At 67.6% G+C, this 183,253-nt stretch carries 152 protein-coding genes and 1 tRNA gene; 57 read left to right on the forward strand and 96 right to left on the reverse strand.

The features are described from left to right. Positions 1–163 precede the first annotated feature (163 nt). From NM961_RS01255 to NM961_RS01280, 6 genes are all read left to right on the forward strand, one after another. Entirely contained in the window at positions 164–712 is a 549-nt protein-coding gene (locus NM961_RS01255) for a P-loop nucleotide/nucleoside kinase family protein (RefSeq protein ID WP_255910406.1), read from the forward strand. A gap of 236 nt (positions 713–948) precedes the next feature. Continuing rightward, positions 949–2,613: a tail fiber domain-containing protein gene (locus tag NM961_RS01260; RefSeq protein WP_255910408.1), complete on the forward strand. Its 1,665-nt coding sequence runs from the start codon at positions 949–951 to the stop codon at positions 2,611–2,613. A 578-nt stretch (positions 2,614–3,191) separates the two neighbouring features. Continuing rightward, positions 3,192–4,364, forward strand: a complete 1,173-nt coding sequence (locus NM961_RS01265; protein ID WP_255910410.1) for a sensor histidine kinase — start codon at positions 3,192–3,194, stop codon at positions 4,362–4,364. After that, a complete protein-coding gene (locus NM961_RS01270) occupies positions 4,361–5,083 on the forward strand; it encodes a LytR/AlgR family response regulator transcription factor (protein WP_255910412.1) in 723 nt (240 codons plus the stop codon). The genes NM961_RS01265 and NM961_RS01270 overlap by 4 nt, the downstream gene beginning before the upstream one ends. Positions 5,084–5,110: 27 nt before the next feature. Beyond that, positions 5,111–5,719: an HD domain-containing protein gene (locus NM961_RS01275; RefSeq protein ID WP_255910414.1), complete on the forward strand. Its 609-nt coding sequence runs from the start codon at positions 5,111–5,113 to the stop codon at positions 5,717–5,719. Between the two features lie 66 nt (positions 5,720–5,785). Further along, entirely contained in the window at positions 5,786–7,231 is a 1,446-nt protein-coding gene (locus NM961_RS01280) for an NHL repeat-containing protein (protein ID WP_255910416.1), read from the forward strand. A 46-nt stretch (positions 7,232–7,277) separates the two neighbouring features. Here NM961_RS01280 and NM961_RS01285 read toward each other — a convergent pair whose 3' ends face one another. The 3 genes from NM961_RS01285 to NM961_RS01295 form a co-directional block, all read right to left on the reverse strand. Then, complete coding sequence (locus NM961_RS01285) at positions 7,278–7,661, reverse strand: ACT domain-containing protein (RefSeq protein ID WP_255910418.1); 384 nt, start codon at positions 7,659–7,661, stop codon at positions 7,278–7,280. Between the two features lie 28 nt (positions 7,662–7,689). Continuing rightward, positions 7,690–8,178 (reverse strand): hypothetical protein, encoded by a 489-nt coding sequence (locus tag NM961_RS01290; RefSeq protein ID WP_255910420.1) that lies wholly within the window; start codon positions 8,176–8,178, stop codon positions 7,690–7,692. A gap of 264 nt (positions 8,179–8,442) precedes the next feature. Further along, entirely contained in the window at positions 8,443–9,249 is an 807-nt protein-coding gene (locus NM961_RS01295) for an inositol monophosphatase family protein (protein ID WP_255910422.1), read from the reverse strand. A 285-nt stretch (positions 9,250–9,534) separates the two neighbouring features. Between NM961_RS01295 and NM961_RS01300 the strand changes: the two genes are divergently transcribed. Further along, a complete protein-coding gene (locus tag NM961_RS01300) occupies positions 9,535–9,990 on the forward strand; it encodes a hypothetical protein (RefSeq protein WP_255910423.1) in 456 nt (151 codons plus the stop codon). Positions 9,991–10,124: 134 nt separating this feature from the next. Here NM961_RS01300 and NM961_RS01305 read toward each other — a convergent pair whose 3' ends face one another. From NM961_RS01305 to NM961_RS01325, 5 genes are all read right to left on the reverse strand, one after another. After that, positions 10,125–10,856, reverse strand: coding sequence for an NRDE family protein (locus NM961_RS01305; protein ID WP_255910424.1), 732 nt, complete (start codon positions 10,854–10,856; stop codon positions 10,125–10,127). 273 nt (positions 10,857–11,129) lie between these two features. Then, a complete protein-coding gene (locus NM961_RS01310) occupies positions 11,130–13,661 on the reverse strand; it encodes a serine/threonine-protein kinase (RefSeq protein ID WP_255910425.1) in 2,532 nt (843 codons plus the stop codon). 157 nt (positions 13,662–13,818) lie between these two features. Beyond that, positions 13,819–14,877: a ribosome small subunit-dependent GTPase A gene (gene rsgA / locus NM961_RS01315; protein WP_255910426.1), complete on the reverse strand. Its 1,059-nt coding sequence runs from the start codon at positions 14,875–14,877 to the stop codon at positions 13,819–13,821. A gap of 532 nt (positions 14,878–15,409) precedes the next feature. After that, positions 15,410–17,584 carry a RelA/SpoT family protein gene (locus NM961_RS01320; RefSeq protein ID WP_305118989.1) on the reverse strand — a complete coding sequence of 725 codons (2,175 nt, stop codon included), beginning with the start codon at positions 17,582–17,584 and terminating at the stop codon, positions 15,410–15,412. Positions 17,585–17,719: 135 nt separating this feature from the next. Continuing rightward, positions 17,720–19,465: a hypothetical protein gene (locus NM961_RS01325; protein WP_255910428.1), complete on the reverse strand. Its 1,746-nt coding sequence runs from the start codon at positions 19,463–19,465 to the stop codon at positions 17,720–17,722. A gap of 306 nt (positions 19,466–19,771) precedes the next feature. On the opposite strand from NM961_RS01325, the gene NM961_RS01330 reads away from it, so the two are divergent. Continuing rightward, the gene (locus NM961_RS01330; RefSeq protein ID WP_255910431.1) at positions 19,772–20,257 is read left to right on the forward strand and encodes a hypothetical protein; all 486 of its coding nucleotides are present in this window, start codon (positions 19,772–19,774) and stop codon (positions 20,255–20,257) included. 83 nt (positions 20,258–20,340) lie between these two features. Here the strand turns inward: NM961_RS01330 and hrpA are convergent, their stop codons facing one another. Beyond that, a complete protein-coding gene (hrpA, locus tag NM961_RS01335; protein WP_255910433.1) occupies positions 20,341–24,327 on the reverse strand; it encodes an ATP-dependent RNA helicase HrpA in 3,987 nt (1,328 codons plus the stop codon). 137 nt (positions 24,328–24,464) lie between these two features. Between hrpA and NM961_RS01340 the strand changes: the two genes are divergently transcribed. The 12 genes from NM961_RS01340 (at position 24,465) to NM961_RS01395 (ending at position 50,041) form a co-directional block, all read left to right on the forward strand. Next, complete coding sequence (locus tag NM961_RS01340) at positions 24,465–24,932, forward strand: Dps family protein (protein ID WP_255910434.1); 468 nt, start codon at positions 24,465–24,467, stop codon at positions 24,930–24,932. Between the two features lie 370 nt (positions 24,933–25,302). Continuing rightward, a complete protein-coding gene (locus tag NM961_RS01345) occupies positions 25,303–29,124 on the forward strand; it encodes a Calx-beta domain-containing protein (RefSeq protein WP_255910665.1) in 3,822 nt (1,273 codons plus the stop codon). A 323-nt stretch (positions 29,125–29,447) separates the two neighbouring features. Beyond that, positions 29,448–30,155 carry a TVP38/TMEM64 family protein gene (locus NM961_RS01350; RefSeq protein ID WP_255910435.1) on the forward strand — a complete coding sequence of 236 codons (708 nt, stop codon included), beginning with the start codon at positions 29,448–29,450 and terminating at the stop codon, positions 30,153–30,155. Between the two features lie 92 nt (positions 30,156–30,247). Further along, on the forward strand, positions 30,248–32,836 hold the full coding sequence (locus NM961_RS01355; protein WP_255910436.1) for a glycosyltransferase family 2 protein: 2,589 nt from the start codon (positions 30,248–30,250) through the stop codon (positions 32,834–32,836). A gap of 299 nt (positions 32,837–33,135) precedes the next feature. Further along, the gene (locus tag NM961_RS01360; RefSeq protein WP_255910437.1) at positions 33,136–33,726 is read left to right on the forward strand and encodes an ECF-type sigma factor; all 591 of its coding nucleotides are present in this window, start codon (positions 33,136–33,138) and stop codon (positions 33,724–33,726) included. A gap of 127 nt (positions 33,727–33,853) precedes the next feature. Continuing rightward, positions 33,854–36,418 (forward strand): serine/threonine-protein kinase, encoded by a 2,565-nt coding sequence (locus NM961_RS01365; RefSeq protein ID WP_255910438.1) that lies wholly within the window; start codon positions 33,854–33,856, stop codon positions 36,416–36,418. 279 nt (positions 36,419–36,697) lie between these two features. Continuing rightward, positions 36,698–41,710: an RHS repeat-associated core domain-containing protein gene (locus tag NM961_RS01370; RefSeq protein ID WP_255910439.1), complete on the forward strand. Its 5,013-nt coding sequence runs from the start codon at positions 36,698–36,700 to the stop codon at positions 41,708–41,710. Between the two features lie 326 nt (positions 41,711–42,036). Then, positions 42,037–42,624, forward strand: coding sequence for an ECF-type sigma factor (locus tag NM961_RS01375; protein ID WP_255910440.1), 588 nt, complete (start codon positions 42,037–42,039; stop codon positions 42,622–42,624). A 322-nt stretch (positions 42,625–42,946) separates the two neighbouring features. After that, positions 42,947–45,472, forward strand: coding sequence for a serine/threonine-protein kinase (locus tag NM961_RS01380; protein ID WP_255910441.1), 2,526 nt, complete (start codon positions 42,947–42,949; stop codon positions 45,470–45,472). Positions 45,473–45,572: 100 nt separating this feature from the next. Continuing rightward, positions 45,573–46,163 (forward strand): ECF-type sigma factor, encoded by a 591-nt coding sequence (locus NM961_RS01385; RefSeq protein ID WP_255910442.1) that lies wholly within the window; start codon positions 45,573–45,575, stop codon positions 46,161–46,163. A gap of 46 nt (positions 46,164–46,209) precedes the next feature. After that, the gene (locus NM961_RS01390; RefSeq protein ID WP_255910443.1) at positions 46,210–48,741 is read left to right on the forward strand and encodes a serine/threonine-protein kinase; all 2,532 of its coding nucleotides are present in this window, start codon (positions 46,210–46,212) and stop codon (positions 48,739–48,741) included. Positions 48,742–48,796: 55 nt separating this feature from the next. Further along, complete coding sequence (locus tag NM961_RS01395; protein WP_255910445.1) at positions 48,797–50,041, forward strand: pepsin-like aspartic protease; 1,245 nt, start codon at positions 48,797–48,799, stop codon at positions 50,039–50,041. A gap of 50 nt (positions 50,042–50,091) precedes the next feature. Here the strand turns inward: NM961_RS01395 and NM961_RS01400 are convergent, their stop codons facing one another. The 3 genes from NM961_RS01400 to NM961_RS01410 all read right to left on the reverse strand — a co-directional run bounded on the left by NM961_RS01400 (position 50,092) and on the right by NM961_RS01410 (position 52,375). Continuing rightward, positions 50,092–50,391, reverse strand: a complete 300-nt coding sequence (locus NM961_RS01400; protein ID WP_255910447.1) for a hypothetical protein — start codon at positions 50,389–50,391, stop codon at positions 50,092–50,094. 2 nt (positions 50,392–50,393) lie between these two features. Further along, positions 50,394–50,681: a hypothetical protein gene (locus tag NM961_RS01405; protein WP_255910450.1), complete on the reverse strand. Its 288-nt coding sequence runs from the start codon at positions 50,679–50,681 to the stop codon at positions 50,394–50,396. A 449-nt stretch (positions 50,682–51,130) separates the two neighbouring features. Beyond that, on the reverse strand, positions 51,131–52,375 hold the full coding sequence (locus NM961_RS01410; protein WP_255910452.1) for a choice-of-anchor tandem repeat NxxGxxAF-containing protein: 1,245 nt from the start codon (positions 52,373–52,375) through the stop codon (positions 51,131–51,133). A gap of 274 nt (positions 52,376–52,649) precedes the next feature. On the opposite strand from NM961_RS01410, the gene NM961_RS01415 reads away from it, so the two are divergent. After that, entirely contained in the window at positions 52,650–53,480 is an 831-nt protein-coding gene (locus NM961_RS01415) for a hypothetical protein (protein WP_255910453.1), read from the forward strand. A gap of 60 nt (positions 53,481–53,540) precedes the next feature. On the opposite strand, the gene NM961_RS01420 is transcribed toward NM961_RS01415, so the two are convergent. Beyond that, a complete protein-coding gene (locus tag NM961_RS01420) occupies positions 53,541–54,146 on the reverse strand; it encodes an HAD family hydrolase (RefSeq protein ID WP_255910454.1) in 606 nt (201 codons plus the stop codon). A gap of 74 nt (positions 54,147–54,220) precedes the next feature. Continuing rightward, entirely contained in the window at positions 54,221–54,871 is a 651-nt protein-coding gene (locus NM961_RS01425; RefSeq protein ID WP_255910455.1) for a TetR/AcrR family transcriptional regulator, read from the reverse strand. A 66-nt stretch (positions 54,872–54,937) separates the two neighbouring features. On the opposite strand from NM961_RS01425, the gene NM961_RS01430 reads away from it, so the two are divergent. The 3 genes from NM961_RS01430 (at position 54,938) to NM961_RS01440 (ending at position 56,721) form a co-directional block, all read left to right on the forward strand. Then, the gene (locus tag NM961_RS01430; RefSeq protein WP_255910456.1) at positions 54,938–55,363 is read left to right on the forward strand and encodes a VOC family protein; all 426 of its coding nucleotides are present in this window, start codon (positions 54,938–54,940) and stop codon (positions 55,361–55,363) included. A gap of 69 nt (positions 55,364–55,432) precedes the next feature. After that, entirely contained in the window at positions 55,433–56,203 is a 771-nt protein-coding gene (locus NM961_RS01435) for a dimethylarginine dimethylaminohydrolase family protein (protein WP_255910457.1), read from the forward strand. Between the two features lie 11 nt (positions 56,204–56,214). Next, positions 56,215–56,721, forward strand: coding sequence for a GNAT family N-acetyltransferase (locus NM961_RS01440; protein ID WP_255910458.1), 507 nt, complete (start codon positions 56,215–56,217; stop codon positions 56,719–56,721). 75 nt (positions 56,722–56,796) lie between these two features. Here the strand turns inward: NM961_RS01440 and NM961_RS01445 are convergent, their stop codons facing one another. The 8 genes from NM961_RS01445 to NM961_RS01480 form a co-directional block, all read right to left on the reverse strand. After that, entirely contained in the window at positions 56,797–57,162 is a 366-nt protein-coding gene (locus NM961_RS01445; protein WP_255910459.1) for a DUF423 domain-containing protein, read from the reverse strand. Between the two features lie 720 nt (positions 57,163–57,882). Further along, positions 57,883–59,097, reverse strand: a complete 1,215-nt coding sequence (locus NM961_RS01450) for a DUF4340 domain-containing protein (protein WP_255910460.1) — start codon at positions 59,095–59,097, stop codon at positions 57,883–57,885. Positions 59,098–59,116: 19 nt separating this feature from the next. Then, positions 59,117–60,976, reverse strand: a complete 1,860-nt coding sequence (locus NM961_RS01455) for a GldG family protein (protein ID WP_255910461.1) — start codon at positions 60,974–60,976, stop codon at positions 59,117–59,119. A gap of 13 nt (positions 60,977–60,989) precedes the next feature. Continuing rightward, on the reverse strand, positions 60,990–61,724 hold the full coding sequence (locus NM961_RS01460) for an ABC transporter permease subunit (RefSeq protein WP_255910462.1): 735 nt from the start codon (positions 61,722–61,724) through the stop codon (positions 60,990–60,992). Further along, a complete protein-coding gene (locus tag NM961_RS01465) occupies positions 61,721–62,659 on the reverse strand; it encodes an ABC transporter ATP-binding protein (RefSeq protein WP_255910666.1) in 939 nt (312 codons plus the stop codon). Before NM961_RS01465 ends, NM961_RS01460 begins: the two co-directional genes overlap by 4 nt. 380 nt (positions 62,660–63,039) lie before the next feature. Beyond that, positions 63,040–64,281, reverse strand: coding sequence for an SRPBCC family protein (locus NM961_RS01470; RefSeq protein ID WP_255910464.1), 1,242 nt, complete (start codon positions 64,279–64,281; stop codon positions 63,040–63,042). Between the two features lie 327 nt (positions 64,282–64,608). Beyond that, positions 64,609–65,250 (reverse strand): response regulator, encoded by a 642-nt coding sequence (locus NM961_RS01475; protein ID WP_255910466.1) that lies wholly within the window; start codon positions 65,248–65,250, stop codon positions 64,609–64,611. After that, on the reverse strand, positions 65,247–66,413 hold the full coding sequence (locus tag NM961_RS01480) for a sensor histidine kinase (protein ID WP_255910468.1): 1,167 nt from the start codon (positions 66,411–66,413) through the stop codon (positions 65,247–65,249). Before NM961_RS01480 ends, NM961_RS01475 begins: the two co-directional genes overlap by 4 nt. Before the next feature lie 299 nt (positions 66,414–66,712). Here NM961_RS01480 and NM961_RS01485 point away from each other — a divergent pair, with 299 nt between their 5' ends. Genes NM961_RS01485 through NM961_RS01505 form a run of 5 tightly spaced genes read left to right on the forward strand, consistent with a single transcriptional unit; the run spans position 66,713 to position 69,776 of the window. Beyond that, the gene (locus tag NM961_RS01485) at positions 66,713–67,327 is read left to right on the forward strand and encodes a GNAT family N-acetyltransferase (protein WP_255910470.1); all 615 of its coding nucleotides are present in this window, start codon (positions 66,713–66,715) and stop codon (positions 67,325–67,327) included. A gap of 4 nt (positions 67,328–67,331) precedes the next feature. Continuing rightward, positions 67,332–68,108 (forward strand): septum site-determining protein MinC, encoded by a 777-nt coding sequence (minC, locus tag NM961_RS01490; RefSeq protein WP_255910472.1) that lies wholly within the window; start codon positions 67,332–67,334, stop codon positions 68,106–68,108. A 39-nt stretch (positions 68,109–68,147) separates the two neighbouring features. Further along, entirely contained in the window at positions 68,148–68,960 is an 813-nt protein-coding gene (gene minD, locus NM961_RS01495) for a septum site-determining protein MinD (RefSeq protein ID WP_255910474.1), read from the forward strand. 2 nt (positions 68,961–68,962) lie between these two features. Continuing rightward, positions 68,963–69,250: a cell division topological specificity factor MinE gene (minE, locus tag NM961_RS01500; protein WP_255910478.1), complete on the forward strand. Its 288-nt coding sequence runs from the start codon at positions 68,963–68,965 to the stop codon at positions 69,248–69,250. Positions 69,251–69,275: 25 nt separating this feature from the next. Next, positions 69,276–69,776, forward strand: a complete 501-nt coding sequence (locus NM961_RS01505) for a hypothetical protein (protein WP_255910480.1) — start codon at positions 69,276–69,278, stop codon at positions 69,774–69,776. 294 nt (positions 69,777–70,070) lie between these two features. On the opposite strand, the gene NM961_RS01510 is transcribed toward NM961_RS01505, so the two are convergent. Next, positions 70,071–70,526, reverse strand: a complete 456-nt coding sequence (locus NM961_RS01510) for a DUF4399 domain-containing protein (RefSeq protein WP_255910482.1) — start codon at positions 70,524–70,526, stop codon at positions 70,071–70,073. 108 nt (positions 70,527–70,634) lie between these two features. Here NM961_RS01510 and NM961_RS01515 point away from each other — a divergent pair, with 108 nt between their 5' ends. Together NM961_RS01515 and NM961_RS01520 are read left to right on the forward strand one after the other, a co-directional pair. Continuing rightward, on the forward strand, positions 70,635–72,422 hold the full coding sequence (locus NM961_RS01515; protein ID WP_255910484.1) for an ABCB family ABC transporter ATP-binding protein/permease: 1,788 nt from the start codon (positions 70,635–70,637) through the stop codon (positions 72,420–72,422). A 275-nt stretch (positions 72,423–72,697) separates the two neighbouring features. Beyond that, positions 72,698–73,786, forward strand: coding sequence for a hypothetical protein (locus NM961_RS01520; RefSeq protein ID WP_255910486.1), 1,089 nt, complete (start codon positions 72,698–72,700; stop codon positions 73,784–73,786). Positions 73,787–74,062: 276 nt separating this feature from the next. On the opposite strand, the gene NM961_RS01525 is transcribed toward NM961_RS01520, so the two are convergent. After that, positions 74,063–74,968: an adenylate/guanylate cyclase domain-containing protein gene (locus tag NM961_RS01525; RefSeq protein ID WP_255910488.1), complete on the reverse strand. Its 906-nt coding sequence runs from the start codon at positions 74,966–74,968 to the stop codon at positions 74,063–74,065. Between the two features lie 188 nt (positions 74,969–75,156). On the opposite strand from NM961_RS01525, the gene NM961_RS01530 reads away from it, so the two are divergent. Next, complete coding sequence (locus NM961_RS01530; protein ID WP_255910489.1) at positions 75,157–76,260, forward strand: MBL fold metallo-hydrolase; 1,104 nt, start codon at positions 75,157–75,159, stop codon at positions 76,258–76,260. 625 nt (positions 76,261–76,885) lie between these two features. Here NM961_RS01530 and NM961_RS01535 read toward each other — a convergent pair. The 6 genes from NM961_RS01535 to NM961_RS01560 all read right to left on the reverse strand — a co-directional run bounded on the left by NM961_RS01535 (position 76,886) and on the right by NM961_RS01560 (position 85,597). Then, positions 76,886–80,005 (reverse strand): efflux RND transporter permease subunit, encoded by a 3,120-nt coding sequence (locus NM961_RS01535; protein WP_255910490.1) that lies wholly within the window; start codon positions 80,003–80,005, stop codon positions 76,886–76,888. 33 nt (positions 80,006–80,038) lie between these two features. Beyond that, a complete protein-coding gene (locus NM961_RS01540; RefSeq protein WP_255910491.1) occupies positions 80,039–81,037 on the reverse strand; it encodes an efflux RND transporter periplasmic adaptor subunit in 999 nt (332 codons plus the stop codon). After that, positions 81,034–82,305, reverse strand: coding sequence for a TolC family protein (locus NM961_RS01545; protein ID WP_255910492.1), 1,272 nt, complete (start codon positions 82,303–82,305; stop codon positions 81,034–81,036). Before NM961_RS01545 ends, NM961_RS01540 begins: the two co-directional genes overlap by 4 nt. Positions 82,306–82,454: 149 nt before the next feature. Continuing rightward, complete coding sequence (locus NM961_RS01550; protein WP_255910493.1) at positions 82,455–82,841, reverse strand: hypothetical protein; 387 nt, start codon at positions 82,839–82,841, stop codon at positions 82,455–82,457. 69 nt (positions 82,842–82,910) lie between these two features. After that, entirely contained in the window at positions 82,911–83,333 is a 423-nt protein-coding gene (locus tag NM961_RS01555) for a hypothetical protein (protein WP_255910494.1), read from the reverse strand. Further along, positions 83,333–85,597 (reverse strand): thiamine pyrophosphate-dependent enzyme, encoded by a 2,265-nt coding sequence (locus tag NM961_RS01560; RefSeq protein ID WP_255910495.1) that lies wholly within the window; start codon positions 85,595–85,597, stop codon positions 83,333–83,335. Before NM961_RS01560 ends, NM961_RS01555 begins: the two co-directional genes overlap by 1 nt. 275 nt (positions 85,598–85,872) lie before the next feature. On the opposite strand from NM961_RS01560, the gene NM961_RS01565 reads away from it, so the two are divergent. Next, positions 85,873–88,311 carry a serine/threonine-protein kinase gene (locus NM961_RS01565; RefSeq protein WP_255910496.1) on the forward strand — a complete coding sequence of 813 codons (2,439 nt, stop codon included), beginning with the start codon at positions 85,873–85,875 and terminating at the stop codon, positions 88,309–88,311. A gap of 145 nt (positions 88,312–88,456) precedes the next feature. On the opposite strand, the gene NM961_RS01570 is transcribed toward NM961_RS01565, so the two are convergent. Together NM961_RS01570 and NM961_RS01575 are read right to left on the reverse strand one after the other, a co-directional pair. Beyond that, the gene (locus NM961_RS01570) at positions 88,457–89,002 is read right to left on the reverse strand and encodes a GNAT family N-acetyltransferase (RefSeq protein ID WP_255910498.1); all 546 of its coding nucleotides are present in this window, start codon (positions 89,000–89,002) and stop codon (positions 88,457–88,459) included. 240 nt (positions 89,003–89,242) lie between these two features. After that, positions 89,243–90,415 (reverse strand): acyl-CoA dehydrogenase family protein, encoded by a 1,173-nt coding sequence (locus NM961_RS01575; protein WP_255910500.1) that lies wholly within the window; start codon positions 90,413–90,415, stop codon positions 89,243–89,245. Positions 90,416–90,648: 233 nt separating this feature from the next. Between NM961_RS01575 and NM961_RS01580 the strand changes: the two genes are divergently transcribed. Continuing rightward, positions 90,649–91,491: a polysaccharide deacetylase family protein gene (locus NM961_RS01580; protein ID WP_255910502.1), complete on the forward strand. Its 843-nt coding sequence runs from the start codon at positions 90,649–90,651 to the stop codon at positions 91,489–91,491. Between the two features lie 131 nt (positions 91,492–91,622). Here the strand turns inward: NM961_RS01580 and NM961_RS01585 are convergent, their stop codons facing one another. From NM961_RS01585 to NM961_RS01635, 11 genes are all read right to left on the reverse strand, one after another. Continuing rightward, on the reverse strand, positions 91,623–92,159 hold the full coding sequence (locus NM961_RS01585) for a hypothetical protein (RefSeq protein WP_255910504.1): 537 nt from the start codon (positions 92,157–92,159) through the stop codon (positions 91,623–91,625). Positions 92,160–92,211: 52 nt separating this feature from the next. Next, positions 92,212–92,706, reverse strand: coding sequence for a hypothetical protein (locus tag NM961_RS01590; protein ID WP_255910506.1), 495 nt, complete (start codon positions 92,704–92,706; stop codon positions 92,212–92,214). A 64-nt stretch (positions 92,707–92,770) separates the two neighbouring features. Next, positions 92,771–93,712 (reverse strand): hypothetical protein, encoded by a 942-nt coding sequence (locus NM961_RS01595; RefSeq protein ID WP_255910508.1) that lies wholly within the window; start codon positions 93,710–93,712, stop codon positions 92,771–92,773. Beyond that, positions 93,709–94,641, reverse strand: a complete 933-nt coding sequence (locus tag NM961_RS01600) for a hypothetical protein (RefSeq protein WP_255910510.1) — start codon at positions 94,639–94,641, stop codon at positions 93,709–93,711. The genes NM961_RS01595 and NM961_RS01600 overlap by 4 nt, the downstream gene beginning before the upstream one ends. 339 nt (positions 94,642–94,980) lie before the next feature. Next, entirely contained in the window at positions 94,981–95,727 is a 747-nt protein-coding gene (locus NM961_RS01605) for a hypothetical protein (RefSeq protein WP_255910512.1), read from the reverse strand. A gap of 238 nt (positions 95,728–95,965) precedes the next feature. Further along, the gene (locus tag NM961_RS01610) at positions 95,966–96,895 is read right to left on the reverse strand and encodes a 5'-nucleotidase (RefSeq protein WP_255910514.1); all 930 of its coding nucleotides are present in this window, start codon (positions 96,893–96,895) and stop codon (positions 95,966–95,968) included. 140 nt (positions 96,896–97,035) lie between these two features. Beyond that, entirely contained in the window at positions 97,036–98,553 is a 1,518-nt protein-coding gene (locus tag NM961_RS01615; RefSeq protein WP_255910516.1) for a S8 family serine peptidase, read from the reverse strand. A 296-nt stretch (positions 98,554–98,849) separates the two neighbouring features. Further along, a complete protein-coding gene (locus NM961_RS01620) occupies positions 98,850–99,614 on the reverse strand; it encodes an NAD kinase (RefSeq protein WP_255910517.1) in 765 nt (254 codons plus the stop codon). 620 nt (positions 99,615–100,234) lie between these two features. Next, complete coding sequence (locus NM961_RS01625; protein WP_255910518.1) at positions 100,235–100,651, reverse strand: VOC family protein; 417 nt, start codon at positions 100,649–100,651, stop codon at positions 100,235–100,237. Positions 100,652–100,929: 278 nt separating this feature from the next. Then, complete coding sequence (locus NM961_RS01630; RefSeq protein WP_439334183.1) at positions 100,930–105,933, reverse strand: NAD-glutamate dehydrogenase; 5,004 nt, start codon at positions 105,931–105,933, stop codon at positions 100,930–100,932. A gap of 201 nt (positions 105,934–106,134) precedes the next feature. Continuing rightward, on the reverse strand, positions 106,135–108,159 hold the full coding sequence (locus NM961_RS01635; protein ID WP_255910520.1) for a prealbumin-like fold domain-containing protein: 2,025 nt from the start codon (positions 108,157–108,159) through the stop codon (positions 106,135–106,137). 840 nt (positions 108,160–108,999) lie between these two features. On the opposite strand from NM961_RS01635, the gene NM961_RS01640 reads away from it, so the two are divergent. The 5 genes from NM961_RS01640 (at position 109,000) to NM961_RS01660 (ending at position 119,895) form a co-directional block, all read left to right on the forward strand. Next, positions 109,000–109,644, forward strand: coding sequence for a TetR/AcrR family transcriptional regulator (locus NM961_RS01640; protein WP_255910522.1), 645 nt, complete (start codon positions 109,000–109,002; stop codon positions 109,642–109,644). Beyond that, positions 109,641–110,819, forward strand: coding sequence for an efflux RND transporter periplasmic adaptor subunit (locus tag NM961_RS01645; RefSeq protein WP_255910523.1), 1,179 nt, complete (start codon positions 109,641–109,643; stop codon positions 110,817–110,819). Before NM961_RS01640 ends, NM961_RS01645 begins: the two co-directional genes overlap by 4 nt. 12 nt (positions 110,820–110,831) lie before the next feature. Continuing rightward, on the forward strand, positions 110,832–113,996 hold the full coding sequence (locus tag NM961_RS01650) for a multidrug efflux RND transporter permease subunit (RefSeq protein WP_255910527.1): 3,165 nt from the start codon (positions 110,832–110,834) through the stop codon (positions 113,994–113,996). 623 nt (positions 113,997–114,619) lie between these two features. Next, positions 114,620–117,937: a fibronectin type III domain-containing protein gene (locus tag NM961_RS01655; protein ID WP_255910671.1), complete on the forward strand. Its 3,318-nt coding sequence runs from the start codon at positions 114,620–114,622 to the stop codon at positions 117,935–117,937. A gap of 314 nt (positions 117,938–118,251) precedes the next feature. Then, on the forward strand, positions 118,252–119,895 hold the full coding sequence (locus NM961_RS01660) for an isovaleryl-CoA dehydrogenase (protein WP_255910529.1): 1,644 nt from the start codon (positions 118,252–118,254) through the stop codon (positions 119,893–119,895). A 113-nt stretch (positions 119,896–120,008) separates the two neighbouring features. On the opposite strand, the gene NM961_RS01665 is transcribed toward NM961_RS01660, so the two are convergent. The 5 genes from NM961_RS01665 to NM961_RS01685 all read right to left on the reverse strand — a co-directional run bounded on the left by NM961_RS01665 (position 120,009) and on the right by NM961_RS01685 (position 125,565). Further along, entirely contained in the window at positions 120,009–120,653 is a 645-nt protein-coding gene (locus NM961_RS01665) for a DUF2238 domain-containing protein (RefSeq protein ID WP_255910531.1), read from the reverse strand. Between the two features lie 104 nt (positions 120,654–120,757). Continuing rightward, positions 120,758–121,597: an oxidoreductase gene (locus NM961_RS01670; RefSeq protein WP_255910533.1), complete on the reverse strand. Its 840-nt coding sequence runs from the start codon at positions 121,595–121,597 to the stop codon at positions 120,758–120,760. A gap of 417 nt (positions 121,598–122,014) precedes the next feature. Continuing rightward, positions 122,015–123,229 (reverse strand): acyl-CoA dehydrogenase family protein, encoded by a 1,215-nt coding sequence (locus tag NM961_RS01675; RefSeq protein WP_439334184.1) that lies wholly within the window; start codon positions 123,227–123,229, stop codon positions 122,015–122,017. A 91-nt stretch (positions 123,230–123,320) separates the two neighbouring features. Beyond that, positions 123,321–124,679, reverse strand: a complete 1,359-nt coding sequence (locus NM961_RS01680; protein ID WP_255910537.1) for a trypsin-like peptidase domain-containing protein — start codon at positions 124,677–124,679, stop codon at positions 123,321–123,323. A 112-nt stretch (positions 124,680–124,791) separates the two neighbouring features. Continuing rightward, on the reverse strand, positions 124,792–125,565 hold the full coding sequence (locus tag NM961_RS01685) for a carboxylesterase family protein (protein ID WP_255910539.1): 774 nt from the start codon (positions 125,563–125,565) through the stop codon (positions 124,792–124,794). A gap of 106 nt (positions 125,566–125,671) precedes the next feature. Between NM961_RS01685 and NM961_RS01690 the strand changes: the two genes are divergently transcribed. The 4 genes from NM961_RS01690 to NM961_RS01705 all read left to right on the forward strand — a co-directional run bounded on the left by NM961_RS01690 (position 125,672) and on the right by NM961_RS01705 (position 132,061). Beyond that, entirely contained in the window at positions 125,672–126,598 is a 927-nt protein-coding gene (locus NM961_RS01690; RefSeq protein WP_255910541.1) for a metalloregulator ArsR/SmtB family transcription factor, read from the forward strand. A gap of 56 nt (positions 126,599–126,654) precedes the next feature. Then, positions 126,655–127,746 (forward strand): homocysteine S-methyltransferase family protein, encoded by a 1,092-nt coding sequence (locus NM961_RS01695; protein WP_255910542.1) that lies wholly within the window; start codon positions 126,655–126,657, stop codon positions 127,744–127,746. Between the two features lie 54 nt (positions 127,747–127,800). Next, positions 127,801–130,506 carry a methionine synthase gene (metH, locus tag NM961_RS01700; protein ID WP_255910543.1) on the forward strand — a complete coding sequence of 902 codons (2,706 nt, stop codon included), beginning with the start codon at positions 127,801–127,803 and terminating at the stop codon, positions 130,504–130,506. A gap of 193 nt (positions 130,507–130,699) precedes the next feature. Continuing rightward, positions 130,700–132,061, forward strand: a complete 1,362-nt coding sequence (locus NM961_RS01705; RefSeq protein WP_255910548.1) for a DUF1329 domain-containing protein — start codon at positions 130,700–130,702, stop codon at positions 132,059–132,061. 88 nt (positions 132,062–132,149) lie between these two features. On the opposite strand, the gene NM961_RS01710 is transcribed toward NM961_RS01705, so the two are convergent. After that, positions 132,150–132,470, reverse strand: coding sequence for a lipid-A-disaccharide synthase N-terminal domain-containing protein (locus NM961_RS01710; protein WP_255910551.1), 321 nt, complete (start codon positions 132,468–132,470; stop codon positions 132,150–132,152). A gap of 475 nt (positions 132,471–132,945) precedes the next feature. Between NM961_RS01710 and NM961_RS01715 the strand changes: the two genes are divergently transcribed. From NM961_RS01715 to NM961_RS01730, 4 genes are all read left to right on the forward strand, one after another. Beyond that, positions 132,946–133,021, forward strand: a tRNA-Ala gene (locus tag NM961_RS01715). 57 nt (positions 133,022–133,078) lie between these two features. After that, positions 133,079–133,525, forward strand: a complete 447-nt coding sequence (locus NM961_RS01720; RefSeq protein ID WP_255910554.1) for a hypothetical protein — start codon at positions 133,079–133,081, stop codon at positions 133,523–133,525. Between the two features lie 169 nt (positions 133,526–133,694). Next, complete coding sequence (locus NM961_RS01725; protein ID WP_255910556.1) at positions 133,695–134,141, forward strand: ATP-binding protein; 447 nt, start codon at positions 133,695–133,697, stop codon at positions 134,139–134,141. Then, the gene (locus NM961_RS01730) at positions 134,138–134,911 is read left to right on the forward strand and encodes a tRNA(His) guanylyltransferase Thg1 family protein (protein ID WP_255910558.1); all 774 of its coding nucleotides are present in this window, start codon (positions 134,138–134,140) and stop codon (positions 134,909–134,911) included. Before NM961_RS01725 ends, NM961_RS01730 begins: the two co-directional genes overlap by 4 nt. Before the next feature lie 54 nt (positions 134,912–134,965). Here NM961_RS01730 and NM961_RS01735 read toward each other — a convergent pair whose 3' ends face one another. The 4 genes from NM961_RS01735 to NM961_RS01750 are packed head-to-tail and all read right to left on the reverse strand — an operon-like array spanning position 134,966 to position 139,558. After that, positions 134,966–136,111 carry an ABC transporter permease gene (locus tag NM961_RS01735; protein ID WP_255910560.1) on the reverse strand — a complete coding sequence of 382 codons (1,146 nt, stop codon included), beginning with the start codon at positions 136,109–136,111 and terminating at the stop codon, positions 134,966–134,968. Next, on the reverse strand, positions 136,108–137,274 hold the full coding sequence (locus NM961_RS01740) for an ABC transporter permease (RefSeq protein WP_255910562.1): 1,167 nt from the start codon (positions 137,272–137,274) through the stop codon (positions 136,108–136,110). The genes NM961_RS01735 and NM961_RS01740 overlap by 4 nt, the downstream gene beginning before the upstream one ends. After that, positions 137,271–138,317 carry an HlyD family secretion protein gene (locus NM961_RS01745; protein ID WP_255910564.1) on the reverse strand — a complete coding sequence of 349 codons (1,047 nt, stop codon included), beginning with the start codon at positions 138,315–138,317 and terminating at the stop codon, positions 137,271–137,273. The genes NM961_RS01740 and NM961_RS01745 overlap by 4 nt, the downstream gene beginning before the upstream one ends. After that, positions 138,314–139,558 (reverse strand): TolC family protein, encoded by a 1,245-nt coding sequence (locus NM961_RS01750; protein ID WP_255910566.1) that lies wholly within the window; start codon positions 139,556–139,558, stop codon positions 138,314–138,316. The genes NM961_RS01745 and NM961_RS01750 overlap by 4 nt, the downstream gene beginning before the upstream one ends. Before the next feature lie 580 nt (positions 139,559–140,138). Here NM961_RS01750 and NM961_RS01755 point away from each other — a divergent pair. After that, on the forward strand, positions 140,139–140,570 hold the full coding sequence (locus tag NM961_RS01755) for a hypothetical protein (protein ID WP_255910569.1): 432 nt from the start codon (positions 140,139–140,141) through the stop codon (positions 140,568–140,570). Between the two features lie 340 nt (positions 140,571–140,910). Further along, entirely contained in the window at positions 140,911–141,684 is a 774-nt protein-coding gene (locus NM961_RS01760) for an AraC family transcriptional regulator (RefSeq protein ID WP_255910571.1), read from the forward strand. Between the two features lie 128 nt (positions 141,685–141,812). On the opposite strand, the gene NM961_RS01765 is transcribed toward NM961_RS01760, so the two are convergent. After that, positions 141,813–142,232 carry a hypothetical protein gene (locus NM961_RS01765; RefSeq protein ID WP_255910573.1) on the reverse strand — a complete coding sequence of 140 codons (420 nt, stop codon included), beginning with the start codon at positions 142,230–142,232 and terminating at the stop codon, positions 141,813–141,815. Positions 142,233–142,274: 42 nt separating this feature from the next. On the opposite strand from NM961_RS01765, the gene NM961_RS01770 reads away from it, so the two are divergent. Continuing rightward, positions 142,275–142,466: a hypothetical protein gene (locus NM961_RS01770; protein ID WP_255910574.1), complete on the forward strand. Its 192-nt coding sequence runs from the start codon at positions 142,275–142,277 to the stop codon at positions 142,464–142,466. A gap of 36 nt (positions 142,467–142,502) precedes the next feature. Here the strand turns inward: NM961_RS01770 and NM961_RS01775 are convergent, their stop codons facing one another. Then, entirely contained in the window at positions 142,503–144,281 is a 1,779-nt protein-coding gene (locus NM961_RS01775; protein WP_255910575.1) for an acyl-CoA dehydrogenase family protein, read from the reverse strand. A gap of 274 nt (positions 144,282–144,555) precedes the next feature. After that, positions 144,556–146,568 carry a matrixin family metalloprotease gene (locus NM961_RS01780; RefSeq protein ID WP_255910576.1) on the reverse strand — a complete coding sequence of 671 codons (2,013 nt, stop codon included), beginning with the start codon at positions 146,566–146,568 and terminating at the stop codon, positions 144,556–144,558. A gap of 166 nt (positions 146,569–146,734) precedes the next feature. On the opposite strand from NM961_RS01780, the gene NM961_RS01785 reads away from it, so the two are divergent. Then, positions 146,735–147,403 (forward strand): hypothetical protein, encoded by a 669-nt coding sequence (locus NM961_RS01785; RefSeq protein ID WP_255910578.1) that lies wholly within the window; start codon positions 146,735–146,737, stop codon positions 147,401–147,403. A 234-nt stretch (positions 147,404–147,637) separates the two neighbouring features. On the opposite strand, the gene pssA is transcribed toward NM961_RS01785, so the two are convergent. The 3 genes from pssA to NM961_RS01800 all read right to left on the reverse strand — a co-directional run bounded on the left by pssA (position 147,638) and on the right by NM961_RS01800 (position 149,669). Continuing rightward, positions 147,638–148,258, reverse strand: a complete 621-nt coding sequence (gene pssA, locus NM961_RS01790) for a CDP-diacylglycerol--serine O-phosphatidyltransferase (protein WP_255910579.1) — start codon at positions 148,256–148,258, stop codon at positions 147,638–147,640. A 93-nt stretch (positions 148,259–148,351) separates the two neighbouring features. Then, complete coding sequence (locus NM961_RS01795; RefSeq protein WP_255910581.1) at positions 148,352–148,990, reverse strand: rhomboid family intramembrane serine protease; 639 nt, start codon at positions 148,988–148,990, stop codon at positions 148,352–148,354. A gap of 28 nt (positions 148,991–149,018) precedes the next feature. Further along, entirely contained in the window at positions 149,019–149,669 is a 651-nt protein-coding gene (locus tag NM961_RS01800) for a rhomboid family intramembrane serine protease (RefSeq protein WP_255910583.1), read from the reverse strand. Between the two features lie 80 nt (positions 149,670–149,749). Here NM961_RS01800 and NM961_RS01805 point away from each other — a divergent pair, with 80 nt between their 5' ends. After that, complete coding sequence (locus tag NM961_RS01805) at positions 149,750–150,331, forward strand: 2OG-Fe(II) oxygenase (protein ID WP_255910585.1); 582 nt, start codon at positions 149,750–149,752, stop codon at positions 150,329–150,331. Positions 150,332–150,676: 345 nt separating this feature from the next. Here NM961_RS01805 and NM961_RS01810 read toward each other — a convergent pair whose 3' ends face one another. Next, positions 150,677–151,738 (reverse strand): M35 family metalloendopeptidase, encoded by a 1,062-nt coding sequence (locus NM961_RS01810; RefSeq protein WP_255910587.1) that lies wholly within the window; start codon positions 151,736–151,738, stop codon positions 150,677–150,679. 284 nt (positions 151,739–152,022) lie between these two features. Between NM961_RS01810 and aqpZ the strand changes: the two genes are divergently transcribed. Beyond that, positions 152,023–152,715 (forward strand): aquaporin Z, encoded by a 693-nt coding sequence (aqpZ, locus tag NM961_RS01815; protein ID WP_255910589.1) that lies wholly within the window; start codon positions 152,023–152,025, stop codon positions 152,713–152,715. 142 nt (positions 152,716–152,857) lie between these two features. Here aqpZ and NM961_RS01820 read toward each other — a convergent pair whose 3' ends face one another. From NM961_RS01820 to NM961_RS01830, 3 genes are all read right to left on the reverse strand, one after another. Next, positions 152,858–153,844, reverse strand: a complete 987-nt coding sequence (locus NM961_RS01820; protein WP_255910591.1) for a malate dehydrogenase — start codon at positions 153,842–153,844, stop codon at positions 152,858–152,860. A 72-nt stretch (positions 153,845–153,916) separates the two neighbouring features. Further along, positions 153,917–154,285 (reverse strand): glutaredoxin family protein, encoded by a 369-nt coding sequence (locus NM961_RS24085; protein WP_255910593.1) that lies wholly within the window; start codon positions 154,283–154,285, stop codon positions 153,917–153,919. Positions 154,286–154,289: 4 nt separating this feature from the next. Beyond that, positions 154,290–155,486: an aminotransferase class I/II-fold pyridoxal phosphate-dependent enzyme gene (locus tag NM961_RS01830; protein WP_255910595.1), complete on the reverse strand. Its 1,197-nt coding sequence runs from the start codon at positions 155,484–155,486 to the stop codon at positions 154,290–154,292. A gap of 140 nt (positions 155,487–155,626) precedes the next feature. On the opposite strand from NM961_RS01830, the gene NM961_RS01835 reads away from it, so the two are divergent. Then, entirely contained in the window at positions 155,627–155,884 is a 258-nt protein-coding gene (locus NM961_RS01835) for a GlsB/YeaQ/YmgE family stress response membrane protein (RefSeq protein ID WP_255910597.1), read from the forward strand. A gap of 79 nt (positions 155,885–155,963) precedes the next feature. Here the strand turns inward: NM961_RS01835 and NM961_RS01840 are convergent, their stop codons facing one another. Further along, positions 155,964–156,485 (reverse strand): peptidylprolyl isomerase, encoded by a 522-nt coding sequence (locus NM961_RS01840; protein WP_255910606.1) that lies wholly within the window; start codon positions 156,483–156,485, stop codon positions 155,964–155,966. Positions 156,486–156,636: 151 nt separating this feature from the next. On the opposite strand from NM961_RS01840, the gene NM961_RS01845 reads away from it, so the two are divergent. The 3 genes from NM961_RS01845 to NM961_RS01855 all read left to right on the forward strand — a co-directional run bounded on the left by NM961_RS01845 (position 156,637) and on the right by NM961_RS01855 (position 161,956). Then, positions 156,637–158,823 carry a pilin gene (locus NM961_RS01845; protein WP_255910607.1) on the forward strand — a complete coding sequence of 729 codons (2,187 nt, stop codon included), beginning with the start codon at positions 156,637–156,639 and terminating at the stop codon, positions 158,821–158,823. Between the two features lie 342 nt (positions 158,824–159,165). Beyond that, positions 159,166–160,995, forward strand: a complete 1,830-nt coding sequence (typA, locus tag NM961_RS01850) for a translational GTPase TypA (protein WP_255910608.1) — start codon at positions 159,166–159,168, stop codon at positions 160,993–160,995. A gap of 307 nt (positions 160,996–161,302) precedes the next feature. Next, complete coding sequence (locus NM961_RS01855; protein ID WP_255910609.1) at positions 161,303–161,956, forward strand: class I SAM-dependent methyltransferase; 654 nt, start codon at positions 161,303–161,305, stop codon at positions 161,954–161,956. Positions 161,957–162,046: 90 nt separating this feature from the next. Here NM961_RS01855 and NM961_RS01860 read toward each other — a convergent pair whose 3' ends face one another. The 32 genes from NM961_RS01860 to NM961_RS02015 all read right to left on the reverse strand — a co-directional run. Continuing rightward, positions 162,047–163,327: an amidohydrolase family protein gene (locus tag NM961_RS01860; protein WP_255910610.1), complete on the reverse strand. Its 1,281-nt coding sequence runs from the start codon at positions 163,325–163,327 to the stop codon at positions 162,047–162,049. Further along, positions 163,327–166,479, reverse strand: a complete 3,153-nt coding sequence (locus NM961_RS01865) for an amidohydrolase family protein (protein WP_255910612.1) — start codon at positions 166,477–166,479, stop codon at positions 163,327–163,329. The genes NM961_RS01860 and NM961_RS01865 overlap by 1 nt, the downstream gene beginning before the upstream one ends. A gap of 390 nt (positions 166,480–166,869) precedes the next feature. Next, complete coding sequence (locus NM961_RS01870; protein WP_255910614.1) at positions 166,870–168,273, reverse strand: class II 3-deoxy-7-phosphoheptulonate synthase; 1,404 nt, start codon at positions 168,271–168,273, stop codon at positions 166,870–166,872. 92 nt (positions 168,274–168,365) lie between these two features. Beyond that, complete coding sequence (locus NM961_RS01875) at positions 168,366–168,887, reverse strand: disulfide bond formation protein B (RefSeq protein ID WP_255910668.1); 522 nt, start codon at positions 168,885–168,887, stop codon at positions 168,366–168,368. Positions 168,888–169,177: 290 nt separating this feature from the next. Further along, entirely contained in the window at positions 169,178–169,561 is a 384-nt protein-coding gene (rplQ, locus tag NM961_RS01880; RefSeq protein ID WP_255910616.1) for a 50S ribosomal protein L17, read from the reverse strand. A 29-nt stretch (positions 169,562–169,590) separates the two neighbouring features. Then, a complete protein-coding gene (locus tag NM961_RS01885) occupies positions 169,591–170,586 on the reverse strand; it encodes a DNA-directed RNA polymerase subunit alpha (RefSeq protein WP_255910617.1) in 996 nt (331 codons plus the stop codon). An 18-nt stretch (positions 170,587–170,604) separates the two neighbouring features. Further along, positions 170,605–171,231, reverse strand: coding sequence for a 30S ribosomal protein S4 (rpsD, locus tag NM961_RS01890; protein ID WP_255910618.1), 627 nt, complete (start codon positions 171,229–171,231; stop codon positions 170,605–170,607). Positions 171,232–171,242: 11 nt separating this feature from the next. Further along, on the reverse strand, positions 171,243–171,635 hold the full coding sequence (rpsK, locus tag NM961_RS01895) for a 30S ribosomal protein S11 (RefSeq protein ID WP_255910619.1): 393 nt from the start codon (positions 171,633–171,635) through the stop codon (positions 171,243–171,245). 18 nt (positions 171,636–171,653) lie between these two features. After that, positions 171,654–172,010: a 30S ribosomal protein S13 gene (gene rpsM / locus NM961_RS01900; RefSeq protein WP_255910620.1), complete on the reverse strand. Its 357-nt coding sequence runs from the start codon at positions 172,008–172,010 to the stop codon at positions 171,654–171,656. Between the two features lie 137 nt (positions 172,011–172,147). After that, positions 172,148–173,458: a preprotein translocase subunit SecY gene (secY, locus tag NM961_RS01905; RefSeq protein WP_255910621.1), complete on the reverse strand. Its 1,311-nt coding sequence runs from the start codon at positions 173,456–173,458 to the stop codon at positions 172,148–172,150. Positions 173,459–173,462: 4 nt separating this feature from the next. Then, positions 173,463–173,897: a 50S ribosomal protein L15 gene (gene rplO, locus NM961_RS01910; protein WP_255910622.1), complete on the reverse strand. Its 435-nt coding sequence runs from the start codon at positions 173,895–173,897 to the stop codon at positions 173,463–173,465. A 26-nt stretch (positions 173,898–173,923) separates the two neighbouring features. Beyond that, the gene (gene rpmD / locus NM961_RS01915) at positions 173,924–174,121 is read right to left on the reverse strand and encodes a 50S ribosomal protein L30 (protein ID WP_255910623.1); all 198 of its coding nucleotides are present in this window, start codon (positions 174,119–174,121) and stop codon (positions 173,924–173,926) included. Beyond that, complete coding sequence (gene rpsE / locus NM961_RS01920; RefSeq protein WP_255910625.1) at positions 174,111–174,623, reverse strand: 30S ribosomal protein S5; 513 nt, start codon at positions 174,621–174,623, stop codon at positions 174,111–174,113. Before rpsE ends, rpmD begins: the two co-directional genes overlap by 11 nt. A gap of 146 nt (positions 174,624–174,769) precedes the next feature. After that, positions 174,770–175,129, reverse strand: a complete 360-nt coding sequence (gene rplR / locus NM961_RS01925) for a 50S ribosomal protein L18 (RefSeq protein ID WP_255910627.1) — start codon at positions 175,127–175,129, stop codon at positions 174,770–174,772. 53 nt (positions 175,130–175,182) lie between these two features. Next, complete coding sequence (rplF, locus tag NM961_RS01930; RefSeq protein WP_255910628.1) at positions 175,183–175,710, reverse strand: 50S ribosomal protein L6; 528 nt, start codon at positions 175,708–175,710, stop codon at positions 175,183–175,185. Between the two features lie 13 nt (positions 175,711–175,723). Next, positions 175,724–176,119 carry a 30S ribosomal protein S8 gene (gene rpsH / locus NM961_RS01935; protein ID WP_255910629.1) on the reverse strand — a complete coding sequence of 132 codons (396 nt, stop codon included), beginning with the start codon at positions 176,117–176,119 and terminating at the stop codon, positions 175,724–175,726. A 42-nt stretch (positions 176,120–176,161) separates the two neighbouring features. Continuing rightward, the gene (gene rpsN, locus NM961_RS01940; protein WP_255910630.1) at positions 176,162–176,467 is read right to left on the reverse strand and encodes a 30S ribosomal protein S14; all 306 of its coding nucleotides are present in this window, start codon (positions 176,465–176,467) and stop codon (positions 176,162–176,164) included. Positions 176,468–176,485: 18 nt separating this feature from the next. After that, the gene (gene rplE / locus NM961_RS01945; RefSeq protein ID WP_255910631.1) at positions 176,486–177,025 is read right to left on the reverse strand and encodes a 50S ribosomal protein L5; all 540 of its coding nucleotides are present in this window, start codon (positions 177,023–177,025) and stop codon (positions 176,486–176,488) included. Between the two features lie 11 nt (positions 177,026–177,036). Next, positions 177,037–177,351, reverse strand: coding sequence for a 50S ribosomal protein L24 (gene rplX / locus NM961_RS01950; protein WP_255910632.1), 315 nt, complete (start codon positions 177,349–177,351; stop codon positions 177,037–177,039). Positions 177,352–177,364: 13 nt separating this feature from the next. Beyond that, on the reverse strand, positions 177,365–177,733 hold the full coding sequence (rplN, locus tag NM961_RS01955) for a 50S ribosomal protein L14 (protein WP_255910633.1): 369 nt from the start codon (positions 177,731–177,733) through the stop codon (positions 177,365–177,367). Between the two features lie 23 nt (positions 177,734–177,756). Then, positions 177,757–178,020 carry a 30S ribosomal protein S17 gene (rpsQ, locus tag NM961_RS01960; protein ID WP_255910634.1) on the reverse strand — a complete coding sequence of 88 codons (264 nt, stop codon included), beginning with the start codon at positions 178,018–178,020 and terminating at the stop codon, positions 177,757–177,759. Between the two features lie 11 nt (positions 178,021–178,031). Next, positions 178,032–178,217, reverse strand: a complete 186-nt coding sequence (gene rpmC, locus NM961_RS01965) for a 50S ribosomal protein L29 (protein ID WP_255910635.1) — start codon at positions 178,215–178,217, stop codon at positions 178,032–178,034. After that, positions 178,217–178,630, reverse strand: a complete 414-nt coding sequence (gene rplP / locus NM961_RS01970; protein WP_255910636.1) for a 50S ribosomal protein L16 — start codon at positions 178,628–178,630, stop codon at positions 178,217–178,219. Before rplP ends, rpmC begins: the two co-directional genes overlap by 1 nt. 2 nt (positions 178,631–178,632) lie before the next feature. Next, a complete protein-coding gene (rpsC, locus tag NM961_RS01975; protein ID WP_255910637.1) occupies positions 178,633–179,340 on the reverse strand; it encodes a 30S ribosomal protein S3 in 708 nt (235 codons plus the stop codon). 17 nt (positions 179,341–179,357) lie between these two features. After that, positions 179,358–179,693 carry a 50S ribosomal protein L22 gene (gene rplV, locus NM961_RS01980; RefSeq protein ID WP_255910639.1) on the reverse strand — a complete coding sequence of 112 codons (336 nt, stop codon included), beginning with the start codon at positions 179,691–179,693 and terminating at the stop codon, positions 179,358–179,360. 11 nt (positions 179,694–179,704) lie between these two features. After that, complete coding sequence (rpsS, locus tag NM961_RS01985) at positions 179,705–179,983, reverse strand: 30S ribosomal protein S19 (protein WP_255910641.1); 279 nt, start codon at positions 179,981–179,983, stop codon at positions 179,705–179,707. Positions 179,984–179,995: 12 nt separating this feature from the next. Further along, the gene (rplB, locus tag NM961_RS01990) at positions 179,996–180,823 is read right to left on the reverse strand and encodes a 50S ribosomal protein L2 (RefSeq protein ID WP_255910643.1); all 828 of its coding nucleotides are present in this window, start codon (positions 180,821–180,823) and stop codon (positions 179,996–179,998) included. A gap of 12 nt (positions 180,824–180,835) precedes the next feature. Continuing rightward, positions 180,836–181,126 carry a 50S ribosomal protein L23 gene (rplW, locus tag NM961_RS01995; RefSeq protein ID WP_255910645.1) on the reverse strand — a complete coding sequence of 97 codons (291 nt, stop codon included), beginning with the start codon at positions 181,124–181,126 and terminating at the stop codon, positions 180,836–180,838. Next, positions 181,123–181,728, reverse strand: a complete 606-nt coding sequence (rplD, locus tag NM961_RS02000) for a 50S ribosomal protein L4 (protein ID WP_255910647.1) — start codon at positions 181,726–181,728, stop codon at positions 181,123–181,125. Before rplD ends, rplW begins: the two co-directional genes overlap by 4 nt. Before the next feature lie 11 nt (positions 181,729–181,739). Continuing rightward, positions 181,740–182,381 (reverse strand): 50S ribosomal protein L3, encoded by a 642-nt coding sequence (rplC, locus tag NM961_RS02005; RefSeq protein WP_255910648.1) that lies wholly within the window; start codon positions 182,379–182,381, stop codon positions 181,740–181,742. Between the two features lie 33 nt (positions 182,382–182,414). Then, on the reverse strand, positions 182,415–182,726 hold the full coding sequence (gene rpsJ / locus NM961_RS02010; RefSeq protein WP_255910649.1) for a 30S ribosomal protein S10: 312 nt from the start codon (positions 182,724–182,726) through the stop codon (positions 182,415–182,417). A 247-nt stretch (positions 182,727–182,973) separates the two neighbouring features. After that, on the reverse strand, positions 182,974–183,253 hold a 280-nt coding region (locus NM961_RS02015), incomplete at its 5' end, for an EF-Tu C-terminal domain-related protein (RefSeq protein ID WP_500691676.1).

The following is a 183,253-nucleotide window of genomic DNA, read 5'->3' on the forward strand; positions in this document are numbered from 1 at the left end:
GGGCCGGTCCGCAGGCATTAGCGGATTCGCCACGCGCCGACTGTCAGCACCGGCGGTTGTCTTCACCACACTGAACGAAATGGCGCGGGGATTGGCCGCCGCCCGGCGCGCGACGCATCATCCGGGCATTCCTGTTTCCCTTGGCAGCAGAGCCTATCCACGCATGTATGTCGTCTTTCTGCACGGCCCCGCCGGCGCCGGCAAATACACCATAGGCCGCCTGCTCGGCGCCGAACTCGGCCTGCCCCTGCTGCATAACCACCTGGCAGTGGATCCGGCCCTGGCCCTGTTCGACTTCGGCACGGCGCCGTTCCGCCGCCTGCGCGCGGCGATCTGGCGCGCGGCCTTCGGCGAGGCCGCCGCGGCCGGGCGTTCCTTCATCTTCACCTTCCATCCCGAAGCCAGCGTCGCGCCGGAACTGATCGGCGAACTGTGCGCCCTGGTGGAAGACGCCGGCGGCCGCGTGCATTTCGTCGCGCTGCACTGCGCCACCGCGGCATTGCTGCCGCGCCTGGATTCGCCCGGCCGCCGCCGCTTCGGCAAACTCGCCGATCCCGTCCTGTACCAGCGCATCGAAGCCGCGGGCGGCTTCGATTTTCCGCCCCTGCCTGCAGCATTGCTGCAGCTGGACACTGCCGCGCTGGCCGCCGAAGAGTCCGCCGCGCGCATCGCCGCCGCGCTGCGCGCGGCCGAGCCGGCGGCGCCCGCGTGATCTGCGGCAGCCTGGAACTGCGCTAGTCGTCAGAGGAAGCCGTGCGGGCCGCGCCGAAGGCCGGTACCGCCGCGGCGCCGCGGCGCAGGCTGCGGCGCAGGATCCGCGGCACCGGGGGGACATGGCTGGCAGAGGCGCAAGGCAGGATCGACTTGTGCATGACTTCCAAAGGGGCAAGACGGCGCAGCCCCCGCCCATGCCGGGCGTCGCGCGCCGGACACATGCAGGAGGGGAACATGGCAAGGTCAGCTTTCCAGCGCCGCGCAGTCGCCGCGGCCATCGTACTTGGACTTTCTTTCGGCGGCACCGCCCTGGCTGCGGGCGTCAGCCCGGATGCGGCCGGCGTGCAGTTCGCGCCCACACTCGCCGCGCCGGCGTATCTGCTGCGCGTGACCGGCCCGGCCGGCTTCCTGTTTGAACGCAATTTCCACGCCGGCCAGGCGCTCAGCGTCGCCGCGCCGGCCGGCGGCTGGGCCGACGGCAGCTACACCTATGAAATCACCGCGCTGACCCTGGCCAGCCGCCGCCGCGACAGCGCGCAGGGCGTCGCCGACAGCCCGCCGGCGCAGAGCGAGAACGGCAGCTTCAACGTGCTCAACGGCATCGTCCACGTCGCCGATACGTTCGGCGGACGCAGCGACAACGGCCTCAATTCGGGCGAACAGCTCAACGACCAGGTCATTCCCGACGACCTCATCGTGCAGGGCAGCACCTGCGTGGGCTTCGACTGCGTCAACAACGAATCCTTCGGCTTCGACACGATACGGCTGAAGGAAAACAACACCCGCATCAAGTTCGACGACACCTCCACCGGCGCCTTCCCCGCCACCGACTGGCAGCTCACCGCCAACGACAGCGCCTCCGGCGGCGCCAACCGCTTCTCCATCGAAGACACCACCGCCGCGCGCATTCCCTTCACCATCACCGGCGCAGCGCCGACGAATTCCATCTTCGTCGCCAGCACCGGCAAGGTCGGCTTCCGCACCGCCACGCCGGTGCTCGATCTGCATATGAGCACCACCGACACGCCGGCCTGGCGCCTGGAACAGACCAACGGCGGCGGCTTCACCGCACAGACCTGGGATGTGGCCGGCAACGAGGCGAATTTCTTCGTGCGCGACGTGACCGGCGGCAGCCGCCTGCCCTTCCGCATACGCCCGGGCGCGCCGACCAGTTCCATCGACATCAGTGCCTCGGGCAATGTGGGCGTGGGTACGGCATCGCCTTCGGTCAAGCTCAATGTCAACGGTTCCGATGGCACCACCACCCAGGTGCTGGTGCAGGAAACCAACGGCACCGCCGCCGGCCGCGACCTGCTGCGCCTGGAAAACAACGGTCCGACCCGTCTGCGCCTGAAGAACACCGGTACTGGCAACGAGTGGAGCCTCAACGCCCACGATGCGGATTTCCGCATGACCCCGGCCGGCTCGGCCACCGTGGCCATGACCATCTTCCCCACCGGCAACGTCACTATCGCCGGAACGCTGACGCAGAACTCCGACCGCAACAGCAAGGAAAACTTCCGCCCGCTGGACCACAAGGCCCTGCTGCAGAAGATCGCCAAGCTCGACATCACCGAATGGAACTTCAAGTACGAAGCCGACGAAGTGCGCCATATCGGTCCGATGGCTCAGGACTTCCATTCCGTCTTCGGCCTGGGTGAACGCGAAGACCGCATCGCGCCGCTGGATACCTCCGGCGTGGCGCTCGCCGCGGTGCAGGGCCTGCAGCAGGAACTGGCCGAACGCGACCGCCAGATCGCCGATCTGCAGGCCCGCGTCGAACAGCTCGCCGCCCTGACCAGCAAGCTTGCCCGGGCACAGGAGGAAAACCGCAGCGTGGCGATTCCGGCGAGCTTGGCCGGCGCCTGCGACGGCAAGCCGGTGGCCACCGGCCTGTAAGCGACGGTACTTTGGCGCGCCGCGCGGATGGGCGCGGCGCGCTTTTTTCTGCGGCGAGGCCACATGCTAATTTTCCCGGCCGCCAGGCGGCGACTGGCAGAGGAGCGACGGCGGCGTCAGCAAGCACTGCAAGCAAGGCAGCCGGACGGCGGTCCCAATGAGGACTTCGGCAACCACCGGACCCGAACCGCATACGCCGCGTCAGCACTCCGTTCAGATGCAAGGATTCCACCCGGCCTGGCGGCGCTGCCGGCATCGGCAGCACCAGCGCCGCGGCGCGTCCAAAAAGACGGGCAGACGCAGACAGCGGCGCGCCCGATGGCAGCGCAGGCGTAGCGAAACGCACCGCCGCGGACCGGACACGTTAGCCGGGACGAACGCCACGAATCGCGCTGCGGTCGTCACCGCCAAATTGCACCGCCTGCCGCCCTTGGCTAACGTCGCCCCATGCCGATTCCGCCAGCGCAGCTGCCGCCAACCTCGCCCCTCATTCCTGCCTCAGGCAGCCCTGCGGCAACACAGCCAGCGCAGCGCGATTGCGTATACAGCGGACCGCGGCCGGCCGGGACGGCCATCGCATGAGCCAACCCGCAACCGAGCCCGCAGGCAGCAGTCTGGCGGACACGCTGCCCGAGTCCGCCGGTGCGTCCCAGGACACCGCCGCAGCGCCGCTGCGCACCTGGACCTCGCCCAGGCTGTGGCGCAACCTGCTGCTGTTCTGGACCGCGCACAGCCTGGTGTTCGCGCAGACCACGCTGAGCCTGAGCGGCGCCGGGCCGACGCCGGCGGATATCCAGTCGGCGCTGCGGCTGAGCCTGGGCACCTGGCTGCCGTGGGTGCCGATGAGCGTGTTCGTGATCTGGCTGGTGCAGCAGTATCCGATCGGCCGCAAGCATGTGCTGCGCTCGATCGCGGCGCTCTGCGCCGGCAACGCCGCCGTCATCTTGGCCAAGGCCGCCTGCGTGTTCGCGTTCAACGACCTGGTGCAGTGGTACGACTTCACCCCGACTCCGGGCCGCGTGCTGACCGCCAGCCTGTTCAACAACCTGCTGCTGTACTGGCTGGTCGTCGGCGCCGCGCATGCGCTGCTGTATTCGCACCGCTACTGGCAGCGCGAAGCGGAAGTCGCGGCGCTGCGCGCCAGCCTGTCGGAAGCGCGGCTGCAGGCGCTGTCGGCCCAGCTCAATCCGCATTTCCTGTTCAACACGCTCAATACCGTGGCCGAGCTGGTGCATCACGACGCGGCGGCGGCCGACCGCATGCTGGCGAACCTTTCCGCGCTGCTGCGGCGCAGTCTCGGCACCTCGGCCGCGCAGGAAGTGCCGCTGCGCGACGAGCTGGCGATGCTGGAGCAATACCTGGCCATACAGCGCGTGCGTTTCGGCGCGCGCCTGCAATCGGCCTTCGCCGTCGATGCCGGCTGCCTGGATGCCGCCGTGCCGTTCCTGCTGCTGCAGCCGCTGGTGGAGAACGCCATCGTGCATGCGATCGCGCCGCGCATCGAAGGCGGCTGCGTGCGCGTTTCGGCAGGGCGCGAAGGTGACGGCCGGCTCAGGCTCTGCGTCAGCGACGACGGTGCGCCGGCGCGGGCCGCGCCGGCCGGCAACGGCATCGGCCTGCGCAATACCGCCGACCGGCTGCACTGTCTCTACGGCGAGGCCGGCGTGCTGGAGCTGGCGCAGGCCGCCGGCGGCGGCCTGTGCGTGACGCTCACCCTGCCCTGGCGCCACGCCGCAGGAGCCCCGCCGTGAGCCCCCTGCGCGTGGCCATCGCCGACGACGAACCGATTGCGCGCCTGCGCCTGCAGCGACTGCTGGGCAGCGACAGCGGCATAGCCATCGTCGCCAGCTGCGGGAGTGCCGACGAACTCCTGCGCGCCCTGCAAACCCAGCCCGTCGATGCGCTGTTCCTGGACATAGAAATGCCCGGCAAGGACGTGTTCGCCGCCTGGGCCGGGCTGCCGCCGCCGCGCCCGCGCGTGGTGTTCGTCACCGCCTATGCGGAGTTCGCCGCGAAGGCATTCGAGATCGATGCGGTCGATTACCTGGTAAAGCCAGTAGTGCAGGAACGGCTGTTCGCCGCGGTCGAGCGCGTGCGGCGCGACCTCGCCGCAGCCGCGGCAGCGCCGCCGGTACCGGAGTCGCGGCATATCCCGCTGCCGATAGGCCGCCGCATCCGCCTGGTCGACCTGGCGACGATCGATCACGTCGTGGTCGAGGCGAACTACCTGGAGATCCACGCGGCCTCGCGCAGCTTCGTGCTGCGGCGTCCGATCTCGTGGATGGAAGCGCAGTTGGACCCGCGCGCCTTCCTGCGCGTGCACCGCTCGCATATCGTGCGCATCCGCGCCATCGAGCAGATCGAGCCGCTGTCCTCGGGCCGCTATCGCCTGCGCCTGCACGGCGGCGCGCAGCTGTTCTCCAGCCGCAGCTACCGCGACGCGATACGGCTGGCGCTGGGCATTGCCTGAGGCTCCGCGCCGCAGCCGGCGCTATGCTTGCCGCTTCCCGAAACCGCCGGCGCCGCCATGCAGCAGATCATCGATTTCATCCTCGAACTGGACAAGCTCAAGGGCGTCACGCGCAAGGTCAAGCCGCTGGGGCTGGAGCGCTACGAGAATTCCGCCGAGCACAGCTGGCAGCTGGCCCTGCTGGCGGCGTCGCTGGCGCCGCATGCGCCGGCAGGCGTGCCTATCGACCATGTGATCGTCCTGCTGCTGGTGCACGACATCGGCGAGATCGACACCGGCGACACCATCGCCTTCGCCGAGGACGGCTGGGAGGCACGCAAGGCGGCGGAGCTGGCCGCGGTGCAGCGCATCTTCGGTCTGCTGCCGCAGGAACAGGCGCAGAGATTCCTCGCCCTGTGGCAGGAATTCGATGCGGCGCAGACGCCTGCGGCACAGTTCGCCCATGCGGCGGACCGGGCCATGCCGGTGCTGCTCAACCTGGCCAGCGGCGGCCAGAGCTGGCGCGAGAACGGCATCAGCTACGAGCGCGTGGTGCGCCGGGTGCGGCCGCCGATCGAGCAGGGCTGTCCCGCGTTGTGGCAGTACCTGGAAGGCCGCCTGCTGCAGGCGCGCGAGCAGGGATTTTTCGGCGCCTGAGGCGCCATGTCAGGGTTGCGCCCGTTTCTGCGAATTCCTCGGGCAGGGAATTTCGGGAGTGGAGTCATGCAATCACTTGTGGGTCGCCTCGTTCTCGCCGCCGCGGCGCTGGTGCCGGGCCTGGCCGCCGCCGGGAATATCAATTACGACGCGATGGTCGACACCAGCTTCGCCACCACCACGTCGCCGCCGTATTGGCGCCGCCTGTACACCACCGGGACGGTGGACGAGCGCGCCATCGCCGTTGCGCGCATGCCCGACCGCAGCATCGTCGCGCTGATCTCGGTGCCGGGCGGCGCGGTCGGCAGCAAGATCGGCCTGCAGCGCTACAACGCCAATGGAAGCCCCTTCAGCGGCGTCTTCGGCAGCGCCGGCAAGGTGGTCAAGGACGCTTACCTCATTACCCTGACCGGCATGATCGCCGACAGCCAGGGCCGCATCGTCGTGATCGGTTCCACGCCCGGCCCAGGCGGCAAGACGGATTTCGGCGTGGTGCGCTTCAACGGCGACGGCAGCGACGACACCAGCTTCGGCGGCGACGGCGGCGTGGCCGTGGGCATGGAGCCGCTGCCCAATGCCGGCGACGACTATCCCGTCGCCATCATCGAACAGCCCACCGCGACCGGCTCGCGCCTGGTGATCGCCGGCAATACCAGCATGACGTCCGGCTCCAGCACGCTGCACCGCTTCGGCCTGATCGGCCTGCGCCAGGACGGCAGCATCGATCCGGATTTCGGCAACTACGTCGATCCGGACTACGCCGGCCGCGTCAACGACCGCTACGTTTCCGGCCAGGACGCCTACGCCAGCAGCCTGGTGCTGATGCCGAACAGTAGCCTGCTGATCGCCGGCGCCACCGTGCAGAACAGCACCGACACCGACTACGGCGCCTGCTATCTGTCGCCCAACGGCGCGCCATTCGCGGACTTCTCCTCGTGCATCCGCGTGGCCATCGACGAGCCGGGCCCGGGCGGCTCGCTCTACGACAGTGTCACCGCCATGGCGGTGTCGCGCCCGGACCGCATCACCCTGGTCGGCAATTCCAGCGGCCGCATCTCGGCGACGCGGCTGCTGCTGGAGGGAAGCCACCTGGGCCTGGACCCCACTTTTCTCGGCAGCAACATCACCGGCCGCGAATACCTGTTCGTCCATCCCAGCACCGGCACCTACGCCAACGACGCCGCGCTGCGCAGCGACGGCAGCCTCATCATCGCCGGGCGCTACAACGACGGCAGCCGCAGCCGCGCTGCCGTGCACCGCCTGCGTCCCAACGGCAGCTCCGACACCATGGGCTATTTCAGCCCCACCGGCTTCATCGTCACCGAGGTGCCGGCGTTCAGCACCAGCGGCAACAGCTTCTTCGGGGAGTTCAACAAGGTGCTGATCGACAGCGGCAAGCCGCTGCTGCTGGGCACGGCCTCCGACAGCACGACGGCAGCGACCGATCTGGACGGCGTGCTGGTGCGCCTGTATGCGGACCTGATCTTCGCCGACGGCCTGCAGCCGCGCTGAAACGGCGCCGCAGCGCCGGCGCCGCGGCACGATGGCGATGCTCCGCTCAGGTCACGCTATGACCGGCGGCCGACAGTGCGGCAATCGCCGCCGCGCTGTCGGCCTGCTTCACCAGCACATGATCGCCGTCGAAACTGGAGACCACGAATACGCCCAGGCCGGCGGCGGACAAGGGCGCGACGACGGTGAGGACGATGCCGGTCTCGTCGAAGGCGAACGGGCCGGCCAGCTTGAAGCAGGTCCACGGGCCGTCCTGGCGCACCGCGGCCGGCACGCGCGCGGCCAGGCAGGCGACGGAAAGCTCGTCATCACTGCGGCTGATGCTGACGAAGCCGGGGCCGTCGGCCCAGGCGGGAATGGCAGCGGCAGCGGCGAGCCGCGCAACCGTGTAGTCGCCGGACAGGCGGCGCAGGAGCAGTGGGCGTTTCATGCGCCGATTATCCGGTACGGCGGTGCGGTCAGCCGCCGGATTTCATGCTGGTCTTCTCCACCTTCCACTGCCCGTCTTCCTTGACCAGGCGCGAGAGGCCGCTGGACTTGGCGCCGGACTGGTCGACAGCGTCGATATCCAGCTCCACGCGATCGCCGAAATCGCGCCCGCCGGTCACAGTGGCGCTGCGCGGAGCGAAAGCCTTCATCATTTCCAGCATGGCGCCGAACTGCGGATCCTTGCGCTGGGCGCGCATCTTGTCGGCCTGGGCCTTGACCACGGTGGCGAGCATGGCATCGACATCGCCCGCGCGCATGGCGGCGAGATTGGCCTGGAACACCTGGCCTGCATCGCCGCCGCCGGGCGGCAGCGGCTTGCTCGCGCCGGTGGAAGCGGCCGCGGCATCGCCGGAGGGGCCATCGGCGCGCGCCTGCGCCATGCCGGCGCCAAAGACCAGGAACAGTGCCGCGGCGACGGCAAGGCAGTCATGGGATTTCTTGCGCGAACGGGTCTGCATGGCTTTCTCCGCTTGATCGTGATGCAAAAAGGAACGCGCCATGGCGGAGAAACGAACATCGGCCGATTCGCGACGGCGCCCCGGACCGCGGGAATTCGGCACGCAGCAGTACGCAACCCGGGAAATTTCCGCGCCGGCAGATGTGCGGAGCCGCCCCCCGCAAGCCGTGCCGGCGTTGCGCATCATCAACTTCCACAAATAACCAAATAAAACTCCAAACAAAGTAGCGCTGCGGCCTGCATTCTTCCCGCACAGCCTCTACGCCTACCTGTCGTTCAGCACCGCAAGGACTTCCTCCAGCACCGCCTCGCTGCACGCACTGACCAGGCTGCCGGCGAAGACCAGGCCGTCGCGCTGCCCGTTCGCGCTGCTGGCCACGCCGCCGGCTTCATGGATGCACGGCAGCAGCGCGGCGATGTCCCAGGGCTGCATGATGGTGTCTATGGCCGCGTGCAGATTGCCGCGGCAGATCAGCGCGTGCTGCATGCAGTCGCCGCAGAAACGGAATTTGCGTGCGCGCTGCAGCAGCGGCGATACGCGCCAGGCGGCGCCGTCGGCGGCGGGCCAGATATCCGAGGCGTGCATGCCCGAGGCCGAGACCAGGGCCTGCGCCAGCGGCACCGGCGCGGCGGCCTGCACGCGCTCGGGTGCGCCGCCGCCGCGGCGGAACCAGCAGCCCTCGCCTTCGGCGGCGTAGACCGTCTCGCCCAGTACCGGGAAATGGATCACGCCGACCACTGGCCGGCCGCGGTCGAGGTAGGCGATCAGGGTGCCGAACAGCGGCAGGCCCAGGGCGAAGGCGCTGGTGCCGTCCAGCGGGTCGATGATCCACAGGTCGTCGGCTTCGCGCGGTCCGCCGAATTCCTCGCCCAGTACGGCGTGCTGCGGGAAATGCCGCGCCAGGTGCTCGCGTATCGCCCGTTCGGCGCCGCGGTCGGCTTCGGTGACTTCGCTGCCGTCAGCCTTGTGGCTGACCGCGCAGCGCTGGTACCAGGGCAGGATCTGCTGTTCGGCCAGGGCGGCCAGTTGCAGCGCGCAGTCCAGTTGCGCGCGGTAGCGGGAATGCGGCATGTCTGCGGCTCCACGAAGGGTGCCGCGACAGTAGCGCAAGCGCCGGCATCGGTGTTGACGCGGCGGTCGCGCAACTGCGCTGCCGGTAAAGCACGCGCTGCCGCGTTGCCGTCGTGCGCGACGAACTGCCGCACTGCGCCGCGTACGCGCCCCGCACCGCGGCACAACCATCGTGCGCGGCACCGGCCGCACTGCGCGGCACGCCTGCCGCACACGGCGCCGCATGCCAGGGCACCGCGCCGCGCTTGCCGCCGCACGCACCTTCGCGCAACATCCGCGCCCGCCATGTCCACCCTGCCCTTCCAGCGCGCCCGCGGCATCCTGCGCTACAGCCCCGAGATCCGCCCCGGTTCGCATACCCGCCGCGACGGCGGCAGCACCTACTGGTGGCTGATCATCGACTGCGATGCGGAACTCGGCCGCTATCTGCGCCACCTGTACGAGCAGGCGTACTGGCACACGCGCCCGCTCACCAGCCCGCTGTGGGGACCGCATATCTCCGTGATCCGCGGCGAGCAGCCGGCGGATACGGCAGGCTGGGGCTGGCGCAACGGCGAATCCGTCGAATTCGAGTTCTCGCCGCTGGCCGAGGAAACCCACAGCTATGTCTGGCATCCGGTGCGCTGCGCCGCTGCGCTGGCCTTGCGCGAACACTACGGCCTGGCGCGCGAGCCCACGCCGCCGCTGCACCTGAGCATAGGCAACGGGCTGAGCACGCGCGGCGAGGGCGCCGCCGGCTGATGCGGAAAACCACTTTTCTCGAACTGGAAAAATAACGGCGCCGGCGGACGCGCCGCCGAAACCGACCGCGGACTGCGTGCGACACAGTTGCGGCGCCGCGCCCGCGACGGATACGCGGCGGCGCCGGCCCATCCTCAGTCCAGCCGCACCCCGTCCGGCCCGAAGCGGCGCTCCAGCAACCCCGTCGCGCCCTGCCCATCGCGCCAGGCCAGGGTGCTGGCGCGAGTGCCGTAGAGCGCACCGCGAATGAAGATCGGGGCGAGGAAACGCTCGATCTCCAGGCCTACGCCGGTGTCCGGCAGGTCCGCGTCGCCGGGCTGGTGCGTATCGCCGAGCAGATCGAGCAAGGCCGCATCGTCCGCGCCCGCAGCGCTGGCCGCAGCGTAGCGCTCGCACAGCCGGCGCATCTTGGGCCAGGGCGCATCCAGCGGGCCGTTGCTGACCGTGTGCAGGCCCGGCGGCAGGCGCTGGGCCTTGGCGCTGGGACTTTGCAGGCACCAGGCCTCGCGCGTATCGGCGACGACCAGATTGAACGGCGCGTAGTCGCCCAGGCGCGTGCCCAGTTCGGCCACGTAGTCCGCGGCGCTGATCTGGCCGGCGACGAAATCGCGCACCAGGTCGCCGCGCGAGCGCGGGCCGCGCTGAGGGTTGAGCAGGCGGATATTGGTCACCGCGGCGATGCGGCCGTTGTCGTGCACAGCCAGCCAGCTGCCGCCGGCTTCGAGATCGCGTCCGCCGCGCACGCCGGGCAGGTCCGGCCAGGGTGCCGCCGCGGCGCTGGGGCGGGCGTGGAATTCGTCGCGGTTGGCCAGCAGCAGCAGGGGCCGCGCCGGCACCACGTCAACAGCGAGCAGCAACAGGCACATGGATTTCTTCCAGTCGGAACAAGGGAACGGCTGCCGACCGCGCGCCATGCCCGCGGGTTCCGGCGCGCCCGCATCGGCGCGCCGGAACGAAGCGGCGGCCGGACCAGCCGCACGCGGCGACACCACAACGCAGGGCACCGATGACGGGCGGCCCGCCGGCGCAACGCCACCGGACGGGCGCGGCGACGGCAACGAACTCCGATCGCCGCCAACGCGAACTGCCGCGCTGCGCAGCCGCTGCGATCGCTGCCACGCGCCTGCGCCAGCCTGACGCTAACCGCCGCTGCCGCCGTCCGCGGCGCGGCCCAGCTCGCGCAGGCGCTGCTCCACCGCGCCCAGGCGCGGATTGGCCGGGCTGAGATCGCGCGCGGCGTCCAGCGCGCGGCGGGCTTCGCCCGGACGGTTCTCGCCGGCACGCTTTTCCGCCTCGTCGAGCAGGGCTTCGGCCAGGCGCGCGCGCAAGGTGGGCAGGCCGGCGTCGCCGGGCGAGAGCTGTTCCAGCGTGTCGACCAGATCGCGCGCACGTTCCAGCTGGCGTTCGCCGATGGCGATGTTGAACAGGTCGCGCGCGCGCTGCGGCAGCGCCTGCAGGCCGGCCAGGGCCTGGGCGTTGTTGCCGTCCAGGGCCAGCACGGCGCGGTATTTGTCGTAGGCGGAACTGCCCGGCGGCAGCATCAGGTTGCCGGCGGCGGCGGCCTTTTCCGCGGCGGCCAGGTTGGCGGCGAGCTTCTGCTGCTGTTCCGGCGTCAGCGCCGGGCGCGATGCGGCAATTTCCACCTGTTCACGCAGATCGCGCAGCCGGTTCTTTGCCGCGGTGAGTTCGACCGAGCCGGGCGCCAGCTGTTCGGCCTGGCGGATCAGGCGTTCGGCCGCCGCGGCGTCGCTCTGCTCCAGCGCCATGGTCGCCTGCAGGATCAGGGCCTGGGCGACCTGGCCCAGGCCGGCCTTGGCGCGCACGTTGCCTGGATCGCGCGCAAGCACGGCCTGGAACTGGGCCAGGGCGTTGTCGCTGCCGCTGCCGGCGACCTGGCCGCCGCGCAGCAGTTCCTGCGCGCGCTTGAGCTGGGCATCCAGCGCCGCGCCGGCGGCGCTGCGGCCGGCGGCGAGTTCGGCGCGCAGGTTGGGCAGGGCCGGATCGTTGGGCAGGATGCGCGCGATGGCTTCTATGCGCGAAGCCGCATCGTCCACTTTTCCCTGTGTCAACAAATCCCGCGCCTGCCCGGCCAGGGCGGCGCCGGCCTTGCGCAGGCCGGCCTGGGCCGGCGCGTTGTCGCGTTCGGCGGCGAGCATGCGCTGATACAGCTCGATCGCGCCGCCGGGCTCCAGCAGCTGGCCCGCGGCCAGCGCAGCTTCGGCACGGCCGAACAGGTCGGCCACGGCGGTGCTCTGCGCCTCGGCCTGTTTCAAGGCGGCCTCGGCCTGTTCGATGGCGATGCCGCCGACCAGCAGCGCGCGCGCATCGGCCAGGCGCGCATGGGCGACGGCGAGATTGCCCGACTTGGTCGCGGCCACGGCCTCGGCCAGCAGCGCTTCGCCGACGCGGCGCAGGCCGGCGCGGGCGATGTCGTTGTCCGGGTCGATCTCGCGCGCGGACTGGAACAGTTCGCCGGCGCTGTCGCCGGCCGTGCCGGTGAGCCGGCCGGCGGCCAGCGCGCCTTCGGCCCGCGCCAGGATGTCGTTGAGTTCGGTGCGCGGCAGCAGCGCGCGCAGCTTGTCCTGGTTGCGCCACAGCGCAAACGCGCCCACGGCCATCAGCAGCACCACCGCGCCGCTGAAGATCCACGGTCCCAGGCGCCGCGGACGCGCCCGCGGCATGTCGACGCGGCTGCGCCGCGGCGGCTCGTTCACGGATACGTCGATGCGGCCTATCACCGGCTCGGCGCGCTGGCGCGCCTCGGCCGGCGCGGCAGCGGCGGCGACGGCGGCCGCCGGCAGCACCATGGTCGGCGTGCTCGCGGCGCGGCCGCGCAGCAATTCGCGCAGTTCGCCGCGTTCCAGGCGTCGCTCCAGGCCTTCGATGGCGGCCGCCACCGCGCTGCCGTCCTGGAAGCGGTCTTCCGGTTCCTTGGCCAGCAGCAGGTCCAGCACCGGCTGCAGCGCCTTGTATTCGGCCGGCAGCTGCGGCACCGGCTGGGTGATGTGCATGATGCCGACGGCGAGCGAATCTTCGGCGTGGTAGGGCACGCGACCGGCCAGCAGCTCGTACATGACGATGCCGAGGCTGTAGAGGTCGGAGCGGCCGTCCAGGCCGCGGCCGCGCGCCTGCTCCGGACTCATGTAGTGCGGCGTGCCCACGACCGCGCCAGTGCGGGTCATGCGGGTGGCGGAATCATTCGCCCGGGCGATGCCGAAATCGGTCAGCGCGGCCGAGCCGTCCTCGCGCAGCAGTATGTTGTCGGGCTTGACGTCGCGGTGCACGAAGCCCTTGCTGTTGGCATAGGCCAGTGCCTTGGCGATCTCGCGCACCACGCGCAGAGTGAAGGGCACGTCGCGCGGCTTGCCGTCCTCGTGCAGCACGGGACCGCCGGCGACGTATTCCATGGCGATGTAGAAATAGTCGCCCTGGCGGCCCACGTCGTGGATGCCGACGACATGCGGGTGATGCAGCTTGGCCGCGATGCGCGCCTCGCGCAGGAAGCGTTCGCCGTAGGTGGGATCGGCCAGCAGGGTCGGCGACATCACCTTGAGCGCGACTTCCCTATCCACCGACTCCTGTATGGCCAGGTATACCGTCGCCATCCCGCCGCGCCCCAGCGGACGCAAAACACGGTATCCAGGAATATCGATCATGCGCTGCTGGATCATCGGCATCGCCGCGTCCCGCGGCATCGCGCCGCAGCATAGCATGGCGACTACGCGCGCCCCGCGCACAGCGCCGGGCCGCGCAGGCGGCCGCGGCGGCGCCCGAAACGCCGCGGCGCCGCTTCCCGGCCGCCACCACGGCAGCCGGGAAGCGGCGGACTCAGCCGTCGCGGCGCTCGCGCTTGGCCGCCATCACCGCCCGCGCGAGCTTGCCGAAGCCGCGTTCGCGCTCGCGCCGCTCGCGCAGGCTAAGGCTGGCCTGCGCGTCCTCGGCGGCGAGCTTGCGCCAGCGCCGCAGCCGCGCCGGATCCAGCGCGCCGGACTGCAGCGCCGCGGCCACGGCGCAGCCCGGCTCGCCCTGATGGGCGCAGTCGGCGAAGCGGCAGGCCGCGGCGAGTTGCAGGATGTCGGCGAATACGCCGGCGATGCCGTTGCCCGCCTGCGCCAGCTGCAATTCGCGCATGCCCGGCGTATCGAACAGCCACGCACCGGACGGCAGGCGGTGCAGCGAGCGCGCCGTGGTCGTATGCCGGCCGCGCGCATCGTCCTCGCGTATGCCCTGAGTGGCCTGGCCGGCGCCGGCGAGGCTGTTGACCAGGGTGGACTTGCCCACGCCGGAGGACCCCAGCAGCGCCACGCTGCGGCCGCGGCCGCACCAGGGCGCGAGCACTGCGGCGGCCCGAGAATCGCGTGCATCGACCAGTTCCACCAGTAACCCCGGCAGCAGCCGTGCCGCCGCGGCGGCGTAGCCCGCGGCATCGGTGCAGAGGTCGGCCTTGGTCAACACCACCACCGGCGTCACGCCGGCTTCGCCGGCCAGGCTGAGATAACGCTCCAGCCGTGCCGGATTGAAGTCCTGGTTGCAGGAGGAAACCACGAACACGGTATCGACATTGGCCGCGATCAGCTGCAGCCGCACCGCCGTGCCCGCGGCGCGGCGCTGGAACAGGCTGCTGCGCGCGAGCAGGCGGCGCGGGCGCCGGTCGGCGGCGTCCAGCAGCAGCCAGTCGCCGACGGTGGCAGTGGATTGCGCGCCGGCCGCGTCGGCGGCAAACGGGGCGATGCGGTGGCTGAATTCCGCGCCGGCCAGCAGCAGGCGGTCGCGGTGCACGGCCATGACGCGGGCCGGCAGGCAGTGCTCATGCTCGAAGAGATCGAGCTGGGTGGAAAAGAAGGGCGTCCAGCCGAGATCGGCCAGGGAAAAGGCGTCGTAGGTCATTGGTTCTCACCAGCAGTGCGCCACGCCGGGCGTGGGCGCGAACGGATGCACACGCCTGCGGCGCAGGCGTGTCCGTACGGCGATCAGCTGGAGGAACCGCGGGAAAAACGCAGGACGCGACGGCCCCGTGGAAAATCAGTCGATGCGGATTCCGCCAGCCGGGCGAGATACAAGGTCAGACACAGAAGCCTCCCGCGGCGGAATGGAAAGGAGGCGCAGCTTATGGCCTGTGCGCGCCGGGTTCAATCGCGCCGGGTTCAATCAGGCTGGCGCGCTGCGGCGCCGCGCTGCGCTGGATCCGCCGGCGGACTGCTGCACCAGACGCTGCGCCCGATCCTGCCGCTACGCTGCGGCACTGCGCGCTGCGACTGATCCTGACACCCGGCTGTATCACGCGCGGCGTCTGGCCCTGCCGACGCGCAGCGGCACCGCGCACCGCATTCACTCCGGTCGGCCCGCTGCCGCACCACGCGCGGCGTTCAATCACCCCGGCGCCGTTGCCGCCGCGCCGCATGCGCTCACGCCCGCCCGCTCAGGCCAGGCGCCTCGCCTCGATCACGTTGGGCACGGCGGCGAGCTTGCCGAGCAGGCTGGAGAGCTGGCCGTAGTCGGTCACGCGCAGGGCGAAGTTCATCGTGGCCAGGCCGGATACGCTGTCCACGCGCGTGTTCACCGCGAGCAAGTGCGCATTGGCCGAGGCGATCACGTTGGTGATGTCCTTGTGCAGCCATTTGCGGTCGTAACCCTTGACCAGCACATCGACCTCATAGGCCTGCTCGCGCCGGCTGCCCCATTCGACTTCGATCACGCGGCTGGGATCGCGCGTGCGCAGGCGCGCCAGGCTGGCGCAGTCGGCGCGATGCACGCTGACGCCGCGGCCGCGGGTGATGAAGCCCAGCACCGGATCGCCCGGCAGCGGCTGGCAGCAGCGCGCAAGCTGGGTCAGCAGGTTGCCGACGCCGTCGATGGTCAGCGCGTCCTTGGTGCCGGCCTTGGGCGGCCGCAGCGCGGGTGCGGGCGCGGGCTTGGGCGGCGCAGTCATCTCGTGCAGTGCGCGCGCCACCTGGGCGGCGCTGATCTCGCCCAGGGCCAGCGCAACCAGGAATTCCTCCAGGTTCTTCTGGTTGAAGCGCGGCGGCAGCGAATCCAGCTCGACGTTGCTCAGGGCCAGGCGCTTGAGTTCCTTGTCCAGGATGGCGCGGCCGGCGCTGAGGTTGGCGGCCAGGTCCACGCGCTTGAACCAGGTGCGCACTTTTTCCAGCGCGCGGTGCGTGGTGAGGAAGCCGTGCTGGGCGCTGAGCCAGTCGCGCCGCGGCGCCTTTTCCTTGGCGGTGAGGATCTCGATGCGGTCGCCGCTGGACGGCTGGAAGGCCAGCGGCACGATGCGGCCGTTGACCTTGGCGCCGCGGCAGCGGTGGCCTACGTCGGTGTGTACGTGGTAGGCGAAATCCAGCACGGTGGCGCCGCGCGGCAGGTCCATGATCTCGCCGCGCGGGGTGAGCAGGTAGACGCGGTCCTCGTGCAGGTCGGTGCGCAGGCCGGCGAGCAAGGCCGCGTCGTCGTCGCTGTCGTCCTTGGCTTCGAGCAGCTGGCGCATCCAGGCGACCTTGCGCTCGAAGCTCTCGTCGTTGCTGCCGCCTTCCTTGTAGCGCCAGTGCGCGGCGACGCCGAGTTCGGCGTGGGCGTGCATGTCGTGGGTGCGGATCTGCACTTCCAGGGTCTTGCCTTCCGGCCCGGCCACGGCGGTATGCAGCGACTGGTAGTGGTTGCCCTTGGGCCGCGCGATGTAATCGTCGAACTCGCCCGGGATGTAGGGCCACAGCGAATGCACCACGCCCAGGGCGGCGTAGCAGGCCGGCAGATCCTTCACCAGCAGGCGCACGGCGCGGATGTCGTAGAGCGCGCCGAAGTCGCCGTCCTTGCGCTGCATTTTTTTCCAGATGGAATAAATGTGCTTGGGCCGGCCGGCGATGTCGGCGGCGATGCCGGCTTCGGCCAGGGCGGTGCGCAGCTGCGCGACCGCACCGGCGATATAGCGCTCGCGGTCGACCCGGCGTTCGTCCAGCAGGCGTGCGATGCGCTTGTAGGTATCGGGCTGGGACAGGCGGAAGGCCAGGTCTTCCAGCTCCCATTTCAGCTGCCAGATGCCCAGGCGGTTGGCCAGCGGCGCATGGATGTCGGCAGTCATCTGCGCCAGGGCCTGGCGCTGGGTTTCCTCCAGCGCATCGGCCGTGCGCAGCCGCGCCAGCTGGCGCGCGAGCAGGATGAACACCACGCGCAGGTCGCGCACCACCGCCAGCAGCAGCCGGCGCAGGCCTTCGGGACGGGTGCGCGCATCGCGCGCGGCGTAGAGTTCCCAGACTTTTTCCGCCGCGATCTGGCCGTCGATGAGCAGGCGCAGGCCGGCGCCGTAGTCGCTGCGCGGCGCCGCCTCGGTGCCGCGCGCGGGCGGCTCGGCACGGGTTTCGCCGCCGCGGGCCGGCTCGGCGCGGGCGTCGCCGGCGGCGCGGTCCAGTTCGTACAGGATGGCTGCGGCCAGGGTTTCGTCGTCCAGGCCCAGGCCGGCCAGCAGTTGCAGGGTGACCGCCAGCACCGCCAGGCGCGCGCCGGTGTCGGCGTCGTGCTCCTGCGCCAGCAGCGCATCGAGGCGGCCGCAGGCCAGGTTGAGATCTTCGGAGAGCGGCGCGCTGCTGCGGCGTGCCTGCATCCATTGTTCGAGATTGGCGGTGGCTTGGACGTGCTTCACGCCGCGATTGTAGCGAAGCAGGCCGCAGCGCCCAGCCCATAACGAAAGAACCCCGGCGCGGGCCGGGGTTCTGCTTGCGGAGCTGTGTCCCGGTGCTTACGGCGCCGGCGGCGGCGCGACCAGGATGCGGAACTGGATCTGGCTCTGCGTGTAGCTGTGGCCGGCCGGATAGTTGTTGTCGCCGACCACGACCCAGCAGTCCGAGTAGCCCGTGGCGCCGGTCAGGCTGTAGGAAAGATCGACGCGATCGCCGTTGTAGACGAACTTGGGACTGTTGGCGCCGCTGAAGGAGAAGATCGACGGCGACGAGCCCGAACACTGCAGCTTGTTGTTCGTATCCACGCCGGCGAAGAAGGTGCCCTGGGTCTTCAGTTCGTCATAGGCATAGGTCGGACCCGGCTTGCGGTCCAGCACGAAGCCTTCGATCAGGCCCTGGCACTGCGGCGTCTGGTTGCGCACGCCCGAGGGCTGTACTTCGCAGCGCAGCGTCGGCAGGTTGCCGTTGCTGGCACTGGGATCTTCCAGCGCCTTGCTCAGGGAGAAGGTCGGCGGATCGTTCTCGCTGCCGACCACATGGAACGGAACGACGCGGGTGCTGGTCTGGTTGCGGCCGTCGGTCGCGACGATGGTCACCGAGGCGCTCACGTTGGGCGCATAGGTGCCCGCGACCGCATCGGTGGCGAAGTGCTGGTCGAACACGGGGATGTCGAAGGTGCAGTTGCGGCGCGTGACCTCGCCGCCCTGCGGCGTACCGACCAGGCAGGTCGCATTGGTCTGCACCACGTTGCCGTTGAAATTCACCGACACCGTCGCGCTCAGCGGCGGCAGGCCGTTTTCCGAGGTGTCGTCGGTCAGCACGAAGCTCAGGCCGGTCGCGCCGGTGCCTTCGGCCATGTTCGGGATGGACGGCGCGGTGATGACCGGATCCAGGTCCGACAGCAGCGCACGGCCCACGGAAACGTTGTCGCTGAGATCGCGGTCTTCCGGGCCCGACGCCGACGGAGCGATGAACAGGGCCGCCGTCGTCAGCATCGCATCGGGATTGGCCGGCAGCGAGAACACGCCGGACTTCAACGGACGGATCACGATGAAACGCTTGGTCACGCCTTCCGCCGGCACCGTGCCGCGGAAGTTGACGTTGTTCTGGGTAATGGTCAGGCCGGAGCAGACGGTGGCGCTGGGCGACGTCGGCGCGCAGTACTGCGAGAGGTCGCTGCTGAACACCGAGCTGTCGAAGCCGTCGGTCACGACGTAGTTGCGGCCGGCGAATTCGGCCGGGATGTTCACGTCGATGAAGTACTTGTAGTTGCTCTCGCCGTCCGGGAGGGCGACCACGCGGGTGACGAGGCTGGCGTTGGGGCCGGTGGCCTCGGACGCGAAGGTGTCATCAAACAGGTGCGCGCTCTGCTTGCGCACGCCGTCGGCCGACAGCACATAGCAGGCCAGCGTGTCAGTGAACGGCTCCAGATCCAGGCCGACCGAGGTATAGCGCCAGCCCTTGACGCCGCTGAGCGAAAGCGGCGGACGACTGGCGACGGTGGTATCCAGCTGGCCGAACTTGAAATCGCCGTTGCTGGGAGTGAACCCCGGCAGCACGGTGGCCAGACGGGTGCCCTGGGCGGTCGCGGTGAGATTCGCGCAGAGCATCGGCCGATCCAGGCCGACCGTGGTCAGGGTAACGCCCGAGGTGATGTCCCGGTCCACCACCATGGCAGTGAGCTTGGGGGCATCTTCGTCCTGGAAGCGCAGCGAGAAATCAGCAGCAGCCTGGCTGACACCAGTCGCACCAGCCAGCGCCAGGCCGAGCAGCACGGTCGTTCGGGTCGGACGGAATTGCCTCATCGTTTTCATCACCAAAGTCGCAAATTGCTTGAGAAGAGCGCGCGCAGACGGCGCGATCCCATGGAACGCAGGCTTTCGGACCTATCCCGTTGTCCCCGCTCAGGCCGGCGAGACGGTGCGTAGCTGTCTCATCCATGCCACTGCATGTGGCGCGCAGTATACGGACCCCTTGACAGACCAGTGTTAAGTAGCAGTTACCCGTCGCGCCGATTTTCGACCAAATTCCGCAGCTTGACGAGAACTGATGGCCCACTATTTACAATTGGGCCTTTCGCCGCCCCGCCGCGGCATCGCTAGAGGTGATTCATGAACAGGTTCCGGGCCCTGGCCCTGGCTGTCGCTTTTACCGCTTCGGCCGCCGCCCAGGCCGTCGAGTTCTCCACGCTGGAAGAACGCATGAGCCGCGCCGAGTTCACCGCGGCCGGCTTGCAAAATCTGAGCCCGGAGCAGCTGAAAGCCCTCAATGACTGGCTGCGCATCAACGGACTGGCCCCCGGCGCGCCGGTCGCGCGCGGCAAGAGCGGTCCCAACGACGTGCCGGAGTTCTATCCCGAGGAAGAGGACCGCCAGGTCATCGAGAGCAGCATTGCCGGCAACCTGGACGGCTGGCTGGGCAAGACCTCGTTCAAGCTGGAAAACGGCCAGGTCTGGCAGCAGGCGGATTCCAGCCGCATGACCGGCCTGGGCCTGAGCAGCCCGGCGGTACGCATACGCCCCACCCTGCTCGGCAACTGGCTCATGTACGTCGATGGCTGCGGCTGCAAGCCGCTGCCGGTGCGCCGCATCAAGTAAGCCCCGCGATCCCGGCCGGCGGGCGCCGGCCGGGATCCGCGCCCGGCGCCCGCCGCGCCGGCGCGTTTCGCCGCCTTTCCCGCTCAGCGCCCCGCGGCGCGCAGGTTCTCGATCGCTTTCTGCAGGCGCTTGGGCGATACCGCCTCGGCCGTGCGCAGTTCCTGCGCGAACACCGACACGCGCATTTCCTCCACCAGCCAGCGCAGTTCCTCCAGCTCGGCCGCGGCGACGCCGCTGGCGCGCAGCTTGAGGTATTCGCGCCAGTAGCCCTGCACCGCCAGCAGGCGCGCCTGGTCGCGGCTGGCGTCCACGCGCAGACGCTCGGCGCGCAGGCGCATGGCCTTGAGGTAGCGCGGGTAATGCGCCAGGCGCGCGCGGCTGAGCTCGCGCACGAAGCCGGCGTGCATCAGATTGTCCAGCTGCTCGCGCAGGTCGTCGTAATTGGCCTTGCCATAGCCCATCAGCGGCGCTTTCAGCCACGGCCCCAGTTCGACATAGGCGGCCAGCACGTCCTCGACCAGGCGCAGCCACTCCACCGCCGCCGGGAACAGCTGCCGGCCCAGTTCGGCCTCGACGCGCTGGAAATCCTCGCGCCGGCGCAGGTCCAGGTCGCGCGCGGCAACCAGTTCGCCGAAGGCCGCCTCGATCAGGTCCTCGCGCAGCGATTCCACGCTGGCGATGCCGGCGTATTTCAGCGCCAGCGCGTGATTGATCGGCAGCTGCCGGCGCGCCTGCTTGATGCGGTCGGCCAGGGCGCGGCGCAGCAGGCGCAGCACGCCGGCGCGGTGCTCGGCCAGGGCTTCGTCGCGGCGCTCGAACACGCGCAGGGCCACGCTGTCGCCAAGGTCGACCAGGGCCGGATAGGCGACCAGGTTGCCCTGGCTCTGCAGCGAGGCGGGGATCTCGGCGAAATCGAAGGTTTCCACGTCTTCGCGGGTCAGGTCCGCATCGGCCTGGCGCGAGAAGGCGGCGCGCGCGGCGCCGCTCCAGTTGGCCTGGATCAGGGCGAGGTCGCGGCCCTGTTCCAGCGTGCGGCCCTGCTCGTCGTAGACGCGGAAATGCATGCGCAGGTGCGCCGGCAGCTCGATGCCGGCGAAGTCCGCCTCGCTCACGCCGACGCCGGTGACGCGCTGCAGATACGCGGCCAGCACCTGCGCCAGCGGCACATCGCGCGGCGCCTCGCTTTCGGCGAAGGCGCGGGCGAAATCCGGCGCCGGCACGAAATTGCGCCGCAGCGCCTTGGGCAAGCCGCGGATCAGTTCCGCCACTTTCTCCGCCAGCAGGCCGGGCACCAGCCATTCGCAGCGCGCCGCCGGCACGGCGTTCACGAAGGCCAGCGGCAGCTGCAGGCTGACGCCGTCGGCGGGATCGTCGGGAATGAAGCGGTATTCCAGCTTGAGCTTGTGCCCGCCCAGATCCAGCCGCGGCGGATAGTCTTGCGCGGCGATGCCGGCGCGCGCGCCCAGCACATCGTCCAGCGACCAGCGCAGTGCGGCCTGTTCGGTCGGCGAGGCACGGCGATACCAGGCGTCCAGCGCGGCGGCGCTGGAAATGTCGCCGGGCAGCTTGCCGGCAAACCAGGCGGCCAGGGCGGCCTCGTCCTTGACCAGGCCGGCACGGCGCTGCTTGGCTTCCAGCTCCTGCGCCTCGGCCAGCACGCGCGCGTTGGCGCGCACGAAGTCGGCCTTGGCGTCGATCTCGCCGCGCGCCAGGGCCTCGCGCAGGAACACCTCGTGCGCCAGCTGCGGCTCCTGCGCGCCGAACTGCACCTGGCGCTTTTCCACCAGGATCAGCCCGAACAGGCTGACCTGCTCATAGGCCATCACCGCGCCGCGCTTGCGCGACCAGTGCGCATCGCGCCAGCTGCGCTTGACCAGGTGATCGGCCTGCTGCTCTATCCACTCGGGTTCCACCCGCGCATTGAGCAGGCCGTAGACTTTCTGCAGGTCGATGATCTGCCCGGCCAGCAGCCATTGCGGCGGCGACTTGGCTAGGAAAGAGCCCGGAAACACCTGGAAGCGGCGCTCGCGCGTGCCGCGGTACTGGCCGCGTTCGTCCTTGCGCCCAACCTGGGTGGGCCAGCCCGACAGCAGGCAGCGGTGCACCTGCTCGTAGCCCGGCGCATCCAGCAGCGGCGCGGCGGCGGGATCGGCCTCGCCGGGCGGCAGGCTGACGCCGGCGAGGGTCCAGTCCAGTTCCTCGCTCTGCAGCAGCAGCTGGCGGTGCAGTTCGCGCCATTCGCGCATGCGCAGGTAGGACAGGAAACGCGCCTGGCACCAGTCGCGCAGGCGCGACTGGCTCAGTTCCTCGTGCGCCGCCGCGTGCGCCTGCCACAGCCGGAGCACGGCGACGAAGTCCGAGCGCGGATCGGCGAACTGGGCATGCGCCTGGTCGGCCGCCTGGCGCGCATCGGCCGGGCGTTCGCGCGGGTCCTGGATGCTCAGGAACGCAGCCAGGATCAGCACCTCGCGCAGCGCGCCGCGCTCGCGCGCCTCGATCAGCATGCGCGCCAGGGCTACGTCGATGGGCAGCTGGGCCATGGTGCGGCCAACCGCGGTCAGGCGCTTGCGTTCGTCGATCGCGCCCAGTTCGGCCAGGCGCCGGTAGCCGTCGCCGACGGCGCGCTCCGGCGGCGCCTCGACAAAAGGAAATTCGCTGACTTCTCCCAATTTCAGGCTGAGCATGCGCAGGATCACGCCGGCCAGCGAACTGCGCAGGATTTCCGGATCGGTATAGCGCGGCCGCTGCTGGAAATCCTGCTCGCCGTAGAGGCGGAAGCAGACGCCGGCGGCGACGCGGCCGCAGCGGCCCTTGCGCTGCTCGGCGGCGGCCTGGGAGATCGGTTCTATATGCAGCCGTTCGAGCTGGCTGCGCGGCGAATAGCGCTTGACCCGCGCCGTGCCGGTGTCGATCACGTAGCGGATGCGCGGCACGGTCAGCGAAGTCTCGGCGACATTGGTCGCCAGCACGATGCGCCGCTGCGCGCCGGGCTTGAACACGCGGTCCTGGTCGTTGGCCGACAGGCGCGCGTACAGCGGCAGCACTTCGGTGGCGCGGTACTGGCGCCGCGCCAGGGCGAGATGGGCGTCGCGGATCTCGCGCTCGCCGGGCAGGAAGACCAGCACGTCGCCGCGCGGGTCCTCGGCGGTGATCTCGTCGGCCACGGCGACGATCTGCTCGACCAGGCTGAGTTCGCCGCGCTCAGCCGCGCGCGCGCGGCCGCCTTCGGCGCCGGCCTCGGCCACCGGCGGACGCCAGCGCACTTCCACCGGATAGCTGCGTCCTTCCACGCTGACCACCGGCGCATTGCCGAAATGCGCGGCGAAGCGCGCGGTATCGATGGTGGCCGAGGTGACGATGAGCTTGAGGTCGCGCCGCTTGGCCAGCAGGCGCTTGAGATAGCCGAGCAGGAAATCGATGTTGAGGCTGCGCTCGTGCGCCTCGTCAAGGATGATGGTGTCGTAGTCGTTGAGCCAGGCGTCGCTCTGGGTCTCGGCCAGCAGGATGCCGTCGGTCATGAACTTGATCAGCGACTCCTCCGACACCTGATCGCTGAAGCGTACCTGGAAGCCGACCAGCTTGCCGACCTCGCTGCCCAGTTCCTGCGCCACCCGGTGCGCCACGCTGCGCGCGGCGATGCGGCGCGGCTGGGTGCAGCCGATGCGGCCGGCCACGCCGCGGCCGGCGGCCAGGCACAGCTTGGGCAGCTGGGTGGTCTTGCCCGAACCGGTCTCGCCGGCCAGCACCACCACCTGGTGCTTGCGGATCAGCTGCACGATCTCATCCGCGCGGGCGGCGATGGGCAGGGATTCGTCTACGCGGATCGGCGGCACCCGCGCCGCGCGCGCGGCGCGGCGCGCGGCGGACGCGGCGATATCGGCGTCGAGCCGGTCCAGCGCAGCGGCCTCGGCCTTGTCCGGCGCTTCGCTGAAACGCCGCCAGCGGCCGAGCAGGCGCGCGAAATCCCGCACCAGCACGCCGTCCAGGGCCTTGCGCTGGGCGGCCACGCGCGCGGCGGGCGAACCGGGTTCGGGCCGCGCCGCGGCGCGGGAAGGATTCTTCTGGGTCATTACGTTCAAAACTCGGGGCAACCGCCCGCGGAACCGCCAATGATAGCGGCTGCCTATCGCGACTATCGTCTCCGGCGTCACCGGCGCCCCCGCCGGCGCGGTAAAGTGGGGCGCCTGAACCAAACTGGAGTCTGCACATGGGTATCGACATCGGCATTGCCAAGAAGGACCGCGAAGCGATTGCCAAGGGCCTGTCCCGCCTGCTCGCCGACAGCTATACGCTCTATCTGAAGACCCACGGTTTCCACTGGAACATCACCGGCTCCATGTTCAACAGCCTGCACCTGATGTTCGAGACCCAGTACAACGAACTCTGGCTGGCCCTGGACCAGATCGCCGAACGCATCCGCTCGCTGGACCTGGCCGCGCCGGCCTCCGGCGCCCAGTTCGCCAAGCTCTCCTCGATCAAGGAAGAAACCGGCGTACCCGAGTGGCGCGACATGGTGGCCCAGTTGGTCGAGGGCCATGAAACGGTCGCCCGCACCGCGCGCGAAGTGTTCCAGCTGGCCGACAAGGCTTCCGACCAGCCCACCGCCGACCTCGCCACCCAGCGCATGCAGGCGCACGAGAAGACCGCCTGGATGTTGCGCTCCCTGCTCGCCTGAGTGTCCCGGCCGCGCCGGCTTCGCGGCCGGCGCGGCCCTGTCGCGGCGCGCTGCCGCGCCCCTGTGCGCCAGCCGCGCCGCAGTACATGAAAACGTCAAATGGGCGTGATAGCCTGCCTGGCCTTTCGACAGGCGCGCGGCCGAGCGCCCACGCCTGCCCCGATGCGACGGGCGAGTCGCACTGCCCGGCCCCTGCGCCGGACGGCCGGGTAAGCGCACCGCAGGGCGCGGCGCGCAACGAATTGCAGGACCCTGAATTCCTTGAATTCAAACCCCTGGCCGCTCGTGGCCGGGCATTCATTACACGTGGGGATCACACATGCTTCGCAAGCACCGAGCCTTGTTTGCCGGACTCGCGTTGTTGTCAGCCGTGACGAGCGCCGATGCGGCCGTCGTCATCAGCCAGGTCTACGGCGGCGGCGGCGGCACCAACGCGGCGACTTCGTACAAGAATGACTACATCGAGCTGTTCAACAGCGGCACCACCGCGGTGACCTTGTCGAGCTATTCGATCCAGTACGGTTCTTCCGGCGGAACCGGCGCCTGGAGCGTGCACAACCTGCCCGCGCTGACGATCCAGCCCGGCGCCTATGCACTGATCCAGGAAGGCGGCGGCACGGTCGGCGCCACGCTCCCCACGCCGGACGCGACCGGCGGGCTCAACCTGTCGGCCACGGCCGGCAAGGTCGCCCTGGTGTCGAACACGACCGCGCTCAACGGCGCCTGCCCGACTGCCGGCGTGGTCGATGTCGTCGGCTTCGGCGGCGCAAATTGCTTCGAGACGGCGCCGACTGCCGTGCTGAGCGTCAGCACCGGCGCGCTGCGCAATGCCAACGGCTGCACCGACACCGGCAACAACTCCACCGATTTCACCGTGACCACGCCGGTCCCGCGCAACAGCGCCAGCCCGGCCAATCCCTGCGGCGGCGGCACGCCGACCCTGTCCATCGCCGATGCCAGCATCGCCGAAGGCGTCTCCGGCACTACCGTGCTGACCTTCAACGTCAGCCTGTCCGGCCCGGCCCCGGCCGGCGGCGTGGGCTTCACTGTCGATACCACCGATGACACCGCCACCAGCGCCAGCGGCGACTATGTCGCCATCGCCGGCGGCAGCGGCAGCATCGCCGCCACCCAGTCCAGCGGCACGGTCAGCGTGACCATCAACGGCGACGCGCTGTACGAAGCCGACGAGACCTTCAAGGTCACCCTGAGCGCTCTCTCCAACGCCACTGCAGGCGATGTCGAAGCCGTCGGCACCATCACCAATGACGACACCGCGCCGACCCTGTCCATCGACAACGTGGCGATCAACGAAGGCAACGGCAGCACCAACCCGACCGCGACCTTCACGGTCTCGCTGTCGGCCGTCTCCGGTCTGCCCGCTAGCTTCGACGCTGCCACCGCCGACGACACCGCCACCGCCGGCAGCGACTACACCGCGACCAGCCGCAGCGTCAGCATTCCGGCCGGCCAGAGTTCGGCGCAGATCAATGTCCCCCTGCTCAGCGACGACACCGCCGAGCCGGACGAAACCTATTTCGTCAACCTGAGCAATCCCGTTGGCGCCACCATCGCCGACGGCCAGGGCCTGGGCACCATCCTCAACGACGATGTCGCCGTGACGCCCAGCCTGTCCGTCGACAACGTGACCGTCACCGAAGGCGGCAGCGGCACGGTCAACGCCGTGTTCACCATCAGCTCCACGCTGGCGGCGCCCGCCGGCGGCATCAGCGTCAGCGTCGCCACCGCCGACGACAGCGCCACCACCGCCGACAACGACTACGCCGCGCTGGCCACCACCGCGACCATCCCGGTCGGCCAGACCTCCACCACGGTCACCGTGCTGGTCAACGGCGACACCAAGCTCGAATCCGACGAGACTTTCCTGGTCAACCTGAGCGGTCCCACCGGCGGCGCCAGCATCGGCGACGGCCAGGGCGTGGGCACCATCACCAACGACGACTTCGCGCCGGACCTGAGCATCGGCGATGCCTCGGTGACCGAAGGCAACAGCGGCACCACCGCGCTGACCTTCCCCGTCACCCTGTCCGGCCCGGCCCCGGCCGGCGGCATCAGCTTCACCGTCAGTACCGCCGACGGCACCGCGACCGTCGCCAACAACGACTATGCCGCCCTGAACAGCCAGGCCGGCAGCATCGCCGCCGGCGCCAGCAGCGGCAGCGTCGTCGTCACGGTCAACGGCGACACCGCCTACGAGCCGAACGAGACCCTGACCGTCACCCTGTCCGGCGTGACCCAGGCCAACGTGCTCGACGGCAGCGCCACCGGCACCATCACCAACGACGATTTCCTCGAAATCCACACCCTGCAGGGCGCCGGCATGGCCACGCCGCTGTCGGGCACCGTGGTCACGCGCGGCAACATCGTCACCGGCCGCGGCCCGCAGGGCTTCACCATGCAGGCGCCGGACAACCGCGCCGACGCGGATCCGAATACCTCCGAAGGCATCTACGTCTACACCGTCACGGCCCCGGCCGTCGCGGTCGGCGACATGGTCGACGTCAGCGGCACCATCACCGAATTCAACGGCCTGACCGAGATCACCTTCGCCACGGTCACCATCACCAGCAACGGCAACCCGCTGCCCACGCCGGTGGAATTCAACGCCAGCGTGCCGTCGCCGGATCCGCACAACCCGACCTGCGTCACCGCCGGCAGCAACTTCGAGTGCTTCGAGTTCATGCGCGTGCGCATTGCCGACGGCCTGGTCAGCACCGGCAACCAGCGCTTCGGCTCGCCCGCCACCGAGACCTACGCGGAAGTCTTCGTCACCGCCAACGGCCGCCGCGGCATCCGCGAACCGGGCCTGCTGTATCCGCTGACCACCACCGCCGGCAACATCGCCGCGGGCCAGTGGGACGGCAATCCGGAGCTGTTCGAGATCGACGCCGACTATTTCGGCGGCGTGCCGCAGGACACCGCCATCATCGGCGGCACCCGCTTCAGCGCCGTCGGCGTGATGGGCTATGACTTCGGCGACTACGAACTGTGGGCGACCGAATTCACCGTGACCCAGGCCGCCGCCGTGCCGCGGCCGGTGCGCGATCCGGGCAATGCCGGCGAGCTGCGCATCGGCGCGTTCAACATGCTGCGCTTCTGCGACACCACCAACAACGCGCCCAGCGGCTCCGACCCCTGCCTGGCGCCGACGCCGACCGCCGCCGGCTTCAACTACAAGGTGGCGCGCCTGGCCAAGTACGTGAACGAAGTGCTCAAGCTGCCCGACGTGCTCGGCGTGGTCGAAGTGGAGAACCTGACCGTGCTGCAGGCGCTGGCGAGCAAGCTGACCGCCGACACCGGCGTGCCCTATGCCGCACGCCTGGAGGAAGGCAACGACGTCGGCGGCATCGACGTGGGCTTCCTGGTGCGCACCGACCGCGTTTCCATCACCAGCACCACCCAGCTGGGCAAGACCCTGACCTGGAACGACCCGACCGGCAGCCCCACCGCCCTGCTCAACGACCGTCCGCCGCTGCTGCTGCAGGCGACCTTCACCGCCAGCGGCAACCAGCCGTTCGGCGTGATGGTGGTGCATCCCAAGTCGCGCTCCTGCGTCGACCAGACCGGCGGCGCCTCCTGCACCCAGGCCGATGTGGACCGCAACCGCCAGAAGCGCTTCCTGCAGGGCAAGTACCACGCCGAGCAGATCCAGGCCTTCCAGCAGGCCAATCCGGGCATGCTGTTCGCGGTGGTCGGCGACTTCAACGACTACCAGTTCAGCGACGGCTGGACCCACATGCTCGGCGCCATGGCCGGCACCTATGACGATGCCGCCAACCTGCTCGACTACGCGCCCAACACCGTGGTCAACCCGCCGCTGTGGAACGCGGTGATGTCGCTGCCGGAGAACGAGCGCTACTCGTTCCTGTTCACGGAAAACTTCGGCGACTTCCAGGGCTTCAGCACCCGCGACCTGCCGACCCTGCAGTCGCTGGACCACGCCCTGCTCAGCCAGTCGGCCAAGGCCATCTTCACCGGCTTCGACTACGGCCGCGCCGCCAACGACGCCCCGGCCGAGTGGGAACGCCTGTGCAACGTGGTGCCGACGGCGCCGGCGACCATCCCGCCGGGCTGCCCCAACATCGCGATCGCCGCCTCCGATCACGACGGCTTCGTGTTCGGCCTGGATGCCGACCATATCTTCAAGGACGGCTTCGAGTCGGCCCAGTGATCGGCTAGACTTGCCCGTGGAAGCGAAGATGGGGCCGGGTTTCCGGCCCCATTTTTTTGTCCGCGCCACGGCGGCGACGGCCGGATGCCGGCGCTGCAGCGGGGAAACGCTGCGCGCGGATCCGATAGCCGGCGCCTGGACTGACTGCCGGCCCCGTACCTGCCAGACCTGCCGCGGAATGCACTCCGCCCCGCGGCGGTTGTCCGCTGCCGGCCGGTCCGCAAAGCGCTCGCTGCCGTTGCAAATCCTCCCCGGCGACGCCAGTTGCCGCGGAGGCCCCAAGCCTCCCGCGCCATGCGCGCGTCCTGGATCATCGCCGCGGCATGAAACGCCTACGCCCGCTGTTTCCGCTACTGCTGCTGGCCGGCCTGGGCCTGGCCCTGTTCGCCTCGGGCCTGCTCGACCACTTCCGCCCCGAAGTGCTGGCGCGCGAGCACGACCTGCTGCAGCAGCAGGTGGCGCAGCATCCGCTGCTGGCGCCGCTGATCCTGGTCGGCGTGGTCACCCTGGCCATATCCACCGGAATTCCCGGCGGCGTGGTGCTGATCATGGCCGGCGGTATGTTGTTCGGCGGCTGGTACGGCGCCCTGCTTTCGTCCATCGGCGTCACCCTGGGCGCGCTGGTGCTCTACGGCGCCAGCCGCTTCGCCTTCGGCAGCCACGGCGAGGCCGGTGCGCCGGCCCTGGTCGAGCGCCTGCGCGGCGGCTACCTGGCCCACCCGGTCAGCTATACCTTCTTTCTGCGCCTGGTGCCGTTCTTCCCCTTCGGTGCGGTCACCGTCGCCCTGGCCTGGCTGCGCTGCCCGCTGTGGCTGTTCCTGCTCGCCACCGCCCTGGCCGGCTCGGTCATGACCACGGTGGAAAGCCTGCTCGGCGCCGGCCTGGCCAAGAACCTGACCGAAGGCGGGCATCTGGACGGCAGCCTGTTCGTCGACCCCTGGGTGCTGGGCCCGGTGCTGCTGATGGCGCTGCTGGCCCTGCTGCCGGTGGCGCTCAAGCACTGGCGCGGCAGCCCGCCGCCGGCGCCCTGAGGCGGCCGCCGCGGCCGCGTTGTTAGGCCCTTCGCGCATGGGCTATCCTGCGCGCCACTTTGCGTTCTTGCCCGCATTTCCCGAGGTTTGTCTTGAGCGATCCGCAGCCCGCTGTCGTCCAGAAATCGCTGTGGAGCGCCATCCTCCTCGCCTTCATAGTCGCCGCGCTGAACATCGCGCTGTGGGCCTACGTCAACCGGCCGGTGCAGATTCCCAACTGGGAAGGCAAGATCGAAGGCTTCGCCTTCTCCGCCTTCCAGCGCTACCAGAGCCCGCTGCGCGACAACTACCCGACCGAGGAAGAACTCGCCTCGGACCTGCGCATCATCGCCAAGAACGCCAAGCGGGTGCGCACCTATTCCTCGCTGGAGAGCGCGGCCATACCGCGCCTGGCCCGCGACCTGGGCCTGGATGTGATGGCCGGCGCCTGGCTGGACCGGCGCACCGAGCACAATGAGCTGGAGCTGGATGCGCTCATCAGCGCCGCGCGGCGCTGGCCCAACATCGACCGGGTCATGGTCGGCAACGAGACCATGCTGCGCGACGACATCAAGATCGAGCAGATGATCGACTACCTGGACCGCGCCCGCGCCGCGATCCGCCAGCCGGTGTCCACCGCGGAACCGGCGCATATCTGGAAAAAGTATCCCGAGCTGGTCAAGCACGTCGACTTCATCACCATCCATACCCTGCCCTACTGGGAACAGGTGGACCGCAAGGAAGCCGTCGCCGCGGCGATGAACAACTACCTGGAAATACAGCAGCTGTATCCGGGCAAGAAGGTCGTCATCGGCGAAGTGGGCTGGCCCAGCTACGGCGACCGGCGCAAGCGCGCCGATCCCACCCTGGCCAACCAGGCGCGCTTCATCCGCGAGTGGCTGAACTTCGCCCGCGAGCAGAACCTCGACTACTACATCATGGAGGCCTTCGACCAGCCCTGGAAGGAAGAAACCGGCGGCCGCGCCGAGGCCTACTGGGGTGTGTTCGGCGCCGACCGCAATCCCAAGTTCTCCATGGTCGGCCCGGTCATCGAGGATCCGAGCTGGCCGTGGAAGGCGCTGGCCGCCTCCGGCCTGGCCCTGTTCCCCATGATCTGGTTCGCCTGGGCCTTCACCCGCTTCCGCGTGGCCGGGCGGCTGTTCTTCCTCACCCTGATCCAGCTTTCCGCCGGCGTGCTGGTGTGGTCCACCACGGTGCCCTACACCTTCTACCTGGACCCGATCGACTGGGCCATGCTCGGCGTGCTCATGCCCGCCCAGCTCGCCATCATCGCCATCCTGCTCATCAACGCCTTCGAGTTCACGGAAGTAATCTGGCGGCGCAGCTGGCTGCGCGGCTTCGGCCTGCTCACGCCGGCGCCGGACGAGCGCCAGCCCTTCGTCTCCATCCACCTGGCCTGCTGCAACGAGCCGCCGGAGATGGTGATACTCACGCTGGATTCGCTGGCCGCGCTGGACTACGACAATTTTGAAGTGCTGGTGCTGGACAACAACACCAAGAACGAAGCCGTGTGGAAACCGGTGGAGGAACACTGCGCCAAGCTCGGCGACAAGTTCCGTTTCTTCCACCTGAACCCCTGGCCCGGCTTCAAGGCCGGCGCGCTCAACTTCGGCCTGACCCAGACCGACCCGCGCGCCGAAGTCGTCGCTGCGGTCGACGCCGACTACGCCGTGCGCGCGGACTGGCTCAAGGCGCTGACGGGCTATTTCCACAATCCCAAGGTGGCCGTGGTGCAGTGCCCGCAGGCGCACCGCGACTGGGAGCACAACGAATTCCGCCGCATGACCAACTGGGAATACGACGGCTTCTTCCGCATCGGCATGCACCACCGCAACGAGCGCAACGCCATCATCCAGCACGGCACCATGACCATGGTGCGGCGCGATGCGCTGGAGCGCACCGGCAACTGGTCGGAATGGACCATCTGCGAGGACGCCGAGCTGGGCCTGCGCCTGATGCAGGAAGGCATGGAACTGGTCTATGTCGACGAGATCATGGGCCGCGGCCTCACCCCGGCCGACTTCACCGCCTACAAGTCGCAGCGCTACCGCTGGGCCTTCGGCGCCATGCAGATCCTCAAGGGCCGCTGGGACTGGATGACGCGCAAGGGCCCGCTCAGCGCCGGCCAGCGCTTCCACTTCCTCACCGGCTGGTTCAGCTGGTTCGCCGACGCGCTGCACCTGGTATTCACCCTGATGGCCCTGGTCTGGACCGCGCTGATGCTGTCCCTGCCCAAGTACTTCAATCTGCCGCTGCAGCTGTTCCTGGTGCCCATCATGGGCTTCTTCGTGTCCAAGGCGGTGTTCGGCATCGCGCTCTACCGCGTGCGCGTGCCCTGCTCGTGGAAAGACACCATCATGGCCTCGATCGCGAGCATGGCGCTGAGCCACGCCATCGCCCGCGGCATCTTCATGGGCCTGATCAAGAAGAAGGGCGAATTCGTCCGCACCGCCAAGAGCCGCCGCCTGTCCAAGCGCCCCAGCGCCTTCAGCTCGGTGCGCGAAGAACTGCTGATGTTCATTGCCCTGCTCTGCGCCATCGCCGGCATGGCCGTCACCTTCGGCCTGCAGTACACCGAAGGCGAACTATGGATGATCATTCTGGCGGCCCAGGCCGTGCCGTACGTCTCGGCCCTGGTCGGCGCCTGGATTGCCCACCGCTCGGGCGAGCAGGCCGGCTGATCCCGCGCCGCGCCACCGGCAAGGTTGCGGCGCCGTTCCGGCGGCGCCGGACTTGCCGCTGCGCAGCCTAGCGCCTGGCCCTGGGTCCGGCCGCTGCAGCCGGGCGGGCGCGCCAGAGCGAGGGGGCGCCTGACGGCGCTACACGGCCCGCCCCGAAGCGCCGGTTTCTTCCTCCGTGCCGATCATGCGCGGCGCTTTTTTGCGGAAAGCCCCGTAGATGCCTCCGGTATTTCCATACGGATGAACACGCCTGGGCGCGCTTGCCATAATCTGGCGCACGCCACCGGCTACAGGACCTCATGATGGCCAGCCCGCCCACCGAACTCACCGCATTGCTCGCCCGCTGGCGCAGCGGCGACCGCAGTGCGGAAAGGGAATTGTTCGACGCGATCTACCCCGTGCTGCGCGGCATCGCCCAGGCGCGGCTGCGGCGCCTGTCCACCGATCTCACCCTCAGCGCCACCGAGATCGTCAACGAGACCTACGAACGCCTGCTCGGCTCGCGCCGCATCGAATACCGCGACCGCACCCATTTCTTCGCCATGGCTGCGCGCGCCATCCGCCATTTCGTGATCGACCAACTGCGCACCCGCGGCCGCGACAAGCGCGGCGGCGGCCAGCCCTTCGTACGCCTGAGCGAACTGGACCAGGCCGAACCGGCCGGCGGCGACAGCATCGACCTGCGCGTGGACTGGCTGGCCGTGCACGCGGCGATCGAGGCGCTGGAACAGGTCGACGCCGGCTGCTCGCGCCTGGTCGAACTCAAATTCTTCTCCGGCCTGACCGTGGAAGAAATCGCCGAGAGCTGCGGCGTTTCCCGCGCCACCGTGGTGCGCGACTGGCGCTTCGCCAAGGCCTGGCTGGCGCAGCACCTGCAGGCGTTGAATTGAATGATGATTTCTCAATGACCGGGATCCGGGTGCAACCTCGCAATCCACGGACGAAGCAATCGACGACCTGCATGATGTCCGCCCCGCCGGCAACCATCCGGGATCGCGCAAACGGACGAGAAAACCCATGCCACAAGCCACCTTCCAGCGCCTGCGCCACCTGTTCAACGCCCTGGCCGACCTGACGCCGGAAGAACGCGAAGCCTTCCTCGCCGCCCAGCAGGATCTGGGCGCCGATACCCGGCGCCAGCTGCAACAACTGCTGCAATCGGATGAACAGCTGGCCGGCGTGACCGTGCGCAGCGCCATGAACACCGCCTATCAGCTGGCGGATGCGCACGCCGGACGCAGCGGCGAGCGCATCGGCGCCTATACCCTGCGGCGTCAGCTCGGCAGCGGCGGCATGGGCAGCGTGCACCTGGCCGAGCGCAGCGAAGGCGGCATCGTGCAGCAGGTCGCCATCAAGATCGTGCATCCGGAGCAGCTGGACGCGACCACGCTGGCGCGCTTCCGCCTCGAACGCCAGGTGCTGGCCCTGCTGCGCCATCCGCATATCGCCAGCATGCTGGACCTGGGCGAGCTGGAAGACGGCAGCCCGTACGCGGTGATCGAATTCGTCGATGGCGTGCCCATCACGGTCCATGCGCGCGAGAAACGCCTGGATCTGCGCCAGCGCCTGCACCTGCTGCTGGCGGTCTGCGACGCCGTCGCCCATGCCCACCGCAACATGATCGTGCACCGCGACCTGAAACCCAGCAATGTGCTGGTCGATGCCGACGGCCACGTCAAGCTGCTGGATTTCGGCATCGCCAAGCCGCTGATCAGCCAGTTCGGCGCCATCGACGTGGAGCAGACCGCGACCGCACAGCGCTTCCTCTCGCCCAGCCACGCCGCGCCGGAGCAGTTCAAGGGCGAGGCCATCACCACCGCCTGCGATGTCTACGGCCTGGGCTCGCTGCTGTACGAACTGCTGTGCGACCAGCCGCCCTTCTCCACCGCCGACCGCACGCCGGGCCAGCTGGAGCGGGAAATCTGCGAAGTCGATCCGCCGCCGCCTTCGCGCCGCCGCGCCGCCGACGCCAGCATCGAAGCACCGCCGCGCGACCTGGACCTGATCGCCCTGCGCTGCCTGCGCAAGCAGCCGGCCGACCGCTACAGCTCGGTGGAGGCGCTGGCGCAGGACCTGCGCAACTACCTCGCCGGCCGCCCGGTTGAGGCCCGCCGCGGCAGTTTCCTCTACCGCACCGGGCGCTTCGTCAGCCGCCATCGCAGCGCGGTCGCGTTGTCGGCCGTCATCGTCGGCGTTACCGCGGTCGGCTTTCTCCTGCTCGCGCAGCAGAACCGCGCCACCACCGAGCAACGCCTGCGCGCCGACGAAATGACCGGGCTGATCATCGACGCGCTGCGCTCGGCCGATCCCTCGCGCAAAGGCGCACGCGATCTCTCCGCCCGCGAAGTGTTCGAGCGGGTCGCCGGGCAGGTCCAGGCCAAGCCGGATCTGTCGCCACAGTCGCGCGCCAGCCTGATCAGCGCCATCGCCCGCATCGATCTGGAGCTGGGTCTGCCCAGACAGGCCGAGGCGCTGCTCGACCGGCTCGACGCCGAAGCCCTTTCCGCACGGGAGCGCGATCAGGCCCGCAACATCAGGGCGCGGGTGCTGATGTCCGCAGCCCGCTATGACGAAGCGCGCCTGATCATCGCCTCCGGCCTTGCCGAAGCTGCAAGCCCGCAACAGCGGATCCCGTGGCAGATTGCAGATACCCAGCTGGACTTCCACCAGGGCAAGATCGACGACGCACTGAAGAAGATCGATGCCGTACCAACCCAGGAAATCGACGCGGAAACCAGCGAAGATCGCCTCAACCTGCGCGCGCAGATCCTGCTCGCGCAGGACAGGCGTCCCGAGGCGCTGGAGGAATTCAACCGCCTGCTGGCCGCCCAGCGCAAACGCCTGGGACGGGAGTCGCCAGCAGTATTTGAAACCCTGGGACAGATGGTTGTGGCCGAAGTGCGCGAAGGCAACTTCGACCGGGCCGAGCCGCTCAACAGCGAGCAGCTGGCGCTGGCAGAACGGCTGTTCGACAAAAATTCCGTCCGCTACGGCAGAGCCCTCAGCACCGCGCAACTGTATGAGCGTTACCGCGGAAACTACAAAAAGGCGCTCGAATACGAATATCGGAACAACGCCATACAACGCGAGCAGTACGGCGAGCCCAACCCTGCGCTGGCCCGGTCACATTTCAACCTTGCCGGACTCCACACCTATCTGGAAGAGTACGCCGAGGCCGACGCTCATTTCGGCAAGGCGATCAGCAATGCGGAACGCGTCTGGCTGCCCTCGGACGGAAACTTGTTTCTGTTCCGCCTCGGGTTTGCCGTCCATCTCGCCATGAATAGCGATCGCCCCGCCGAGGCGCAGAAAGTCGCCCGCGTCGCGTTGAACAGCGCCGATACCTATCCGGAGCTGAAAACCGAGGAAATCTATCTTCTGGGACTGCTGATCGACAGATACGGCGACTACAGCCGAGATCCGTCCAAGGCGAACCGCGCTGCGCTGATCAAGGCGCTGGACGAGGCAATCGCCGGTGGCAAAGGCATCAGCTACAAACGCACGCTCGGCGACTTCCTGCTTAAGCTCAAGACCAAAGGGATCGAACCGACGCCGGCAGCGACTGCAGGCTCCCCTGACTGAGGTGACGTGACGCCTGGGATGCACTGCTGATCCGGGCCGCGGCAGTCCGGCTATACGGCGCATGTCGGCAGTCCACGTGCCACGCGGGAAGCCCCGTCTCGCATCCAGTCCCGGTCAACACCATAGGCACTAGCTTGCCTGCCAGGGCGGCGGTAGCACCTTCGCACACCCGCGGCCGAACGTTCTCAGGCGGTGCGCCGATGATCATGTTTCATCCGGAACAGCGGTTACCACCGCAGCGGCCGCCCTCCTGCGGCCGTTTCAGCCGGAGAACAATCCATGAGGTTTCCTCCAGATCCGCGCCATCCGCCAAGCCCCCACATCAACGCCGCCTCCCCGGCAACAGCAATCACGATCGCAGAAGCACAACGCCCGGCCTCGTCATGCAGCGTTGCTGCCGCGCTGGCATCGCTGGCCTTCCTCTTCATGGCCGCCAGCGCAACTGCCCAGATCAACTCGCAGTGCAAGGCCCAAGGCGGCGACGCGGAGTGCGTCGATCCGCTGCAGGGCGAGCCGGCCTGTATCGCCGCCGGCTACGTGTATACCTCCGATCCGCCGTGCCAGATCGACTACACCACCGTCACAGGCACCTGCAAGACCGAAGGCGAGGCACAGCAGGCCTTCCTGAACAACTGGAAAGCTGCCGTCAACCCAACCTGCCGGCAACCACGCATGGAAGTCTGCAGTCCGCCGCAGCAGTCGCTGACCTTCAAGCTGGGCGTGGCGCAGTACTGGTCCACCGGTTTCGACGGCTACATGTCGAGCAACCCGCCCGACGGCTCCTGTCCGGAGAACCTGGTTGCCTCCTGCGCCAGCGGCCGCGGCATCGCCAGCTCCTGCCGGCGCTGGGTGGAGTGTCCGCCAGGCTATGCGGAAGTCCATCCAGTCAACGGCCCCTGCAAGAAGATCGAAGGCAAGATCTGCCCTGCCGGCAATCCGATCGACTGCGGCGACGGCCAGAAACTGCAGATGGAAGTCGATATTGCGGCCAACAGCTCAAGCTCGCTGAAATTCGCGCGCTACTACTCCAGCACCGGCTTCTACACCGCTCCGGGCAGCAACCAGCCGCCCAATCCATTCGGCCGTACCTGGCGCCACAGCTACCAGCGCTCCATCGTGGTCGAGACCTCGGGGCCGCCGCACAACATCAGCCTCGCCCACGCCGTGCGGCCTGACGGCAAATACACACATTTCAAGCTGGTCAACGGCCAGTGGAAAGGCCGCGAAGACACCTGGGAAATCCTTGAGGAAGTCACCAGCCAGAACCAGCGCACCGGCTGGCGCTACACCAACGAAAAAGACGAGATCGAGCACTACGACGCCGCCGGACATTTGCTCAGCATCGTCACCCGAGCCGGTTTGGCGACCACCATCGACTACAACGGCAACTGGCAGCCGGTGCGGGTCACCGACGCCTTCGGCCGCAGCCTCGTCATCAGCTATACCGCGGCGGCCTATGTCAACGGCCAGCTCGAACCGCGGCATGTGGACGTGGCCGATCCCGCCGGTGAGATCCATACCTATGAATTCAACGATCGCGAACGCCTCGTCCGGGTCATCCGTCCGGACAGCAAGGTGCGCCAATACCTCTACAACGAGGCAGCTCTGACGCAATATCCCACCAACGGCTGGGATCTGCTCACCGGCATCATCGATGAAAACGGCAGCCGCTACGCCAGCTATCGCTACGATGCCTTCGGCCGCGCCGTTGAGGAATGGCACGGCAGCAACCAGGCAGACAAGCTCAGCCTGGAATACTACGGCCACTTCAACGACGCGACCTCCTTCACCACGCTGACGGACGCACTCGGCGCGATAACCCGGCGCCGCTATGTCGCTGTCGACGGACGTCTGCGCGACGCCGGAACCACCCGCTGCAGCGCGACGTCCTGCACCGCAACTAACCTGGAAAAGACCACACGGACCTACGACAGCAACGGCAATCTGAGCCAATCCACCGACTTCCGCGGCACCATCACCGACTATGACCACAACACCCGCGGCCAGGAGCTGGTTCGCCGCGAGGGCTACATTCCCGCGGCAATGGGGTGTCCGCCACCATCGACCTACAGCAGTTCGGCCTACGGATCCAGCTGCGTCGGCGGCACCTGCTGGTCGACTTCACCATTCGCCGGCAGCACCAGCGCAGCACCGCTGGGCTGGAACGGCTGGCAATACAGCTGTCTGGCCGCTGTCAGCCCGTCCAGCTATGTCCGCGCTACCGAAACCGACTGGCACGGCATCGTGCGCGCGCCGGTCGAACGCCGGCTGCGCAATGCCAGCGGCGCGCTCGAGGCCAAGACGCAGTGGGCTTACAACAGTCGCGGGCAGGTCACCGCGCGCTGCGAGATAGCGCCTGAAGATGCGGCGGCGATGGGCTACACCTGCAGCGATAGCATCGCTCCGTCCATTGACGCCAAAGTTCGGCGCTGGACTTATACCTATTGCGAGGCTGTCGATGTAGCGGCGAGCAATTCGACGTGTCCGATCGTAGGGTTGGAGAAGACGATGAATGGCCCACGCCTGACCAGCGATCCAGGCATGAACGGGCTGGATGACATTGCTACCAAAGCCTACTACCCAACCACGGACGAATCAGGCTGCGGCTCACCCGAAGGACCGTGCCACAGCAAGGGTGATTTGCACACAGTCACCAATGCACTTGGCCATGTAAGAGAAAACGTCACCTACGATAAGGCTGGCCGACTGTTACGCAGCCGCGATCCCAACGGCACGTTAATCGATCTCGCCTACAACTGGCGCGGCTGGGCCACCTCGCGAAGGGTTCGTGCTCTCGCAAGCGGTGCGAACAACATTGATGATGGGACAATGACCATCACCTACGATGATGTCGGCCTGATCACCCGGCTGGCTCACGCCGATGGCGCTTATCTCAGCTACGCCTATGATGACGCCTATCGTCTTACCGAAATCATGGACAATCTGGGAAATCGTACCAGGTACACGCTGGATGCTTCGGGTAAACGCACGAAGGAAGAAACTTTCAATTCAACCTACGATGCAGCTATACCAGGCCAGGGGCTGAAGCGCAGGATAGCGCGGCATTACAATGTACTCGGACGCCCTGTAAAAACGCTCAACTCTGCCAGCATCCCGCTGCAGGACTCCAGCACATACGACACGACCGCATACCAGGACGGTTTCGATCCGAACGGCAACGCTGTCCGGTTTGACGACGGCGCGGGAAGTCGCTTCCAGCGCGACTACGATGCCCTGAATCGGCTTGTCCGCACCATCCACGATGTCGCCGGCACAAATCCCCAGACGGCAAATGCGACGGTCGAAATAGGCTATGACGGCGCCGATCGAATTCGATCCGTCAAGGACCCTGACAATCTCGTCACGACGTTCCTTGTCGACGGACTCGGCAACCGCTCCGGCGTCAACAGCCCGGACACCGGACACACCAGCTACGAATACGATCTTGCCGGCAACCGCATCAGCGAAACGGATAGCAGGGGCATCTTGGTGCAGAAAACCTATGACCCGCTGAATCGTCTGCGCTCGATCAGCTATCCGGATTCCTCCTCGAACGTAAGCCAAGTCTACGAAGAGAGCAATTCGGCGACAGGCTGCCCGATTTCATTTCCGATATCCAGGTTGACGCGCCTCACTGATGCCAGCGGTAGCACCATCTTTTGCTATGACCGCCGCGGGAATGTGATCCGGAAAGTGCAAAATACGGACGGCGCCGTTTTTACGATCGAGTATGCCTATGACAATGACAACAGGATCAACCGAATCGTGTATCCCAGCGGGAGCATAGTTCACTACACCAGGGATACAACGGGGCGGGTCGTCGGGATCAATTGGCAGGCATCGGCACAATCCCCTTCAGTTGCCATCGTGACGTCAGCGACCTACTACCCGTTCGGCCCCCTTAATGTGCTGACGTTCGGCAATGGACGCACGCTTGCGAAGGTTTATGACACCGACTACGCCATCGACAGCATTGCCAGTTCTGCTTCCGATGGCCTCGTGCTTGATCTGCAAACGGACGTTGTCGGAAACATTGTCAGTGCCAGCGGCACTACTGGGGCTACAACTCCGGATCGTCACTATGCCTATGACCGCCTGTTCCGCCTGACGCAGGTCACGAACGCGAACGGAACCCTGCTCGAGGGTTACGACTATACTCGCGGCGGCGATCGCACTCGAAAAAGAATCGGAAGCGCCACTCAGAACTACTCATACGTTGCGGGCAAGCACAGAATTTCGGCTATCGACAATGTCAACCAGGTACACGACAACGTCGGTAATATCGTTGATCGTAGCGATGGGACCACATTGACCTACGGTGACAACAATCGTCTCATCAAAGCGAGCGCAGGCAACAGTCAGGTCGACTATTCTTATACCGGCCGGGGAGAGCGCGTACACAAGAGCGGCTCTTTCGCCAGCTCGACCGATGTCGATGTTTACGTCTTCAACGAACAAGCCAAGGTACTGACAAACTATCGCGACAGAACCGGCAACGGTGGAGCACAGAACTTCATCGACTATATTTATCTGGACGATCTGCCGGTAGCCCAGATTCGCGACGGCGCGCCTAGTTTTATCGAGACCGATCATCTGGGAACTCCGCGCGTAACTGCGTCCGCTTCGACGAACTCCAAGGAATGGGAATGGTCATTCCTGGGCTCCTCCTTTGGCGAACATGCGCCGGCGCTGTCGCCAAACGGAAAACCGTTGGACTTGCGCTATCCCGGACAATGGCAGGATGAAGACCTGCGTCTTGCCTACAACGTCTTCCGCGATTTCGACGCGGCCACGGGGCGCTATGTCGAGAGCGATCCGATCGGCATTGCCGGAGGCTGGAATACCTACCAATATGCGGGCGCGAGCCCGTTGCGGCTAAGCGATCCTCATGGCTTGAATCCGATCATTACAGGCGCTCTTGCGTGCGGCGGAGGTTGCGTCGCTGGGATAGTAGGCAGCCACGCCATTTGCGTTGGCCTGGGAATGTGGAATGGCGGCTCTTGGCGCGAATGCGACAAACGCTGCAGGCCAGATCCTTGCAAAGCGGCCAAAGTCTGCGTGACCGGTTGTGTTGCGACTGTAGTTGTAGCCGGCACAGCGGGAAGCGCAGGAGTAGCCTTCGTTGGGCTTGGTGGTTTTGTTGCGGAAGAACTGCTTATTACCTATATCGAGGAGCTTTTCCCATTTGACCCTTGCAAAGCGCTTGGATGGCCGAGTGGATGGTCCGACGACCAGCCTCCTGCCACGCCCTGGGACTTGTTGCCTGGTAATCAAGGCAAGATTCTGATGTAGAAACGGCAGACACTGCTGGAGGTGTATCCAGGATGTTCACTGATACAGTCCAGCGACAGACGCACAAGACGATTGACATCAGCCTAGATCCGTATAGGCCTTCAATTCAGTCCAGCAACACGATCTGCGCGCCGGCCATTCCGGGGCGCAGATCTCGCACACGCTCTATATGTCCCAAATCGACAACTGCTTAACAAAATACAAACGACACCGCAGACCACGCCTCAGCAAACTAGCGCCATGCAGTTGTAGCATCCGCCCTCACCACGTTACCTTTCGCGTTACGTCCGCCACATCGTTACCGGCCCGGCACTGCGCCGGCATCCATGAGCAGTCCCCCGCCAAGTCCCGAGATCACTGCCTTGCTGGGCCGCTGGCGCCAGGGAGACCGCGCTGCCGAGGGCGAGCTGATGCGTACGGTCTATCCGGTGCTGCGCGATATCGCGCGGGCGCGGCTGCGCAACTCCAGCGACGAGCTGACCCTGTGCGCGACTGAGCTGGCGCACGAGGTCTATGCGCGGCTGGCCCGCGCCGAGCACATGCACTACAACGACCGCGGCCATTTCTACGCCGTGGCGGCGCGGGCGATACGCAATTTCCTGATCGACCATCTGCGCGCGCGGGGCAGCGGGAAGCGCGGCGGCGATCTGCCGTTCGTGCCGCTGGAGCTGGCCGAAGACGTGGAGGATTCCGACCGCATAGACCTGCGCATCGACTGGCTGGGCGTGCACGAGGCACTCAACCGGCTGGAGACCGTGGATGCGGGCTGCGCGCGCATCGTCGAGCTGAAGTTCTTTTCCGGCCTGAGTACGGAGGAAATTGCGGCGGCCTGTGACATCTCGCGCGCGACGGTGGTGCGCAGCTGGCGTTTCGCCAAGGCCTGGCTGACCGACCAGTTGCGCCAGCCGTCATGAAGCCGGCCGGGCAAGAGCCGGCGGCAGCGACGCCGGAATCATGCGGAAAGGCGCCGGCAACCCGAAAACCCGCAGCCCTGCGCGGCGGCCGCCCGTGCAATGGCGCCTGCGGTTTTGTGGAATTGCGGTTGCAATCGCGTAAATAGCGCAATCACAGCATGTAATTTGGAACCTGCCGCCGCAAGCAGTTCGCGACGGGCAATCGAGGAAAGGCTCCGCACGGCCGGAAGTCGCGCGGCGGAACGGGATCCGTGCCTTTCGGGAAGTGGGCAAGGCCACGCGGCCCAAAGCGGCGCGGCAACGGGCTAAGGGGGCCCGGGATATGACGCAGCAGGCGTTTCAGCGTCTACGGCAGTTGTTCGACCGGTTGACCGAGCTGCCGGCGGAGCAGCGCGACGATTTCCTCGCCGGTTGCGCGGAGATCGGCGAAACCACGCGGCGTCAGCTGCGCGATCTGCTGCAGGCCGACGCCGATGTGGGCGACCTCACCGTGCGTCCGCTGCGCAGCCCGGGCGAGGAAGCCGCCGCGGCCTGGCTGGGACGGCGCATAGGCGCCTTCGAGATCACCCGCGTACTGGGCCAGGGCGGCATGGGCAGCGTATTCCTGGCCAACCGTGTCGCCGGCGGCGTGGCGCAGCAGGTCGCGATCAAGGTCGTGCGCAGCGACATGCTCGACGCGGCCACGCGCGCGCGCTTCCGCCTGGAACGGCAGGTGCTGGCCCTGCTGCAGCATCCGAATATCGCGGCGATGCTGGACCTGGGCGAGCTGGAGGACGGCAGCCCCTACGCCATCATGGAATTCGTCGACGGCGAAACCATCACCCGCCATGCGCGCGAGCACAACCTGGATCTGCGCCGGCGTCTGCAGCTGTTCCTGGAAGTCTGCAATGCGGTGGCGCATGCCCATCGCAGCATGATCGTGCATCGCGACATCAAGCCCGGCAATGTGCTGGTGGATCGCGAAGGCCGGCCGCGCCTGCTGGATTTCGGCATCGCCAAGCCGCTTTCGGCCCAGCTCGGCGCTGTCGATGTGGAAGAAACCAGCGCTGCCCAGCGCTTCGTCTCGCTCAGCCACGCCGCGCCGGAACAGCTGCGCGGCGAAGCGATAACCACGGCCTGCGACGTCTACGGCCTGGGCGCACTGCTGTACGAGCTGCTCGCCGGCGTGCCGGCATTCGCACGCGAAGGGCTCACGCCGGCGCAGCTGGAACGCATGATCTGCGAGACCGATCCATTGCCGCCCAGCCGGCGCAGCGGCGCCGGCGGCGTGGCGGCGATTCCGCGCGATCTCGACCTCATCGTGCTGCGCTGCCTGCGCAAGCAACCGGCGGACCGCTACGTCTCGGTCGACCAGCTCGCCGGCGAGCTGCGCGATTTCCTCGCCGGCCGGCCGGTGCTGGCGCGGCGCGGCAATGCGCTGTATCGCGCCGGGCGCTTCTTCGCCCGGCACCGGCTGGCGCTGGCCCTGGGCGCGGTGATACTGCTCGGCGGCGTGACCGGACTGGCCCTGCTCTGGCGCCAGCAGCTGGCGACGCTGGCGCAACAGAGCCGCGCCGATGCGATGACCGACCTGATCCTCTCCGCGCTGCACGGCGGCAGCAGCGACAATCCCGGCAGCAAGGACACCACCGCGCGCGAAGTATTCGAGCGCGTCGCCAGCGAGGCGCGCGCGCGCACCGACCTGGATCCGGTCTCGCGCGCCCGCGTGCTGGGCACGGTCGCGCGCGTCCACCTGGAGCTGGGCCTGCCCAAGGAAGCCGAGGCCGTGATCGCGCAGATCGACGACGCCGCGCTGCCGGCGGAACAGCGCGACGAGCTGGACCTGCTGCGGGTCAGCCTGCTGCAGGCGCTGAACCGCTTCGACGAGGCCCGCGCGGTGATCGCGCCGGCGCTGGCCAGGCCGCACGACGTGCAGGCCCGCGCGCGCTGGGATCTGGCCCAGGCCCGGCTGGATTACGACGAAGGCAACAGCCAGGCGGCGCTGCAGCGCATCGATGCGATGACGCCGGCGGTGCTCAGTCCCGAACTGCGCGAGCAGCGCCTGAAGCAGCGCTCGGACACGCTGTGGGTGGCGGGGAAGCGCGCGGAGGGCATCGCCGACAGCGAACAGCTGCTCGCCCTGCGCCGCGCACGCCTGGGCGAGGAGTCGCCGGCCGTTTACAGCAGTCTGCGCGACCTCGCCAGCGGCTATCTCTACCAGGGCGATGTGGCCCGCGCGCAGCAATACAGCGATTCCATGCTGGCACTGGCAGGCAAGCTGTTCAGCGCCAATTCGCTGCGCTACGCCGATGCCCTGTCCATACAGCGCTCGCTGGAGCAGGAGCGTGGCGACTTCGAGGCCGCCCTCGTGCGGGAACAGCGGGTACTCGCGATCCGCCGCGACCAGCTCGGTGCGGACGGCCCGCACGTGGCGCGCAGCTATTTCAATCTTGCCAGTCTGTACAGCCATAGCCGGCAGCTGGCTGCCGCGGAAGACTATGGACGCCGCAGCCTGGAAATCGCTGAACGGGTGTGGCTGCCCTCGGATCTCAACGTTTTCCTGTTCCGCGTCGTTTTCGCCGCGACGCTGATCGATAACGGCAAGATCGCAGAGGCCCGCACCGTCGTGCACAAGGCGCTCAAGGATTGCGAGACCTATCCGGCATTGCAGCAGTACGACATCTATCCGCTGGCCCTGGCCATGGAACGGCTGGGCGCGTACGAGGCCGTACGCAGCGAGGAAAACCGCCTCGCCCTGAGCAAGGCCCTGCACGAAGCCAAGCAGGGCGCGGCCGACAATCAGACCCGTGCCTATGTCGACACGCTGCTGGCCCATGCCGCGGGCCGCGGCGTGGAGCCGGCGCCGTGAGAAACCGCGTACGTGCCGTTGTTTTTGATCCAATGCCGCCGGCTGGTCAGCCGTGCTGCCGATCGCCACAGACCGCGGCTTGCGGAGAATCATCGATACCATGACCACATCGGCCGACGATACCGACATCACCGCCCTGCTCGCGCGCTGGCGCCAGGGCGACCGCGCCGCCGAAGCGGAGCTGCTGCGCTCGGTCTATCCGGTGCTGCAGGAGATCGCCCGGGCGCGCCTGCGCCGCACGCCGCAGGAACTGACCCTGGGCACCACCGACCTGGTGCACGAAACCTACGCCCGCCTGGCCCGCGCCGATGGACTGGATTATCAGGCCCGCGGCCATTTCTTCGCCGTGGCGGCGCGCTCGATCCGCTATTTCGTCATCGACCACCTGCGCTCGCGCGGCAGCGAACGGCACGGCGGCCAGACGCCGTTCATCAGCCTGGACCAGCTCGAAGACGACGAGCCCGCATGCGACAGCATCGACCTCGGCGTGGACTGGCTGGCCGTGCATGCCGCGCTGGAAGCGCTGGAAAAGGTCGATGCCGAATGCGCCTGGATCGTGGAGCTGAAATTCTTCGGCGGCCTGACCACCGAGGAAATCGCCGAAGTCTGCGGCGTATCGCGCGCGACCGTGGTGCGCAGCTGGCGCTTCGCGCGGGCCTGGCTGGCGGACCGGCTGCAGGCGTTCCGCTGAGAATCAATATTCCACAACAGAACAAAATAGATCCGGAAGCTGCGCCATGTCCGAAACGCCGTTCCGCCGCATCCGCGATCTCTTCGACCAGCTGGCGGAATTGCCCGCGGCCGAACGCGCCGGCTACCTCGCCGCCCAGGCCGACCTGGGCGAGGGCACCCGGCGCCAGATCGAAGATCTGCTGCTGGCCGATGCGCAGCTGGGCAGCGCAACCGCCCGCGCGGCAGTCAGGCCGGCGCCGTCTTCCGAGGCATGGACGGGCCGGCGCATAGGCGCATTCCGCATCAGCCGCGAGCTGGGCCGCGGCGGCATGGGCAGCGTATTCCTGGCCGAGCGCGTCGACGGCGGCGTGACGCAGCAGGTCGCCATCAAGATCGTGCGTCCGGAGATGCTGGATGCGGCGACGCTGGCGCGCTTCCGCCTGGAACGCCAGTTGCTCGCCCTGCTGCAGCATCCGAACATTCCGACCATGCTGGACCTGGGCGAGCTGGACGACGGCAGTCCTTACGCGGTGATGGAGTACGTCGACGGCATTCCCATCGATCGCTACGTGCGGGAACAGCAGCTGGACCTCAAGGCGCGGCTGCGCCTGTTCCTTCTTGTCTGCGCCGCGGTCGCTTATGCCCACCGCAACCTGATCGTGCACCGCGACCTCAAGCCCAGCAATGTGCTGGTCGATGCCGCCGGCCAGCCGCAGCTGCTGGATTTCGGCATCGCCAAGCCGCTGCTGGCCCAGGTCGGCGCGGTCGATGTGGAGGAAACCGGCGCGGCGCAGCGCTTCCTGTCGCTCAGCCACGCCGCGCCCGAGCAATTCAGCGGCGGCCCCATCACCACGGCCTGCGATGTCTACAGCCTGGGCGTGCTGCTGTACGAACTGCTCGCCGGCACCACGCCGTTCCGGCGCGAAGCGCTGACGCCGGCGCAGCTGGAGCAGCAGACCTTGCACGTCGACCCGGCACCGCCCAGCCGCGCCGCCGCAGCAGCGGATGGCAGCGGCTTGCGCATCGGTCAGGATCTGGACCTGATCACCCTGCGCTGCCTGCGCAAGCAGCCGGTCGACCGCTATGTCTCGGTGGACCAGCTGGCGGAGGACCTGCAGCGCTATCTCGCCGGCCACCCGGTGCTGGCGCGCCGCGGCAACCTGGCCTATCGCCTGGGCCGCTTCGTCACGCGCCATCGCACTGGCGTGACGGCGGCGGCCGCGGTGCTGGCGCTGCTGCTGTCCGGCGCCCTGTTGCTGTGGCGCCAGCAGCAGGCCACGGCGCGGCAGCAGCTGCGCGCCGACGAGATGAGCGGACTGCTGATGGACACGCTGCTCTCGGTGGATCCGGACAGCGCCGGCGGACGCGATCTCAGCGCGCGCGAAGTGTTCGAGCGCGTCGCCGCCCAGGCCAAGGCCAGTCCCGATCTCAGCGCCGAATCGCGCGCGCGCATCCTGGGCACGGTGGCGCAGATCGACCTCGGCCTGGGCTATCCGACGCTGGCGGAAAATGCCGTGGCCGGCCTGTCACCGCAGGGCCTGGAACCGCTACAGCGCAATGAACTGCTGCTGCTCAAGGCGCGCACGCTGCTGGCCATGTCGCGCAACGAAGAAAGCCGCAGGCTGATCGACCAGGGCCTGGCAGAAAGCGCTGGCGATGCACGCCGCTCCGCGGTCTGGAAACTGCTGGACGCGAGCCACGACTATCACATCGGCCACGTGCCGCAGGCGCTGCAGAAGATCGACGCGATCACGCCGGACCTGCTCGAACCGGCGCAGGAAGACCAGCGCCGGCTGCTGCGCGCCGACGCGCTGCGGGTGAGCTACCGGCCGGAGGAAGGCATCAAGGAAATCGAGGCTGTGGTGGCGGCCCAGCGTGCGCGCCTGGGCGCGGATTCGCCGGCAGTGTTCCAGAGCCTGCAGAAACTGGCCATACGCGAAGCCGACGCCGGCGATCTGGAGCGCGGCGAAACGCTGTTCAAGGACGTGCTCGCCCTGGCCGAGAAAAGCTTCAGCCGCACCTCGGCGCGCTACGCCGAAGCGCTCAGCGTCGGCGTTTCCATCGAGACACGGCGCAGGAATTTCGCCAAGGCCACCGAGTACCTGCAGCAGATCATCCCTATCCTGATCGATCAGGTGGGCGAAGTGCATCCGCGCGTGGCTTACCAATATCTCAACCTGGCCAGCATCTACGAGGAATCCGGCCAGCTGCCGAAGGCCGGCGAGTACTACGCCAAGGGCGCGGCTGTCGCCGAGCGCGTCTGGCTGGGCGACGATACCAACCTGCTGCTGTTCCGCGTCGCCGCGGCCAGCCATTTCGCCCTGGTCGACGACTGCGCCAGGGCGCTGGAACAGACCACGCGCGGCGTGCAGGCGAACCTGACCTATCCCGAGCTGCTCCAGAGCGACGGCGCGCCGCTGATGGAAGTGCTGCACGCCTACTGCGGCTATCGGCTCAAGCCCGACCCGGCCGGCCGCAGCACACTGGCCCGCGGCCTGAAAAGGGCGCAGGAAGCGGCGCAGGATGCAAGCGTGAAGCAGGCCGTGGCCCAGGTGGTGCGCCAGGCCGCCGCCCTGGGCGTGCAACCGGCGGAATGAAACACGCCGGCCGGCGCGAACGGGCGGCGGCGGCAATCTGGTATACGATGCCGCAATGCCCACGTCGCCCCGGCCGCTGCAGCTGCGCACCACGCTCGCCTATGCCCGCGGCGGCTATACCGCGGCGCTGGAGGTGGGCAGCAGCAATGCCTGCGTCAACGTGCTGCTGGATACCGGCAGCAGTACGCTGGCGCTGACCGGCAGCAAATACCGGCCGGACAGCGACAGCGCGCTCGGCGCCACCGCACTGGCCCAGCAAGTGACGTACGGCAAGGGCGCCTGGGCCGGCCCGGTCCTGCATTCGCGCATAGGCTTCGGCGAAGGCGATCAGGCGCGGCGCGTGGACGGCGCGGCCTTCGCCCTGGTGGAGAACGATGCCAGCGCTTTCTTCCGCAATGCCGACGGCATACTCGGCCTGGCCTACCGGCAGCTCAATCCCGCCCACGACATGACGGCGCCGCTGACCCGGCAGGGCCGCGATCCGGCGCTGACCTGGCCCTGGCCTTACGATCTTTCCAACGCCGAAGCCCTGGCCGCCTTCAAGCAGGAACTGCTGCAGCAGCCGCGCGTGACCCTGCAGCCGCTGTTCTGCGCGCTGGAGGGCGAGGGCCTGTTCGCCGACCGCTTCGCGCTGAGCGTGCGCCGCGCCGTGGTACACGTGACCGACGCGGCGGCGACGCCGGCGCAGCTCGCCGCCGATCCGCTCAACAGCGGCGTGCTGGTGCTGGGCGGCGGCGAGGAATGCCAAGCGCTGTACCGCGGCGGTTTCCAGGACGTGCGCATCCTGCACGATCTCTACTACAACGCGAACCTGCTCTCGGTGCAGGTCGGCGACCAGGAACCGATCGCGGCGGCACAGGTCGCGCCGCAGTACCGGGACGGCTGCGTCAGCAACGCCTTTATCGACACCGGAAGCAGTTTCCTCGCGTTGGAAGGCACGCTCTACGACGCCGTGCTGACCGGCTTCGCCGCGCACGATGCGTCCCTGCCGCAACTGATCCAGCGCTTCGAGGAACAGTTCCGCAACGAACAGGGCCTGCCCAACGAAGCCGTGGACACGCGCCGCTGGCCGGCGCTGCATTTCCGCCTGGAAGGCAGCAACGGCGGCGAAGTCTGCCTGCGCTGCGAACCGGCGCAGTACTGGCAGCGCAATGCGAACGTGGCGGGACAAAGCCTGTTCCTGCTGCTGCGCTGGAGCCGGCAAAGCGTGCTCGGCCTGCCGCTGCTGTGCGGCCGCTACTGCATCTTCGACCGCCGCGACGACGAATGCGGCCGCGTGCGCCTCGCCGATCTGCGCTGAACGCGCGCCGTACGCGCGGAACCGGAGCCGGCTCCGCGCGCGGCACGGCTTCACTGGAAGCCGTTGCGGAACAGCACGTCCTTGCGCCGTAGGGTCAACTGGGGCGCGCTGTTGACGTCGTCGAGCATCACCGGCGCGAGCTTGACCAGGCCCCAGCCCGCGGCCGCGAGCTGGGCGACAGTCTTGCTGCCGGCCTGGGGACAGGCGAACACGGTGGCGCTGGTCGGCGGCGACGCGCCGGAGGCCGGCTGCGACGGGCCGTAGCAGATATCGGCCGCGACCTGGGCCTGTACGCCGGCGCAGGCCGCCAGCAGCGCTGCGCCGCCGGCGAAACGGATAAGGGCGCGCATGATCAGGGCTTCTGTATCACGAGCTGCCAGGTGGTATCGGGAAAGTTCGGATTCGCGCCGGGCGTGGTCACCGGGGAAAGCTGCACCACCTGCCAGCCCGCTGCAGCGAGCTGGGGCAGGTTCAAATTGCCCGCTTGTGGACATTGGAACGTGACCGAGTTGGTCACCGGCGGCGGCGTAGGAATCGCCGCGACCTGGGGCGAATAGCAGATATCGGCCTGGCCGGCGAACGCCGGCGCCGCGAACACGGCCAGCACGGCGGCGAGGGAAAGCGGGTATTGCAACTTCATCACGGGCTCCTTGGGAACGTTTTCCTTGCGTACACCGCCCGCGCACGGCGCCGGCGGCCGGCCAACATAGCAGTTCGTCGGGCCGGGCATGTTTGAACCGCGTTAGGTTTCGCCGCGGCAAGCGCAAACGCCAGCCCCGCGGGACGGACAGCACGTTGCGGTGGCCGGACGGAGCAATGTTTTTCCGCAGCGGCGGCCGGACGGCAGCCGTACTCGCCTGTTCCCTGATGCGGACCTTTGCGTCCCGGGGAAAGCGTCTTTTGAGCAGCGGCACCGCGACGGCGACGCCATCCGCCGGTCCGCGAATCCCGCGGCACGCCGTCGGCCGCCGCGCGGCGGCAGCCCGCGCGGCTACCGCTGCGGCAGGCACCGATGAAACGCCAGTGTGCGAAACGCGGCCGGCATTCGCGCAGACAGGCAGCCAGCCGCAAGCTGCCGCCGGAGAAGCGCTAGCGATTCACCTCGAAGCCATCGGCAAACAGCGCATCGGCCGCCACCGCCGCGACGAACACGCCGCTGCCCCATTCCACCTGGCTCTGTCCGTCCGGATGCAGCGCGGCGATGAACACCAGGTCGCCGCGGTTGTTCAGGGCCGGCGCGCCGGAAAACACCGCGTCCGCGTTGTGCTGGCCTACCTGCCCCAGGCCCAGGTCGGTCGCGAGCCGGTCGCCCTTGCCGACCACGCGGCGCAGGTTGTCGCCATCGCCCACGTAGATAGCCTGTCCATCCGCATCGCGCGCGCGGAAGGCAACGAGGCCGTCGTCGTTGATGCTGGGCGGGAAGAATTCCAGTTCGCGGATCAGCCCGGCGGGATCGACCGCGGCAATCTCGCGCAATTCCACGCCGTCGTAGCGGTAGACCACGCGGCGGTTGTCGGCGAAGCGCGTGGCGATGAAGGCGATCCTGCCGTTGTCGCTGAGCGCGAGCGAATTGTCGAAGCGCGCGATCGGCGAGTTTGCGTCGGAGCCGCGGTCGGCGACCAGACGGGTGGAGCTGCCGTCGCTGGCGAAGCGGCGGATCTCGGTGGCGCTGGTGAAATCCGGCGAGGTCGCCACCTTCGCGACCAGGGCGCGGCTGTCGTCGAAGGACGGCGTGTACAGATAGGTAAAGCTGCTGCCCGGATCCAGCCCCTTGTCGGTGGCATGGAATGCCGCCGTGCCAGCCGCGACCGAGGCATAAGCGCGGCCGGCGCTGAAATTCGCCTGGAAACCGATCTGTCCGGCCGCATTGATCCCCGGCGCGGAATAGGTATTGGGGAATACCGGCGGCGTGGCCACGCGCGCGGCGGCAGCGGCGGCGTGATCGTAGCGGTAAATGCCGTCGGCGCCGCCGGTATCGCTGAGCAGGAACACGGCCAGGCCACTGTTATTGAGGCGCAGCGAAGCGGAAATCAGCGCATCCACCGGTCCGGTGAACACGATACTGCCGGTGCCGCCGGCACCGAACCACACACCGGGCCGGCTGTCCGCGCCATCGGGCACGATCTGCACCGGGAAAGCGACGCGGCCGCTGTCGTCGATATCGGCCGTGATGCTGTTGAAGGACGCGCCCGGCGGCAGGTTGTAGCCGTTGTCGTTGACGATGAGGTTGGTGCGCGCCTGGAGTTGCGGCGCGGCATAGCCGGGCAGCGCGGCATGGACGTTGCCGGCCAGGCCGGCGCAGAGAACACAGAACGTGGCGATGTTGCGGGTCATGCGCGGATCCTCCTGCGTTTGCCGCCGTCCGGACCGGGCTCATGCCCAGACCGGCACGCGGAGCCGGCCCGGCCGGCGGGAAAGCCACAAATTAGCGGGAATGGTGTGAAAAATTGGGGGAAGGATCACATCGCCGCGTCCAGGCCATGCAGGATCTACGGCCAATGTCGTAGTCTTGTGCGGCGGACATTCCCTGTCGTGGGCAGACGGCAGTCGCGGGTCCGCGCAATCCATACCCTCACACGCCGGCTTCAAAGACCGGCAAGGAGATGTCATGCGTGTTTTTTCTGCCCTGGGGCTCATTGCCCTGACCGCCGCCGGCCAGGCCCAGGCCGGCAGCTGCGAAACCAATTTCAGCAAGCAGGGCTCGCCCTTCACCGGCAGCAGCTACCGTTCCTCGGTAGCGCTTTCCGACCTCAGCGTCGCCAGCGCGATCAACCAGATGCGCGCCACCGCCCTGGAAAAGAAGATGAACGTGCTGGCCTTCGACGCCGAAGGCGGCAGCCTGCTGATCGAGGAGCCGGAGAGTTTCAAGCACAAGCCCATTCCCATGATCATCAGCGCGGCGCAGGAAAACGGCGTCACTACGGTGAGCATGGAAGTGAAGCTGGGCCGCGGCGCACTGACCAAGAGCGACGCCATGCGCGATGAAATCTGCAAGATGCTGGCGACGGTGAAGCCCGGCGCCGCCGGCGAACGCGCCGCCAAGGACGCCGAGGCGCGCACTGCCAGCGCCGGCCCGGAAAAGATCGACGCGCTGGCCTTCTCGCTCAAGCTGGCACGCCAGTCCAACGAGAACCAGTCCACCATCAACCCGCGCTACAAAGGCAAGAAATTCACGGTTACCGGCCGCGCCGCCTTCATCATGGAAGACGGCGACGACTACAACGTCGGCTACGACATACCCGAGCCCGGCGACATGCTGATCAAGCCGGGCCCGATGGATCCGCATTACAAGGTCTCGATCAGCTGCATCATGGCCAAGAACCAGACCGCCTACGCGCTGACCCTGCGCGAAGGCGACAAGATCGCCCTGACTGGCACCTTCTCGCGCTATGACCAGTTCAAGCACGTGGTCTGGCTGGAAGGCTGCGTCAAGAGCTGAGGCGCACGGCGCCGCAGACGGCCGTAGGGCTGTCTGCGGCGTCCGCGGCCGCGAGGCGCTTCAGTCCACGGGTTCGCCGCGGTAGTAGCGGTGCCGGGCCAGCTGCAGCAGCGCCAGGTCTTCGTGCGTGTCGCCGTAGGCGTAGATTTCGCCGTAGCGCGCAAGATCGTAGTGCGCGCGCACGCGGCGCGCCTTTTCCTCGCCGGCGCACTGGGCGCCGGCATAGCGGCCGCTGAGACGCCCGTCCATCACTTCCAGCCGCGAGCACAGGCAATCGACCTGCTGCGCACGGCACCAGTGCGCCAGATACACGTCCAGCGCACCGGATACCACCACGACCGTATCGCCGCGCTGCTGATGCCAGCGCAGCCGCTCCAGTGCCCGCGGCCGCAGCACCGGGGACAGCGCTTCGCGCGCGAAGCGTTCGCCGCTGCGGGCGTAAACCTGTTCGTCGAGACCGCGCAGGCAGTAGCTCACCAGCCGCTCGCGCAGGAAATGCGCACTGACCCAGCCCAGGCGGTAGCCCAGCAGCAGCGGCGCGAACAGCACGGTGCCCAGCGCCACCCGGGCACGCGGCGTGGCGGTGCGCAGGAAATCGGGGAACATCTCGCGGTCGGTCAGGGTGCCGTCGAAATCGAACAGGGCCAGGCCAGGCGCCTGGTCCATGCGGCCCGGCCCGGAAGGCTCCGCGGGCGTGGGCGGCGCGGCTTCCGCAACGGAAAGGTGAGCGGCGGTCATCATCAGCGCCGGCGCCGGACGGCGGACGGGGTTTTCTGCGCGGCGGCGGCGGGCGCGGCCACCTGCCGCACCAGCCACAACATGGCCGCGCGCGTCGCCGCGGCATCGGCGCCCGCGTCGATCTGCAATGCGGCGCGATCGAACGCAGCGGCGAGCAGTTGGGCTATCGCATCCACCGCCACCGTCGCATCGGCCAGGCCGGTTTCGAGCAGACCGGCGCGCAGGCTGGCGGCGGCATTCGCCGCGTCCACCGCCAGGCTGTCGGCCACACCCAGCGCGGCCGGCCCTTCGATCAGCAGCAGACGGGTGCGGCCGGGGACGGTCATCGCATCCAGATAGGCCTCGCTGCCGGCCAGCAGCGCTTCCTGCGGCAACCGCTGCGCCGGCGCAGCGGCCTCGATCGCTGCCTGCACCGCCTGCGCTTCCTGCTGCAGCACCTGGCGGAACAGATCCAGCTTGTCCACGAAGTGGTGGTACAGCGCACCGCGGGTGATGCCGGCCGCGGCGCAGATATCCGGCGTGGAGGTGTCGCCGTAGCCGTGCTGCACGAATAGTTCGCGCGCGGCCTGCAGCAGGGCGGCGCGGGTGGCCTCGGTGCGGTCGCGGTTGCTGCGCGGCGTGACGGGCGTGGGCTGGGCTTTGCGCCGTTGCATACATACAGCCTGTATGTTAGTTTGAAATCCGCATACAGTCTGTATGTAAATCCGGAGCGGCACAACATGAAAGTCAGCAGCTACTACCCCGTGCTCATGTGCGCCGATGTCGCGGCTACCGCGCGCTTCTACCAGCAGCACTTCGGCTTCGTCGCCCTGTTCAGCAGCAACTGGTACGTGCACCTGCAGCTGCACGACGATGCCGACGTCAACCTGGCTGTGCTCGACGGCCAGCACGAAACCATCCCGGCCGCGGACCGCGGCACCGCCGCCGGCCTGCTGCTGAACTTCGAGGTGGACGACGTGGACGCGGTGCACGACCGCCTGCGCGCCGCCGGCCTGCCGATACGGTGCCCGCTGCGCGACGAGGCCTTCGGCCAGCGCCACTTCATCACGGCCGATCCCAACGGCGTGCTGATCGATGTCATCACGCCGATTCCGCCCTCGGGTGAGTTCGCCGCCCAGTACGCAGCCGGCGCGCTGCCGGACTGAGCCGCGCCCGGGCTTCACAGACGGGCCGCAAGCCGCTACGTTGGCCCGCCCCGCGCCGCGAGCCCGTCCGTGTTCACACAAGCCCTGGTACGTGCACCCAGCTCCAACTTCGCCGCCGGGCTGACGCGGGAAAATCTGGGCGTTCCCGACCACGCCCTGGCCCTGCGCCAGCATGCGGCCTATTGCGATGCGCTGCGGCGCTGCGGCCTGGACGTGCACGAACTGCCGCCCGACCCGCGCCACCCCGACGCCACCTTCGTCGAGGACACCGCCGTGCTGCTGCCGCGCTGTGCCGTGCTGACCCGCCCCGGCGCGCCCAGCCGCGCCGGCGAAGTCGAAGCCGTAGGCCAGGCATTGCGCGCGCAGGGCCTGGTCCTGCAGCAGATCGAAGCGCCGGGCACGCTGGACGGCGGCGATATCTGCGAAGCCGGCGAGCACGTCTTCATCGGCCTGTCGGCGCGCACCAATGCGGCCGGCGCCGAACAGCTGGCGCGGTGCCTCGCCGCCGCCGGCTACGCCAGCAGCCTGGTCGATGTGAGCGACATATCCAGCATCCTGCACCTCAAGAGCGGGCTGAGCTGGCTGGGCGACGGGCGCCTGCTGCTGATCGAGGCGCTGGCCGGGCATCCGGCGTTCGCCGGCTACGACCGCATCGTGGTCGATTCCGACGAAGCCTATGCGGCCAATGCGGTGCGCGTGAACGCGCATGTGCTGGTCGCCGCCGGCTATGCGCGCACCACGGCGCGGCTGCGCGAGGCGGGCTATGCACCGCTGGAGCTGGACATGAGCGAATTCCGCAAGATGGACGGCGGCCTGAGCTGCCTTTCCCTGCGCTACTGAGAGCCCGCCCGATGAGTGTGACCACGACGCCGCGCCTGCGGCTGGAACGTTTCAGCGAAGCCGACGACGCCTTCATCCTGCGCCTGGTGAACGAGCCGGCCTGGCTGCAGTACATCGGCGACAAGGGCGTGCGCACGCTGGACGATGCGCGCGGCTACCTGCGCAACGGCCCCATGGCCATGTACGAACGCCACGGCCACGGCCTGTACCGCATCGACCACGCCGGCAGCGGCGCGCCCATCGGCATGTGCGGCCTGATCAAGCGCGACAACCTCGACGATGTCGACATCGGCTACGCCCTGCTGCCCGAGCACTGCGGCCAGGGCTATGCCGAGGAAGCCGCCCGCGCGACCCTGCAGCTGGCGCGCGAGCAGTTCGGCCTGCGCCGCGTGGTGGCCATCGTCACGCCGGGCAATGCGCGCTCGACCCAGCTGCTGCACAAGCTGGGGATGCGCTACGAAAGAAACGTCGAGATGCAGCCCGGCAACGTGCCCGAGCTTTACGCCATCGAGTGGTAGCCGCGGCCCGCCTGGTACGCCGCGGCGCCGCGAGCGCAAGCGCTCCGATCCAGGCCGCGTGCGAACCGCAGCCGTTCAGCGCCGCCATACCGCCCAGGCCAGAAGCAGCCAGCCCGCGATCAGCAGCGTGCCGCCGAGCGGCGTGACCGCGCCCAGCCAGCGCGGCGCGCCCAGCACCAGGGCGAACAGGCTGCCGGAGAACGCGCAGCTGCCCGTCAGAAAAGCCGCCGCGGCCGCGCGCGCCGCGCCGCCGGTGGCCGCGCCGGCCGCGAACAGCGCCGCCAGCACATGCCAGAACAGGTAGCTGGTGCCGGTCTGCCAGACGGCGAGCTGGGCCGGTTCCAGGCTGGCGCGCAGCGCATGCGCGCCGAATGCGCCCAGGCCGACGCCAAGCGCGCCCAGCACAGCCGCCAGGGCGAGAAGAGTTCGGGAGGAAGGCATGCACGGGCTCCGCAGCGGCAGTGGCGGAGCATAGCCGCACCGCGGGCGCGGTGCTGCCGCTGCGACGCTGCGCCCCGCAGCGCGGGGCGAAGTCGCCGCGACGGCCGGTTGCAGCCGGACCGGCGCGGCGACCGCTCGGGGGGAAGAACCAAAAACCTGCGCCGTCCGTGGCGCCTTGCGACTGCTCCTTGAACCTAACGCGGAAATTTGCGGCCCTGCGCATCAGCCGGGCCGCAAAAATCGCCGACATCCTTGCGGCGTCACGGTATTGCAGGATCGTTACAGTAGCGAGTCCGCTGCGCACCTCCCTTGCGGGAAAGCTTCCTGCCGCGGTGCGGCAGCGTGACTGCTGCTTCAAACGCCCTGCCCGGCCTGAACCGAACCGTTTCATCGCTTCCTGCGTGTCTGTTCCAGCGCCTGCGTCCGCTCCGCCGCACCCTGCCGCCATCGCGCGCACGCTGCCGCATGAAGGCGCAAGGCCGTCATGAAGAGGTGTCTGCCGTAGGGGTAGGACGATGAGGCCGGGCGACTGCGCCGGACGAAAAGCATCTTAATCCAGCCATGTCGCAACGCACAATACGTTGCTATTTCAGTTTTGTGCACAAATAAAAAAGCCGCAGGACCAGCCTGCGGCTTGACTCAATGACTTGCGTCGATTTGTACGGACAGCAATGACGCTGTTTCGAATTTTTGGCAAAAATCCGCGCGTATGCGCAACGCTTATTTCTTCGTTGCCGCGGGCTTCTGTTCCAGCGGTTTGAGCAGTTCGTCCACGCTCTTGTCCAGGTTGGCGAATTTGTGCTGCGGCAGGGCGAAGGTCCAGCCCTCGAAGCGCTGCTTCAGCGCGGCGACTTCGCTGTCCACCGCGGCGAAGCGGTCGGCCTTGTCCTTGGCCGGATCGCTGACCGCCGCTGGCGGCGCGGCCGGCTTGGCGTCCTTGGCGTCCTTGGCATCGGCCGGCTGGGCGGCCTGCTGCGCTTCGTAGTCCGCCTTGGCCTTGGCCTGGGCTTGCGTCACCGCCGCCTCCGCAGCAGCGGCATCCTTGTCGGCGCGGAACTGGGCGTAGAACTTGGTCTCGTCCTTTTTCCAGGCCGTCACCTCGACCACGACGCCGTCAAAGGTGGAGTATGTGGCGCGGAATACCTTGTCGGCCGGCGGCGGGTTCTGCGCGGCCGGGAACACGTCCTCGAAGTTCAGCCCGGCCAGGGTGGTGCCCAGGGTGTTGGCGGCGAACTCGGAACTGAGTTCGCGCCCCTTGGGCAGGTCGGCCACCTGGTAGTTGGTGTCCGCGGCCTGGGTCTTGAAACCGCGCAGCGGCTTGGCATCGGGCTTGTGCAGGCTGAACTCGCGCACGCGCGTGGCCGGGATGTCGGTGATGGACGCATCCAGCCAGTAGGTGGGGTTCTTGTCCGGCGCGATATTGCCCTTGGCCAGCCAGCTCTGCTTGTCGCCGGCGCGGCGCACGAAGGTGCCGTCGCCGCGCGGGCTGACCGTGCCCACGATAAGCTGGGCCGGCTTGCCCAGGCCGTCCAGCGTCACCAGCACGCCCTTGGCCTCGGCCGCGCTGATGTCGCTGACGCCGAGGTCGGCGTAGCGCTGCTCGTTGGCGGTCTTCTGCTCGATCAGGCGCGCCTGGCTCAGCTTGAGCAGGTATTCGCGCACCTTGCCCGCATCGGCGCGGTAGCCGCCTTTTTCTTTCAGCGTCCAGCCCTGGCCGCCTTTTTCCAGCGTGGCGATCGGCTGCGAACCCGGGCCGGTCAGGCCCAGGCTCTTCACGTCGTTGAGATGATCGGCGAGTTCGGGCAGCGCGTAGCTGGCCGTCTGCGCGCCTTCGCTATGCGGCTTGCGCGAGCTGTTGATCGCCGCCGCGGCAATCAGCGCCACCGCCGCGGCCACGCCCAGGCCGATCACGGTCTTGGAATTCATGTGGTTCATGCCGGGTCTCTCCCTGTGCTCAGTTCTTGCCGCGGCGGCGCGCGCCGAAGCCGGCAAAACCGAGCGCAGCAATCACGATCAGCAGCGGCACCAGCAGGATGTTGATGAACTTCAGGCGGGTGCCCAGGGCCTCGATGTCGGCATCGAGCTTGCGCCGCACCTCGCGCAGTTCCTTGCGGATCTCGACCTTGCGCTTGAGGAAGTTGTCCAGTTCCTTCTTCTGCTCCGGCGACAGCACCATGGCCTGGTCCTGGCTCTTGGCGCTCTGCAGTTCGGTGAGCTTGCGCTCGGTCTCGCTCAGCTCGTTCTGCAGTTTCTGTTCGTGGCTGCGGAAGTTGTCGTCGGCCTCGCGCTTGAGTTCTTCCACGCGCGTGAACGGACGCTGCGAGGTGGCGCGGCCGCGAATGGAGATCAGGTCCGAATCGCCGGCCAGGTTGTCGACGGCATTGACCACCAGATCGCCGTTGTTGGCGAAGGCGTTCAGCACCTTCTGGCCGAAGAAGTTCTGCACCTGGGCCCAGAGCCGGTCGCTGAGGATGTCGGTATCGGCAAACAGCACTACCGCGTTCTTTTCCTTGGCCTCGGCCAGATGACCGGCGCCGCTGCGTTCCGGGAACGCGGTCTTGAACTGGCCTTCCAGGCGCGCGGCAAGCACGAAGGGCTGGCCGGTAGGCTTGAAATCCTGCAGCAGCGCGCTGGGATCGCTGAGGAACTTGAGGCGCTCGGCCGGCACGCTCATGGACTGGTCGCTGGACTGGATCAGCGCGACCAGCTTGGAAGGGCTGTCCTTGGCCAGCTCGAAATAGCCGACCGTGGACATGTTCACCGATTCCAGATTCGCCGTGATCACGTCGTCGCGGCTGAGATCCTTGTGGGTGAAGCCCAGTATTCCCGGATGGCGCACCGGCGGCGCGTTCGGCGCAATGCTGATCTGCAGTGCGTGGGCGCGGTCCAGCACCACCTTGTCCTTGGCGTAGTCCACGCCCCAGGCCTTGAACAGCTTGGCCAGATCCGAAGACTTGTCGGCGAACATGGCCGCCTGCGGGTTCTCCGGATCGGCGCCGGACTGATCCTGCTCGGCATTGGGATCGACGAACACCAGCAGATGGCCGCCGCGCAGCACGAACTGGTCCAGCGCATAAAGCGCGTCGTCGCTGAGTTCCTTGGGATGCACCAGCACGGCGACGTTGACGTCCTTGCCGATCTCCTTGAGCTGGGTCGGATTGGTCTCGCGCACGTCGAACAGCTGCGACAGCTGCGAATACACCGCCCAGGGCTCGCGCATCTGGCGCGTGGCCTGGTCGAAGCCCATGCTCATGGGCAGGCTGCTGATGAAGGTGACGGCGGGCTTCTTCACCACGGTGAGATCGTGGATCAGCTTGGCCACGTCATATTCGAGGAAGGTTTCTTTCTCCGGCTGGAAGAACGGAATCACCGCCGTGCCGTTGGTGGAATTGGTGCCGGCCAGGCCGAAATAAGCTTTCTCGCCGGCGGCGCTGATGGGCACGGCCTGCAGGCCGTAGCCGGCGGCGGCATCCTCCTCCTCGGAGAACGGCAGCGGGTCGATCACGCTGAGCTTGATCTTGCCGTTGGCGCGGGCGGCCATTTCCTCCAGCAGCTCGCGCACGCGCAGGTAGTAGGTGCGCAGCTGCGGGATGTCCTCGGTGGATTTGTCCGAGTAGTAAAGGTACAGGTTGATCGGCTCGTCCAGCTTGCCGAGGATGTTCCTGGTACCGTCGGACAAGGTATACAGGTTGCTTTGGGTAAGGTCCACGCGCGCGCCGCGGAACAGCACGTTGCTGATCAGCACGACGGCGACGAAGAGGACGGCGAGGATCAGCAGCGCGCTGCCGGTCAAGGTCTTGCGGTTGAATGCCATGGCGGGTCGCTCCTCAGTCGGCCTTCTTCAGATCGATCACGATGGCCGTGGCGTACAGCCACACGCCGATCGCCAGCGCGAAATAGATCAGGTCGCGCAGATCGACCACGCCTTTGGAAATGGCCTGGAAATGGGCGAACAGGCTCAGGCCCGCAATCGCATCGACCACGCCCTGGGGCAGGAACGACTGGAAGAAGCCCAGCACCAGCGGGAAGCCGGCCAGCAGCAGCAGGAAGCAGATCACCACGGTGAGGATGAAGGCGACCACCTGGTTGCGCGTGGCGGCCGAGAGGCAGGAACCGATGGCGAGGAAGGCGCCGGCCATGAGCAGGCTGCCCAGGTAGCTCGCGACAATGACGCCGTTGTCGGGATCGCCGAGGTAGTTGACCGTGATCCAGATGGGGAAGGTCAGCGCCAGCGCAATCGCAATGAAGGCCCAGGCGGCGAGGAACTTGGCCAGCACTGCCTGCCACATGGTGATGGGCAGGGTCAGCAGCAGTTCTATGGTGCCGCTCTTGCGCTCCTCGGCCCACAGCCGCATGGCGATGGCCGGTACCAGGAACAGGTACAGCCAGGGATGGAAGCTGAAGAAGGGCTGCAGGTCGGCCTGGCCGCGCTCGTAGAAGCCGCCGAAATAGAACGTCATCGCACCAGCCAGGATCAGGAAGATGACGATGAAGACGTAGGCGACCGGCGTGGCGAAATAGCTCGCCAGCTCGCGCCGGAATACGGTGCTGACCGGGCTCATGCGCGGGCCTCCTTGGCGTGCGGCAGGGTAATGGCGCGGAACACCTCGTCGAGGCGGCCGGCTTCCAGCTGCAGTTCGCTGACGGCGATGTTCTGCGACTTCAGCACTTCGCTGATCGCGGTGAAGATGGCGCGGCCCTTCTTGGGGAAGGCGGTGATGCGGTGATCCTGCGGGTCGATCTCGATGCTGTCGATATCGGCGACCCGGGCCAGCGCCTCGCGCGCGGCGCCGGTGTTGTGCGCGGTCAGCGACACGGCGCCGTGATAGCGCGAGCGGGCTTCCAGTTCGGCCGGGGTGGCGTCGGCCAGCAGCTTGCCGCCGGCGATGACCACGGCGCGGGTGCAGACCGCGTGCACTTCTTCGAGGATATGAGTGGAGATGATGATGATCTTGTCCGGCGCCATCGCATTGATGAGGCTGCGCACCTCGTGCTTCTGGTTCGGATCCAGGCCGTCGGTGGGCTCGTCCAGGATCAGCGCGGGCGGATCGTGCAATATGGCCTGGGCCAGGCCTACGCGGCGCTTGAAGCCCTTGGACAAGGTATCTATGGACTGGCCCAGCACGCCTTCCAGCTGCAGCCGGCCGATCACGTCGTCGATGCGCTGCTTGCGCCGCTCGCCGGCGAGGCCGCGCACGTCGGCAATGAATTCGAGGAAGCTGCGCGGCGTCATCTCGCCGTAGCTGGGCGCGCCTTCGGGCAGGTAGCCCAGCGCGCGCTTGGCCTCGATGGGCTGGCTTTCCACGTCATGGCCGCAGACTTTCGCGCTGCCGGCGGTGGGCGCGAGAAAGCCGGCGATCATCTTCATCGTGGTGGATTTGCCGGCGCCGTTGGGGCCGAGGAAGCCGAGCACCTGGCCAGGCTCGACCTTGAACGAAATGCCGTCGACGGCAGTGAAGCTGCCGTAGCGTTTCGTCAGTTGCGAAGTTTCTATCATCGTCCTGTCACTCATGAATTCCAGTGCAAGCCGCTCCCCGGCCACGCGCTGCTGCGCGGACGAGCGGAACGACGATGGATTTTCCGGCGCGGATCACCAGGCCGGCATGCGCTCGCGGCAGGCGGAGCGCGTCGGAATGTACCGCAAAGTTAAAAGAAAGTTCCCGCCCGCCGCATTGTGCCGGACACAAAGGAATCTCTGGATTTGAGTAGCCGAGCCTCCGCGTCAAACAGCGGCCGGCCCCGGCGTAGCGGAGGCGGGGCTGCCGCACTGGCCCCGCGAGATCAGGAGAACAAGCCGCGGCAGCGCGGCGCTTGTCCGGCCGCACAAAGAAAAAGCCCCCGCAATGCGGGGGCTTTTCGTGCAGCGCAGCTGCAGACTCAGTGCTGGCCGGAGGCCGCCGCCGGAGTCGCGGCCGGATCCGTCGCCGCCGGCGGTGCCGGGGCCGGTTCGTTGGCGACTACGTTGTCGGTGATCGGCAGGTAGACCTTGAACTGCTGCTCGTCGACGGCAGTGGTGGCCGGATCGGTCAGCGGCAGGTCGAAGTAGCGGTTGGTGCTGTCGTTGAAGCGATAGCCCATCGACATGGCATAGGCCTTGAGCGCCAGGCGCATCAGCGGCAGGCCGGCCGGGCTGCCCACCCAGGTGGTGACCAGGGCCTTGCCGGTATAGCCGGTGCGCGCGACCACATTGCCGGAGACCACCAGGTTGCCCTTGCGGTCGTACTGGCCCGGGACCGGTGCCGGCGGCTCGGCTTCCTCGGCATTCTGTTCAGCCAGGCTGGGCGGCTGCGCCGGACCGATGACGAAGTCCTTGCCGTCGATCTTGATGTTGGGGCTGCTGACCGGCTGGGCCACTTCAAACACGTAGTTCTCGTCGCCCCACTCCACCGTGATGGTCTGGCGCGGGCCGGCGGCGGTGAGGTTGTTCTTCTTCATCACGGCCTGGATTTCTTCCATGGCCTTGACGGTGGCGGCGTCGACTTCGTCCAGGCTGCGCGGCGCGGTCGTGGCGACGACCAGCTGCGGCTGCGCCGGCACATCGGCGATGAAGATTTCGGTCTGGGTGTAGTCGACGTTGGGAATCGACGCCATCTGCTGCTGCAGGCTGGCCAGGTTGAGCTGGATCTGGGTAGCCGGGTCGCCGTTGATATAGAGACCGGAATAGCGCGCGATCAGATCCCAGCCGTAGTCCACGTCATAGGCCCAGGTCACCTTGGTGATGCGGCCGTTCTTCTGCGGCTCCAGGCTGATGGTGTAGCGCTTGTTCTCGCCCTTCCACGGACCGTCGACCTTCCAGACGATAGTCTTGTCCTGGTCCTTCTCGACCACTTCGTAGCTGCCGTTGCCCGGATTGGGCTTGCTGCTGGTCCAGCTGATCTTGGCGCCCTTGCCCGAGCCCGGGCCTTCCAGGGCGAACTTGGCCTGGCTGTCCATCATCCGCACCGAACCCCATTCAGGGAAGCGGCGGAAATTGCTCAGCATGTCGTCGATGTGGCGCAGGTTGTGGCTGATGTCCACGGACCGTTCGATGTGGCCCGACGACGGCAGCGCCAGCCCCACTACGACGGCCAGCGCGAACACGATGATCGCGGCCACAATGAACTCAAGAATACGCGTCATTCCAGGTGTCTCCAGGACTATTCCGCCGGGCGGTCACGAAGCCGCCGCCTATCGCAGGGTAGAAACGGCCGATGCCCGGTGCACGCCCAAGCGCGACGCAGACCGGAATCGCCGAGTCGCGCATGGTACTTGCTCCGGATCACGATGGCTATTACCTGAATTGCAGTAACAAACCATCTTGACGAACCGGTGCGTGATCGGCGTCGCGGATGTAATTCCTTGTAACAACAGCAGCTTGGACGGGCACGGCAAAACCGCCGCCGGAGCCGGCGCAGGCATGCCCGGAGGTCCGGCCCGCAAGCAGCGCAACGCCGCCGCCGCGGCCGTTCAGACTATGCCCAGCTCGAAGGCCTTGAGCACCGCCCGGGTGCGGTCGCGCACGCCGAGCTTGGAAAGAATGTTGGAGACGTGGTTCTTGACGGTTCCCTCCGCCACGCCCAGGGAATTGGCAATCTCCTTGTTACTGTAGCCGCTGGCCATCAGCCGCAGAATCTCGGTCTCGCGGTCGGTCAGCGGATCGGGCCGGTCCAGGCTGACGAAATCGTTCTGCATGCGCTCCAGCCCGGAGTACAGCCGCTGGGTCGCGACCGGCACCACCTGGGAGCCGCCGGCGGCGACGGTCTTGACCGCGTTGACGAGCTGGTCCAGCGACACATCCTTGAGCATGTAGCCGCGCGCGCCGGCCTTGAGCCCGGCCAGCACCAGCTGGTCGTCGTCGAAGGTGGTCAGGATGATGGTCGCCGGCAGCTGGTTGGCCTGGGCCAGGGCGTTGAGCACGTCGATGCCGCTCATGCCGGGCATGCGCAGGTCCAGCAGCACCACGTCGGGCTTCTTCTGCGGGATCAGTTCTACCGCCTGGGCGCCATCGGCGGCCTCGGCAATGACCCGGATATCGTCGGAAAGCTCAAGCAGGCTGCGGATGCCCTGGCGTACCAGGGTCTGATCGTCCACCAGCAGGACTGAAATCATGCAGTTGTCTCCAAGGGCAGCCAGGCATCCAGGGCGAAGCCCCGGTCCCGCGCCGTAGTGATGTGCAGACGGCCGCCGAACTGGGCCAGGCGCTCGCGCATGCCGGCCAGGCCGTTGCCGGGGTTGAGATTCTCGCTGCCGCGCCCGTCGTCGCGGGCGTGCACCACGACTTCGTTGCCGATCTGCTCGAAACGCAGCCAGAGGGTACGCGCGCCGGAATGGCGCACCGTGTTGGTGATGATTTCCTGGGCGCAGCGCAGCAGCACATGCGCCCGGTGCGGGTCTTCCACCGCGAAGCGCTGCGGCAGCTCCAGGCGGATATCCAGGTTGGGCACGCCTTCGATCAGGGTATTGAGCGCCTGGGTCAGGTCTATGCTGTCGTTGTCGCGCATCTGGCTGACCACTTCGCGCACGTCGGTCAGCAGCAGCTTGGCCACCGACTGGGCTTTGCGCACGTGTTCCTGCGCCGGCTGCTGCACCAGGTGGCTGGCCACTTCCAGGTTCAGGCTGAGCGCGGTCAGGTGGTGGCCGACCAGGTCGTGCAGTTCGCGCGCAATGCGCAGGCGTTCGGAAATGCGGCTGGATTCGGCCAGCAGCGCGCGCGTGGCGCGCAGCTCGGAATTGAGCCGGCGCTGCTCGTCGCGCGCCTCGCCCTGCTGCTTGGCGATCAGCGAGATGAAGAACACCAGCGCGGTGATGCCCAGGTACAGGCTGGACTGCATGATGGCCAGGCCCAGGGTGAAGCCCGGATAGCTCGCGATCACCGGCACCTGGATGTAGTTCTGCACCACCATGCAGATCAGCGCCACTTTCAGCGGCATCAGCCAGGGCAGCAGCATGGCCAGGATCACCAGCAGGTAGGCGCTGAGGCCGCTCTGGCTGTACCAGCCTATGGCGATGGCCAGGCCGACCAGCACCGCCAGCAGCACGATCTTCAGCGGCACGAAGCGGCGGCTGCCGAGCTTCAGCAGCAGCAGCCAGAACACCAGGCCGAACACGGCATAGCTGATGATCCAGGCCCACAGATGCCACAGCGGCCGCTGGTATTCGGTGAATTCCGCGACCAGGCCGTCGTAGCGCAGCAGCGGCATGCCCACCGAGAGATAGGTGAACAGCCCGGCGTAGCGCATCAGGCGGATGTGGTTGATCTGGGTTATCTGCATGGCCGCAATGATAGGCGCGGCGCGGCCGCGGCGTACCTGTCCGAAGTCATCGCAATGCAGCAAAGGCGTTTCCGTCCGGATTGCCGCGCCGCGGCCGGCCCGGACCGGCGCCCAAAAAGTGGACCGCGACGGGGCCGCTGCCGGACCGGTTTGTACTTACCAATCCTTAACATACCTGCCTTCTCCCCGCCTGCGAACTTCCCGCGCTGCGTCATGGCTACCGCCCCGGCTGCATGCGATACTTGCCCAATCCGTGGGCGCCTTCGGTAGGCCGCCCCGCAATACCGCTGGAGCAACGAATGGCCATCGCCATCCGCGACGTGCGCGAGCACGAGCTGGATTCCGTCCTCGCCCTCAACAACGCCGCCGGCCCTACCATCCTTGCCCTGGATTCGACCCGAATCCGCTGGTTTTTCGACAATGCCGACTATTTCCGCGTCGCCGACGTCGACGGCCACATCGCCGGCTTCCTCATGGCCATGCGCGAAGCCAGCGACTACGACAGTCCGAACTACCGCTGGTTCTGCGAGCGCTACGCGAATTTCGTCTACATAGACCGCATCGTCGTGGCCAAGCCCTACCGCGGCCTGGGCCTGGGCCGGGTGTTCTACGCCGATGCCACCAGCTTCGCCGAGGTGCGCGTGCCGGTGCTGTCCTGCGAGGTGTTCCTGGAGCCGCGCGACGATGTCTCGGTGCTGTTCCACGGCACCTACGGCTTCCAGGAAGTGGGCCAGCAGATCATGCCGGGCCTGAGCCGCCGCGTGAGCCTGCTGGCCAAGCAGCTGCCCAGCTACGAGTTCGTGCGCAGCACCTACCTGGAAGGCCCCACCGGCCAGTTGCCCAACCAGCCCTGGCTGGCCCAGCGCAAGCGCAGCGGCCCGCCCACGCCGCGCCGCGCCGCCGGAGGACTCTGATCCCATGGCGCGCCCCCTGCCCAGCTTCGAACCGGTGGGCGAACTGAAGTTCGGCCAGGTCGGCATCGCCAACCTGCGCCTGAAGAGCCTGGACGAGGCCGCCCTGGCCCAGGAACTCCGCAACAAGCTGGAAACCGCGCCGCAGCTGTTCCGCCGTGCGCCGGTGGTGCTGGATCTCAGCCACCTGCCGCAGCTGCCGGACGAGGCCACCGTGCGCTCGGTGCTCGCCGTGATCCGCTCCAGCGGCATGCTGCCGGTGGGCCTGGCCTACGGCACCAGCGAGAACGAAGCCCTGGCCGTGGCGCTGGATCTTCCACTGTTTGCCAAATTCCGCGCCGCCTACGAGAGCGCCGCCGGCGCGATCGAGGCCGCACCGCCCGCCGCCGCCGCGCCGGAACCGCCGGCCCGCGCCACCCCGCCGCCGCCCAGCGCCCAGCGCGGCCCGGCCAGCCTGCTGCAGACGCTGCCGGTGCGCTCGGGCCAGCAGGTCTACGCCCGCGGCACCGACCTGGTCATCACGGCCATGGTCGGCAACGGCGCGGAGGTGATCGCCGACGGCTCGGTGCATGTGTACGCGGCGCTGCGCGGCAAGGCCATCGCCGGCGCCCAGGGCGACGCCAGCGCGCGCATCTACTGCCAGGATTTCCAGGCCGAGCTGGTTTCCATCGCCGGCCACTACCGCGTATTCGAAGACATCCCGGCGGACCTGCGCGGCAAGCCCGTGCAGGTCTGGCTGGAGGGGGAAAAGCTGCTGCTGGCCAGGCTCGGCCCGCAGCAATAAATAAGCAAAAAGAGCCAAAGTGGAATTGGAGAGAGCAACTTGACTGAATTCATCGTCGTCACCTCCGGCAAGGGCGGAGTCGGCAAGACCACTTCCAGCGCCTCGATCGCCGTAGGCCTGGCCAGGCACGGCAAGAAAGTCGCGGTGATCGACTTCGACGTGGGCCTGCGCAACCTCGACCTGATCATGGGCTGCGAACGCCGCGTGGTCTACGACTTCGTCAACGTGATCCACCAGGAATGCACGTTGAAGCAGGCGCTTATCAAGGACAAGCGCTACGAGAACCTGCACGTGCTGGCCGCCTCGCAGACCCGCGACAAGGATGCGCTGACCAAGGAAGGCGTCGAGCGCGTGCTCAACGAGCTGCGCGACGAAGGTTTCGACTACGTGGTCTGCGATTCGCCGGCCGGCATCGAGAAAGGCGCCTTCCTGGCCATGTATTTCGCCGACCGGGCGATCGTCGTGGTCAATCCGGAAGTGTCCTCGGTGCGCGACTCCGACCGCATCCTGGGCCTGCTTTCCTCCAAGACCCGGCGCGCCGAGACCGGCGCCGCGCCGGTGGTACAGCACCTGCTGCTGACCCGCTACAACCCCACCCGCGTCGCCGCTGGCGACATGATGAGCATAGACGACGTCAAGGAAATCCTCGGCATCGAAGTGCTCGGCGTAGTGCCCGAATCCGAAGGCGTGCTGGCCGCTTCCAACGCCGGCATCCCGGTGATCCTGGACGAGAACTCCAACGCCGGTCACGCCTATGACGACGCGGTCGCGCGCCTGCTCGGCCAGGACCGTCCCATGCGTTTCCTCGAAGCACCGAAGAAAGGCATCCTGTCACGACTGTTCGGGAGCTGAGCATGGGCCTGTTCGATTTCCTGCGCGGCAGCCCCAAACAGACGGCGACCATCGCCAAGGAGCGCCTGCGCATCATCGTCGCCCAGGAGCGCAGCGCCCGCGGCAGCCCGGACTACCTGCCGCTGCTGCGCCGCGAACTGCTGGAAGTGATCCGCAAATACGTCAACGTCGACCAGGATGCCATCGACATCCAGGTCAAGCGCGACGGCGACCACGAAGTGCTGGACCTCACCGTGACCCTGCCCGACAAGGCCGGCGCCGCCGCCACCGCGGCCGCGCGCGAAGCCTGAGGCGCCGCGCCGGCGCGAGTCACGCATGCCGCCTTCCGCGACCCATCCGCCGGATCATTGCGCCGCCGGCGCCGTGCTGACCCTGGCCGAACTGGACCCGGCGCCGCTGCGCACGCTGCTGGCGGCACACGGCCTGGAACTGGTCGAAGTGGCCGACGGCGCGCCGATTCCCGGCAGCTACTGGGGCGAACCCGAGGCCGGGCTGATCGGCTGCAAGGTCTATGTGCGCGGCGATACGCCGGTGCATTCGGCCCTGCACGAAGCCTGTCACCTCATCGTGCAGCCGCCGGAACGGCGCGCCCTGGTGCATACCGACGCCACCGACTCGGTGGCCGAGGAAGACGCTACCTGCTACCTGCAGATCGTGCTCGCCGGGCAGCTGCCCGGCGTAGGCTCGGCGCGGCTGATGCAGGACATGGACAGTTGGGGCTATACCTACCGCCTGGGCTCCACCCGCGCCTGGTTCGAACAGGACGCCGAAGACGCCCGCGCCTGGCTGCTGCAGCGTGGGTTGCTGACAGGCTGAGCATTCCGCGGCACGTCCGTCACGAACCGAGCCGAAAACACGCCCGCTCCCCGACGACGTCGGGAGAGAGGGCCGGGGCGAGGGGCTACGTCTGAACCGCCACCGCGTCTGGATTTTCGCCGCAATTTTCAACAAGCCGGCAAGGCAAATCCCGCACGCGATCCAGCCCGCGAACAACGAGCGTACCGGCGGCCGCCCGACAAGCGGCCCCGGACATTCAATCACCGGGCAATCCGCCCGGAATCCACTGACCCGGCACAAAAAACTTGCTTGTCCGGCATCAGCACCAGAACCTCACTTCACCGTCACCGTAATCTTCGGCGAAACAATCGGCGGATCGAACGGGATATGCAGCGCATCGCCAAGAATCAGCTGCAAAGTGTGCTTGCCCGGCGGCAGGCTGAGGCTGACTTCCGTCTGCCCGCCGCCGAAATGCTTGTGCTGCGCATCGTTAGGCAGGGGCAGATTCATCGGCGGCAGTTCCGCCACGTCGATCAGCAGATGATGATGGCCGGTCTTCTCCGTGGTCACACCGGCCGGCGCCACGCCCATGCCCTTGAGGCCGAAGCGCACGGTGAATTCCTTGCCCACGGTGGCGCCGTCGGCGGGCGCGATGAAATACAGCTCGGCGCCGGCCGGCGCGGCGGTGCGCGGCAGCGCCGGCGCGGCGGCAGGGGCCTTGCTGTCCTGGGCCTGGGCGGAAGCGGCCAGCAGGGCGACCGCGGCGGCGCAAAGGAGACGGTACTTCATGGCCATTGATCTTCTCCAACGATGGAAAACCCGATCATATACCCCGCCGCCGGTTGATCGCCGCCGCGCCGTCCCCACCTGCCCTGCGTCCTCCATCCGGTGCGATCCATGAGCAACGCCGCCGCAACGCCCGATCGCTCCGTCTTTGCCACGCTGCGCCTTATGCTGCCGCAGGTGTGGCCCTACCGCGGCCGCGTCGCGCTGGCGCTGGCCTTCCTGGTCGCGGCCAAGCTCGCCACCATCGCCGTGCCGCTGGCGCTGAAGGAGCTGATCGACCGCCTCGACGTCGCTCCCAGCCTGTTGCTGCTGCCGCTGGTGCCGCTGGTGCCGCTGGTCGCCTACGGTGCCCTGCGGCTGGCCTCGTCGCTGTTCCAGGAATTGCGCTCCATCGTGTTCGCGCGCGTGCTGGCGCGCACCTCGCGCATGGTCACGCTGAAGGTGTTCCGTCATCTGCACGCGCTGAGCCTGCGCTTCCACCTGGACCGCAAGACCGGCGGCGTCGCGCGCGACCTGGAACGCGGCATGACCGCGATCTCCGACCTGCTGGACTGGACCCTCTACACCATCCTGCCCACCCTGTTTGAAGTGATCGTGGTCAGCGCCATCCTGATCTGGCGCTACGACTGGACCTTCACCGTCATCACCCTGGGCACGCTGGCGGCGTATATCGCCTTCACCTTCGCCGTGACCGAATGGCGCCTGCGCTACTACCGTGCCGCCAACGAGGCCGATACCGAGGCCAATGCGCGCAACGTGGATTCGCTGCTGAACTACGAGACGGTCAAGTACTTCAACAACGAGGAACACGAGCAGCGCCGTTTCGACGGCAGCCTGGTGCGGCTGGAAGAGGCGACCGTGAAGAGCCTCAAGACGCTGGCCGTGCTGAACATAGGCCAGGCCGGCATCGTCGCCGTGGGCCTGACCCTGCTGCTATGGCGCGCGACAGTCGGCGTGACCGAGGGGCGCATGGCCCTGGGCGACCTGGTGCTGGTCAACGCCTTCCTGATCCAGCTGTCGATCCCGCTCAACTACCTCGGCATGGTCTACCGCGAGGTCAAACAGGCCCTGGCCAATATCCAGCGCATGTACGCGCTGCTGGACGAGGCGCAGGAAGTCAGCGACGCGCCCGGCGCGCCGGCCCTGCGCGTGAACGGCGCGGAACTGCGCTTCGCCCAAGTCGATTTCCACTACGACCCGGCCCGTCCCATCCTGCGCGATGTGGATTTCTGCATTCCGGCCGGCAAGACCCTGGCCGTCGTCGGTACCACCGGCGCGGGCAAGTCGACCCTGGCGCGGCTGCTGTACCGCTTCTACGACGTCAGCGGCGGCGCCATCCGCATCGACGGACAGGACATACGCGAAGTCACCCAGGACTCGCTGCGCGCGGCCATAGGCATCGTTCCGCAGGATACGGTGCTGTTCAACGACTCGATCTACTACAACATCGCCTACGGCCGGCCGGAAGCCAGCCGCGAGGAAGTGATCGCCGCGGCGAAGTCGGCGCATATCCACGATTTCATCCTGTCCCTGCCGCAGGGCTACGACAGCGCGGTGGGCGAGCGCGGGCTGAAGCTGTCCGGCGGCGAGAAGCAGCGCGTCGCGATCGCGCGCACCCTGCTCAAGAACCCGGCCCTGCTGGTGTTCGACGAGGCCACCAGCGCGCTGGACACGCGCACGGAGAAGATCATCCAGGCCGAGCTGGAGGAAATCGCCCGCGACCGCACCACCCTGGTCATCGCCCATCGCTTGTCCACCATCGTCGACGCGGACGAGATCCTGGTGCTGGAACAGGGCCGCGTCGCCGAGCGCGGCACACACGCCAGCCTGCTCGCCGCGGGCGGACGCTACGCGGCGCTCTGGGCCATGCAGCAGAGCGAGACGCCGGCCGCGGCCTAGGCGGCCGGGGGCAGCCGCAAGAACCGCCCCGCGGCCGCGGCCGCAGGCGGATTCTGCCGCGCACGGCACGCCGGCCCAGCGCCGCGCCGCCGGCCGGATGGCGAAGCCGGCAAATTCAATGCTTGGAGCCGCCGCCGCCGCGTGCAACCATCCCGCCCTCGCATGACAGCCAGCAGTTGACGACCCTGCCCCGTTCGCGACAATGGCTGCAACATCAATCTGCCATTCGCCCGGTCCTGCAGAGGATCGCGGCAAGCTCAGGGGGAGCATCATTCATGGCCTACAAGATCGCGCTGGTCGGCGCGAGCCCGGACGAGGAAAACGAGTTCCGCTCGCTGCTGGCCGCAGCGGCGCAACGGCTGCGCCAGTCCTGGGAAGTCAGCAACGAGCGCGACGCCGATCTGGTCGTCGTCGATGTCGATTCGGTGTTCGGCCACATGGCCTGGCTCAAGGCCAGCGGTGCCGGCAAGCGCACCGCCGCTTTCACCAGCCGCGAGACCGCGCGCGAATCCGACCTGCTGCTGGGCCGGCCGCTGAGCCTGGAAGGCCTGGTCAAGCTGTTGCTGATGTTCAACCTGCCCTCGGGCGCCGCCGCACCGGCCACGCCAGCGGCCGCGGAACCGCGCGAAGGCTATGCCAGCGAATACACGCCGGGCGAGGCGCGGCCGCAGCGCCCCACGCCGCCGCCGGCACCGCGCCAGGAAGCGCCGCCGCGCGCTGAGCCGGCACCCCAGGCCGAGGCCCCGCGTCCCGCGCCGCGGCCGGCGCCGGCCGCACCGCCGCCCGCGGCCGCGCCGCCGCCGCCGGCCCGCGAACTCAGCCTGGCCGATTTCCTCACCGGCACGCCCCTGCCCGGCCCGGCCCGCCTGGTCACCGAGGGTGCGCCCGACCTGTTGCTGGATCCGGCCAGCCAGTCCTGGTACAGCAGCGCGACCGGCCTGCGTCCGCTGGCGCCGCATTGCACGCGCAGCCTGACCAATGCGGACTGGCAGCTGCTCAATGCCGCCGATTTCGCCGCTGCCAAGGGCAGCCTGGCCGCGCAGCCGTATTCGCGCCTGCTCTGGTTCTATACCCTGCACCGCTCGCGCGGCGAACTGCTGCCGGGGCTGGACCGGGTCGCGCGCTACAAGCTGGGCCGCTATCCGCAGAGCGAGCGCGAGTTCGCCAAGCACTTCCGCATCAGCACCTTCATGATGAAGGACTTCGCCAGCCTCGAAGAAATCGCCGAAGCCAGCGGCGCTGCGCTGGCCGACGTGGTCGACTACGTCAACGCCTACACCGCCGTGGGCTTCGTGGAGAACGACCGCGTGCGCTATGACGCGACTGATGCCCGCGGCAAGCTGCGCAATCCCTACGCGCGCTGAGCTGCGGCCGGCGGAGGCATCCGTCCGGAGTGACTGAATCGACCCTGCGGAGTCCGCAGAGCACGCGCCTTCCGGGGCGCGTGCTTTTTTGTGCGCGTGCCACGGAGCGCGGCTCCGGCCCGGACCGGAGCCGTCCATGCGCACGCGCCAGCGGTGCCGCGGCACGTAGCCGTCCGATAACGGGAAACTTCGATCTGCCCGGCCATACCGGACGGCAGCGCACTGCTCAGTTCGCGGTGGTACGCCGATGCGACAGCAGCGGCCCTGCGCCGCGCCTCAGGCCTCGACGCACTGGAACTGCAGCACGTAATCCGGATTCAGCGCCGTTTCCTGGCCCAGGCTGATGGTGCCGACCTTGCTGCGCAGCTGGATCTCGTCGCGGTGCAGGCGCAGTTCCTCGGCTTCGCCCAGGCGCACCCAGGTGCCGTTGGTGGAGCGGTCGCCCAGCACCCAGTAGCCGCGCTTGTATTCCAGGGTGGCGTGAGTGCGCGATACCCACTCGGCGTCGACCATCAGATTGTTGCTGGCCTCGCGGCCCAGCGAGAACGTCGGCGCCAGCTCGTCGATCTCTATGGCCTGGCCGCGGTAGCGCAGCAGCAGGCGCGCCTTGCGCGGCTGCGCCTCGACCAGCTTGACCACGCGCTGCACCGTGGTGACGTTGGAGATGTCGTCCTGCCACATCACATCGACGATCTCGATGGGCTGCAGCTTGCCCGACACCCGCGCCGTGCCCAGCGAGCGCGTGCGCAGCGGGCCGGTGTTGGTCACGCCGGTGACCGTGGAGGCGGTGGTGACGATCTGCTCGCGCTTGGCCAGCGAGGCCATGCGCGCAGCGGTGTTCACAGCATCGCCGTAGACATCGCTGTCTTCGATCAGGGCCTCGCCGTGGTGCAGCCCGACGCGGATGGCCAGGTTGTCGCGGATGAAGGCCGGGTCCGAGGACACGCGCTTCTGCATGTCGGTGGCGGCGAGCAGGCCGTTGAGCGCTCCCGGGAAGGTGCACATGACTTCGTCGCCGATGGTCTTGATCAGGCGCCCGCCGTGGCGGCGGGTGATCTCCGCCAGCGCCTGCAGCACGCCGGCCACAATGCGGCGCGCGGCTTCGTCGCCGAGGGTCTCGAACAGCTTGGTGCTGCCGGAGACGTCTGCAAAAAGGATGGTGAGGGGCTGGCGCTGACTCATCTGCACCGATCATAGGCGATTCACCGGAGCGGCTCCAGAACTGCCGACTGCCGCACATCCCGGCCCCGGCCGCCCGCTGCGCGCGGCCCCTGCCCTTCGGCCTATGCCAACGCGCAGCCCCCGCCACCTCGCGGCCTTGGCGCCGCTGCCGCGCTGCCGGCATGGTAATCCCAGCCCCGGAGCCCGCCATGACCCAGCACCTGTGTTCCCGTCCTGTCCGTCCACTGGCCGCCCGCTTGCTGCTGGCCTGCCTGTGCGCCGGCGGCCTGACCGCTGCCCGGGCCGGGCCGCCGGCCGCGCCGGGTTTCCGCATCGAGACCCTGGCCCCGGGCGTGCACGCCGCCGTCCGCACCGATCCGCCTGGCCTCATGGTCGATGCGAACTGCCTGTTCATCGTCAACGACGCGGATGTGGTGGTGGTCGATGCGCCGGAAGCCTCGGCCGAACTGATCGCCGCGCTGCGCACGATCACCGACAAGCCGGTCAGCTATCTCGTCAACACCCACTGGCACGACGACCACGTGATCGGCAACGCCGCCTGGCGCGCGGCCTATCCCGGCCTGCGTTTCATCGCCCATCCCAGCCTGCGCGACTACCTGCCCGGCACCGGCGCGAAGAACCGCGCCGGCATGATCGCCGGCGCGCCCCAGGCCGCCGCACAGATGCAGGCGCAGCTGGACCAGGGCAAGAACCTGGCCGGCGAGCCCATCAGTGCGGAGGAACGCACCAGCTACGCCAGCGATATCGCCCTGGTCGCGCACTACATGAAGGTGGTGCCCGGCACGCCGGATGTGCTGCCGGACCTGGGCGCCGCCGGCGATCTGGTTCTGCAACGCGGCCAGCGCCGCATCGAGATCCGCCGCGCCGGCCGCGGCCATACCGAATCCGACCTTGTAGTCTGGCTGCCGCAGGAACGTATCCTGGCCAGCGGCGATCTGGTGGTCTGGCCGGTGCCGCTGGTCGGCGGCGAGCAGTCCCACGTCAACGACTGGAGCGCCAGCCTGGACGCCCTGCTCGCCCTGAACCCCGCCCGCATCGTCCCCGGCCACGGCCCGGTACAGCAGGACCAGGCCTACCTGCGCCAGCTGCGCGACCTCTTCGCCGACATCAGCCGCCAGACCGCCGACGCCCGCCGCCGCGGCCTGGACCTCGCCGCCGCACGCAAAGCCGTCAACCTGGACGACTGGCGCCGGCGCTTTGCCGGAGACTCGCCGGTGCGCAATGCGATGTTCCGCATGTATGTAGTCGGGCCGGGGGTGCAATCGGCATGGGGCGTGGAGGGGGCGAAGTAAGGCGCGAGCCGAGGTCACGGGCAGGTTCGGGAGTGGCGGTTTGCGGTAGGGTTTTCTGGTGTCGGCGCTCCGTGTGTTGACCTTTTCGTATTGACCTCTCCGTGCCGACCTTCCCGCGTCGTTCTTCTTGTACCGACATGCCTGTGTTGGCCTTTCTCTGCTGAGTTTTCGGTGTTGATCTCCCGGCATCGGCGTCTGGGCGGTGTTTTTTGCGGTATCAACTCGCGCGGCGTAGACCTTCGTGGCCATACCCAAGGCGGGCACGGCAATAGCAGCAAACAGAAGCGACACCGCAACAGCTGCCCCGGCCGCAAATCCAGGCTGGAAAAGCCCGCTCCCCCAGCGCGAATGCGCTTGGGGAGAGGGCTGGGTAAGGGGCGGCGCATCAGATTGCGAGGCAGCACGGTCTTCGCCGGCCTCTCAGGCGATGAATATTTCGGCAAAAGTTCAAACAGCGAGGCGCGTTGGTCGTCGCCCCCCGCCCAGCCCTCTCCCCCATGCGAAGCTTGGGGGAGAGGGAGCTTTCTGCTTCTTGTCGAAGAAACCGGCAATTGCCAGGAACCACGGATCCCGCCGCACACGAATGCGATTCCCGATTCCCGATTCCCGATTCCCGAATCACGAATCACGAATCACGAACCGCGCCCCTGCCCCTCGCCATCCGAAACAACCCTGGCAACACCAGCAACGTCAGCAAGGTCGAGGACACGATGCCGCCTATCACCACCGTCGCCAGCGGCCGCTGCACTTCCGCGCCGGTGCCGGTATTCAGCGCCATCGGCACGAAGCCCAGGCTGGCGACCAGCGCGGTCATCAGCACAGGACGCAGCCGGGTCAGGGCGCCTTCGATGATGGCTTCATCCAGCGCACGGCCCTGCTGCAGCAGGCTGCGGATGAAGCTGACCAGCACCAGTCCGTTGAGCACGGCCACGCCGGACAGCGCGATGAAGCCCACGCCGGCGGAGATCGAGAGCGGAATGCCGCGCAACCACAGCGCCAGCACGCCGCCGGTCAGGGCCAGCGGCACGCCGCTGAAGATGACCAGCGCGTCGCGCCAGGAGCCGAAGGCGAGGATGAGCAGGCCCAGGATCAGGGCCAGGGTCAGCGGCACCACGATCAGCAGGCGCTGGCTGGCCGACTGCAATTGCTCGAAGGTGCCGCCGTAGCCCAGCCACAGGCCGGGCGGCAGTTTCGCCTGGCTGGCTATGGCCTGCTGGGCTTCTGTGACGAAGCCGCCGAGGTCGCGGCCGCGCACATTCGCCGTCACCACCAGGCGGCGTTTGCCGTTCTCGCGGCTGATCTGGTTGGGGCCGGGCGCGATGACCAGGCTGGCGACTTCGGCCAGCGGGATATGCCCGCCGCCCGGCAGCGGCACGGGCAGGCGTTCCAGCACGCGCAGGTCTTCGCGGCTGGCCTCGCCCAGGCGCAGCTGGATGTCGTAGCGCGCATCGCCTTCAAACACCTGGCCGATGGTGCGCCCGCCGACCGCGGCGGCCACTACGGCCTGCAGGTCGGCCAGCGCGACGCCGACCCGCGCCAGCGCCTCGCGCCGCGGTTCCACCGACAGCACCGGCAGACCGTCGACCTGCTCCACGCGCATGTCGGCCGCGCCGGACACCCCGCGCAGTACGCCGGCGATGCGGTTGCCGGCGGCGAGCAGCTGGTCCAGGTCGTCGCCGTAGATCTTCACCGCGAAATCCGTACGTACGCCGGAGATCAGCTCGTTGAAGCGCAGTTGTATGGGCTGGCTCATCTCGTAGGCATTGCCGGGAAGCTGCTCCAATGCCTGCTGGATCTCGGCCGATAGCCGGGCCTTGGTCTTGGAAGGATCGGGCCACTGCGCGCGCGGCTTGAGCATGACGTAGCCGTCGGAGATGTTCTGCGGCATGGGATCGGTCGCCACTTCCGCCGTGCCGGTGCGCGCGAACGCGGTCTGCACTTCGGGAAACTGCAGCAGGCGGCGTTCGATCTGCTGCTGGAACGCAAGCGACTGGCTCAGGCCCGTGGCCGGGATGCGCAGCGCCTGCACGGCGAAATCGCCTTCATCCAGATTCGGCGCGAACTCCGTGCCCATGCGCGCGGCAAGTGCGCCGCATAGCACGACCAGCGCCGCCGCCGCGGCGGCGAAGGCCAGGCGCGCGCGCAGGGCGAAGCGCAGCGCCGGCGCGTAGGCGCGCCGCAGCACGCGCAGGAACATGCTTTCGTATTCCTTGACCGGGCCGCGGAACAGCACGGCCACGCCGGCGGGGATCAGGGTCAGCGACAGCAGCAATGCGGCGACCAGCGCCATGACCACGGTCTGCGCCATGGGATGGAACATTTTCCCTTCCACACCCTGCAGCGCGAAGATCGGCAGATAGACCGCGGTGATGATGCCCACGCCGAACAGGCTGGGCCGTATCACCTCGGCGGTGGCCTCGTAGACCAGTTGCAGGCGCTCGCCCAGCGGCAGCGGCGCGCCCTGTCCATGGCTGGCCGCGGACAGGCGCCGCAGGCAATTTTCCACAATGATTACCGCGCCATCGACGATCAGGCCGAAATCCAGCGCGCCCAGACTCATCAGGTTGGCCGACACGCCGGTCTCCACCATGCCCGAGATCGTCATGAGCATGGCAATGGGAATGACCAGCGCGGTGAGCAGGGCCGCGCGCAGATTGCCCAGCAGCAGGAACAGCACCACGATGACCAGCAGCGCGCCTTCGAGCAGGTTCTTCTGCACGGTGGCTATGGTCTTGTCCACCAGCAGGGTGCGGTCGTAGACCGGCACGGCTTTCACGCCCGGCGGCAGGCTGGCGTTGACGCTTTCCAGCTGCCGCGCCACCGCCGCGGACACGCTGCGGCTGTTGGCGCCGATCAGCATGATGGCCGTGCCCAGCACGGTCTCGTGGCCGTCGCGCGTGGCCGCGCCGGTGCGCAGTTCCTTGCCGATGCCGACTTCGGCCACGCTGGCCACGGTGATAGGAACACCTTCGCGCGTGGCCACGACGATACGTTCCAGATCCTGCGCCGTGCGCACCTGCCCCGGCACGCGCACCAGCAGCTGTTCCTTGTTGCGCTCGATATAGCCCGCGCCCTGGTTGGCGTTGTTGCGCTCCACCGCCGCGGCCAGGTCGTCGAAGCTCAGGCCGTAGGCCAGCAGCCGCGCCGGATCGGGCATGACGTGGTACTGCCGCGCCCAGCCGCCGATGCTGTTGATCTCGGTGACGCCGGGTACCTGCAGCAGCTGCGGCCGAATCACCCAGTCCTGCAGGCTGCGCAGCGCGATCGGATCCCACGGCCGGCCGTCGGGCTGGCGCGCGGCGGGATCGGCTTCCACGCTGTACAGGAATACTTCGCCCAGGCCAGTGGCGATGGGCCCCAGCGCCGGTTCTATGCCCTCGGGCAGGCGGCTGCGTGCCTGCTGCAGGCGCTCGTTGACCAGATTCCGCGCGAAGTAGATGTCGGTGCCGTCCTCGAATACCACGGTGACCTGGGACAGGCCGTAGCGCGACAGCGAGCGGCGGTAACTCAGTCCCGGCAGGCCGGTGATCGCGGTTTCCAGCGGCACGGTGATGCGCTGTTCCACTTCCAATGGCGTGTAGCCGTCGGCCTGCGTGTTTATCTGTACTTGTATATTCGTGATGTCCGGCACGGCATCAATGGGCAGGCGGCCGTAGTGGTAGATGCCCAGCGCAATCAGGCCGAGCATGGCGCTGAGCACCAGGCCGCGGCGGGCAATGGAGAAGCGCAAGATGGCCTCGATCATGCCGCGGCCTCCCGCGGCGCGCGGCGGCGCGGCTCAGTGGTCATGGCTGGCCTCTCCCTTGGCGAGTTCGGCCTTGAGCACGAAACTGCCTTCGCCGACGACGTTTTCGCCCGCGCTCAGGCCGGCGAGTATCTCCACCCGGCGGCCGTCGTCGCGGCCGGTCTTGACCCGGCGCGGCGCCAGACCGGCGGGGCCGTCGACGAACACCGACGTGCCCTCTTCCAGCTGTTGCAGCGCCGCGACCGGCACCGACAACGCCGCTTCGCTGCGGCCGACCGCGACATCGGCACGCACGTACAGGCCCGGCGTCCACTCGCCCTTGCTGTTGTCCAGCAGCACGCGCGCGGTGACGGTCTGGGTGGCGCCGCTGCCCAGCGGCGAGACGAATACGATCTTGCCGTCGGCAGCCAGCGCGCCTTCGGTCGCGCTCACGCGCACGTCCTGGCCCAGTTGCACGCGGGCGCGGTCGCGCGGGAACAGCGAAAGTTCCACCCATACCGTGCCCAGGTCGGCCACGGTGAACAGCGGCGCCGATTCGGCCTGCTCGCCCGGATTGGTGAAGCGCTCGGTGACCACGCCGCTGAGCGGGCTCGCCGTCGTATACACCTGCAGGCTTTCGTTGCTTTCCACACTGGCCAGAGCCTGGCCCTGGCGCACCGTATCGCCGACCTTGACCGCAACGCTGCGCACCACGCCGGGAAAGCGCGCGGTGACGCTGCGCACGCGCTCGGCATTGGGCTTGATTACGCCGTACAGCGGCAGGTTCTCCACCAGCGTCGCCGGTCCGGCCGGCGCGATCACCAGGCCGGCGGCTTCGCGCGCGGCCGGCGTCAGCTTCAATGCTCCGCCGGCGCCTTCCTCGCCGCGGCCTCCTTTGCCCTGGCCTTCGGTTTCTTCGTGGCCGTGCGCATCGGCTTTCGCGGCCGGTCTTGCGTCCTGCGGAACCTTGCCCGGTGTCTGCGCGGCTTCGCCGCAGGCGGTCAGGCTCAGCGACAGCAGCAACAGGCTGCTGCTCAGAATGGATTTATTCATGGCTGCGTCCTTTCGCTCAGCGCGGTGCCGCTGAGGCGCTCTATCTCGATCAGGGTGAGGTGGTACTGGGTTGCCGCGGTGATGCGTTCGCGCATGACAGCGAGCAGTTCGCGCTGCGCATCGACGAATTCGAGGTAACCGTAGCGGCCGCGCTCGTAGGCGTATTCGGTGTTTTTCAGCGCCGACTCGGCCGCCGGCAAGGTGCGCGCCGACAGGGCTTCGAGTTCGCGCCGGCGGTCGAGCAATTCCTGATGGAAACCGAACAGCGCGGTGCGCGCCTTGACCAGGGCGGCGGCGCGATCGGCGTCACTGCCGGCGCGGCGCGCGCGCGCTTCGGCGATAGTGCCCTGGTTGCGGTCGGAAACCGGCAGCGGCATGCCTACCGAAAACAGCAGCGCGGTGTCGCCGCCGGCCTGCAGCCGGCGCAGGCCCACGCCCACGTCCAGGCCGGGCCGGCGGTTGGCCAGGGCCAGGCTGATTTCCGCATCGCGCAGCCGCGCCTCGCTCAGATAGCGGGTGAAGTCGGGGGTTTTCTCCAGTTCCGCCAGCAGCACGGAGTAATCGGCGATGGCCGGCAATTGGTAGAAATCCGCTGCCGCCAGCTCGAAATCCGGCTCGGCCGCGCCCCAGGAGGCCGCCAGCTGATAGCGCGCGGTGCGCAGTTCATGCTCGGCATGGGCGTCGTCGTTGCGCGCGCGTTCCAGCGCGACCGCAGCGCGTTCCTGTTCGGCCAGCGGCGACTTGGCCGCGGCGACGCGGCGGCCGACCGCGGCCGACGTTGTTTCGGCCAGCGCCACGGCCTGGTGGCTGAGCTGGTGCAGCTCCTGCTGGCTGACCAGCACGACGAAGCGGCGCGCCGTCTCGGCGACAACATCGAGACGGCGCGCGTGACCGTCCACTTCCAGCAGTTCGCGCTCGCCGCGGGCCACCGCGACGCGCTTCTCGCGCAGACCGCCCAGCTCGATCAGCTGGCTCAGCGAAAGACTCAGTTCCGCCGACCTGACGCCGCGCACCTCGCCACTGCCGAGCACGTTCTCCAGCGCAGCGGAAAGATTCGGATTGGGCCGCAGGCCGGCCTGCACGGTGCGGCCGTCCTGGGCCTGCAGCAGGTATTGATAGGCCGCCAGGTCCGGATTGGACTGCAGCGTGCGCGCCAGCGCCTCGCGCAGCGTCAGCGGCGGCGGCTCGGCCGCCGCCGCCGCGGCCGCCAGGAATAACAGTACGAACGCGCAGCAGCGCAGCGCGCGCGCGGAAAAACGCATGACCATGATCACTCCAACGCAGGTTCAAGCCGGCGCGCCGCGACCGCGCAGAGGCGGGCGGCAGGCCGGATGGATTCGGGATCGCGCAGACGCCGCCCGCGCCGCGGCCGCTCAGGCCGCGACGCGGCGCGCTGGCGCGCCGTCTGGGAGCGGAATCAGGCTATGGGCGGACGCAGCTGGTCTTCCGGCGGCGCCGGCAGCGTGCGTACAAGTGCAGAAGGGAACAGTGCCGCAACGACGGCAATGGAAACAGGCGCGGCCTGGCTCATCAGCAGCGGCGCCGCATGGGCGCAGGCGCAGTGGCAGCCGCCGGAGCCTTCGTGCCAGCAGCCGCCGGCACCGGGTTCCACGCAGGCGGCCGCATCGGTGGAGAACGCGGCCTGCAGCTGGACGGGAGCGTAGTCCACATCGCCCGCATAGGAGTCGGCCGCACAGCTGACCGCAAACAGCGACTTCAGCAGCAATACGCCGGCGAACAGCAGCGCGGCGACGCGCAGATGGCGGCGCAGCAAGGCTATCAGCGGGGACGTGGCGGCGGACATGGCGCGCAATCTAGCGGCCCGGCCCGCTGTTAGACAATTACAGACTACGGCGCGGCGAACCGGACCGCGTCAGGGCTCGACCTGTACCGTTCCGGCCGGCTCCGCATGCAACGAATAGCGGCTGCGCGGCAGTCCGCTGACCACGTAGGTCAGCCGTACGGCACGCAGGCAGGCCAGCGTGGGACGGGAACTGTCGATATCGACCTTGCGCGGGGCATAGCCCAGCTCCAGGACGGATTCCTTCAACTCCACCCAGGCGCGGCTTTCATCGACACGCCATTCGCTGTTTTCCGTTCCCCAGACCTGTACTTCCAGTTGCTCCGGCCCAAGCCAGCGGTAGTCGACCTTGCGTTCTTCCTCGCGGCTGCGCGGCCCTTCCGCACCGTCGCAGCCACAGTCGCGCGTGCGCAGGCTGACCTGCAGCGCCGCCATGGCCGACAGCGGCAGCGCCACCAGCAGCAGCGCTCCCGCACAGCCGGCGAGAATGCGCATCAGGCCAGCGACTGCGCCGCCGCGACGATGTCCTCGTCCGAAGGCAGCACCAGGAAGGCCGCGCCGGCCAGCGGCGTGTAGGTGTCCACGCCGACCACGCGCTTGAGCGGCTTGTCGCCATGGCCGGACTCGACCACGGCGGTGATGATGCCCTCGCCCACGCCGGCGCTGCGGCGGCCTTCATCGGCGACGACGATGCGCGCGCATTCGCCCGCATGGCGCGCGATCGCCGCTTCGTTCAGCGGCTGCAGCCAGCGCAGGTCGACCACGCGGGTCTTCCAGCCGTGCGAGGCTTCCAGCGCCCGCGCCGCGCGCAGGCTCATGGGCACGGTGTTGCCGTAGCAGAAGATGACCAGGTCCTTCGCGGCCGGCGCGTAGACGCGCTCCTCGCCCAGCGGAATGTGCTGGTCCGGCGCCGGATACGAGGTCAGCCACTGGCCGTCGCCGGCTTCGTACAGGTCCTTGGTCATGTACAGCGCGATCGGCTCCAGGAAGGCGCAGACACGGCCGTCGACCTTGGCCAGCGCGGTCAGCGTGCGCAGCATCATGGCCGCGTCGTCGCCGCGGCTGGGGCAGCCCACCACCAGGCCGGGAATGTCGCGCAGCGCGGTGATCGACGTATCGTTGTGGAAATGGCCGCCGAATCCCTTCTGGTAGCCCAGCGAGGCAATGCGCATCACCATCGGATTGCGGTACTGGCCGTTGGAGAAGAACTGCAGCGAGCAGGCCTCGCCGCGGATCTGGTCGCAGGCGTTGTGGAAATACGCCAGGTACTGGATTTCCGGCAGCGGCAGCATGCCCATGTTGGCATAGCCCTGGGCCAGGCCGAGGATCATGGTCTCGTCCAGCAGCGTGTTGAACACGCGGTTGCCCTTGAACGCCTTGTGCAGGCCCTTGGTCACCGTGTACACGCCGCCCTTCTGCGCCACGTCCTCGCCGAACAGCAGGGTCTCGGGATATTTGCAGAACAGGTCGTGCAGCGCGTTGTTGATCTGGATGGCCAGATGGCGCGGCGCCTGCTTCTCCGGCAGCTTTTCCTCGCCGCCGAACACGGCCGCGCGCTTTTCGGCGTAGTCGACGCGCTTGGCCTCGACATTGACCTGGTTGGGATGGTACGGCGCCAGCGGTGCGATCACCTCGGCCAGGTCGGTGAGCTTGGGCCGGCGGTCGGCTTCCTCGGCCGCGGCAAAGCATTTCTGCCGCACCGCCTCGTAGCGCGCGAGCAGGGTGTCCTTGGTGTACAGGCCGGATTCCAGCGCGATCGCCGCCGAGCGCAGCAGCGGATCGGTCGCCTCCACCGCCATCAGTTCTTCCACGCTGCGCCATTCGATTTCAAAGTCGGTACCGGCGTGGCCCATGATGCGGGTGGTGCGCAGGTGCAGGAAGGTCGGCCGGCGCGTGGTGCGGCAGTGGTAGACGGCACGGGCCACCTGTTCGTAGCCCTCGGCCAGGTCCAGGCCGTTGGCGTAGAAATAATCCAGATCGCGGCGGCCGCTGAAGCTGGCCGAGATCCAGTCGGCGGGCGTCTTCACCGAGATGCCGATGCCGTTGTCCTCGCACACATACAGCACCGGGGCCGGCAGCTTCTGGTAGGCGGTCCACTGCGCCGTATTGAAGGCGACCTGGGCGGTGGCGTGGTTGGCCGAGGCATCGCCGAAGGAGCAAATGGTGATCGAATCCTCGGGGATGGGCAGCTGATGACCGATGCGCCGGGCCTGCTCTATCGCCACCGCCGTACCCAGCGCCTTGGGCAGGTGCGAGGCGATGGTGGAGGTCTGCGGCAATACCCACAGCGGCTTGGAACCCCACACCTTGTGGCGGCCGCCGGAGGCCGGATCGTCCTTGCTCGCGGCGAAGGACAGGGCCGAATCCATGATCGGATCCATGCCCGGCAGCTTGCGGAAGCGCTCGGCCATGAAACCGCCGGAGCGATAGTGCAGGAAGGCCGGATCGGTATGCCGTGTCAGGCGCGCGACCATGGCATTGCCTTCATGGCCGGAGGAACCGATGGTGTAGAACACCTTCTGCTTCACCCGCAGCACGCGCGCCATCAGGTCCAGATGCCGGCTGACCAGCTGCGATTCAAACAGGGCGATGAAATCTGCCGCGGTGCACAGGCTGCCCGGCAGCACCGCCTCGTCGGCGGCGGGGCGCTTGCGCACCTGGCCGCTCCAGTCGCGCACGAACTCCTGGAAGTTCTGGTCGCAGACTTCGGCGCGATTGACGTTCTTGTGGCGGGCGGGAATCGGAGCAACGGCGGACATGGCAGACCTGATAGGCAAGAGCACGCCGGCAAACAGGCCGCCGCGCGCAAAAAAAGGGCGCCAAGCATAGCCTCAGGCCGGCGGCGGCGGAACTCAATGGCTCCTGTGCAGGGCCGGTGGCTCCCCGGATTTGCGCCGCATTGGCACCGTCGCGGCGCGGCGCGGATCACCCTGGGCAAGCTGCCGCTGCCGCCGTCGCGGCCGCCCCTGCCGTACGCCGGCGTTTCGCGGCACCATAGTCCGGCCATGGCGTGGACGCCAGGAGGGGGCTCTGCATGAATACGCCGGTCGAACCAACCTGGCGCAGCGATCTGCCGCTGCCGGACGGCAGCGGCGCCGAGGCCGGCGAATTCAGTCCCGGCCAGCGCGTGGGCCGCTACGTCATCCGCGATCTGCTCGGCCGCGGCGGCATGGGCGTGGTCTACCTGGCCGACCAACTGGAGCCGGTGCGGCGCACGGTGGCGCTGAAGCTGATCCGCCCGTCCTTCGCCGACAGCCTGGCGGAAGCCTATTTCGAAGTCGAGCGCCAGGCCCTGGCGCGCATGGACCATCCCGCCATCGCCAAGGTGCTGGAAGCGGGCACCACGCCGCAGGGCCTGCCGTTCTTCGCGATGGAATGGATAGACGGCCCGACGCTGGACAGCTACGTCGCCGCGCAGGCGCCGGATCTTTCCGCCCGCCTGGACCTGCTGCAGCAGGTCGCCCTGGGCGCCCACCACGCCCACCAGCGCGGCGTGGTACACCGCGATCTCAAGCCCGGCAATGTGCTGGTGGCGCTCGTCGACGGCCGCGCCACGCCCAAGATCATCGACTTCGGCGTCGCCGTCGGCCTGGGCCAGGGCGGCCGCGGTTCCGGCGACTATGCCGGCACGTCGCTGTACATGAGTCCGGAACAGTCCGGCCTGGTCGATGCCGATGTCGACGTGCGCAGCGACGTGTACTCCCTCGGCGTGATGCTGCTGGAACTGCTCGCGCCGCCCGGCACGTTGGAGCAACTGCGCCAGCGCGGCGTGGGTGCCAGCCAGCTGTCGCAGCTGCTGCGCACCGGCCAGCGCCCGGGCCAGCCGCATCACGACGCGACCGAGTGGCTGACCCTGCCTGCGCTGCACAGCATTCCGCGCGAACTGCGCCATGTGATCGCCCGCGCCACCGATGTGGAGCGCGCGCGGCGCTACGGCTCGGCCCAGGCCCTGGCCGAGGATCTGGCCAATTTCCGCAGCCATCTGCCGCTGGCTGCGGTGCCGGCCACGCGCGCCTACCTGGTGGCCAAGTTCGTGCGCCGCCACCGCCTGCCGCTGGCGGCCGGCGCGGCAGTGGTCGCGGCGCTGGTAGTCGGCCTGGGCGCAGCCCTCTTCGCCTTGCAGCAGGCCCGGGCCGAGCGCGAACGCGCCGAACAGGCCGCCGCCAGCGCCACGCGCGAAGCCGCGCGCAGCCGCGGCATGGCCGATTTCCTCGGCAACGTGCTGGCCGGCATAGAACCCGAACAGGCGCGCGGCCAGGACACCCGCCTGCTGCGCCAGGTGCTGGACCAGGCCGCGGCGGGCGCCCAGCGCGACCTCGCCGGCGATGCGGCCCAGCTGGCCGAGATCGAATCCACCATAGGCCGTGCCTACCGCTCCATCGCCGAACTGGACAAGGCCGAGGAATTCCTCGCCCGCGCGCTGCAGCGCCAGCAGGCCCTGTTCGGTGCGGATGCGGAAACCACGCTGCAGACCGAGCGCTACCTGCTCTGGTCCATCGCCGACCACGGCCGCGAGAACGACGCCTTGCCGCGCGCCCGCGCCCTGCGCGAGCGCAGCGAAAAGGCACTGGGCGCGAACGCACGCGAAACCCTGCTGCAGGATCTGGCCACCGGCTGGTTCGAATACCTGGCCGGCAATATGAAACCGGCCGAAACCCATCTGCGCGCCGCCAGCGAAGGCCTCAGCGCGCTGGCCGGCGCGGAAGACCCCAAGGCGCTGGACGCCACCGGCCGCCTCGGCGTGGTGCTGGCCGATTCCGGCCAGTACGAAGCTGCGCGCCCGCTGTACGACCGCGTGCTGGCCGGCTACGGCAAATTGTTCGGTCCGGAGGATCCGCGCACCCTGGGCGTGCACAACAGCCTGGGCATTCTGGCCATGCAACAGCGCCGCTACGCCGATGGCGAAGCCGAATTCCGCCCGATGCTGCCGATCTACGAACGCCTGTACGGCGCCGACCATCCGCAAACCCTGGCGCTGGTACTGAACATGTCCGGCGCGCTGCGCCAGCAGGGCAAGGTGGCCGAATCCGGCCCCTATTACCGACGCGCCTACGAAGGCATGAAGGCGCGCTACGGCGGCGACAACCTGCGCACGCTGATCGCGCAGAACAACCTGGCCAATTATCTGATCGACGCCGGCGAAGCCGGCAACGCCGTCGCGCTGGCGCAGGAAGCCGTGGCGCGCGCCCGCGAAACGTACGCGAGCAACCGCATCGTGCTCGGCGAATTCCATTTCACCCTGGGCAAGGCCCTGCTCGCCGCCGGCAAGCCCGCGGATGCGGAAGCCGAACTCAAGACCGCCTGGGAAATGCGCTCGGGCGAAATGGGCGCCGAAGCCGAGGATGCGCGCGATGTGGCGCGCAAGCTGGCCGAACTCTATCGCGCGCAGAAACGCGAGGCGGCGGCACTGGAATGGCAGGGCAAGGCAGAGGCGGCAGCCAAGGACGCGGCCAAAACTGCCGCGGGAAAATAAACTCCTGACGGCACAGCGGTCCGCTGTGCGGGCGCGGCATTGCGCGAACGTGTTGCGCAAGCCGCGTCGGACAAGTCTCAGTGCTGCATTCAGTGCCGCCGGAAGGCTGTTCTGCCGATACCGGATCTTTTCCGAACCGGTCGCACTACTGCACGCTCTGACGCCGCGCGCGCCATTCCTCGCGCGTCTGTCCCCAGGCGTCGATGGTCATGGTGTCGTACGGCGCCGGCAGCGCGACACGGCGCAGATTGCGCGCGCCCAGCCGCTGCGCCACGCGCTGCGAGGGCTCGTTGTCCGGGTCTATACAGTGGATGATCTCGCTCCAGCCCAGATTGTCGAAGGCCCAGTCCATTGCCGCGGCCGCGGCTTCGACCGCATAGCCCTTGCCCTGCGCCGCGGAACTCAGCCCCCAGCCCACTTCCGTGCCCGGCCAGTCCGCCGGCATCCACGGGCCTATGCGGCCCAGCCAGCGGCCGCTTTCTTTCTCGATCACCGAGAACATGGCAAAGCCCTGCAGCTGCCAGGAACCTGCCATGGTCATCAGCGCACGCCAGGCGGCGGAACGGCTCTGCACACCGCCGAGAAACTTCATGCACTCTGGATCGGCGGCGAATTCGGCCCAGCCGTCGAGATCTTCGAGCAGGGGCGGACGCAGCAGCAGGCGCGGGGTGTGGACTTGCAGAATCGCCATGGCGTACTCCCGTTGCGGAAACGGCCGATTATGCGCCGTTGCATCCCGCCTGGCAGGGATGAAGCGAAGGTCGCTGCGCTGCGCAACGGCCAGGTGGCGCAAGGGATTCCCGGCCGGCTGGGCGTGCATATGCGCGAGCGATGCGCGCCTGCTGCAACGGCCATAGCTGGCAGCAGGCGCGGATTGCAGAGTCCCATTGCGGGACAAAGGCGCCGCCGGCAAGCGGCGGCGCCCGCACGATCAGAATGCGTTGATGCCGGTGAGTTCGCGGCCTACGACCAGCTGGTGCACGGTCTCCGTGCCTTCGTAGGTGATGACCGATTCCAGGTTCAGCGCATGGCGGATCGCGCTGTACTCGGTGGTGATGCCGGCGCCGCCGAGGATGTCGCGGCATTCGCGCGCGATGTCCAGCGCCATGCGCACGTTGTTCCACTTGGCCAGCGAGACCTGGGTCGGCTGCATCTTGCCGGCGTCCTTGAGGCGGCCCAGCTGCAGCGACAGCAGCTGCGCCTGGGTGATGCGGCGGGCCATGTCGGCCAGCTTGAGCTGCACCGCCTGGGTTGCGGCGATGGGCTTGTTGAACAGGATGCGCGTCTTGGAATACTCGGTTGCTTCCTGCAGGCAGGCGATGGCGGCGCCGATCGGGCCCCAGGTGATGCCGTAGCGGGCCTGGGTCAGGCAGCCCAGCGGGCCCTTGAGGCCGCGCACGTTGGGCAGGCGGTTGGCTTCGGGCACGCGCACGTTGTCGAAGAACAGGCCCGAAGTGACCGAGGCGCGCAGGCTCATCTTCTTGTGGATTTCCTGCGCCACGAAGCCGGGCATGCCCTTCTCGACGATGAAGCCCTGAATGCCTTCCTCGGTCTGCGCCCAGACCACGGCGATATGCGCCAGGTTGCCGTTGGTAATCCACATCTTGGCGCCGTTGATGACCCAGTCGCCACCGTCGCGCCTGGCGTTGGTCTTCATGTTGGCCGGATCGGAGCCGCCGTGCGGCTCGGTCAGGCCGAAGCAGCCGATGACCTTGCCCGCGGCCATCTGCGGCAGCCAGCGCTGGCGCTGCTCTTCGCTGCCGTAGGCGTAGATCGGATACATGCACAGCGAGGACTGTACCGAGGCGAAGCTGCGGATGCCCGAGTCGCCGCGCTCCAGCTCCTGGCAGATCAGGCCGTAGCTGACGCCGTTCATGCCGGCGCAACCGTATTCGGTCGGCAGCGACGAACCCAGCAGGCCCAGTTCGGCCATTTCCGGGATCAGATCCGTGGGGAACACGCCCTTGTCGAAGCAGTCGCCGATGATCGGCAGCACGCGCTCGTTGGTGAAGCGGGCCACGGTGTCCTGCACCATGACTTCCTCTTCGGACAGCATGGAGCGGACGTCGTAGAGATCGTAGGGATTGAGCGTGCTGGCGGCCATGGAAATTCCGGGTTTCGGTGCGGGAAAAAGTGGGAGCCGGAACGCGCGCGCAGGCGCATTTTTCGGCAGCCCGGCATTCTAGCCAGCGCCCCGGCAAACTGGTATCGGCCCGGTGATTGGCCCCATCCATCCCGCGAATATTGGCGCCCCGCTGGCGCCATCGCCCGACCCTTGCACGTGCCGGCGCGGCGCCGCCTGCGTATGATGCCGGCTGCACCTGGCCGCGGACCGCAATGCAAGTTCCCATACTGACCTATCACGGCGTCAATGTCGCCGGCAACGAATACGCCGGCAACGACCACGTCGCCTTCGCCGCCGATCTGGAACTGATCCACGCCCTGGGCCTGCGCATAGTCCCGGCGCAATGGCTGGTCGACAACCTGCTCGGCCGCGCCGGGCACGATCTGCGACGCTGCGTGGTGCTGACCTGCGACGACGGCAGCAATTTCGACTACTACGACCTGGATCATCCGGAACACGGCAGCCAGCGCAGCTTCTTCAACGCCCTGCTCGACTTCCGCCGCCGCCACGGCCGCGCCGCCCAGCCCGACCTGCACCTGACCGCCTTCGTCATCGCCGATCCGCAGGCGCGCGCGCGCATGGATGTCTCCTGCCTGGTCGGACGCAACTGGATGCAGCAGGAATGGTGGCGCGCCGCCCAGGCCAGCGGCCTGATCGGCATAGAGAACCACAGCTGGGACCACAACCATCCCTGCCTGGATTCGCCCGGCCCGCACGGCCTGGCACGCGGCGATTTCCACGCCGTGGCGAGCGAGGAACAGGCCGAGTTCGAGATCACCCAGGCACAGGAATACATCGCTGCGCAGATGGCGCCGCGGCAGCCGCGCCTGTTCTGCTATCCCTTCGGCCACGTCAACGATTTCCTCAGCCGCGACTGGCTGCCGCGGCGCGGCCCCGAAGTCGGCCTGGACGCGGCCTTCGGCGACGGCGCCACGCCGGTGAATGCGGACAGCGACCGCTGGAACCTGCCGCGGTATATCTGCGGCTGGCATTGGCGTTCACCCGAACAGCTGCGCGATACCCTGCTCGCCGCCGCGGATGTCGCCGCAGCCTAGGCCACGGGCTGCCGCTGTAGAAAAAAATTCGATTCCTTCAACGCCCCGGTGCGACGGAAGTGCGGCGGCGCGACGGGTGCTTCATCCCGCGCCGGCGTTGTGCCGCACGCAAGCCATACCGGCAGCGCAGATCAGAACGCCCCCATCGCATGCACCTTCGCCACCAGCGCGCGGCGGTGGTTCTCGTGCAGCGGCTTGTGCCAGTTCACGATCAGGTGCTGGTGCTCGGTCTGGATGAAGCCGGCGGCCAGGGCCACTTCCAGGGCGCGGCGGTCGCCGCAGTGGCCGAAGAAGGCGTCGCAGCAACCGGCGTATTTGCGGAAGGCATATTTCAGCAGGTAGAACCACAGTCCGCCGGCGGCGCGCAGCGCGTCGCGCTGCTGCGGCAGCATCAGCCGCGCGGTGTTGCCGTCGGTGCAGGAGCCGCCGGAAAGATAGACGTCGCCGAACGGCATCATGTGGGAGAAGCCGGCCAGATGCAGGCCGCCGTCCGGGGCGCGGTAGAAGCCGACCAGGTGGCGCGGGATGCTCGGCGGCGGATGGCCGAACTTGCGCCGGAACAGGTCGGCGACGAGGAAATCCGCGCTGTCGATCTCGCTGATGGTGATGAAATCGTGCAGGGCCGGCGGCAGGATCTCGCGGGAATCGAACATTTCGCCGCTTTGCATCGGCTTTCTCCTTGGCGGGAATGCGGCGCGGGCGCCGCGTCCGGTGGCTGGGTCAGAACGGCATGAAGCTCTTGGCTTTCGCGATCAGCTCGCGCCGGCGTTGCGGCGTGGGTTCGCGCTGCCAGGCGGCGAGCAGGTATTCGATGCCGGTCTCGGCGAATCCCAGCTTGGGCGTGGTCGCCAGCGCGCGCGCATCGCCGCAGCAGGTGAAGATGGCTTCGCAGCGCGCCCCCCAGCGCTGGAAACCGTAGCGCAGCGTGGCCAGCATCAGGCCGCCGTAGTCTTTCAGCGCAGCACGCTGATCTTCGCGCATGCCGCGCAGCAGGTCGCCGTCGGTGGCCGCGCCGCCAGCCAGGAAGATGTCGCCGCAGTCGGTGAAATGCACGTAGCTGACCGGCAGGAAACTGCCGTCGTCGCGCTTCCAGAATGCAACCACGTGGTGCGGAAAATCCGGTGCGCTGGCGCGGTAGTTGCGCTGGAACAGGGACTCCGCGAACGGCGGGCCCTGGTCGACCTCGGTGACATGGATGAAATCGGCGATGCTCATGCGGTGCAGCCTGGCAGACGACTGGCCATGGTCGCACTGCGGCGCGGGGCGCACAACCGCTGCGCTAGCGCGGGGCGCAGGTATTGAACATGGCCTCGCCGCGGCGCTGCGCGGCGGCGCGGGCGGGCGCGTCCAGTTCCTTGGCCAGGTAGTCGAACTCGCCCTGCATGTTCTCGACGGCGACTGCCATCGCGCCCTGGGCGCGGTATTCGCGCAGCAGCGCATCGGCGGCGGCGGCGCGGTTGATCGCGTAGTCGCGCGGGTCCTTGCGCTCGAACAGGTATTTGCCGAAATCCAGCTGGGTTCGCAGCGCGTCGGGCACGCAGTGGGTCATGGCTTCGGCCAGGAAACGGCGCGCGAGATCGCGCCGGCGCAGGAACTCGTCGATCTGGGCAACGGCCTGGTGCTCGTCGAGCAGGGTGAATTCGTACAGCGCCTCCTGCACGTAGACCAGCTGGGCCGTGCCCGAACCGGTCGCGGCGGCCTTTTCCAGCCAGTCGACGCCGCTGCTGCGCAGCGGTTCCGGCACGGCTTTGCATTCGTCCAGCCGGCGCTGGTCCTCTTCCAGGCCGCGCCGGAGATTGGCCCTGAAATCCTCGGGATTTCCGACATAGGCCTGGGCCAGGTTGGCTTTCCTGTCCTCGATGTCGGCGTGGCCGTGCCGCAACACGTTGGCGCTGCAACGGTTCAGGCGGCGGCCCAGCTCCTGCATCGCGGCCACGTCGCCGCTCTCGGCGCGCTGCAGCAGTTCGTCCAGCACGGCGGCGAGCGATGTCGTGCGGATCAGATGCTGCGGCAACGGCGGCGGCTGCGGCGCCGCGGCGGACGGCGCCGCTGGCTGCGGCGGCGTATCCGCGGCGCCAGCGGTGGCGGCAACCCCAGGCACCGCCTCGGGCGGCGCGGCGGGCGCCGGCGGCGCCACGACGGGACTGCGCAGCGGCGCCGGCCACAGCCACCAGGCCAGAGCGAGCAGCGCCGCGGGCAGCGCAATCCAGGCTCGCTTCATGGCGCTGCGACTCCGTTCTGGAAATCCTGGTAGATCTGCAGGCCGCGTTCGCGCGCCTGGGCTATCTGTGCGGGATCGAGACGCTGCGCGACGGTCTGCAGATACAGCTCGCGCAGGCGCGGCGGCCAGTCCTGGGCCGCAGCGGAGGCGAAAAATGCACTCATGTACGCATAGGCGGCAAATGGATCGATGTTCTCCAGCGGCCCCGCCGCGTAGGCATCGGCCTGCAACAGGAGCGCGCGCGCCTCGCCGCGGCGCAGGGCCTGGCGCAGGAAAGCACGCGCCTTTTCCTTGCGCCGCTTGACTTCATCGGCATCCTGCAACATTTCCGCGGCGGCGCCGTAGTCGATGAAGGCGTGCTGGGCATAGTCGAGCATGGCCTGGACCTGGCCCGCGTCCGCTGCGCGTTCCAGCAGCGCCGGCACCTGTGCCATCTCGCGCCATTTCCATCGGGGACCGAGATTGGTACAGCGCCGGGCCAGTTCCTGCTGCGACTGCTGCAGCATCAGCAACAGCAGCTCCGGCGGCGCCGGCACGCCGGCGACCAGGGGCGCTTCCACATTGCCGGCCAGGCCATTGACCACGGCCTCCTCGATTTTTTCCTGCGTAGCCGGCACATAGCGCCAGCAGTTGGCCAGGATGCCGCCGAGTTCGGCCGCCGCCGCGGCATCGCCCGCCGCGGCGCGCTGGTCCAGCACGGCGCGGCGTTCGGCGAAGCTGGCGGCCTGCTCCGGCGCTGCCGCGGCAGCGGCCGCTGCTGCCGGCGGCTCAGCCGGCGGCGGTACTGCGGCTGCCGCGGTCGCTGGCGGCGCGGCGGAAGTAGCGGCCGCCGTTGCACCCTGCTGCGCCGGCTTCAGCCAGACATAGGCAAGCGCCGCCAGAAACGCGGCCGCAGCCAGCAGGAATACGAAACGGGCCTGGAACCGCATCAGCTGCGCCCTGCCGTGGACGCGCTGCGCAACAGCGGCCTGACGAGGGCAGCCATTTGCACAAATCCCGGATTGCAGCCGCCGCGGTCCCGCGCAAGGCTGCCGGAAACCGCAAGGCCCGGCGGCGATGATCCTTGACCGGACAGCGCCGCAACAGCAGCGGCAATCCGCCGGCACGGCATTGCGATCCGCTCATTGCTGCGAAATGCGACCGGCCGCTGCGGCCGTGCGGTCTGGCTGGCGTGGCTGAATTCGGCTGAGCGCATGAACACGGTCCCGGTAAACCGGTCCCGATGGTCGCACCGCACCGCAGACAGGACAACCGCGCCGCGGCGGAGACTAGCGTGGCGCGCAAGGCCGATACAGCCGTTCGCCGCGGCGCTGCGCTTCATTGCGGGCGGCCTGGTCCAGCTTGCCGCTCAGGTAGTCGATGTCGCGTTCCGCTCTGCGCTGATCTCGCGCACTTGCGCCCTGCGTGCGCAGCTCGCGCAATATGGCATGGTTTGCCGCCAGGCGGATGATGAGGTGTTCGCGCGGATCGGCGGCGTCATCCAGCAGTCCGCTGTAGGCATCCAGCGAATCCAGCGCCCCGGGCGCACAGTGTTCCAGCGCCTCCGCCAGATAGCGCTGCGCCAGGCGGCGCCGGTGCTGTATCGCCTCGATCTGCGCCACGATTTCGCGCTGCGGCATCAGCCGGTATTCGTCCAGGGCGAGGCGGACGTATTCGAGCCTGGCCCGCCCCGAGCCCGCCGCGGCCGCGCGCTCCAGCCAGTCGAGACCGCTGTTGCGCAGCGAGTCCGGCAGCGCTTCGCAATCGCCGATCTCGCGGCGCATCTGCTCCAGGCGGAACTCGCGGTTGTCGTTGTGCTGTCCGGCGCCGGGGCCGGTTTGCGGCGGCGCTGCTTTCTCGTCCTTCAGTTCCTTCCGCCTGCGCCGCAGATTGTTGTCGTTGCACTCCATCAGACGCATGCCGAGACGCTGCATCGCCGCGATATCGCCCGCTTCGGCCAGCGGCATCAGTTCGGGCAGCAGATCGGACAGATCCGGCAGAAACAGGAAGCGCTCGGGCAGCGTTGGTTCGGTCACGAACCTTTTCGGTTTCGCGCCAGAAACCGGCACAGCAGCGGCGGCTGTCGAAGCGCCGACCGCTGGCGCTGCATCGTGCGCGATCGCCATGGTCCGCGCTGCGGCCGCAGGCGTTACGCTGCCTGTCGCAGGCGCCACGCCCGGCGGCGGCGCGCCCGGCCGCCACAGCAGCCAGGCCACGGCGGCCAGCAACAGCAGTGCGCCCGACGGAATCAGCCTGCGCACGCGCCGGCAGCCGTCAGTCGCGCACCTCGTTCGACACGCCATGCGGCACATGCCCGGTCGCCACGTGGCGCCGTGCGGATTCGACGTTCTTGCGCGAATCGTCGAAGAAGATGTCCGCGCCGAAGGCTTCCAGGAACGGTCCCTTGTCGCGGCCGCCGAGGAACAGGGCCTCGTCGATGCGCACGCCCCAGGCGCGCAGGGTGAGGATCACGCGCTTGTGCGCCGGCGCCGAGCGCGCCGTGACCAGGGCGGTGCGGATGGGCGACTCTTCCAGCGGGAATGCGCCCTGGATGCGCTGCAAGGCATCCAGGAAGCCGCGGAACGGGCCTCCCGGCAGCGGCAGGCGGGCATGTTCGGCTTCATGGCGGTGGAAGGCGTCCAGGCCCTGTTCCTGCGAGACGCGCTCGGATTCGTCGCCGAACAGCACCGCATCGCCATCGAAGGCGATGCGCAATTGCTCGGAGGCGTAGCTGGGCGCCTTGGACGGCAGGATGGTCGCCGCGGCCACGCCGGCGGCGAGCGCATGCGCGACGTCTTCGGGATGGGCGGACAAGAACAGATCCGCGGCAAACGGCTGCACATAGGCATGTGTAGGCGCGCCGTTGGTGAAGGCGGCGCGTTCTATGGCCAAGCCGTAGTGTTCGATGGCGTTGAAGATGCGCAGGCCGGTATCGGCCGAATTGCGCGACAGCAGTATCACTTCCACCCGCGGCGTGGCCTGGGCCGAGCTGTTCAGACGCAGCAGCTTCTGCACCAGCGGGAAGGCGATGCCGGGCGCGAGCAGTTCGTCCTCGCGCTGCATCTGGTAGTTGCGATAGGCGTCCAGCCCTTCGCGCTCGAACAGATCATGGCTTTCGCTGAGATCGAACAGCGCGCGCGAGGAGATGGCGACGACCAGGCGGTCGTCAACGGTATCGGCAACTACGGGGGCTTCGTCTGTCATGCGGCAAGTGTAGCCCGCGCGGCAGCGGGCGGTGAAACGGCCGTGGCCGGCTGGCGCAGCGGATCGCAGGTTTGCAGCCATCCCGCACCGCTGCGGCGGCCTGACACGGCGGCGCGGGATGGGGTCAGCACGCTGCCGGCTCAGGGCACGATCAGTTCCAGATCATCGGCGAAGATCTTCTCCGCCTTGTTGAACGCCGCGACCATGTCGATCTGGCCGCGGCCCTGCACCGGATTCGGAAACGTGGTGTAGGGAATGCCGCCGCAGACCTGGGTGGTGGTGCTCAGCGGCACGGCGGTGGAACGCAATATCTCCGCCACCGCGGCCGGATTGCCCTTGAGGCCCGGATTGACCTGCATCAGCAGCGCCGCCGCGCCGGCCACATGCGGCGTGGCCATGCTGGTTCCGGTCTTGACGTTGTAAGCGGTATCGCTGCCGATGACGACGGAAAACACGTTCACGGCCGGCGCGATCACATCCGGCTTGTTGCTCGCGCCGGTGCCGGGACCCGCCGGAACCGGGCCGCGGCTGGATGAGCCGTACATGGTGTCGTTGGACTGGGTACCGCCGATGGTGAACACGCTGTCCAGCGTCGCCGGCGCATCCGCAATGGTGCCGCAGTTGCCGCCCTCATTGCCCGCGGCGGCGACAAACAGGATGCCGCCGGCGACCAGGTTCTCGATCGCCGCACGGATCTCGGTGCCAGCGATGGCGGTGCAGCCCTCTGCCGGCGGACAGCCCCAGGAATTGCTGATGACGTCCGGCGCCTTGTCCGGATCGGGATTCGCGCCGGTCAGGTCGGTGGGCGCGAGGAACCACTGTGCGCATTCGTTGTAGGTCGCCGGCGTGCCGTTGCCGGCGTTCATATTGCGGCAACCTATCCATTTTGCCCCAGGCGCCACGCCGACCTGGTTGCCGGCGCCGTCGTCGCCGAGCATGGTGCCCACGGTATGCGAGCCGTGCGAATTGTCGTCGCAGGGTTGCGGCGAATCCGCCGGACAGCTGCTGTTCGCGGCATGGACCGCGTCGTGCCAGTTGTAGTTGTGGTTGGCCTCCAGGCTGACCGCATCCCAGCCGCGGTACTTGTTCTTCAGCGCCGCGTGGGTCCAGCGCACGCCGGTGTCCTGGTTGCCCATCACCACGCCGGCGCCGTTGATGCCCAGCGCCCACAGCTGCGGCGCCTTGATCTTGTTCACGCCCCAGGCGATGGCCGTCGGCGCGCGGGCGGCGTCCTGGTCCTCGTGCTGCGGCAGGCGCTGCGTCACCGCGGCGTTGGACGCGATGGCTTCGATGTCGTCGCGCGCCGCCAGGACCTGGATCTGCGCGCCGGTCAAGCGCGCCTGGATCGAATTCGTGATCCAGAACGGCTGATAGCTGACGCCTTCTGCATCCAGCCAGCGGCGCAGCCCGGCCTGGGATTGCTGTGCCGTCGTCTGCAGCATGGCAACCAGGGCACGGCGCCGTTCCCGATAATCGCCATCGCGGCGCAGCAGCTCCTTGGGAGCCTTGGCCTGCAGCACGATCAACACATCCCGCTCGGCCGCCGCCGCGCCGGGCTGCAGCAGTACGGCATCGACGGTGGCAGCCTGGGCGGCACCGATACCGGCCAGGGCCAGCGCAATAGAAGTGGATAACGAAAGCGCAGCAATAGGACGCATCGGCAATTCCTGGCAGAGATGTGGATGACCTGGCCGGGCATGCGCTCCGCATGCGTATGCGTCCCTCGCCTGTCCCCAGCCCGGCGACCATATCGCCCCATGCGCAATTTCGGCAAACCACACGGGAACCGGTTTGTACCAATCCCGGCGTATACCGGCGCGCACGGTGGGATCACCAGCTTCAGGCCTGGCCTGGACGCCCGGCGCCCGGACAACGACTACATTTCCCGGGGCTGCGGGAACAGCCTGCCGCCAGGCTGGCCCAGTCCACAGCAGGCCAGCGCCGCGCGGACGGGCTAGATCTCGAACTGCTCGTTGAGAATGCGGTCTTCGAGATTGTGCTCGGGGTCGAACAGCAGGCTGACCGTTTTCTCGCGCGATTCAAAGATCGTCACCTCGACGATATCGCGCACTTCGTAGGAATCGGCCGTGGCGCTGACCGGACGCTTGTAGTGATCGAGCACCTCGAAGCGCACCTGGGTGGCCGAGGGCAGTATGGCGCCGCGCCAGCGGCGCGGGCGGAAAGGACTGATCGGCGTCAGCGCCAGCACATTGGAGCCCAGCGGCAGGATGGGGCCGTGGGCGGAAAGGTTGTAAGCCGTGGATCCGGCCGGCGACGACAGCAGTATGCCGTCGCAGACCAGCTCTTCCAGCTTCACCGCGTCATTGAGCGACACACGCACATGCGCAGCCTGCTTGGTCTGGCGCAACAGCGAGACTTCGTTGAACGCGGTCGCGGTGACGGTGGAGCCGGACTCGGTCTGCACCTCCATCATCAGCGGCCGCAGTATGGTCGGCTGGGCCCGCGCGATGCGGTCGGCCAGATCGTCGATGCGGTACTGGTTCATGAGGAAGCCGACCGTGCCCAGCTTCATGCCGTAGACCGGCAGACCGCGCGCATTGTGCCGGTGCAGGGTCTGCAGCATGAAGCCATCGCCGCCCAGGGCGACGATCACATCCGCCTCGTCCAGCGGCGTATCGCCGAAGCGCTCCCGCGCCAGAGCCAGGGCCGCCTGGGCATCTTCGGTCTTGCTCGCCACGAAATGAATGCGCTGGCTCATCACGGAAGGTCACCCGGGGATACGGCGCCGAGTGTAACCGCACTGGATGACACGGAGGCCAGCTCCGTGCGCGTCGGGAAGTATTGGCATATGCGGCACGGGACTTGCGGGCGGGATGCGGTAGGCGTGTTGCGGCCTGGCTGCAAGTGCTGCTGGTAGGTGGCCGAGGTGTGGGGGCGCTCAGCGGGGCTAGCGGCACGCTGGAGCGTTGTTGTGTGCCATCCGGCCGGGCTCCGCGTGATGCCATGGCGGTGCGGGCTTGGCGGGGTGCGAGGCCTTTCTCGCACCATCGAAGCGGGTGCGACGGCGGGACATGGCGATCTGCGGCGACACACCCGCGACAATCTCCACTTCGTCCCGATTGATGCGTCGCCCCTCACCCCGCCCCTCCCGCCCAAGGGGCTTTGCGCCTGGGAGAGAGGGAGTGTTCCCGCTGCCGGATTACGGGCGACCGCACGCCGGGATTCTGTATTGCTGGACATCCGCGCAACTTCCCGAGTCCGTGCCGCGGTTTCCTGCGCAGACTAATACCTGCCCGAACCTCGATCGGGCAGCGTGAAAACAAGCCAGGGTGCGCCGAACCGGTCGAGCCCTTGTGCCAAGCCGATATTTCCTCAACCTCATCCGGGCAGCGCAAGAATCAGCCAAGGCGTGCCGAACCGGTCGACCAGCTGGCCGAAACGTGCGGCCCAGGGCATCTGCGTCAACGGCGCCCTGATCTCGCCGCCCTGCGCCAGTGCATTGAAAATGCGTTGCGCTTCTTCAACGCTATCCGCATGCAGCGCCACGTTGAATCCGCGCATGGGTTCGTAGTCCTCGGCAGGCACGTCGTTTCCCAGCAGGGCCCATTCGCCGACGTGCAACTCCGCGAAGCGGATATGTTCCGGCGCCGAGGCCCTGGAACCCGGCGGCAGCGGGATGTCGCGGCTGTCGCCGTGGGCGTTCATGACAACGACCTTCCCCTTGAGCACGCTTTCGTAATACGCGAAGGCTTGGCGGCAGGTGCCGTTGAAGGCGAGTTGCGACAGTATCCTCATGGCGAATTTCCTCCGGGCCGTCAAAGGCAGGAAATTCGATGCATCGCGCGTGCCTGCGTTGATATTGGCCGAAGCGCCAGGGCCAGCCAGGCCTGCTGTACCGGCGTCATCCTGATGGCGCGTACGGAACACCTGGAATTTTCCGCATCCTGAGCTGCCGGGCCGGGCACGCATCAGATCCGACGATTCACGCCAAAAGCATGCCCCGAAAACAACCCGGGCGCCCGAAGGCGCCCGGATCTTCCACTCAACCACGCACAGCCTGAGGCTGTTTCCGCTCAGCGCGCGCCGGCCTGCACCAGCTGCGCCAGCCTGCGCACGGCGACCGAAACAATCGGATAGTCCGTGACGACCTGCGTGCGCATATCGGCAAACATGCCCAGCGTGAACTTGAGCGAGGCATCGTCGCGGTTGAGCCACTGCTCGACCAGCTCGCCGCCCTCGCCCTTGCCGCCCTTCAGGACCTGCGCCGCCAGCGCCCGGTGCTGCTGGTACAGCTCGTCACGCAGCGATCCGCGCGCATGCGCATGCCAGCGGGTTTCCACCGGCAGTTCCTCGACCTTGGACATCAGCCACTTCAGATGCAGCGCCTCGCCGAGGGCGAAGTGGACCTGCGCCACCTGGGCGACCTTGAGCTTGTTGTCCTGGGCGGTGTCGATGATGTCCAGCGCCGAGACCAGGGCCGGCACGCCGGCCAGCTGTTCGGCCAGTTCGGCCGGGAAGCCCTGGCCCACCCAGCGCTCGCGTGCGGCATCGAACGAGCTGCGCTCGCTGGGGGCGAGCACGGCGGGCAGGGACTGCTTGAGTTCCAGCATGCCCGGGTGATAGCGCGCCACGGCCTTGGCGATGTCCAGCGATTCGCCGGGCTGGTTGAGCAGCCAGCGCGTCATGTTGCGCAGCAGCTGCCAGATCACCAGCAGCGCGTCGATCTGGGCATTGCCGTTGACCTTGCCGTCCAGCGCCTCGATCTGCGCCCACAGCTCGCGCGCATCCAGCACTTCGCGGGCAATGGTATAGGCCTTGGCCACCGGCGCGGGCGCCTGGCCGGTGTCTTCCTGCATGCGCAGCACGAAGGTGGCGCCCATGCGGTTGATCATGGAGTTGGTCACCGCCGTGGCGATGATCTCGCGCTTGAGGCGGTGGCGCTCCATGTGCGCGGAGTACTTCTCCTGCAGCGGCTCGGGGAAGTAGCGCTTGAGTTCGCGCGAGAGGTAGGCGTCTTCCGGCACGTCGGATTCCAGCAACTGCTGGAACAGCACGATCTTGGAATACGACAGCAGGATGGCCAGCTCCGGCCGGGTCAGGCCCAGGCCGCGCGCCTTGCGCTCGGCGAACTCCGCATCCGACGGCAGGAACTCGATCTGGCGGTCGAGCAGGCCCTGCGCTTCCAGCGTGCGCACGAAGTGCTGCTTGGCGCCCAGGCGGCTGACCGACATGCGCTCCATCACGCTGATGGCCTGGTTCTGGCGGTAGTTGTCCATCAGCACCAGGCGCTCGACCTCGTCGGTCATGTCGGCCAGCAGCACGTTGCGCGCTTCCAGCGTGAGTTCCTCGCGCTGCACGGCGTCGCCGAGCAGGATCTTGATGTTGACCTCGTGGTCGGAGGTGTCCACGCCGGCAGAGTTGTCGATGAAGTCGGTGTTCATCAGCACGCCGTTGAGCGAGGCCTCGATGCGGCCGCGCTGGGTCATGCCCAGGTTGCCGCCTTCGCCGACCAGCTTGCAGCGCAGCTCCCTGCCGTTGATGCGGATGGCGTTGTTGGCGCGGTCGCCGGCGTCGGCGTTGGTCTCGGCCTCGGCCTTCACGTAGGTACCGATGCCGCCGTTCCAGAGCAGGTCCACCGGCGCCTTGAGGATGGCGCGCATCAGGTCGTTGGGCGAGAGCTGGTCGACGTCCTCGGCGATGCCGAGCACGGCGCGCACTTCCGGCGAGACCGGAATGGTCTTGGCGCTGCGCGGATACACGCCGCCGCCCTTGGAGATCAGGCTGGCGTCGTAATCGGCCCAGGACGAGCGCGGCAGCGCGAACATGCGCGTGCGCTCCTTGAACGAGATGGCCGAGTCCGGATTCGGGTCGAGGAAGATGTGGCGGTGATCGAACGCGGCGACCAGGCGGATGTGCCTGGACAGCAGCATGCCGTTGCCGAACACGTCGCCGGACATGTCGCCGATGCCGACGCAGGTGAAGTCCTCGCTCTGGCAGTCGCGGCCGAGCGCGCGGAAATGGCGCTTCACCGATTCCCAGCCGCCCTTGGCGGTGATGCCCATGCCCTTGTGGTCATAGCCGACCGACCCGCCGGAGGCGAAGGCGTCGCCGAGCCAGAAGCCGTGGTCGGCGGAGATCGAGTTGGCGATGTCGGAGAAGGTCGCCGTGCCCTTGTCCGCGGCCACGACCAGGTAGGGATCGTTGGCATCGTGGCGCACCACGTTGCGCGGATGCACGATCTCGCCGTCGACGATGTTGTCGGTAATGTCGAGCAGGCCGTTGATGAACATGCGATAGCAGGCGATGCCTTCGGCCAGCTGCGCGTCACGGTCGCCGCCGACCGGCGGGCGCTTGACGAAAAAGCCGCCCTTGGAGCCGACCGGCACGATGACGGTGTTCTTGACCATCTGCGCCTTGACCAGGCCCAGCACCTCGGTGCGGAAGTCTTCGCGACGATCCGACCAGCGCAGGCCGCCGCGGGCGACCGGGCCGAAGCGCAGGTGCACGCCTTCGACGCGCGGCGAGTAGACGAAGATCTCGCGGTAGGGCTTGGGCTTGGGCAGGTCGGGCACCTGCGCCGGGTCGAACTTGAAGCTGATGTAGTCCTTGGGCTTGTTGCCGTCCAGCTGGTAGAAGCTGGTGCGCAGGGTGGCGCGGATCACGCCCATGAAGCTGCGCAGGATGCGGTCCTCGTCCAGGCTGGCGACGCGGTCCAGCAGCACGCGGATCACGCCGATGATGGCATCGGCCTGGGCGTCGCGGCTTTCGCTGCGGGCGGCGTACAGCGCCTCGAACACGGCGGCGTTGCTGGCGCGCACGTCGTCGGGCACCAGCGCGTCGAGTTCCTTGGCCAGACGCTTGCGCGCCTGTTCCAGCGCAGCCTTGCCGGCGCCTTCGCGCTGCGGATCGAACTTGGCCTCGAACAGCTCCACCAGCAGGCCGGCGATGGCCGGGTACTGGTTGAGGGTGGCTTCCATGTAAGCCTGCGAGAACGGCACGCCGGTCTGCAGCAGGTACTTGCAGTAGCCGCGCAGCATGGCGACCTGGCGCCAGTCCATCTGCGCGCCGAGGATCAGCCGGTTGAAGCCGTCGTTCTCGGCCTGGCCGCGCCAGATGCGCTCGAACGCATTCTGGAAGGCCTCGCGCACTTCATCGATGTCGAACTCGATCGCATTGGCGGTCTGTACGTCGAAATCCTGGATGGAGATGGTGGATTCGCCCAGGTCCATCTCGTAGGGATGTTCGGACACGATCTTCAGGCCCATGTTTTCCAGCATGGGCAGCGCTTCGGACAGGGTGATGGGCGCGCCGTAGCGGAACAGCTTGAAGCGCAGCCCGTCGCCCTTCTTGCGCGAGCGGTACAAGGAAAGGCGGATGTCATCCGGCGACTTCAGCGCCGCGGCGGCTTCCACGTCGGCCACCGCCAAGTGCGGCGTGACTTCCTCGATATAGCTGGCCGGCAGCGCCTTGCCGTACTTGTTGGCGAGCTTGAGGCCCTTGTCCTCGCCGTGCTTCTGCACCAGCGCATCGCGCAGTTCGTCGGACCAGTTGCGCACGATCTGGGTGAGCTTCTGTTCGATCTCGGCGATGTCGTAGCCGCCGCGCTCGCCGGGCTTGGGACGGATCACCAGGTGCAGGCGCGCCAGTGCGGATTCACCCACCTGCACGGTGGAATCGACGCGGTCGCCGTGCAGCACGCGCTTGAGCATGGCTTCGATGCGTTCGCGCGTGGCGTTGTCGAAGCGGTCGCGCGGGATGAACACCAGGCAGGAGAAGAAACGGCCGTACTTGTCGCGGCGCACGAACAGGCGCGAACGGGTGCGTTCCTGCAGCTGCAGAATGCCCATCGCCGTGGCGAACAGTTCGTCCACGGTGGCCTGGAACAGCTCGTCGCGCGGCAGGGTGTCGAGGATATGGCGCAGCGCCTTGCCCGAATGCGATTCGCGCTTGAGGCCGGAACGCGCCATCACCGACTCGACCTTCTGCCGCACCAGCGGCACGTCCTGCGGCCGGCGCATGTAGGCGCCGGAGGTGAACAGGCCGAGGAAGCGCTGCTCGGTCACCGGCACGCCGGCGTCGTTGAAGCCGAGCACGCTGATGTAGTCCATATAGCCCGGGCGGTGCACGGTGGCGCGGGAATTGGTCTTGGTCAGGATGATGGCGTCGGTGGAACCCGACTGCGGCAATTCGCGCGCGACCAGGGTGTTGAGCGGCCGCGGCGCGGCATCCTCGTCCTGGCGCAGTATGCCCAGGCCGGTGTTGGGCAGGGTGCGCAGTACATCGACGCCGTCCACCTTGTCGACTGCGTATTCGCGGTAGCCGAGGAAGGTGAAGTGGTCGTTGGCGACGAAGTTGAGGAATTCCTGCGCCTCGGCTACGCCGGCCGCATCGACCGGCAGCTTGCGCTGCGGCAGTTCGCGCGAGAGTTGCAGCATCTTGTCGCGCATCGCGGCCCAGTCGGCGACCGCCGCGCGCACATCGTGCAGCGAGCGCGCCACGCTCTGCTGCAGGCGCTTGATTTCCTCGGCCTCGGCGATGCGGCTGATCTCGAAATGCATGACCGACTCGGCCTTGCCCTTGCCGCTGCCGGTATCGGCCCCGATGGTGAGCACATGGCCGCCGGCATCGCGCTCGACGCGGTAGACCGGATGCACGATGGCATGCACCAGCAGGCCCGCGGCGCTGACCGCCATGCCGACCGAATCGACCAGGAACGGCGAGTCGTCGGTGACGACCTCAAGCACGGTATGGGTGGATTCATAGCCCTGTTCGTCCAGCGCCGGGTTGAACACCCGCACCGAGGACGCGCCGGACTTGCGCACACGCACGAACTCCAGCAGATCCAGCGCCATCGCGGCCCACTGCGCAGCAGGGCGAACTGCCAGGTCTTCGGCAGTCACCCGGTGCAGCAGGTGGGCGGCGAATCCCTGAGCTTCCTTGAGCCGGGCTGCGGACAGCGTGCTCTTGAGTTCAGTCAGCACGGCCTCTACGGCCGGCGCCTGCGCATTCTCGCTCTTGGCGGACATGGGCTTCCCTGAAGCAATGAAAGAACGGCGGAGGATACGCCTGTAGGGCATATGAATCCAGCCAAAAACCTCCTTAAAAACGGGTGTTTAACCTCGCAGTCAGGGGGCGGTTCCAGGCCCCCGGCGGGGCGCCGAAAGCCAGTGCCATTCCGGGCCGGAATCGCAGGAGCCGCTTTTCTGCACCGCAACAACCAGGCGCGTCCTCCATCCCGGCCGGGCCGGGATGGAGGACGCGCACTTAATGCTGCGACCTCAGTACCGGCGCAGCGGACGGCGCCGCTGCGCGACCAGCGCGACCAGTGCCAGCAGGCCGCCGAGGCCGACCACGCCGGCAGGGCCAAGCGCCGGCACCGGGCGCTGCTGCGGCGACGGCGCGACCGGCGTGGTCACCGCGCTGCTGCAGCCGCTGCCGCTGCCGCAGCCGTTGCCGCTCAGGGTCGCCGTGTTGACCACCGCGGTGTCCGCGGCGGTGAGGTTCGGCGTCACCGGAATGGTGAAGGCTGCCTGCGCGCCGGGCGCCAGGCCTGCGGCAATCGTGCAGGTGACGACCTGCCCCGCCGCCGTGCAGCCGGCCGGCAGCGGCGTGCCCACGGCCAGCGTCGCCGGAACCGGATCGGTCACGGTGGTGATTTCCGTGGTCGCGGCCGACCCCGTGTTGGCGACCGTCAGCGTATAGCTGGCCGGCACGCCGACGACGAAGCCCGCCGTGCTGGCGGTCTTGGCGAGGCTCAGCTGCGGCGCACCGACCGGCGTAGTGGTCGAGCTGCTGCAATGGGCCGCGGTCGGACAGGTCGTATCGCCGCCGCCCGAGACCAGCGCCGTATTCGTCACCGTCGTGCCGTCGGCGGCGGGAGTCGGAGTCACGGGGATCACAAACGACACGCTGGCACCGGCGGCCAGGCCGGCCGGGATGGTGCAGCTCGCGTCCTGCCCCGCAATCGTGCAGCCCGCCGGCGCCGTTCCGGGCGTCAGCGCGGCGGGAATCGCATCCGTCACCGTCGCGGCGGCGGTGGTAGCGCCGGTACCGCCGTTGGTCACCTGCAAGGTATAGGAAGCCGGCACGCCGACGACGAAGCTGCCGGCACTGGCCGTTTTCACGATATCCAGCCGGGGATCCGCCTTGGCATTGGTGAAATCGCAGCGGATCTGCGCATCCGGGCCTACATCCGCCGCGGCCAGGGTCAGGCTGGCAGTGGCGGGGCCGGTCACCGGCGCGGCCAGCGTGGCGACTACGGCGTTGCCGTTGGCCAGGTCGATGCAGGAGGCGTCGCTGAGCGTCCAGCCGGCAGGCACGGCTTCGCTGAGCGTGGTGTCCTGCGCCGAATTGGCGATATAGCGGACCAGGCCGTCGACGAAGGTGTTGTCCGTAGCGACGGCGATGGTCTCGCCGGTCGCCGCGGTCGGCGCCGCGGCATCGCTCTGCACATTGGACGGATAGGAGAAGGTGAAGGAATTCGAGCCGGTCGCGCCCGTGGTGCGCTTGCGGATCTGCAGCGAAGGCTGGGTCAGCGAGAACATCAGCACATGGCCGTCGCCGGAGCCGGCCGAGTTGACGATGTCGATATTGTCCCAGATGACCTGGCCCAGGCTTCCGGCGGCCGCATCCAGACGGATAGTGCCGCAGGCGCCTTCGGGGTTGCTCCCGTCGTTCGCTTCGCAGCCGCCGACATTGGCGGTGCGCGCCGTGGAATTGACCAGCGTGCCGGTGACTTCGAATTCGTTGTTGCCGCTGAGACGGACAATGCTCAGCCCGGCCGTCGGGGCGAACTCGTACTGCCCGGCATCGCTGTTGAGGTAGTGCATGCGCACGGCGCCGGAATCGAACGCCTGGGCGAAGGTCAGGGTGGTGCGGAAGGAAGGAACCACCGTGGCACATCCAGCCACGGCGCCATCGCGGTTGATGTTCACGGCGATGCCCGGGGTGACGCCCGGCGTCGGCGCGGGCGTATAGAACGCGCCCGGATAATTCGTTCCCGTGGGCGCCATGCCGCCGCCGTACGGTGCGCCGACCTCGCAGGTGGCGTTGGACACCACGGCATTGTTTCCGGCAACGCCACCCAGCGTGAAGGAGAACCCCGTGGTTCCCGAGTAGTTAGTACCGAACACCGTGCGCGACTGCGCCGCCACCGCCGCCGGCAGCAGTAGCGCCGCGCCCGTCAGCAGCAGGGCCGCCGTTCCGGCGCGACGCCGGATACCGCCACCGCCGCCCGCGCAACCCGAAACATCCCTGGCCGTGTCGCTGCCACCGACCGGCCGCCTGCATATCAACTCATTCATTGCACCACTCCTTGAGGCAACCGGATCTCCGTCCCTGTCCACGCACAGGCAATGCATCGCCGGGCCAAGGAAGGTTCCGGTCGCTGGTTTCTGCTGATCGCTTCCCGACTGCCGGATTCGTCATCCGGCACCTGCACCGTCCACCCGCAGCCGCCGCGCCAGCGCCGCCTGCAGTGGCGATTGATGCGCGCAACCGCCCGCAGCGCGCAGGCCTGCGCGCCGGCAAGGAAATTCCGCGTAATTCTTCAAACCCCGGATACGACAGCCGCATCCGCACATGCGACGGGCGCGGCGCCAACGACCCCCGCTGTCATGACTCAACGCCGAAGCCCGCGGGCCCATGATGCGCCGGGAACATGGCGCAGGCCTTATTATAATATTTACTCGACGTTAATGCATACACGATCGTGGAATTTTGACAAATATCACAGGTTACTTTTCATACTATTGCAGAACATCGCAGACACTCACGAAATATTGCAGATTCTTGCGCGCCTCCGCGCAGACCGCACCGGCGCAGCCCATCCCTGAAAACCAGTTCAGAGCCTGAGGGGAACCCCGGATATTGCAGTGCGTGCGTCTACCTAAAATGATCGCAGCCGAATCACCTGCCGCAGGCCGGCCGCCGCGGGACCGCCGACCATAGACAATATCCACAATTAAACAAAATCACCGCACAGAGGCAACAACTGACCGGGGGCGCCCCGCCGGCGGCCGCCTCCCCGGCGATTGCAGCGGGGCTGGGCGAGGTTCGACTTTGGTCTCGGGGGACTGGCAGGCGCCGCGGACCGCCCCCTAGAATCCGCAAATTCTAAACTGGACGGTACAGTCCAAAACCCCATGCCCGCCTCCCGTGCCCGCACCAGCAAGCGCCAGCAGCGCATGCGCGAAGCCGCCATCGAACTCATGTTCGAGCTGGGCTACGCCGTGAGCATGGACGCCGTGGCCCAGCGCGCGGGCTGCTCCAAGCAGACGGTCTACGCCCACTTCGGCAGCAAGGAAGGCCTGTTCCGCAGCGTCGTGCGCGACCTGCTGGGCCCGATAAGCGCCAGCCTGGAAACCGATTGCGGCGATCTGGAGCAGGCCCTGCGCACGTTTGCCCGCGCACATCTGGAACATTTGGCGCAGACTCGCACCGTGACCGCGATCCGCATGCTCACGACCGATATCGCCCGCTTCCCGGAAGAGGCCAGGGCGCTGTTCAACGCCGGTGCGCTGAGCATCCAGCAGCGCCTGGCGGAATGCCTCGACGCGGCGATGCAGCGCGGCGAACTGCGCCGCGACGACCCGCTGGCCCTGGCCGAGCTGCTGCTGGGCATGCTGGTCGGCTTCGACATCGACCGCCGCCGCCTCGGCCTGCCGGGGCGCGACACCGCGCAGCAACGCGAAGACTGGGCCGACCGCAGCGTAGATGCCTTTCTACGTGCGCATCGCGAACCGTCCGCCATCGTATCCCCCACTCACCGATCAAGGATGTCCCCATGAGTCCGCTGTCCCTGCGACTGTTTGTTTCCGCCGCCCTGTTGCTGAGCCTCGCGGCCTGCGGCCAGAAGGGTCCGCCCGCCAATCAAGCGCCGCCGCCGCCGGAAGTCGGCGTGGTCACGGTCAAGGCCTCCAGCGTGCCGCTGACGCGCGAACTGGTCGGCCGCCTCGCCGCCACGCGCACGGCCGAAGTGCGCGCGCGCGTGCCCGGCATCGTCGAAAGCCGCCTGTACACCGAAGGCAGCGACGTGACCGCGGGCCAGCCGCTGTTCAAGATCGACCCGGCACCGCTGCAGGCCGCGCTGAACGCGCGCGAGGCCGCCCTGGGTCAGGCCCGCGCCAACGCCGCCAACGCCGATGCCAAGGCCCGGCGCTACCAGGACCTGTCCGCCCGCGGCGTCATCGCCAAGCAGGACCTGGACGATGCCATCGCCGCCCAGCGCACCAGCGCCGCGGCGGTGAAACAGGCCCAGGCCGATGTGGAATCGGCGCGCCTGAGCCTGGGCTATGCCTCGGTCACCGCCCCCATTGCGGGCCGCGCCGGCCGCGCCCTGGTGACCGAGGGTGCCCTGGTCGGCCAGGGCGAGACCACGCCGCTGACCGTGGTCGAGCAGATCGACCCCATCTATGTGGACTTCAGCCAGTCCGCCGCGGAAGTGGCCCAGCTGCGCCGCGCCCAGGCCGCCGGCAAGCTCAAGCTGGCCGCGCCGGACCAGGTCGAAGTGCAGCTGACCCTGCCCGACGGCAGCGCCTACGGCCAGAGCGGCACGCTGAGCTTCGCCGATCTCGCCGTCGATCCCGCCACCAGCGCCGTGTCGCTGCGCGCCACCTTCCCCAATGCCGAGCGCACCCTGCTGCCCGGCATGTTCGTCAAGCTGCGCCTGGTCCAGGGCGAGCTGGAACAGGCCTTCGTCGTGCCGCAAAAGGCGATCCAGCGCGATCCCAAGGGCGCCTACGTGCTCGTGGTCGGCGCCGACAGCAAGGTGCAGATGAAACATGTGGAACTGGGCGAACTGGCCGGCGCCGACTGGGTGGTCAAGAGCGGCCTGGCCGACGGCGACCAGGTCATCGTCAGCGGCCTGCAGAAGGCCCAGCCCGACAAGCCGGCCAAGGCCGTGCCGCAGGAGCAGCTGGACCAGCCGCCCGCGCCGGCCGCCCCCGCGGCGCCGAAAGCGTAAGGAGAACGCCCCGTGCCTCAATTCTTCATCGACCGCCCGGTATTCGCCTGGGTGATCGCCATACTGATCACCCTGGGCGGCGTGCTGACCACGATGCGCCTGGGCGTGGAATCGTATCCGCAGATCGCCCCGCCCCAGGTCGTGGTCAGCGCCAACTACGCCGGCGCCAGCGCCGACACCGTGGAAAAGACCGTCACCCAGGTCATCGAGCAGCAGCTCAACGGCATCGATAACCTGCTGTATTTCAGCTCCACCTCCAATGCCAGCGGCAATGCCTCGATCACGCTGACCTTCAACAGCGGCACTGATCCGGACATCGCCCAGGTGCAGACACAGAACCGCGTCTCGCTGGCGCTGCCGCGCCTGCCCGCGGAAGTGACCCAGCAAGGCGTGGTGGTGGCCAAGGCCAATGCCGGCTTCCTGATGGTCGCCGCGCTCAAGTCCGACGACGGCGCGCAGGATTCCTACGCGCTGAACAACATCATTTCCTCGCGCATCCTCGACCAGATCCAGCGCATCGCCGGCGTCGGCAGCGTGACCCAGTTCGGCTCCGAATACGCCATGCGCATCTGGCTGGATCCGGACAAGCTGCAGGGCTACGGCCTGGCGCCCAGTGCAGTGCTGACGGCGATCCGCGGCCAGAACGTGCAGTTCGCCTCCGGCTCGGTCGGCGCCACGCCGACCATCGACAAGCAGGGCATTTCCGCCAACGTCATGGCCGAGGGCCGCTTCACCACGCCCGAGCAGTTCGAGAACATCGTGCTGCGCACCTCCGCCGACGGCACCACGGTCAAGATCAAGGACGTGGGCCGGGTGGAGCTGGGGCCGTTCTCCTACGGCCGCGCCACCTACTACGGCAAGAACGCCATCGCCGGCTTCGCCGTGCAGCTGCTGCCCGGCGCCAACGCGCTGCAGGTGGCCGAGGCGGTCAAGGCGCGCATGGAGGAACTGAAGGCCAGCTTCCCGCCGGGCGTGTCCTGGTTCGTGCCCTACGACAGCACCACCTTCGTGCGCATGTCCATCTTCGAGGTGGTCGAGACCCTGGTCATCGCCGTCGTGCTGGTGTTCGTGGTGATGCTGGTATTCCTGCAGAACTTCCGCGCCACCCTGATCCCCACGCTGGTGATCCCGGTCGCGCTGGCCGGCACCTTCCTCGGCATGTACTTCATCGGCTTCACCATCAACCAGCTGTCGCTGTTCGCGATGGTGCTGGCCATCGGCATCGTGGTCGACGATGCGATCGTGGTGATCGAGAACGTCGAGCGCATCATGAGCGAGGAACACCTGCCACCCAAGGAAGCCACGCGCAAGGCCATGGGCCAGATCACCGGCGCGGTCATCGCGATCACGGTCGTGCTCGCGGCGGTGTTCATTCCCAGTGCCATGCAGGGCGGCAGCGTAGGCGCGATCTACCGCCAGTTCGCCCTGACCATCGCCATTTCGATGGGCTTCTCCGCGCTGCTCGCGCTGTCGTTCACGCCGGCGTTGTGCGCCACCCTGCTCAAGCCCACGCATCCGGAGCCGAACCGCTTCTTCCGCTGGTTCAACCGCACCTTCGACCGCACCCTGGACACCTATTCGCGCCAGACCACCGCTGCGGTGCGGCGCCCGGCGCACTGGATGATGCTGTTTGCCGTCATCGTCGTGGTCTGCGGCTTCTTCTACACGCGCCTGCCGGGCAGCTTCGTGCCGGAAGAAGACCAGGGCTATACCCTGGCCATCGTACAGCTGCCGGCCGGCGCCTCGCTGCAGCGCACGACCGAGGCGATGGAGCACGTCAACGAGATCCTGTCCAAGAACGACGCGGTCGAGGCCGTGCTGCAGGTCAGCGGCTTCAGCTTCATTGGCCAGGCGGACAACGTCGGCATGGCGTTCATCCGCCTCAAGCCCTGGAAGGAGCGCAAGACCGATGCGATGACCTTCATCCAGCAGGCCAACGGCGCGCTGTACATGGGCCTCAAGGACGCCCAGGCCTTCGTCGTCAACCTGCCCACCATCCAGGGCCTGGGCGCGTTCGGCGGCTTCGACATGTATCTGCAGGACAGAAGCGGCGCCGGCCACGAAGCCCTGGTCGCGGCGCAGAACACCCTGCTGCAGCAGGCCGCGGCGAAGAAGGAACTGCTGCAGGGCGTGCGCCCCAACGGCCTGCAGGATTCGCCGCAGCTGAAGATCGAGGTGGACCGGGTGCAGGCGCAGTCCATGGGCCTGTCCGTCACCGACGTCTTCAGCGCGATCCAGCTGATGCTCGCGCCGGTGTACGCAAACGACTTCTTCTACGAAGGCCGCGTGCTGCGCGTGGTGCTGCAGGCCGATGCGCCGTTCCGCATGGGCCCGGAGGCGCTGGCGCGCATCTTCCTGCCCAGCGCCCTGCCCGCCTCCGGCGGTTCGGCCACACCGAACATGATTCCGCTGTCCAGCGTGGTGCAGTCCAAGTGGGTGATGGGCCCGCCGGCGCTGGTGCGCTTCAACGGCTATTCGGCCATCGAGATCGTCGGTTCGCCGGCGGCCGGGCGCAGTTCCGGCGAAGCCATGAACACGATGCAGGACATCATCCGTACCGAGCTGCCGCCGGGCTTCGGTTTCGACTGGGCCGGCCAGTCGCTGCAGGAAATCGTCTCCGGCAACCAGGCGCCGCTGCTGTTCGGCCTGTCCATCCTGGTGGTGTTCCTGTGCCTGGCCGCGCTGTACGAAAGCTGGTCCATTCCGGTGGCGGTGATGCTGATTGTGCCGCTGGGCGTGCTCGGCGCCGTGCTGTTCTCGCTGGCGCGGGGGCTGCCCGACGACGTGTACTTCAAGATCGGCCTCATCACCATCATCGGCCTGGCCGCGAAGAACGCCATCCTGATTATCGAGTTCGCGGTGGAGGCCCAGCGCGAAGGCAAGCCGCTGCGCGAGGCAGTCATTGAAGCCGGCCGCCTGCGCATGCGGCCCATCCTGATGACCTCGTTCGCCTTCATCCTGGGCGTGCTGCCGCTGGCCATATCCTCCGGCGCCGGCGCCAACGCCCGCCACGCCATCGGCACCGGCGTGATCGGCGGCATGATCTTCGCCACCTTCCTCGGCCTGCTGTTCGTGCCAGTGTTCTATGTGGCGATACGCCGGCTGCTGGGCGACCGCACCGACGAGGCGCACAAGCCGGCGCCGGCGAAGATCGCACCGCCGCACGCCAGCGCATAGCGGACGGCGATTCCACCGCGTGAAACGCAACAGGCGCTGCGAGCGATCGCAGCGCCTGTTTCATTTGCGAGGCGGCAAGCCCATTCGCCGGCGTACGCATCGGCGGAAAAACACCGCGCACACGCGGCGGACTCCGGCAGGGCCACCTGCTGCGGCGCATTCCGGCCACGCTTCCCGGCGGCGAATCCGGCAGCACGGCAGCAGCGGCGGGAAACAGCCCGGCAGCGAATTGAACAACGTGGATTTTTTTCAAAGCCACGGGCTGCACGCCGCCGCCGTCCTGCCGGCGGAATCCGCCTAGGCCGCCTGCCCTAGCCGCGCCAGGCTCGCGGCCGTGACCCAAAACCTGCCGGCCCAGGCATAATCGGGCGACGGTATGCCGCAACGGCCGCAGGTGGGGAGACCTCGCAGCCACGGACGCGGCGCCGGCACGGGACTGGGGAAATCTTCGCTACGCAGCCACGCGCACCGCCACGGTATCCGCTGGCGCGCACCTGTTTTTTCCGCGCTTCCGTACCGGCCGGGCTGCTGCCCGACAGGGAGCCTGTGCGCGAGCGCCGTGGCGCGCGCAGGCGCAGTCGCCGCGCTTACGCCACGCCAACGTTCGCCGAGGAAGACAACCTATGCTCCACCGCACGAGAAGCGCAGCTCTTGCCGGGCTGCTGACCCTGTTGCTGGGTGCGCCCACGGCCCAGGCCATACAGCCCGTGGCCGAAAGCGGCATCCGCGCCGAAAGCGCGCGCAAGCTGCCGTCCCGCCCGTTCCTGGCGCCGCAGCTGCAGGCCCAGCCTTCGCTGCGCCTGGATGCGCAGCGCGACACCTTGCTGCAAGCGCGCCTGGCACCGTTCCAGCAGCGCTACGGCGGCAGCTGGGATGTGCGCTGGGACGAGCGCGCCGACCGGCCCAACGTGGTCCAGGGCAGCGGCATCGCGCTGGTCCCCGGCCGCGGCAACGCACTCAAACTGCAGCAGTTCGGCCTGGACCGCGAGGTCGACATCAATCTCGGCCTGGTCGCGGCGAAGGCGCGCGAATTCATCGACAGCGTCCCCGAGCTGCTGCAGACCGCCGGGCTGGAACTCAAGCTCGACGCCGAGCGCAGCCTGGTCACCGGCGGCGACCGCCCGGTCTGGTTCGTCGAATTCGGCCAGTACCACCAGGGCGTGCGCGTGGAAGGCGCCCACGTCTATGTGCGCGTGGCCCAGGGCAATATCGTGCAGTTCGGCGCCGAGCGCGTGGCCGACGTGCGCATCAGCGCCACGCCGGCGACGACGCGCGAAGCTGCGTTTGCGCAGGCCTGGAAGGAACTGGGTTTCCCCGCCGGCACCAAGATCGACGAAATGGTGGAAGCCGGCGCGCTGAGCATCTATCCGGTGCTGCCGGCCGGCGACGGCGTCGGCGAGCGCTACCGCGGCATGGCCGGCCTGGGCTACGAGCATGTGTTGGCCTGGCGCTACGTGTTCCGCCTGCCGGATGACGACACCACGTTCCAGGTGCTGGTCGACGCGCACAGCAACCGCGTGCTGGAAGTGCGCAACCTCACGGTGAATGTCAGCGCCAAGGTCAGCGGCGGCGTCTATCCGACCACCAACAGCGATACGGAAATCGTGGTCGACTTCCCCTTCGCCGCCGTGACCAACGGCGGCAGCAAGGTCACCGACGCACTGGGCATCTACGACTATTCCGGCGGCACCGCGACCACCGCACTGGACGGCAAGTATTTCCGCATGGTCGACAGCTGCGGCGCGATCTCGCTGAGCAACAGCAGCGACGGCAACCTCGCCCTGGGCAGCAGCGCCGGCACCGACTGCACCACGCCCGGCGTGGGCGGCGCGGGCAATACCCATGCCTCGCGTTCGGGCTTCTACCACCTGACCAACATCAACACCAAGGGCCGCAGCTTCTTCCCGTCCAACACCTGGCTGCAGAGCAAGGTGACGGCGAACATGAACGTCAACCAGACCTGCAACGCCTCCTGGAACGGCACCGCGCTGAATTTCTACAAGTCCGGCCCCAGCGCCAGCGATCCGAGCGTGCTGTGCTCCAACACCGGCGAGATCGCCGCGGTGTTCCTGCACGAGTGGGGCCATGGCCTGGACACCAATACCGGCGGCGAGGCCAGCGAGTACGGCAGCGGCGAGGCAGTAGGCGATACCTTTGCATTTCTGGAAACGCGCGATTCCTGCATAGGCCAGAACTTCCGTCCCGGCCGCGACTGTCCCAACTGCGTGGCCTGCACCGGCGTGCGCGACGTGGGCGATTTCGGCGTGTCCGCGCCGCCGGCCAAGCTGGCCTCGCCGGCCAACCTGGCCAACGACGCCGGCATCAACTGCGACCGCCTGGCCTGTCCCTACCTGCAGCAGGGCATCTTTCCGTACCAGGGCCCGATGGGCTACGAAGGCCATTGCGAAAGCGTCATCGCCAGCAGCGCCAACTGGGACCTGACCCAGGCCCTGGTCAACCGTTTCGGCGAAAGCGGCTGGAGCAAGATGGACCGCATTTGGTACGCCAGCCTGACCAGTTCCAAGAGCGCCTACCGCATCACCTCCGGCGGCACCTGCAACGTCAACGCCCAGGTCGACGGCTGCGGCGCCACCAACTGGTATACGGTGTATCTGGCCGCCGACGACGATGACGGCAACCTCGCCAACGGCACGCCGAACGCCTGCCGCATCTGGGATGCGTTCAGCGCCCACGGCATCGCCTGCGGCGCGCGGCCGTCCTGCTCCGGCGACGCGCCGGATTTCAGCCTCGGCGTGACCAACTCGCCGCAGGCGGTATGCGCGCCGGCCACGGCGACGTTCACGCTGAATGTCGGCACCGACCTGGGCTTCCTCAATCCGGTCACGCTGTCGGCCAGCGGCAATCCGGCCGGCAGCACCGCCACGTTCTCGCCCAATCCGGTGACGCCGGGCAATCCGGCCACGCTGAGCATCGGCACCGCCGGCGTCGCCGCCGACAGCAGCAGCACGCTGACCATCAACGGCAGCGCCAGCGCCAGCCCCGGCCACAGCACCACCGCCCAGCTCACCATCGCCACGGCGGTGCCCAATGCGCCGGCGCCGGCCGCACCGGCCAACGGCGCCACCGGCATCAACTCCGCCGCGGCCGTCACCTTGAGCTGGGCCGCCATCAGCGGCGCCAGCGGCTACAGCGTGGAAGTGGCCACGGACAGCGCCTTCGGCAACATCATCGCCAGCCAGCCCGGCCAGGCCGGCACCAGTTGGAACGTGAACGGCCTGCAGCCCTCGACCACGTACTACTGGCGTGTGCGCGCGGCGAATATCTGCGGCGCCGGCGGCAACTCAGCGGTGTACAACTTCCGCACCGCCGCGCTGGCCGGCAGCTGCGACGAGAACCAGAGCGCCAATGTGCTGCTCAGCAACGATGTCGAAGGCGACAACGCCGGCTGGACCGCCAGCGGCACGCCGGCCTGGACGGTCAGCACGGCGCGCCCGTTCTCGCCGACCAGATCCTGGCTGGCCACCGACATCACTACCTCGTCGGACCAGCGCCTGGTCTCGCCCGCCATCGCCCTGCCCACCGGACAGAACCCGCTGACGCTGAGCTTCCAGAACGACGTCAACCTGGAAGAACGCACCGCCGGCGGCTGCTACGACGGCGGCTTTGTGGAAGTGTCCACCAATGACGGCAGCAGCTGGACGCCGGTCACCGGCGCGCAGTTGCTGACCACACCGTATACCGGCGCGATCCAGTCCGGCGCGGGCGCGAGCATCCAGGCCTGGTGCGGCACCCTGGCCTACCGCCGCACCGTGGTCGATCTCAACAGCTACGCCGGCCAGACCGTGCGCCTGCGCTTCCGCGTCTCCACCGACACCTCCGAGGGCGACACGCCGCTGGGCTGGTTCGTCGACGACATCAAGGTGCAGGGTTGCCAGGCGGCTGTGCCGGATTCGATCTTCGTCGACGGCTTCGAGGAATAAGCCGCAGGCGTGATGAACGAGAAGGCCGCCTCCGGGCGGCCTTCTTCTTTGGAGCGGGGGTCACTCCTTGCATGGAACCGGTGCGGCCACGCGGCCGTCCCGCCGCGCAGCAGCCCGCGCAGAAATCACCGCGCGAACCGCAGCCATGCAGCGAGGAACCGGCGCACGGTGCTGCAAAGACGCTGCAATACCGCTCGGAAAATGCCGCGTCCGCTCAGGGAACCGCCGGCGCCACGGCCGCATGCTGCCCGGCAACATTACATTGCGTGCAGCGAATGGTAATCATGCGCCATGTCCGCCGCCGGAAAACCCTCATGAGCCTAAAGCCGCAGTTCCTGACCCACACGGTCGAGAACCAGCCGCTGCCGCTGCAGGACTACGATGCCTGGAGCACCGATCTTCCCCTGCAGGAAGCCGTCGCGCGCCACGGCGCATCCTGGGCCGGCGCGGCGCTGCAGGCCCACGGCCGCATCGCCGGCGGCGAGCTGATCGAACTGGGCGAGCTGGCCAACCGCCACAAGCCCACGCTGCACCTGTTCGACCGCCACGGCCGCCGCCGCGACGAGGTGGAATTCCATCCGGCCTATCACCAGGTGATGCGCCTGGCCATGCTCGCCGGCGTGCACAACTTTTCCTGGAACAACGAGGAACGCCCGGGCGCCCATGTCGCGCGCGCCGCGCTGATGTACCTCACCAGCCAGCCCGAAGCCGGCACCGGCTGTCCGCTGACCATGACCCACGCCGCCGTCCCCGCGCTGCGCGCCACGCCGGCGGTGGCGGCGCAGTGGCTGCCGCGCGTGCGCGCGGCCGAGTACGACCCGCGCACACTGCCGCCCGCGCACAAGACCGCCTGCACCCTGGGCATGGGCATGACCGAGAAACAAGGCGGCTCGGACGTGCGCCAGAACTCCACGCGCGCCTGGCGCCAGGCCGACGGCAGCTATGAACTGGTCGGGCACAAGTTCTTCTTCTCCGCACCGATGTGCGACGCGCACCTGGTGCTGGCCCAGGCCGAGGCCGGCCTGAGCTGCTTCCTCGTGCCGCGCGTGCTCGATGACGGCACGCTCAACGCAGTGCGCCTGCAGCGCCTCAAGGACAAGCTCGGCGACTGGAGCAATGCCTCTTCGGAGGTGGAATTCCAGGGCGCCAGCGCCGTGCCAGTCGGTCCGGAGGGACGCGGCATAGCAACCATTCTCGAAATGGTCGCATTGACGCGGCTGGACTGCGTCACCGGCTCCGCCGCCGGCATGCGCCAGGCCCTGGTGCAGGCGATACATCACACGCGCCAGCGCCGCGCCTTCGGCCGGCTGCTCAGCGAACAGCCGCTGATGCGCAACGTGCTGGCCGACCTGGCGCTGGAAAGCGAAGCCGCCGTCGCGCTGGCCCTGCGCATCGCCGCCGCGGTGGACGCCGCGCCGCGCGATCCGCGCGAAGCGGCCTTCGCCCGCGTCGCCACCGCCATAGGCAAGTACTGGGTGTGCAAGCGCACGCCCGGCTTCGTCAACGAGGCGCAGGAATGCCTGGGCGGCATAGGCTATGTCGAGGAAAACATCCTGCCGCGCCTGTACCGTCAGGCGCCGCTGAATTCGATCTGGGAAGGCAGCGGCAATGTGCAGTGCCTGGACGTGCTGCGCGCCGCGCAGCGCGAACCGCACAGCCGCGACGCGCTGTTCGAGGAACTGCTGGCCAGCCGCGGCGCCGATGCGGACTACGACCGCCGGCTGCGCGAACTCATCGCCGCCTTCGACGACAGGGAGGCGCTGGAATTGCGCAGCCGCCATCTGGTCGAGCGCCTGGCGTTGCTGCTGCAGGCCGCCACACTGTTCAGATCGGGCAATACGGCGATTGCCGAAACTTTCTGCCGGGCGCGTTTGAGCGCCGACCACGGCATGGCCTACGGCACGCTGGATGCGCAGGCGCCGCTGGATGCACTGATCGAACGCGCGTTCCCGGGCTGAAACCTGTACCGCCCTCCAATCCAGGCGCTGAAAAATGCGGCGCAATTTCAGATTCACCGCGGAGATGGCTGCCGCGGCAACCGGAACCGGCCGGACCGCCCGCGCGGCGCCCCTCAGCGCGGCGCCAGCCCCAGCTGCCGGTCATGCAGCCGTGCCAGCAGCAGTTGTGCGATCACCGCGCCGCACAGCGCGCAGAACATGTCCCACTGGGTATCCCAGATATCGCCCTGGGTGGCGAGGTAGGCATCGGCCGAACCGCCCATGACCAGCGCCGCCCACCATTCGATGAACTCAAAGAAGGCACTGAAACTCAGGCAGGCCGCACAGACCAGGTAGAACAGCCAGCCGCCGCGCGGCAGCGGCGTGCAGCGCAGCAGCAGTTCGCGCGCGAGGATGGCCGGGATGAAGCCCTGGGCGAAATGTCCCAGCCGGTCGTAGTTGTTGCGCTTGAGTTCAAACCACTCGCGCCAGAGATCGCCCAGCGGCGTCAGCGCATAGGTGTACTTGCCGCCGTAAATCAGGATCAGGCAATGTACGGCGATCAGCCAGTACAGCAGCCGGGTCAGCGGAAAGCCGCGCCGCGTCCACAGCAGCAGCGGAACCGCGGCCAGCACCCAGGCAATCTCCATCAGCCAGGTCAGGCGGTCATTCGGCGCAATGCCGGACCAGACCAGGACCAGCGCGACGGCGGCGAGCAGGAAGCCGCCTTCGCGCGGCCCGACGCTGGTGGCGATGCGTTCGACGGTGACGGTGGACATGACGGATTCCCGGACGGCGACAGTGCGCACCCTACACGAGCGCGGGCGTCCGATGTACGCGGGTGGCCACGCGCCGCGGGAAATTCCGGCGAGTCCGCGCTCCCTTACGCCGCGTAATCGGTGCTGCGCGACAGGGCCTCGAACGCATCGGTCTCCTGGCTCAGCCGCGCGACCTTGCCGCGCACCACCTCGACCGCATCCGGCCCGGCCGAGAAGCGCAGCGGCGGCGCGGCGTGATGTGCCAGCTGCACCAGCACCCGGCCCAGCCGCGCCGGATCGCCGGCCTGCTGGTGATTGCGGCCGTCGAAGAAGGCGCGCAGCTGCTGCGAGAGTCCGGCGTAATCGGCGATTGCCTGCTCGCCGTGGCGGATGGAACTGGCGTCGAGGAAGTCGGTACGGAAGTAGCCCGGCCCGACGATGGTGACGCGGATGCCGAACTGTTCGACTTCCGCGGCCAGCGCCTCGGAAAAGCCTTCCACGGCGAACTTGCTGGCGCAGTACACCGAGCCGCCGGCGACGCCGATGATGCCGCCCACCGAGGTGATATTGAGTATGCGTCCGCTGCGCTGGCGCCGCAGCACCGGCAGCACGGCGCGGGTGACGTTGTACAGGCCGAAAACATTGGTAGCGAACTGGCGCTCGACGGCGGCGGCGCCGATCTCCTCGAACAGGCCGAGCTGGCCGTAGCCGGCGTTGTTCAGCAGTACGTCGATGCGGCCGAAATGCGCGACCGCCGCGTCGACCGCCGCCCGCACCTGCGCATCGTCGACGACGTCCAGCGCGATCGGCAGCACCTGCGCGACACCGAACGCGGCAAAACGCTGCTGCAGCGCCGCCCGGTCGCGGCCGCTGGCAACGACACGGTCACCGGCAGCCAGGGCCGCCAGCGCCGCCTCATAGCCTATGCCGCGGCCGCTGCCGGTGATGAACCATACCTTGGACATGACAAACCTCGTGGTCGGGAAAGTGCGGCCACGATGCCGCCAGATGCGCCGGCGGCGGTAGACGAAAGCTGCGGAGGAATTGCCTGATTCTCGCGGACGGACGCTGGGGCCGGGGCTTGGGATTCGAGGTCCGGGATCCGCGGTACGAGATCCGCGGTATGAGATCCGAGGTTCGAGATCTGAGATCCTAGGTTCGAGATCCGAGATTCGGGATCCGGGAGTCTTTCTCCTGCTATCTCACGAAAAAACGCCGCGTGAGGCCTGCCCGAATCCCACGAACAACGCGGGCAGCCCTCTCCCCCGACCGCGTCAGGGGAGAGGCTTGGGTGAGGGGGCAGCGCGAACGATCGCCTCCCCGCTCACTTTTGCAGAACATCCAGAATGCGCCGGAACCGTCCGGTCCCGGCGAAAACACACTCAGCGCAGCCCCGTCTCGTTGCGCGCTATCACCATGCGCTGGATCTCGCTGGTGCCCTCGTAGATCTCCGTGATCTTGGCGTCACGGAAATAACGCTCCAGCGGCATCTCCTTGGAATAGCCCATGCCGCCGTGGATCTGCACTGCCTGATGGGTAATCCACATCGCCGATTCCGACGCGGTGAGCTTGGCCACCGCCGCCTCGGTGGAGAAGCGGCCGCCGTTTTCCTGCGCCTGCTGCTTGGCCCAGGCCGCGCGCAGGGTGAGCAGCCAGGATGCTTCCAGCTTGCACTTCATGTCGGCGATCTTCGCCTGGGTCATCTGGAAGCTGCCGATGGACTGGCCGAAGGCCTTGCGCTCCTGCGAATAGGCAATCGTCGCCTCGTAGGCGGCGCGGGCCAGGCCCACGGCCTGGGAGGCGATGCCGATGCGGCCGGCGTCAAGCACGCCCATGGCGATCTTGAAACCCTCGCCTTCCTGGCCTATCACCTCGTCGGCCTCGACGCGGTAATCGGTGAATTCGATTTCGCAGGTGGCCGAAGCGCGGATGCCCAGCTTGGGCTCGGTCTTGCCGCGGTGGAAGCCGGCGCGGTCGGTGTCGATGAGGAAGGCGGTGATGCCGCGCGCGCCCTTCTCCGGATCGGTCATGGCGAACAGCAGGATGTACTTGGCCACCGGGCCGGAGGTGATCCAGCTCTTCTTGCCGTTGACGATATAGCCGCCGTCGGCCTGCTTGACGCCGCGGCAACGCATGGCGGTGGCGTCCGAACCCGACTGCGGCTCGGTCAGCGCGAACGCGCCGATCGCGGAGCCCGCGGCGATGGGCTGCACATAGCGCAGCTTCTGCTCGTGCGTGGCGAACTTGAGCAGGCCGTTGCAGTACAGCGTGTTGTTGACCGACATGATGGTCGAGTGGGCGCAGTCGGCTGCGGCAATCTCGATCATGGCCAGCACGTAGGAGATGGAATCCATGCCGGCGCCGCCGTACTCGGCCGGCACTTCAATGCCCATCAGGCCGAGCTGGCCCATTTCCCGGATGTTGTCGAGCGGGAACTCGCCGCGGTGGTCGAACTCCGCCGCGACGGGCGCGATGCGCTTCTGCGCAAAGTCGCGCGCGATGGCCTGGATCGACAACTGATCTTCGGTGAATCGGAAATCCATGGGAACTCCTGCTGGCCGGGCTACAAAAGGCGTACCGCGCGGACGGCGGCCCATCGCGGGGTAAAGGACCGCCGATTTTACCGGTTCGGGCGCCTTCGTGGGCTGTCGCGTCAAATCCGCGCCGGCCGCAAGGGCCGGCGCGGGCTCAGCGCTCGGCCACCTTGAGCGCGCCCAGGGCCTGTTCCACCGGAATCAGGTAGTTGACATTCAGCGACGAGCCCTGCGGCGTGAACAGTCCAGCCACGCTGAGCGCGACCAGTTCGCCGCTGGCATCGAACACCGGGCCGCCGGAATTGCCGGGGTTGATCGAGGCATCGGTCTGGTACAGGCGGCGGCCGCGCTCGTTGCGCACCGCCGAGAGAATGCCCTGGGTGACGGTATGGCTGAGTTTCAGGCTCAGCGGCGTGCCTATCACGTACAGCGGATCGCCCGGGCGCGGCTCCTGTGTGGCCACCGTGACCGGGGTCAGGCCCTCGGCCGTCACCTGGATCAGGGCCACATCCGTCGCCGCATGGCGCCGCACCACGCGGCCGGAGACGCTCTTGCCGTCGATCAGCACGCGCACGGCGCGGTCCTGGCCGACGACGTGGGCATTGGTCAGCACGTAGCCGGCCGGATCGATCACCACGCCGCTGCCGTGGCCGCGGCTGGTCTCCACCGTCACCGCCGCAGCCAGCAGCTGGGTTGAACGCTCGCGGAAACTGCCGCCGCCGGCGCCGCGGCCGAAGGAGGCGCCCACCGCCTCGTCCAGCTCGACCAGGGCCGCGCGCGGCGGCCCGCCGTCCAGCGCCTCGATGAAGTTGCGGTCGCCGAGCAGGTTGTCGGCGGCCCTGGCCAGCGCCTTCATGATGCTGCGGCTGTCGTTGCTGTTCCAGCCGTCGTGGGCGCCTTCGCTGATGCCGCGGAACAGTTCCTCGCCACCGCCGGATTTCAGCGTCCAGCGCAGCTTGAGATAGGCCCGCGTGCGCTCGCCGTTGACGTTGCAGGTGTCCACCTTGAGCTTGACCAGTTCCGCATCCAGCGCCAGCTCGGCCGGCCCGCCGGCCTCGTCGTTGAGCGAATAGCCGGCCTGGGTGAAACGTTCGACCAGCAGGGCCTCGGCCTTGCGCCCCTTCATGTCGAGCATGCCGTCGTTCCAGAGCAGGTCCACGCTCTGCTCGCAGCTGCGGCCGTAGAAAGCGCGCCCCACCGTGACATTGCTGCTGTTGGCCGAATCCAGCCGCAGGGTGAAACCGCTGAGACCCAGGGCCGGCCCGCCGTCGCTGCGCCGGTTGCGTATCGGCACCAGGGTCGGCACCGATACGCCGGTATAGGCGTCCTGCAGCTGCATCTGCTTGACCGAGCCCTGCGCCTTCTCGTCGCTGCCCGGCGGCGGCTTGTCGGAAAAATGCACATTGCCCTGGGCATCCGTCCACTTGTACACCGCCGCGGTCGCAGCCGGCCCCGCCAGCGCCACGGCCAGCGCCACCGCCGGCAGCAGGCCGGCGCGAACATTCCTATTCATGGATTTCCCCCTGCGCCCGGCCGCTCCGGACGACGCGGCCAGTCTAGCGCGCCGCCGCGCCGGGCCGCGAACCCGTCGTGCGGATTTCCGGCACGGCGTTGCCGTACGGGCGTCAAAGCAAGTCCGCGAAATCGCAGGGCGGTCCGGCCAGGCGCTGGGCCAGGATCCAGGGCAGCAATCCCTTTTCCGCATAAGCCCGCGGCCAGATCACATGTTTCTCGCCCGGGTATTCGCTGTAGCGCGGCGTGCCGCCGCGCGCGCGCAGCGCCGCCACGATCACGCGCGAACCCATCTGCGCACCGAAATAACCGCCTTCCACATCGGTGTCGTCGTCCAGTTCGCCGTGGAATACCCATTGTGGAACCGCGGCGATGGCGCCCAGGCCGGAAGGTTCGGTCATGCCCGACATCGGCACGGCCGCGGCGAAGCAGGCCGGGTAGTGCTTGAGCGTGTCCCAGACGCCGCTGCCGCCGTTGGAGATGCCGGTCAGCACGATGCGCGCCGGATCGATCTTCCAGCGCCGCTGCGCATCGGCGATGACCGCGGCCACGTGCGCCGGCGCCCAGTAGCCGTCGGTGGTCTGCGGCGCAATGTAGAGCAGGCTGCGGCCGGCCTTGCGCGCCTGGTCGACCAGCTGCAGGGAGCCATTGCCATAGCCGGCCAGCTGGGAGACGTTGTCCGTACCGTCCTGCCAGTCGCCGTGCAGGAACACGACCACAGGCAGGCCGCCCTTGGCATCGCGCCCTTTCACCGCAATGGCGCGGTAGGGCACGCGGGCCGGAGCGGCGCTCCAGTACTTGCCCAGGGCGGACTCCTTGACGGCCAGGGCGGGGCCGGCCAGGCACACGGCCGCGAGTGCGGCGGCAAGACGTAGGGGCAGCTGCATGGCCGCAGCATAGCCGCAAGCCGCGGCCGGGCTCATCACATTGACCGCCAGCCCCCGCCTCGCTACCCTGCATTTCCATCTTTCGATCAAGATGAAAGGATAGATAGTGGATCTGGCCGCCACGTCGGCATTGCTGCGCCTGCTTTCCGACCCCACCCGGGTGCGCCTGCTCGCCTTGCTGGAACGCGAGGAACTGACCGTGGCCGAGCTTTCGGCCGTGCTGCGCCTGGCCCAGCCGCGTGTGTCCACCCACCTGGCCAAGCTCAAGGAAGCCGGCCTGGTGCGCGACCGCCGCGCCGGCGTCTCGGCCTATTACCGCTTCAACGCCGAACTGCCGGCGCGCGAGGAAGCCCTGCTGCGCGCACTCAAGGAAAGCGTGGACGATGCCCTGCTGCGCGAGGACGACGACCGCCTGCCCGGCGTGCTGGCCCAGCGCGCCGGCGCCGAAGGCTGGGCCGACAGCGTGGCCGGCGACATGGAGCGCCATTACTCGCCCGGCCGTACCTGGGAAGCCCTGGCCCGCGCCATGACCCAGCTGGTCGCTACCGGCGACGTGCTCGACATTGCCTCCGGCGACGGCGTGCTGGCCGAACTGCTGGCGCCGCAGGCGCACTCCATCGTCTGCGTGGATGCCAGCGAGCGCGTGGTCGGCGCGGCGCGGGCGCGGCTCAAGCCGCTGCCGAACGTGAGCGTGGAACTGGGCGACATGCACGCGCTGGACCTGGGCGGACGCCGCTTCGACCTGGTGCTGCTGATGCACGCGCTGACCTATACCGACCGCCCGGCCGCGGTCATCGCCGAAGCCGCCCGCGTGCTCAAGCCCGGCGGCCGCCTGCTCGCCGCCACCCTGGGCCGGCATGCGCACAAGACCACGGTGGATCCGTTCGACCACCGCAACCTCGGCTTCGAGCCCGAGCAGCTGCGCGACTACGCGCGCAAGGCCGGCCTGGACGTGCTGGCCTGCGAGCGCTCCACGCGCGAGCGCCGGCCGCCGTATTTCGAAGTGCTGACCCTGCTCGCGCGCAAGCCCTGAGCGACAGCGCCGCATTGTCAACGAATCAACAATTCCACGAATCGAAGCCCATCGCCATGAAACAGCTGCCCTGGCTCAATCCCACCCGCACCCAAGCCCTGCTGGACGCGCTCAAGCAACGCATCCTGATTATCGACGGCGCCATGGGCACCATGATCCAGGGCTACAAGCTGGACGAGGAAGGCTACCGCGGCGAGCGCTTCGCCCACGGCTACGACGGCCGCCACCTGCACGTGCACGACCACAGCCACCACGTCTGCGACCTCAAGGGCAACAACGACCTGCTGCTGCTGACCCAGCCGGACATCATCCGCGCCGTGCACACGCAATACCTCGAAGCCGGCGCCGACCTGCTGGAAACCAATACCTTCAACGCCACCTCGATCAGCCAGGCCGACTACCACCTCGAACACATCGTGTACGAGCTGAACAAGGAAGGCGCCCGCCTCGCGCGCGAGTGCTGCGACGCGATCGAGGCCCGGATCGCCGGCAAGCCGCGCTTCGTCATCGGCGTGCTGGGCCCGACCAGCCGCACCGCCTCGATCAGCCCCGACGTCAACGATCCGGGCTACCGCAACGTGAAATTCGACGAGCTGGCGGCGACCTACCGCGAAGCCGTGCGCGGCCTGATCGACGGCGGCGCCGACATCCTCATGGTCGAGACCATCTTCGACACGCTCAACGCCAAGGCCGCCCTGTTCGCCATCGACCAGGTGCACGAGGAACGCGGCGCGCGCCTGCCGGTGATGATCTCCGGCACCATCACCGACCGCTCCGGCCGCACCCTGTCGGGCCAGACCGCCGAGGCCTTCCTGTATTCCATGCGTCACGCGCGGCCGCTGTCGATAGGCCTGAACTGCGCGCTGGGCGCCAAGGACCTGCGTCCGCATGTGGAAACGCTGGCCAGCCTGGCCGACTGCTACATCAGCACCCATCCCAACGCCGGCCTGCCCAACGCCTTCGGCGAATACGACGAGACGCCGCAGGAAATGGCCGCGACCATCCGCGAGTTCGCCGAAGCGGGTTTCCTCAACCTGGTCGGCGGCTGCTGCGGCACCTCGCCGGCGCATATCAAGGCCATCGCCGAAGCCGTCGCCGGCATCACGCCGCGCGTGCCTGTGAATTACGCGCTGGGCGACGCGGCCTGAACGCCGGTCGCCGTACCGCCCGCCCGACAAAACCGATAACAAGAACATCGCCCCATGAATAGCGAAACCTCCAACACGTTGCCGCGCCACACCCGGCTTTCCGGCCTGGAACCGCTGGTCATCACGCCCGACCTGCTGTTCGTCAACGTCGGCGAACGCACCAACGTCACCGGCAGCGCCGCGTTCAAGAAGCTCATCAAGGAAGGCCGCTTCGAGGAAGCGGTCGACGTCGCGCGCCAGCAGGTCGCCAGCGGCGCGCAGATCATCGACGTCAACATGGACGAAGGCCTGATCGACTCGGAAGCCGCCATGGTGCGCTTCCTCAACCTGATCGCCTCGGAGCCGGACATCGCCCGCATCCCGGTCATGGTCGACTCGTCCAAATGGAGCGTGATCGAGGCTGGCCTGCAGTGCCTGCAGGGCAAGGGCGTGGTCAATTCCATCTCGATGAAGGAAGGCGTGGATGTCTTCATCGAACAGGCGCGCAAGGTGCTGCGCTACGGCGCCGCCGTGGTGGTGATGGCCTTCGACGAAGCCGGCCAGGCCGACACCTGCGCGCGCAAGGTGGAAATCTGCACCCGCGCCTACCGCATCCTGGTGGACGAGGTCGGCTTTCCGCCCGAGGACATCATCTTCGATCCGAACATCTTCGCCATCGCCACCGGCATCGAGGAACATAACAACTACGCGGTGGACTTCATCGAAGCCACCCGCATCATCAAGCAGACCCTGCCCCACTGCCATGTCTCCGGCGGCGTATCCAACGTGTCGTTCTCGTTCCGCGGCAACGAGACCGTGCGCCAGGCCATACACGCGGTCTTCCTCTATCACGCCATCCGCGCCGGCATGGACATGGGCATCGTCAACGCCGGCGCCCTGCCCATCGTCGACGACCTCGATCCGGAGCTGCGCGAGCGCGTCGAGGACGTGGTGCTCAACCGCCGCGCCGATGCGACCGAGCGCCTGCTGGAAATCGCCGACCGCTACAAGGCGAAGAAGGGCGAGGCCGCGGTCGAATCCCAGGCCTGGCGCGAACAGCCCGTGCGCGAGCGCCTCAAGCACGCCCTGGTGCACGGCATAGACCAGTACATCGAAGGCGACACCGAGGAAGTGCGATTGCAGTCCAGCCGTCCGCTGGACGTGATCGAAGGCCCGCTGATGGACGGCATGAACGTGGTCGGCGACCTGTTCGGCGCCGGCAAGATGTTCCTGCCCCAGGTGGTGAAATCCGCCCGCGTGATGAAGCGCGCCGTGGCTTACCTGCTGCCCTTCATCGAGGAAGAGAAGGCGCGCAGCGGCGACGCCGGCAAGTCCAACGGCAAGATCATCATGGCCACGGTCAAGGGCGACGTGCACGACATCGGCAAGAACATCGTCGGGGTGGTGCTGCGCTGTAACAACTTCGACGTGGTCGACCTCGGCGTGATGGTGCCGGCGCAGAAGATCCTCGACGTGGCGCGCGAGGAGAACGCCGACATGATCGGCCTGTCCGGCCTGATCACGCCGTCGCTGGAAGAAATGAGCCATGTGGCCAAGGAAATGCAGCGCCAGGGCCTCAATATTCCGCTGCTGATCGGCGGCGCGACCACCTCGCGCGCGCATACGGCGCTGAAGATAGAACCGCACTACAAATCGCCCACGGTGTGGGTCAAGGACGCCTCGCGCGCGGTCGGCGTGGCGCAGTCGCTGATCTCCAGGGAACTGGTCGACGAGTTCATGGGCCGCATACGCCACGAATACGCCGAGATCCGCGCGCGCCACAAGGACCGCGGCCCGGGCAAGAAGCTGGTCAGCCTCGCCCATGCACGCGGCCAGGCCTTCGACGGCGGCTGGAGCAGCTATGCGCCGCCGGTGCCGCGCCAGCCCGGCATCACCGTGTTCGAGGATTACCCGCTGGCCGAGCTGGTCGACTACATCGACTGGACGCCGTTCTTCTCCACCTGGGAACTGGCCGGCAACTACCCGGCCATACTCGATGACGAGATCGTAGGCGCCCAGGCGCGCGAGCTGTATCGCGACGCCCGCGCCATGCTGCAGCGCCTCGTCGAGGAGAAGTGGATTTCCGCCCGCGGCGTTATCGGCCTGTGGCCGGCGGCCAGCGTCGGCGACGATGTCGAGGTCGACACCGGCGCCGGCAAGCGCACCCGGCTGCACTTCCTGCGCCAGCAGGTGGACAAACCGGCGGAGCGGCCGGATTTCTGCCTCAGCGACTTCATCGCGCCGAAATCGTCCGGCGTGTCCGACTGGATAGGCGGCTTCGCCGTCACCGCCGGCATAGGCATAGAAAAACACCTGGAGCGCTTCGAGAAGGACTACGACGATTATTCCTCCATCCTGCTCAAGGCCCTGGCCGACCGCCTGGCCGAAGCCTTCGCCGAACGCATGCACCAGCGCGTGCGGCGCGAGTTCTGGGGCTATGCCGCCGACGAGACCCTGCCCAACGACGACCTGATCGCGGAGAAATACCGCGGCATACGCCCGGCGCCGGGCTATCCCGCCTGTCCCGAGCACACCGAGAAAGGCACCCTGTTCGACCTGCTCGACGCGGAGAAGAACGCCGGCATCGAACTCACCGACAGCTTCGCCATGTATCCGGCGGCGGCGGTGTCCGGCTGGTATTTCTCGCATCCGCAGAGCCAGTATTTCGTGGTCGGCCGGGTCAGCAAGGAACAAGTGGAAGATTACGCAAAACGCAAGAACTGGACGCTGGAAGTGGCCGAGCGCTGGCTGGCGCCGCTGCTGGACTACGACCCGGACTGAGCAGCGCCGCGATACTCGCGCGCGGGGCCGGCACCGGCCGGTTCCGCGCCGCAGGCGGCGCCCGGCCGCCGCCCATTCCTGAATCGGCGTTCATCCCTGGCCGCTGCGCCGATGGTTTGCTCTACGCCCGCCCCACACCATGCGCACCCCGTTTCCCAGGCCGTGGACTCGCCGGCCGAATCTGGAGTTGCCCATGTTCGTCACCGGCTGGCGGCGTTTGCCGCTGTTGTGCATTTCCGCGCTGTTCGCCTGCGCCGCCCAGGCCGCCGTGCCGCCGCCGCAGGCCGCGCAGCTGGACAAGGATCTCACCCCGCTGGGCGCCGAACGCGCCGGCAATTCCAGCGGCACCATTCCCGCCTGGACCGGCGGCCTGACCACGCCGCCGGCGGAATACAAGCTTGGCGGTTCGCACCCGGATCCCTATGCCAAGGACGCGGTTGCGTTTGCCATCGACGCCGGCAACGCCGCGCGTTTCGCCGAGAAACTGACGCCGGGCCAACTCGCCCTGCTGAAGAAATACCCCAGCCTCAAATTCAACGTCTACCCGACCCGGCGCAGCGCCGCGTTCCCGGCGCGCACCTACGAGATGACGCGCAAGAACGCCGTCAGCGCGAAGCTGGCCGACGGCAGCGACGTGCTCAACGACGCCGCCGAGGGCTTCCCCTTCCCGCTGCCGCAGAGCGGCGCGGAAGCGATGTGGAACCACAAGCTCAAGTACCGCGGCATCGCCCTGTCGCGCTGGTGGAACCAGGCCGCGCCGACCGCCGCGGGCCAGTTCGTGCTGGCCCGCGTGCGCGAGGAATTCCTGTTCCCCTACTTCCGCCAGGGCACCTCGCTCAGCGCCATCGACAACGTGTTTTCGTATTACTTCCAGAGCGTGGAAAGCCCGGCGCGCCTGGCCGGCAATATGCAGGTCGTGCACGAGACCCTGAACCCCACCGTCGCGCCGCGCGACGTCTGGCTGTACAACGCCGGCCAGCGCCGCGTGCGCCGCGCGCCGAACGTGGCCTATGACAACCCCGGCACGGCCTCCGAAGGCCTGCGCACCAACGACATGCTGGACATGTTCAACGGCGCACTGGACCGCTACGAATGGAAGCTGGTCGGCAAGCGCGAACTCTACGTGCCCTACAACGCCTACCGCGCCGACTCCAGCGAACTCAAGCCGGAAGACCTGGTCAAGCCCGGCCATCTCGATCCGCGCCACCTGCGCTACGAACTGCACCGCGTCTGGGTGGTGGAAGCCACGCTCAAGGCCGGCCAGCGCCATATCAACCCGCGCCGCACCTACTACATCGACGAAGACAGCTGGCAGATCCTGCTGGCCGACCACTACGACAGCAAGGGCAAGCTCTGGCGCGTGTCCGAAGCCCACGTAATCAACTACTACGAAGTGCCCATGGTGTCGCCGACCCTGGAAGTGCACTACGACCTGCTCAACGGCCGCTACCTGGTCAGCGGCCTGGACAACCAGGACGAACAGATCAACTTCGGCCTGACCCGCACACCGGCGGATTTCGCACCGGCGGCGCTGCGTACGCGCGGCATCCAGTAAGCGCGGCCGGAAACGGCGCGGGAAACGAAAAAAAGGGCGGCCCCCAGGGCCGCCCTTTTTGCTGCGCTGTCTCCACGCAGCGCGGAACTCATACCGATGGCTGGGATGCCCGCTCGGTGCGCCGGTGACGCAGTTCCACGATCAGGTTGTACATCGCCACCACTGCCGGAAACGCATTCTGGATGATGCCGACCGAGTCGTTCTTGCCCCAGATGAAATACGACAGGGTCATCAGGCTGCCGACGATGGACAGGTACCAGAACATCATCGGCAGATGCGCGCGCTTGGCCTTGCGCGTCGCATACAACTGCACGAACCAGCGCGCAGTGAACAGGAAGGCACCGAGATAGCCGATCAGCTTCCACGGCGTGATGACCACATGGTCGAAATCGAACAGTACTTGATCCATGACTGGCGCGCGGGTAAGGAAAAGAAGCCACGCCGGGCGTGGGCGGGCCGCCGATTCTAGCAGCCGGCATTGGATGGACATTTCAGTCCGGCTGCGGCATGGGGCCGCAGGGGAAACTGCCATGGCTGAGCTGGCTTTGCTGGCCGGGCGGCGAGTACGAACCACGATTGCCGAGCGTCATCCGCTGATCTCAGGTCCTCGGTCTCGGGCCTCGTGCTTGAGACCGATGCTCGAAACCCGAGTCCTGGCGCCGGGCCCTGAACCTTGAAACGACAGAGCCCCCGGGCTGACAGGGCGGGCTGGAAGCTGGACCCGGATCCGGCGCTATCCAGGCCGGCCCGCTGCTTGTCCAGAACGCCGGCCCGAATAGCCGGAACAGCCGCCCGCCCCGCCTCACCGCCAGGGCTTGGCATACCCCTACGCCCCGCGCTACCATTCGCGCCCTCGCGCGGCCCTGCCGCGCCGCAAGTCGTGTGGGGCGGTAGCTCAGCTGGGAGAGCGTCGCGTTCGCAATGCGAAGGTCGGGAGTTCGATCCTCCTCCGCTCCACCACCAAAATCCGCTGTCCAGGCTCGAATCCGCGGTAACCCCGGCGAGCGCCCAACAGCGATGGCGCAGCAAGACAACGGTCGCTTCGGCGGCCGTTTTCTTTTTCAGTCGCGCCAGTACGCTGCGCCCACTGCTGGCACAGCTGCCCGGCGAACGCATCCTCGATCAGAAGGCCCCTGGCAGCGCCTGGACGGCGCGAAGTTCGCCGACAGTTTTGCGCAGATCCGCAGCGACTTCGTCCACGCCCTGTTGAACGTGACGGAGACCGGCACCCGTGCCTTGAGCCAGAGCCAGTACGTCTGGACCAGCATGAACACCAGCGGCAGCGTCACCGCGGCAACTTGCAATACCTGGTCCCAGACGGGCGCCTATGCCTGGGCCAGCCGGCTCGATGCCGTCGGCCCGACCTGGCCGCCCGCCTACCAGACAACCATCATTTGCGAGGGTACTAACCCGCTGTACTGCCCGTCGGATTCCGCCCGGGTCTTCCGCTACGGTTTTGACTAAGTGCGTTTGCGCGAGTGCCTTCGCGCAGACGCAATCTCTCGGCGTCACAGGATTCTCCGGACGGGGCACGACGGAAACACTGCCATCGGATGACACAGCACCGCCGCCGCATATACACCGCGGCAAGTCCGCACGTATAAAGGCGGAAACCAGGTCAGCGCCCCCGCCTATGCACGCCATCATCCTCTGCGGTATCCAAGGCTCCGGCAAGTCCAGCTACGCGCAGGCGCACTGGTTCGATACGCATGTGCGGCTGAGCCTGGACCTGCTGCACACGCGCCAGCGCGAAGACGTTCTGCTGCACGCCTGCCTGGCCGCGAAAATCAGCTTCGTGGTGGATAACACCAATCCCTCCCGCGCCCAGCGTTTGCGTTATTTGCAGCTGGCGCGGGCTTCGGGATATGAACGGATCGAGCTGTATCACTTCCGGAGCGGGCTGGCGGCCGCGCTGGAGAGAAATGCGCGCCGCAGCGGCAAACAGCGCGTGCCGGACATTGCCGTCCGCGGCACTTTGGCAAAACTGGAAACGCCAACACCGGATGAAGGCTGGGACCGCATCGTCGTCGTCGAGGCCCGCATCGACGGGAGCTATCGCGAAGAACTGTTGCAGACATGAAATTCGACAATCTTGATGCGCGCATGCGCATCTACGAAAGCACCAACGACCTCGCCGTGCTGCCGGGGCTCTACATGATCGCCCGGGTCGACGGACGCGCCTTCACCCGCCTGGTGCGCGAACTGCATGATTTCGAGGCGCCCTTCGACAGCCGTTTCCGCGACCACATGATTGCGACTGCCGCACATCTGATGGACTGCGGTTTCGATGCGCTGTTCGGCTATACCCAGAGCGACGAGATCTCGATTCTGCTGGATGCTTCCAGCCAGACGTTCAGGCGCAAGCTGCGCAAGATCCACTCGGTGCTGGCCGGCGAAGCCAGCGCCCTGTTCAGTTCGCGCCTGGGCGCGCCGGCGGCGTTCGATTGCCGCGTGTCGCAGCTGCCCAGCCGGGATCTGGTGATCGACTATTTCCTGTGGCGCCAGGCAGACGCCGCACGCAATGCGCTGAATGCGCACTGCTACTGGCTGCTGCGCAAGAACGGCCTGGACGCGCACAGCGCAGCCCGGCAGCTCAGCGGCCTGGCGTCCGCGGCGAAGAACGAGCTGCTGTTCCGGCACGGCATCAACTTCAACGATGTGCCCGGCTGGCAGAAGCGCGGCGTCGGCCTGTATGCGGAAACCTGGTTCAAACCCGGGTCCGATCCGCGCACCGGCGCAATCACCGAAGCCCGGCGCAGCCGCATCAAGGTCGACGCGGATCTGCCGATGCGCGAAGCGTTTGCCGTATTCCTGCGCGAACGGCTAGAGACGGCGACAGCTGACGGCTAGGCGACGCCACGCCGCGGGCAATCCATTTTTCCACATTCCGCAAGCGCACCTGCGTCAAGCCGGTGCCGCAGCTCTGCCGCGATCGCCCGCATCGCCGCCTCTGCGAAACCGCCACGCCACCAGCCCCGCATACACCACCACCAGCGCAAGCAGGTTGAGTAGCTGCGGCAGGGTCTCCTGCAGCGACGCGCCCATCTGGTTGATCTGCACCATCGCATTCACGCCCGGCGTGGTGGGCAGCAGCTTGGCCAGCGCGGCAAGCAGCGGCGGCGTCGAACTGAGCGGCCAGCTCAGATTGGCCAGGAAGAACAGCACCAGCGACGCGCCGGTGATGAACTGGAACGCATGCTCGCGCCGCGAGAAGAAGCTGCCGACGAACAGGCCGAAACACAGCACCGCGGCGATATAGAGCGGCGCGACCACGGCCAGTCCGCCCAGGTTGCCGCCGTGCGGATAGTCCTGCACCCAGAAAGTGAAGCCGGCGTAGTACAGCACCGCCGGCAGACCGATGCAGGCGAAGCCGGCCAGCATGCCGCTCCATTGGCTGAAGCGGTAGCTCAGGCGCCGGCCGCCGTTGCGCTGGCGGCGGCCGCCGAGGATCACGCCTATGCCGATCAGCAAGGTCTGGTGCACGATGATCTCGGCCACGCCGGGGACCATGCCGCTGCCGTAGCCTTCGCGCACATTGAACAGCGGCCGCTGGGTCAGCTGCAGCGGCGGCGCTTCGCGCCTGAAGCCGCTGCGCGCGCCGGCGCGGGCGAGTTCCACCGACATTCCCGCGGCGACTTCGCCCACGGCCACCAGTACATTGCTGCCGCGGCTGAGGTAGGCACCGTTGGCCAGCACCACGATGTTGCCGGTGCCGCCGCGGGCGATGTCGCGTTCAAAATCGTGCGGGATGACGACGATGCCTTCGTAGCGCCCCTGCTCCACGCCGCGGCGCGCCTGCGCCACCGACATTTCAAAGCCGGCGATGCGCACCGTGCGCACGGCGTCCAGGCGCCGTATGAACTGGCGCGAAGACGGGCCGTGGTCCTGGTCCACCACGGCCACGGGCAGATCCTGGGTCACCTCGTGCCGGTATGCGGCGGGGTAGAACACGGAGTAGAGAATGATCGCGCCTATCATCGTCGCCTTGGCATAGCGGTCGGCGAAGACCTCGCGCAGGACCTGCTTCAGCTCGGCCAGGAACAGGTTCATGCCGCCGCCGGCTGGCGCGCGTGGCGCAGCAGCAGATACGCGCCGATGGCGCCGGGCAGCAGGCAGAACAGCAGCAGCACGCCCAGCCAGAGCAGCGAATCCCGCACCGGCGAACCCACGTCGAACTGCTGCAATTGCAGCTTGAGATACGCCGTCAGCGGCAGCAGCAGGTTCCAGATGCGCGTGAACAGCGCGCCGCCCAGGGTCGGAAATGTCGCGCCGGAGAACGCCAGCGCGGTGCCGATATACAGCCCGCACATCGACAAGGCCGTGCCCATGTCGCGCAGTGCGCCGACCAGCAGCAGGCTGATGCCGGCGCCGGCCAGCGCCAGCGCAAACGCGCCGGCGACGAGCAGGCCCGCGCTGCCGGCGATCACGCTGCCGCATACCACGACCAGGTACGCGAAGCCGACGCAGGACAGCGCACCGAACCACAGCACATAAGGCGCCAGCTTGCCGGCGAGACTGGCCAGCGGATGCGGACTGGCCGCGAGCCACGGCCCCCGCGTGCCGTCGCGCACTTCGCGCCCCAGCGACGCCACCATGCCCAGGCCGGCCATCAGATGCAGCACGCCGGGGAACAGCAGCTCCAGCAGATAGTGTTCAAAGCTGCGCGGCGCATTCGACAGCAGCGTGGCCTGCACGCCCAGCGGCGGACTGCGCAAACCGGCCGTGCCGCGCATCTTGGCGATGTCGCGCAGCAGCAGCTGGGCGTTGAGGCTGGCCACCGCCGCGGCGACATCGCGCGCGGCGCCCTGCCCTGCCGTGAGATAGCTGGCGTTGTAGTAGACCAGCAATCGCGCGCTGCCTTCGCGGTACAGCCGGCGCGTGCTCAGGTCCGGAATCAGCACGACGGCATAGGCGTCCATGCCGCGCACGCGCGACCAGGCCTCGCCCATATCGCCCAGTACCGAGGCCACGCGCAGGCCGGGGCTGTTGTCCAGGCGGCGGATCAGGTCCCGGCTCAGGCTGGAGCGGTCCTGGTCCACTACGGTGACCGGCAGGTCGCGTATGGCCGCCGCCGACAGCAGCCAGGCGAGGATGCCGCCGAGTACGCAGGGGAACAGCGTCATCAGCAGCAGCTCGGCGGGCGTTTCCCGCAGGTAGCGCAGCTCCCGCCGCGCGGCCGCGAAGGCACTGGAAACGGGCGCGGCGGCCGTCATTTCGGCGGCCAGGGAAACAGCACGCTCATGCCGGGACGGAAATTCGCCACCGGCTCCACCGGCCGCGCGCGCACCTCGAAGCTCTTGATGTCGTAGCCGCGCGACTGGCGCGTGGCGCGCCAGGTGGCGTAGTCGCCGGCCGGGGCGATGTAGTAGATGCGGAACGCGACATTCCTGCGGCCCAGGGCGGGAATGTCGCCATGTACGACCTGGTCCACCTGCACCGCGGCGAACTGGTCCTCGCGCAGGTTCAGCGCCACCCACAGGTGATCGACGTCGATCAGGGTGAACACCGGATAGCCGGCCGGGACCAGTTCTCCGACTTCGGCCAGGCGCTTCTCCACTTCCGCATCCAGCGGTGCGAGGGCGCGCATTTCCGCCTTCGCGGCCTCGACTTCGGCGATGGCCGCCTCGGCCTGGCGCACCTGGGCTGCGGCGGCGGCCTGGTCCTGCTTGCGCAGGCCGGCCAGGGCCTGGTCATACTGCGCCCGCGCGGCCTGCTGGGCAGCGACGGCGCCGGCGGACTGGGCGCGCGCTTCGTCGCGGCGCTGGCGCGTAACCACGCCTTCGTTGAACAGGGTATCCAGCCGGCGCGCGGTGGACTGGGCGATCTCGCTGGCCGCCACGGCCCGGCTCCAGTTGGCCTGGGCGGCGCGGATTTCCTCCGCGCGAGCGCCTTCCAGCGCCTTGGATTCCTGCGCGCTGGCCGCGTCCAGCACGGCCTGGGCCTGGCGCTGCTTGGCCAGCACTTCCGGGCTGTCGAGTTCAAACAGCAATTGATCGGCGCGCACCCGCTCGCCTTCGCGCACATGCAGCTTCAGCACGCGCGCGCTGATCTTGGCCGCGACATGGATGCTGTCGGCATCGGCCATCCCCTGCACCTGGTCCGCGCCCGGATGGAGAAACGCCAGCCACAGACCGGCCGCGATCACCAGCAGAAGCAGGACCGGCAGGATCCACCAGCGGCGGCTGCCGGTGCCGGGCGCGGCGCCGCGGCGCGCAGCCAGCGGTTCGGGAGGAGAAGGCGCGGCGGGCTCGCTCATTGCACATCGATCCTGTCGGGAAGCTCGGCATAGCGCGGGAATTCGCCGGACCCGCCGCTGGCTTCGAGCAGCTGCGCCAGCGCGACATCGAACTGATACGCCGCCTGCGCACGCGCCACCTGGGCGCCGACCAGGGCGGTGCGCGCGTCGATCACATCCAGCGAAGTTGCCTGCCCTTCGCGGAAGGACAGCGTCTGCAGGCGCAGGTTTTCCTCGGCCTGGGCGATCGCGCTCTGCAGCAATGTGAACTGCGTGGCGGCATTGCTCATGGCCGCGTAGGCGCGGGTGACGGCAATATCCAGCTCGACGCGGACTTCCCGCAGCGCGGCTTCGGCCTGTTCGCTGCGCGCGCGCGCCGCGGCCACCTGCTGGCTGCGGCCACCGGAGAGAAAGGTATAGCGGATGCCCACGCCCAGGGCCCAGTCCGGCTCGACCAGGGTGGCATCTTCCTTGTGCGCGTCGTACTGGCCGAAGGCAAATACCGTAGGCCTCTGCCGGGCCTGTTGCAGGCGCACGCCTTCGCGCGACTGCGCGACGATGGCCTGCAGCCGCGCCAGCTGCGGATGCGCAGCAACTGCCTGCCCGCGGAAATGCTCGCGCGCGGCGATGGGCTCCGGCAACACGAACAGCGGCGTGCTGGTCTGCACCGGCGCGGAACGCAGCAGCAGGGCCAGGGTTTCGCGGGCGCTGTCCTGGTCGTTGAGCGCCCTCTGGAATTCGCGCTCGGCCTGGTCGCGCGCCACCTGCACCTGCAACTGCTGCGCCTGCGTGGCGAAACCCTGTTCCTTCAGCCGGCGGGTGTCGGCCAGGTGCTGCTGCAAGCCCTCGCGCGCCTGCTGCCGTGCCGCCACGACGCGCTCGGCCAGGGATTGGCCGAAATAGGCCTGTACCAGCCGGGTCAACAAGGTATCGGCCTGCAGCGCGCGCTCGGCCTCGGCCTGCTGTACGGCGGCGGCGCTGAGGCGCTGCTGGGCCGGAATGGCGCCGCCGGAATACAGCGGCAGCGTGGCCTGCAGTATGGGCCGCGTGCGCCAGGAGCGGTTCTCGATCACCACCGGGGAATCGATGCCGTATTGCGCCGCCAGCGGTTCCAGCGGGCCCAGCGGAATCGCCAGGGTCTTCTTTGAATCGGCAAAGCGGATATCGGCGGAGAGTTCCGGCAGACGCAGCCGCTGCGCCGCCGCGGCGAGCTGCTGCTTGTCCTCGACTGCCAGCTCCGCCGCGCGCAAGGCATCGGACATGGCCTGCAGGCGCGCGTGGGCGGCAGCGAAGTCCAGCGGCTGGCCATCGGATTGCGCCCCGCAGGATCCGGCGCACAGGCCGGCGGCCAGAAATACCCAGCAACGATGCCAGCCACGGCGCGCCACGCGATCAGGCCCGCCGGCGCCGCGGCCGCTGCGCCGCGGCCGCATCGAGAGGAAGGACAAACGCCACTGCGGCTGCGCCCGGGGCAGCAGAAGCGATCACCGTAACGGTAGGCATCGCCGTGTCGGCATCCATCCGGACCCTCCCCATTGGCTGCGCCGGCACCTTCCGGAAATCAGGCGGCGTGCTCAGCGTAGCAAGCCAGTACTCCCCTGCGCGTAATTAATCCACTCACAGGACGATGCGTGAACTACCCATATGGGTAAATTTTGGTTGCGTATCTTCTGTGTGCGCCGGGTGCGGGCGGCGCAGCGCGGCGGTACAGGCTAAGGATGGGCGCGCGCCACGCGGTGGCTGCGCCGCATCGCCAGGCACACCGCAGACCCGGGCGGCTGCCGTCGCCTACCTGCCCGGCGCCGCGTGGACGGCGTGCTGCCGCCGGGCTAAGGTGCGGCCATGCCGATCTCTCGCCAACCGATCCGCGCCGGGAAGCCCGCCGCGCTTACTGTCGCCCTGCTCGCCGGCGCTCCCGCCATCGCCCTGGCTTCGGACTACGGCGGCCTGAGCTACCTGGGGCTCTATGCCGTTGCGGTACCGGTGTTCTGCCTGGCGGTGATTCTTTCCGCAACCGCCTGGCGCCAGCCCGGCTGGATTTCCGCCGCCTGGGGACTGGCCCTTGCCCTGCTGCTGACGCCCTGGTACGTCAAAGACTTCAGCGACGCCCTGATCCTGGTGCCCCCGGTCGCCGTGGTCTGTGGCCTGGCGATTCACGGGTTACTGCGCTACTTCCTCGAACGCCGCCCCAGGCGCTACGACGCGTCGCGCTCTCCGCTGGCGCAGGCGCAGCGGGCCGCTGCGGAGGAGCAGCCGGGTCCGCCGCAAAATTGAAATTTCTTCAAGGAATTTCACCGCAACTGCGCTGCAGCGGTTCCGCGCCTGCCCAACAGCTGCGGGCCCAGGCACTGAGCGGATGGACGCCGCCAAATGCCGTTGGCGCCGGTACCCGCCAGGCCGCTCCCGCCGGTCTGTCGCTTTAGCGGTGCACCGGCGCCGGCAAACGGCAAGAATTCCTCCGCAAGGCGCCCTGCCGGGCCGCACCAGAGCATGCTCAGCCCGCCCCGCTCTCGGCCGGAATCGCGACGAACCGCGTCAGAATCCGTCAAGAATCCCGGGCTTTTGCAATCGCCCCAGGCGCGCGAGCTAGCATGCGGCCCCCGTGGGGGGAGCCATGAACAAAGACCTGAATCACTGGCGCGAAGCATTTCTGGCCGACATGGAATCGATCCATTGCTTCGAGGCGCTGTTTGATCGCATGCCGGACACGCTCTACGCGATCAAGGACAGGAACGGCCGCTATGTCTCCATCAGCGAGACGGTGGTGCAGCGCTGCGGCATACGGCGCAAGCAGGATGCGATAGGCAAGACCGCGTTCGATCTGTATCCGCGGCCCATGGCCGAACGCTACGCGCGCCAGGACGAACGCCTGTTCCGCACCGGGCGGCCCATCGTCGACAACCTCGATCTGACGGTGTACCGCAACGGCGCCGCCGGCTGGTGCCTTTCGACCAAGGAGCCGATCTACAACCGCCAGCGCCGCCTGGTCGGCCTCGCAGCGATTTCCAAGGACCTGGTCGAACCCAGCCGCGCCGGCTATATCGACGCGCGCTTCGCCCAGACCGTCGACTACATGCACGAACACTATCTGGAGCCGCTGCGCATGGAAGACCTGGCGCAGATGGCCGGGCTGTCGCTGGCCCAGTTCGAGCGGCGCATGAAGAAGATCTTCCACATGCCGGCCGGGCGCTATCTGATCAAATCGCGCATCGACAACGCGGCGCGGCTGCTTTCCGCTTCCGACATGCCCATCGCCGAGATCGCCCAGCGTTCGGGCTTTTCCGACCAGAGTTCGCTGTCGCGCCAGTTCCGCCAGATCACCGGCTTCACGCCGCGCCAGTACCGCAGCCTGGCGCGGCCGCAGGACGAGCTGGACGCCAGGCGCTAGCGCGGGCGGATTGAATTCACCCGCGGGGCCAGCAAGCTGCAGGCGTCTGCACGAACAACCGGGCGGCAAGCGGATCGGCTACTTCTTGCGAGCCTTTCTGCCGCGCAGGCTCCAGTCTGTATGTCCGCTTATTGGCTCGCCTGCACGTTCTTGAGCTTCTTTTCCCAGTTCTGGTCGGTCTTCATGCCGGACTGCTTCGCCAGCCGGCTGAACACCCCGACCAATTCCTGCGGGTACGAGGCATTCGCCGCCGCATCCCATTCGATTTCGCCGCAGGTAAAGCAGATCTCCAGCCGGCTGTCGCGCTGCTCGCCGGCATAGAAATCGACGGCATGATGCGGCAAGAACATGCATAGCGTAGACGGGCCGGCCTGCGGATCGACAGCGGCGACGGCATCGATCAGATGCTTGCGCTCCCCGGCACTGAGCTGGTGCGAGGCATAGACATGGTACGGACCGTTGGCCTCACTGGTCACGCGATCGAACGAGTCGTGCTTGTCGGAATGCTCGGTCAGCACGATACGGTCGGCCTTGCGCAAGGCGGTCAACAGCGGCTACTGAAAAGCAGCGCCGCTATCGGCGTCTTCGGCATGGACAGGCTGCTGCGCTGCACCGCCACCGGGCGCGACGGCCAGGAACAGGGAAAACAGAAAAGCCTGCATTGGTCACCATCCATCGGAAAAACCAGCCAGTCCGGCTCCGGCTGTAGACCTGGCGCAGCATGCCACGATGTGCGCCTGTCTTCTGCACGCGGCCGCGGTGCCAGCATCAATCGGCGCTGATCGTGACGACAATCCGGCGGCGCGGATCCGCTCAGATCAGATCACATCCCAACCCACCCCGCCCTTCTCCAGCACTGCCGCGGCCAGCGCCTCGATCGCCGGATCCTCGTTGATGCGCATGCCGCGCACGTTGCGCGAAAGGCGGCGGCGGGCCTGGCGGGTGAAGATCTCGGCGATGCTGAGAGCGTTGTCCTTTTCCGCATGGTTCTCGCGCACCAGGCTGTCGGCGCGCGAGAGCACGCACAGGCCGACGAACAGATCTATGGCCATGTCGGCGATGCGCTTCTGCGCGTGCTGCTGGTCGGCGATGGTCTTGCCGTACTGGCGCAGCAGGGCGTCGGCGGCCTTGCTCAGTTCGACCACGTATTTCTCGTAGGTGGCCGCGGCCTTGCGCAGGGTCGGATGCAGTTCGCGCAGGATCTTGTCGGTGCCGTAGCCGGTGGTCTCGCTGGCGCGGCGGCGCATGTAGGTGCTGAGCACGCCGAACCCCTTGATCGGGTCGTTGAAGATATTGCCGACGGCGTGCTTGAGTTCGTTCAAGGTGGCGCCGACATCCTTGAGCCCGGACAGGGCGACGTAGAGGCGCAGGATCTCGTTGGTGCCCTCGAAGATGGACAGGATGCGCGTGTCGCGGGTGATCTGCTCGTAGGGAAATTCGCGCATGAAGCCATTGCCGGCGGCGATCTGCAGCGCCTCGTAGCTGGCGCGCTGCACGGCTTCGCTGGCGAAGACCTTGCTGATCGCCGCCTCGGTGGAATAGTCGCTGCTGCCCGAATCGATGTAGTGGGCGACCATCCACACCGCGCTTTCGGCGGCGAAGCAGTCAATGCTCATCTGCGCGATCTTCTCGCGCACCAGGCCGAAATCGGCGATGGGCCGGCCGAACTGCTTGCGCTCCTTGGCCTGGGCGCAGCACAGGCGGATCAGGGTCTTCATGCCGCCGACGGCACCGCCGCCCAGGCCGGTGCGGCCGTTGTTGAGGATGGCCATGGCCACCTTGAAGCCCTTGCCCACTTCGCCCAGCACGTTCTCCGCTGTCACGCGCACGTCGCTGAAGGCGACGGTGGTGGTGCTGGAGGCGCGTATGCCCATCTTGTCCTCGTGCGGGCCGTGGCTGACGCCGGCCTGGGCCGCCTCGACGATGAAGGCGGTCATCTTGCCTTCGGGCGTGTCGGTCTTGGCGAAGACGGTATAGAAATCCGCGATGCCGCCGTTGGTGATCCAGATTTTCTCGCCGTTGAGGATCCAACTGCCGTCGTCGTTGCGCACGGCCTTGGTGCGCACCGAGGCGGCATCCGAACCCGCGCCGGCCTCGGTCAGGCAGAACGCGGCGATCATCTCGCCGCTGGCCAGGCGCGGCAGATACTTCGCCTTCTGCGCGTCGGTACCGAACAGCAGCAGGCCCTTCATGCCGATGGAGCTGTGCGCGCCTATGGTCAGCGAGGTGGAGGAATCGTGCGAGCTGGTCTGGCTGAGCACGCGCGCATAGGCGGCGTTGGACAGGCCCAGTCCACCGAATTCCTCCGGGATGATGAGGCCGAACAGGCCCATGTCGCGCAGCGCCTGGATGTAGTCCGCCGGCTGTTCCGCGGTGCGGTCGTAGTGCTTGAGATCGGCCTGGCGCGGCGTGAGGAAATCGTCGATGGCGTCGGTCATCGCGCCCAGCAGCTCGCGGTCGCGATCCCGCATTTTGGGATAAGGGAACAAATTCTCTTCGACGATCTCGCCGAAGAACAGACTCTTGACGACGCTCTGGTCGCGGCGCAGGCCGTCGCTGTCGGACACGGGCGCGGCGGTGGGGGCGGTGGCGTTCACGCGAAGCTCCTGGCGTGGTGGCGATGAACCAGTGTGGTATCGCCGCGCGGCGCAAGGCAAGCAGATTAGTGGGTTGTGGACTTGAACCGCTTGTGGCTGCGGCTGATGCTGCGCCGCCGCATCACAGGCGCTGCCGCGCACTCCGCGGGAACGGCCATCGGCGGCGCAGTGCAGCATGCGCGTTTGCGCAATGGCGTCGCGCCCCGTGCCGCGCAGTGACGCAAAGCCTGCGTCACTGCGCGAAATGGCCGCCGCGCAAAGGCGGCGGCGCTGTTCAGGGCTGCTGGAAGCCGTTGCGGAAGATCAGGTCGGAATTGCTGCCGCTGTATTCCAGCTGGAACGTGCCCTGGTCGGCCGCGCTGTAGCCGCTGACGGTGATCGTGAGGGCCTCGTTGCTGGTGCTGGTCCAGACAACCTCGGACTGCGGGCTGCAGGCATCGTCATTGACAACCAGGGAGGAACTGCCGACGACGACAATCATCGTGTCGAAGCTGGCCTGGCCGCAGGTGGCGAAGCGGTAGGTATAGCCGGCCTGGGCGTTCACGCTGTAGGTCCATTCGCCATCCGGGCCTATGCGTCCGACGCTGCTGAGCTGGGGCGCGGGCAAGGGAATCAGCGACTGGGTGACGTTGCGCACGGTGACCGGATTCTCGGCGCGGCCCCAGGCCGAGTTGTTGCCGAGCTGCGCATCGGTGGCGCCGCTGGCGGCCAGGTAGATGACCGGATAGTAGATGCCGGTCGGCACGGAAGAGCCGATGAGGTAGCTGCCCAGATTCAGCAGCGCCAGCGAGTTCGGAAACGGCGCCACGGTAGTGGTGTAATTGCTGCGGCCGAGATAGACGCTGCTGGCATAGGCCATGCGCACCCCGGTGAGATAGACGTCGACACCCGGGTTGACCAGATTGCTGGTGCCCAGGTTCTGCAGCTCCACCGGTCCGACGAAACTCAGGGTCTGGCCATGGAAATAGCTGCTGGCCGCCGGAACCGTGGGCGTATAGCTCGCGTTGTTGTTGGCGGCGTTGTCAGCGGTGCTGTACATGACCAGGCTGCCGTCGTGCAGGCTGATGCCGGGATAGACCGAGCGGATGCCGGCCGTGTCGTCGCTGTGCAGCTTGGGATCGCGCGCCCATTTCGGCCCGTAGTTCATGGTCGAGGGCCAGAACACGTTCTGCGTCTCCCACGGATGCTGCAGGCCCCAGGAATGGCCAAGTTCATGCAGCAGGGTCTGGCGGAAGCTCCAGGCCGGCGCGTCGGAGGTGCCTTCCGCATCGTCCAGGGTCCAGCTGTAAGCCGGATTGATCGCGATATCGGATTCGAGAATGGGGCCGCTGCCGCTCCAGCGCGAATAGCAGACCGCGAGCGTGGTAGCGCCCCAGCCGGCACCGAACTGCGCCTGCATTTCCGCATCGCTGGGAAAGCCGGCCAGGTCGTAGCGGTTGTTGTTCCAGGCCCAGGTGCCGGTCGGCGTCTGCAGCACGCGGAAGATATCGCCGTAGCTGTTCCATGTGGACATCATGTGCTGGTCCGACGGACTCCACGGCCAGTCCAGCGGCAACGGATTGAACGTGATGGTCGGCGCGGGCGCGCGCTGCACCAGGTAGTCCGGCAGATCGACGCTGTAGAGCTCCGCCGGCGCGGCGCCGGACTGGGGCAGCGGCACGCCGGGCAGGTCGGCGGCCGGATCCGGCGGCAGCACCGGCAGGGCCTGCGCCGGCCGCTGTATCGCCTGCACGCCGCGCACGGCGTCGCGGCGGTATTCGCTGGCGGGATAACGGCGGCCGTGAGAGGCGGGCCGCAGCTGCGCGTCGCTGCGCACGGCCGTGCGGGCGACCAGATCGCGGAACCCGCGCAGGTCGCCGCCGCCGCGCAGGCCGCCGGCGGGCTCCACCCGCCGCGCGCCGGCGGCGCCGTAGCGCACCGAGGAAAACACGGGATTGTCCGCCTCGTTGAGGAACAGCAGATAGCGCCCGCCGACTTCGAGTTCGGGCAAGTCGCTCAGATGATGGGTTTCCCCGCCCACCGTGCCGCCGCCCTGGGTCAGCACGAAGCTGGCGGCAAAGTCGCCGCGCAGGGTTTCAAGCCGGCGCAGGCGGTAGTCGGTGAGGATCAGCGTGCCCTGGGGATTCCAGCGCGACTGGGCCGATTCCACTTCGGCGACGACGATGCGCGGCGCAGCGGCGAGTTCCTGTTCCGACTGCGGCGCCACCTGGCTGGCCTGGGCGGACAGCGCCGCCGCCAGCACGAACGCGGCCAGCAGGGCCGCACTGATGATACGTTTCCGGTGCATGACGGTTCCCCCCTGTTGCGCCGGCGCAGACCGCAGCCGCGGTTGCTGACGATGACTGCGCAAGCGTCTGGAACTGGTGCCGCGGCAGCGCCGCTTCTCGCACTGGTTGGCACATTGACTCCACCGGAGGGCAGAATCAATACCTCCATCCAGGGGTTGAAACCGCATGAACCTGGCCGACGGCTACCGCGAATTCGCCGCCCGCCATCTGGGCCGGCCGCTGCACGGCGGCGACGGCCACGCCGCCAGCGAACTGACCGCGGCGGAGCAGCGCCTGGCCCTGCGGCTGCCGCCGGCCCTGCACGCCTACTACGCCACCTGCGGCGCGGTCGAAGCCTTGAACCGCAGCCACAACCGCCTACTGCCGCCGCAGGAACTGCAGTGCGAAGACGGCCATCTGGTGTTCATGGACGAGAACCAGGGCGTGTGCTGCTGGGGACTGCGCCTGGACAGCCTGGCCGAGGACGATCCCCAGGTCTGGCAGGGCATCAGCGTGGCTGGCGGCGAAACGCTGGAATGGCATGGCGAGGACCTGCCCTGCTCGCAGTGGCTGCGCCTCATGGGCTGGTGGCAGCTGGTCAACGGCGGCTTCGCCCACGCGGCCTATGCGCAGACCACGCCTTCGGTAATGCGGCAGGCGAGTACGCAGTGGCCTCTGCTGGGGCGGCATCCCGACGGCGTCATGGCCTTCCACGGCAATGCCGCGCAGGTGCTGGCCCTGACCACGGGCGGGGACTGCGCGCTGTGGGCTGCCGGGCGCACGCGCGCCGATCTCGCCGCGATAGACGCGGCGCTGGGCATAGCCTGGGATTACAACGCACTGGACGAGGACTGAGCGCGCCGGCGCGCAAGGCGCAGCGCCATCAGCGAATCACCGGACACGTGGGTGCCGCTGCGCTTCGCAGCCCCTTGCTTTCTGACGGCGTTCCAGCGCATCACACCATGCCCACCGCTGCGCTTCGCAGCCCCTGAGCCGAGCACCAGGCCAGCGCGCAGCGGACGCCCGGCTGTAAGGCGCATGCTACGGGACGGGTACAGGCGCCGCTGCAGGCGCCTGTGCGGAAATCACCTACAGCTTCGGTATGCGCAGCGTCTTGCTGATCATCAGCGAACCGGAGACCGCGAACATCAGCGCCAGCGGATGCAGCGTCCACGGCCCCAGCTCGACCTGCCCCAGCCACAGCGATGCGCCCAGCCTGCCCTGCCAAGCCGCGACGGCGATCACCACCACCAGCAGCAGGCTGGTCGGAATCGGCGTGCCTTCAAAGTACTTCACCTTGCCCGCCTCCTGCGACAGCGCCTCGGCAGTGATGTTGTAGCGCGCCAGACGGCTGACGCCGCAGCAGACGAAATAGCCCAGGATCACACAGTCCCACAGGCCGTGCATGCCGGCGGCATAGCCTATGGCTGCGGGCGCCACGCCGAAGGAGATCACATCGGCCAGCGAATCCAGTTCCCGCCCCAGCGCCGACTGCTGCTGGCGCCAGCGCGCAATCCGGCCGTCGAGCACATCGAACACGAAGGCCGCCGGAATGAAGGCACAGGCCAGCAGCAGGCTGATCCCGGCCCCGGGCCGTACGCTGGCCATGGCGGCGAACACTGCTGCCATGCCGCAGGCGGCGTTGGCCAGGGTGAACCAGTCGGCCAGGTGGAATCCGCGAATCATGGAAAAATGGCTTTGTTGATTCATACCTGCGTTTCTCGGTTCGCCGCGGCGCCGCCGGACCGGGCGCCTGCCCGGATGCTACAACGGCGGCGGGTGTAGGAAGCGTACGGAAGCGGCTCAGGGCTCCAGCCAACGTCGCGGCTTCAGCGGCAACAAGCCGCGCCAGTATTGCACCAGCAGGAAACCGCCGAGCATGCCGCCCAGGTGGGCGAAATGCGCCACGCCGGCCTGGCTGCCCAGCACGCCATGAGCCAGGGCCAGCCCGCCCAGCACCAGGGCCAAGGTGCGCACACGCACCTCGAACGGCAGCGGGAACAGCAGCAGGCGCCGCTGCGGATACAGCAGTGCTGCGGCGGCGAGCAGTCCGTAGACCGCGCCGGAGGCGCCCAGGGTCGGCGCCGGCGGCCCGCCGGCGACATTCATCAGCTGCAGCAATCCCGCGGCCACCAGGCAGAAGAAGTAGTAGAACAGGAAATGCCCGGCGCCCATGCAACGTTCGATCAGCGGACCGAACACGACCAGACCGATCAGGTTGAAGGCCAGATGCACCGCATCGGCATGCAGGAAACCGTAGCTGACCAGCTGGTGCGGCGCGAAGCCGACCACGATGGAACGCTCGCCCAGCATGGCGAGCACATGTTCGCCCGGCGGCCACAGCGCGTAGCGCAGCAGCGGGCGGTCGCCGAGGAAAGCCTGTGCGGCCCAGACCACGGTGTTGACGATCACCAGCCAGACGGTGACGAGAGGCGCATTCATGCGGGGCCGTATCCGGTCGCGGAAAAGGTCAGAGACGCAGCTGCCGGCGCGGTTTCAGCGGCAACTTGCCGCGCCAGTATTGCAGCAGCACGAAGCCGATCACCATGCCGCCCAGATGGGCGAAATGGGCGATGCCGGCCAGCGTGCCGGTCACGCCGAAATACAGCTCGGCCGAGGCATACAGGGTGACGAAGAGCCAGGCCGGAATCGGCAGGGGGATCGGAAACAGGATCAGCCGTTCGCGCGGGAACAGCAGGGCGAAGGCCAGCAGCACACCGAATACACCGCCAGAAGCGCCCACGGTCGGATAGAAGCCGCCGAGGAAGAATTCCACTACCAGCAGCTGCGCCAGCGCCGCGCCGACGATGCAGGTGAGGTAGTAGATCAGAAAATGGCGCGGCCCCAGCACTTGCTCGATGTGCCCGCCCAGCATGTACAGGCCGAGCATGTTCATCGCCAGGTGGGCCAGGCCGCTGTGCAGGAAGCCGTAGCTCAGCAGTTGCCACAGCTGGAAGCCCACCGTGACCACGCTGCCGTCGGGCGCGATGCCCGTCTTCTCGCCGAACGGCCACAGGGCGAAGTTGAAGGTGAGAAAATCACCGGCCAGCTGCTGCAACAGATAGATCGCGACATTGGCGATGAGCAGGGCCCGTATGACCGGGGGGATCTGGCTGGGCATGGCGAGTCCTGTCGCATATCGTGGGCGCTGCGCTGGATTCCCAGGCTGCACAGAACGCAATGATGCCGCAATCCGATGACTTGGACACGATAGCCGCCGCGCTGCACCGCCAGGGCTGGCTGGTGCTGGCGGATTTCCTGCCCGCCGCGGCCACAGCCGCACTGGCACAGGAATGCCGCGCACTGGATGCCCAGGCCGGGCTCAGCGCCGCGACGACCGGACGTGCGCGCCTGGCCTCGGGCCTGCGCGGCGACCGTACGCGCTGGTTCGATCCGGCGGCGCCCAGCGCGGCGCAGGAGCCGTACTGGGAGGCCATGCAGGGGCTGCGCCGCGGCCTCAACCAGCGTCTGCTGCTGGGGCTGGAGGAACTGGAGGCGCATTACGCGCTCTATCCGCCCGGCGCCGGCTACGCCCGCCACCGCGACCGCTTCCGCGACGACGATGCGCGGGTGCTGTCCTCGGTGCTGTATCTCAATGCGGATTGGGACGCCGCGGACGGCGGCGCGCTGCGGCTGTATCTGCCTGGGGGCGATCAGGATGTGGTGCCGCGGGGCGGCACGCTGGTGCTGTTCCTTTCCGCGGAAATCGAGCACGAGGTGCTGCCGGCGCGGCGCGAACGGCTGAGTATCGCGGGCTGGTTCCGGCGGCGGGCGCTGGCGTGAGCGGATCGCCGTCCGGGTCCACGGTGTCGCCTGATTCGCGGTGAGTATTGCCGGGAGTTCGCCTAATTCACGGCAGGCCTTGCCGGGAGCCCGCATCATTCGCGGCTAGTCTTGCCGAGAGTCTGTCCAGTTTGCGGCAAGCGTTTGCCGGAAGCCTGTCCGATTGCGAAGCCTTGCCGGAAGTCCATCTGCTTCGCGGCGGATCCTGCCGGCAATCCGTTGGAAGCGCCGCGCCGTCCGGATCCGTTTCCGGCGTGCACCAGCCGCGTCGCGGCCCTGCGCACCCAGGCACAAGAAAACGGGGCCGGAAATTCCGGCCCCGTTTTTCAATCAGCACGGCACGGCTCAGTTCCGCGCCGGCGTGTTCTCGGCGAAGTATTCGTGGCTGTCCGCATTGTCCACCGCGCGCGACGGATTGCTGACGGCAAGGCTGTGCGCGGCGCTCTGGCCGTAGGCCCAGTCGTCGGTCCCGCCCATCACGGTGAAGTGGCTGGTCTCGTGCACGATGGTGCCGGCGCGCGAATCGGTGCCGGTGTTGGGCGCCGACCAGAATGCGTTGCACAGGTAGATCTTGTACGGCTGGTTCGGATACACGTAGGCGTAGGCGCTGTCCGTGCAGCCGCAGTCGAAGGTGAACGGCTGCGACGACAGCGCGCTGTGGATGTTGTTGAAGTGCGTGCGCACGGTGGAGTAGCGCGAGCTGTTGTAGGTGCCGAACCACCAGGTATAGCGGCTGCCCTGGGTGCCCGCCGTCAGGTAATTCTTCGAATTGCTGGCGTAGCTGGTGGCCGAGGTGCGCGCCGTGGCGATCTGGGTCTTGCGCGTGGTGCTGCAGCTGACGAAGCTGTTGGTCGCGGCGAGCACGCCGACATCGGCCTTGCTCACCTCGTCCAGCGCATCCACGGCCACATCGGCGAACACGCTGATGCTGTCGGCCTGGCGGTCGAAATCCAGCGCGCCGCGCACGCCGGCGCGGGCGGCATCCTGCGCCGCCTTGATTACGTCGCGGCCTTCGCGGTTGTAGCGCACATTGAAATTGCCGCCCTTGCGCATGTCGTAGACCGCGGTCAGGTCGACCTCGGCGCTGAGGCTCTGGCCCGGTGCGATCTCGACATAGTCGGCCGCCGTCGGCGCCGGGCGCTTGACCAGCCGGCCCGTATACGCGACACGTTCGCCATTCTGGTAGACATCGAACAGGTCGTTGCTCACGCCGTCCAGCGGCGTCATCCAGCGCAGCACCTGCATGGGCGCGGCGGTGGTGTTGCTCAATGTGTAAACAATCTTGCCGCTGCCGAAATCCTTGGCGGAAGCCTCGCTCAGACGCAGTTCGAGACCGGCCGCATTGGCCGCGGAAATTCCCCCCATTCCCAACACGAGCACGGCAAAACCTGCATACAGCTTCTGCATGACATGTTCCTCAGTGTGATGTAGGCGCCGCCCCCCGGCAGCGGGTGCCGAGCGGCACCGCCCGCCAGACTAGGGGTTTGCCCGCATCGCAGTAACGCTGCGCCGCAGCATGCGGACCGGCGGCGAAGAAATGATACAAGTTAACTTTCCCCGCTTATCCCGGCGTGGTAACAATGGCCGGCGCCGCCGCTACGACGGCAGCGGCAGCAACGCCCGGACCGGCGATGGGACGACGCCCGGACCGTGGCCGTATCGGCATCGTCCTCACGTATGGGAGACAGGGCATGAGCATGGGCAAGCGACTGGGAGCGGAGTTCCTGGGGACTTTCTGGCTGGTACTGGGTGGTTGCGGCAGCGCCGTGCTGGCGGCGGCGTTTCCGAACCTGGGCATTGGTTTCACCGGTGTTTCGCTGGCCTTCGGCCTGACCGTGCTGACCATGGCCTACGCGGTGGGCCATGTCTCCGGCGGACATTTCAATCCCGCGGTCTCGCTGGGCCTGGTCGCCGGCGGCCGCTTCCCGGCCAAGGACCTGCCAGGCTACATCATCGCCCAGGTGCTGGGCGCGATCGCCGCGGGCGGCGTGCTGTATCTGATCGCCAGCGGCAAGGCCGGCTTCGCCCCGGGCGGCTTCGCCGCCAACGGCTTCGGCGAACACTCGCCCGGCGGCTATTCGCTGCAGGCGGCGCTGATCTGCGAAGTGGTGCTGACGGCGTTCTTCCTCATCGTGATCCTCGGCGCCACCGACGGCCGCGCGCCGGCGGGTTTCGCCCCGATTGCGATTGGCCTGTGCCTGACCCTGATCCACCTGATCAGCATTCCGGTCACCAACACCTCGGTGAATCCGGCGCGCAGCACCGGCGTGGCCCTGTTCGCCGACGCCTGGGCGCTGCAGCAGCTGTGGGCGTTCTGGATCGCTCCGCTGGTGGGCGCGGTGCTCGGCGGGGTGATCTACAAGGCGGTGCTGGCCAAGGACTGAGCGCAGCGCCGGCGGAAGTCCGCGCGGAGCGGAAGTTTCCGCGCCATCAGCGCCGACCCGGCGGCGGCGAAACAAATAAAAAAGGCGGCAAAAGCCGCCTTTTTTATTTGACTGCATGCGGCGGCCGGCGCCGCCGCAAAGCTTACTTCTTCGCGAACAGATGCTCGACGCCGGCGCGCTCCTCGCGCAGTTCCTTGTCCGTCGCGTCCATGCGCGCGCGGGAGAACTCGTTGATGGCCAGGCCCTGCACGATGGCGAACTTGCCGTCCTTGCAGGTGCAGGGATAGCCGTAGATCACGCCCGGCGCGATGCCGTAGCTGCCGTCGGAGGGAATGCCCATGGAGACCCAGTCGCCTTCGGCCGTACCCAGCGCCCAGTTGCGCATATGGTCGATGGCGGCGGAAGCGGCGGAAGCGGCCGAGGACGCGCCACGCGCCTTGATGATGGCGGCGCCACGCTGCTGCACGGTCGGGATGAAGCTGCCTTCGTACCAGGCCTGGTCGATCTGCTCCAGCGCCGGCTTGCCCTTCACGCTGGCATGGTGCACGTCCGGATACTGGGTGGAGCTGTGGTTGCCCCAGATGGTGACCTTGCGGATATCGGTGTTGAGCGCGCCGGTCTTCTCGGCCAGCTGGCTGATGGCGCGGTTGTGGTCCAGGCGCACCATGGCGGTGAAGCAGTTCGGATCCAGGTCCGGCGCGTTCTGCTGCGCGATCAGCGCATTGGTATTGGCCGGGTTGCCGACCACCAGCACCTTGACGTCGCGCTTGGCGTGGTCGTTGATGGCCTTGCCCTGCGGGGCGAAGATGGCGCCATTGGCTTCGAGCAGGTCCTTGCGCTCCATGCCCGGGCCGCGCGGGCGGGCGCCGACGAGCAGGGCGTAGTCGACATCCTTGAATGCGACGTTGACATCGTCGGTGGCGACCACGCCGTGCAGGGTCGGGAAGGCGCAGTCATTGAGTTCCATCACCACGCCCTGCAGGGCCGGCAGCGCCGGCGTGATTTCGAGCAGGTGCAGGATGACGGGCTGGTCCGGACCGAGCATGTCGCCGGCGGCGATACGGAACAGCAGCGCGTAGCCGATCTGGCCGGCGGCACCGGTGACGGCAACTCGAACGGGGGCTTTCATGGTCAACTCCTGAGGCTCTGGGGCGGGCGTTTCGCGCGCCGGTCGTTGGGGCCGCGGGGCCCCGGTAGTGGATCAATGCAGGTTCACTTCATGGCCCTGCGCCCGCAACAGTTCGTTGAGGCGCCGGGTGTCGTAGCCGTGGACGATTTCCTGGCCGATCACGGTGACGGGGACACCGCCGCGGCTGATGGCGAAATAGGCGCCCTCGCCCTCGCCGCCGTCTTCGATGTCCAGTACCCGGTGCGGCACGCCGGCGGCGCTCAATGCCGCACGCAGACGCTTGCAGTAGCCGCACCAGTCGGCCGCCAGCACCACGATGCCCTTGTCGCCGGTATGCCGGCGCGGATCGTGGCGCTGGTTCTCCTGCCGCAGCCAGACCAGCCCCGCGCCCACGGCAACCAGGGCGAGGAACAGCGCGGCCAGCGGCAGGAGGCGGCGCACGGCGTCAGCTCAGTTCGGCGAAGAACTCGGCGAAGCGCTTGAGGCCGTCGGCCAGCTGCGCCGTCGGGCAGGTATAGGAGATGCGCAGGCCGCGCGGCTCGCCGAAGGCCGAGCCGGGCACGCAGGCCACGCCCTTGGCCTGCAGCAGCAGGTTGCAGAAGTCGACGTCGTTGCCGATCTTCTCGCCGTTGTGGCTCTTGCCGAAGGCACAGGAAATGTCCGGGAACACGTAGAACGCGCCCTGCGGCCGCGGGCACTTCACGCCGGGGATGGCGTCGAGCACGGCCAGCACCTGGTCGCGCTTGCCCTGGAATTCCAGGTTCTTCTGCGTGGGCACATCCTGCGGGCCGGTCAGCGCGGCGACGGCGGCGGCGGTGACGATTTCCGGGATGTTGGTAATGTGGTTGGAATTCATCGTGACCAGGGCCTGGGCCACGCTCTCCGGACCGGCGATGAAGCCGACGCGCCAGCCGGGCATGCCGTAGGTCTTGGAGATGGAATCGACATGGATCACGCGGTCGCGCAGTTCCGGCCGGGCGTTGACGAAATTGTGGTAGCCCAGGCCGTCGAACACCATGCGGTTGTAGATGTCGTCGCAGATGATCCAGACGTCCGGATGGCGCACCAGCACATCGGCCAGGGCGGCGATCTCGTCCTTGCTGTAAACCATGCCGGTCGGGTTGGACGGATTGTTGAACAGGAAAACTTTGGTGCCGGGCAGCGCGGCGTCGAGCTGGGCCGGAGTGAGCTTGTAGTTCTGCTCCGCCGGACAGGGCAGCAGGCGCGCCTGGGCACCGACGATGTCGGCAATGTCGACGTAGGTGGTCCAGTAGGGCACGGCGAAAGTCAGCACGTCGCCCGGATCCAGCAGCGCTTCGGCCAGGTTGTACAGCACGTGCTTGGCGCCGATGCCGGTGGCCACGTTCTTGCGCGTGTAGCCGGTCAGGCCGGCCTCCTCCAGGTGCTTGAGATAGGCGTCCAACAGCACGTCGGCGCCGCGGTTGGAGCCGTACTGGCCGGAATCCTTGGCCAGCGCATCGCGCACGGCGGCGTAGACATGCTCGCCCGGCAGGAAGTTGGGAACGCCGATGGAGAAGCTGACGATGTCGCGGCCTTCGGCCTTGAGCTTCTTCGCCTTCTCGGCGACGGCCATGATGGCGCTGGGCTTGGCGCGGCCCATGCGCTCGGCTAACTTGAGCATGTGCGTTCTCGTGCAGGGAGGAGAAAAAATCCTCGGAATGCTAGCACAGTGCGCCGCAGCATCCGGCCCGACTTTTGGCCATAAGCGCGGCGCGGTACAGTTCGCGCGCTGCACCAACCCTGACCACGGAGGAAAGCCTCATGCTGTACTGGCTGTGGATGTTTATCCTGGGCCTGATCATCGGCGTCGTCGCCAAGTTGCTGATGCCGGGCAAGGATCCGGGCGGCTTCTTCGTGACGGCACTGCTGGGCATCGCCGGCATGTTTGTCGGCGGCTGGCTCAGCGGCCTGATCTTCGGCACGCCCGCCACGGGTTTCACGCCGTCGGGCTTCATCGGCGGCACGATCGGCTCGCTGATCCTGCTGTTCGTCTACCGCCTGGCGATGAAGCCGAAATAAGGCCAGTCACGCCCGTCCCGCCGGCTGCGGCCGCGGGACGGCACCGGCGGCGCGGCCGCAACGGCCGCGCCGCCCTGTATCACTTGGCCTTGAAGCCGGCCGCGTCCAGCGCGGTATTCCACTGGTCCACGCGCGCCTTCTGCGCCGCCAGCAGCGGGGCGGTATCGCCTTCGATGCGGATGGAACCGATCTTGTCGCCGCCGCGCACCGCGTCGACGATGTCCTGGCCCTCGATCACCTCGCCGAACACAGTGTGCTTGCCGTCCAGCCAGCTGGTCGGCACGTGGGTGATGAAGAACTGGCTGCCGTTGGTGCCGGGGCCGGCATTGGCCATGGACAGGATGCCCGGCTTGCTGTGGCGCAGGTCGGGACGGCATTCGTCCTCGAACTTGTAGCCCGGGCCGCCCATGCCGCTGCCGTGCGGGCAGCCGCCCTGGATCATGAAATCCGGGATGACGCGGTGGAAATTCAGGTTGTCGTAGTAGCCGCGCTGGGCCAAGTTGACGAAGTTGGCGACCGTCAGCGGCGCCTTGTCGGCGAACAGGCGCAGCTTGATGGTGCCGCGACCGGTGGCGATATGGGCGATCAGTTCGTTGCTCATGCGCTTCTCCATGTGGGGGGCGCATGATAGCCGCCCCACGGCGCTGGACAGAATCGCCAGGACGCCCGCCCCTGCGCTTCGGTTAGCATGCGCCTCCCGGCCGTGCCCCTCCTGCCCGCGGCCGATCTCATCCTCAGCAAGGAAGAACCGCATGTCCCTGATACGACACACCGCCCTGGCTGCCGCACTGGCGCTGGGCCTGGGCCTGGCCGGCTGCAACAAGGAGCAGGCCGGCCCGGCCGCGGTGAAACTCGACAGCGCCGCCGCCCAGCGCGCCGCCGCGGCCATCGCCGGCCCGGCCTGGCTGCGCGAGCGCCTGCCCGAGCACACCGTGGCCTATGTGCGCATCCCCACCCTGTGGGGCATGACCGCCGCACCGAACGGCCGCGCGCTGGATCCGGCCCTGGCCAGCGAGGCGCATACCCGCCTGATCGCCGACCTGCGCGCCAACATCGGCAAGGATCCGCTGCTGCAGCAGGCCGGCATCGCGCCCGCCGTGGCGCTGTTGCTGGACGATGTGACCGCGCCAGTGGAAATCGCCGTGATCGACGGCAGCGACATCGCCAATCCGGCCAGCAACATCCTCGTTTCCGCACCGCTCAAATTCGCCGACGTGGCTGCACTGAACGCGCGCCTGGCTGAACTGAAATCGCCGCTGGCCGCGCTGGATGCCCAGGGCAAGGCCAAGCTGCCGAGCAATGGATTTATTTACTTTGACGCAAAATCCCAGCGCCTGTACGCCCTGTTCGGCATGGCCGCCTCCGCCCTGGCCCTGGACGGCCTGGTGCAGCAGACCGCGCAGACCCGCCCGCACGCCATGCTGGAGACGGAAAAGACCATCGACGCCTCCGGCCAGGGCCTGTTCTACTGGATGAGCCTCAAGGGCGTGACCGGCATGGCCTCGGCCCAGATGCCTGCGGCCAGGCCCGGTACGGCGCTGCGCGATTTCCTCGACAAGGGCCAGAGCATCGCCGGCGGCTGGGGCACGGCTGACGGCCGCGGCAAGCTGCAGATCCACATGGCCGCGCCGGGCGCGCGCCTGCTGTCGTATTTCGCCCCCACCGACTTCAAGGCCGGCGTGAAGACCGCCGGCCGGCCGGAATGGGCCGTCACCATGGCCATGCCGACCACCGCCCAGATCGCCCAGATCGAGGCCAACATCGAAACCGATTTCGGCCCCGAGGCACGCCAGCGCTATGCCGAGTTCAAGGAAAAGCTCAAGACCGACATCGGCGTGGACCTGACCGGGCTGATCGGCCTGCTCGGCGGCAGCCTGGTCGCGTTCGAGGACCAGGCCGGCGCGTATTCCGCGCTGCATGTGCCGGACAAGAAAGCCCTGTACGCCAAGCTGGACGAACTCGTCGCCAAGTTCAAATGGACTTACGAGACGGTCAAGGCCGGCAAAGCGACCGTGCACCACCTGCATATCAGCGGTTTCCCGCCCAGGACCGAGCCGGGTACGGCCGAGGAAAAGACCGCGCTGGATGCCTGGGTGCAGCTGTACAGCCGCATGGGCAACCACGTCTGGTGGACCGAGGAAGGCGATTATCTGGTCTTCGCCCAGGTGCCCCAGGCCCTGGCCGACCGCGCCGACGCCACGCTCGACGGCACGCTGGATACCTGGCTGCGCAGCCAGTCCTACGACCCGAACGCGACTGTGCTCGGCATCACCGGCACCACGCGCAATGCCCAGCGCCAGGTCTACTACGCCTATCTCGGCAGCCTGCAGGCCCTGGCCGACGGCCTGGGCCAGAAGGTCGATCTGGCTTCCCTGCCCCACGCCGCCGAACTCCAGCTGCCGGTTCAGGGCGCCACCGGCCTCAGCCTGGATGCGACCAGGGATCGCATCGGCCTGAGCCTGACCTACGAGCAGAACCCGGCCGAAGTGCTGTTCAGCAACGGCGGGCTGGCCGCGGTCGCCACCGCCGGCATCCTCGCCGCGGTCGCGGTCCCGGCCTATCAGGACTACGCCGTGCGTACGCAGGTCGCCGCCGTGGTCGCCGACAGCGGCCCGCTGAAACAGGCGGTCGCCGAGTACTACGCCGCGCACGGCGAAATGCCGGGCGTGGACGAGGACATGGAGCTGGATTACGAGGGCGAATCGCTCAAGTATCTCGCCGGCTATCACGTGGACCAGGGCACCATCGTGCTCGAATTCGGCGACGAGGCCGACAGCAAGCTCCACGGCAGCACCCTGCTGATCTCGCCCTATCTGCTCGACGGCGAGCTGGTCTGGCGCTGCGGCAACGCTGCAATCGACGACACGGCCGCGGCCCTGGGCAGCGAGACGGATGCGACCAGCGTCGGGGACAAATACCTGCCGGCCAGTTGCAAGTGAGGCCGGGATTCGGGATTGGGGATTCGGGCCTCGTTGAAGCAGGCTGAGGAAATGGGGGCTGCCCGGTTTCGGCCGGGCATGTTAGCCAATGAAAACAATCGCCTGGGTTGAGATGGCCACTTCGGGCCAGGTGTCTGCGTGCAGTATCCGGCCGTTTTTTGGAGCCCTGCCCGGAACGTCGCCGTAGCCGGCGGCGGCTCCGGGATCCCCAATCCCGGCTGGCGAACCCCGGGGCCGCCACGCGGCCCTGCTGCGACGCCGCAAAACCGTCGCATAACCGGCTATAATCGCCGCTCTTCTCCTATCCCAGAGTCCCTCCGGTCACCCGCAGGGCGCATCGCCATGTCCATCGAAAAACTGCGCAATATCGCCATCGTCGCCCACGTCGACCATGGCAAGACCACCCTCGTCGACCAGCTGCTCAAGCAGTCGGGCACCCTGAACGAGCGCGCCGTGGTCCCGGACCGCGTCATGGACAGCAACGACCTGGAAAAGGAACGCGGCATCACCATCCTGGCCAAGAACACCGCGATCCGCTGGAACGACTACCGCATCAACATCGTCGACACCCCGGGCCATGCCGACTTCGGCGGCGAGGTCGAGCGCGTGCTGTCGATGGTGGATTCGGTGCTGGTGCTGGTCGACGCCTTCGACGGCCCCATGCCGCAGACCCGCTTCGTCACCCAGAAAGCCTTCCAGATGGGCTTCAAGCCCATCGTCGTGATCAACAAGGTCGACCGCCCCGGCGCGCGGCCGGACTGGGTGCTCAACGCCACCTTCGACCTGTTCGACCGCCTCGGCGCGACCGATGAACAGCTCGATTTCCCCGTCGTCTACGCCTCCGGCCTGCAGGGCTATGCCGGCATGGACGATTCGGTGCGCGAAGGCAACATGGATCCGCTGTTCCAGGCCATCGTCGACAAGGTGCCGGCGCCGCAGGTCGATCCGGACGGCCCGTTCCAGATGCGCATAAGCCAGCTGGACTACAACTCCTACGTCGGCATCATCGGCATCGGCCGGGTGCAGCGCGGCAAGGTCAAGACCAACCAGAACGTGGTCGTGATCGACCGCGAAGGCAAGCGCAAGCAGGGCCGCGTGCTGCAGGTGCTGGGCTTCATGGGCCTGGAACGCCACGAGGTGCCCGAGGCGCAGGCCGGCGACGTCATCGCCATCAGCGGCATCGAAGGCCTCGGCATCTCCGATACGGTCTGCTCGCCCGACGCCGTCGAGGCGCTGCCGGCGCTGACCGTGGACGAGCCCACCATCAGCATGACCTTCCAGGTGAACAACTCGCCCTTCGCCGGCAAGAAGGAACACTCCGGCGGCAAGTTCCTCACCAGCCGCCAGATCCGCGACCGCCTGCACCGCGAGCTGCTGCACAACGTGGCGCTGAAGGTCGAGGACACGGCCGAAGCGGAAAAATTCAAGGTTTCCGGACGCGGCGAACTGCACTTGTCCATTCTTATCGAAACGATGCGCCGCGAGGGCTACGAACTGGCCGTGTCGCGCCCGGAAGTCATCATCAAGGAAATCGACGGCCAGATGATGGAGCCGTACGAACAGCTGGTGGTCGACCTGGAAGAGCCCTACCAGGGCGGCGTGATGCAGCGCCTGGGCGAGCGCAAGGCGCAGCTGAAGAACATCGAGCCCGACGGCCGCGGCCGCGTGCGCATGGAATACCTGATCCCGGCCCGCGGCCTGATCGGCTTCCAGACCGAGTTCCGCACCATCACCGCCGGTACCGGCCTGCTGTTCCACGTGTTCGACCACTACGGCCCCAAGGCCGAAGGCGCCATCGCCGCGCGCCAGAACGGCGTGATGATCTCCAACGGCACCGGCCCCTCGCCGGCCTACGCCCAGTTCGCCATGCAGGAACGCGGCCGTCTGCTGATCGAAGCCGGCGAGGAAGTGTATGAAGGCCAGCTGGTCGGCATCCACGCCAAGGACAACGATCTCACCGTCAACGCCCTGCGCGCCAAGCAGCTGACCAATTTCCGCGCCGCCGGCAAGGACGATGCGCTGAACCTGACGCCGCCGATCAAGATGTCGCTGGAACAGGCGCTGGAGTTCATTGAGGACGACGAACTGGTCGAGGTGACCCCGCTGGCGATCCGCCTGCGCAAGAAGCACCTCACCGAGAACGACCGCAAGAAGCACTCGCGCGCGGCCTGAGCGTTACTCGCACATATCGACTGAGCAATACTCGGTCTGCAGATACGAAACGGCGGCCCAGGGCCGCCGTTTTGCTGTGTGGCTGCCGCGGCGGGCGGGCCGGAGAAATGCCGCAGAGAAAGCCGTTCGCGCGGCCCCGTATCTCCCGCCCGCAGGCAGCCAAGTGCGCAGACAAAAGCGGCTGAGCGGGACATGGGGCGGTGACCAGAAACTGGCAGCGGCAACGCAAGCAGCGCCACGCGCAGGCAGGAGAGTCCAGCGCCTATCGTTGATGCAACCGGGATTTTTTCACGTACGAGGCCAAGGCATGAACGAGGACACGGCCGACGCAGCCCGCTACGGTGAAGGCTGCGCCGCGTTCTACGACGAAATCTATCCGCCGCCGGGCAGCCAGGCGCTGCGGATGCTGGTCGGGCTTGCCGCCGGCGGCGCGGTGCTCGAAGCCGGCGTAGGTACGGGACGCTACGCACTGCCCCTGCTCGCTCACGGACTCCCCGTGCATGGCATCGAGGCGTCGCCCGCGATGCGGCAGCAGCTGCGGCGCAAGCCCGGCGCCGCGGCGCTAGGCCTTACCGCCGGCGATTTCAGCCGCGTCTCCGCACCCGGCCGCTACACCCTGGTGCTGTGCCTGACCGACACCCTGGCCCTGCTGCCGGACCGCTGCAGCCAGCGCGCCGCGCTTGAACGCCTGGCACGCAGCATGGCGCCCGGCGCAAAACTGCTGCTGGAGACCGCCCATGGCAGCTGCGCAGCGCCAGCAGAAGTGGATATCGAGTTTCTTTCGGCAGCTGGCAAGCGCAGCTACCGTGTCAGCCTGCTGCCGCTGCACCTGGCCGAACTCGATGACTGGACCGCCGGCTGTGGACTGCGGCTGGCCGCGCGCTGGCGCAACTGGCAGGCGCAGGACTGGAACGGCGAGAACGGGATGGTGCTGTCGCTGTATGTGGCGGCCGGGGATTGAGGCGGGACAACAACGCAGCAGCGGCGGGAAAAGCCTTCTCCCCCAGGCGTGTTCACGCGCCTGGGGAAAGGAAGCAAGACATAATCCGCCTCAGTTCCTGGGCTTGCCCTGGTACTTGCCGCGGTATTTCTCGTACAAGCGCGTCTGCTTGTTGGACATATCCACTTCACGGCCTTGTATCCAGGCGCGCTCGACCTTGGTGAAGTTCTCCAGCGCATCGCCGTCGGCGACAAAAAGCGTCGCGTCCTTGCCTACGTCGAGGGAACCCAGGCGCTGGTCCACGCCGAGGATCTCGGCCGGACCCAGGGTAATGGCGCGCAGGGCGGCGTCGCGGCCCAGGCCGAAGGCGGCGTAGCTGGCGGCCTGGTACGGGAGGTTGCGCTCGTCGGAGGCGCCACCTTCGTTGGCGATGGCCAGGCGCACGCCGGCAGCGGCGAGCTTGCCGGCAGCGGTGTAGACGGAATCGTAGGACTCCCAGCGCCGCTGCGGCAGCTGGTGCGACGAACCCAGGATCACCGGAATGCCGCGCGCCTTGAGCGTATCGGCGAAGTGCCAGGCGTCCATGCCGCCGACCAGCACCAGGCGCAACTTCTCGCGCTGGGCCAGGGCCAGGGCCTCGCGGATCTGCACCGCTTCATTGGCGTGCACGAACAGCGGCTGTTTGCCTTCCAGCACCGGCAGCATGGCTTCCCAGCGCAGGTCCGTCGGCGACTGCGGGTTTTGTTTGCGCGCGGCCTGGTAGCTGCGCGCCTCGCGGAAGGCGGTATCGATCGCGGCGAATTTCCTGCGCGCGGCTTCGGCCGCCTTCTCCTGCGCCTGGGCCGGCAGCCAGGGCGGCGTGCGCGTGGACGGCCAGGCCAGGTGTACGCCGACGCTGGCGACCAGGCTCATGTCCTCCCAGGTCCAGCCGTCGAGCTTGACCAGGGCGGACTGGCCGGTGAGCAGACCGTCCTCGCTGGGCCGCGGCACCACATGTACGGTGAGCACGCCGTTGGAGCGCGCCACCGGCAGCAGTTCGCTGTCGGCGTCGATCGCGACCAGGGCGCGCGCGTTGGGATTGATCGCGCCGGATTCGGCCATGTCGACGGTGGCGCGCACCGCGTCCACCTCGGTCAGGCCGAGCAGGCTGTCCGAAGCGATCAGGCCGGGATAGACCTGCTTGCCGTCCAGCGCGATGCGCTGCACGCCGGCGGGCGCGTCCACGCGGGCGCCGAGGGCGGCGATCTTGCCGTCACGCACCAGGATCTCGCCCTTTTCGATCACGCCGTGGCTGACCGTGTGCAGGTCGGCGCCGCTCAGCACGAATTCGCCGCCGGCGGCGTTGGCCAGTGTGGAAATCAGCGCAAAAGCCAGAATGGAAAAACGTTTCATCAGTGCGCCTCCTGCGCCGAACAGGTGTTGACCGGCTCGCTGTTGTGATAAGGGCCGCGCAGATTGGCGTACTGCACTGCTTCGTTGCCATGGACGTGTTCTTCGTTCGGCGCCGCCGGCTTGTCATCCTTCTTCTCGCCGTCTTTCTTGTCCTTCCTGGCCAGCGCCTTGATGCGTTCGGGCAGGGCCTTGGCGATGATGCGTTCGCGCGCCTGGTGGATGCGCGTGCGCTCGGCCAGGTCCTCGTCGCGGTCGAAGTATTTGCGCCCGTCGATCCAGGTCTGTTCCACCCGCGCCAGCGCGGACAGCGGGCTGGCGCTCCAGATCACGAAGTCCGCATCTTTGCCGGGCTCCAGCGAGCCGACGCGGTCGGCTACGCGCATCTGCCGGGCAGGATTCAAGGTGACCAGGTTGAGCGCGTCGGTCTCGCTCATGCCGCCGTATTTCACTGCCTTGGCGGCTTCGGTGTTGAGACGGCGGCCGAGTTCGTCGGAATCGGAATTGAAGCTGGCCACCACGCCCTGGGACTGCAGCAGCGCGGCGTTGTACGGGATGGCGTCCTTGACCTCCATCTTGTATGCCCACCAGTCGGAGAAGCCCGAAGCGCCGGCGCCGATCTGGGCCAGCACATCGGCGACCTTGTAGCCTTCGAGGATGTGCTGGAACACCGGCTGTATCTTGAAGCGCTGGGCGATGCGCGCAAAGGCGAGGATCTCGTCCTGGCGGTAGCTGTGGATATGCACCACGCGCTTGCCCTGCACCACTTCGGCCAGTGCTTCCAGGCGCAGATCGCGCCGCTGCGGCGCCGCGCCCTTGGCCGGCTTGGCGAGGTAATCCTGCGCGGCGAGCAGGCTGTCCAGGTCGATCTGCTCCACGCCCATGCGCGTCTGCGGGTAGCGTTGGTTGAACTGCGGTCCCCAGTTGGACTGCTTGACGTTCTCGCCCAGGGCGAACTTGATCGACGGCGGCGCGGCGGCGAAGCGCAGGCCGTCCGCATCCTCGCCCCAGCGCAACTTGATGGTCTGCGACTGGCCGCCGATGGGATTGGCCGAGCCGTGCAGCAGCTGGGCCGCGGTGACGCCGCCGGCGAGCTGGCGGTAGACGGTCATGTCGGTGGGATCCAGCGCATCGCCGATGCGCACTTCGCTGGTGACGGCGTGAGTGCCTTCGTTGACGCCCTTGGCCACGGCCATGTGCGAGTGGGTGTCGATGATGCCGGGTGCGACGTGCTTGCCGCGGGCGTCGATCTCGATGGCGCCGGCGGGTGCTTTCAGGCCCTTGCCCACGGCAACGATGCGGCCATCGGCGACGGCGAGGTCGGCGTCTTCCAGCTTGCCCTGGCCGGACTGGGTCCAGATGGTAGCGTGCCGCACTATCACATTCTGTACTTTGGGCGGCGCGGCGCGGCCGAATTCGCCGGCCGGGAAGCGCGCCTCGTCCGACGGCAGCGCCGGCACGCCCGGCGGCTTGGCCGGCGCGCGCGGCTTGGGCGCCGTCTGCGTCGCGCTGAGGCGGAATTCGCGCGTGCCGTCGATCAGGCCGCGGCCTTCGGCGCTGCCGCCGTCGAGCTGCAGACTGACCGGGAAGCGCTCCGTGCGCTGGCCCAGCAGGCTGCCGGCCGGATACAAGGTCAGGCGGCGGTTGTCGAGCACGACGGGGAAGCTCTGGTCGCCGGCCTTGGCCAGCAGCTCGTTGAGTTCACCGCTGATTTCCAGCGTGGCCGGGCCCTGCACGCCGCTCCACTGCAGGTTCCAGCTGCCGCGCGGATCGGGCGCGGCCGCATCGGCGAGCACGTAGCGCCGGCCGTCGATCCAGGATTCGTAGATGCGCGCCTTGTCGGAGCGGAACAGGTCGGCGTCGGCAACCACCAACTGGGCGGCACGGCCCGGCTCCAGGCTGCCCAGGCGCTGACCCAGGCCCAGCAGCGCGGCCGGCTGCACGGTGAGCGCCGCCAGTGCGTACTGCTCATCCAGACCGCTGCTCACGGCCTTGCGCAGGTTGGCCCAGAACTGTTCCTCGGGCTTTTTCAGGCCGGTCGCGGTGAAGGCGAAGGGAATGCCGGATTCGGCCAGGCGGCGCGCATTGAACGGCGCCCATTCCCAGGATTCCAGGTCGGCCAGCGACAGCTCCAGCGCGCGCTCGGGATCTTCCACCGCGGGCGCTTCGGGGAAATTCAGCGGCACGATCACCGGCACCGCGGCCGCCTTGATGCGGGCCAGGTCGCGGTATTCGCGGCCGTTGCCGGCCAGCACCAGTTTGAGACCGAATTCCTGCGCCAGCGCGAAGACGCGGGCGTAGTCCAGTTCATCCTCGGCGCTGAAGACCACCGGCTGGCGCCCGGCCAGGCTGTCCTGCAGCGCATCCAGGGCGAGGTTGGCCTCGGCCCGCGGCGGATTGGACTGGCGCTGGGCCCATGCCTGGTAATCGCGCTGCCAGATCGCGTCGTACCAGGTCTGGCGCACCAGCGCGACCGCGCCCATCAGCGACGAGGGATATTCGGCGGACGGGAACTTGCTCATCTCGAAGGCAAGATGCTGCGCCACGCGCGGCTTGAGCAGCACCTCGTTGAGGCGGATGGAATCGCCGAGCGTAACCAGGGCACTCTGGCCGCGGAACACGCCTTTGTCCGGCGCACTGAGCACACTGGTGAAGCCGAGCCTGCGCAGGGTCTCGGCCTTTTTCGGATCCGGCTTGAGCGTGCGCGAGACATCGCGCTCGGGCCGCACCTTGCTGCTCCAGTGGCGCGCGCCCTGCTGCGGCGCCGGCGTATAGGGCGCCGCTGCGGGCGGCGCGGCGCTGGCCGGTGCGGGCTCGCTGCTCTGGGCGTATTCGCTGTTGGCGTCGATGAAGCCGGCGAATACGGTCTTGCCGCCGAGGTCGATCGCCAGCGCGCCGGCAGGGATCTCGCCGCCGGCCTTGGCCGAGACGATCACGCCGTCGCGCATGACCAGGGTGCCGTTCTCGATCACCTGCCCCGGCTTCACCACCAGGCGCGCCTGGGTCAGCGCGATGAAACCCGGTGTGTTGTCGCGCAGGCCTTCCACCGGATTCGCATTCGGCAGCTGCACCGCCGCCGCCATTCCGGCTGCCGTGGCGCAGGCCAGTCCAGCCAATACGCCCCAAAGACGCTTGCGCGCCGTCGCCATGCCCATGTCATCCCCATGCTGGTTGGCAAAAAGGCAGCATAGCGGCGGGGCGTGGGTTGCGAGACAGGACGAAAGTCATGGTAGCGCCGGAATTGGGATTCGGGATTTGCAACGGCGAGGGCCGGCACGAGTGAAGCGGCGCGCCTTCGCGTAGCGGAGATGGGAAGGCGCCGGCTGCTGCTGGTGCGATGTGGACGCCAGCCTGCACGAAGCGATGCACGCGACAGCAGATTCCCGCGGCGGGAAATCCAAAAAAAAAGCGCGCCGGGAAGGCGCGCTTTTCTCAATTCCCGAACATCCGGTTTCAGCTTCCACGAATCCCGATTCGCCGATCCCGGATCCTGGCCTTTGCGGATCCCGAATTCCGACTAACCAATCCCGGGCAGCTTTTCGGCCTCAGGCCGGGAAGCGCGTCTCCGCCGGCGCCACCTGCGTCTGCTTGCGCACGATCAGCATGGCCATCTCGATGGACTGCTCGTAGTTCAGGCGCGGGTCGACGTTGGTCTTGTAGGCGCGGGCGAGGTCGGTCTCGGTGAGATCGCGCGCGCCGCCCAGGCATTCGGTGACGTTCTCGCCGGTCAGTTCCAGATGCACGCCGCCGAGACGGGTGCCGCAGGCGGCGTGGATGTCGAAGGCGCGGTCCAGTTCGTTGCGGATGTTCTCGAAGCGGCGCGTCTTGACGCCCGACGAGGTGGACTCGGTATTGCCGTGCATGGGATCGCAGCTCCACAGCACGCGCGCGCCTTCGCTCTTCACGGCTTCGACCAGCGGCGGCAGGTGCTGCTCGATCTTGTCCGCGCCCATGCGGTGCAGCAGGGTCAGGCGGCCGGGTTCGTTGTCCGGGTTCAGCACCGCGACCAGGCGCTTGAGCTGGTCCGGCTTGACCGACGGCCCGATCTTGACTGCGATCGGATTGCGGATGCCGCGGAAATATTCCACATGTGCGCCATCCACGTCGGCCGTGCGCATGCCGATCCAGGGGAAATGGGTGGACAGGTTGAACCAGCCCCACTGGCGCGGCACCTGCCGCGTCTGCGCCTGCTCGTAGTGCAGCACCAGGGCTTCGTGCGAGGTGTAGAAATCCACCCGCGAGAAGCTGCCGATGGGCGCGCCGTGCAGGGTTTCCATGAAGCGCAGCGAATCGCCGATGGATTCGACCATGCGCTGGTATTCGTTCATCAGCGGCGAGTACTTGACCCAGTCCAGATCCCAGTATTCCGGGTGGTGCAGGTCGGCGAAACCGCCGTCGATCAGGGCGCGCACGAAATTCATCGTCAGCGCGGAGTGGGAATGGCCTTCGACCAGGCGCTGCGGATCGGGCCGGCGCGCCTCGGGCGAGAATTCCACCGCGTTGACGATATCGCCGCGGTAGCAGGGCAAGGTGACGCCGTCGCGGGTCTCGGTATCGGCTGAACGCGGCTTGGCGTACTGGCCGGCGAAACGGCCTACGCGCACCACCGGCAGCTTGAGGCCGTGGGTGAGCACCAGGCTCATCTGCAGCAGCACCTTGAGGCGGTTGGAGATCAGCGCCGAGGAGCAGTCATCGAAGCTTTCCGCGCAATCGCCGCCCTGGAGCAGGAAACGGCGGCCTTCCTGGGCCTCGGCAATCTGCTTGCGCAGGGCGATCACTTCCCAGGAGGTGACCAGGGGCGGCAGGTTGCGCAGCTTGGCGAGCGCGCGGTCCAGCTCGGCCTGATCCGAATAACTGGGCTGCTGCACGGCCGGGCGGGTCTGCCAGGAGGCGGGAGTCCAGTCCTTGGCTTCACGGACGGGGTGGATATGGCGCTCGATCTGACTCATGACACGGGCCTTGCTGCAATGCGGAAAATGATCTTGCCACAGCGCCGCCGCGACGCAAGCGCATGAGCGCCGGCGCCGCGACTTATGGCGAATTACCGTGAGCTGGCATACGGACGCGGCGGCTTGCGCCAGGCGGCAGCCAGGGCGAAAACGGTCAGGCCGACGAACCAGACCAGGCACCAGGCCGGCATGTTCAGGCCGAGGAAGGTCCAGTCGACCTTGGCGCATTCACCGGAGCCGGTCAGCACCATCTGCAGGGTCTTGGACAGGGGAAATGCTTCGAGCATGTAGCCCAGGCCGGGGCCGCAGTCCGGCACCTTGTCCGGAGGCAGTGTGGTCAGCCACACATGCCGGCCGGCAATGGCCGCGCCGATGATGCCCGGAATCGCGACGAGGATTGCGTAGTATTTGCGCCCCCCACTGCGCGGACCATGGATAGCGCCGAGCAGGAAGAACACCCCCATGGCGAAGAACGCGACGCGCTGCAGTATGCACAGCGGGCAAGGATCCTTGCCGAGCTGGTACTGGGCGAACAGCGCATAGCCGAGCAGTGCGGCAGTACACAGCGCACCGAACAGGTACTGGGCGCGGAACGACCAGGAGAACGGATTCAGTTTCATGGGGCGAAGTCACTCCAACGGTCGGGACAGAGGGCCGGAATACGCGAGTATCGGCCCCAGCGCTGATGGACCGCCAGCCCCGCGCGAAAGTGCCGCGGCTGCGACGCATTGCCGCGCAACCGCGCTGGATGGCGCGCCGGCGTATGCGGGGCGCCGGAACGAGGCGGAATCTTCTCGCCGCCACTGCCGCCGGGCGGTGCCCACAAACGCATTGCCGCGGCAGAAACGACAAAGCCCGGACCGTCGCCGGCCCGGGCTTTGCGATCAACAGTGATGCAGCGCGATTACTCGGCCGATTCGGCGCTCACGACCGGACGGTCGACGAGTTCGACATAGGCCATCGGCGCGTTGTCGCCGGCGCGGAAACCGCACTTGAGGATGCGCAGGTAGCCGCCCTTGCGCTCGCGGTAACGCGGGCCCAGGTCGACGAACAGCTTGCCCACCGCGACCTTGTCACGCAGACGCGCGAAGGCCAGGCGGCGATTGGCGACGCCGTCGGTCTTGGCCAGCGTGATCAGCGGCTCGGCCACGCGACGCAGTTCCTTGGCCTTGGGCAGGGTGGTCTTGATCAGCTCGTGCTTGAACAGCGACGAAGCCATGTTCTTGAACATCGCTTCGCGGTGGCTGCTGGTCCGGTTGAGCTTGCGGCCCGATTTCATGTGACGCATGGTGTGTTTCCTTCGTGATCCGCAGCGGATCAGCCCATCATGCCGTGGGTCAGACCCATCGGCGGCCAGTTCTCTAGCTTCATGCCGAGCGACAAGCCACGCGCACCCAGCACGTCCTTGATCTCGGTGAGCGACTTCTTGCCCAGGTTCGGCGTCTTGAGCAGCTCGACTTCCGTCTTCTGCACCAGGTCGCCGATGTAGTAGATGCTCTCGGCCTTGAGGCAGTTGGCCGAACGCACGGTCAGTTCCAGATCGTCGATCGGGCGCAGCAGGAGCGGATCGACTCCGCCCTTCTCCGCCTTGGTGTCGGCGCTTTCACGGCGGGTGAAGTCGCCGAACACCGAGAGCTGGTCCTGCACGATCTCGGCGGCCTTGCGCACGGCATCTTCGGCGTCGATGGTGCCGTTGGTCTCGACATCGAGCACCAGCTTGTCCAGGTCGGTACGCTGTTCGACGCGGGCGGCGTCGACTTCGTACGCCACGCGGCGCACCGGGCAGAACGAGGCGTCCAGCTGCAGACGGCCGATCGGACGGGTCTCTTCTTCCGGCAGACGACGCGCGGTGGCCGGCTGGTAGCCGACGCCGCGGACGATCTTCAGCCGCATGTTGAGCGCGATGTCCTTGGTCAGGTGGCAGATCACGTGGTCGGGATTCACGATCTCGACGTTGTGATCGACCTTGATGTCGCCAGCGGTGACCACGCCCTTGCCCTTGCGCGACAGGCTGAGGGTAGCCTCATCCTGGCCGTGCATGCGGATGGCGACGTCCTTCAGGTTGAGCAGGACTTCGATCACGTCCTCCTGCAGACCTTCCAGCGTGGTGTACTCGTGCAGCACGCCATCGATCTCTACTTCCGTGATGGCTGCGCCCGGAATGGACGACAGCAGCACGCGGCGCAGAGCGTTGCCGAGCGTGTGGCCGAAACCGCGCTCCAGCGGCTCGACGATCACCTTGGCGCGATTGGCGCCGACGCGCTCCACGCCAATGCCGCGGGCGCGCAAAACGGTGGTAGACGAATGGGCCATGTACCCGACTCTCCAGGATTACTTCGAATAAAGTTCGACGATCAGCGCTTCGTTGATGTCGGACGGCAGATCCGAGCGCTCCGGCACCGATTTGAACAGGCCGCTGAACTTCTTCGCATCAACTTCGACCCAGTTCGGCGCCAGATCCATCTCCTGCGAGAGGGTCAGGGCTTCCTGGATACGCAGCTGGTTGCGCGAGTTCTCGGTGACGGTGATCTGGTCGCCGGCGCGGACCTGGAAGGAGGCCAGGTTGACCTTCTTGCCGTTGACTTCGATCGCCTTGTGCGAAACGAGCTGACGGGCCTGGGTGCGGGTGACCGCGAAGCCCATGCGGTAGACGACGTTGTCCAGACGCTGTTCCAGCATCTGCAGCAGCGATTCGCCGGTATTGCCTTTCTTGCGCGAAGCCTTGGCGTAGTAGCTGCGGAACTGGCGTTCCAGCAGGCCGTAGATGCGCTTGACCTTCTGCTTCTCACGCAGCTGCACCGCGTAGTCGGACAGCTTGCCCTTGCGGGCCGCGCCGTGCTGGCCAGGCTTCTGCTCCAGCTTGCACTTGGAATCGACCGCGCGGGCCGGGCTCTTGAGGCTCAGGTCGGCGCCTTCGCGGCGCGCCAGCTTGCAGGTGGGACCGATATAACGTGCCATGTCGGAGCTCCTTACACGCGGCGACGCTTGGGCGGACGGCAGCCGTTATGCGGAATCGGCGTGACGTCGATGATGTTGGTGACCTTGTAGCCGAGCGCATTGAGCGAGCGGACGGCGGACTCACGGCCCGGGCCCGGGCCCTTGATGCGCACTTCCAGGGTCTTCAGACCGTAGTCCAGCGCGGCGCGGCCGGCCTTTTCGGCGGCGACCTGGGCGGCGAACGGGGTCGATTTGCGCGAGCCGCGGAAGCCGGCGCCACCGGAGGTCGCCCAGGACAGTGCATTGCCCTGGCGGTCGGTGATGGTGATGACGGTGTTGTTGAAGGAGGCCTGCACGTGGACGATGCCGTCCGTAACGACGCGCTTGATCTTCTTCTTGGTCTTGGCAGCTGCCGGCTTATTCATGAGTTCTGTCCGAATCCATTACTTCTTGATCGCGCGCCGCGGACCCTTGCGGGTGCGAGCGTTGGTGCGGGTACGCTGGCCGCGCACCGGCAGACCGCGACGATGGCGCAGGCCGCGGTAGCAGCCCAGGTCGATCAGGCGCTTGATGCTCATGCCCACTTCGCGGCGAAGATCGCCCTCGACCGTGAACTTGGCGATCTCATGGCGCAGCTTTTCGACTTCCGCCTCGGTCAGGTCCTTGATCTTGCTGGTCGATTTGACGCCGGCAAGCTCGCAAACTTTCTTCGACCGGGAGCGGCCGATACCGTAAATACTCTGCAAACCGACCCACACATGCTTGTGGACCGGCAGGTTGACACCTGCAATGCGCGCCATGTAAATCTCTCCGAAACGGGCTTAAAGCGCAGTGAACTGAAAATTGTACCCTGGTTCGCGGGATTTGACAAATCCCGCCACGGAGCAAGCTCCGAGGTAACTCCTGTACCCCGTCCTGTGCGGGGGAACCGCGCGGCTCAACGGCCGCGCAGGTTCGATTTCTTCAACAGACTGCCGTACTGGTGCGAGACCAGATGGGCCTGGACCTGCGCGGTGAAATCCATCACCACGACGACCACGATCAGCAGCGACGTACCACCGAAGTAGAACGGCACATTCCAGGCATTGCGCAGGATGTCCGGGATCAGGCAGACCGCGACCAGGTAGATCGCACCGGCAGCGGTCAGGCGGGTCAGCACGCCGTCGATGTAATCGGCGGTGGACTTGCCCGGACGGATGCCCGGAATCAGCGCGCCCTGCTTCTTCAGGTTGTCCGCGGTTTCCTGCGAGTTGAACACCAGCGCGGTATAGAAGAACGCGAAAATCACGATCAGCGCGGCGAACACCAGCATGTAGACCGGCTGGCCCGGGGTCAGGCCGGTGGTCAGAACCTGCAGCCAGCGGACTTCACCGGACTTGCTGAACCAGGTCGCGGCCGTGGCCGGAAACATGATCAGCGAGGAAGCGAAGATGGCCGGGATCACGCCCGCCATGTTCAGCTTCAGCGGCAGGTGCGAACTCTGGTTCATGTAGGCCTTGGCACCGCCCATGCGCCGCGCGTAGTTCACCGTGATGCGGCGCTGGCCGCGTTCGACGAACACCACGAAGGCGGTCACCAGCAGCACGATGGCCAGCACGGTAATCACCATCAGCGGATTGAGCTGGCCTTCGCGGGCCATGTTCAGCGTATGCACGACCGCGCCGGGCAGGCCGGCGACGATGCCGGCGAAGATCAGCAGCGAGATGCCGTTGCCGATGCCGCGCTCTGTGATCTGCTCACCCAGCCACATCAGGAACATGGTGCCGGCGGTCAGGCCGACCACAGCAGCGAAGATGAAGCCCGGACCCGGGTTGTAGACCACGCCCGCCTGGCCCGACAGCGCGAACGACACGCCGAAAGCCTGGAAGGCCGCCAGGGCCACCGCGCCGTAGCGGGTGTACTTGGTGATCGTACGACGGCCGGATTCGCCTTCCTTGCGCAGCTGCGCCAGGCTGGGAACCACGGTGGTGAACAGCTGCACGATGATCGAGGCCGAGATATACGGCACCACGTTCAAGGCGAAGATCGACATGCGCTCCAGTGCACCACCGGAGAACATGTTGAACATGTCGATGATCCCCCCCTGCCCCTCGATCAGACGGGACATGGCCTCGGGGTTGACGCCCGGCACCGGGATGAAGGTGCCGAGGCGATAGACGATCAACGCACCAATGACAAACAGGATGCGCCGCTTGATCTCGTCAAACTTGCCGAGCGAAGCGAGCGCATTGGCCTGGTTTGCTGCCATGGACTTACTCCAAGCTGCCGCCGGCTGCCTCGATCGCGGCCTTGGCGCCGGCCGTAGCGGCCACGCCCTTCAGCTTGACCGCGCGCTTGATGTCGCCCTTCTTCACGATCTTGGCATGCTTGGCGCGGGCCTCGACCAGGCCGGCGGCGCGCAGCACGTCGAAATCGATCACGTCGACGTTGAGCGAGTCCAGCTTGTACAGCAGGACTTCGCTGACTTCATGGGCGGTCTTGGAACGGAAACCGACCTTGGGCAGACGGCGCTGCAGCGGCATCTGGCCGCCTTCGAAACCGGCCTTGACCTTGCCTTTGCCGGTGCGGGCGTACTGACCCTTGTGACCACGGCCGGCAGTCTTGCCGAGGCCGGAACCGATACCGCGACCGACGCGGACGCGCTCCTTGCGGGCGCCGTCTGCAGGCTTGAGCGTATTGAGACGCATGATGTACTCCGAAATTCCTAGAGGGCTCAGGCCTGGTCTTCCACGGCTACCAGGTAGTAGACCGTGTTGATGAGGCCGCGCACTTGCGGGCTGTCCTTGAGGTCGCGCACGTCGTTGAGCTTGTTCAGGCCCAGGGCCTTGACGCTCAGACGGTGACGCGCCTGCACGCCGCGCAGACCTTTGACCAGGCGCACGCGCACGGTCTTTTCGTTGTTATTCGCCATGACCAGTCACCTCAGCAACGCTCTTGCCACGCTTGGCGGCGATGCGATCCGGCGAGGCCATAGCCGCCAGGCCCTTGATCGTCGCACGCACCAGATTGATGGGGTTGCGCGAACCCACGGCCTTGGCCAGAACGTTCTTCACGCCGACCACTTCCAGCACGGCGCGCATGGCGCCGCCGGCGATCACGCCGGTACCGGCCGAAGCCGGCTGCATGAACACCTTGGCCGCACCGTGGTTGGCCTTGACGGCGTGCCACAGCGTGCCTTCGTTGAGCTTGACGCTCGTCATGTTGCGACGCGCGCGTTCCATCGCCTTCTGGATGGCGACCGGCACTTCGCGCGCCTTGCCATAACCGAAGCCGACCTTGCCATCGCCGTCACCGACGACGGTCAGCGCGGTGAAGCTCATCTGCCGACCGCCCTTGACCGTCTTGGCCACGCGGTTCACGGCGATCAGCTTCTCCAGCATGCCGTCGCTATTTTCACGTTCATTGGAGGACATAGTGCACCTTGGTGGTCCCGGTCTGGCGGGACACGTTGCTTACGGCCTGGGCCGCTTGGAGTTGTGGTGGAACTGCCGGGCGACGAGCGGGAACCGAACTGAGGACGTCTGTCCGATTCCCAAGTCCCGCCGCGCCGTGGTGGTGCTTAGAACTTCAGGCCGGCTTCGCGGGCAGCATCGGCCAGGGCTTGGATGCGACCGTGATAGCGGAAGCCCGAACGGTCGAACGCGACCGATTCGATGCCGGCGGCGAGGGCGCGTTCGGCGACAGCCTTGCCGACCGCGGCCGCAGCCGTCTTGTTCTTGGTGCCCTTGAGGCCTTCGGCAACCGAATCCTGCAGGGTCGAGGCCGCCGCGATCACCTTGTCGCCGGAAGCGGCGATGACCTGGGCGTAGATATGCTGGCCCGTGCGGTGCACGGTCAGACGGGGAACCGCCAGGATGCGGATGCGGGCGCGCGTGGACTTGGCGCGGCGCAGGCGGGAAATCTTCTTTTCCATCGTCATTCTCCGAAGCTGAAGGGTATGGCGAAGCCCGGCGGTCACCGGGCTTGCACGCATTAGGCCTTCTTGGCTTCCTTCAGGGTGATCTTCTCGCCGGAATAGCGCACGCCCTTGCCCTTGTAGGGCTCCGGCGGACGGAAACCACGGATCTTGGCGGCAGCCTGGCCAACGGCCTGCTTGTCGGCGCCCTTGATCAGGATTTCGGTCTGGCTCGGGGTTTCCAGAGCAACGCCTTCCGGCGCCTTGAACACGACCGGATGGGAGAAGCCGAGGGTCAGGCTCAGATCCTTGCCCTGCATGGCGGCACGGTAACCCACGCCGACCAGTTCGAGCTTGCGGACGTAACCTTCGCTGACGCCCTTCACCATGTTGTTCAGCACGGCGCGGGCGGTGCCGGCCAGCTTGTCATCGGCGATGGCGACCGGCTTGCAGGACAGCTCGCCGCCGTTGACGGCGATCTCGACGCCCGGGAAGGCGACGGACTTCAGCGTGCCCTTGGGGCCCTTGACGGTGACGCCGTCGGCGGCCACCTGGCATTCCACGCCCTTCGGCAGGGCGATCGGCAGTTTTGCTACGCGGGACATTGGCTATCTCCTATTAGGCGACCAGGCCGATGACTTCGCCGCCCAGGCCCTTGGCCCGTGCCTGCGCATCGGTCATGACGCCGCTGGACGTCGAAACGATGGAGATGCCCAGACCGCCCAGAACCTTGGGCAGCGCGTCCTTGCCGCGGTACACGCGCAGGCCGGAACGCGACACGCGCTCCAGACGCTCGATCACCGGCTTGCCCTCGTAGTACTTCAGGGCGATTTCGAGTTCCGGCTTGCCGTCGACGCTGTTGACCTGGGCGTCGCGGATATAGCCTTCATCCTTCAGCAGCTTGGCCAGGGCCAGCTTGATCTTGGAGGACGGCATGCGCACCGTCGCCTTGCCCGTGAGCTGGGCATTGCGAATGCGGGTGAACATGTCGGCGATGGGATCAGTCATGCTCATGTGTAGTGAATCCTTAAGTTAGCACCGATATCCGCTGGAATTTTACCAGCTGGCCTTGCGCAGGCCGGGCACGTCGCCACGCATGGTCGCCTCACGCAGCTTGTTGCGGCCGAGGCCGAACTTGCGGTAGACGCCGCGGCTGCGGCCGGTCTGTTCACAACGGTTGCGCTGACGCGACGGACTGGAGTCGCGCGGCAGCTTCTGCAGCTTGGCGGCCGCTTCCATCTTTTCTTCGTAGGAAGCGTTCACGCTGCTGACGATCTTCTTCAGCTCGGCGCGCTTGGTGGCGTGCTTCTTGGCCAGCTTCTCGCGCTTGACTTCGCGATTCACCATGCAGGTCTTAGCCATTACAGAATCCTCGCGAAATCAGTTGCGGAACGGGAAGCTGAAAGCTTCCAGCAGGGCACGGGCTTCTTCGTCGGACTTCGCGGTGGTCGCGATCGAGATGTCCATGCCGCGCATGGCGTCGACCTGGTCGAAATCGATTTCCGGGAAGATGATCTGTTCCTTGACGCCCATGTTGTAGTTGCCGCGGCCGTCGAAGGCGCGGCCGGACACGCCGCGGAAGTCGCGCACGCGCGGCAGCGCGACGCTGATCAGGCGGTCCAGGAACTCGAACATGTGGGCGCGGCGCAGGGTGACCTTGCAGCCGATGGGCCAGCCTTCGCGGATCTTGAACGAGGCGACCGACACGCGCGCCTTGGTCGTGACCGGCTTCTGGCCAGCGATCTTGGTCATGTCGTCCAGCGCGTTCTCAAGCACCTTCTTGTTGCCGACCGCTTCGCCCACGCCCATGTTGAGCGTGATCTTGGTCAGACGAGGCACCTGCATGACGTTGGCGTAGCCGAAGCGCTGCATCAGCTTGGGCACGACGACATCTTTGTAGTGTTTTTCAAGGCGGGTCATTGCGGCTTTCCTCAGGCGTCAACCATTTCGCCGGACTTCTTGAACACACGCACCTTGCGGCCGTCCTCGAGGACTTTGTAGCCGATGCGTTCGCCCTTGCCCGTCGCCGGATTGACCAGCAGCACGTTGGAATTATGGATGGAGGCCTCACGCTCGACGATGCCGCCGGGCTGGTTGGCCTGGGGGTTCGGCTTGGTGTGGCGCTTGATCAGATTCAAGCCGGCGACCACGACGCGGTCATCCGCGATGCGCAGCACTTCGCCCGTCTGACCCTTGTTCTTGCCGGTGGTCACGATGACGCGATCACCCTTGCGAATACGATTCATGGCGTAAACCCCGTTACAGCACTTCGGGCGCGAGCGACACGATCTTCATGAACTTCTCGCCGCGCAGTTCGCGCGTGACCGGTCCGAAGATGCGCGTGCCGATCGGCTCGAGCTTGTTGTTGAGCAGCACGGCGGCGTTGCCGTCGAAGCGGATCAGCGAGCCGTCGGCGCGGCGCACACCCTTCTTGGTGCGCACGACGACTGCGTCATAGACCTCGCCCTTCTTCACCTTGCCACGGGGAATCGCGTCCTTGACCGTGACCTTGATGATGTCGCCGATCGCGGCGTAGCGGCGCTTGGAACCGCCGAGCACCTTGATACACATCAGTTCTCGCGCACCCGAGTTATCGGCGGCGGCGAGATAGGTCTGCATCTGAATCATGGTTGTTTCTCCTCAGACCTGTCTTACTGCGCAGCGCGGGTGACGATCTCGACCACGCGGAAGTTCTTGGTCTTGGACAGCGGCGCGCATTCCTGGATGCGGACGACGTCGCCTTCCTGACACTCGCTCTTCTCGTCGTGGGCGTGATACTTGGTGGAGCGACGGATGATCTTGCCGTACAGCTCGTGCTGCACCTGGCGCTCGACCAGCACGGTCACCGTCTTGTTCATCTTGTTGCTGACCACGCGCCCCTGGATGGTGCGGACGGTCTTCTGATTGTCGGTCATGGCGTCGGTCCTTACTTCATCTGGCCGAGCAGCATCTTGACCGTCGCGATCTCGCGACGAACGCGCTTGATCTCGTGCGTCTGGGTCAGCTGGCCGGAGCCCTTTTGCATACGCAGCTTGAACTGCTCATTGCGCAGTTCGCCGATATGGGCGGTGAGTTCCTGCGCGGACTTGGTACGAAGTTCCTTGAGTTCCATCACAGCACCGTCCGGGTCACGAATTGAGTCTTGACCGAAAGCTTGGCGGCAGCGAGGCGGAACGCTTCGCGTGCGGCGGCTTCATCGACGCCTTCGATCTCATACAGCATGCGGCCGGGCTGGATCGGGGCGACCCAGTATTCGACGTTGCCCTTACCGGCACCCATTCGGACTTCGATGGGCTTCTTGGTGATGGGCTTGTCCGGGAACACGCGGATCCACAGCTTGCCGCCGCGCTTGACGAAACGGGTGATGCAGCGACGGGCGGCTTCGATCTGACGCGAGGTCAGCTGGCCGAACTCGGTGGACTTCAGGCCGAACTGGCCGAAGCTCACCTTGTTGGCGACGAAGCTCAGGCCTTCGTTGCGGCCCTTGAATACCTTGCGGTACTTGGTTCGCTTGGGTTGCAACATGATCAGGCTCCTTGCTTCGGCGCGCGGCGCTGCGGACGCTCTTCATTCGCTTCGGCCTTGGCCGCTTCCGCAGCCTGAGCCAAGTCGAAGATCTCGCCCTTGTAGACCCACACCTTGATGCCGATGATGCCGTAGGTGGTGGTCGCTTCCGCGAAGCCATAGTCGATGTCGGCGCGCAGGGTGTGCAGCGGCACACGACCTTCGCGATACCACTCGGAACGGGCGATTTCCGCACCGTTCAGACGGCCGGCGACGTTGACCTTGATGCCGAGGGCGCCAATGCGCATCGCGTTCTGCACGGCGCGCTTCATGGCGCGGCGGAACATGATGCGGCGCTCCAGCTGCTGCGCGATCGATTCGGCGACGAGCTGGGCGTCGAGTTCGGGCTTGCGCACTTCGGTCACGTTGATATGGGCGGGAACGCCCATGATCGTCGAGACTTCCTTGCGCAGCTTCTCGATGTCCTCGCCCTTCTTGCCGATCACCACGCCCGGACGGGCGGTGTGGATCGTCACGCGCGCGGTCTTGGCCGGGCGCTCAATCAGGATCTTGCTGATGCCGGCCTGGGCGAGCTTCTTCTTCAGAACCTCGCGCACCTTGAGATCGGCGGCCAGATAGCCGGCGAAATCGCGCTTGTTGGCATACCACTTGGAGTTCCACTCCTTGGCGATGCCAAGGCGGATACCGGTAGGATGAACTTTGTGACCCATCGTTCTAAGTCCTTCGCTTAGCTGCCGGTACCGACAACCACGGTGATGTGGCTGGTCCGCTTGATGATGCGCGTACCACGGCCCTTGGCGCGGGCGGCGAAACGCTTCAGGGTCGGGCCTTCATCGACGAAGATCTTGGCGACCTTCAGTTCGTCGACGTCGGCGCCGTCATTGTTCTCGGCGTTGGCGATAGCCGACAGCAGCACCTTCTTCACCAGGTGTGCGGCCTTCTTGTCGCTGAACGTCAGCAGATTGGTGGCGCGGTCGACGGCCAAGCCACGGACCTGGTCAGCGACCAGGCGGACCTTCTGCGGCGAAATGCGCGCACCGCGCAGTATTGCTTTGGTTTCCATCGCAGTGTCCCTTACTTCTTATCGGCTTTCTTGTCGCCGGAATGACCCTTGAAGGTACGGGTCATGGCGAACTCGCCGAGCTTGTGGCCGACCATGTTTTCGTTGACCAGCACCGGGATGTGGGCCTTGCCGTTGTGGACGGCGATCGTGAGACCGACCATCTCCGGCAGGATCATCGAACGGCGCGACCAGGTCTTGATCGGGCGCTTGTTGTTGGCGGCTACAGCGGCCTCCACCTTCTTTTGCAGGTGCAGGTCGATGAACGGGCCTTTCTTCAGTGAACGAGCCATGATAAGTACCTATCAGCCGCGACGATCGCGCACGATGAACTGGGAAGTGCGCTTGTTCTTGCGCGTCTTGTAACCCTTGGTCGGCATGCCCCAGGGCGAAACCGGATGCGGGTTACCCTGGCCGGCGCGGGCCTCACCACCACCGTGCGGATGGTCGACCGGGTTCATGGCCGCACCGCGGACGGTGGGACGAACGCCGCGCCAACGCTGCGCACCGGCCTTGCCGATGTTTTCCAGGTTGTGTTCCGAGTTGCCGACTTCGCCGAGGGTGGCGGTGCAGTCAGCCGGAACCTTGCGCATTTCACCCGAGCGCAGACGCAGCGTGGCGTAACCGCCTTCACGCGCGACCAGCTGGGCCGAACCGCCGGCGGCGCGAGCGATCTGGGCGCCCTTGCCCGGCTTCATTTCGATGCAGTGCACGGTCGAACCGACCGGGATGTTGCGCAGCGGCAGCGCGTTGCCGACCTTGATCGGCGCGTCGCGGCCGGCCATGAGCTGGTCGCCTTCCTTCACGCCCTTGGGGGCGATGATGTAGCGGCGCTCGCCGTCGGCATAGCACAGCAGCGCGATGTGCGCGGTGCGGTTCGGATCGTATTCCAGGCGCTCGACGCGGGCGGGGATGCCTTCCTTGTCGCGCTTGAAGTCGATGATGCGGTAGTGCTGCTTGGAGCCACCGCCCTTGTGACGGGTGGTGATGCGGCCGTTGTTGTTGCGGCCGCCGGTCTTGTTCTGCGCTTCGGTAAGGGCGGCGTACGGCGAGCCCTTGTGCAGGCCCGGCGTCACCACGCGGACCATTGCGCGGCGTCCAGCAGAAGTCGGCTTGTAATCAATCAGTGCCATGGGTGTCCCACCTTAGGCCGTGGCCGTCACGTCGATGCTCTGACCTTCGGCAAGGCGCACATAGGCCTTGCGCTGGTCCGAACGACGGCCCGAGCGGAAACGGAAGGTCTTGGTCTTGCCCTTGGCATTGACCACATTGACCGCCTCGACTTTGACGTTGAACAGCTGCTCGATAGCGGCCTTCACGTCGGCTTTGGTCGCGGTCGACGCGACTTCAAACACATACTGGCTGTGAGCGGCCAGGCGCGCCGTCTTTTCAGACACGCGCGGGGCGCGGATCACGTTCAGGAGACGCTCGTTCATGCCAGCCACTCCTCGATCTTCTTCACCGCATCGACCGTCACAACGACGTGGTCGGCGCGCACCAGGGCGACCGGATTCAGTGCGTTGGTGTCGACGACTTCGAGCACCTTGTGGTTGTTGCGCGCGGCGAGATACAGGTTCTCGCTCACGTTCTCGCTGACGATGATGGTCTTGCCGGTGAAGTTCATTTCACCGAGCTTGGCCACCAGGCCCTTGGTCTTGGGAGCGTCGACGTCGAACTCGGCCACGACCTTCAGGCGATCCTGGCGGATCAGCTCGGACAGGATCGAGGCGAGCGCACCGCGGAACATCTTCTTGTTGACCTTCTGCGAGAAGTCGCGCGGCTTGGCAGCGAACGCGACACCGCCGCCGACGAAGATCGGGGCGCGGTAGTCGCCGTGACGGGCGCCGCCGCCCTTCTGCTTCTTGAACTTCTTGGTGGTGCCGGACACTTCCGAGCGCGACAGCTGCGCCTTCGTGCCTGCACGGCCGGCATTGCGATAGGCCGTGACGACCTGGTGCACCAGATCACCGCGGAATTCTTTGCCGAAAACGGCTTCGGAAACATTCAGCGGCGAGGCGCCGATTACATTGAGTTCCATGGCGTCGCTCCTCAGGCCTTGGCGGCCGCGCGGATGATGACGTCGCCGCCCGTCGCGCCCGGCACCGCGCCCTTGACGGCGATCAGGTGACGTTCGGCGTCGATCTGCACGACTTCGAGGTTCATGGCCGAGCGGGTGACGTTGCCCATGTGGCCGGACATCTTCTTGCCCGGGAACACGCGGCCCGGCGTCTGGCGCTGACCGATGGAGCCCGGCGCACGATGCGACAGCGAGTTACCGTGGCTGGCGTCGCCCATGGTGAAGTTCCAGCGCTTGATCGTGCCCTGGAAGCCCTTGCCCTTGCTGACACCCTGCACGTCGATCTTCTGACCGACCTTGAAGACCTCGTCGGCCTTCACTTCGCCGCCGACGCTGAAACCACCGATCTCGGCGGCGTCGACGCGGAATTCCCACAGACCGCGGCCGGCTTCGACCTTGGCCTTGGCGTAATGACCTGCCAGCGGCTTCGTCACCAGCGAGGCGCGCTTGCTACCTGCCGTGACCTGCACCGCGTTGTAACCGTCGTTCTCGACCGTCTTGATCTGGGTGACGCGGTTCGGCGTCGCCTCGATCAGGGTCACCGGAATCGAGCGACCATCTTCGGTGAAGACTCGGCTCATGCCGCACTTGCGGCCAACCAATCCGATACTCATGTTCGTGTCCTGTTGCCTGTGTTACGCCCGGACTCAGTAAAGCTTGATCTGCACGTCCACGCCGGCGGCGAGGTCGAGCTTCATCAGGGCATCCACGGTCTTGTCATTGGGATCGACAATATCCAGCACGCGCTTGTGGGTGCGCGTCTCGTACTGGTCACGCGCGTCCTTGTCGACGTGCGGCGAAACCAGCACGGTGTAACGCTCGATCTTGGTCGGCAGCGGAATGGGACCGCGCACCTGGGCGCCGGTACGCTTCGCAGTCTCCACGATCTCACTCGCGGAGCGATCGATCAGTCGGTGATCGAATGCCTTCAGTCGAATACGGATCTTTTGGTCCGCCATGGCCGAAATCCTTAGTTAAAAGAGCGACGGGAGACGGCAACTTCATGTGCCGTTCCCCAAAAAATCGGGCGGACCAGTTGCAAAACTGGTCCGCCCAGACATGAAAGTGTAGTACGCGCACAGGCGCCCGTCAAGCGGGCTCGATACGCGACGACTCCGTGTCTGGCGAACACGAGGCACATCCTGTGCCTCTTTTCGCTGTAGGGGCCGCCCCCCCATCGGGGAGCGGCAAATACCGCTGTATTGCTTAGGCGAAGATCTTGGCGACGACGCCGGCGCCGACGGTGCGGCCGCCTTCACGGATCGCGAAGCGCAGGCCTTCTTCCATCGCGATCGGGGCGATCAGCGTCACCACCATCTTGATGTTGTCGCCCGGCATCACCATCTCGACGCCTTCCGGCAGTTCCACATTGCCCGTCACGTCCGTCGTGCGGAAGTAGAACTGCGGACGATAACCCTTGAAGAACGGCGTGTGACGGCCGCCTTCTTCCTTCGACAGCACGTACACCTCGGCCTCGAACTTCGTG

The sequence above is a fragment of the Tahibacter harae genome (assembly GCF_024437735.1).
Classification (GTDB): domain Bacteria; phylum Pseudomonadota; class Gammaproteobacteria; order Xanthomonadales; family Rhodanobacteraceae; genus Tahibacter; species Tahibacter harae.

What these genes read in the sequence shown, in the direction of transcription:
- NM961_RS01770 (WP_255910574.1), top strand. Translation starts at nt 142,275, where the DNA reads ATGGACAGGCTGCTGCGCTGCACCGCCACCGGGCGCGACGGCCAGGAA.
- NM961_RS01745 (WP_255910564.1), bottom strand. Translation starts at nt 138,317, where the DNA reads ATGAGCGAGCCCGCCGCGCCTTCTCCTCCCGAACCGCTGGCTGCGCGC.
- NM961_RS01455 (WP_255910461.1), bottom strand. Translation starts at nt 60,976, where the DNA reads ATGGCATTCAACCGCAAGACCTTGACCGGCAGCGCGCTGCTGATCCTC.
- rsgA (WP_255910426.1), bottom strand. Translation starts at nt 14,877, where the DNA reads ATGACCTACGACGCCTTTTCCCTGGCCGATCTCGGCTGGACGCCCTTC.
- NM961_RS01735 (WP_255910560.1), bottom strand. Translation starts at nt 136,111, where the DNA reads ATGAACCTGTTCCTGGCCGAGCTGAAGCAGGTCCTGCGCGAGGTCTTC.
- NM961_RS01365 (WP_255910438.1), top strand. Translation starts at nt 33,854, where the DNA reads ATGCCACAAGCCACCTTCCAGCGCCTGCGCCACCTGTTCAACGCCCTG.
- NM961_RS01340 (WP_255910434.1), top strand. Translation starts at nt 24,465, where the DNA reads ATGGGTATCGACATCGGCATTGCCAAGAAGGACCGCGAAGCGATTGCC.
- rpsJ (WP_255910649.1), bottom strand. Translation starts at nt 182,726, where the DNA reads ATGGCGGACCAAAAGATCCGTATTCGACTGAAGGCATTCGATCACCGA.
- NM961_RS01835 (WP_255910597.1), top strand. Translation starts at nt 155,627, where the DNA reads ATGCTGTACTGGCTGTGGATGTTTATCCTGGGCCTGATCATCGGCGTC.
- NM961_RS01470 (WP_255910464.1), bottom strand. Translation starts at nt 64,281, where the DNA reads ATGACGCGTATTCTTGAGTTCATTGTGGCCGCGATCATCGTGTTCGCG.
- NM961_RS01580 (WP_255910502.1), top strand. Translation starts at nt 90,649, where the DNA reads ATGCAAGTTCCCATACTGACCTATCACGGCGTCAATGTCGCCGGCAAC.
- NM961_RS01860 (WP_255910610.1), bottom strand. Translation starts at nt 163,327, where the DNA reads ATGAAACGTTTTTCCATTCTGGCTTTTGCGCTGATTTCCACACTGGCC.
- NM961_RS01350 (WP_255910435.1), top strand. Translation starts at nt 29,448, where the DNA reads ATGAAACGCCTACGCCCGCTGTTTCCGCTACTGCTGCTGGCCGGCCTG.
- NM961_RS01540 (WP_255910491.1), bottom strand. Translation starts at nt 81,037, where the DNA reads ATGAATAAATCCATTCTGAGCAGCAGCCTGTTGCTGCTGTCGCTGAGC.
- NM961_RS01310 (WP_255910425.1), bottom strand. Translation starts at nt 13,661, where the DNA reads ATGATCCAGCAGCGCATGATCGATATTCCTGGATACCGTGTTTTGCGT.
- NM961_RS01830 (WP_255910595.1), bottom strand. Translation starts at nt 155,486, where the DNA reads ATGCTCAAGTTAGCCGAGCGCATGGGCCGCGCCAAGCCCAGCGCCATC.
- NM961_RS01670 (WP_255910533.1), bottom strand. Translation starts at nt 121,597, where the DNA reads ATGTCCAAGGTATGGTTCATCACCGGCAGCGGCCGCGGCATAGGCTAT.
- NM961_RS01265 (WP_255910410.1), top strand. Translation starts at nt 3,192, where the DNA reads ATGAGCCAACCCGCAACCGAGCCCGCAGGCAGCAGTCTGGCGGACACG.
- NM961_RS01705 (WP_255910548.1), top strand. Translation starts at nt 130,700, where the DNA reads ATGTTCGTCACCGGCTGGCGGCGTTTGCCGCTGTTGTGCATTTCCGCG.
- NM961_RS01560 (WP_255910495.1), bottom strand. Translation starts at nt 85,597, where the DNA reads ATGTCCGCCGTTGCTCCGATTCCCGCCCGCCACAAGAACGTCAATCGC.
- NM961_RS01320 (WP_305118989.1), bottom strand. Translation starts at nt 17,584, where the DNA reads ATGCAGGCACGCCGCAGCAGCGCGCCGCTCTCCGAAGATCTCAACCTG.
- rplO (WP_255910622.1), bottom strand. Translation starts at nt 173,897, where the DNA reads ATGCGTCTCAATACGCTCAAGCCTGCAGACGGCGCCCGCAAGGAGCGC.
- NM961_RS01510 (WP_255910482.1), bottom strand. Translation starts at nt 70,526, where the DNA reads ATGAAGTACCGTCTCCTTTGCGCCGCCGCGGTCGCCCTGCTGGCCGCT.
- NM961_RS01445 (WP_255910459.1), bottom strand. Translation starts at nt 57,162, where the DNA reads ATGCCTTCCTCCCGAACTCTTCTCGCCCTGGCGGCTGTGCTGGGCGCG.
- NM961_RS01750 (WP_255910566.1), bottom strand. Translation starts at nt 139,558, where the DNA reads ATGTCCGATGCCTTGCGCGCGGCGGAGCTGGCAGTCGAGGACAAGCAG.
- NM961_RS01285 (WP_255910418.1), bottom strand. Translation starts at nt 7,661, where the DNA reads ATGAAACGCCCACTGCTCCTGCGCCGCCTGTCCGGCGACTACACGGTT.
- NM961_RS01720 (WP_255910554.1), top strand. Translation starts at nt 133,079, where the DNA reads ATGGCGCAGCAAGACAACGGTCGCTTCGGCGGCCGTTTTCTTTTTCAG.
- NM961_RS01330 (WP_255910431.1), top strand. Translation starts at nt 19,772, where the DNA reads ATGAACAGGTTCCGGGCCCTGGCCCTGGCTGTCGCTTTTACCGCTTCG.
- NM961_RS01660 (WP_255910529.1), top strand. Translation starts at nt 118,252, where the DNA reads ATGAGCCTAAAGCCGCAGTTCCTGACCCACACGGTCGAGAACCAGCCG.
- NM961_RS01570 (WP_255910498.1), bottom strand. Translation starts at nt 89,002, where the DNA reads ATGGCGATTCTGCAAGTCCACACCCCGCGCCTGCTGCTGCGTCCGCCC.
- minE (WP_255910478.1), top strand. Translation starts at nt 68,963, where the DNA reads ATGGGCCTGTTCGATTTCCTGCGCGGCAGCCCCAAACAGACGGCGACC.
- rpsQ (WP_255910634.1), bottom strand. Translation starts at nt 178,020, where the DNA reads ATGACCGACAATCAGAAGACCGTCCGCACCATCCAGGGGCGCGTGGTC.
- NM961_RS01380 (WP_255910441.1), top strand. Translation starts at nt 42,947, where the DNA reads ATGACGCAGCAGGCGTTTCAGCGTCTACGGCAGTTGTTCGACCGGTTG.
- NM961_RS01820 (WP_255910591.1), bottom strand. Translation starts at nt 153,844, where the DNA reads ATGAAAGCCCCCGTTCGAGTTGCCGTCACCGGTGCCGCCGGCCAGATC.
- rpsC (WP_255910637.1), bottom strand. Translation starts at nt 179,340, where the DNA reads ATGGGTCACAAAGTTCATCCTACCGGTATCCGCCTTGGCATCGCCAAG.
- rplW (WP_255910645.1), bottom strand. Translation starts at nt 181,126, where the DNA reads ATGAACGAGCGTCTCCTGAACGTGATCCGCGCCCCGCGCGTGTCTGAA.
- NM961_RS01550 (WP_255910493.1), bottom strand. Translation starts at nt 82,841, where the DNA reads ATGTCCGCCGCCACGTCCCCGCTGATAGCCTTGCTGCGCCGCCATCTG.
- NM961_RS01460 (WP_255910462.1), bottom strand. Translation starts at nt 61,724, where the DNA reads ATGAGCCCGGTCAGCACCGTATTCCGGCGCGAGCTGGCGAGCTATTTC.
- rpsN (WP_255910630.1), bottom strand. Translation starts at nt 176,467, where the DNA reads ATGGCTAAGACCTGCATGGTGAATCGCGAAGTCAAGCGCGAGAAGCTG.
- NM961_RS01615 (WP_255910516.1), bottom strand. Translation starts at nt 98,553, where the DNA reads ATGCGTCCTATTGCTGCGCTTTCGTTATCCACTTCTATTGCGCTGGCC.
- NM961_RS01465 (WP_255910666.1), bottom strand. Translation starts at nt 62,659, where the DNA reads ATGATAGAAACTTCGCAACTGACGAAACGCTACGGCAGCTTCACTGCC.
- NM961_RS01430 (WP_255910456.1), top strand. Translation starts at nt 54,938, where the DNA reads ATGAAAGTCAGCAGCTACTACCCCGTGCTCATGTGCGCCGATGTCGCG.
- NM961_RS01505 (WP_255910480.1), top strand. Translation starts at nt 69,276, where the DNA reads ATGCCGCCTTCCGCGACCCATCCGCCGGATCATTGCGCCGCCGGCGCC.
- hrpA (WP_255910433.1), bottom strand. Translation starts at nt 24,327, where the DNA reads ATGACCCAGAAGAATCCTTCCCGCGCCGCGGCGCGGCCCGAACCCGGT.
- NM961_RS01885 (WP_255910617.1), bottom strand. Translation starts at nt 170,586, where the DNA reads ATGGCCCATTCGTCTACCACCGTTTTGCGCGCCCGCGGCATTGGCGTG.
- NM961_RS01485 (WP_255910470.1), top strand. Translation starts at nt 66,713, where the DNA reads ATGGCCATCGCCATCCGCGACGTGCGCGAGCACGAGCTGGATTCCGTC.
- rplD (WP_255910647.1), bottom strand. Translation starts at nt 181,728, where the DNA reads ATGGAACTCAATGTAATCGGCGCCTCGCCGCTGAATGTTTCCGAAGCC.
- NM961_RS01520 (WP_255910486.1), top strand. Translation starts at nt 72,698, where the DNA reads ATGGCCTACAAGATCGCGCTGGTCGGCGCGAGCCCGGACGAGGAAAAC.
- typA (WP_255910608.1), top strand. Translation starts at nt 159,166, where the DNA reads ATGTCCATCGAAAAACTGCGCAATATCGCCATCGTCGCCCACGTCGAC.
- NM961_RS01420 (WP_255910454.1), bottom strand. Translation starts at nt 54,146, where the DNA reads ATGGACCAGGCGCCTGGCCTGGCCCTGTTCGATTTCGACGGCACCCTG.
- NM961_RS01730 (WP_255910558.1), top strand. Translation starts at nt 134,138, where the DNA reads ATGAAATTCGACAATCTTGATGCGCGCATGCGCATCTACGAAAGCACC.
- NM961_RS01810 (WP_255910587.1), bottom strand. Translation starts at nt 151,738, where the DNA reads ATGCAGAAGCTGTATGCAGGTTTTGCCGTGCTCGTGTTGGGAATGGGG.
- aqpZ (WP_255910589.1), top strand. Translation starts at nt 152,023, where the DNA reads ATGAGCATGGGCAAGCGACTGGGAGCGGAGTTCCTGGGGACTTTCTGG.
- rplQ (WP_255910616.1), bottom strand. Translation starts at nt 169,561, where the DNA reads ATGCGTCACATGAAATCGGGCCGCAAGCTCAACCGGACCAGCAGCCAC.
- NM961_RS01280 (WP_255910416.1), top strand. Translation starts at nt 5,786, where the DNA reads ATGCAATCACTTGTGGGTCGCCTCGTTCTCGCCGCCGCGGCGCTGGTG.
- NM961_RS01675 (WP_439334184.1), bottom strand. Translation starts at nt 123,229, where the DNA reads ATGGGCCGCCGTCCGCGCGGTACGCCTTTTGTAGCCCGGCCAGCAGGA.
- NM961_RS01620 (WP_255910517.1), bottom strand. Translation starts at nt 99,614, where the DNA reads ATGAGCCAGCGCATTCATTTCGTGGCGAGCAAGACCGAAGATGCCCAG.
- NM961_RS01425 (WP_255910455.1), bottom strand. Translation starts at nt 54,871, where the DNA reads ATGCAACGGCGCAAAGCCCAGCCCACGCCCGTCACGCCGCGCAGCAAC.
- NM961_RS01395 (WP_255910445.1), top strand. Translation starts at nt 48,797, where the DNA reads ATGCCCACGTCGCCCCGGCCGCTGCAGCTGCGCACCACGCTCGCCTAT.
- NM961_RS01325 (WP_255910428.1), bottom strand. Translation starts at nt 19,465, where the DNA reads ATGAGGCAATTCCGTCCGACCCGAACGACCGTGCTGCTCGGCCTGGCG.
- NM961_RS01390 (WP_255910443.1), top strand. Translation starts at nt 46,210, where the DNA reads ATGTCCGAAACGCCGTTCCGCCGCATCCGCGATCTCTTCGACCAGCTG.
- NM961_RS01725 (WP_255910556.1), top strand. Translation starts at nt 133,695, where the DNA reads ATGCACGCCATCATCCTCTGCGGTATCCAAGGCTCCGGCAAGTCCAGC.
- NM961_RS01710 (WP_255910551.1), bottom strand. Translation starts at nt 132,470, where the DNA reads ATGGATCAAGTACTGTTCGATTTCGACCATGTGGTCATCACGCCGTGG.
- pssA (WP_255910579.1), bottom strand. Translation starts at nt 148,258, where the DNA reads ATGAATCAACAAAGCCATTTTTCCATGATTCGCGGATTCCACCTGGCC.
- NM961_RS01595 (WP_255910508.1), bottom strand. Translation starts at nt 93,712, where the DNA reads ATGAAGCGAGCCTGGATTGCGCTGCCCGCGGCGCTGCTCGCTCTGGCC.
- NM961_RS01545 (WP_255910492.1), bottom strand. Translation starts at nt 82,305, where the DNA reads ATGGTCATGCGTTTTTCCGCGCGCGCGCTGCGCTGCTGCGCGTTCGTA.
- NM961_RS01385 (WP_255910442.1), top strand. Translation starts at nt 45,573, where the DNA reads ATGACCACATCGGCCGACGATACCGACATCACCGCCCTGCTCGCGCGC.
- NM961_RS01475 (WP_255910466.1), bottom strand. Translation starts at nt 65,250, where the DNA reads ATGATTTCAGTCCTGCTGGTGGACGATCAGACCCTGGTACGCCAGGGC.
- rpsK (WP_255910619.1), bottom strand. Translation starts at nt 171,635, where the DNA reads ATGAATAAGCCGGCAGCTGCCAAGACCAAGAAGAAGATCAAGCGCGTC.
- NM961_RS01410 (WP_255910452.1), bottom strand. Translation starts at nt 52,375, where the DNA reads ATGACCCGCAACATCGCCACGTTCTGTGTTCTCTGCGCCGGCCTGGCC.
- metH (WP_255910543.1), top strand. Translation starts at nt 127,801, where the DNA reads ATGAATAGCGAAACCTCCAACACGTTGCCGCGCCACACCCGGCTTTCC.
- NM961_RS01530 (WP_255910489.1), top strand. Translation starts at nt 75,157, where the DNA reads ATGACCCAGCACCTGTGTTCCCGTCCTGTCCGTCCACTGGCCGCCCGC.
- NM961_RS01575 (WP_255910500.1), bottom strand. Translation starts at nt 90,415, where the DNA reads ATGGCCGCCAGCACGCTCAATCCCTACGATCTCTACGACGTCCGCTCC.
- NM961_RS01655 (WP_255910671.1), top strand. Translation starts at nt 114,620, where the DNA reads ATGCTCCACCGCACGAGAAGCGCAGCTCTTGCCGGGCTGCTGACCCTG.
- NM961_RS01865 (WP_255910612.1), bottom strand. Translation starts at nt 166,479, where the DNA reads ATGGGCATGGCGACGGCGCGCAAGCGTCTTTGGGGCGTATTGGCTGGA.
- NM961_RS01290 (WP_255910420.1), bottom strand. Translation starts at nt 8,178, where the DNA reads ATGCAGACCCGTTCGCGCAAGAAATCCCATGACTGCCTTGCCGTCGCC.
- NM961_RS01405 (WP_255910450.1), bottom strand. Translation starts at nt 50,681, where the DNA reads ATGAAGTTGCAATACCCGCTTTCCCTCGCCGCCGTGCTGGCCGTGTTC.
- rplN (WP_255910633.1), bottom strand. Translation starts at nt 177,733, where the DNA reads ATGATTCAGATGCAGACCTATCTCGCCGCCGCCGATAACTCGGGTGCG.
- rplP (WP_255910636.1), bottom strand. Translation starts at nt 178,630, where the DNA reads ATGTTGCAACCCAAGCGAACCAAGTACCGCAAGGTATTCAAGGGCCGC.
- NM961_RS01295 (WP_255910422.1), bottom strand. Translation starts at nt 9,249, where the DNA reads ATGCCGCATTCCCGCTACCGCGCGCAACTGGACTGCGCGCTGCAACTG.
- NM961_RS01840 (WP_255910606.1), bottom strand. Translation starts at nt 156,485, where the DNA reads ATGAGCAACGAACTGATCGCCCATATCGCCACCGGTCGCGGCACCATC.
- NM961_RS01800 (WP_255910583.1), bottom strand. Translation starts at nt 149,669, where the DNA reads ATGCCCAGCCAGATCCCCCCGGTCATACGGGCCCTGCTCATCGCCAAT.
- NM961_RS01870 (WP_255910614.1), bottom strand. Translation starts at nt 168,273, where the DNA reads ATGAGTCAGATCGAGCGCCATATCCACCCCGTCCGTGAAGCCAAGGAC.
- NM961_RS01600 (WP_255910510.1), bottom strand. Translation starts at nt 94,641, where the DNA reads ATGCGGTTCCAGGCCCGTTTCGTATTCCTGCTGGCTGCGGCCGCGTTT.
- NM961_RS01755 (WP_255910569.1), top strand. Translation starts at nt 140,139, where the DNA reads ATGCCGATCTCTCGCCAACCGATCCGCGCCGGGAAGCCCGCCGCGCTT.
- NM961_RS01630 (WP_439334183.1), bottom strand. Translation starts at nt 105,933, where the DNA reads ATGCCCTACAGGCGTATCCTCCGCCGTTCTTTCATTGCTTCAGGGAAG.
- NM961_RS01625 (WP_255910518.1), bottom strand. Translation starts at nt 100,651, where the DNA reads ATGAGGATACTGTCGCAACTCGCCTTCAACGGCACCTGCCGCCAAGCC.
- secY (WP_255910621.1), bottom strand. Translation starts at nt 173,458, where the DNA reads ATGGCAGCAAACCAGGCCAATGCGCTCGCTTCGCTCGGCAAGTTTGAC.
- rplB (WP_255910643.1), bottom strand. Translation starts at nt 180,823, where the DNA reads ATGGCACTGATTGATTACAAGCCGACTTCTGCTGGACGCCGCGCAATG.
- rpsD (WP_255910618.1), bottom strand. Translation starts at nt 171,231, where the DNA reads ATGGCACGTTATATCGGTCCCACCTGCAAGCTGGCGCGCCGCGAAGGC.
- rpsS (WP_255910641.1), bottom strand. Translation starts at nt 179,983, where the DNA reads ATGGCTCGTTCACTGAAGAAAGGCCCGTTCATCGACCTGCACCTGCAA.
- NM961_RS01685 (WP_255910539.1), bottom strand. Translation starts at nt 125,565, where the DNA reads ATGCAGCTGCCCCTACGTCTTGCCGCCGCACTCGCGGCCGTGTGCCTG.
- NM961_RS01695 (WP_255910542.1), top strand. Translation starts at nt 126,655, where the DNA reads ATGAAACAGCTGCCCTGGCTCAATCCCACCCGCACCCAAGCCCTGCTG.
- NM961_RS01635 (WP_255910520.1), bottom strand. Translation starts at nt 108,159, where the DNA reads ATGAATGAGTTGATATGCAGGCGGCCGGTCGGTGGCAGCGACACGGCC.
- NM961_RS01845 (WP_255910607.1), top strand. Translation starts at nt 156,637, where the DNA reads ATGTCCCTGATACGACACACCGCCCTGGCTGCCGCACTGGCGCTGGGC.
- rpmD (WP_255910623.1), bottom strand. Translation starts at nt 174,121, where the DNA reads ATGGCGAATAACAACGAAAAGACCGTGCGCGTGCGCCTGGTCAAAGGT.
- NM961_RS01400 (WP_255910447.1), bottom strand. Translation starts at nt 50,391, where the DNA reads ATGCGCGCCCTTATCCGTTTCGCCGGCGGCGCAGCGCTGCTGGCGGCC.
- NM961_RS01590 (WP_255910506.1), bottom strand. Translation starts at nt 92,706, where the DNA reads ATGAGCATCGCCGATTTCATCCATGTCACCGAGGTCGACCAGGGCCCG.
- NM961_RS01515 (WP_255910484.1), top strand. Translation starts at nt 70,635, where the DNA reads ATGAGCAACGCCGCCGCAACGCCCGATCGCTCCGTCTTTGCCACGCTG.
- NM961_RS01480 (WP_255910468.1), bottom strand. Translation starts at nt 66,413, where the DNA reads ATGCAGATAACCCAGATCAACCACATCCGCCTGATGCGCTACGCCGGG.
- NM961_RS01740 (WP_255910562.1), bottom strand. Translation starts at nt 137,274, where the DNA reads ATGACGGCCGCCGCGCCCGTTTCCAGTGCCTTCGCGGCCGCGCGGCGG.
- NM961_RS01535 (WP_255910490.1), bottom strand. Translation starts at nt 80,005, where the DNA reads ATGATCGAGGCCATCTTGCGCTTCTCCATTGCCCGCCGCGGCCTGGTG.
- NM961_RS01565 (WP_255910496.1), top strand. Translation starts at nt 85,873, where the DNA reads ATGAATACGCCGGTCGAACCAACCTGGCGCAGCGATCTGCCGCTGCCG.
- NM961_RS01665 (WP_255910531.1), bottom strand. Translation starts at nt 120,653, where the DNA reads ATGTCCACCGTCACCGTCGAACGCATCGCCACCAGCGTCGGGCCGCGC.
- rpsM (WP_255910620.1), bottom strand. Translation starts at nt 172,010, where the DNA reads ATGGCGCGCATTGCAGGTGTCAACCTGCCGGTCCACAAGCATGTGTGG.
- NM961_RS01585 (WP_255910504.1), bottom strand. Translation starts at nt 92,159, where the DNA reads ATGCAAAGCGGCGAAATGTTCGATTCCCGCGAGATCCTGCCGCCGGCC.
- NM961_RS01260 (WP_255910408.1), top strand. Translation starts at nt 949, where the DNA reads ATGGCAAGGTCAGCTTTCCAGCGCCGCGCAGTCGCCGCGGCCATCGTA.
- NM961_RS01300 (WP_255910423.1), top strand. Translation starts at nt 9,535, where the DNA reads ATGTCCACCCTGCCCTTCCAGCGCGCCCGCGGCATCCTGCGCTACAGC.
- NM961_RS01785 (WP_255910578.1), top strand. Translation starts at nt 146,735, where the DNA reads ATGAACCTGGCCGACGGCTACCGCGAATTCGCCGCCCGCCATCTGGGC.
- rplF (WP_255910628.1), bottom strand. Translation starts at nt 175,710, where the DNA reads ATGTCCCGCGTAGCAAAACTGCCGATCGCCCTGCCGAAGGGCGTGGAA.
- NM961_RS01440 (WP_255910458.1), top strand. Translation starts at nt 56,215, where the DNA reads ATGAGTGTGACCACGACGCCGCGCCTGCGGCTGGAACGTTTCAGCGAA.
- rplC (WP_255910648.1), bottom strand. Translation starts at nt 182,381, where the DNA reads ATGAGTATCGGATTGGTTGGCCGCAAGTGCGGCATGAGCCGAGTCTTC.
- NM961_RS01610 (WP_255910514.1), bottom strand. Translation starts at nt 96,895, where the DNA reads ATGACAGACGAAGCCCCCGTAGTTGCCGATACCGTTGACGACCGCCTG.
- NM961_RS01370 (WP_255910439.1), top strand. Translation starts at nt 36,698, where the DNA reads ATGAGGTTTCCTCCAGATCCGCGCCATCCGCCAAGCCCCCACATCAAC.
- NM961_RS01525 (WP_255910488.1), bottom strand. Translation starts at nt 74,968, where the DNA reads ATGAGTCAGCGCCAGCCCCTCACCATCCTTTTTGCAGACGTCTCCGGC.
- NM961_RS01760 (WP_255910571.1), top strand. Translation starts at nt 140,911, where the DNA reads ATGAACAAAGACCTGAATCACTGGCGCGAAGCATTTCTGGCCGACATG.
- rplX (WP_255910632.1), bottom strand. Translation starts at nt 177,351, where the DNA reads ATGAATCGTATTCGCAAGGGTGATCGCGTCATCGTGACCACCGGCAAG.
- NM961_RS01450 (WP_255910460.1), bottom strand. Translation starts at nt 59,097, where the DNA reads ATGAACCACATGAATTCCAAGACCGTGATCGGCCTGGGCGTGGCCGCG.
- rplE (WP_255910631.1), bottom strand. Translation starts at nt 177,025, where the DNA reads ATGACCCGCCTTGAAAAACACTACAAAGATGTCGTCGTGCCCAAGCTG.
- rplV (WP_255910639.1), bottom strand. Translation starts at nt 179,693, where the DNA reads ATGGAAACCAAAGCAATACTGCGCGGTGCGCGCATTTCGCCGCAGAAG.
- minC (WP_255910472.1), top strand. Translation starts at nt 67,332, where the DNA reads ATGGCGCGCCCCCTGCCCAGCTTCGAACCGGTGGGCGAACTGAAGTTC.
- NM961_RS01555 (WP_255910494.1), bottom strand. Translation starts at nt 83,333, where the DNA reads ATGCGCATTCTCGCCGGCTGTGCGGGAGCGCTGCTGCTGGTGGCGCTG.
- NM961_RS01360 (WP_255910437.1), top strand. Translation starts at nt 33,136, where the DNA reads ATGATGGCCAGCCCGCCCACCGAACTCACCGCATTGCTCGCCCGCTGG.
- NM961_RS01640 (WP_255910522.1), top strand. Translation starts at nt 109,000, where the DNA reads ATGCCCGCCTCCCGTGCCCGCACCAGCAAGCGCCAGCAGCGCATGCGC.
- rpmC (WP_255910635.1), bottom strand. Translation starts at nt 178,217, where the DNA reads ATGGAACTCAAGGAACTTCGTACCAAGTCCGCGCAGGAACTCACCGCC.
- NM961_RS01855 (WP_255910609.1), top strand. Translation starts at nt 161,303, where the DNA reads ATGAACGAGGACACGGCCGACGCAGCCCGCTACGGTGAAGGCTGCGCC.
- NM961_RS01795 (WP_255910581.1), bottom strand. Translation starts at nt 148,990, where the DNA reads ATGAATGCGCCTCTCGTCACCGTCTGGCTGGTGATCGTCAACACCGTG.
- NM961_RS01255 (WP_255910406.1), top strand. Translation starts at nt 164, where the DNA reads ATGTATGTCGTCTTTCTGCACGGCCCCGCCGGCGCCGGCAAATACACC.
- NM961_RS01415 (WP_255910453.1), top strand. Translation starts at nt 52,650, where the DNA reads ATGCGTGTTTTTTCTGCCCTGGGGCTCATTGCCCTGACCGCCGCCGGC.
- NM961_RS01780 (WP_255910576.1), bottom strand. Translation starts at nt 146,568, where the DNA reads ATGCACCGGAAACGTATCATCAGTGCGGCCCTGCTGGCCGCGTTCGTG.
- NM961_RS01645 (WP_255910523.1), top strand. Translation starts at nt 109,641, where the DNA reads ATGAGTCCGCTGTCCCTGCGACTGTTTGTTTCCGCCGCCCTGTTGCTG.
- rpsH (WP_255910629.1), bottom strand. Translation starts at nt 176,119, where the DNA reads ATGAGCATGACTGATCCCATCGCCGACATGTTCACCCGCATTCGCAAT.
- NM961_RS01375 (WP_255910440.1), top strand. Translation starts at nt 42,037, where the DNA reads ATGAGCAGTCCCCCGCCAAGTCCCGAGATCACTGCCTTGCTGGGCCGC.
- rplR (WP_255910627.1), bottom strand. Translation starts at nt 175,129, where the DNA reads ATGACGATGGAAAAGAAGATTTCCCGCCTGCGCCGCGCCAAGTCCACG.
- rpsE (WP_255910625.1), bottom strand. Translation starts at nt 174,623, where the DNA reads ATGTCCTCCAATGAACGTGAAAATAGCGACGGCATGCTGGAGAAGCTG.
- NM961_RS01305 (WP_255910424.1), bottom strand. Translation starts at nt 10,856, where the DNA reads ATGTGCCTGTTGCTGCTCGCTGTTGACGTGGTGCCGGCGCGGCCCCTG.
- NM961_RS01680 (WP_255910537.1), bottom strand. Translation starts at nt 124,679, where the DNA reads ATGAATAGGAATGTTCGCGCCGGCCTGCTGCCGGCGGTGGCGCTGGCC.